The organism is Pseudomonas sp. NPDC007930 (assembly GCF_042958985.1).
GTDB lineage: Bacteria > Pseudomonadota > Gammaproteobacteria > Pseudomonadales > Pseudomonadaceae > Aquipseudomonas.
This window is the reverse complement of record NZ_JBIBKC010000003.1, coordinates 447,069-633,122: the sequence shown is the minus strand read 5'-3', so window position 1 is coordinate 633,122 and position 186,054 is coordinate 447,069. Positions and strand designations below refer to the sequence as shown.

General features: G+C 66.6%; 170 protein-coding genes and 2 tRNA genes (1 of these 172 cut by a window edge). 108 read left to right on the top strand and 64 right to left on the bottom strand.

Features of this window, described 5'->3' with window-relative positions:
• Window positions 1-299: 299 nt before the first annotated feature.
• Window positions 300-1,646 (bottom strand): aminotransferase class III-fold pyridoxal phosphate-dependent enzyme, encoded by a 1,347-nt coding sequence (locus tag ACFZCE_RS10415; protein WP_390938625.1) that lies wholly within the window; start codon window positions 1,644-1,646, stop codon window positions 300-302.
• A 114-nt stretch (window positions 1,647-1,760) separates the two neighbouring features.
• Here ACFZCE_RS10415 and ACFZCE_RS10410 point away from each other — a divergent pair, with 114 nt between their 5' ends.
• The 6 genes from ACFZCE_RS10410 to ACFZCE_RS10385 all read left to right on the top strand — a co-directional run bounded on the left by ACFZCE_RS10410 (window position 1,761) and on the right by ACFZCE_RS10385 (window position 7,845).
• A complete protein-coding gene (locus ACFZCE_RS10410) occupies window positions 1,761-2,666 on the top strand; it encodes a LysR substrate-binding domain-containing protein (RefSeq protein WP_390938623.1) in 906 nt (301 codons plus the stop codon).
• A gap of 132 nt (window positions 2,667-2,798) precedes the next feature.
• Window positions 2,799-4,178, top strand: a complete 1,380-nt coding sequence (locus ACFZCE_RS10405) for a solute carrier family 23 protein (RefSeq protein WP_390938621.1) — start codon at window positions 2,799-2,801, stop codon at window positions 4,176-4,178.
• Between the two features lie 77 nt (window positions 4,179-4,255).
• Window positions 4,256-4,918: a TetR family transcriptional regulator C-terminal domain-containing protein gene (locus ACFZCE_RS10400; protein ID WP_390938619.1), complete on the top strand. Its 663-nt coding sequence runs from the start codon at window positions 4,256-4,258 to the stop codon at window positions 4,916-4,918.
• Between the two features lie 12 nt (window positions 4,919-4,930).
• Window positions 4,931-5,515, top strand: coding sequence for a YigZ family protein (locus ACFZCE_RS10395; RefSeq protein ID WP_390938617.1), 585 nt, complete (start codon window positions 4,931-4,933; stop codon window positions 5,513-5,515).
• 200 nt (window positions 5,516-5,715) lie between these two features.
• A complete protein-coding gene (locus ACFZCE_RS10390; protein ID WP_390938615.1) occupies window positions 5,716-6,396 on the top strand; it encodes an SDR family oxidoreductase in 681 nt (226 codons plus the stop codon).
• Window positions 6,397-6,486: 90 nt separating this feature from the next.
• Window positions 6,487-7,845, top strand: coding sequence for an 8-oxoguanine deaminase (locus tag ACFZCE_RS10385; RefSeq protein ID WP_390938613.1), 1,359 nt, complete (start codon window positions 6,487-6,489; stop codon window positions 7,843-7,845).
• Here ACFZCE_RS10385 and ACFZCE_RS10380 read toward each other — a convergent pair.
• Window positions 7,842-8,933, bottom strand: a complete 1,092-nt coding sequence (locus ACFZCE_RS10380) for a calcium:proton antiporter (RefSeq protein ID WP_390938611.1) — start codon at window positions 8,931-8,933, stop codon at window positions 7,842-7,844. The genes ACFZCE_RS10385 and ACFZCE_RS10380 overlap by 4 nt on opposite strands.
• 120 nt (window positions 8,934-9,053) lie before the next feature.
• Between ACFZCE_RS10380 and ACFZCE_RS10375 the strand changes: the two genes are divergently transcribed.
• Entirely contained in the window at window positions 9,054-10,004 is a 951-nt protein-coding gene (locus tag ACFZCE_RS10375) for an adenosine deaminase (RefSeq protein WP_390938609.1), read from the top strand.
• Here ACFZCE_RS10375 and ACFZCE_RS10370 read toward each other — a convergent pair.
• Window positions 9,997-10,698 carry an ArsR/SmtB family transcription factor gene (locus ACFZCE_RS10370; protein ID WP_390938607.1) on the bottom strand — a complete coding sequence of 234 codons (702 nt, stop codon included), beginning with the start codon at window positions 10,696-10,698 and terminating at the stop codon, window positions 9,997-9,999. The two genes, ACFZCE_RS10375 and ACFZCE_RS10370, sit on opposite strands and share 8 nt — an antisense overlap.
• Before the next feature lie 364 nt (window positions 10,699-11,062).
• Here ACFZCE_RS10370 and ACFZCE_RS10365 point away from each other — a divergent pair, with 364 nt between their 5' ends.
• Window positions 11,063-11,230, top strand: a complete 168-nt coding sequence (locus tag ACFZCE_RS10365) for a hypothetical protein (protein ID WP_390938605.1) — start codon at window positions 11,063-11,065, stop codon at window positions 11,228-11,230.
• Window positions 11,231-11,254: 24 nt separating this feature from the next.
• Here ACFZCE_RS10365 and ACFZCE_RS10360 read toward each other — a convergent pair whose 3' ends face one another.
• Together ACFZCE_RS10360 and ACFZCE_RS10355 are read right to left on the bottom strand one after the other, a co-directional pair.
• Window positions 11,255-12,439, bottom strand: a complete 1,185-nt coding sequence (locus tag ACFZCE_RS10360; protein ID WP_390938603.1) for a Bcr/CflA family efflux MFS transporter — start codon at window positions 12,437-12,439, stop codon at window positions 11,255-11,257.
• Between the two features lie 82 nt (window positions 12,440-12,521).
• Window positions 12,522-12,722: a cation transporter gene (locus ACFZCE_RS10355; RefSeq protein ID WP_390938601.1), complete on the bottom strand. Its 201-nt coding sequence runs from the start codon at window positions 12,720-12,722 to the stop codon at window positions 12,522-12,524.
• 123 nt (window positions 12,723-12,845) lie between these two features.
• Here ACFZCE_RS10355 and ACFZCE_RS10350 point away from each other — a divergent pair, with 123 nt between their 5' ends.
• From ACFZCE_RS10350 to cueR, 3 genes are all read left to right on the top strand, one after another.
• Window positions 12,846-13,232, top strand: coding sequence for a hypothetical protein (locus tag ACFZCE_RS10350; RefSeq protein WP_390938599.1), 387 nt, complete (start codon window positions 12,846-12,848; stop codon window positions 13,230-13,232).
• 78 nt (window positions 13,233-13,310) lie between these two features.
• Window positions 13,311-15,500 carry a heavy metal translocating P-type ATPase gene (locus ACFZCE_RS10345; RefSeq protein ID WP_390938597.1) on the top strand — a complete coding sequence of 730 codons (2,190 nt, stop codon included), beginning with the start codon at window positions 13,311-13,313 and terminating at the stop codon, window positions 15,498-15,500.
• Entirely contained in the window at window positions 15,497-15,898 is a 402-nt protein-coding gene (gene cueR, locus ACFZCE_RS10340; protein ID WP_390938595.1) for a Cu(I)-responsive transcriptional regulator, read from the top strand. Before ACFZCE_RS10345 ends, cueR begins: the two co-directional genes overlap by 4 nt.
• A 14-nt stretch (window positions 15,899-15,912) precedes the next feature.
• On the opposite strand, the gene ACFZCE_RS10335 is transcribed toward cueR, so the two are convergent.
• Together ACFZCE_RS10335 and ACFZCE_RS10330 are read right to left on the bottom strand one after the other, a co-directional pair.
• Window positions 15,913-16,800, bottom strand: coding sequence for a PA4780 family RIO1-like protein kinase (locus ACFZCE_RS10335; RefSeq protein WP_390938593.1), 888 nt, complete (start codon window positions 16,798-16,800; stop codon window positions 15,913-15,915).
• Window positions 16,801-16,935: 135 nt separating this feature from the next.
• On the bottom strand, window positions 16,936-17,766 hold the full coding sequence (locus tag ACFZCE_RS10330) for a helix-turn-helix domain-containing protein (RefSeq protein WP_390938591.1): 831 nt from the start codon (window positions 17,764-17,766) through the stop codon (window positions 16,936-16,938).
• Window positions 17,767-17,852: 86 nt separating this feature from the next.
• Here ACFZCE_RS10330 and ACFZCE_RS10325 point away from each other — a divergent pair, with 86 nt between their 5' ends.
• The 10 genes from ACFZCE_RS10325 (at window position 17,853) to ACFZCE_RS10280 (ending at window position 25,844) form a co-directional block, all read left to right on the top strand.
• Window positions 17,853-18,863, top strand: coding sequence for a bile acid:sodium symporter (locus ACFZCE_RS10325; protein ID WP_390938589.1), 1,011 nt, complete (start codon window positions 17,853-17,855; stop codon window positions 18,861-18,863).
• A gap of 67 nt (window positions 18,864-18,930) precedes the next feature.
• Window positions 18,931-20,286 carry a 3-oxoacyl-ACP reductase gene (locus ACFZCE_RS10320; RefSeq protein WP_390938587.1) on the top strand — a complete coding sequence of 452 codons (1,356 nt, stop codon included), beginning with the start codon at window positions 18,931-18,933 and terminating at the stop codon, window positions 20,284-20,286.
• A 2-nt stretch (window positions 20,287-20,288) separates the two neighbouring features.
• On the top strand, window positions 20,289-21,146 hold the full coding sequence (locus tag ACFZCE_RS10315) for a MaoC/PaaZ C-terminal domain-containing protein (RefSeq protein WP_390938585.1): 858 nt from the start codon (window positions 20,289-20,291) through the stop codon (window positions 21,144-21,146).
• A 53-nt stretch (window positions 21,147-21,199) separates the two neighbouring features.
• Window positions 21,200-22,060: an AraC family ligand binding domain-containing protein gene (locus ACFZCE_RS10310; protein ID WP_390938583.1), complete on the top strand. Its 861-nt coding sequence runs from the start codon at window positions 21,200-21,202 to the stop codon at window positions 22,058-22,060.
• Between the two features lie 27 nt (window positions 22,061-22,087).
• Complete coding sequence (locus tag ACFZCE_RS10305) at window positions 22,088-22,675, top strand: LysE family transporter (RefSeq protein WP_390938581.1); 588 nt, start codon at window positions 22,088-22,090, stop codon at window positions 22,673-22,675.
• Between the two features lie 55 nt (window positions 22,676-22,730).
• Window positions 22,731-23,036: a MazG-like family protein gene (locus ACFZCE_RS10300; protein ID WP_390938579.1), complete on the top strand. Its 306-nt coding sequence runs from the start codon at window positions 22,731-22,733 to the stop codon at window positions 23,034-23,036.
• Entirely contained in the window at window positions 23,033-23,797 is a 765-nt protein-coding gene (locus ACFZCE_RS10295; RefSeq protein WP_390938577.1) for a methyltransferase domain-containing protein, read from the top strand. Before ACFZCE_RS10300 ends, ACFZCE_RS10295 begins: the two co-directional genes overlap by 4 nt.
• Window positions 23,798-23,801: 4 nt before the next feature.
• Window positions 23,802-24,395 (top strand): DUF4136 domain-containing protein, encoded by a 594-nt coding sequence (locus ACFZCE_RS10290; protein WP_390938575.1) that lies wholly within the window; start codon window positions 23,802-23,804, stop codon window positions 24,393-24,395.
• 19 nt (window positions 24,396-24,414) lie between these two features.
• Window positions 24,415-24,978, top strand: a complete 564-nt coding sequence (locus ACFZCE_RS10285) for a DUF4136 domain-containing protein (RefSeq protein WP_390938573.1) — start codon at window positions 24,415-24,417, stop codon at window positions 24,976-24,978.
• 395 nt (window positions 24,979-25,373) lie between these two features.
• Complete coding sequence (locus ACFZCE_RS10280) at window positions 25,374-25,844, top strand: prepilin peptidase (protein ID WP_390938571.1); 471 nt, start codon at window positions 25,374-25,376, stop codon at window positions 25,842-25,844.
• A gap of 9 nt (window positions 25,845-25,853) precedes the next feature.
• On the opposite strand, the gene pbpC is transcribed toward ACFZCE_RS10280, so the two are convergent.
• Window positions 25,854-28,178, bottom strand: a complete 2,325-nt coding sequence (gene pbpC, locus ACFZCE_RS10275) for a peptidoglycan glycosyltransferase PbpC (RefSeq protein WP_390938569.1) — start codon at window positions 28,176-28,178, stop codon at window positions 25,854-25,856.
• A gap of 89 nt (window positions 28,179-28,267) precedes the next feature.
• Between pbpC and ACFZCE_RS10270 the strand changes: the two genes are divergently transcribed.
• Entirely contained in the window at window positions 28,268-28,561 is a 294-nt protein-coding gene (locus tag ACFZCE_RS10270) for a hypothetical protein (RefSeq protein WP_390938567.1), read from the top strand.
• 15 nt (window positions 28,562-28,576) lie between these two features.
• Here the strand turns inward: ACFZCE_RS10270 and ACFZCE_RS10265 are convergent, their stop codons facing one another.
• Window positions 28,577-33,502: an MG2 domain-containing protein gene (locus tag ACFZCE_RS10265; protein WP_390938565.1), complete on the bottom strand. Its 4,926-nt coding sequence runs from the start codon at window positions 33,500-33,502 to the stop codon at window positions 28,577-28,579.
• Between the two features lie 123 nt (window positions 33,503-33,625).
• Between ACFZCE_RS10265 and ACFZCE_RS10260 the strand changes: the two genes are divergently transcribed.
• Together ACFZCE_RS10260 and ACFZCE_RS10255 are read left to right on the top strand one after the other, a co-directional pair.
• Window positions 33,626-34,957 carry an MATE family efflux transporter gene (locus tag ACFZCE_RS10260; RefSeq protein ID WP_390938563.1) on the top strand — a complete coding sequence of 444 codons (1,332 nt, stop codon included), beginning with the start codon at window positions 33,626-33,628 and terminating at the stop codon, window positions 34,955-34,957.
• A 441-nt stretch (window positions 34,958-35,398) separates the two neighbouring features.
• Window positions 35,399-36,769, top strand: coding sequence for a hypothetical protein (locus ACFZCE_RS10255; RefSeq protein WP_390938561.1), 1,371 nt, complete (start codon window positions 35,399-35,401; stop codon window positions 36,767-36,769).
• A gap of 41 nt (window positions 36,770-36,810) precedes the next feature.
• Here the strand turns inward: ACFZCE_RS10255 and speA are convergent, their stop codons facing one another.
• The 4 genes from speA to ACFZCE_RS10235 all read right to left on the bottom strand — a co-directional run bounded on the left by speA (window position 36,811) and on the right by ACFZCE_RS10235 (window position 40,923).
• A complete protein-coding gene (speA, locus tag ACFZCE_RS10250; protein ID WP_390938559.1) occupies window positions 36,811-38,724 on the bottom strand; it encodes an arginine decarboxylase in 1,914 nt (637 codons plus the stop codon).
• 123 nt (window positions 38,725-38,847) lie between these two features.
• Window positions 38,848-39,219 (bottom strand): translation initiation factor Sui1, encoded by a 372-nt coding sequence (locus ACFZCE_RS10245; protein ID WP_390938557.1) that lies wholly within the window; start codon window positions 39,217-39,219, stop codon window positions 38,848-38,850.
• Window positions 39,220-39,280: 61 nt separating this feature from the next.
• Window positions 39,281-39,841, bottom strand: a complete 561-nt coding sequence (locus ACFZCE_RS10240) for an NUDIX domain-containing protein (RefSeq protein WP_390938555.1) — start codon at window positions 39,839-39,841, stop codon at window positions 39,281-39,283.
• A gap of 5 nt (window positions 39,842-39,846) precedes the next feature.
• The gene (locus ACFZCE_RS10235; RefSeq protein WP_390938649.1) at window positions 39,847-40,923 is read right to left on the bottom strand and encodes a DUF2333 family protein; all 1,077 of its coding nucleotides are present in this window, start codon (window positions 40,921-40,923) and stop codon (window positions 39,847-39,849) included.
• 252 nt (window positions 40,924-41,175) lie between these two features.
• Here ACFZCE_RS10235 and ACFZCE_RS10230 point away from each other — a divergent pair, with 252 nt between their 5' ends.
• From ACFZCE_RS10230 to accC, 4 genes are all read left to right on the top strand, one after another.
• Window positions 41,176-42,789 carry a diguanylate cyclase gene (locus tag ACFZCE_RS10230; RefSeq protein WP_390938553.1) on the top strand — a complete coding sequence of 538 codons (1,614 nt, stop codon included), beginning with the start codon at window positions 41,176-41,178 and terminating at the stop codon, window positions 42,787-42,789.
• Window positions 42,790-42,876: 87 nt separating this feature from the next.
• Complete coding sequence (dsbD, locus tag ACFZCE_RS10225) at window positions 42,877-44,679, top strand: protein-disulfide reductase DsbD (protein WP_390938551.1); 1,803 nt, start codon at window positions 42,877-42,879, stop codon at window positions 44,677-44,679.
• Between the two features lie 401 nt (window positions 44,680-45,080).
• Entirely contained in the window at window positions 45,081-45,545 is a 465-nt protein-coding gene (gene accB, locus ACFZCE_RS10220) for an acetyl-CoA carboxylase biotin carboxyl carrier protein (protein ID WP_390938549.1), read from the top strand.
• A gap of 17 nt (window positions 45,546-45,562) precedes the next feature.
• Entirely contained in the window at window positions 45,563-46,918 is a 1,356-nt protein-coding gene (gene accC / locus ACFZCE_RS10215; RefSeq protein ID WP_390938547.1) for an acetyl-CoA carboxylase biotin carboxylase subunit, read from the top strand.
• A 164-nt stretch (window positions 46,919-47,082) separates the two neighbouring features.
• On the opposite strand, the gene ACFZCE_RS10210 is transcribed toward accC, so the two are convergent.
• Entirely contained in the window at window positions 47,083-48,957 is a 1,875-nt protein-coding gene (locus ACFZCE_RS10210) for a sigma 54-interacting transcriptional regulator (protein WP_390938545.1), read from the bottom strand.
• Between the two features lie 279 nt (window positions 48,958-49,236).
• On the opposite strand from ACFZCE_RS10210, the gene ACFZCE_RS10205 reads away from it, so the two are divergent.
• The 11 genes from ACFZCE_RS10205 to ACFZCE_RS10155 all read left to right on the top strand — a co-directional run bounded on the left by ACFZCE_RS10205 (window position 49,237) and on the right by ACFZCE_RS10155 (window position 63,286).
• Window positions 49,237-50,265, top strand: a complete 1,029-nt coding sequence (locus ACFZCE_RS10205; protein WP_390938543.1) for an NAD(+)/NADH kinase — start codon at window positions 49,237-49,239, stop codon at window positions 50,263-50,265.
• Between the two features lie 22 nt (window positions 50,266-50,287).
• Window positions 50,288-51,268, top strand: a complete 981-nt coding sequence (locus ACFZCE_RS10200; protein WP_390938541.1) for a thiamine pyrophosphate-dependent enzyme — start codon at window positions 50,288-50,290, stop codon at window positions 51,266-51,268.
• Between the two features lie 29 nt (window positions 51,269-51,297).
• A complete protein-coding gene (locus tag ACFZCE_RS10195; protein ID WP_390938539.1) occupies window positions 51,298-52,317 on the top strand; it encodes a pyruvate dehydrogenase complex E1 component subunit beta in 1,020 nt (339 codons plus the stop codon).
• Window positions 52,314-53,423 (top strand): acetoin dehydrogenase dihydrolipoyllysine-residue acetyltransferase subunit, encoded by a 1,110-nt coding sequence (locus tag ACFZCE_RS10190; RefSeq protein ID WP_390938537.1) that lies wholly within the window; start codon window positions 52,314-52,316, stop codon window positions 53,421-53,423. The genes ACFZCE_RS10195 and ACFZCE_RS10190 overlap by 4 nt, the downstream gene beginning before the upstream one ends.
• 130 nt (window positions 53,424-53,553) lie before the next feature.
• The gene (gene prmA / locus ACFZCE_RS10185) at window positions 53,554-54,435 is read left to right on the top strand and encodes a 50S ribosomal protein L11 methyltransferase (RefSeq protein ID WP_390938535.1); all 882 of its coding nucleotides are present in this window, start codon (window positions 53,554-53,556) and stop codon (window positions 54,433-54,435) included.
• Window positions 54,436-54,472: 37 nt separating this feature from the next.
• Complete coding sequence (locus ACFZCE_RS10180) at window positions 54,473-55,750, top strand: DUF3426 domain-containing protein (protein ID WP_390938533.1); 1,278 nt, start codon at window positions 54,473-54,475, stop codon at window positions 55,748-55,750.
• Window positions 55,751-55,911: 161 nt separating this feature from the next.
• A complete protein-coding gene (gene dusB, locus ACFZCE_RS10175) occupies window positions 55,912-56,925 on the top strand; it encodes a tRNA dihydrouridine synthase DusB (protein ID WP_390938531.1) in 1,014 nt (337 codons plus the stop codon).
• Entirely contained in the window at window positions 56,922-57,242 is a 321-nt protein-coding gene (gene fis / locus ACFZCE_RS10170; RefSeq protein ID WP_390938529.1) for a DNA-binding transcriptional regulator Fis, read from the top strand. The genes dusB and fis overlap by 4 nt, the downstream gene beginning before the upstream one ends.
• A gap of 76 nt (window positions 57,243-57,318) precedes the next feature.
• The gene (purH, locus tag ACFZCE_RS10165) at window positions 57,319-58,926 is read left to right on the top strand and encodes a bifunctional phosphoribosylaminoimidazolecarboxamide formyltransferase/IMP cyclohydrolase (RefSeq protein WP_390938527.1); all 1,608 of its coding nucleotides are present in this window, start codon (window positions 57,319-57,321) and stop codon (window positions 58,924-58,926) included.
• A 163-nt stretch (window positions 58,927-59,089) separates the two neighbouring features.
• On the top strand, window positions 59,090-60,379 hold the full coding sequence (purD, locus tag ACFZCE_RS10160) for a phosphoribosylamine--glycine ligase (protein ID WP_390938525.1): 1,290 nt from the start codon (window positions 59,090-59,092) through the stop codon (window positions 60,377-60,379).
• A 117-nt stretch (window positions 60,380-60,496) separates the two neighbouring features.
• Entirely contained in the window at window positions 60,497-63,286 is a 2,790-nt protein-coding gene (locus ACFZCE_RS10155; protein ID WP_390938523.1) for a response regulator, read from the top strand.
• A gap of 21 nt (window positions 63,287-63,307) precedes the next feature.
• Here the strand turns inward: ACFZCE_RS10155 and cobJ are convergent, their stop codons facing one another.
• Genes cobJ through cobG form a run of 4 tightly spaced genes read right to left on the bottom strand, consistent with a single transcriptional unit; the run spans window position 63,308 to window position 67,591 of the window.
• On the bottom strand, window positions 63,308-64,960 hold the full coding sequence (gene cobJ / locus ACFZCE_RS10150; RefSeq protein WP_390938521.1) for a precorrin-3B C(17)-methyltransferase: 1,653 nt from the start codon (window positions 64,958-64,960) through the stop codon (window positions 63,308-63,310).
• Entirely contained in the window at window positions 64,957-65,685 is a 729-nt protein-coding gene (locus tag ACFZCE_RS10145) for a precorrin-2 C(20)-methyltransferase (RefSeq protein ID WP_390938519.1), read from the bottom strand. The genes cobJ and ACFZCE_RS10145 overlap by 4 nt, the downstream gene beginning before the upstream one ends.
• Window positions 65,682-66,308: a precorrin-8X methylmutase gene (locus ACFZCE_RS10140; RefSeq protein WP_390938517.1), complete on the bottom strand. Its 627-nt coding sequence runs from the start codon at window positions 66,306-66,308 to the stop codon at window positions 65,682-65,684. Before ACFZCE_RS10140 ends, ACFZCE_RS10145 begins: the two co-directional genes overlap by 4 nt.
• Window positions 66,305-67,591 carry a precorrin-3B synthase gene (gene cobG, locus ACFZCE_RS10135; RefSeq protein ID WP_390938515.1) on the bottom strand — a complete coding sequence of 429 codons (1,287 nt, stop codon included), beginning with the start codon at window positions 67,589-67,591 and terminating at the stop codon, window positions 66,305-66,307. The genes ACFZCE_RS10140 and cobG overlap by 4 nt, the downstream gene beginning before the upstream one ends.
• Window positions 67,592-67,716: 125 nt before the next feature.
• Here cobG and cbiE point away from each other — a divergent pair, with 125 nt between their 5' ends.
• The 10 genes from cbiE to urtE all read left to right on the top strand — a co-directional run bounded on the left by cbiE (window position 67,717) and on the right by urtE (window position 77,474).
• Window positions 67,717-68,928, top strand: a complete 1,212-nt coding sequence (gene cbiE / locus ACFZCE_RS10130) for a precorrin-6y C5,15-methyltransferase (decarboxylating) subunit CbiE (protein WP_390938513.1) — start codon at window positions 67,717-67,719, stop codon at window positions 68,926-68,928.
• On the top strand, window positions 68,921-69,640 hold the full coding sequence (locus ACFZCE_RS10125; protein ID WP_390938511.1) for a cobalt-precorrin-6A reductase: 720 nt from the start codon (window positions 68,921-68,923) through the stop codon (window positions 69,638-69,640). Before cbiE ends, ACFZCE_RS10125 begins: the two co-directional genes overlap by 8 nt.
• Before the next feature lie 54 nt (window positions 69,641-69,694).
• Window positions 69,695-70,171, top strand: coding sequence for a copper chaperone PCu(A)C (locus ACFZCE_RS10120; RefSeq protein ID WP_390938509.1), 477 nt, complete (start codon window positions 69,695-69,697; stop codon window positions 70,169-70,171).
• A gap of 94 nt (window positions 70,172-70,265) precedes the next feature.
• On the top strand, window positions 70,266-70,937 hold the full coding sequence (locus ACFZCE_RS10115; protein ID WP_390938507.1) for a hypothetical protein: 672 nt from the start codon (window positions 70,266-70,268) through the stop codon (window positions 70,935-70,937).
• Between the two features lie 14 nt (window positions 70,938-70,951).
• A complete protein-coding gene (locus tag ACFZCE_RS10110) occupies window positions 70,952-71,644 on the top strand; it encodes an N-acetylglucosamine transferase (protein ID WP_390938505.1) in 693 nt (230 codons plus the stop codon).
• Window positions 71,645-71,839: 195 nt separating this feature from the next.
• Complete coding sequence (gene urtA, locus ACFZCE_RS10105) at window positions 71,840-73,105, top strand: urea ABC transporter substrate-binding protein (RefSeq protein WP_390938503.1); 1,266 nt, start codon at window positions 71,840-71,842, stop codon at window positions 73,103-73,105.
• Window positions 73,106-73,161: 56 nt separating this feature from the next.
• The gene (gene urtB, locus ACFZCE_RS10100) at window positions 73,162-74,724 is read left to right on the top strand and encodes an urea ABC transporter permease subunit UrtB (RefSeq protein ID WP_390938501.1); all 1,563 of its coding nucleotides are present in this window, start codon (window positions 73,162-73,164) and stop codon (window positions 74,722-74,724) included.
• Complete coding sequence (gene urtC, locus ACFZCE_RS10095; protein WP_390938499.1) at window positions 74,724-75,803, top strand: urea ABC transporter permease subunit UrtC; 1,080 nt, start codon at window positions 74,724-74,726, stop codon at window positions 75,801-75,803. The genes urtB and urtC overlap by 1 nt, the downstream gene beginning before the upstream one ends.
• A gap of 23 nt (window positions 75,804-75,826) precedes the next feature.
• The gene (gene urtD / locus ACFZCE_RS10090; protein WP_390938648.1) at window positions 75,827-76,660 is read left to right on the top strand and encodes an urea ABC transporter ATP-binding protein UrtD; all 834 of its coding nucleotides are present in this window, start codon (window positions 75,827-75,829) and stop codon (window positions 76,658-76,660) included.
• Window positions 76,661-76,775: 115 nt separating this feature from the next.
• On the top strand, window positions 76,776-77,474 hold the full coding sequence (urtE, locus tag ACFZCE_RS10085; protein ID WP_390938497.1) for an urea ABC transporter ATP-binding subunit UrtE: 699 nt from the start codon (window positions 76,776-76,778) through the stop codon (window positions 77,472-77,474).
• Here the strand turns inward: urtE and ACFZCE_RS10080 are convergent.
• Complete coding sequence (locus tag ACFZCE_RS10080; RefSeq protein WP_390938495.1) at window positions 77,471-78,256, bottom strand: aldolase; 786 nt, start codon at window positions 78,254-78,256, stop codon at window positions 77,471-77,473. The genes urtE and ACFZCE_RS10080 overlap by 4 nt on opposite strands.
• 187 nt (window positions 78,257-78,443) lie before the next feature.
• On the opposite strand from ACFZCE_RS10080, the gene ACFZCE_RS10075 reads away from it, so the two are divergent.
• Window positions 78,444-79,760: an aminotransferase class III-fold pyridoxal phosphate-dependent enzyme gene (locus tag ACFZCE_RS10075; protein WP_390938493.1), complete on the top strand. Its 1,317-nt coding sequence runs from the start codon at window positions 78,444-78,446 to the stop codon at window positions 79,758-79,760.
• A 112-nt stretch (window positions 79,761-79,872) separates the two neighbouring features.
• Here the strand turns inward: ACFZCE_RS10075 and ACFZCE_RS10070 are convergent, their stop codons facing one another.
• Entirely contained in the window at window positions 79,873-81,366 is a 1,494-nt protein-coding gene (locus ACFZCE_RS10070) for an aminotransferase class I/II-fold pyridoxal phosphate-dependent enzyme (RefSeq protein ID WP_390938491.1), read from the bottom strand.
• Window positions 81,367-81,531: 165 nt separating this feature from the next.
• On the opposite strand from ACFZCE_RS10070, the gene ACFZCE_RS10065 reads away from it, so the two are divergent.
• From ACFZCE_RS10065 to ACFZCE_RS10045, 5 genes are all read left to right on the top strand, one after another.
• Window positions 81,532-82,416 carry a transporter substrate-binding domain-containing protein gene (locus ACFZCE_RS10065; protein ID WP_390938489.1) on the top strand — a complete coding sequence of 295 codons (885 nt, stop codon included), beginning with the start codon at window positions 81,532-81,534 and terminating at the stop codon, window positions 82,414-82,416.
• Between the two features lie 93 nt (window positions 82,417-82,509).
• The gene (locus ACFZCE_RS10060; protein ID WP_390938487.1) at window positions 82,510-83,151 is read left to right on the top strand and encodes an ABC transporter permease subunit; all 642 of its coding nucleotides are present in this window, start codon (window positions 82,510-82,512) and stop codon (window positions 83,149-83,151) included.
• A gap of 9 nt (window positions 83,152-83,160) precedes the next feature.
• On the top strand, window positions 83,161-83,823 hold the full coding sequence (locus tag ACFZCE_RS10055; protein WP_390938485.1) for an ABC transporter permease subunit: 663 nt from the start codon (window positions 83,161-83,163) through the stop codon (window positions 83,821-83,823).
• Window positions 83,816-84,574, top strand: coding sequence for an ATP-binding cassette domain-containing protein (locus tag ACFZCE_RS10050; protein ID WP_390938483.1), 759 nt, complete (start codon window positions 83,816-83,818; stop codon window positions 84,572-84,574). The genes ACFZCE_RS10055 and ACFZCE_RS10050 overlap by 8 nt, the downstream gene beginning before the upstream one ends.
• Window positions 84,575-84,598: 24 nt before the next feature.
• Complete coding sequence (locus tag ACFZCE_RS10045; RefSeq protein WP_390938481.1) at window positions 84,599-85,357, top strand: SDR family NAD(P)-dependent oxidoreductase; 759 nt, start codon at window positions 84,599-84,601, stop codon at window positions 85,355-85,357.
• A 13-nt stretch (window positions 85,358-85,370) separates the two neighbouring features.
• Here ACFZCE_RS10045 and ACFZCE_RS10040 read toward each other — a convergent pair whose 3' ends face one another.
• On the bottom strand, window positions 85,371-86,093 hold the full coding sequence (locus tag ACFZCE_RS10040) for a TSUP family transporter (protein ID WP_390938479.1): 723 nt from the start codon (window positions 86,091-86,093) through the stop codon (window positions 85,371-85,373).
• 279 nt (window positions 86,094-86,372) lie between these two features.
• On the opposite strand from ACFZCE_RS10040, the gene ACFZCE_RS10035 reads away from it, so the two are divergent.
• The 6 genes from ACFZCE_RS10035 to ureC all read left to right on the top strand — a co-directional run bounded on the left by ACFZCE_RS10035 (window position 86,373) and on the right by ureC (window position 90,724).
• Window positions 86,373-87,206 (top strand): urease accessory protein UreD, encoded by an 834-nt coding sequence (locus ACFZCE_RS10035; RefSeq protein ID WP_390938477.1) that lies wholly within the window; start codon window positions 86,373-86,375, stop codon window positions 87,204-87,206.
• A gap of 21 nt (window positions 87,207-87,227) precedes the next feature.
• Window positions 87,228-87,530, top strand: a complete 303-nt coding sequence (ureA, locus tag ACFZCE_RS10030) for an urease subunit gamma (protein ID WP_390938475.1) — start codon at window positions 87,228-87,230, stop codon at window positions 87,528-87,530.
• Between the two features lie 7 nt (window positions 87,531-87,537).
• On the top strand, window positions 87,538-88,080 hold the full coding sequence (locus ACFZCE_RS10025) for a GNAT family N-acetyltransferase (RefSeq protein ID WP_390938473.1): 543 nt from the start codon (window positions 87,538-87,540) through the stop codon (window positions 88,078-88,080).
• A gap of 4 nt (window positions 88,081-88,084) precedes the next feature.
• Window positions 88,085-88,606 carry a GNAT family N-acetyltransferase gene (locus ACFZCE_RS10020; RefSeq protein WP_390938471.1) on the top strand — a complete coding sequence of 174 codons (522 nt, stop codon included), beginning with the start codon at window positions 88,085-88,087 and terminating at the stop codon, window positions 88,604-88,606.
• Window positions 88,607-88,614: 8 nt separating this feature from the next.
• Window positions 88,615-88,920 (top strand): urease subunit beta, encoded by a 306-nt coding sequence (locus ACFZCE_RS10015; protein ID WP_390938469.1) that lies wholly within the window; start codon window positions 88,615-88,617, stop codon window positions 88,918-88,920.
• Between the two features lie 103 nt (window positions 88,921-89,023).
• Window positions 89,024-90,724: an urease subunit alpha gene (gene ureC, locus ACFZCE_RS10010; RefSeq protein ID WP_390938467.1), complete on the top strand. Its 1,701-nt coding sequence runs from the start codon at window positions 89,024-89,026 to the stop codon at window positions 90,722-90,724.
• A 122-nt stretch (window positions 90,725-90,846) separates the two neighbouring features.
• Here the strand turns inward: ureC and ACFZCE_RS10005 are convergent, their stop codons facing one another.
• Window positions 90,847-91,791 (bottom strand): DnaJ C-terminal domain-containing protein, encoded by a 945-nt coding sequence (locus ACFZCE_RS10005; RefSeq protein ID WP_390938465.1) that lies wholly within the window; start codon window positions 91,789-91,791, stop codon window positions 90,847-90,849.
• A 221-nt stretch (window positions 91,792-92,012) separates the two neighbouring features.
• Here ACFZCE_RS10005 and ACFZCE_RS10000 point away from each other — a divergent pair, with 221 nt between their 5' ends.
• Entirely contained in the window at window positions 92,013-93,278 is a 1,266-nt protein-coding gene (locus ACFZCE_RS10000) for an Hsp70 family protein (protein WP_390938463.1), read from the top strand.
• Here the strand turns inward: ACFZCE_RS10000 and ACFZCE_RS09995 are convergent, their stop codons facing one another.
• Both ACFZCE_RS09995 and ACFZCE_RS09990 read right to left on the bottom strand, forming a co-directional pair.
• On the bottom strand, window positions 93,279-94,289 hold the full coding sequence (locus ACFZCE_RS09995; RefSeq protein ID WP_390938461.1) for an AI-2E family transporter: 1,011 nt from the start codon (window positions 94,287-94,289) through the stop codon (window positions 93,279-93,281).
• Between the two features lie 91 nt (window positions 94,290-94,380).
• A complete protein-coding gene (locus tag ACFZCE_RS09990) occupies window positions 94,381-94,668 on the bottom strand; it encodes a PsiF family protein (RefSeq protein WP_390938459.1) in 288 nt (95 codons plus the stop codon).
• 162 nt (window positions 94,669-94,830) lie between these two features.
• Here ACFZCE_RS09990 and osmE point away from each other — a divergent pair, with 162 nt between their 5' ends.
• Together osmE and ACFZCE_RS09980 are read left to right on the top strand one after the other, a co-directional pair.
• A complete protein-coding gene (gene osmE, locus ACFZCE_RS09985) occupies window positions 94,831-95,175 on the top strand; it encodes an osmotically-inducible lipoprotein OsmE (protein WP_390938458.1) in 345 nt (114 codons plus the stop codon).
• 386 nt (window positions 95,176-95,561) lie between these two features.
• The gene (locus ACFZCE_RS09980; RefSeq protein ID WP_390938456.1) at window positions 95,562-96,095 is read left to right on the top strand and encodes a ferritin-like domain-containing protein; all 534 of its coding nucleotides are present in this window, start codon (window positions 95,562-95,564) and stop codon (window positions 96,093-96,095) included.
• Between the two features lie 168 nt (window positions 96,096-96,263).
• On the opposite strand, the gene ACFZCE_RS09975 is transcribed toward ACFZCE_RS09980, so the two are convergent.
• Entirely contained in the window at window positions 96,264-98,336 is a 2,073-nt protein-coding gene (locus ACFZCE_RS09975; protein WP_390938454.1) for an AsmA family protein, read from the bottom strand.
• A gap of 326 nt (window positions 98,337-98,662) precedes the next feature.
• Between ACFZCE_RS09975 and ACFZCE_RS09970 the strand changes: the two genes are divergently transcribed.
• The 7 genes from ACFZCE_RS09970 (at window position 98,663) to ACFZCE_RS09940 (ending at window position 103,522) form a co-directional block, all read left to right on the top strand.
• The gene (locus ACFZCE_RS09970; protein ID WP_390938452.1) at window positions 98,663-99,049 is read left to right on the top strand and encodes a heme utilization protein; all 387 of its coding nucleotides are present in this window, start codon (window positions 98,663-98,665) and stop codon (window positions 99,047-99,049) included.
• Window positions 99,050-99,173: 124 nt separating this feature from the next.
• Entirely contained in the window at window positions 99,174-99,806 is a 633-nt protein-coding gene (locus tag ACFZCE_RS09965; protein ID WP_390938450.1) for a TetR family transcriptional regulator, read from the top strand.
• A 153-nt stretch (window positions 99,807-99,959) separates the two neighbouring features.
• On the top strand, window positions 99,960-100,460 hold the full coding sequence (ureE, locus tag ACFZCE_RS09960) for an urease accessory protein UreE (RefSeq protein ID WP_390938448.1): 501 nt from the start codon (window positions 99,960-99,962) through the stop codon (window positions 100,458-100,460).
• Window positions 100,457-101,131: an urease accessory UreF family protein gene (locus tag ACFZCE_RS09955; RefSeq protein ID WP_390938446.1), complete on the top strand. Its 675-nt coding sequence runs from the start codon at window positions 100,457-100,459 to the stop codon at window positions 101,129-101,131. The genes ureE and ACFZCE_RS09955 overlap by 4 nt, the downstream gene beginning before the upstream one ends.
• 10 nt (window positions 101,132-101,141) lie before the next feature.
• The gene (gene ureG / locus ACFZCE_RS09950; protein WP_390938444.1) at window positions 101,142-101,756 is read left to right on the top strand and encodes an urease accessory protein UreG; all 615 of its coding nucleotides are present in this window, start codon (window positions 101,142-101,144) and stop codon (window positions 101,754-101,756) included.
• Window positions 101,757-101,779: 23 nt separating this feature from the next.
• The gene (locus ACFZCE_RS09945; protein ID WP_390938442.1) at window positions 101,780-102,352 is read left to right on the top strand and encodes a HupE/UreJ family protein; all 573 of its coding nucleotides are present in this window, start codon (window positions 101,780-101,782) and stop codon (window positions 102,350-102,352) included.
• A 60-nt stretch (window positions 102,353-102,412) separates the two neighbouring features.
• Window positions 102,413-103,522 carry an AGE family epimerase/isomerase gene (locus ACFZCE_RS09940; protein WP_390938440.1) on the top strand — a complete coding sequence of 370 codons (1,110 nt, stop codon included), beginning with the start codon at window positions 102,413-102,415 and terminating at the stop codon, window positions 103,520-103,522.
• Here the strand turns inward: ACFZCE_RS09940 and ACFZCE_RS09935 are convergent.
• The 6 genes from ACFZCE_RS09935 to ACFZCE_RS09910 form a co-directional block, all read right to left on the bottom strand.
• Window positions 103,503-104,264 carry an SDR family NAD(P)-dependent oxidoreductase gene (locus ACFZCE_RS09935; RefSeq protein WP_390938439.1) on the bottom strand — a complete coding sequence of 254 codons (762 nt, stop codon included), beginning with the start codon at window positions 104,262-104,264 and terminating at the stop codon, window positions 103,503-103,505. The genes ACFZCE_RS09940 and ACFZCE_RS09935 overlap by 20 nt on opposite strands.
• A 686-nt stretch (window positions 104,265-104,950) precedes the next feature.
• On the bottom strand, window positions 104,951-105,667 hold the full coding sequence (locus ACFZCE_RS09930) for an ATP-binding cassette domain-containing protein (protein WP_390938437.1): 717 nt from the start codon (window positions 105,665-105,667) through the stop codon (window positions 104,951-104,953).
• Window positions 105,664-106,539, bottom strand: a complete 876-nt coding sequence (locus ACFZCE_RS09925) for an ATP-binding cassette domain-containing protein (protein ID WP_390938435.1) — start codon at window positions 106,537-106,539, stop codon at window positions 105,664-105,666. The genes ACFZCE_RS09930 and ACFZCE_RS09925 overlap by 4 nt, the downstream gene beginning before the upstream one ends.
• A complete protein-coding gene (gene livM / locus ACFZCE_RS09920) occupies window positions 106,536-107,813 on the bottom strand; it encodes a high-affinity branched-chain amino acid ABC transporter permease LivM (protein ID WP_390938433.1) in 1,278 nt (425 codons plus the stop codon). The genes ACFZCE_RS09925 and livM overlap by 4 nt, the downstream gene beginning before the upstream one ends.
• 2 nt (window positions 107,814-107,815) lie before the next feature.
• Window positions 107,816-108,730, bottom strand: a complete 915-nt coding sequence (locus tag ACFZCE_RS09915) for a branched-chain amino acid ABC transporter permease LivH (protein WP_390938646.1) — start codon at window positions 108,728-108,730, stop codon at window positions 107,816-107,818.
• A 132-nt stretch (window positions 108,731-108,862) separates the two neighbouring features.
• The gene (locus tag ACFZCE_RS09910) at window positions 108,863-109,999 is read right to left on the bottom strand and encodes an ABC transporter substrate-binding protein (RefSeq protein ID WP_390938432.1); all 1,137 of its coding nucleotides are present in this window, start codon (window positions 109,997-109,999) and stop codon (window positions 108,863-108,865) included.
• Between the two features lie 487 nt (window positions 110,000-110,486).
• Between ACFZCE_RS09910 and pncB the strand changes: the two genes are divergently transcribed.
• A complete protein-coding gene (gene pncB, locus ACFZCE_RS09905; protein ID WP_390938430.1) occupies window positions 110,487-111,683 on the top strand; it encodes a nicotinate phosphoribosyltransferase in 1,197 nt (398 codons plus the stop codon).
• Between the two features lie 93 nt (window positions 111,684-111,776).
• On the opposite strand, the gene azu is transcribed toward pncB, so the two are convergent.
• Window positions 111,777-112,229, bottom strand: coding sequence for an azurin (azu, locus tag ACFZCE_RS09900; RefSeq protein ID WP_390938429.1), 453 nt, complete (start codon window positions 112,227-112,229; stop codon window positions 111,777-111,779).
• Between the two features lie 233 nt (window positions 112,230-112,462).
• Here azu and ACFZCE_RS09895 point away from each other — a divergent pair, with 233 nt between their 5' ends.
• Window positions 112,463-113,050 carry a TIGR00730 family Rossman fold protein gene (locus tag ACFZCE_RS09895; protein ID WP_390938427.1) on the top strand — a complete coding sequence of 196 codons (588 nt, stop codon included), beginning with the start codon at window positions 112,463-112,465 and terminating at the stop codon, window positions 113,048-113,050.
• Window positions 113,051-113,374: 324 nt separating this feature from the next.
• Here the strand turns inward: ACFZCE_RS09895 and ACFZCE_RS09890 are convergent, their stop codons facing one another.
• The 4 genes from ACFZCE_RS09890 to ACFZCE_RS09875 form a co-directional block, all read right to left on the bottom strand.
• Window positions 113,375-114,265 carry a transglutaminase N-terminal domain-containing protein gene (locus tag ACFZCE_RS09890; RefSeq protein WP_390938425.1) on the bottom strand — a complete coding sequence of 297 codons (891 nt, stop codon included), beginning with the start codon at window positions 114,263-114,265 and terminating at the stop codon, window positions 113,375-113,377.
• On the bottom strand, window positions 114,265-116,754 hold the full coding sequence (locus tag ACFZCE_RS09885) for a circularly permuted type 2 ATP-grasp protein (protein ID WP_390938423.1): 2,490 nt from the start codon (window positions 116,752-116,754) through the stop codon (window positions 114,265-114,267). The genes ACFZCE_RS09890 and ACFZCE_RS09885 overlap by 1 nt, the downstream gene beginning before the upstream one ends.
• Window positions 116,755-116,793: 39 nt before the next feature.
• A complete protein-coding gene (locus tag ACFZCE_RS09880; protein ID WP_390938421.1) occupies window positions 116,794-120,078 on the bottom strand; it encodes a transglutaminase family protein in 3,285 nt (1,094 codons plus the stop codon).
• Between the two features lie 146 nt (window positions 120,079-120,224).
• Complete coding sequence (locus ACFZCE_RS09875; protein WP_390938419.1) at window positions 120,225-122,522, bottom strand: YgiQ family radical SAM protein; 2,298 nt, start codon at window positions 122,520-122,522, stop codon at window positions 120,225-120,227.
• A gap of 221 nt (window positions 122,523-122,743) precedes the next feature.
• On the opposite strand from ACFZCE_RS09875, the gene ACFZCE_RS09870 reads away from it, so the two are divergent.
• Window positions 122,744-123,211, top strand: coding sequence for a hypothetical protein (locus tag ACFZCE_RS09870; RefSeq protein ID WP_390938418.1), 468 nt, complete (start codon window positions 122,744-122,746; stop codon window positions 123,209-123,211).
• Between the two features lie 272 nt (window positions 123,212-123,483).
• On the opposite strand, the gene dnaB is transcribed toward ACFZCE_RS09870, so the two are convergent.
• The 7 genes from dnaB to rnr form a co-directional block, all read right to left on the bottom strand.
• A complete protein-coding gene (gene dnaB, locus ACFZCE_RS09865; RefSeq protein WP_390938417.1) occupies window positions 123,484-124,878 on the bottom strand; it encodes a replicative DNA helicase in 1,395 nt (464 codons plus the stop codon).
• Window positions 124,879-125,002: 124 nt separating this feature from the next.
• Window positions 125,003-125,449 (bottom strand): 50S ribosomal protein L9, encoded by a 447-nt coding sequence (gene rplI / locus ACFZCE_RS09860; RefSeq protein WP_390938415.1) that lies wholly within the window; start codon window positions 125,447-125,449, stop codon window positions 125,003-125,005.
• A 21-nt stretch (window positions 125,450-125,470) separates the two neighbouring features.
• Window positions 125,471-126,367 carry a hypothetical protein gene (locus tag ACFZCE_RS09855; RefSeq protein WP_390938413.1) on the bottom strand — a complete coding sequence of 299 codons (897 nt, stop codon included), beginning with the start codon at window positions 126,365-126,367 and terminating at the stop codon, window positions 125,471-125,473.
• Between the two features lie 36 nt (window positions 126,368-126,403).
• Window positions 126,404-126,634, bottom strand: coding sequence for a 30S ribosomal protein S18 (rpsR, locus tag ACFZCE_RS09850; protein WP_040260021.1), 231 nt, complete (start codon window positions 126,632-126,634; stop codon window positions 126,404-126,406).
• 28 nt (window positions 126,635-126,662) lie between these two features.
• On the bottom strand, window positions 126,663-127,088 hold the full coding sequence (gene rpsF, locus ACFZCE_RS09845) for a 30S ribosomal protein S6 (protein ID WP_390938411.1): 426 nt from the start codon (window positions 127,086-127,088) through the stop codon (window positions 126,663-126,665).
• A gap of 198 nt (window positions 127,089-127,286) precedes the next feature.
• A complete protein-coding gene (rlmB, locus tag ACFZCE_RS09840) occupies window positions 127,287-128,030 on the bottom strand; it encodes a 23S rRNA (guanosine(2251)-2'-O)-methyltransferase RlmB (protein WP_390938409.1) in 744 nt (247 codons plus the stop codon).
• On the bottom strand, window positions 128,027-130,651 hold the full coding sequence (gene rnr, locus ACFZCE_RS09835; RefSeq protein WP_390938407.1) for a ribonuclease R: 2,625 nt from the start codon (window positions 130,649-130,651) through the stop codon (window positions 128,027-128,029). The genes rlmB and rnr overlap by 4 nt, the downstream gene beginning before the upstream one ends.
• 195 nt (window positions 130,652-130,846) lie before the next feature.
• Between rnr and ACFZCE_RS09830 the strand changes: the two genes are divergently transcribed.
• Window positions 130,847-130,933 (top strand) — tRNA-Leu (locus tag ACFZCE_RS09830).
• A gap of 143 nt (window positions 130,934-131,076) precedes the next feature.
• Window positions 131,077-131,163 (top strand) — tRNA-Leu (locus ACFZCE_RS09825).
• 67 nt (window positions 131,164-131,230) lie between these two features.
• Here the strand turns inward: ACFZCE_RS09825 and ACFZCE_RS09820 are convergent.
• The 12 genes from ACFZCE_RS09820 to ACFZCE_RS09765 form a co-directional block, all read right to left on the bottom strand.
• Entirely contained in the window at window positions 131,231-133,165 is a 1,935-nt protein-coding gene (locus ACFZCE_RS09820; protein WP_390938405.1) for a methyl-accepting chemotaxis protein, read from the bottom strand.
• Between the two features lie 140 nt (window positions 133,166-133,305).
• Window positions 133,306-134,598: an adenylosuccinate synthase gene (locus ACFZCE_RS09815; protein ID WP_390938403.1), complete on the bottom strand. Its 1,293-nt coding sequence runs from the start codon at window positions 134,596-134,598 to the stop codon at window positions 133,306-133,308.
• 63 nt (window positions 134,599-134,661) lie between these two features.
• Window positions 134,662-135,843 carry an ATP phosphoribosyltransferase regulatory subunit gene (locus ACFZCE_RS09810; protein ID WP_390938402.1) on the bottom strand — a complete coding sequence of 394 codons (1,182 nt, stop codon included), beginning with the start codon at window positions 135,841-135,843 and terminating at the stop codon, window positions 134,662-134,664.
• A gap of 258 nt (window positions 135,844-136,101) precedes the next feature.
• Window positions 136,102-136,971 carry a protease modulator HflC gene (gene hflC, locus ACFZCE_RS09805; RefSeq protein ID WP_390938400.1) on the bottom strand — a complete coding sequence of 290 codons (870 nt, stop codon included), beginning with the start codon at window positions 136,969-136,971 and terminating at the stop codon, window positions 136,102-136,104.
• A complete protein-coding gene (hflK, locus tag ACFZCE_RS09800) occupies window positions 136,971-138,152 on the bottom strand; it encodes an FtsH protease activity modulator HflK (RefSeq protein WP_390938398.1) in 1,182 nt (393 codons plus the stop codon). The genes hflC and hflK overlap by 1 nt, the downstream gene beginning before the upstream one ends.
• Before the next feature lie 96 nt (window positions 138,153-138,248).
• A complete protein-coding gene (gene hflX / locus ACFZCE_RS09795) occupies window positions 138,249-139,550 on the bottom strand; it encodes a ribosome rescue GTPase HflX (protein ID WP_390938396.1) in 1,302 nt (433 codons plus the stop codon).
• A 21-nt stretch (window positions 139,551-139,571) separates the two neighbouring features.
• Window positions 139,572-139,835, bottom strand: a complete 264-nt coding sequence (gene hfq / locus ACFZCE_RS09790) for an RNA chaperone Hfq (protein ID WP_390938395.1) — start codon at window positions 139,833-139,835, stop codon at window positions 139,572-139,574.
• Between the two features lie 91 nt (window positions 139,836-139,926).
• On the bottom strand, window positions 139,927-140,898 hold the full coding sequence (gene miaA, locus ACFZCE_RS09785) for a tRNA (adenosine(37)-N6)-dimethylallyltransferase MiaA (RefSeq protein WP_390938393.1): 972 nt from the start codon (window positions 140,896-140,898) through the stop codon (window positions 139,927-139,929).
• A 1-nt stretch (window position 140,899) separates the two neighbouring features.
• On the bottom strand, window positions 140,900-142,807 hold the full coding sequence (gene mutL, locus ACFZCE_RS09780) for a DNA mismatch repair endonuclease MutL (RefSeq protein ID WP_390938392.1): 1,908 nt from the start codon (window positions 142,805-142,807) through the stop codon (window positions 140,900-140,902).
• Window positions 142,804-144,231 (bottom strand): N-acetylmuramoyl-L-alanine amidase, encoded by a 1,428-nt coding sequence (locus ACFZCE_RS09775; RefSeq protein ID WP_390938390.1) that lies wholly within the window; start codon window positions 144,229-144,231, stop codon window positions 142,804-142,806. The genes mutL and ACFZCE_RS09775 overlap by 4 nt, the downstream gene beginning before the upstream one ends.
• Window positions 144,232-144,244: 13 nt before the next feature.
• The gene (tsaE, locus tag ACFZCE_RS09770) at window positions 144,245-144,715 is read right to left on the bottom strand and encodes a tRNA (adenosine(37)-N6)-threonylcarbamoyltransferase complex ATPase subunit type 1 TsaE (RefSeq protein WP_390938388.1); all 471 of its coding nucleotides are present in this window, start codon (window positions 144,713-144,715) and stop codon (window positions 144,245-144,247) included.
• Window positions 144,703-146,199, bottom strand: a complete 1,497-nt coding sequence (locus tag ACFZCE_RS09765; RefSeq protein ID WP_390938387.1) for an NAD(P)H-hydrate dehydratase — start codon at window positions 146,197-146,199, stop codon at window positions 144,703-144,705. The genes tsaE and ACFZCE_RS09765 overlap by 13 nt, the downstream gene beginning before the upstream one ends.
• A 64-nt stretch (window positions 146,200-146,263) precedes the next feature.
• Between ACFZCE_RS09765 and queG the strand changes: the two genes are divergently transcribed.
• Window positions 146,264-147,361: a tRNA epoxyqueuosine(34) reductase QueG gene (gene queG, locus ACFZCE_RS09760; protein WP_390938385.1), complete on the top strand. Its 1,098-nt coding sequence runs from the start codon at window positions 146,264-146,266 to the stop codon at window positions 147,359-147,361.
• Window positions 147,362-147,401: 40 nt separating this feature from the next.
• Here the strand turns inward: queG and orn are convergent, their stop codons facing one another.
• The gene (gene orn / locus ACFZCE_RS09755; RefSeq protein WP_390938383.1) at window positions 147,402-147,944 is read right to left on the bottom strand and encodes an oligoribonuclease; all 543 of its coding nucleotides are present in this window, start codon (window positions 147,942-147,944) and stop codon (window positions 147,402-147,404) included.
• 103 nt (window positions 147,945-148,047) lie between these two features.
• Here orn and rsgA point away from each other — a divergent pair, with 103 nt between their 5' ends.
• Complete coding sequence (gene rsgA / locus ACFZCE_RS09750; protein WP_390938381.1) at window positions 148,048-149,067, top strand: small ribosomal subunit biogenesis GTPase RsgA; 1,020 nt, start codon at window positions 148,048-148,050, stop codon at window positions 149,065-149,067.
• A 130-nt stretch (window positions 149,068-149,197) separates the two neighbouring features.
• Here the strand turns inward: rsgA and motB are convergent, their stop codons facing one another.
• Together motB and motA are read right to left on the bottom strand one after the other, a co-directional pair.
• Window positions 149,198-150,253, bottom strand: coding sequence for a flagellar motor protein MotB (motB, locus tag ACFZCE_RS09745; RefSeq protein ID WP_390938379.1), 1,056 nt, complete (start codon window positions 150,251-150,253; stop codon window positions 149,198-149,200).
• 3 nt (window positions 150,254-150,256) lie between these two features.
• On the bottom strand, window positions 150,257-151,108 hold the full coding sequence (motA, locus tag ACFZCE_RS09740) for a flagellar motor stator protein MotA (RefSeq protein WP_390938377.1): 852 nt from the start codon (window positions 151,106-151,108) through the stop codon (window positions 150,257-150,259).
• A gap of 140 nt (window positions 151,109-151,248) precedes the next feature.
• Here motA and ACFZCE_RS09735 point away from each other — a divergent pair, with 140 nt between their 5' ends.
• The 8 genes from ACFZCE_RS09735 to ACFZCE_RS09700 all read left to right on the top strand — a co-directional run bounded on the left by ACFZCE_RS09735 (window position 151,249) and on the right by ACFZCE_RS09700 (window position 161,568).
• On the top strand, window positions 151,249-152,769 hold the full coding sequence (locus ACFZCE_RS09735) for an HDOD domain-containing protein (RefSeq protein ID WP_390938375.1): 1,521 nt from the start codon (window positions 151,249-151,251) through the stop codon (window positions 152,767-152,769).
• Window positions 152,770-152,815: 46 nt separating this feature from the next.
• Window positions 152,816-153,631, top strand: a complete 816-nt coding sequence (locus tag ACFZCE_RS09730) for a rhodanese-like domain-containing protein (protein WP_390938373.1) — start codon at window positions 152,816-152,818, stop codon at window positions 153,629-153,631.
• Window positions 153,632-153,640: 9 nt separating this feature from the next.
• Window positions 153,641-154,507, top strand: a complete 867-nt coding sequence (asd, locus tag ACFZCE_RS09725) for an archaetidylserine decarboxylase (RefSeq protein WP_390938371.1) — start codon at window positions 153,641-153,643, stop codon at window positions 154,505-154,507.
• Window positions 154,508-154,625: 118 nt separating this feature from the next.
• Window positions 154,626-156,401, top strand: coding sequence for a molecular chaperone (locus tag ACFZCE_RS09720; protein WP_390938370.1), 1,776 nt, complete (start codon window positions 154,626-154,628; stop codon window positions 156,399-156,401).
• A gap of 98 nt (window positions 156,402-156,499) precedes the next feature.
• Window positions 156,500-157,927, top strand: coding sequence for a multidrug transporter subunit MdtD (gene mdtD / locus ACFZCE_RS09715; protein ID WP_390938369.1), 1,428 nt, complete (start codon window positions 156,500-156,502; stop codon window positions 157,925-157,927).
• A gap of 81 nt (window positions 157,928-158,008) precedes the next feature.
• Window positions 158,009-158,911, top strand: a complete 903-nt coding sequence (locus ACFZCE_RS09710) for an RHS repeat-associated core domain-containing protein (RefSeq protein ID WP_390938367.1) — start codon at window positions 158,009-158,011, stop codon at window positions 158,909-158,911.
• 141 nt (window positions 158,912-159,052) lie between these two features.
• Complete coding sequence (gene dbpA / locus ACFZCE_RS09705; protein WP_390938644.1) at window positions 159,053-160,390, top strand: ATP-dependent RNA helicase DbpA; 1,338 nt, start codon at window positions 159,053-159,055, stop codon at window positions 160,388-160,390.
• The gene (locus tag ACFZCE_RS09700; protein ID WP_390938366.1) at window positions 160,387-161,568 is read left to right on the top strand and encodes an aminoacetone oxidase family FAD-binding enzyme; all 1,182 of its coding nucleotides are present in this window, start codon (window positions 160,387-160,389) and stop codon (window positions 161,566-161,568) included. The genes dbpA and ACFZCE_RS09700 overlap by 4 nt, the downstream gene beginning before the upstream one ends.
• A gap of 16 nt (window positions 161,569-161,584) precedes the next feature.
• On the opposite strand, the gene ACFZCE_RS09695 is transcribed toward ACFZCE_RS09700, so the two are convergent.
• A complete protein-coding gene (locus ACFZCE_RS09695) occupies window positions 161,585-162,352 on the bottom strand; it encodes an AAA family ATPase (RefSeq protein ID WP_390938364.1) in 768 nt (255 codons plus the stop codon).
• 248 nt (window positions 162,353-162,600) lie between these two features.
• On the opposite strand from ACFZCE_RS09695, the gene ACFZCE_RS09690 reads away from it, so the two are divergent.
• Genes ACFZCE_RS09690 through ACFZCE_RS09595 form a run of 20 tightly spaced genes read left to right on the top strand, consistent with a single transcriptional unit; the run spans window position 162,601 to window position 180,290 of the window.
• Window positions 162,601-163,365, top strand: coding sequence for a beta-ketoacyl synthase chain length factor (locus ACFZCE_RS09690; RefSeq protein ID WP_390938362.1), 765 nt, complete (start codon window positions 162,601-162,603; stop codon window positions 163,363-163,365).
• Entirely contained in the window at window positions 163,341-164,150 is an 810-nt protein-coding gene (locus tag ACFZCE_RS09685) for a 1-acyl-sn-glycerol-3-phosphate acyltransferase (protein ID WP_390938361.1), read from the top strand. Before ACFZCE_RS09690 ends, ACFZCE_RS09685 begins: the two co-directional genes overlap by 25 nt.
• The gene (locus tag ACFZCE_RS09680; RefSeq protein WP_390938359.1) at window positions 164,131-164,391 is read left to right on the top strand and encodes a phosphopantetheine-binding protein; all 261 of its coding nucleotides are present in this window, start codon (window positions 164,131-164,133) and stop codon (window positions 164,389-164,391) included. The genes ACFZCE_RS09685 and ACFZCE_RS09680 overlap by 20 nt, the downstream gene beginning before the upstream one ends.
• Window positions 164,392-164,400: 9 nt before the next feature.
• On the top strand, window positions 164,401-164,655 hold the full coding sequence (locus tag ACFZCE_RS09675; protein WP_390938357.1) for an acyl carrier protein: 255 nt from the start codon (window positions 164,401-164,403) through the stop codon (window positions 164,653-164,655).
• Window positions 164,652-165,188: a hypothetical protein gene (locus ACFZCE_RS09670; protein WP_390938354.1), complete on the top strand. Its 537-nt coding sequence runs from the start codon at window positions 164,652-164,654 to the stop codon at window positions 165,186-165,188. Before ACFZCE_RS09675 ends, ACFZCE_RS09670 begins: the two co-directional genes overlap by 4 nt.
• A complete protein-coding gene (locus ACFZCE_RS09665; protein WP_390938353.1) occupies window positions 165,185-166,852 on the top strand; it encodes an AMP-binding protein in 1,668 nt (555 codons plus the stop codon). The genes ACFZCE_RS09670 and ACFZCE_RS09665 overlap by 4 nt, the downstream gene beginning before the upstream one ends.
• Complete coding sequence (locus ACFZCE_RS09660; RefSeq protein WP_390938351.1) at window positions 166,845-167,594, top strand: glycosyltransferase; 750 nt, start codon at window positions 166,845-166,847, stop codon at window positions 167,592-167,594. The genes ACFZCE_RS09665 and ACFZCE_RS09660 overlap by 8 nt, the downstream gene beginning before the upstream one ends.
• Window positions 167,591-168,520, top strand: a complete 930-nt coding sequence (locus ACFZCE_RS09655; protein ID WP_390938350.1) for a glycosyl transferase — start codon at window positions 167,591-167,593, stop codon at window positions 168,518-168,520. The genes ACFZCE_RS09660 and ACFZCE_RS09655 overlap by 4 nt, the downstream gene beginning before the upstream one ends.
• On the top strand, window positions 168,513-170,048 hold the full coding sequence (gene hutH, locus ACFZCE_RS09650; RefSeq protein ID WP_390938348.1) for an aromatic amino acid lyase: 1,536 nt from the start codon (window positions 168,513-168,515) through the stop codon (window positions 170,046-170,048). Before ACFZCE_RS09655 ends, hutH begins: the two co-directional genes overlap by 8 nt.
• A complete protein-coding gene (locus ACFZCE_RS09645; RefSeq protein WP_390938346.1) occupies window positions 170,041-170,466 on the top strand; it encodes a thioesterase family protein in 426 nt (141 codons plus the stop codon). The genes hutH and ACFZCE_RS09645 overlap by 8 nt, the downstream gene beginning before the upstream one ends.
• A complete protein-coding gene (locus tag ACFZCE_RS09640; protein ID WP_390938344.1) occupies window positions 170,463-171,062 on the top strand; it encodes a LolA-related protein in 600 nt (199 codons plus the stop codon). The genes ACFZCE_RS09645 and ACFZCE_RS09640 overlap by 4 nt, the downstream gene beginning before the upstream one ends.
• The gene (locus ACFZCE_RS09635) at window positions 171,052-173,376 is read left to right on the top strand and encodes an MMPL family transporter (RefSeq protein WP_390938343.1); all 2,325 of its coding nucleotides are present in this window, start codon (window positions 171,052-171,054) and stop codon (window positions 173,374-173,376) included. The genes ACFZCE_RS09640 and ACFZCE_RS09635 overlap by 11 nt, the downstream gene beginning before the upstream one ends.
• Window positions 173,373-174,521, top strand: a complete 1,149-nt coding sequence (locus ACFZCE_RS09630; protein WP_390938341.1) for a sodium:proton antiporter — start codon at window positions 173,373-173,375, stop codon at window positions 174,519-174,521. Before ACFZCE_RS09635 ends, ACFZCE_RS09630 begins: the two co-directional genes overlap by 4 nt.
• On the top strand, window positions 174,514-175,758 hold the full coding sequence (locus ACFZCE_RS09625; RefSeq protein ID WP_390938340.1) for a tryptophan 7-halogenase: 1,245 nt from the start codon (window positions 174,514-174,516) through the stop codon (window positions 175,756-175,758). The genes ACFZCE_RS09630 and ACFZCE_RS09625 overlap by 8 nt, the downstream gene beginning before the upstream one ends.
• On the top strand, window positions 175,755-176,246 hold the full coding sequence (locus ACFZCE_RS09620; RefSeq protein WP_390938338.1) for a hypothetical protein: 492 nt from the start codon (window positions 175,755-175,757) through the stop codon (window positions 176,244-176,246). Before ACFZCE_RS09625 ends, ACFZCE_RS09620 begins: the two co-directional genes overlap by 4 nt.
• Entirely contained in the window at window positions 176,243-177,424 is a 1,182-nt protein-coding gene (locus ACFZCE_RS09615; protein WP_390938337.1) for a beta-ketoacyl-ACP synthase, read from the top strand. Before ACFZCE_RS09620 ends, ACFZCE_RS09615 begins: the two co-directional genes overlap by 4 nt.
• Window positions 177,421-177,885, top strand: coding sequence for a 3-hydroxylacyl-ACP dehydratase (locus ACFZCE_RS09610; protein WP_390938335.1), 465 nt, complete (start codon window positions 177,421-177,423; stop codon window positions 177,883-177,885). Before ACFZCE_RS09615 ends, ACFZCE_RS09610 begins: the two co-directional genes overlap by 4 nt.
• A complete protein-coding gene (fabG, locus tag ACFZCE_RS09605; protein ID WP_390938333.1) occupies window positions 177,878-178,606 on the top strand; it encodes a 3-oxoacyl-ACP reductase FabG in 729 nt (242 codons plus the stop codon). The genes ACFZCE_RS09610 and fabG overlap by 8 nt, the downstream gene beginning before the upstream one ends.
• The gene (locus tag ACFZCE_RS09600; protein WP_390938332.1) at window positions 178,606-179,832 is read left to right on the top strand and encodes a beta-ketoacyl-ACP synthase; all 1,227 of its coding nucleotides are present in this window, start codon (window positions 178,606-178,608) and stop codon (window positions 179,830-179,832) included. Before fabG ends, ACFZCE_RS09600 begins: the two co-directional genes overlap by 1 nt.
• A gap of 17 nt (window positions 179,833-179,849) precedes the next feature.
• Complete coding sequence (locus tag ACFZCE_RS09595) at window positions 179,850-180,290, top strand: excinuclease (protein ID WP_390938330.1); 441 nt, start codon at window positions 179,850-179,852, stop codon at window positions 180,288-180,290.
• A 52-nt stretch (window positions 180,291-180,342) separates the two neighbouring features.
• On the opposite strand, the gene ACFZCE_RS09590 is transcribed toward ACFZCE_RS09595, so the two are convergent.
• The 3 genes from ACFZCE_RS09590 to ACFZCE_RS09580 all read right to left on the bottom strand — a co-directional run bounded on the left by ACFZCE_RS09590 (window position 180,343) and on the right by ACFZCE_RS09580 (window position 182,301).
• Complete coding sequence (locus ACFZCE_RS09590; protein ID WP_390938328.1) at window positions 180,343-180,591, bottom strand: BrnA antitoxin family protein; 249 nt, start codon at window positions 180,589-180,591, stop codon at window positions 180,343-180,345.
• Between the two features lie 238 nt (window positions 180,592-180,829).
• Window positions 180,830-181,216 (bottom strand): hypothetical protein, encoded by a 387-nt coding sequence (locus ACFZCE_RS09585; protein ID WP_390938326.1) that lies wholly within the window; start codon window positions 181,214-181,216, stop codon window positions 180,830-180,832.
• 191 nt (window positions 181,217-181,407) lie between these two features.
• Window positions 181,408-182,301, bottom strand: a complete 894-nt coding sequence (locus ACFZCE_RS09580; RefSeq protein WP_390938324.1) for a LysR substrate-binding domain-containing protein — start codon at window positions 182,299-182,301, stop codon at window positions 181,408-181,410.
• A 119-nt stretch (window positions 182,302-182,420) separates the two neighbouring features.
• Here ACFZCE_RS09580 and ACFZCE_RS09575 point away from each other — a divergent pair, with 119 nt between their 5' ends.
• Window positions 182,421-183,686: an MFS transporter gene (locus ACFZCE_RS09575; protein WP_390938322.1), complete on the top strand. Its 1,266-nt coding sequence runs from the start codon at window positions 182,421-182,423 to the stop codon at window positions 183,684-183,686.
• A gap of 151 nt (window positions 183,687-183,837) precedes the next feature.
• On the opposite strand, the gene ACFZCE_RS09570 is transcribed toward ACFZCE_RS09575, so the two are convergent.
• Both ACFZCE_RS09570 and hemE read right to left on the bottom strand, forming a co-directional pair.
• Window positions 183,838-184,197: a NirD/YgiW/YdeI family stress tolerance protein gene (locus ACFZCE_RS09570; RefSeq protein WP_390938320.1), complete on the bottom strand. Its 360-nt coding sequence runs from the start codon at window positions 184,195-184,197 to the stop codon at window positions 183,838-183,840.
• A 63-nt stretch (window positions 184,198-184,260) separates the two neighbouring features.
• Window positions 184,261-185,325, bottom strand: a complete 1,065-nt coding sequence (hemE, locus tag ACFZCE_RS09565) for a uroporphyrinogen decarboxylase (RefSeq protein ID WP_390938318.1) — start codon at window positions 185,323-185,325, stop codon at window positions 184,261-184,263.
• Between the two features lie 184 nt (window positions 185,326-185,509).
• Between hemE and ACFZCE_RS09560 the strand changes: the two genes are divergently transcribed.
• Window positions 185,510-186,054, top strand: the 5' portion of a protein-coding gene (locus tag ACFZCE_RS09560; protein WP_390938317.1) for a biliverdin-producing heme oxygenase. It continues 49 nt past the right edge of the window; only the first 545 of its 594 coding nucleotides appear in the window; its start codon is at window positions 185,510-185,512; the stop codon falls past the right edge of the window.

Genomic DNA, 186,054 nt, shown 5'->3' with positions numbered 1-186,054 from the left:
GTTTAACTTCAAACACTTGACTCGCCTCAGAACCTCTTGAAGCGGGAGGCGAATTCTACAGCGTTACAACCTGCTGTCAACCACCTTTTTCACCGTTTCAATCCGGCGGTCCGACGTATCGGGATTGAAGCCACTTCCTACCACCTCGTTTCGCTAACTCCTTGTTTACCAAGGATTTTCGCGTTCCGTTGTCGCTGGAAGTGGTGCGCATTATAGGGGGATAAAACGGGGCGTCAACCGTTAATTTCAAAAAACTGTAATAAGGCGCCTAGTCCGGCGCCCTATATATAAGCAGCGCCTCAGCTCACTTGGCCCAGCGCTTCGCCCACCGCACTGAACAGCGTGTCCATCTCCGCGGCTGTGGCATTGAACGACGGGCCAAACTGCAGCGTGTCGCCGCCGTAGCGTACATAGAAGCCTTTCTGCCACAGCTTCATCGCTGCTTCGTATGGGCGCACGATGGCGTCACCGTCACGGGGCGCCAGTTGAATAGCACCGGCCAGGCCAAAGTTGCGGATGTCGACCACGTGGCCAGTGCCTTTGATGCCGTGCAACGCGCGCTCGAACGACGGCGCGAGCTCCGCGGCGGCTTGCACCAGGTTCTCCCGCTTGAGGATGTCCAATGCCGCCAGCCCCGCGGCACAGGCCACCGGGTGCGCCGAATAGGTATAGCCGTGGGGGAACTCCACCGCATACTCCGGGGTAGGCTGGTTCATGAATGCCTGGTAGATCTCGCTGCTGGCGATCACCGCGCCCATGGGGATGGCGCCATTGGTGACCTGCTTGGCGATGCACATCAGGTCTGGGGTCACGCCAAAGGTCTCGGCACCGAACATGCTGCCGGTGCGGCCAAAGCCGGTGATCACTTCGTCGAAGATCAGTAGGATGTTGTGTTGGTCGCAGATTTCGCGCAGGCGCGGCAGGTAACCCTTGGGCGGCGGCAGCACGCCGGCCGAGCCAGCCATGGGTTCGACGATCAACGCGGCGATGTTCGATGCGTCGTGCAGCTCGATCAGCTTCAGCAGCTCATTGGCCAGCGCGACGCCGCCGTGCTCGGGCATGCCCTTGGCGTACACGTTTTCCGGCAGCAGGGTGTGCGGGATGTGGTCGACATCGAGCAGTTGGCCGAACATCTTGCGGTTGCCGTTCACCCCACCCAGGCTGGTACCAGCGATGTTCACGCCGTGGTAACCACGGGCGCGGCCGAGGATCTTGGTCTTGCTGGCCTGGCCCTTCAGGCGCCAGTAGGCCTTGACCATCTTCAGCGCGGTGTCGGCGCACTCGGAACCCGAGTTGGTATAAAAGACGTGGTTGAGGTTGCCTGGGGTCAGCTCGGTGATCTGCTCCGCCAGTTGGAACGACAGCGGGTGGCCGAACTGGAACGCTGGGGAGTAGTCCAGCGTGCCCAGCTGCTTGGCCACGGCTTCCTGGATTTCCTTGCGGGTATGGCCCGCGCCGCAGGTCCACAAGCCCGAAAGGCTGTCGTAGATTTTACGGCCCTTGTCGTCGATCAGGTGGCGCCCTTCGGCGGCGACGATGAACCGCGGGTCGCGCTGGAAGTTACGGTTGGCGGTGTAGGGCATCCAGTGGGCATCCAGCTTGAGCTGGCTAGCCACGCCTTGCGGTGCGTTTTCCGGCATGTTCATCGTTTACCCCTCGCCTGGGACGGCGGCAGTGTTGTGGTTGCTGCCTACGTTGGCACGGGTATAAAGTCCATAAAAGCCAGATCTACCTAACCAAAGTTATCGGCGCACTAAACTATGAACCGCCTTGCCCAGGTCAGTGACTTCGACATCCGCTTGTTGCGGGTTTTCCGCAGTGTGGTCGAGAGCGGCGGCTTCTCCGCCGCCGAAAACGTATTGGGCATTGGCCGCTCGGCCATCAGCCAGCAAATGAGCGACCTTGAGCAGCGCCTTGGCCTGCGCCTGTGCCAGCGCGGCCGGGCGGGGTTTTCGCTGACCGAGGAAGGCCGCGAGGTTTACCACTCCTCCCTGCAGTTGCTCGGTGCGCTGGAGAACTTCCGCACCGAAGTGAACGGCCTGCACCAGCACTTGAGGGGTGAGCTGAATATCGGCCTGACCGACAACCTGGTCACCCTGCCGCACATGCGCATTACCCATGCATTGGCGGAGCTGAAGGAAAAAGGCCCCGGCGTACGCATCCAGATCCGCATGATCGCCCCCAGCCAAGTGGAACAAGGGGTGCTCGACGGCAGCCTGAACATCGGCGTGGTGCCCCAGGCCAGCCCACTGTCGGGCCTTGAATACCAACCGTTGTACAGCGAGCGCTCGCTGTTGTACTGCGCGGTCGGCCACCCGCTGTTCTATGCCGATGACAACACCCTCGACCAGGCCCGGCTGGATGCGCAAGACGCCATCGCCCCGACCTTCCGCCTGCCGGTGGAGATCCAGGCCCACTACCAGGCGCTCAACTGCACCGCCAGCGCCTCGGACCGCGAGGGCATGGCCTTTCTGATCCTGACCGGGCGCTTCATCGGCTACCTGCCCGACCACTACGCGCAATTCTGGGTCCAGCAAGGCCGTTTGCGGGCACTCAAACCGCAGTCGCGCTACTACGACCTGAGCCTGTCTTGGGTCACGCGCCGGGGGCGGCGCCCCAACATGGTGCTCGAAAGCTTCATCCAAAGCCTCAGCCACACCCGCTGAGCAAAAGCGCGCACCCCGTGCAAGCCGCGGAATGTATACAAAAGCCCACGCCCCCGTACGCAAAACTGATTAGTTGGACAGGTTTTTGCAACGCGGTGATCCATACCGATCACGCCTTGCGAGAATAGCGTCATGCCATCGCCACCCCACGCGTCACACGATCTGATCTACGGCCTGGAAGACCGCCCGGCCCTGCTGCCGTCGCTGCTGGCGGCGTTGCAACATGTGCTGGCAAGTTTTGTCGGCATCATCACGCCGCCCTTGATCATCGGCTCGGTGCTTGGGCTGGGCGATCATTTGCCGTACCTGATCAGCATGGCGCTGATGGTGTCAGGCGTGGGCACCTTCATCCAGGCACGCCGCCCGTTCGGCATCGGCGCCGGGATGATCTGCCTGCAAGGCACCAGCTTCGCCTTCCTCGGCGCGATCCTCTCGGCGGGCTTTATGGTCAAGCAGCGCGGCGGCGGCCCGGAAGACGTACTCGCGATGATCTTCGGCGTGTGTTTTTTCGGCGCCATCGTGCAGGTGATACTCAGCCGGTTCATTGGCCAACTGCGCCGGGTCATCACTCCATTGGTCACCGGCATCGTGATCACCCTGATCGGCATCAGCCTGATCAAGGTGGGCATCACCGACCTGGGTGGCGGCTTCAACGCCCCGGATTTCGGCGCCCCCGGCAACCTCGCCCTGGGTGGCCTGGTGCTGTTGGTGATCATCCTGCTCAACCGTTGCAACACCCCTTGGGTGAGGCTGTCGGCGATCATCATCGGCCTCGGCGTGGGCAGCCTGGCCGCTTGGTACAGCGGCAAGCTGGTGCCCCAGGCGCTGCCCGCGCTGCCGTTGATCAGCGTGCCAGTGCCCTTCAAATTCGGCTTTGCCTTCGATTGGGCGGCGTTCATCCCGGTGGCGTTGATCTACCTGATCAGCGCGATCGAAACCGTCGGCGACCTCACCGCCAACTGCATGCTGTCGCGCCAGCCGATCAACGGCCCGGCGTATGTGGGCCGGCTCAAGGGCGGCGTGCTGGGTGATGGCGTGAGCTGCCTGCTGGCCGCCACTTTCAATGCCTTTCCCAACACCACCTTCGCGCAGAACAACGGGGTGATCCAGCTCACCGGCGTGGCCAGCCGCCATGTGGGGTTGTACATCGGCGCCATGTTGTTCGTGCTCGGGCTGGTGCCCGCCATTGGCGCGGTTTTGCAGCAGGTTCCCAAGCCGGTACTGGGCGGCGCGACCCTAGTGATGTTCGGCAGCGTCGCCGCGGCCGGGGTACGCATCCTCGCGCAAACCGCGCTGGACCGGCGCGGCATGTTGATCATCGCCACCAGTTTTGGCGTGGGCTTGGGCGTGGCGGCGCAGCCGGAGTTACTGCACTTGCTGCCCAAACTGGTACAGAACCTGTTCGATTCGGCGATCACCAGCGGCGGCATAACGGCCTTGCTGATGTGCCTGTTGCTGCCGCAATCGGCCAGCGCCGAACAGGCCCTGCAGGCAGAGCCCGCCGAGCATTGAGGTTTATTGCTCGCGCCTCTTGTGTGTTGCCCGTGGGTGCGTTATCAACGCACCCAAATGACTACCCGGAAGCCGCCATGACCCTCGTAGTGCCCGCCCACAGCCTGCAGAACGGCAAACCCGCCAGCCGTATTCGGCAGAAGAACGAAGAAGCCATTCTGCGCGCGGCCGAAGACGAGTTCGCCAAGCACGGCTTCAAGGGCACCAGCATGAACACCATCGCGCTCAATGCCGGGCTGCCCAAGGCGAACCTGCACTACTACTTCACCAATAAACTGGGGCTGTACGTGGCAGTGCTGAGCAACATCATCGAGCTGTGGGACAGCACCTTCAACAACCTCACGGTCGATGACGACCCTGCCGAGGCCATGGCCCGCTACATCCGCGCGAAGATGGAATTCTCCCGCCGCCAGCCACAAGCCTCGCGGATCTTCGCGATGGAAATCATCAGCGGCGGGCAGTGCCTGAACGAGTATTTCAGCCAAGACTACCGCACCTGGTTCCAAGGCCGCGCCGCGGTGTTCGAAGCCTGGATCGCCACCGGCAAGATGGACCCGATCGACCCCGTGCACCTGATATTCCTACTGTGGAGCAGCACCCAGCACTATGCTGACTTCGCCACGCAAATTTGCCGGGTGACCGGTAAAACCCGGCTGACCAAGCCTGACTTCGACGCCGCGGCAGACAACCTGATCAACATCCTGCTCAAAGGCTGTGGTATCAAGCAGGCCCAGCCCTGACCGCCCAGCGCCATGCCTTCTACCCTGACCGCCCCCCACGAATACCGCGAAGAGATCCGCAAAAGCCGCTTCATCGCCCTGGCGGCGCCGATCACCAGCCCTGAGCAGGCGCAGGCGTTCATCAGCGGCGCCAGCGACCTGGCCGCCTCGCACAACTGCTGGGCCTGGAAGCTGGGCAGCCAATACCGCAGCAGCGACGATGGCGAACCCGGCGGCACCGCCGGCCGGCCGATCCTGGCGGCGATCGAGGCACAAGGCTGCGACCAGGTGGCGGTGTTGGTGATCCGCTGGTTCGGTGGCATCCAACTGGGTACCGGCGGGCTGGCCAGGGCCTATGGCGGCTGCGCCAACAAATGCCTGCAACAGGCCGAGAAGCGGCTGCTGGTTGCGCGCCTGCCCTTTACCTTGCAGTGCAGCTTCAGCGAACTGGCGCTGGTGCGGCTGCGGGTACTGGAGGCCGGCGGGCTGGTCGAAGCTGAAACGTTCGGCGCCGGCGGCGTGGCCTTGCATGTGGCACTGGAAGGCGAGCAGGCCGGTGCCGTGCAGCAGCACCTCGCCGGGCTGAGCAAGGGGCGCATTGTGCTCACTCCCCTGTAGCGGCGTTACCCACAATCGGCGTGCACCGCCCTGTGGATAACACCTGCATAGCCCGCTACAACCCGCGCCGTGCAACGGTTTCAAACAGTTGCTCATTTTTTCGCCAAGCCATTGTTATTTCGAGGCTTAAACACTCTTAACCCTCGCATAAGGGCCTGGCGCTACACTCTTGGGCTTTACCCCGCCCAGGAGATACCCACATGGCTGCTACCACCGCATTGATCATCGGCGCCTCCCGCGGCCTCGGCCTTGGCTTGGCCGAGCGTTTGAGCGAAGCGGGCTGGGCCGTCACCGCCACGGTGCGTGACGTGGCCAAGGCCACTGAGCTGCAGGCCTTGCCCCAGGTACAGGTCGAAACCCTCGACATTGATCGCCCCGCCGAGCTGGCTCAACTCGCCGAGCGCCTGCGCGGCCAGGTGTTCGACGTCGTCTTTATCAATGCCGGGGTCATGGGCCCCACCGGAAGCCTCGCGGGCGTCGGCGCCGAGCAACTGGGCGCGCTGTTCCTGACCAACACCCTGGCGCCGATCCGCGTCGCCCAGGCATTCTGCCCCACCCTGCGCCCAGGCACCGGGGTGCTGGCGTTCATGAGCTCGGGGCTGGGCAGCATCCTCGCGCCAGACGCCGCGGAAATGGCCCTGTACAAAGCCAGTAAGGCCGCGCTCAACTCCATGGTCAACACCTTCACCACCCAACTGCCGGAACCACGCCCCACGGTGCTGGCGATGCACCCGGGCTGGGTGAAAACAGCCATGGGCGGCGACGGCGCCGACATCGACGTACTCACCAGCACCACCGGGCTGGCCCGCCAGCTACAGGCCTATGCCGGCAAGGGCGGCCTGCACTTCATCAACTACAAGGGTGACGTGCTGCCGTGGTAGCGCTAAGCTAGCGGCGTTTCACCCTGGATCAGCAGACAGGGCAATCACTGAGCTGGCTTACCTTCAATACCCTTGAAAGGAGCCGGCTCCATGCCTGCCATTCGTACCTGGCTGAAACGCCCTCTCGCCTGCTTCACCGCCAACGCCCTCGACGCCCGAGGCGGCCTGGTGATCCACGGCAACCGCATCGAAGAACTCCTCGCCCCTGGGCAACGCCCAGCCCAGCCGTGCGACCAGGTGTTCGATGCCCGCGAGCATGTGTTGCTACCCGGGCTGATCAACACCCACCACCACTTCTACCAAACCCTCACCCGCGCCTGGGCGCCGGTGATCAACCAGCCGTTGTTCCCTTGGTTGCAACAGCTTTACCCGGTGTGGGCACGGCTCACACCCCAGCAATTGCACCTGGCCTGCCAAGTGGCCTTGGCCGAGTTGCTGCGTTCAGGCTGCACCACCGCGGCAGACCACCACTACCTGTTTCCCACCGGGCTGGAAGAGGCCATCGACGTGCAGGTCGACGCCGTGCGCGGCCTGGGCCTGCGCGCCATGCTCAGCCGCGGCAGCATGAGCTTGGGCGAGGCCGACGGCGGGCTGCCGCCGCAACACACCGTGCAAAGCGCCGAAGCCATCCTGCGCGACAGCGAACGGCTGGTGGGGCGTTACCACGAGCGCGGCGCCGGCGCCCAGGTACAAATCGCCCTGGCGCCGTGTTCGCCGTTTTCGGTCACTCGCGAGATCATGCAGGCCAGCGCCGAGATGGCCGAGCGCCTTGACCTGCGTCTGCACACCCACCTGGCGGAAACCCTCGATGAAGAAGCCTTTTGCCTGCAGCGCTTTGGCCTGCGCACCGTGGATTACCTCGCCAGCGTGGGCTGGCTGGGCCCGCGCACCTGGCTGGCCCATGGTATCCACTTCAACCCTGATGAAATTGCCCGCCTCGGCGCTGCGGGCACCGGCATTTGCCATTGCCCCAGCTCGAACATGCGCCTGGCCTCGGGCATCTGCCCCACTCAAGACCTTGAGGCTGCCGGCGCCCCGGTGGGGCTAGGCGTCGATGGCTCGGCCTCCAACGATGCGTCGAACCTGATCCTCGAAACCCGCCAAGCCCTGTACCTGCAACGCCTGCGCTATGGCGCGGCGGCGATCACCCCGGAACGCGCGCTGGGCTGGGCCACCCGTGGCTCGGCGCGCTTGCTGGGGCGCGATGACATCGGCCAGCTCGCCCCCGGGCTGCAAGCAGACCTGGCGCTGTTCAAGCTCGACGACCTGCGCTACTCCGGCAGCCACGACCCAATCGGCGCGCTGCTGTTGTGTGGCGCCGATCGCGCCGACCGGGTGATGGTTGGCGGCCAATGGCGGCTGGTCGACGGCGAGATTCCCGGGCTGGACCTCGCCGGCCTGATCGCCGACCACCGCCAGGCGGCCAGCGCGCTGATGCGGGCGGGTTAAAGCCCGAGCAGCGACAACATGATGAACGTGGCAAACAGCACGAAGTGAGTCATGCCTTCGATCGCATTGGTTTCGCCATCGTTGAGGTTGATCGCGCACACCAGCAGGGTGATGAAGGTCATCACCGTTTGCACCGGGGTCATGGCCATCTGGAACGGCTGGCCGGTGAACAGCGCCATGGCCTCCATCACCGGCACGGTGAGGATCACCGTAGACAGCGACGCGCCCAGGGCGATATTGACCACCGACTGCATGCGGTTGGCCAAAGCCGCGCGCAAGGCGGTGAGAATCTCCGGCGCCGCCGAGATACCCGCCACCAGGATCGCCGCCAGCACCGGCGGCGCGCCGCTGCCTTCAAGGCCCAGGTCCATGGCCTTGGCCATCACCTCGGCCAGGGCGCCGATCACCACCACGCCAAACACCAGCACGCCCACTGCCAACCCCAGGCTGGCCGCCGGCTCGTGGCTTTCAGTGCCCTGGCCATGGCGTTTTTTTTCCGGGTAGCTGTAGCTGAAGAAGTAACTGTGGGGCCCGGCCTGCATGCGCAGGAACACGCTGTACAGCACCAGCATCGCACCGATGGTAAAGCCTGAGTAGAGCTTCCAGTTGCCCTCGGGAATGAACTCCGGCACCACCATCGAAACCCCCATGGCGGTGAGGATCATCACGCTGTAAGTGCGTGCGGAATCATCGTTGTAGGGTTGCTCGCCATGCTTGAGCCCGCCCATCAGCGCCGCCAACCCAAGAATGCCGTTGATGTCTAGCATCACCGCTGAGTAGATGGTGTCGCGCACCAGGGTGGGTGATGGCTCGTTGCTCATCATGATCGCCAGGATCACCACTTCCACCAGCACCGCGGCGAGGGTGAGGATCATCGTGCCGTACGGGTCGCCGACTTTTTCTGCCAGCACCTCGGCATGGTGCGCCACCCGCAGCGACGCACACACGATCGCCGCGATCAGCAGGCCGGCCGCCACCAGCGCCGGGCCCTGGCCATGGCTGAGCATGGCGTGCTCCAGCGGGTAGGCCAGCACGGCGGCGAGCACCGCGACCAGCATGAGTTTTTCCTGGAGAACGAACCTGAACATGGGTTTCCTTACGAGGGGAGGCGCTGAATTGTTGCTAAAGATTATCGCAACACCGTGATGGTTCCTCTGCACCGCCTTACAATACACAGCGTGTTTGTATGCCCTGATGAGAGATACCCCATGTACGAATGGCTCAACGCCCTGCCCAAAGCCGAGTTGCACATGCACCTGGAAGGCTCGCTGGAGCCCGAGTTGCTGTTCAGCCTCGCCGAACGCAACCGCATCGCCCTGCCTTGGGCCGATGTCGAAACCCTGCGCGGCGCCTATGCCTTCAACAACCTGCAGGAATTTCTCGACCTGTACTACCAGGGCGCCGATGTGCTGCGCACCGAGCAGGACTTCTACGACCTGACCTGGGCCTACCTGCAACGTTGCAAGGCGCAGAACGTGGTCCATACCGAGCCGTTCTTCGACCCGCAAACCCACACCGACCGCGGCATCCCCTTCGAGGTGGTGATCGCCGGCATCGGCCAGGCCCTCAAGGACGGCAAGGCCCAACTGGGGGTGAGCAGCGGGCTGATCCTGAGTTTCCTGCGCCACCTCAGTGAAGAAGCCGCCGAGAAAACCCTCGACCAGGCCCTGCCCTGGCGGGATGCCTTTGTGGCGGTTGGGCTGGACAGCTCGGAAAAGGGCCATCCGCCGAGCAAGTTCCGCCGGGTGTTCGACCGCGCCCGCGCCGAAGGCTTCCTGACCGTGGCCCATGCCGGCGAAGAAGGCCCGCCCGAGTACATCTGGGAAGCCCTCGACCTGCTGAAGATCGAGCGGATCGACCACGGTGTGCGCGCCATCGAAGACGAACGGCTGATGCAGCGCATCATCGATGAGCAGATCCCGCTCACGGTGTGCCCACTGTCGAACATCAAGCTGTGCGTGTTCGACCACATGAGCGGGCACAACATCCTTGAGATGCTCGAGCGTGGGGTGAAGGTGACGGTCAACTCCGACGACCCCGCCTACTTTGGCGGCTACGTGACGGAAAACTTCCACGCCCTGCATACCCACCTGGGCATGACCGAGGCCCAGGCGCAACGCCTGGCGCAAAACAGCCTCGACGCGCGGCTGGTCAAGTAACCGGCGGGCCGCCCAGCGCGGCCAGGGCCTGCGCGCCCTGGGCGGTAACGCGCAGGGCGCGGGACCCAGCCAGCGGCTGCAGCCACTGGCGTTGCAGGGCCAGGCGCAACAGCCCGGTGCCGAGCGCACCGCCAATGTGCGGGCCGCTTTCGCACCAGTCGCAGCACGGCGTGACCTGCAAGCGGCTGCGCTGGGCCAAGGCCTGAACGTAAATGCCCAAGCGCTCCAGGCCGGCGACCCCCGCCGGGGTGAGCAGGGCCGCGTTGCCGTCGCCCTGCACCCAACCGGCGGCCAGCAATTGCCGATACAACTGCGCTGCGACCACGCCCCCCAGGTGGTCGCCACACCGCCGTGCCTGGCGCATCGCGGCGGTGCCGGGGGCCTCGGGCCGGGTGCCGCGCTCAGCCCGTGGGCCGCTGAGCGCACTGGCACTGGCCAGGGCTTCGACCGCGACGCCCACTTCCGGGGCGGCAAGGCGAAAGAACCGCTTGCGCCCCCGCGCTTCGCGCGTGAGCAGCCCGGCGGCGCTCAGCCGCGCCAGGTGCGCGCCGGCCGAGGTGGCCGACACCCCGGCCAGGCTGGCCAGTTCATCGGCACCGCGGCTGGCACCGTCGATAAGCGCCCACAACAGGGCGCTGCGCTTGGGGTCGGCGATCAGTGCAGCGACGTGGCTGATGGCGGCGGCGTATTCCATGTTCATTCCCTGTGTGGCACTGGCGGCAGGTACCGGACGGCCCGGTTGCAACGGCCGAATTATAAGCAGCCACGGGCCCGGCAAAACCCTCTAGGGAAACGCTGCGCCTCCCACCGGGAGGGGTTTTCGGCTAAGGCCCCAGCGTGCTTTTTAGCCCTGGCACCGTAAACAAGGGTGCAAAACGGTTCCATAAGGCAATGGCCTACAGCGCGTGTCGATTTATCCCTGCCCACGCGGGGAAATTTCCTAAGGGATGGCGCGCCATGATGCCCCTGACCGCTGATCAGGCATTTGCACATTTAATGACACACACGTGAAGGAGCTTCTAGACTCAGTCGCGGTGACCGCCAGAGGAGAACGAACGATGAACATACAGATCGTTGAAACACAGGGCCAGCGCTGGCAGGTACGCCTCGGGCAACATGCTGTAACCTTCCGCAGCGAGCAAGAAGCCAAGGGCTTTGTGCTCACCCTGCAGAAACGCCTGCGCGCGCCACATGAGTGGCCCCCGGTTGAGCGCCTGGCCAGCTAGGCTGGCGCTCGCAGTACCCCCTTCCTACGCCTGGGCGAGGCGCTTGGCCCGGGCCTGGGTGAACAGGCATACCCCACCCGCCCCTGCCGCGCACACGGCAATCACCACCCCCATCGGCACCGCAGTGCCATTGGCCAATGCCCCCACCAGCCAAGACGTAAACGACGCAATGCTGAACTGCAGGCAACCGAGCAGGGCCGACGCGCTGCCCGCGCGGTGGCCCTGGCCGTTCATCGCACAGGCCGAGGCGTTGGGGATGATGCAGCCGAGGCTGGCGATGTACACGAACAGCGGCAGCAACAGCGGCCACAGCGGCGCCGGGTGCAACAGGGTGACCAACAGCAGCAGCAACCCCGCCACGCCATGCACCAGGATCGCCCGGGACAGAATCCGCGCCGGGCCGAAGCGCGGCAGCAGCCGTGCATTGACCTGCGCGACCAGCACGAACCCCGCCGCGTTGGTGCCGAACACCCAGCCAAAGTGCTCCGGCGGCACGCCGTACAAGGTAATGATCACGAAGGCAGAGCCGGCGATATAAGCGAACATCCCGGCCATGGCCACGCCGGCGGTCATCGCGTTGCCGACGAACTGGCCATCACTGGCCAGCGACAGGTAGCGCCGCAATGCCCCCGACAGCGGCTGCCGCGGCCGGCTGGCGGGCATGCTTTCAGGCAACCACAGCGCCACCGCCAGCAGGCACAGCCCACTGAACAGCGTGAGGCAGAAGAAAATCCAGCGCCAGCCGGTGGTGTTGACCAGAAAGCCGCCCAGAATCGGCGCCAGGATCGGCGCCAGCCCCATCACCAGCATCAATTGCGAGAAGGCTTTGGCCGCGCCAACCGTGTCGCACTTGTCGGTGACGATCGCCCGCGCCAGCACCATCCCGGCACAACCGCCCAGCGCCTGCACGAAACGCGCGCCAATCAACCAGGGCAGGCTGGGCGCCAGGCCGCAGGCCAGTGACGCCAAGGTGAACAACACGATGCCCACCAGCAACGGGACGCGCCGGCCGAAGCGGTCGGCCACTGGGCCGTAGATCAACTGGCCGAGCGACAACCCCAGGAAGTACGCCGACAAGGTGGTTTGCACATGGGCTTCGTCGGTGCCGAAGGCCTGCGCCATGGAGGGGAAGCCGGGCAGGTAGAAGTCAATGGCCAACGGGCCAAACGCGCTGAGCGCGCCAAGAATCAGCAACGAGGTCAGGTTCATGGTGCGTCCACAAGCGATAAAGCCGAGCAGTTTACCTGCCCGGCCAGGTGATTGCTTGTGGTGCGCCGTTATACCGCGCCGCTCAGAAAACCTCGCTGGCCGAGAAGCCTTCCTGCTGGATCAGCGCCAGCAACGTCGTGGTATCAAGGCTGCTGGCAACGCTGACTTTGCCTTGTGGCACGTCTACCGTTACCTGGGCCTGGGCGTCGTGGGCCTGGATCGCTTCGGTGACCGCGCGGGCACAATGGCCGCAGGTCATGCCCTTCACGTCAAAATGCTGCATGGGTTGCCTCCACCTTTGGAAAAGGAGCACAGTCTCGACCTTGCCACCGGGGCAAGGTCAAGATTCTCATTCGTTGGCCGATAGCCCCGTCACGGCTTTGCTTTACGCTCAAGGAGTACCGCCATGCGCTGGTCATCGTTGTTTTTCCTGCTGGGCCTGATGCCCTGGGCGCCGTCGGCCATGGCCGAGGGCCCGTCGGACTATACCGTGTTGATCATCTCCCGCGAACGCCTGGAGGTAGGCACCCCCTGCGAGATCGGCCTGTACATGCAAGACCAACTCGTGGGCCGGCTGTTCCAGGAACAGTCGATGTCGTTCAACCTGCCGCCAGGGCCGGTGTCCATCCGCCTGCGCACGCTGCCCGGCGCCGCGCCGGGTTGCCAGCAGGGCATGGGCGCGCCGAACCCGACCAACATCACCCTGCGCCCTGGGCAAATCCAGAAGTACCGGATCGCCAATGGGCTCAATGGCCTGTTCCTCAAGCCAGCCGAGCTGAACTACCCCGACTGAGCCGTGAGGCGTCGGGGGGCTTGACCTTACCCATGGGGGAAGGTTGAAGCTAAGGGCCTGCCCTGCAAGGAGGCCCCCATGGCCAACACCCAACACCTCGACCTCGCCATCGAAGGCATGACCTGCGCCAATTGCGCCGGGCGCATCGAACGTGCCCTGCGCAAGGCCGACGGCGTGCGCGATGTGCGGGTGAACTACGCCAACGAGCGCGCCCGTATCGAACTGGCCCGGCCGTTGCCCGTGGCCGAGCTGATCGCCTTGATCAGCCGCGCCGGCTACGGCGCCCACGTGCCGCGCGACGTTAAAGCCGAGCAGGCCCAGGCCCGCCGCCAGCAGCACCGCGAAGGCCTGGCCGCGGCCCTGGCGCTGGCCTTGGCGGCGCCGCTGGTGCTGCCGATGCTGGCCCAGGCCCTGGGCTTCGCGCTGATGCTCCCCGCCTGGCTGCAACTGCTGCTGGCCACACCGGTGCAGTTCGTACTCGGCGCGCGCTTTTACCGCGGCGCCTGGGCCGCGTTGCGCGCCGGCAGCGGCAACATGGATGTGCTGGTGGCGCTGGGCACCAGCGCCGGCTTCGGCCTGAGCCTGTACCTGTGGCTGGCCCACGCGGCCGAGCAACCGCCGCACCTGTATTTTGAAGCCAGCGCCGCGGTGATTGCCTTGGTGCTGCTGGGTAAATACCTCGAAGGCCGCGCCAAACGGCAAACCGCCGGGGCCATCCAGGCACTGCGGGCGCTGCGCCCGGAGCACGCGTTGCGCCGGCAGGGCACGGAGGAGCAATGGGTACCCCTGGCGGCCCTGGCGCCGGGCGATGTGATCGTGGTGCGCCCCGGCGAGCGAGTGGCCGCCGACGGCGAGGTGATCGAGGGCCGCAGCGAGGTCGACGAAGCCCTGATCACCGGCGAAAGCCTGCCGGTGGCCAAGGCCGAGGGTGGGCAGGTAAAAGCCGGCTCGATCAACGGCACTGGGCGCTTGCAGGTGAAAGTCACCGCGCTGGGCGCGCAGAGCTTGCTCGAGCGCATCATCGAGTTGGTCGAGCAGGCCCAGGCCGGCAAGGCCCCGATCGAAAAACGCGTGGACCAGATCAGCCAGGTGTTCGTGCCGGTGATCGTTGCCGTGGCGCTGCTCACCGGCCTGGGCTGGTGGTGGGCCGGCGCCGGGGCGGCGGCCTGGGTGCACGCGGTCAGCGTGCTGGTGATCGCCTGCCCCTGCGCGCTGGGCCTGGCGACGCCGGCGGCGATCATCGCCGGCACCGGCGCAGCGGCGCGCCAGGGCATACTGGTGCGCGGCGCCGAAGTGCTGGAGCGCGGCGCGCGCATTACCGATGTGGTGTTCGATAAAACCGGCACGCTCACCCTGGGCATGCCACGCCTGGTGGGCCTGCAAGCGCAGCAGCCGGGCCACGCGCTTGCGCTCGCCGCAGGGTTGCAGCAAGGCAGCGAGCACCCTCTGGCCAAGGCGGTGCTGGCGGCGGCCGAGGCCCAGGGCATCACGCCGTTGCCCGCCAGCGCGATCCGCGCCGTACCTGGCGAAGGGGTGTACGGCCAACTGGCTGGCGAGCCGTTCGAGTTGGGCAACCGCGCCCTGCTCGCCCGCCATCAGCTCGACAACCCACCCTGGCAGGCCGAGGCCAGCGCCTGGGAGGCCGAAGGCCGGAGTGTGTCGTGGTTGCTCGCGGCCGGCTCGCGGCCCCGGGTGCTGGCGCTGATGGCCTTCGGCGATGAACCGCGCCCCGGCGCCCAGGCGGCGGTGGCGGCACTGCAGCAGCGCGGCATCCGTTGCCATTTGCTCAGCGGAGACAACCACGGCGCCGCCAACGCGCTGGCCCAGGCCGTGGGCATCGCGCGGGTGCATGCCCAGGTGCAGCCGGCCGGCAAGGCCGAGGTGGTGGCCGGGCTGCGCGCCCACGGCCGGGTGGCGATGGTCGGCGACGGCATCAACGACGCCCCGGCACTGGCCGCGGCAGACATCGGCATCGCCATGGGCAGCGGCACCGACGTGGCCCTGCAAGCAGCGGCCATTACCCTGCTGCGCAATGACCCACGCGCAGTCGCCCAGGCGCTGGAGTTGTGCCAGCGCACCTACGGCAAAGTGCGGCAAAACCTGTTCTGGGCGTTCATCTACAATGTGCTGGGCATTCCGCTGGCCGCCCTCGGCTGGCTTGACCCGGTGTTTGCCGGCGCGGCGATGGCGCTGTCGAGCCTGAGCGTGGTCGGCAATGCACTCTGGCTTGGGCGCTGGCAGCCCAGCGTACAAGGACCCACCCCATGAATATCGGCCAGGCCGCCCGCCACAGTGGGCTCAGCGCGAAGATGATCCGCCACTACGAGAGCACCGGCCTGCTGGCCCCGGCCAAGCGCACCGGCAGTGGCTACCGGGTGTACGGCAACGATGACCTGCACACCTTGGGCTTTATCAAGCGCGCCCGCGACCTGGGGTTTTCACTCGAAGAAATCGCCCGCCTGTTGGCGCTATGGCGTGACCGCGGCCGCGCCAGCGCGGACGTCAAGGCGCTCGCCCATCAACACATCGACGCGCTCAACGCGCGCATCGCCGAACTGGCGAGCCTGCGCGACACCCTGCAGGACCTGGCTGACCATTGCCAGGGCGACCAGCGGCCGGATTGCCCGATACTCGACCAGTTGCAGGCAGGGTGCTGCGCCTCTTGAGTGGTTAAACGGCCCTACTGCTGCATCCACGGCGGGATCGGCTCACCCTTGGGCTCGTCGTCAGCGTTGAGCAGCGCCTGGCGGCGGGCTTCCTCGCGCTTGGCGGCCTCGATCTCGCGCATCACCGCGCCGATGTCCGCGCTGTGCTCATCTTCGGCGAATTCACCGCTGAGCACGCTTTCCGGGGTCAGCGTGCCGGCCTTGTACAGCGCCCACATTTCTGGCGCGTAACGGGTTTTCAGCAGCTCTGGGGCGAACTGGCCGAAGTAACTGGCCATGTTCGCCACGTCGCGCTCGAGCATCGAGAAGGCATGGTTGTTCGCCGCAGCGTCTACCGCCTGGGGCAGGTCAATGATCACCGGGCCGTCGGGGCCCAGCAGCACGTTGAACTCCGAGAGGTCACCGTGCACCAGCCCGGCGCACAGCATGCGCACGATCTGCGCAATCAGGAAGGCGTGGTATTCCCGTGCCTGCTCCGGTTCGAGGTTTACGTCATTGAGCCGTGGCGCGGCGTCGCCATCGGCGTCGGCGATCATTTCCATCAGCAGCACGCCGGCTTCGAAGTCATAGGGTTTGGGCACCCGCACGCCGGCATCGGCCAGGCGGAACAAGGCCGCGACCTCCGCGCTCTGCCAGGCATCCTCGGCCTCGCGGCGGCCGTACTTGCTGCCCTTGGCCATGGCCCGGGCCTGGCGGCTGTTGCGGGTTTTACGGCCTTCCTGGTACTCGCTGGCCTGGCGAAAGCTGCGCTTGTTGGCTTCCTTGTACACCTTGGCGCAGCGCAGTTGGCCGCCACAGCGCACCACATACACCGCGGCTTCCTTGCCACTCATCAAAGGCCGAAGCACTTCATCGACCAGGCCGTCCTCGATCAACGGCTCTATGCGTTTTGGCGTTTTCATCGCTGGTTTTCTTCGATCCTTGGGTCACCGGATTGGGCGAATACACGTACAACAGCACGCTTGGCTGCTGGATGAATGATGCAAAGCTTCCGCCAATGTCACCGGCAGCATAGCTGGCCACCGCGAGGTTGGCCGTTATGGCACCGCCGCGAAGGCATGAACGGCTTGCGCCGCGGGCGCCTGGAACAGCTCGCCCGGGGTGTGCCCGAACAGCCCCTTGAAGGCAGCGATGTAGGCCGACGTGGATTCATAGCCACACTCCAGCGCGGCTTCGGTCACGCTGGCGCCGCGCTCCAGCGCACCGAGCGACGACAACAAGCGCATGCGCTGGCGCCAACTGCGAAAGCCCAGGCCGGTTTCCCGCTGGAACTGGCGCATCAGGGTTTTTTCCGAGCGCCCCAGGCGCGCGGCCCACTCGCTCAGCGAGGCCTGCGCCGCCGGTTGTTCGATCAGCGCTTCACACATCGCCAGAACCCGCGGATGTTGCGGCATTGGCAGGGAAAACGCTACCTCGGGCAGTGCCGCCAGTTGATCCAGTAACACATTCACCAAGCGCGCCTCGGCGCTGTCGCCCTCCGGGTAGGCCGCGGGGAAGGTGCAAAACTGCTTGATCAGCTCGCGCGCCAGCGGCGTCACCTCCAGCACCCGGCAGCGCGCCAGCGCCCACGGTGCCGCGGCGTCGGCCACGTACAGGCTGCGCATCTCGGCCTGCATCGAGGTGGTCACGGTGTGGTCCAGGCCCGCCGGTATCCACACCCCCCACTGCGGCGGCGCGAAATAACTGCCTTGCTCGGTATGCACCCCGAGTACGCCACTGATCGCGTAGGAAAACTGCACCCAGCCATGGCGATGGGCGGGCGTCCACGAGCCGGCGCGCAGCTGTTCGGCACGCGCGTACAGCGGCCGGGGGAGCTGATCCAGCGCGGGAATGGCGCGCGGTTGACCGTTTTGTCCGTTCAGCGGCATCGATTGGCCTTGTATCGCGAGACGGCTGCGGGTAGCCAAGGTATGGTTAACCCACATGATTGGTTACGAATTGTACAGGGTCCCTCATGCAACTGCTTAAGCAACTCAAGCGCCTGGTCACCGACTGGTTTCTCTGCGGCATGGTGCTGGCCACGGTGCTGGCGTACTTCTTCCCGCACTTCGGCGCCCACGGTGGCGCCATGCACGCCGAGACCGTGGTCAACGTCGGTGTGTTCGTGGTGTTCTTCCTGCACGGCATCAACCTCTCCAGCGAGCAGATCCGCCACGGCATGAAGAACTGGAAGCTGCACGCCATGGTGCAAGGCTTCACCTTCGTGGTGTTCCCGCTGATCTGGCTGGTGGCCAACAAGCTGTTCGGGCAGTTCATCTCGCCGGCCCTGATGCTCGGCTTTTTCTACCTGTGCGCCCTGCCGTCGACGATTTCCTCGTCGGTGGCGCTGACCGGCAGCGCCTTTGGCAACGTACCGGCGGCGATCCTCAATGCCAGTTTGTCTAGCGTGTTGGGGATTTTCATCACCCCATGGCTGTGCAGCCTGGTGGTTGGCTCCGGCCAGGGCGGTATCGACCTGGGCTCTACCCTGCTCGACCTGTGCAGCATGTTGCTGCTGCCGCTGGTGCTCGGCCAGTTGCTGCGGCCATTGCTGGGCAAATGGTTCGCCCGCTACAAGCGCTACACCAGCATCATCGACAAGGTGGTGATCCTCATGCTGGTGTACGCCGCGTTCTGCGATTCGATGGTCTCGGGCCTTTGGCAGCAACAGGGTGACAGCGTGCTGTTCACCGCGGTGGGCGGCGTGGCGCTGCTGTTGGCGGTGATCCTGTTCCTCACCACCCGCACCGGCCGGGCGCTGGGCTTCAACCATGCTGATCACGTCGCCGCGGTGTTCTGCGCGACGAAAAAATCCCTGGCGGCCGGCGCGCCGATGGCGGCGTTGATCTTCCAGGGCAACCCGGCGCTGGGGCTGATCCTGCTGCCGATCATGATCTACCACCCGCTGCAGTTGATCGTCTGCTCGGTGATGGCCGAAGGCTATTCGCACCGTTTCAAAAGCCAGCAGGCAGTACCGGCGCACTAGGCCGATAGAACGCTTCGCCGCGGGCACCGGTCCATACCACTGGATGCCTTACGCGGCGGAGCGTGCCATGAACGACCCCTACCTGAAATTTGTCAGTTCCGAACTGGGCCAAAAGCTCACCCGCGCGGTGGGCCTGCCGCAACCGGCGCGGCTGGAGCGCTGGCAGCCTGGGCAGGCAGTGGCCGTGCAGGGCCCGTTATTGCTCGGCGGCGGCCCATTGGCGGGCCGGGTGGGCAGCTTTGCCAGCGGGCTGGCCAGCCAGGTGTATGCCTGGCAGGGCCCTGGGCTGGCGGCGGCTGCCTGGCAGCCCGGCGCGGGCGATGCGCCCAAGGCGGTGGTGTTCGACGCTTCGGCGCTCAGCCAGACCACGCAGCTGCGCCAACTGTATGAATGCTTCCAGCCGTTGATGCGCCTGCTGGCGCCCTGTGCTCGGCTGGTAATCCTCGGTAGGCCGCCGCACACCCTGGAGAGCATCGAAGCCCAGGTGGCGCAACGGGCATTGGAAGGCTTTACCCGCTCCCTGGCCCGCGAACTGCGCGCTGGCGCGACTGCGCAGCTGTTCTATGTGCCGGAGGAAGCCGAAGCGCAGCTCGAGCCGCTGCTGCGGTTTTTCCTGTCGCCGAAAAGCGCCTACATCAATGGCCAGGTGCTCACACTCCACGCCAGCAGCGGTGAGCCCGTGGCCGACTGGCAGCGGCCATTGGCCGGGCGCCACGCGCTGGTCACCGGCGCCGCCCGCGGGATTGGCGCGGCGATCGCCGAAACCCTGGCCCGCGATGGCGCCCACGTGACCCTCATCGACACTCCAGCGGCCGCCACCGAGATGCACGGCTTGGCGCAGCGCCTCGGCGGCGCCGCCCTGGCGCTCGACATCACCGCCGCCGACGCCCCGCAACGGTTGATCGACGCCTTCCCGCAAGGGTTGGACATCCTCGTGCACAACGCCGGCATCACCCGCGACAAAACCGTCGCCAACATGGCCCCCGAGCTGTGGGACCCAGTCATCGCGGTCAACCTCGACGCCCCACGGTTGCTGACCGAAGCGCTGTTCGCCGCCGGCACCCTGCGGGAAGACGCCCGCGTGGTGCTGCTGGGTTCGGTCAGCGCAATCGGCGGCAACCGCGGCCAGGCCAACTATGCTGCCAGCAAGGCCGGGCTGCTGGGCCTGGCCCAGGCGTTGGCGCCGGTACTGGTCGAGCGCGGCATCGGCATTGCGGCGGTGGCACCGGGCTTTATCGAAACGAAAATGACCGAACTGATGCCCTTCGCCTTGCGCGAAGCCGGCCGGCGCATGAACGTGCTCGGCCAAGGCGGCCTGCCGCAGGATGTGGCCGAAGCCGTGGCATGGCTGGCGCAGCCAGCCGGGGGCGCACTCAGCGGCCAGGTGCTGCGGGTGTGCGGGCAAAGTTACCTGGGGGCCTGAACATGACCCAATGGCAAACGCTGAACGCACCGCCGGCGATGGCCGGCCTGTACGCCCGCGCGGCCTTGCGCACGCGGGTGGGCCCACAGCCGCAGGAACTGCCCGCCACCGGCCTGCGCTGCGTGCTGGCCATCGACCCGCTGCGCTTGGGCGCCTTCCGTAAAGTGTGCGGCTACGACAACGACGGCCTACTGCCGCCCACTTACCCCCACGTGCTTGCCTTCGGCCTGCAACTGGCGCTGTTAACAGACCCGCACTTCCCCTTCCCATTGCTCGGGCTGGTGCAGTTGGCCGAGCGCATTCGCCTGCTGCGCCCGTTGGGCGGCGTCGACCGGGTGAGCGCCAGTGTGCATGTGCAAAACCTGCACCCGCATGCCGATGGCGCGGTGTTTACCCTGGTCACCCGGCTGGACGACGCCCTCGGCCCACTGTGGGAAGCAGAAGCCGACCTGCTCTGCCGCAAGGCCCACGTAGACGGCCAATGGGCGCCGCCGCCGGCCACCACCGAGTTGCCCGCCGACGAAGTGACCCACTGGCTGGCCGATAAAGACGTCGGCCGCCAATACGCCAAGGTGGCCGGCGACTACAACCCCATCCACTTGAGCCTGCCCAGCGCGCGGCTGTTCGGCTTCAGCCAGGCCATCGCCCCCGGCATGTGGAGCCTGGCGCGCAGCTTGGCGGCGTTGCGCGGGCATCTGCCCAGCGCCGGGGTACAGCTGCGCGCGCAGTTTCTCAAGCCGGTGCAATTGCCCAGCGAGGTGGTGCTCAACGCCAGCGTGCCAGCCGAGCGGGGGCATTTTTCGTTGACCGGGCGCGACGCCTCGCTGCACTTGGCCGGCGAGTGGGCGCCGCTCGGATGAGCGGCGCACGAATCTTCTAGACAGCCCGCCGCGGCCCTTGGCTTACTGCCAGCATGAGCACAGCCAACTGGATCGACCTGGCCCGCGACGCCGACAGCGGCGTCGAGACTTTGCGCGCCCACTTCAAGGGCCACGCCTACGACCCACACTGGCACGATGCCTTTCTGGTAGGCATCACCGAGCAAGGCGTGCAGCGCTTCAACTGCCGCCGCACCCGCTACGACAGCACCCCGGGGCAAATCTTCCTGCTCGAACCGGGCGAGATCCACGACGGCGATGCCCCTCACGCCGATGGCTTTACCTACCAAACCCTCTACCTGGAGCCGGCCTGGCTGCAGCAAGGGCTGGCCGGGCTGTTCGAGCAGGCCCCGGCCGGCTGCCTGCCGAGCTTCGCCCACACCCAGCAGGCAGACCCAGCCCTGGCCCGGGCCATCGCCTTTGCGTTTTCGGCGCTGCATAAGCGTGAGCTGCGGATCGTCCGGCAGATGGCCCTCGACGGCCTGCTCGACGGCCTGACCCGCCACTTGCACTGGCGCCAGCGCACCGAGCAGGACCCACGCCTGCCCCAGGCCGCCCTGCGCGCGCGGGAGTTCATCCACGCCCACGCTGAGCAAGACATCGGCCTGGATGACCTGGCCCGCGCCTGCGGGGTCGACCGCTACCGCCTGACCCGCGCCTTCAAGGCCAGCTTCGGCCTGCCGCCCCACGCCTACCTGGTGCAACTGCGCCTGGCCCGCGCGCGGCGCCTGCTGGGCCAGGGCGCGCCGGCCGCGCAAGTGGCCATGGCCCTGGGCTTTGCCGACCAAAGCCACCTCGGCCGCTGGTTCGCCCGCGCCTATGGGCTCAGCCCCGGGCAGTACCAGCGCCAGCTGCACAAACCTTCAAGCCTCGGCAAAGGCAACCGCGCAGGCTAGCGAGGTCATTACCTTGCGAGGCCTGCCATGCTGTCGTTCATTCTGTTTGCCACGGTGGCGTCGATCACCCCCGGCCCCACTAACCTGCTGGTGCTGAGCCACAGCGCCCGCCACGGCTGGCGCGCGGCGCTGCCGATCATCCTCGGCGGTTGCCTGGGCGCCGCCGGTATCGTGCTGGCCACCGGCACCGGCCTTGGGCAAACCCTGCTCGGCCTGCCCCTGCTGCAAAACGCCATGGCCGCGCTGGGCCTGGGCTGGCTCACTTGGCTGGCGTGGAAGCTGTTCAGCGCCCCACCACAGGCGCTCAACGCTGAAGCCACCGCGCGCCTGGGCTTTTGGGGCGCGCTGGCGCTGCAGGTGGTCAACCCGAAAACCTGGATGATGGCCCTGGCCACCGTCAGCGTGTTCGCCGCCCACCACCCATCGCCGGCGCTGCGGGTGGCGCAGTTGGCGCTGGTGTTCTTCGTGGTGTCGCTGCCGTGCCTGGGCTGCTGGGCGGCGCTGGGGGCCGGCTCGGCGCGCTGGCTGGGTTCAGCGCGGGCGGTGCAGCGGATGAACCAGCTACTGGCGATTCTGTTACTTATTTCATCCTGGGCCGCGGTACTGCGCACTTGATTCAACCGCGCCGGGCGCCGAAGCTATGCCGGTATCCTTCTCTGCCGGCCTTCAAATGAACCTCCAAGCCCTCACCGCGCGGCTGCACCGCATCCGTGACAACAACCACTGGCAACGCTTTCACAGCCCGAAAAACCTCGCCATGGCCGCCAGTGTCGAAATGGCCGAGCTGGTCGAGATCTTCCAGTGGCTCAGCGAGGATCAGTCGCGCGCCCTGCCCCCTGAGCAACTGGCCCACGCAGGCCAGGAAATCGGCGACGTGGTGCTGTACTTGCTGCTGCTGTGCAGCGAACTGGGGCTCGACATGAACGAGGTGGTGCAAGCCAAGCTGGCCCACAGCGAAGGGCGCTTCGCCCAATGAGCGACCGGCACTTCGATGAACTGGCGGTGCGCTTCGCCGAAAAAATCTACGGCGGCGCCAAGGGCGCCATTCGCCTCGCCGTGTTGCAGCAAGACCTCAGCGAAGCCCTGCCGGCCCGGCCGCTGAAGGTGCTGGATGTGGGCGCCGGCCTCGGCCATATGGCGTTGTGGCTGGCCAGCCAGGGCCACCAGGTGACCCTCGCCGAGCCGGCCGCGCCGATGCTCGAGGGCGCCCGCCAACGCTTTGCCGAGGCCGGCCAGCCGGCCACGTTCATCCAGGCGCCCTGGCAAGGGCTGGCCGCGCTCCAGGCCGGCGCCTATGACCTGGTGCTGTGCCACGCCGTGCTCGAGTGGCTCGCCGAGCCGTTCGCCATCCTGCCGTTGCTGCACCGCCTCTGCGCGGCCGAGGGCTGGCTGTCGCTGGCCTTCTACAACCGCGACGCGCTGGTGTACCGCAACCTGCTCAAGGGGCACTTTCGCAAGTTGCGGCGCAACACCCTGGCCGGCGAAAAACAAAGCCTCACCCCGCAGCAGCCGGTGTGCCCGCGCGCGCTGGAGGCGCAACTTGCCCCGGCCTGGGTGGTCGAACAGCGTAGCGGGGTGCGGGTGTTCCACGATTACATGCCCAGCGAATTCCAGGCCAAGGCGCCCCTCGAGGCGCTGCTCGAAATGGAACTGGCCCACCGCCGCCACCCCGCCTTCAGCGGGCTGGGGCGCTACCTGCACTGGATCTGCCGGCCCACCCAGGCCGGCCAGGAGTAAGCCCATGCGCCGTATTGCCCTTTGCCTGTTGTGCCTGGGCCTGGCGGCTTGCCAGAGCCCCAACCCGTACACGGCCAGCTCCCTGCCCATCCCTCCGGCACCGGCCCAGGCCGCGCTGGCGGTAGATACCAGCGCCTACCCCGCCGCGCCGCGAGACTACGGCCGTTACCGTAACTGGGCCTGGCTGAACGACCGCCTGCCCGCTGGCGGCCCGCTGGCGGATGCCGCACAAATCGCCGAAGTGGTCAGCAACGGGCTCGACCAACGCGGCCTGCGCCCAGCGCGGGCCGGCACCCAGGCAGACCTGCGCGTGGCCACCGACTTGCGCGTGGAGCGCCGCCTGCAACAGGTGCAAGACCCGTACTATGGGGACCCTTACTACGGCGGCCCCTACCGCGGTTACTACAACAGCCCGCCGCCGGTGCGCACCTATGAAATCCAAGTGGTGGTGGTCACCCTGCACCTGTTCGACGGTGCCACCGGCCAGGAAATCTGGAATACCCGCGCCGAGACTGCCAACCAAGGCAGCGAAAGCCAGCGCGTCGATGCCCTGCGCGCCGCCGTCGATAAAGCCCTGAGCACCTACCCACCGAGTTGAGCGTATCTGGAGAACCACCATGCGCCGCCTGATCACTGCCCTTTGCCTAGCCGCCCTGCTGGCCGGCTGCCAAAGCCCCAGCGCCACCCAGGACTACGACGCCAGCCGCGACTTTGCCGGTTACCGCAGCTGGAGCTGGCAAACCCCGGCCCTGCAATACCGCCCCGATGACCCACGGATCAAAAGCGACCTGACCGAACAGCGCATCCGCCAGGCGGTGGCCGAGCAGCTCGACCAACGCGGCCTGCGCGCCGCCGCGCCGGGGGCCAATGGCGACCTGAAAGTGCAGGCGTACCTGATCGTCGACAACCGCCAGCAGCAAGTGACCACCAACTATGGCAACCCATGGGGCCCGTGGGGCTACTGGGGCGGCCCGATGGGCGGCGCTGGCTGGGGTGAAACCCGCACCCTCAACTACCAGGTCGCCACCCTGCAACTCGACCTGCTCGACAGCCGCGACGGCAAGCTGGTGTGGCGCGGCAGCACCGAACAGGTGGTGGCCGACAACCCCACCCCGGCGCAACGCACCCAAGTGATCCAGAAGGGTGTGGCGCGCATTCTGGCCAATTATCCGCCGAGGTAAGGCCTGCTGGCCCTGCGCATAAGCTGCCGGGCCTATCGCCCGGCATAGCCGGAGTGCCGGACCACGGCCTCCCACGGGTCTGTGTTGCTTCCAAAATCAATGGCTTACACAAATTTGGTGGGAGGCCGGCTGTGCCGGGCGATAGGCCAGTCAGATCATGCGCTCGGTAAAACCCCAGGGAGAGATCGGGGCTTTGTACCTAAGATTTGGCGCTCTGATTGCTTAAGTGAACAGCATGACAGCACAGCCGGGCGAAGGGCCCTCCCCTGCAACACACGAACACGTCCGCCCTTGACGCCCGGGCAAAACCGTACTGAGCTTTTCAGGCAGAACCTCTGCCAGGAATACCCGGTTCGCCGGGGGATGTTGGGGTTTGGAAAGGACGGTTCCTCCCGATGCAAAGTCTCGTACTGTTGATCTGGTTCACCCTCTGCGCCGAGCAAGACATGCGCCTGCGCTATGTTGCCGACAGCCTCACCCTCGGCGGCGGCCTGTGCGCCTTGCTCTACCTGTTCACCACTGGCCATACCTGGCTGGGCGCCGCGCCCGACGAAGGCGCCTGGGCGCTGGCCCTGAGCATGCTGCTCACCCTGCCGATGCACCTGGCCGGGCGGCTGGCGGCCGCCGACGTGAAGCTACTCGGCACCCTGGCCCTGGCCACCGACCGCATGCACCTGCTGGCCACCGTGTGTGGCGCGCTGCTGCTGGTGCTGGCCTGGCTGATGATGGGTGACCGGGTGTGGGCGCGCCTGAACCGCAAGCTGAAGCTACGCCTGGCGGCGCTGGCGTCCAGCCACGGCATCGCGCCACCGCTGGGGCCGTTCTTGCTGGCCGGTTTTTTGTGCGCGCTGATGTGGGTGCACTGAGCTTGGCGGCTAGGGCTCGAGCACGTCGAATTCAGCCCGCGCGGTTTGCCCGGCGGCGTCCAGCGCACTGACCTGATAGCGGCCCGCCTGGCTCAGGTTCAGCGCGACCGGCCGGCTGCCGTCGCCACTGGCCAAGGGCGCGCCGTCGAGAAACCACCACACCGGGCCACTGGCGCCCAGTGCCGTCAGTTCCAGATGCAGTGGCGTTTGGCTGGCTGCCGGGCGGCGCAAGTGGTCGCCGTCGCGCACCCCGACGATCGCCAGCCCGCCCCGCTCGGCTTGGGCCGGCGGGCAGGTGGGGTCTACCGGGCCCAGGCGCGCGGCGCGGCGCTCGCTGGGCCGCAGCCACGGTTCCAACGCCGCTGGCCACAACGCCACCTGGCGCAGTTGCCCACCTGGGCAACCCGGCGCCACCCGCAGGCCTTGTTCATTCACCCACACCGGCTCCAGCAAGCCCACGCCCGCGGGTTGGTCGGCCGCCAGCAGGGTCGGCGGCGTGGTGCCCTGCAGGGTCCAGGCCCAGCGCAAGCGCCGGCAGTTAGGGTCGCCCGCTGGCAGCGGTTGGCCCAACGGCCAGCAGATCGCCGCCACCCCCACCCCCGGTGGCATCGGCTCGATCGGCGGCAGCCCGGTGCGCGGGCCGTCGCGCTGCATCAGCAGGTCGTGCACCTGGAACAACAACGGCGCCGCGGTGGCCAGGCCGAACTGCCCGGGCACCGGCGTACCGTCGGGGCGGCCCACCCACACCCCGACCAGGTAGCGCGGGCCCACGCCGATCGCCCAGGCATCGCGAAAACCGTAGCTGGTGCCGGTCTTGAACATCAGCCCCGGGCGCGGCGCCAGTTCGGCGGCCTGGTCGGGCCGCGCCTGGCCACTGAGCACCCGGCGCACGACCCACGCCGCGCCGGCGCTCATCATCGGCCGCTCGCGCAGGCCATCTTGCGGCTCGAAGCGCAAGGCGGCGCTGCGCCCACCGCGGGCGAAGGCACTGTAGGCCGCCACCAGGTCATCGAGGCGGCTGCCGGCGCCGCCGAGAATCAACGCCAGGTTAGGCGGCGTGGCGCTGGGCAGTTCGAGGTTGAGCCCGGCACCGCGCAACTGGCCATCGAAACGTTTGGGCCCCAGCGCCTCGAGCAACTGCACCGCCGGCAGGTTCAACGACTGCGCCAACGCCGTGCCGGCCGCCACCGGGCCACTGAAGCCGGCGTCGAAGTTACCCGGGCGGTAGTCGCCATAGCGGCGCGGCACGTCTTGCAACAACGATTGCGAGTGGATCAGCCCAGCATCCATCGCCATGCCGTACAGGAACGGCTTGAGGGTCGAGCCGGGCGAGCGCAGCGCGTGCACCATGTCGACGTGGCCAAAGCGCTGGTCATCGGCCAGGTCGACCGAGCCCACATAGCCGCGCACTGCCATGCTGCGCGCGTCGACGACCAGGATGGCCGCCGAGGTGCGCGGCGGCAGGCGCGCCCGCCAGCCCAGCGCCAGGGCTTCGAGGCGCCGCTGCAGCGCGGCGTCGACCAGGGTGTGGATCACCGCCGGGCTACCCGGGCGGTTCAACCGCCGCGCCAGCAGGGGCGCCAGCGCGGGCTCTTGGCGCGGCGCCAGCCATACCGGTTCCTGCAGGGTTTCGGCCACCTGTGCCGCGGGCCAAACGCCGTACTCACCCAGGCGCCGCAGCACCTTGTCGCGGGCCGCCTGGGCCCGTTCCGGGTGGCGGTCCGGGCGCAGGTGGCTGGGCGCCTGCGGCAACACCGCGAGCAACGCCGCCTCGGCGCGGGTGAGCGCGCTCGGCGGCTTGCCCAGGTACGCCCAACTGGCCGCCGCCACGCCCTGCAAGGTGCCGCCGAACGGCGCGCGGTTCAGGTACAGGGTGAGGATTTGCGCCTTCGACAAGTGCCACTCCAACTGCGCGGTGCGCCACAGTTGCTTGAGCTTGCCGGCGAAGGTGCGGCCGTGGGGGTCGAGCAGGCGCGCCACCTGCATCGACAAGGTGCTACCGCCGGAGACGATCTGCCCGCCGCTGAGGTTCTGCCAGGCGGCCCGGCCCAACGCCAGCGGGTTCACCCCCGGGTGGCGGTAGAACCAGCGGTCTTCGTAGGTCAGCAGCGCCTGCAGGTACAGCGGCGACACCTGTTCCGGGCTGACCGGGTAACGCCACACCCCGTCGGCGTCGGCGAAGCGCCACAGCGGCGTGCCGTCTTCGGCCAGCACCACGCGGGCGGCGTCGTCCTCTGGTAGCGGCAGGGGGAATAGGTAGTCGGCCAACCACACCACCGCCAGCAGCGAGGCCAGCACCAGCAGCACACGGCGCGGCCATGTCAGGCGCGCCATCGTTTAACGCCCCACAGGGAACTCGCCACCACGCGCAGTGGCCCAATGTGCACTCGCGGCAACGCCGATTCGCTGATCAGGAAGGCAACATGCATGTAGAAGGCTTTTTCGAATGGCTCGGCCAGGCCCTGGGCTCGATCATCCGGGTGATCGTCGATGCCCTGACCTGGATTTTCAGCACGCTGGCCCACGCCGGCGGCAACTTCGTCGAAGGCCTGGCCCGCACCCTGGGCATGGACACCTCGCTGATCAGCATCATCGCGCTGATCGTCGGCCTGTGCCTGCTGTATGCCGCGGTGCGGGCGTTCATGCGCGCCTCGATCATCGCCGGGATCATCTGGGCGATCCTCGGCTTGTGGTTGCTCAGCTGGATCATCCACTGAGCCCCAGCCCCGCCCTCAGCGGGCATTGACCGTCAACCGTGCCGGTGCCTCGCCCAAGCCCTGCAGGCCCGGCCGATACATCGCCTCAACTTGCGGCGGCGGCACCCGGTAGCTGCCCGGGGTGACCGCCCGCGCCAGGTACAACAAGTGGGTAGTGCCGTAGCCGTCGAGGTTCAGCGCCGCCACGTAACGGTCATCACGGGCCTCCTGATGGCGGATGTCCGCCGCCTGCAACGCATTCACCCAGTCCCGCACCTGGCTGCTGGCGTTTTCAAGGCTGGCGGCGCTTTGCCCGAGGTTCTGGTTTTCGATTTCCAGGCCCGCCGGCAGCAGGTCGACCACCAGCGCATCCGGCACCCGCTGCTTGGCGCTGACAGCCAGGTGCACCAGCACCAGGTCGCCGCTTTTCAGGGTATCGAGGTTCAGCGGCTTGCCCGCCGGGGTGAGGTAATCACGGCGGATCGCCAACGGGTTGGCGATGGGCGCGGGCGCCTGGGCCGGGTAGCCTGAGAGCGTCAGCTGCTGATAGAGCGGTTGCTCACCGCGGTTGCTCACGCTTAGCGGCGCGGCCAGGGTTGCGCCTTGCAAGTGCAAGCCCTCCTGGCCGGAGGCCATCGCCAACTGGCTGCCGCCCGCCTGCACCTCGGCCGCCCAGGGCTTTTCCGGGTTGCCGAGCACGCCGCGGCCGGCGAGGAACAGCGCGTTGCGTTCCTGGGTCGACAGCCAGCGGTTGGCCGCCACTTGGTCCGCCAGGGCGAACAGGCGTTGCTCGACCACGCCCGCGCCGAGGTGGTTTTCCTCCAGCCGCGCGAGGATCATCGCCTGGTCGCGCAGCGGCGTGCCGTAGTCGTGCAGCCAGCTGTCGCGGGCACGGGTCACGGCCAGGCCGGCCTGCAGGGCCTGCTCGGCGCGCGGGGCGTCGCCCATCTTGCCCAAGGCGATGGCCAACTGCACCAGGGCCAGCCCGGAGCGGGCCTCGCTACGGCGTTCGAACACGGCGCGCAACGCGCCCAGCGGCGCCTGTTGGCTGCGCGCCAGCACAAAGCCGGCGTAGGCCTGCACGGCAAAACGGCTGGCGGCGGCATCGTCGCTGTCGTCCACCTCGATCAGGTTGGGCTCTTGCAGGTAGCGCAGCAGGCGCTCGGCGGTTTTTTTCATCGGCTCGGCCGGCACCGCGTAGCCCTGCTCGCGGGCGCGCAGAAGGAAGTCGCCGACATACGCGGTAAGCCAGTACTCCTCGGGGCTGTCGGCGCTCCAGAGGCCAAAACCGCCGTTGTCGCGCTGCATCCCGAGCAGGCGCTCGATGCCCAGTGCCACCTTGCGCTCGCGGTCGGCCTGCGGCTCGCCCTCCAGGCCCAGGCGCGTGAGGGTCTCCGCATCGGCGTAGAGCGAGGGGTACAGGCCGCTGGCGGTTTGCTCCAGGCAACCGTAGGGGTAAGCCTTCAATGCCTGAATCTGCTCGGCGAGGTTCAGCGGCGGCCGGCTTGAGAGGCTCAGCCAGGCTTCCAGCCCGGCCGGTTCGAAGGCTTGCAACTCGCCGTCGGGCAGTTGCCACTGGCCGCGCTCAAGCACCGCGCGGTAGTGGCGCTGCTGCGCCGGGTAGGCCGGGCGCACGCCGATCGTCCATTGGCGTTGCAGCGGCTCGGCCTGTTCATCGGGCAGCACCAGGCCGTCGACCCTGACCTGCAGCGTGCCCTGGCCGAAGCCGGCGGCGGCCAGCACCGGAAAGCGCAGCGTGGTGCGTTGCCCGGCGGCCAGGCTCAGGCGCCGCGGCGCGGCCTCGGGCAGCGCCAGCAAGCCCTCGGCGCTCAGCGCGACGGTGACCTCCTGCGCCTGGCCAGAGAGGTTGCTCACATCCAGTGCCAGTTCGGCACGGTCGCCGCCCGCGAGAAACCGCGGCGCCGCCAGTTCGGCGATCAACGGCGCGGCTACCACCACCTTGGCCTCGGCCATCCCCACCCGCTCGGCGCTCCAGGCCTGGGCCATCAGGCGCAGTTCGCCGTTGAAGTCCGGGATGGCCAGGCTGACCTCGCCCTCGCCTTGCTCGTTCAGCGCCAGCGGCGTGGCTTGCTGGGCGACGATGGTCACCTGGGTGTCTGGGCGCTTGCCGCCCTTGGCCAGGCCCGCGTCACCGCCAAAGGCCAGGCTGGCCAGGCGCCCGCCGGCTTCGATCAACTGGCCGTACACGTCGAGCTGGTCGGCGCCATAGGCCTTGCGCCCATACAGCCCGGTGAAGGGGTCGGGCGTGGCGAAGTCGGTGATGTTCAGCACCCCGGCGTCTACCGCCGACACCAGCACGTTGGCCTGCCGCGCCGGGCTGCCATCGGCGTTGCGCGCCTGCACGCGCACGGCCAAGGCACGGTTAGGGCGGATTTTATCCGGCGCCTGCAGCTGCAGCGCCAGCTTGCGCTCGGCGCGGTCCAGCGGCAGGTGCAGCAAGCCGACCGCGCGCTTGGGCGTGACGTTGGCCTTGCGCTCGCCGGGGCGCACCACCAGCGCGCTGAGGTAGAGGTCATGGCGGGCCCACTTTGGGTCGAGCTTCACGGCGTACGCCTTGCCTTCGGCCGGCACGTCGATTTCTTGCCACCACAGCGGGCCGTCGCCGCTTTCGACCATCAAATAGCCCTTGCCTGCGGCGGGCGGGGTAACGGTCACCCGCGCCTCATCGCCGCCGGCATAGGCGGGTTTGTCCAGCGCCAACTTGACCTGATCGGGGCGCACCGCGCCGCCGTCGGTGTTGTCCTGCCAGGCGTAGCCCGCCCAAAAGCGCACGCTGCTGGTCAGGCCGGTTTGCGGGTCTTCGGCTTCGAGGCGGTACGGCCCCCACTCCACCGGCACGCTCACCTTCAGCGTGCCGTTTTCGGCAATGCGGTAGGTGTCTTCGCTGAGGTTGAGAAACCGCGCGTTGTAGTTGTAGCTCCAGCCGTCGCTGTCGGAGTAGTTCCAGTAGTAATCGCGACGCTCGCGCACCAGGCGTACCTTAAGGCCTTCGGCGCCGAGCTTGTGCCCGTTGGCATCCGCCAGCAGCAGCTCGAATTCCGCCGGGCCGTCGCCATCGACGTGGGCGATGGCCTGGCCGTTGTCGTCTTCGCTTTGGCCAAACAGCGGGCGAATGCCTACCAGCCGCTCGGCTGGCCATACCGGTTGGCGCAGGGTGCGAGTCACCGGGCGGCCGCCGGCTTCCTGCAGGCTGGCCTGCACGATCACCTCCAGCGGCGAGCGGGCCTGCTGCCACTGGCTGTCGAGGCTCAATTGCAGTTGCCCCTGGGCGTCGAGCTCGCTGTCGTCCAGCTCGAGGTCTTGGCTCAGTTGCTCTTCGCTGGCCGAGCCGAACTGGTAACCCGGCAGGCTCGCCACCGCCTCGCGCAGTGGCCGCACGTACACTTGGCCGGTGAGGCGGTTGCCGGCGGCCGGCGCGCCATAGAGGTAGCGGCCGCTCACGGCAATGCTCAGCGGGGCGTCCATGGCCAGCGGCTCATCGCTGCCTTTGAGCTCCAGCGCCATGCGCTCGGGGAGGAAGTCCTCGACCTGAAAGCTATACGCCTGGGGCTTGCCATCGCCCAGGTCGAACTGCAATTGCCAACGCCCAGTCGGCCCCTCGGCGGCCAGCGGCAGCGCGTACTGGTACAGGCCATTGGCGCCGGGCTGCCAAACGAAACTGCGGCTGGCTTGTTCGTCCGGCTTGCGCACTTGCACCTTGACCGGCTGCGGCGCCACCGGCTTGCCGTCGGCGTCGCGCAGCAGGCCGTTGACCAACACGGTTTCGCCAGGGCGGTAAAGGTCCCGCGGGCCGAACACAAAGAACTGCAACGGGTGGGCGTCGGGGCCGGCGATGTTGAACTCGGTGAGGTCGAGCGCGGCGCTGTTCAGGCGCAGCAGGCTGACCTCGTTGCCCTGGCGCGCCAGCAGCACTTCAGCCTTGGGCGCCAGGGCCAGCTCGGCGTGGCCGGCGTTGTCGGTTTGCCCGTCGGCGAGCACCCGGCCCTGGCCGTCGAGCAGCTGCAAGGCCACCCCGGCCTGGGCCTGGCCGCCTTCCAGTGCCTGGGTGAACACCGCCAGGCGCTTGGCATAGCGGTGCGCCGAGAGGCCGATATTGCTCAGGCTGAACAAGGTGGCCGGCTGCGAATAGTTGTAACTGCCGGCGGCGTGCATCACCGCCAGGTACAGCCCGGGCGCCTGCAGGGGTTTGATCCCGGCCAGCGGCAGCACGAGGTTTTCCCGGGTGTTGGCGGCAGGGTTGAGGTCGAAGCGGCCGGTGTAGGCCAGCTCGGCCATCGCCAGCAGCTCTTTGGACTCGTAGTACTCAAGGCTGACCCCGCGGCCCCAGCGGGCGAGGAACTGCGGCAACTGCTCGGGGCGCACGCGGAAGAAGTCGACATCCACCCGGCCAACGTTCAGGGCGATCACCGGCAAGCCATCGGCCAACCGTGTGGGCAACAGCGAGCCGCGGCTGGCAAAACCGACGGTGGCTTGCAGGTCGCGGGTTTCGAGGCGGGCGCTGTATTCGCTGGGCAACTGCGCGCCATTGACCGCGCGCAGGCCGGCATCGGCGGTGAACACCAGCTTGCGCTTGGGCTCGAGGTGGCGCAGGTGGGCTTCAAGCAGGTTGCTCGAGAGCTCCCAGGCGCCATCGACCTTACCGCTGCTGGCATCGACCAGGTGCAGCTTGCTGGCGTAGTCCACGGTAGGGTCCAGCGGCACGCTGAAGGTCACCGAGAGGGCGCTGGCGCCGTCGAGCTGTACCTCGGAAACATCCGCCACGGCCAGCTCGCGGCCTTGGTAGCGCTGGGCCAGCGCCGCGGTGTCTGGCGGTGGCGCGCTGGCTGGGGCGCTGGCGGCCACGGCGGGCGGCGCCTTGGCTGCGGGCGTGCCGGTGGAAGAAGCATCACAGCCGGCCACCAGCGCCAGCGCGCAGGCCAACAACAGTCCCTTGTTGAACATGAATCCCTCGATGGCAGTTCGCGTTTCGGGCGCAAATATATCTCACCCGAAGTATTTTTTATGTGCTGGCACTTACAATAGGCCGGTGCCATCAACCCCGTGCCCTTTACGTAGTTACCGCGCATGCTCGCCGACTGGAAACACCGCACCACCCATTACCGCGTCTGGGCCCTGGCTGGGCCGATGATCCTCTCGAACATTTCCATCCCGCTGGTGGCGCTGGTCGACAGCGCGGTGATCGGCCACCTGCCCCACGCCCACCAGTTGGGCGCGGTGGCGGTGGGCAGCAGTTTGTTCAGTATCGTCGCCTGGGTGATGGGCTTTTTGCGCATGGGCTCGACCGGCTTTGCCGCCCAGGCCGCGGGCCGTGGCGACGGCGCCGCGTTGCGCCAGGTGCTGGCCCAGGGGCTGTTGCTGGCGGCGCTGCTGGCCAGCCTGCTCGGGGTGCTGGCGGTGCCGCTGGGCCACCTGGCACTGCAGTGGATGAACCCTTCGGCAGAGCTCAATGCCAACACCCTGGCGTTCTTCCACACCCGGCTGCTGGCGCTGCCGGCCACCCTCGGTAACTACGCCCTGGTGGGCTGGTTTCTCGGCACCCAGAACGCCCGCGCGCCGCTGCGGGTGATGCTCACCACCAACGCGCTGAACATCGTGCTCAACCTGTGGTTCGTGCTGGGCCTGAACCTCGGCGTGGTCGGCTCGGCCATGGCCTCGGTGATCGCCGAATGGGCCGCGCTGGTGCTCGGCCTGCTGCTGGCCCGGCCGGCGCTGCGGGCCTTCCCGGGGCGCATCGATTGGCCGGTGCTGCGCCGCTGGCACGCCTGGCGGCCGTTGATCGCGGTCAACCGCGACATCTTCGTGCGCACCCTGGTGCTGCAAGGGGTGCTGTTTTTCATCACGGTGCAGGGCGCCCGGCTCGGCGATGCCACGGTGGCGGCCAACGCCCTGCTGCTCAACGGCCTGACGTTGATCTCGCAAGCCCTCGACGGCCTGGCCCACGCGGTAGAAGCCCTGTGCGGCCACGCCATCGGCCGCCGCGACCGGGACGGGCTGCGCCGCGCGCTGGTGGTCAGCGGCGGCTGGGCACTGCTCGCCAGCCTGGCCTTCGCGCTGGGCTTCGCGCTGTTCGGCGAGCGCTTCATCACCCTGCAAACCAACATCCCCGCAGTGCTCGCGGTGGCCCGCCAATACCTGCCGTACCTGGCCCTGCTGCCGTTGGTGGCGGTTTGGAGCTACCTGCTCGACGGGCTGTTCATCGGCGCCACCCGCGCCCGCGAAATGCGCAACGCCATGGTCGCCACCGCGCTGCTGGCCGCGCCCATCGCCTGGTGGGCCCACGGCTGGGGCAACCATGGGTTGTGGCTGAGCTTTCTGGGGTTCATGGCATTGCGGGCGCTGACCCTGGGGTGGCTGGGCTGGCGGCTGCAGCGGCAGGGGCGGTGGATCCGCGGGTAGTGCAGGGCTGGCGGGTGCTTCGTTTGGCGTAGGCGGGAGGCTGGCTGGGCCGTAATGCTGTTCAAGTTCACTTAAGCAATTTCACGGCTTCATGGGTGGACCAGTCTGTGAGCTCTGCTGATTCCGTGCATGAGCTTCAGGGCCCTTCGCCCGGCACAGCCGGCCTCCCACGGGTTCTGTGTTGCTCCTGAAATCAATGGGTTACACAAATCTGGTGGGAGGCCGGCTGTGCCGGGCGAAGGGCCCTGAAGCTCATGCACGGAATCCGCAGAGCTCAACAGATTGATCCCCTGATTTCGATATACAGGGCATCTGAACGCCCTATCTCGGTAACTTTTCCTACAGCACTCGTCGAACTGCCCTACAAGACATCCGCTAATTAATGCCTTCAAATTGGCATTCAGCGTACTGCAGCGCTCAACCTACTCGCGGCCTCACCCCATGAACAACTCTCTGGACCAGGCGCTAAGCCCGAAGGCCATTTTTCTGAATGCAGCAAGCCTGGCCACCTTCGCCCTGGTCGCCTGCCAGCAGGCCTGCATTGCAGCCGCGGCCTGGTGCCTGACCCGCACCATTGCCCAAGTGCAGGCAGGGGAGCCATTCTTGGCGCCCCTAGGCTTTTACTTGCTGGCAATGATTATCCCCTACCTGCCTGGCTGCCTCTCGTTCGTCACACTGCAACACTGGATAAACCGTACACACCTGCAAATCACCGACGCCATGGTAGACGCCGTAAAGGGCAGGGCCGGCCAGTTCAGCAATAGCGAAGCGAAAGCCGCTTTCGACTCGGCGCTGTCGCGAAATGCTTTTCATGCGGTCGCGCAGTACCTTGGGTTGAGTCACGACTTCGCAGCACTGGCCCTCAACAGCCTGCTCAGTGCGATCGTACTGGGAGTGTTGCTACCCATCGAGTTGGCCGCAGGGTATGCCATAAGTTTGCTGGCGAGCGTGGGCGTGATCCTGGCCATTGCTCCGAGAATACGCCACATGAGCCTAGAGACCGAGAGGCAATTCGCCCGCTACGGGCACCAGCTTGGCTCGGCTTGGGGCAACGTGACGCTGAACAATCGCTACAACATGGGCCATTGGCAACGCCAGCGCCAGCAAGCAGGAACGGCTTACTACCAGGCCAACGTTCGCCTGGCGGCAATTCAACAAGGCGCGAACACCGGTATAGCGTTGATCGCGTTGTTGCCTACGGCTTATCTGGTGTATCACCTGTTGGCTGGGCCCGGGCTGGATGCGGCATTAGCAGCAGCCGTGGTGGTTAACCTGACCCGGATTTTCCATATTCTCGGGGCGCTGAGCACGGTGGTGTATCAGTTGCTGGCGTGGCAGGCGGCGCGGGCCAGGCTGCGGTTTCTAGACGTACAAACCAAAGACCTAGGTGCAGAATCACTCAACCGGCCATTGTCAGGCGCCCTAAGCGTCAATGGCGAACCTCCCTCAGGGGCCTGTGCCATCCTTGAGCGGATCAACGCCTCGGAGCGTGGGCGTTTTACCCTTCGCGGCCCCAATGGGGCGGGAAAATCCACGTTGCTACTGGCACTCAAAGACCACTGGCGCGACGAAGCCTGGCTGGTCCCAGCCCAGTTACACGTGCTGAGCTGGGCGAGCGCCAGTACGCCAGGGTCAACCGGGCAACAGGCATTGGCCATGCTGAGCGAGGTGGTCAACGCCCCGCACATCCCCAGAGTGGTGCTGCTCGATGAATGGGATGCCAACTTGGACGCAGCACACCGCCAGTGTATCGATGGTTGGCTGGATGCCCTGAGTAAACAGCGGGTGGTGGTAGAGGTGCGGCACGGATAGAGGGCCCTTCGCCCGGGGTTGCCGGGCGAAGGGCCTGCCGCTCAGGACGACAGGTAGGAAGACCGCGTCAGCCCCAAACGCAGGGCATCGAGGTACTGGGTACGCTCCCGCGGGCTGATGCGCGCACTGGCGACCTTGTCGCGGTAGTGGGTCATCAGCTCTTCGGGCGACAGGTGCACATAGCGCAGCATGTCTTCGATGGTGTCGTGGGTTTCGATGCCGGCGTGGTACACGCTGCCGCTTGGGGTCTGGTAGATGTTCACCGAGTCGGTGTCACCGAACAGGTTGTGCATGTCGCCGAGGATTTCCTGGTAGGCGCCCACCAGGAATACCCCTAGCAGGTAATCCTCGCCTTCGCGTACTGGGTGCACCGGCATGCTGGTTTCGATGCTTTGCTCATCCACGTACTGCTTGATCTTGCCGTCGGAGTCGCAGGTGAGGTCTTGCAGCACGGCGCGGCGCACGGGCTCTTCGTCGAGGCGGTGCAGCGGCAGGATCGGCAGCACCTGGTCAATCGCCCAGGTGTCGGGCAGGCTCTGGAACACCGAGAAGTTGCAGATGTATTTGTCTGACAGCTTGTCGTTAAGCTCGTCGAGGATCACCCGGTGCGAGCGCTGGCGGGCCTTGAGCATGTTGTGCAGCTTGCGGCACACCGCGAAGTAGCACTGCTCGGCCTGGGCCTTTTGCGCCAGGGTGACCTTGCCGTCGGCGTACTGGGCGGCGATGTCGCCGATGTAATGGGTGGCGCGCCAGTAGGTTTCGGTGACCATTTCCGGGTCCGTGGGGCCCAGCAGGTCGACCAGCCACTTCAGCGTCAGCGGCAGCTCCTGGCCTTCTTCGAATTCCGGCACCTCATCGTTGTGGCGCTCCACATCGGTGACCTGCATCACCAGCATGGCGTGGTGCGCAGTCAAGGCCCGGCCGCTTTCGGAGAAGATGTGCGGGTGCGGAATGCCCTGGGCGTCGCAGAACTCCTTGAGCATGCCCACCACTACGCCGGCGTAATCGTCCATGTCGTAGTTGATCGAGCTGGCGTTGCGCGAGTGGGTACCGTCGTAGTCCACGCCCAGGCCGCCGCCCACGTCGATGTGGTCGACCGGCAGGCCGAGGGCGCGCAGTTCGCCGTAATAGCGGATGGCCTCTTTGAAGCCCTGCTGGTAATCCGCCAGGTTGGCGATCTGCGAGCCCATGTGGAAGTGCAGCAGGCGGATGCCTTGGTCCAGCCCGGCGCCACGGAAGCGCTCTACCACCGACAACAATTGCGCGGCGGAGAGGCCGAACTTGGATTTTTCACCGCCAGTGTCGGCCCACTTGCTCGAGGCCAGCGACGACAGCCGCACCCGTAGGCCCACCTGCGGCTTGACTTTCAGCTCTTCGGCTTCTTCGATCACCAGGCCGACTTCAGACTCTTTCTCGATGACGATGAACACATTGTGGCCGAGCTTCTGGCCAATCAGCGCCAGGCGAATGAACTCGCGGTCCTTGTAACCGTTGCAGACAATGGTGCCGCCCTTCGGCGCCAGCGCCAGCACGGCCAGCAGCTCGGGCTTGGAGCCGGCTTCCAGGCCAATGGAGACGTTCTGGGTGGCGATGATGTTCTCGACCACCGCCTCCTGCTGGTTCACCTTGATCGGGTACAGCGCGGTGTACTGGCTCTGGTATTCCAGGCGCGCGATGTTTTCGTCGAAGGCGCCGGTGAGGGCGCGCACACGGTGCTGGAGGATGTCGGGGAAGCGCACCAACAACGGCAGCGACAGGCCGCTTTTACGCAGTTCTTCGACTTGCTCGTAGAGGTCGATCGGCGCGCTGTCCGGGCCGTTGGGGCGTACCTCAACGCGGCCGGCGTCGTTGATCGCGAAATAGCCGGCGCCCCAGTGGCGAATGCCGTACACCCCGCGGCTGTCGGCCACGGTCCATTGGCTGCCATCGTCTTTGCGTGTGCGTCGTACGGACATCAAAGCCCCCTGTGGTGAGGTCCAAAGGCATGCCGCGGCCCGCGCCACGGCTACATCATGGGAAAGTCTGCGAATGGGCGCGTGCAGTGTAGACGCCACCGCGCGCGCCAGGTTTGGTCGGGCTTACCCGCCGGCCTTCTTGGCCTTCAGGCCCTGCTTGAGCAGTTCGCCGAGCAGCAGCTCGACGTGGTCGCCCTGAATTTCGATCACGCCGTCCTTGAGGGCACCGCCGGTGCCGCAACGGCGCTTGAGCACGGTGGCCAGCTCTTTGAGCTGGTCGGGCGGCAGCGGCACACCGCTGACGGTGGTCACGGTTTTACCGCCACGGCCCTTGGTTTCACGGCGCACGCGGCAAATGCCGTCACCTTGCGGCACGCTGGCCTGGCCGCACACGCACTCGGCCAGCGGCTTGCCGCAATCGGGGCAGTGCCGGCCGGCGTCGGTGGAGTACACAAGGCCACCGAGGGCGGCGAAGGAGGAGGCTTTCTTAGCCACGGGCACCCTCTGGTATCAGGACAGTGAAGGTGGCGCAGTGTAACGGCAAACCGTTGCAGTGCTAAGTACACAAACGCGGCATTTTGCCGGTGTTATGCGACAGATAGCGCTCTAGCGCCCGCAGCGAGTCGGGGCACCAGGGCTCGCCCCCGGCGGCCCGCGCCAACACCTGTTCGGGCGGCAGGAAGCTCGCTTCGCTGATTTCCTCGGGCTGCAGCACCAGGGGGCCGTCCCACACCGCCGAGAACACTGCGCACCACAAGCGGTTGCCGCGTTCGTCGAAGAGGAAGGTGCCGTGCTCGTTGAGCGCCACGCCGCTCACGCCCAGCTCTTCTTGCAGCTCGCGCGCGGCGGATTCGGCATAGCCCTCATCGGCCCCGACCATGCCACCGGCGGCGGCGTCCCAGTAGCCGGGGTACACCGCCTTGCTCAGGGTGCGCTTGTGCACGCACAGGCGCCCGAGGCTGTCGAACAGCAGGATGAAGGTGCCACGGCCGATCAGCCCGCGGGCGCGCATCTCGGCGCGGGGCACCGCGCCGAGCAGGGTGTCGTGTTCATCGACCCAGGCCACCGCCTCGGCGTCGGAGGCGGCGCGGTGCGCCGCTTCGCGTTCGGAGTACACCGGCCTCACCCCTGCGACAGCAGTTGGCGAAGGTCGAGCACCGCGGCGTTGGCGCGCGACAGGTAGTTGGCCATCACCAGCGAATGGTTGGCGAAGATGCCATAGCCGCTGCCGTTCAGCACCACCGGGCTCCACAGCGGCTCTTGGGCGGTTTCAAGCTCGCGGATGATCTGCCGCACGCTGACCGCGGCGTTCTTCTTGGCCAGCACGTCGGCGAAGTCGACCTCCACCGCGCGCAGCAGCAGCGACAGCGCCCAGGCTTGGCCGCGGGCTTCGTAGAACACGTCGTCGATCTTCAGCCAGGGGGTTTCTTCGTACTCTTCGTCGAGCTGCGCCGGCTGGCCTTCGACCACGGTGTCAGTCTTCGAGGTGGCGTTGAGCTTGACCCGCCCGACGCTGGCCGACAGCCGCTGCGACAACGAACCCAGGCGGGTGGACACATCACCGAGCCAGTTGTTGAGGTTGTCGGCGCGCGCATAGAAGAAGGCGCTCTTCTGGTCAGGCGAGCTCAGGCGTTTTTCGTAGTTGTCGAGCAGGTCGATGCCGCGCTGGAACTCCGACTCGCTGGAGGGAAACATCCAGCTGCGGTTATCGAAATTGAAGCGCGGCTCGGCCTGGGCCAGGTCGCCGTCTTCGGCGGACTGCGACTGCGAGCGGGCGAAGTCTTTGCGCAGCGCGCGGCTCATGTCACGCACCTGCACCAGCACGCCGAATTCCCAGTTGGGCATGTTGTCGAGCCACAGCCCTGGCGGGAAACGGTCGTTGGCGATGTAGCCACCGGGCTTGGTCAGCAGGGTGCTGGCGACAGTTTTGAGGGTTTCGACCGTGGTGTAGCCGGCGACCATCTGGCGGCCGTCGCGCTGGGCATCGAGCTGGGCGTTTTGCTGCACCTGGAACAGCGACGGCTCGCGGCTCCAGTACATGCCCAGCACCGCTGCCACCACCAGGTACACCACCACCACGCCGATCACCGCGCGGCTGAGCAACAGGGTTTTCCAGTAGCCGCGGGGGGCCTTGGCGGCAGCGGGCTCGGCGGCCGGGGCGGCCTGGGCTTTGCCTGTGCGTTTTTTCCAGTCCAGCATGGCGGGGTCCTTGTGCATTGGCATTCAACACGCTTCGACCGCGGCACCGCACTAAGGTGCGCCCGGCAAGCATCGCACGGCACTATAAAGCATCGTTTCCCCAGGCGCCGAACCGGAAACGACTTCTCGCACATTCGCGCACGGCGCCCACGCCGCTGGTCTCTTACTTTTCAGAAACATGACGTATGACACTAAAACGACCGTTCGCAACTGATAGCATAGAGCCATTACTCTATCCCGCGATCGGTTCTCATGGCCGTTTTCCCCGACAGCACCCAGGCCCGCCTGCAACGGCACTTTGCCCAACGGCTGGCTAATCAGGTCCGTGAGGTTCTGGCCTTGTGGCAGCAGATACGGGCAGCGCAACCGGGCAGCGGCACGCCGCTGACCGCGCTGGAAGCCGCCACCCAGCGGCTGGCGCGCAGCGCCGAGCGGCTGGAGCAAGTGGAGTACCTGTTGCTGGCCATGGCCCTGCTGCAAACCCTGCAGCGCGCGCGCCAGGCGCTGGCCCCGGAAGCCGAAACCCTCGCCGAACTCGACGGCCTGATGCACAAGCTGTCGCGCAGCGCGCTGCGCCACGACGACGTGCTCGCCCACACGCCACTGCCGCCAAGCCCGCACCCGCTGTACCTGCTACTGAAAAGCCCGCGCCAGGCCGAGCGCCTGGCGGACCAGTTGGAAACCTTCGGCGTGGCCGCCATGGCCCTGGCCAACCTCGCCAGCGCCGAAGCGGCGCTGTCCAGCCAGCCGCCTAGCGCGCTGCTGATCGACGTCGACTTCGAGGGGCCGCTGCAGGGGCTGGCCTTGGCCGGCGCACTGATGCCGCGCCTGCCAGCGGGCACGCCGGTGCTGTTCTATCGGTTCGAAGAGGCCGATACCGCGATCCGCCTGGCCGCGGTGCGCCAGGGCGGCAAGGCGTTCCTCAGCGCGGCGCTGGAAGCCCCGCGCCTGCTCGAAACCCTCGAAAGCCTGACCCACGTGGCCCGGCACAGCCCCTACCGGGTGCTGGTGATCGACGATTCCATCGCCCAGGCCATGCACACCGAACGCATGCTGGCCAACGCCGGCATCGACGCCCGCGCCCTGAGCGACCCGATGCAGGCCCTGGCGATGCTCGCCGAGTTCCAACCCGACCTGCTTGTGCTCGACCTCTACATGCCCCAGTGCAGCGGCCCCGAGCTGGCCCGGGTGATCCGCCAGAACGAACGCTACATGGGCCTGCCGATCATCTACCTGTCGGCCGAGCAAGACCTCGACAAACAGCTCGACGCGCTCACCGAGGGCGGCGACGACTTCCTGGTCAAGCCGGTGCGTTCGCGGCAGTTGATCACCACCGTGCGCAACCGCGCCGAACGCGCTCGCCAGCTCGGCGCGCGGATGGTCCGTGACAGCCTGACCGGGCTGTTCAACCACACGTACATCCTCCAGCAACTCGAAGACTGCATCGCCCGCGCCCGTGCCCACGGCCAGCCGCTGTGCTTCGCGATGCTCGACATCGACCACTTCAAGAAGGTTAACGACACCCACGGCCACCCCATGGGCGACCGGGTGATCAAAAGCCTGGCGTTGTTCCTTGGCCAGCGCCTGCGCCGCACCGACTTCATCGGCCGCTACGGTGGCGAGGAATTCGCCATCGTGATGCCCGCCACCGAGCTCGAAGCCGCCTGCCAGGTGCTGGACGACATCCGCCAGCGCTTCGCCGGCATCCTCTACCCGGCCGCGCCCCAGGAGCTGCGCTGCACCTTCAGCGCCGGGGTGGTGCAGATGAGCGAGGCCACCGACAGCCTGCTGCTGGCGGCGCTGGCCGACGAAGCCCTGTACCGGGCCAAGGCCCAAGGGCGCAACCAGGTGGTCGCGGCGGGTTGACGCTGGCCACCGGAAGATCTCTTAATCGGCACTTATAGAAGCCGCCGTTATCATGCGGCGGTTTCCTCGCTGCCGTAAGAGAGCCCCATGCGCCGTTTTTTCCTGTTCGTTGTACTGTTGTGCCTCGCCCTGCCCGCCAGCGCCGACCTGCTCGGTAGCCGCCCGGCCATCGGCCTGGGCGCACCGCTAGACAACAGCAGCCAGTTCCTGCCGGTCGAGCGCGCCTTCGAGCTCAGCCAGGCCGACAACGCCAACGGCGACATCACCCTGCGCTTCGTTGCCGCCGACGGCTACTACTTGTACCGGCACCGCTTTCAGTTCCACACCGAGCCCGCGGACGTGGCCCTCGGCACGGCGCAACTGCCTGCTGGCGAGCGCAAGCACGACGAATACTTCGGTGATGTCGAGGTGTACCACAACATCGTTGACGTCACCCTGCCACGCCCGGCCGCGGCCCAGGGCGCCTTCACCCTGGTGGTGGGCTATCAGGGCTGCGCCGACAAAGGCCTGTGCTACCCGCCACAAACGGTGCGGCTGAGCATTCCCGCCGCCACCGACAGCACGCCCAGCGCCGCCGCACCCGCAGCGCCCGCCACAGCCGCGGCAACCCCGGCCCCGGCGGCCTGGCGCTGGCAAGACCTCGCGCTGTTTTTCCTCGCCGGCCTGGGCCTGACCTTCACCCCCTGCGTGCTGCCGATGCTGCCGATCCTCTCGGGGGTGGTGCTGCGCGGCAAGGTTGGCGGCTGGCGCGGGTTTTCCCTGTCGCTTGCCTACGTGTTGCCGATGGCGCTGTGCTTCGCCGTGCTGGGGGCGCTGATGGGCGTGTTCGGCGCCGGCATGAACCTGCAGGCGCGGTTGCAATCGCCGTGGGTGCTGGTGCCGTTTTCGCTGTTCTTCGTGGCCTTCGCCCTGGCGATGTTCGGCCTGTTCGAGCTGCGCCTGCCGCGGGCGCTCAACGACCGCCTCGACGCCCTGGCCAACCGCACCGAGGGCGGCTCGCTACTGGGCGCGGCGGTGCTCGGGGTGCTGTCCAGCCTGCTGGTATCGCCCTGCGTTTCAGCGCCGCTGGCGGGCGCCTTGTTGTACATCAGCGCCAGCGGCGACGCGCTGGGCGGTGGCCTCAAGCTATTGGCACTGGGCCTGGGCATGGGCACGCCGCTGCTGGTGGTGGGCACCGGCGGCGCGGCGCTGCTGCCGAAAAGCGGCGCCTGGATGAACACCGTCAAGCATGGCATCGGCGTGTTGCTGCTGGCGGTAGCGATCGCGCTGTTGGCGCGGGTGCTCCCAGGGCCGGCCACGTTGCTGCTGGCCGGCTGCCTGGCGGTGGGCACGGGGCTGTTTCTCGGCGCGCTGGAGCTACAGCCCAAGGCGCCGCGCCAACGCCTGGCGCAGCTGCTCGGCCTGTTGCTGCTGTGCTACGGCTTGGCCAGTTGGGTCGGTGCCCTGCAGGGCAACGGCAACCCGTTGCAACCGCTGGCGGCCAGCCCGGGCAACGGCGCGGCGCCGGCCAGCGCCGGGCAGGCCTGGCAAACCGTGAGCAGCAGCGCCGAGCTGAGCGCCGCCCTCGCCGCCGCCACGCAAGCCGGCCAGCCCGTGGTGCTCGACTGGTACGCCGACTGGTGCATCAGTTGCAAGGTGATCGAGCACGAGGTGCTGCCCGATGCTACCGTCACTGGCAAGCTGGCGGGCTTCAGCCGCATCCGCTTCGACATGACCGCCAGCAACGACGACCAACGCCGCTTGCTCGACCGCTACACGCTGTTCGGCCCGCCGGCGATCCTGTTCTTCGACGCCCAGGGCCGCGAGCAGAAACACGCGCGGGTGGTGGGTGAAACGACCGCGGCGCAATTTGCCGCGATCATCCCGCAATCAGCGCCTGTGCAGCGTTGAGCCGAGAAAATCGCGATACAGTGAAGTTTCGGTAAACATGCAGGCTACTTCGGCAAACTGGACATTACCTAGCGTTTTCCGGCATAGTCGCCCAGCGTCGAACAACAACCAACGCCAAAGGAACGCCATGTTGCCTAAATCGGCCCTTGCCCTACCTGGGCGTCGGTTTTTGCCCACCGGCCCGCTCACCTACGTGACGCATTGCCGCCCGTGAGCATCCCACTGTTCGATGCGCGCGTTTCCACCGCTTCATTCGCGTGCGATCACGGACTTATTCGCGCCAGCTTGGCCAAGCCCTTCGGGCCCCGTGCTGGCTTGCGGCCCTGACCTACGGCGGGCCGCGCGCAATGCTTGCAACCTATGCCTTGAAACCCCTGAACATCCTTGGGAGTTGATGATTAATGGATATTCGTAAAGTCAAAAAACTGATCGAGCTGCTGGAAGAGTCCGGCATCGACGAACTGGAGATCAAGGAAGGCGAGGAATCCGTACGGATCAGCCGCCACAGCAAGGCCCCCGCACAGCAGTACTACGCCGCCCCCGCGCCTTACGCCGCACCGGCCGCCGCCCCTGCTCCGGCTGCCGCGCCTGCCGCTGCCGCCCCGGCCGCGCCTGCCGAAGCCAAGCTCAACGGCACCGTGGCACGCTCGCCGATGGTCGGTACCTTCTACCGCAAGCCATCGCCAACCTCGCCGAACTTCGCTGAAGTGGGCCAGGTGGTGAAGAAGGGCGACACCCTGTGCATCGTCGAAGCCATGAAGATGATGAACCACATCGAAGCCGAAACCAGTGGCACCATCGAGTCCATCCTGGTTGAAGACGGCCAGCCGGTTGAGTTCGACCAGCCGCTGTTCACCATCGTTTGATCCGCGGAGAGCCTACGATGTTGGAAAAAGTACTTATCGCCAACCGCGGTGAGATCGCCCTGCGGATCCTGCGTGCCTGTAAAGAACTGGGCATCAAGACCGTTGCCGTGCACTCCACGGCCGACCGCGAGCTGATGCACCTGGGCCTGGCCGACGAGTCGGTCTGCATCGGCCCGGCGCCCTCCCCGAAATCGTACCTGCACATCCCGGCGATCATCGCAGCCGCTGAAGTGACTGGCGCCACCGCCATTCACCCGGGCTACGGCTTCCTCGCCGAGAACGCCGATTTCGCCGAACAGGTCGAAAAATCCGGCTTCGCCTTCATTGGCCCAAAAGCTGACACCATTCGCCTGATGGGCGACAAGGTATCGGCCAAGGACGCCATGAAAGCCGCTGGCGTACCGACCGTGCCCGGTTCCGACGGCCCACTGCCCGAAGACGAAGCCGAAGCCCTGCGGATCGCCCGCGAAGTGGGCTACCCGGTGATCATCAAGGCCGCTGGCGGCGGTGGTGGCCGTGGTATGCGCGTGGTGCACAAGGAAGAGGACCTCATCGCCTCGGCCAAGCTCACCCGCACCGAAGCTGGCGCTGCCTTCGGCAACCCGATGGTGTACCTCGAGAAGTTCCTGACCAACCCACGCCACGTGGAAGTGCAGGTGCTTTCCGATGGCCAGGGTAACGCCGTGCACCTGGGTGACCGCGACTGCTCGCTGCAGCGCCGCCACCAGAAGGTACTCGAGGAAGCACCGGCCCCAGGCATCGACGAAACCGCCCGCCAGGAAGTGTTCGCCCGCTGCGTGCGCGCGTGCATCGAAATCGGCTACCGCGGTGCCGGCACCTTCGAGTTCCTGTACGAGAACGGCCGCTTCTACTTCATCGAGATGAACACCCGCGTGCAGGTGGAGCATCCGGTGTCGGAGATGATCACGGGCATCGACATCGTCAAGGAAATGCTCAGCATTGCCGCCGGCAACAAGCTGTCGTTCACCCAGGACGAAGTCCAGTTCCGCGGCCACGCCCTGGAATGCCGGATCAACGCCGAAGACCCACGCACCTTCATTCCTAGCCCCGGTACCGTGAAACACTTCCACGCACCGGGCGGCAATGGCGTGCGCGTCGACTCGCACCTGTACAGCGGCTACGCGGTTCCACCGAACTACGACTCGCTGATCGGCAAGCTGATCACCTACGGCAACAGCCGTGAAGAAGCCATGGCGCGCATGCGCAATGCGCTGGATGAAATCGTTGTCGACGGGATCAAAACCAATATCCCGCTGCACCGCGACCTCACCCGCGACCCAGGCTTCTGCAAGGGTGGTGTGAACATCCATTACCTGGAGCACCTGCTGGCTGACATGAAAGCCAACAGCTGATTCGAGGCAGGATGTTGAAAGCCCCGGCCCGCTCAAGCGGCCCGGGGCTTTTTTATGTGCCCATGCCGAGGGCCCTTCGCCCGGCATAGCCGGCCTCCCACGGGGTCTGTGTTGCTTCCAAAATCAATGGCTTACACAAAACTGGCGAGAGGCCCTGGAACCCCCTACCCCTTCCTCCGCCCCGGCATCTCAATCCCATGCTCATTCACCCGCCGGTACAGCGTGGCCCGGGAGATCCCCAGCGCCTGCGCCGCAGCCACGGGCTTCCAGCGGTGGCGCACCAGCGCATCGAGCAGCAGTTGGCGTTCCGGGTTCACCGCTTGCGCCGCGCCGGGCGCCGGGGCTTGGCCGCGCACGTCGGCGGGCAGGTCTTGCCACTGCACGGTGGAGCCACCACTGACCGCGCAGGCGTAGCGCAGGGCCATGCGCAGCTGGCGCAAGTTGCCCGGCCAGGGGTAGCCCAGCAGGCATTCCAGCGCCGGCCCACTGAGCTGGCCGATCACCCCACAAGCCTTGGCTTCTTCAGCCAGCACCTGGTTGATCAGCGCCAGCCGGTCGCTGCGCTCGCGCAGCGGCGGCAGTTCGAAGCGGGCGTTGCCCAGGCGGAAGTACAGGTCTTCGCGAAAACGCCCTTCGGCCACGGCCAGTTGCAGGTCGCGGTGGGTGGCGCAGACCACGTGCAAATCCACCCGCTGGCGCTGCGCCGCGCCCAGCGGCGCCACTTCACCGTCGGCCAATACCCGCAGCAGGCGGGTTTGCAGCCCCAGCGGCATGTCGCCGATTTCATCGAGGAACAGCGTGCCGCCGTCTGCCTGCTGCAGCAGCCCGAGCATGCCCTTGCCGCGGGCGCCGGTGAAGGCCCCCGGGGCGTAGCCGAACAGCTCGCTTTCGATCAGGGTTTCCGGAATCGCCGCGCAGTTCAGCGCCACGAACGGCCCGTGCCGGCGCGCGCTGAGGGCATGCAGTTGGCGGGCGAACACTTCTTTGCCGGCGCCGGTTTCGCCCTGTACCAGCACCGGCAGGTGGCAGTCCTTGACCCGCACCGCCAGGCGCAGTTGCTCGGTGATGCGCGTGTCTATCTGGGCGGCGGCATCCCGCGCCAGCGCCGCCGGCGGGCGCTTGCGCCGCGGCGAGCTGACCCGCACATGCAGCGCGCCGTCGCCCGGCCAGGCCAACGGCTGGGCGGATTCATCGGCCAGCGCGGCCAAGTGCTCCATGCTGAACACCTCCCCCACGTGCTCAGGCAAGTGCCCAAGCTGGCGCACCAACGCCTGGCGCGCACCGCTGTTCAGCGCCAACAGGCGGCCGTCGCCGTCCCAGGCCAGCAACAGGTCGGGTTGGCTGTCGACATAGCCCGGCGCGCGGTGGGCGCGCAGCACCCAATGGCCCTGGGCGCTGTGCATGAAAAAGGCGTTTTCGATCTGCCGCGCGCTCTGCGCGACCATGTGGCGGATCAACGACTGGCTGCGGCGGTCATCGGGGGACTGCAACGCAGACACATCCAGCACCCCCAGCAACTCGCCCTGGGGGTCGAACACCGGTGCCGCTGAGCAGGTCAGGCCAATAAAGGCAGCGCGGTAGTGGTCGCGCTTGTGCACCGTGGCCGCCGTGCGGTGGGTGAGCACCGCGGCCACCCCGCAGGTGCCCTCCTCGCCTTCATCCCAGCAGGTGCCCAGGTACAGGCCAGCACGCCGGCAGTCGCCGCGGATGGCCGGCTCCACCTCATAGTCGATGGTGCACCCCTGGGCGTCGGTGAGCATCACGCAGTAATCGGCGCCGCGCACCTGGCCGTGCAGGCGGGCGACTTCGTCACGGGCAATACGCAGAAACAATTCAGAACGTTCACGGCACTCGTCGAGCATCACCTGAGAGAGGATGCGCGGGCCTTGTAGCGAGGCAGGGTCCAGATGGTGCTGCTCCATCGAGCGGCGCCAGGAATCGAGAATCAGATGGGGCACGGGCACGGTGGGCTGCCGGCCGGCGTTACGCAGCACCCGGCTGACTACGTCCACGTGGGCCTTAGAGTTCGCGGCAAGCATGGTGGCCTCCGTCTCCGGCATTTTATTGTTGTGCCTTTGATATAGCCCCCAATGCCAGCCACCACAACCCACGCCAGCCCGGCGGTCGCGCTGAGACGTCGCGTCTCAGGGTCTCGCCCGCCGCGGCGCCAGGGCGGGACTGCGCGTCTCAGCGCAGCGCCCGGCGCGCCTCGCGGCTGAAACCCGCCAACCCTCTACAGCGGCCCCCGCGGCGATTTCGCGCCGGCTTGGCATCGCCATTGCTCAGGCATTGCCCAGAACAATAACGCGAGGCACGCCATGACCGTGACCGTAGGCATCATCGCCAACCCGGCGTCCGGCCGCGACCTGCGCCGGCTCACTGCCCAGGCCGGGCTGCATTCGAGCACCGACAAGGCCAACGCCATCCAGCGCCTGCTCGGCGCCTTTGCCGTGACCGGGGTAGAGCGGGTGCTGCTGCCCACCGACATGACCGGCATCGCCGCCGCCGTGCTCAAGGCCAGCAGCGGCGCCCAAGCCCGCGCGGCGCGCTGGCCGCAGCTGGAGTTTCTTGACTTCCCCCTTAGCCAGACGGTGGCCGACACCCGCCAAGCGGCGCGGCTGATGGTCGCCCGCGGGGTGAACCTGATCGCCGTGCTCGGCGGCGACGGCACCCACAAGGCGGTCGCCGCCGAGGCCGGCCAGGTGCCACTGCTGGCGCTGTCGACCGGCACCAACAATGCCTTCCCCGAACTGCGTGAAACCACCACCGCCGGCCTGGCCGGCGGCCTCTGCGCCAGCGGCCGCATTCCGCCCAGCGTCGGCCTGCGGCAGAACAAGCGGCTGCTGGTCACGGTGCCTGAGCAAGACCTCTGCGAATGCGCGCTGGTCGACGTCGCGGTGTCACCGCGCACCTTCATCGGTGCCCGCGCGCTGTCGCGCAGCGAAGACCTCGCCCAGGTGTTCGTGACCTTCGGCGAGCCCCACGCGATCGGCCTGAGCGCCCTCGCCGGGCTCTGGTGCCCGGTATCGCGCCAGGCCGAACACGGCGCCTGGCTGCAACTGGGCGAGGGTAGCGCACACACCTTGCACGCGCCCCTCGCGCCCGGGGTGATCCAGGCCTGTGGCATTCGCGCCTGGGGCCCGTTACCACCCGGCCAGCCCCAGCCGTTGGTACTACCACGCGGCACCCTCGCCCTGGACGGCGAGCGCGAGATCGAGTTTTCCGACCACGACCACCCGCAGGTCACCCTCGACCGGCACGGCCCGCTGAGCATCGACGTGGAGGCCGCCCTGGCCTATGCCGCGCGCGAACGCCTGCTGGCCATGCCGCTCACCTTTACCCGTTGAGACACACCAGGAGAACAACAAGATGTCCACTGAACTGACCCGTGACCAACTGCTGCACGCCTACAAGGTGATGCGCACCATCCGCGCCTTCGAAGAGCGCCTGCACACCGAGTTCGCCACCGGCGAAATCCCCGGCTTCGTGCACCTGTATGCTGGCGAAGAGGCCTCCGCCGCCGGGGTGATGGCCCACCTCGACGACCTCGACTGCATCGCCTCCACCCACCGCGGCCACGGCCACTGCATCGCCAAGGGCGTAGACGTGTACGGCATGATGGCCGAAATCTACGGCAAGAAAACCGGCGTATGCGGCGGCAAGGGCGGCTCGATGCACATCGCCGACCTCGACAAGGGCATGCTCGGCGCCAACGGTATCGTCGGTGCTGGCGCGCCGCTGGCCGCCGGCGCCGCGCTGGCGGCCAAGCTCAAGGGCAACGGCCGGGTCGCGGTGGTGTTCTTCGGCGACGGTGGCTCGAACGAGGGCGCGGTGTTCGAGGCGATGAACCTGGCCTCGATCATGAACCTGCCGTGCCTGTTCATTGCCGAGAACAACGGCTACGCCGAAGCCACGGCGTCGAAATGGTCCGTGGCCTGCGACCACATCGCCGACCGCGCAGTGGGCTTCGGCATGCCCGGGGTGACGGTGGACGGCTTTGATTTCTTCGCCGTGCACGAAGCCGCCGGCGAGGCGGTCAAGCGCGCCCGCGCCGGTGAAGGCCCAACGCTGATCGAAGTGAAGCTCAGCCGCTACTACGGCCACTTCGAGGGTGATGCGCAAACCTACCGGGCCCCGGACGAAGTGAAGAACATCCGCGAAACCCGCGATTGCCTGATGCAGTTCCGCGAGCGCACCACCCGCGCCGGCCAACTCACCACCGCGCAGCTCGATGAAATCGACCAGCAGGTCGACAAGACCATCGAAGACGCCGTGCGCCGCGCCAAGGCCGACCCCAAGCCGACCGCCGCCGACCTGCTCACCGACGTTTACGTCGAATACGCCGCCTAAGGCCCAAGTACAATAAAGGGAGAACCACCATGGCCCGTAAAATCAGCTACCAGCAAGCCATCAATGAAGCCTTGGCGCAGGAAATGCGCCGTGACGAAAGCGTGTTCATCATCGGCGAAGACGTTGCCGGCGGCGCCGGCGCGCCGGGCGAGCAAGACGCCTGGGGCGGCGTACTCGGGGTGACCAAAGGCCTCTACCCGCAATTCCCTGGGCGCGTGCTCGACGCCCCGCTGTCGGAAATCGGCTACGTCGGCGCGGCGGTAGGCGCCGCGACCCAGGGCATGCGCCCAGTGTGCGAACTGATGTTCGTCGATTTCGCCGGCTGCTGCCTGGACCAGATCCTCAACCAGGCGGCGAAATTCCGCTACATGTTCGGCGGCAAGGCGCGCACCCCGCTGGTGATGCGCACCATGGTCGGCGCCGGCCTGCGCGCCGCGGCGCAGCACTCGCAGATGCTCACCGCGCTGTGGACGCACATCCCCGGCCTGAAGGTGGTCTGCCCGTCCTCGCCGTACGAGGCCAAGGGGCTGTTGATCCAGGCCATCCGCGACGACGACCCGGTGATCTTCTGCGAGCACAAACTGCTCTACAGCATGCAGGGCGAGGTGCCAGAAGAGAGCTACACCATCCCCTTCGGCGAAGCGAACTTCCTGCGTGACGGCGACGACGTGACCCTGGTGACCTACGGCCGCATGGTCCACCTGGCCATGGACGCCGCCGCCAGCCTGGCCAAGCAAGGCATCAGCTGCGAGGTGATCGACCTGCGCACCACCAGCCCGCTGGATGAAGACAGCATCCTCGAGAGCGTGGAAAAAACCGGCCGCCTGGTGGTGATCGACGAAGCCAACCCACGTTGCTCGATGGCCACCGACATCAGCGCGCTGGTGGCGCAAAAAGCCTTCGACGCGCTCAAGGCGCCGATCGAGATGGTCACCGCGCCGCACACCCCGGTGCCGTTCTCCGATGCCCTGGAAGACCTGTACATCCCCTCGGCGGCCAAGATCGAGGCGGCGGTGCGGAAAATCACCGAGAAGAGGAAGGCTGCATGAGCCAAATCCATACCCTGACCATGCCCAAATGGGGCCTGTCGATGAAAGAGGGCCGGGTCGACACCTGGCTCAAGGAGGCCGGCGCCACCATCGCCAAGGGCGATGACCTGCTCGATGTGGAAACCGACAAGATTTCCAGCAGCGTCGAGGCGCCGTTTTCCGGCGTGCTGCGCCGGCAGGTGGCGAACCAAGACGAAACCCTGCCGGTGGGCGCGTTGCTCGGCATCGTGGTCGACGGCGAGGCCAGCGAGGAAGAGATAGACGCCGTGGTGGCGCAGTTTCTCGCAGGCTTCACGCCCGACAGCGACGATGCCGCCGCCAGCGGCCCGGCGCCGCAGAAGGCCGAGGTTGGCGGGCGCCTGCTGCGCTACTTCGACCTCGGCGAAGGCGGCACCCCGCTGGTGCTGGTGCACGGCTTTGGCGGCGACCTGAACAACTGGCTGTTCAACCAGCCGGCGCTGGCGCAACAGCGGCGGGTGATCGCCCTGGACCTGCCCGGCCACGGCGAAAGCGCCAAGGCTTTGCAGCAGGGCACGCTGGATGAGCTCAGCGGCGCGGTGCTGGCCCTGCTCGATCACCTCGATGTCGCCAAGGCGCACCTGGCCGGGCACTCCATGGGCGGCGCGGTCAGCCTCAACCTGGCCGCCCACGCGCCCGAACGGGTGGCCTCGCTGGTGCTGATCGCCAGTGCCGGGTTGGGCGAGCAGATCAACGGCGATTACCTGCAAGGGTTCACCGCCGCCAGCAACCGCAACGCCCTGAAGCCGCAACTGGCGCAGTTGTTCTCAGACCCCGGGCGGGTGACCCGGCAAATGCTCGAAGACATGCTCAAGTACAAGCGCCTCGAGGGGGTGGGCACGGCCCTGAGTACCCTGGCCACGGCGATGGCCGACGGCAGCCGCCAGCGCTTTGCCCTGCGCGACACCGTGGGCACGGTGCCCACGCTGGTGATCTGGGGCGAGAATGACCAGATCATCCCGGCGGCCCACGCCCAGGGGCTCAATGCCACCAAGATAACGGTGCTGCCGGGCCAGGGGCACATGGTGCAGATGGAGGCCGCAGAGCAGGTGAACGGCTTGATCGAGGCGTTTATCGGCGGGCTTTGAAGTGCGCTCAGGGGCCCTTCGCTCGGCGTAACCGGAATGCCGGCTGCGCCAGGCGAAGGGGCCCAGATCCTGCCCACCAAACCCGAACCCTGGTGTAAACTGCGGCGCTTTGATTCCCGAGGTGCCCGCCATGCCCTGGCTGCAAGTCCGTCTGGCCATCGGCCCAGAACAAGCCGAAACCTACGAAGACGCCCTGCTGGCCATCGGCGCGGTGTCGGTGACCTTCATGGACGCCGAAGACCAGCCCATCTTCGAGCCAGAGCTGAACACCACCCCGCTGTGGTCGCACACCCACCTGCTGGCGCTGTTCGAGGCCGACACCGAGGCCGAGGCGGTGTTCGCCCACCTGCAACTGATGACCGAAGCGGCGCTGCCCGAGCACCACGCCGAGGTGATCGCAGACCAAGACTGGGAACGCAGCTGGATGGACAACTTCCACCCCATGCGCTTCGGCCAGCGGCTGTGGATCGTCCCCAGTTGGCATGAGGCGCCCGAGCCGGGCGCGGTCAACCTGCTGCTCGACCCCGGCCTGGCGTTCGGCACCGGCACCCACCCCACCACCGCGCTGTGCCTCGAATGGCTCGACGGCCAGGCCCTGGGCGGGCAACAGGTGCTCGACTTCGGCTGCGGCTCGGGCATCCTGGCGATCGCCGCGCTGCTGCTCGGCGCCCGTGAAGCGGTGGGCACCGACATCGACGTACAAGCCCTCGAAGCCTCGCGTGACAACGCCGAGCGCAACGGCATCGCGCCAGAACGCTTCCCGGTGTACCTGCCCGAGCAGATGCCAGCGATGCAGGCCGACGTACTGATGGCCAACATCCTGGCGGGCCCGTTGGTCGCCCTGGCGCCGCAACTGCAAACCCTGGTGCGCCCGAACGGCTTGCTGGTGCTGTCGGGGATCCTCGCCGAACAAGGCGAAGAAGTGGCCCAGGCCTATGCCGCGGCCTTCGACCTCGACCCGATCGCCGAACGCGACGGCTGGGTACGCATCAGTGGCCGCCGCCGCCCATAAGGCCTAAAATGCCCCCCTGCTCGAACCGGAACCGCGCATGACCGACAGCTTCGTCACCCAGTGCCCACATTGCCAAACGCGCTTTCGCGTGAGCTACAACCAGCTCGGCGCGGCGCGGGGGGCGGTGCGCTGCGGTGCCTGCAAGCAGGTGTTCAACGCCGCCCGCCAGTTGCTCGAGCAGAGCGCCGCCGAACAGGCCCAGGCCGCGGTGGCCGCCCCGGCCCCGACCGAAGCCCCGGCGCCTGGCGTTGCGCCCGCGGCGCTGGCCGAGGCGCCCACCTGGCAGCCCACCGAGCCGACCCACGCCCCGCGCGCACCCATGAGCCTGCGCGAATGGCAAGCCGCCCAGCTCGACGCGATGGACCTCGACAGCGAACTGGCGCGCCTCGAGCGCCGCGCGCCGGCCCAGGCCAGCGGCACCACCCATGCCCTCAGCGCCAGCCGCGATAGCCACGACGAGCACTGGCCCGACGAGCACTTCGGCGACCACACCGGCGCTGAGCACGGCGCCACCGAGGCGATTGCAGCCGAGGAAGCCGACGAGCCGGCGTACGCGGAGCCCACCGAAGCCCAGCGTGAAGAACCACGCCTGGCCCCGAGCGACCCGCTCGAAGACCTCGACGCGCCGTTGCGCCCAGCACCCCGCGAGCGCCGCCAGGCCCTGCACACCGAGCCTGAGCATGGCCCCGCGGATGACGACGACGAAGCCACCGCCGCGCCGCGCGCCGGCCGCGCCACCAGCCGCGAGCGCACCGAGCCGAACCTGCGCGACAGCCACCTGCTCGACCTCGAAGACGACCCGCTGCAACTGCAATGGCAGCGCAGCCGCTCATCGGCCGGCAAGCGGGTGCTGTGGGGGCTGTTGTCGCTGCTGGCGGCGCTGGCCCTGCTTGGCCAGTACTGCTACTACAACTTTGAGCAGTTGGCCCGCCAGGACCAATACCGCCCCTGGTTCCAGGCGCTCTGCCCGGTGGTCGGCTGCACCTTGCCGTCGAAGGTCGCGGTGGGCCTGATCAAAAGCAGCAACCTGGTGGTGCGCAGCCACCCGGACTTCGCCGGCGCGCTGGTGGTCGATGCGATCATCTACAACCGCGCGGGGTTCTCGCAGCCCTTCCCGATGCTCGAGTTGCGCTTCGCCGACGTCAACGGCCAGCTGATCGCCAGCCGCCGCTTCAAGCCCGCCGAATACCTCGGCGGGGACTTGGCCGGACAAACGGAAATGCCGCCGCAAACACCGATTCACATCGCCCTGGATATTCTCGACCCAGGCCCGCGGGCGGTGAATTACAGCCTGTCGTTCCGCTCGCCGGAATAGCACACCCCCGGCGCTGCGCTTCGAACGGTTTTTGCATAAGCCCACAGCTGTTCAGATTTTATCCAGATTCATCTTTATCCGGTCATCGAGAGCGGGTATTATGCCCTCCCTTTTTCGAACCTTAGGCTTCGTACGAATCCGGCCTTACCACAGGTAAACCTATGTCGGCGGTACGCATCGGCCCCTATACAGTGCCCAATGGTTTGGTCCTTGCCCCGATGGCAGGGGTCACTGACCAGCCCTTTCGTCAGCTTTGCCGGCGCATGGGCGCGGGGCTGGTAGTGTCCGAGATGGTCAGCAGTGACCCAGCCCTGTGGAACAGCCGCAAGTCGAGCCTGCGCCGCATCCATGAGGGCGACCCCGAGCCGCGTTCGGTACAGATCGCCGGGGGCGACCCGCAGATGCTCGCCGATGCCGCCCGCGCCAACGTCGCCGCGGGCGCGCAGATCATCGACATCAACATGGGTTGCCCGGCGAAAAAGGTATGTAACAAGGCGGCTGGCTCCGCCCTGCTCAAGGACCAAGCCCTGGTGGCCGACATCCTCGACGCCGTGGTTGCCGCGGTGAGCGTGCCGGTCACCCTGAAGATTCGCACCGGTTGGGACCGCGACAACCGCAATGGCACCACCATTGCGCGCATCGCCGAGCAAGCCGGTATCAGCGCACTGGCGGTCCATGGCCGCACGCGCGCCGACCTGTACACCGGCGACGCCGAGTACGACACCATCGCCGCGATCAAGCAGGCGGTGTCGATCCCGGTGTTCGCCAACGGCGACATTACCTCGCCGCACAAGGCCCGCCACGTACTGAACGTGACCGGCGCCGACGGCCTCCTGATCGGCCGGGCCGCCCAAGGGCGGCCCTGGATCTTCCGGGAAGTCGAGCACTACCTGCGCACCGGTGAAACACTCCCGGCGCCAGGGCTGGAAGAAGTGGAACGGATTCTGCTGGAGCACCTGGCCGCGCTGCATGCCTTTTATGGCGATGTGATGGGCGTACGCATCGCCCGCAAGCACGTGGGCTGGTATCTGGCCACGTTGCCGGGCGCCCGGGATTTTCGTGCCCGCTTCAATCAGCTGACAGATAAGCACGCGCAATGCGCCAACGTTCGCGAGTTCTTCGGCGAACGCTACGAGAGCCTTGAAAAAGGGGACGAAGAGGAAGTGGCCGCATGACGATGATGACCGAGACTTTAGTGAGTGGAACAACGCCCGTGAGCGACAACGTCAACCTCAAGCAGCACCTGATCACGCCCAGTGAAGAGGGGCAGACCCTGCGCGGGAGCGTCGAAAAGGCGCTGCACAACTACTTTGCGCACCTCGAAGGGGCAACGGTCACGGACGTTTACAACCTGGTGCTCTCCGAAGTCGAGGCGCCCCTGCTCGAAACCGTGATGAACTACGTCAAGGGCAACCAGACCAAAGCCAGCGAGATGCTCGGCCTGAACCGCGGCACGCTGCGCAAGAAGCTCAAGCAGTACGACCTGCTCTAGCGCAAGAGAGATTCCGAAAAGGCGACGGCCCTGGGCCCGTCGCCTTTTTTGCTAAACGCTCTGAATGGAACCTGAAATGACCGACCAGACCACCCGCCTGCCGATTCGCCGCGCGCTGATCAGCGTGTCCGACAAAACCGGTATCCTCGAGTTCGCCCGCGAGCTGGAAGCCCTTGGTGTCGAGATTCTCTCCACCGGCGGCACCTTCAAGCTGCTGCGCGACAACGCCATCGCCGCGGTCGAAGTGGCCGACTACACCGGCTTCCCGGAAATGATGGACGGCCGGGTGAAAACCCTGCACCCGAAGATCCACGGCGGCATCCTCGGCCGGCGCGGCACTGACGACGCCATCATGGGCGAACACGGCATCCGCCCGATCGACCTGGTCGCGGTAAACCTCTACCCGTTCGAAGCCACCGTGGCCAAGCCCGGTTGCGACCTGCCGACCGCCATCGAGAACATCGACATCGGCGGCCCGACCATGGTCCGCTCGGCGGCCAAGAACCACAAAGACGTGGCCATCGTGGTCAACGCCAGCGACTACGCCGGCGTGATCGAAGGCCTGAAGGCCGGCGGCCTGACCTACGCCCAGCGCTTCGACCTGATGCTCAAGGCGTTCGAGCACACCGCCGCCTACGACGGCATGATCGCCAACTACTTCGGCACCGTTGACCAGGCCGCCAGCACCCTGGCCACCGAAGGCCGCGGTGAATTCCCGCGCACCTTCAACAGCCAGTTCATCAAGGCCCAGGAAATGCGCTACGGCGAGAACCCGCACCAGAGCGCGGCGTTCTATGTCGAAGCCAAGCCTGCCGAAGCCGGCATCGCCACCGCGGTGCAGCTGCAGGGCAAAGAGCTGTCGTACAACAACGTGGCCGACACCGACGCCGCGCTGGAATGCGTGAAAAGCTTCACCAAGCCGGCCTGCGTGATCGTCAAGCACGCCAACCCGTGCGGCGTGGCCGTGTGCCCAGACGCCGAAGGCGGCATCCGCCAAGCCTACGAGCTGGCCTACGCCACCGACACCGAATCGGCCTTCGGCGGCATCATTGCCTTCAACCGCGAGCTGGACGCCGCCACCGCCAAGGCGATCGTCGAGCGCCAGTTCGTCGAAGTGATCATCGCCCCCAGCGTAAGCGAAGAAGCCCGCGCCGTGGTGGCGGCCAAAGCCAACGTGCGCCTGCTCGCCTGCGGCCAGTGGGGCAGCGAACGTGCCGCCGCCTGGGACTACAAGCGCGTCAACGGCGGCCTGCTGGTACAAAGCCGCGACATCGGCATGATCGGCGCCGACGACCTCAAGGTGGTCACCGCCCGCGCCCCGAGCGAACAGGAAATCCACGACCTGGTGTTTGCCTGGAAGGTCGCCAAGTTCGTCAAGTCCAACGCCATCGTCTACGCTCGCAACCGCCAGACCATCGGTGTAGGCGCTGGCCAGATGAGCCGGGTGAACTCCGCGCGCATCGCCGCGATCAAGGCCGAGCACGCCGGTTTGCAGGTTGAAGGCGCGGTAATGGCCTCCGACGCGTTCTTCCCGTTCCGCGACGGCATCGACAACGCCGCCAAGGCCGGTATCCGCGCGGTGATTCAACCGGGTGGGTCGATGCGTGATGCCGAGGTGATTGCCGCCGCTGATGAAGCCGGTATTGCCATGGTGTTCACCGGCATGCGCCACTTCCGGCACTAAATCCGGCCGCACTGGCGCGGGCATCTGCTGCGTTGGGGCCGCTTCCTGAAATGCTCATTGCCAACAGGCAACTGCGCTTTCAGAAAACGGCCCCGCCTTGCATCTACCCACGCCATTGCGACCTCATACGGCGCAGCCCGTACCCAGATTCAGGAATCCGAACATGAAAGTACTGATCATCGGCAGCGGCGGGCGTGAACACGCCCTGGCCTGGAAAGTCGCCCAGGACCCTCGCATCGAGAAGGTCTACGTCGCCCCGGGCAACGCTGGCACCGCCACCGAAGCCAAGTGCGAGAACGTCGCCATCGACGTGCTGGCCCTCGAACAACTGGCCGACTTCGCCGCGCAGAACGTGCAACTGACCATCGTCGGCCCCGAGGCGCCGCTGGTGGCCGGTGTGGTCGACCTGTTCCGCCAGCGCGGCCTGGACTGCTTCGGCCCCACCGCCGGTGCGGCCCAGCTCGAAGGCTCGAAAGCCTTCACCAAGGACTTCCTCGCCCGCCACGCCATCCCCACCGCCGCCTACCAGAACTTCACCGAGGTCGAGCCAGCCCTGGCCTACCTGCGTGAACAAGGCGCGCCGATCGTGATCAAGGCCGACGGCCTGGCGGCCGGCAAGGGCGTGATCGTCGCCATGACCCTCGCCGAGGCCGAAGCCGCGGTGCGCGACATGCTCGCTGGCAACGCGTTCGGTGATGCCGGTTCGCGGGTGGTGATCGAGGAATTCCTCGACGGCGAAGAAGCCAGCTTCATCGTGATGGTCGACGGCGACAACGTGCTGCCGATGGCCACCAGCCAGGACCACAAGCGCGTGGGCGACGCCGACACCGGCCCGAACACCGGCGGCATGGGTGCTTATTCGCCCGCCCCGGTGGTCACCGACGCCGTGCACCAGCGGGTGATGGAACAGGTGATCATGCCCACCGTGCGTGGCATGGCCAGCGAAGGCAACGTGTACACCGGCTTCCTGTATGCCGGGCTGATGATCGATAGCGCCGGTAACCCGAAGGTGATCGAGTTCAACTGCCGCTTCGGCGACCCGGAAACCCAGCCGGTGATGCTGCGCCTGCAGTCCAGCCTGGTGCTGCTGGTGGAAGCCGCCCTGGCCAAGGCCCTGAACAAGATCGAAGCCCAGTGGGACCCACGCCCGAGCCTGGGCGTGGTGCTGGCCGCCGGCGGCTACCCGGGCGACTACGCCAAGGGCGACGCCATCAGCGGCCTGGCCGATGCCGCCCAGCTCGACGGCAAAGTATTCCATGCCGGCACCACCCTGAACGGCAGCGATGTGGTCACCGCCGGCGGCCGCGTACTGTGCGCCACCGCCCTGGGGGCTACCGTGCTCGAGGCCCAGCAGCAAGCCTACGCCCTGGCGGCGCGGGTGAACTGGAACGGCGCGTTCTATCGCAAGGACATCGGCTACCGCGCCATTGCCCGTGAGCAGGGGCTGAGCTGACGCCCAGCCTGCCGCCCGGCGGGAAAGCCCCGGCTTTGCGGGGTTTTGCGCCGGGCCAGGCACCTGCTGGAGCAGGCGTGGTTATACTGTAGCGATCTACTCGACAAGGATTTCTCCGTGCTGCGGCCCAGGATTGCCCTGTTACTGCTGACCACCCTGCTCTGTTGGGCCGGCCTGCCCGCGGCACGCGCCGACACTGGCAGCGGTTGGCTAACGTTGGTCGACGACCAGGGCAGCCTGCAACTGAACGACGTGCGCTCCGACCGCTACCAGAACCAGTTCGCCCCGCTGGACCTGCGCCAGCTCAACGCCGCCCCCCCACAAAGCGCCCTGTGGCTGCACTACCGCCTGCCACCGATGCGCCATGAACAACTGCTACGGCTGTTCGCCCCCGACCTCGCCCGCCTCGACCTTTACGTGCTCGACGGCGAGCAATTGCTGCTGCACCGCCAAAGCGGCTACGGCAGCCCCGGCGACCAGCCGCCGCCGCGTACCGGCGACACCCTGTTGGCCCTGCCGCTGGCCCAGCAGCCGCTGGACCTGTACCTGCGGCTGGTGTCCGAACACCAGGTGCGCCCCAGCCTGACCCTCGAAAACGCCATCGACGCCGCCGCCGACCAGCGCCAAACCCTGCTGTTCGGCCTGTTGGTGGGCGGCATGGCGATGCTGATCCTGCACAACCTCAGCCGCTATGCCTACAGCCGCTCCACCAGCAGCCTGTGGCTGGCCGCCTGCCAGGCGCTGGTGCTGGCCAGCGCCATGGTGCTGATGAACTTCGGCCTGCCGGGGCTGATCCCCTGGGGGCCGGCGCGCACGCCGGCGGCGTACCTGTGCATGCTCGCCGCGGCGGTGTGCGGGCTGTTCTTCACCTTGCGGTTCTTCAGCCTGCGCCGCCAGCCGGGGCTTTACCGCCTGTTGCTGGGGATGGTCCTGCTGATCGCCCTGTGCAGCCTGCTGCTGTTGTTCGTCAGCACCCTGCCGATGAACTTCATCACCTACGTGCTGGTGGCCCTGACCTGCCTGTGCATGTTCGCCAGCGCCTGTTTGAACACCCGCCACCACTACCTGCCGGGCAAGGTGTTCGCCCTGAGCATGGGCCTGGCCAGCCTGGCCTTTGTGATCGTGATGCCGGCCCTGCTCGGGCTGACCCGGGTGCCGGCGCAGTGGTTGATCTTCGGCCTGCTGGGCTGCGCGGTGGTGTCGGGCTTCATGCTCAACCTGGCGCTGACCATCCGCCTGCGGCGGATCAGCGACGAGCGCTCCAGCGCCAGCCGCGAGCAAGCCGCGAGCATCGCCGAGAACAACGCCAAGGCGGAGTTCCTGGCCAAGCTCAGCCATGAAATCCGCACCCCCATGAACGGCGTGCTGGGCATGACCGAACTGCTGCTGGGCACGCCGTTGTCGGTGAAGCAGCGCGACTACGTGCAGACCATCCACAGCGCCGGCAACGAGCTGCTCACGCTGATCAACGAAATCCTCGACATCTCCAAGATCGAATCTGGGCAAATTGAACTCGATGACGTGCAGTTCGACCTCAACGCGCTGATCGACGACTGCCTGAACATCTTCCGTGGCAAGGCCGAACAGCAGAACGTCGAGCTGATCAGCTTCACCCAGCCGCAGGTGCCGAGGGTGATCAGCGGCGACCCAACGCGCCTGCGCCAGGCCTTGCTGGCCATGCTCGAAAACGCCCTCAAGCGCACTGACCAGGGCGAAGTGCTGATCGCCGTGGCACTCGACCAGCGCAGCGGCCCGCCGCGGCTGCGCATTGCCGTGCAAGACAGCGGCACGCCGCTGCCCGACAGCGAGCGCGAGGCCATGCTGCACGCGCCGCTGCGCAGCCAAGACCTGCTCGCCACCGACAAACCCAGCGCGCACCACCTGGGCCTGCTGATCGCCCGCCAACTGGTGGCGCTGATGAGCGGCGAATTCGGGGTAAAAAGCGGCAGCCACCAGGGCAGTACCTTCTGGCTGACCTTACCCCTCGACCCACTGCGCATGGAACACGGCATCGCCGATCTCGACGGCCCGCTGAAAGACGCCCGCGTGCTGGTGGTCGACGACAACGAAACCTGCCGCAAGGTGCTGGTGCAGCAGTGCAGCGCCTGGGGCATGAGCGTCAGCGCGGCAGCCTCGGGCAAAGAGGCCCTGGCGTTGCTGCGCACCAAGGCGCACCTGCGCGATTATTTCGACGTGGTGCTGCTCGACCAGAACATGCCCGGCATGACCGGCATGCAACTGGCGGCGAAAATCAAGGAAGACCCCAGCCTGAGCCACGACATCCTGGTGATCATGCTCACCGGCATCAGCAATGCGCCGAGCAAGATCATCGCCCGCAACGCCGGGGTCAAGCGCATCCTCGCCAAGCCGGTGGCCGGCTATACGCTGAAAACCACCCTGGCCGACGAACTCGCCCAACGCGGCGAAGGCGCGGTGCCGGCGCCCACCCTGATCGGCCGCGCCGAGCCGGCGCCGAGCGAGCCGGGGCTGCCGCCAGACTTCCGCATTCTGGTGGCCGAAGACAACTCCATCTCCACCAAGGTGATCCGCGGCATGCTCGGCAAGCTCAACCTGCAGCCCGACACCGCCAGCAACGGCGAGGAAGCCCTGCGCGCGATGAAGGCCCAGCGTTACGACCTGGTCTTGATGGACTGCGAAATGCCCGTGCTCGACGGCTTCAGCGCCACCCAGCAGTTGCGCGCCTGGGAGCTGGGCAACCAGCGCCCACGCACGCCGATCGTGGCGCTGACCGCGCACATCCTCAGCGAGCACAAGGAGCGCGCGCGCCAGGCCGGCATGGACGGCCACATGGCCAAGCCGGTGGAGTTGTCGCAACTGCGCGAGCTGGTCGAACATTGGGTGGCGCAGCGTGACGGGCGGCCTAACGCCGAGGCCGCCCGCCCCTGAGGCGGCCGCAGCGCCAGGCCATCACTGCGGCGCGGCGGGGTACCAGCGCGGCGTGTACACCCACGGCGCGCCCTCGGGGCGAGGGATGCAGCGGGTGGTCGAACTGCCGACGATGACCATGGTGCGCATGTCGACCATCTCCGGTACCAGCTCAGCCAAGGTCACCACCCGCAGCGCCTGGCCGGGCCGGGCGACGTCGCGGCCGAGCACCACCGGCGTTTGCGGGCCGCGGTGTTCACGCAGGATCTCCAGCGCCCGCCCCAATTGCCAGGGCCGTGAACGGGAAATCGGGTTGTAGAAGGCCATGGCCATGTCGGCCTCGCCCGCCAAGTGCAGGCGCTGTTCGATGGTCGCCCAGGGCTTGAGGTTGTCTGACAGCGAGATCAGGCAGAAGTCGTGCCCCAGCGGCGCCCCGGCCCAGGCCGCGGTGGCCAGCGACGCGGAAATACCCGGCAGGATTTGCAGGTCTACCCGTTGCCAGGCCTCGTTCTGCGACGCGTCCAAGGCTTCGAGCACGGCGCTGGCCATGGCGAACACGCCAGGGTCCCCAGACGACACCACCACCACCGAGCGGCCTTGCGCCGCCAGCTCGAAGGCATGCCGGGCGCGCTGCAGTTCTTCACGGTTGTCGGTGCAGTGCAGCACCTGGTCATCGCGAAACGGCCCGGCCATGCGCACGTAGGTTTCATAGCCGAGTACATCCTCGGCACGGGCCAGCTCGCTGCGCACCGCCGGGGCCATCAACTGCACCGAACCCGGGCCCAGGCCGACCACCGCCAGGCGCCCGCGGCGCTGGCCATGGGCGTCGGCCTGCAGCGGCTGGCCATGCAGCACCAGCCCCAGGCCGGGGGCCGTGGCGGCGGGCAGCACCGGGTTGAAGCGCAATGGCACGCCCAACTGCGCCGCCAAGGCGTGCAGCGCGCTGTCGGCCATCATCGCCGGTGGCGCCAGCAGGCAACCCAGCGCGGCCTTGGCATAGCCCGCCGCGGCCAAGGCCTGGTCGATGCGCTGGGCCAGGTCGGCACCGGCTGCATGCACCGCCACCAGCACGGCCCGCGGGTGGATCAACAGCTCATCGGCGCTGCCCTGGGCCTGCGCGCTGACCTTCACCGCCAGCCGTGCGCCCGGCGCTTGCGGCAGCCCGGCGGCTTCCAACCAGGGCGCGGCGCCGTCGAGGCGCAGGGCTTCGCCACCGAGCAGGTCGGAGACAAAACGCTTGCCCTGTTCTACATCCGCCAACACATAGCCCTCGGGGGGGTTGAGCAGGCAGGTGCCAAAGCGCAGCTCGCCACTGGTGGTGATCGCGGCGGCCACCTGAAGGTGCGCGCCCACCTCGCGGGCCATGCGGTTCACCCCACTGAGGCCACCGAGCAACGGCACCACCGCGCTGCCGTCTTCGGCCAGCGCCAGCACCGGCGGCTCGGCGGTTTTTTCCAGCAACTCGGCGGCCAGGGTGCGAATCACGATGCCAGCGGCGCACAGCGCGATGATCGGCGTGTTGGCGCGGTACAGCTGGCGCAGGGTATCGCCAAAGTGCTCGAACGCCTCATCGGCGCCCTGCACCCGCGCGGCCAGGCCAAGCACCCGCGCCTGCGGGTAGAGGGCCTGCAGCTGCCGGGCGGTGGCTAGGCCGTGCTGGCCAAGCAGCACGATGGCGGGGCTGAAGGTGCTCATCCCTGCCACCGCTCGCCCGGTACCACGATCAACGAAAAGTACGGCGACGAATGCGGGTCGACCTCTGCCAATGGCACGATCTTCTGGTTGGCCATGGTCGCGCGCTCCACGTACAGCGCGCGCTCGGCCAGGCCCAGCGCTTGCAGCACGGCGTGCACCTTGGGGAAGTTGCGCCCCAGTTTCATCACCACCGCCGCGTCGGCGTCGGCCAGGCGGCGCTTGAGCTCATCGGCCGGCAGCACCCCGGAGAGCACCGACAACGACTGGTTGCGGTACACCAGTGGGGCACCGAGCACCGAGGCGCCGCCGAGCATCGAGCACACCCCCGGCACCACCTCGGTGGCATAGCGCTCGGCCAGGCGGTCGTGCAGGTACATGTACGAGCCGTAGAAGAACGGGTCACCTTCGCAGATCACCGCCACGTCGCGGCCGGCGTCCAGGTGCGCGGCCACGGTTTCGGCGGCCTCGTCGTAGAAGTCGCTGATCACCTGCTCGTAAGAGAGCGGCGCCGGCAGCACCTCGGTGGTCACCGGGTACACCAACGGCAGCAGGTGCTGCGCTGGCTGCAGGTGTTGTTCGATGATGCCAAAGGCATTGCCCTTCTTGCCCTTGGCCACGAAGTACCCCACCACCGGGGTTTCGCGCAGCAGGCGCAGGGCCTTGACGGTGATCAGCTCAGGGTCGCCAGGGCCCACGCCCAGGCCAAACAGGCGGCCGGCCATCATTCCACCTCCGAGGCGAGGGCATTGACCGCCGCCGCCGCCATGGCGCTGCCGCCGCGGCGGCCATGCACCACCACGAAGGGCACGCCACGGCTGTCGGCGGCGAGCATCGCCTTGGACTCGGCGGCGCCGATGAAGCCCACCGGGAAGCCGAGAATCAGCGCCGGCTTCGGCGCCCCGGCATCGAGCATCTCGAGCAGGTAGAACAGCGCCGTGGGGGCGTTGCCGATCACCACCACGCTGCCTTCGAGGTGCTCGCGCCAGTACTCCAGGGCCACCGCCGAGCGGGTGTTGCCCTGGGCCTTGGCCAAGGCCGGCACGCGCTCATCGCGCAGGGTGCAGAGCACCGGGTTGTTCGCCGGCAGGCGCGCGGCGGTGATGCCCGAGGCCACCATGTGCGCGTCGCAGAGGATCGGCGCGCCGGCCAGCAAGGCCTTGCGCCCGGCGTGCCCGGCGCCTTCGCTAAAGGCCAGGTCGTCGACCACGTCGACCATGCCGCAGGCATGGATCACCCGCACCGCGAGTTTTTCCAGATCGGCCGGGATCCGCTCCAGGCGGGCCTCCGCGCGAATGGTGGCGAAGGAGTTGCGATAGATTTCTTGGCCATCGCGGATGTAGTCGATCATCGGGTGTCGCTCCGTGGGAGGCCGTTCAATAAGGTGGCCGCCGCTTGCAAGGTCAGCTCGCGGGCACGCAGGCGGCCAAGGCCGGCGTGCGCCGCGTCGCGAATGAAAAGGTCATACCGGCCGGGGGCTACCGCCAGCAGGGTGTAAGGCGCGCCATGGGCGCCGGCGCAGGCCCGTGGGCAGCCCGACAGGTGCACCGCGCGGGCCGGCGCCAGCAGGGTGGCCAGGTGGTGGGCGTCGGCCTTGGTGTCGGCCTGGGCCTTGGCGCAGCCCTCACTGCCGCTGCAGGCCACCAGCGCTGCCAGCGGCGCCTGGGGGTCTGTCAGCAGGCCCAGCTCGCGCAGCGCCGCCTGGGCCTCGCCGGCCTGGGGCGCGGCCACATCGGGCAGCAGCAGGCCCTGCCAGGGGGTGAAGTGCAGCACACCGCTGCCCAGCCGCCGCGCCAGCCCAGCCAGGGCCTGCAACTGGCTGGCGCGGAAGCGGCCAAGCACAAACTGCGCGCCGACCGCCACCCGCCCGGGCTCGGCTTGAGGGTGAATGCCCAGTGCCGCCGCGGTGGGCCGTGGCGGCACCGGCTGCGCGATCCGGCGCAGGCCCAGCGGCGCCATGAAAGCCTCGAGGCCGACCGCGCCGAGCAACTGGCGCATGCGCGACTGCTCGGTACCGGCCAAGGCGAGAAAACGCTCGAGCACCGCCAGCAGCCCCGCCAGCGCCTGCGCCGGCGCCAGCACCGCGACGCACTGCCCGCCGGCCACGCTGCTGGCCAGGCCCAGGCCGAACTGCCATTGCCCCTCCCACCACAGCGGCGTGAGCCACAGGTCATGGGGGTGGTCCAGGCAGGCCAGGGCCTCGCCGCCGTCGAGCTGCACGGCGAACTTGGCCGACAACCCGTGGTAGCGCGGCTCGCCCTCGAGCACCCGCAGCAACTGCGCCGCCAACGGCCGCACGTCCAGCGCCTGGGCGGGGCAACGCCCGGCCAGCGGGCTGAGCATCAGGTTGCGCACATCGTCGCCCGCGGGGTGGGCGCTGCCCAAGCCGGCGGCGAGCAACGCCTGCTGCAAGGCCGGCGCTTCGGCACCGATGCCGCGCACCTGCAGGTTGGCGCGGTTGGTAGCCTCCAGCACGCCACCGCTGTAGCGCTGCGCGGCATCCGCCAAGGCCTCGGCCTGCTGCGCGGGCAGCACGCCGCCAGCCAGCTTGACCCGGCAAATGCCACCGTCGCGCGCGTGCACGATGCGCAGCAGGCTGGGGCACGCCGAGGGCCGAAGGGGGCTAGGAGGCACGGGCTCGTTCAATGCAGGGTCCGCAAAACGGTTAAGAGAAGTGTTTCAAGGCGCGATATTATGCCTGCTTTGCCGCGCCGCATGAAAACACGGCCGGCCGGATGGGTATTACATGAGGAATTTTCATGGTGGCGTGGCTGACCGTCGTCGGGATCGGTGAAGACGGCTACAGCGGGCTCGGCAAGCTGGCCCGGCGCGCCCTGCTGCAGGCGGCGCGGGTGTACGGCGGCGAGCGCCAACTGGCCCTGCTGCCGCGCTGCATCGGCGCCGAGCGGGTGCTCTGGCCCAGCCCTTTCAGCCTGGCGCCGGTGCTGGCCGAACGCGGCAGCCCAGTGTGCGTGCTGGCCAGTGGCGACCCGATGCTGCACGGGGTCGGCGCCTCGCTGGCGCGGCAGTTGCCGATCGCCGAGCTGAACATCCTGCCGGCGCCGTCGTCCTGCTCGCTGGCCGCCGCGCGGTTGGGCTGGGCGCTGGCCGACTGCGGCATCGTGTCGCTGGTGGGCAAACCCGTGCAGCGGCTGAACGCCGAGTTGTACGCGGGCCAGCGCCTGCTGGTGCTGAGCAGCGACCAACACACCCCTGGCCAGGTGGCGGCGCTGCTGTGTGAGCGCGGCTTTGGCCGCAGCGAGATGACCGTTTACGAACACCTCGGCGGCCCCCAGGAACGCTGCCTGGCCACCCTCGCCGAGCACTGGCCGGCACAACCGGTGGCGCGCCTGAACCTGATCGCGCTCGACCTGCGCGCCGCCGCCGATACCCCTCGGCTGGGCCGGGTACCCGGCTTGCCGGATGCCGCCTTCCGCCACGACGGGCAGATCACCAAGCGCGACGTGCGCGCGATCACCCTCGCCCACCTGGCGCCGCAACCCGGTGAGCTGCTCTGGGACGTCGGCGCCGGTTCCGGCTCGGTGGGCATCGAATGGATGCGCAGCCACCCGGCCTGCCGGGCAGTGGCCATCGAGGCCAACGAGGGCCGCCAAGGCCATATCGAATACAACCGTGGCGCCCTCGGCGTGCCCGGCCTGCAACTGGTGCGCGGGCATGCGCCCGAGGCGCTGGCCGGGCTGCCGGCGCCGGATGCGATCTTCATCGGCGGCGGGGTCACCGTGCCGGGTGTGCTGCAAGCCTGCTGGGCGGCGCTGAAGCCCGGCGGCCGGCTGGTGGCCAACGCCGTCACCCTGCAAAGCGAAATGGCCCTGATGGCCTGGCGCGAAGCCCACGGCGGCGAGCTCACCCGCCTGCACCTGGCCCAGGCGCAACCCTTGGGCAGTTTCGACACCTGGCGCCAGGCGCTGCCGATCACCCTCCTCGAACAGGCCAAGCCCGACGATGCTTAACCCACCTCGCCTGCTGGTGCTCGGCGGCACCGGCGAAGGCCTGGCCATCGCCCGCCAACTGCCGGCCTCGGCGATCTACAGCCTTGCCGGGATCGGCCGGGTACCCGAGGGCCTGGCCTGCCAGGTGCGGGTGGGCGGCTACGGCGGCGCCGAAGGCCTGGCGGCCTTTATGCGCGCGCAGGGCATTGGCCTGTTGATCGACGCCACCCACCCCTATGCCGCGCAAATCAGCCACAACGCCGCGTGGGCCGCCGAGGCCTGCGGCGTGCCGTGTTGGGCGGTGCGCCGCCCGGGCTGGCAGCCACAGGCCGGCGATGACTGGCGCGAGGTCGCCGATTGGGCCGGGGTGCTGGCGGCGCTGCGGCCCTTTGCCCGGCCGTTGTTCACCCTCGGCCGGGAGCCGCTGCAGCACCTCGGGAGCATCCCCGCCGGGCAGTTCTGGACCCTGCGCGCCCTGGAGGCCTGCCCGGGCAATGCGCGTTGCGAGGTGATCGGCGCCCGTGGGCCGTTCACCCTGGAGGGCGAGCGGGCGCTGTTTGCCCGGTGCCAGGTCGACGTGCTGATCAGCAAGAACAGCGGCAGCGGCGCCACCGAACCCAAGCTGCAAGTGGCCCGGGAACTGGGCCTGCCGGTACTGGTGCTGCGCCGCCCGGAATTACCCGTGGTAGATCGCAGCTTCAGCAGCGCCGCGGCGCTGCTGGCGGCACTATGACTTCCCCCGGGGTTCAGGCTTAATAGCCCGTACCTCATTACCCGGACCGCTTCGATGAACCTTCTGCCACGGCTGGCCTGCTGTTTTTCGTTGCTCACCCTGGCCGGCGTTGCCACCGCGCAGGATTACACCCTTGGCACCCTGACCATCCAGCAGCCTTGGTCGCAGGCGCTGCCGCCGAATTCCGCCACCGCGGCGGCCTACTTCAGCATCAGCAACAGCGGCACCGAAAACGACGTGCTGCTGGGCGTAGACACCCCCCTCGCCGGCCAGGCGAGCATGCACCAGCACGTGGGCCAAGACGGCATGATGAAGATGCAAGCGGTCGACAGCGTGCTGGTACCCGCCGCCGGCAGCGTGGCGTTCAAGCCGATGGGCTACCACGTGATGCTGATGGACCTCGCCGAAGACCGCACGCAATTGCAGGCCGGCCAGCAGTTCCCGCTGACCTTGCACTTCCAGCGCGGCGGCGACATTACCGTTGAGGTCGACGTGCTCAGCGATGCGCCGGCGAGCGCTCACAGCCACTGATCGCCGCCCGCAAAAAAACGCCAACTACGCACGGCAGCAATGTTTTCAAGCTGTTACATTGCCGCCCCCTTCAGTGCGTATACGGATGACGCCCATGTCGATGTACCGGCTTTTTCTGCCTGCCGCGGCCGCCTTGGCCATGGCCTGCGCCCCTCACGCGCAGGCTGCCGATGCGGCCACCCAAGTGTTCAGCGCCTTTAGCCATTGCGACAGCCAACTGTTCAGCACACTGGCCAAGGTGCAATTGCCCGCGGCCACGGTCGTGCTCAGCCGCCAGGGTGACGTGGCCAGCCCACGGGTGATGAACCCCCTGCAACCCGGTGGCCGCTACCAGGCGTTCGAGCACCCACTGGTGGTCAATGGCGTGCGCCTGACCGGCTATTACAACGAGGCCAGCAGCCTCGGCGAGCAAGGCAACCTGTTGTACTGGGGCTTCACCGCCGAGGGTGACGCCAAGACCGTGGCCGAACGCTTGGCGCCGCTGATCGCCGACCACGCCCGCATGGGCCTGGAGCGTGGCGAGCAAGTGCGCAGCGAGATGCGCCGGGTGGGTGACCCGATCGACCAGTGGCGCACCGACAACCCGATTGGCTCGGGCGTGGCCACCCCGTTCGGTTTCGTCGAGCGTGTGCTGGAGATCTCCGGCAAAGACACCACCCCTGAGCTGCGTGGCCAGGTCACGCTGCTGTGCTCCCTGCAAGGCACGGTGACCGCGCCGCTGCTGCAGGTGTACCGCCCAGACCTGAACGCCCACCTGCTCGACTGACCCCGGAGCCCACCATGCGATACCGCCTGCTTACCCTGATCGGCGCCGCGGCCATGCTGGCCGGCTGCGCCACCCGCCCTGCGCCCACCCCCGCCCAGCAAGCATGCCGCAGCCTGCCGGCGCTGGTCACCGCCAAGCAATACCAGGCCGAAGTGACCCAGGCCGAGCTGTGCCTGGGCAACCCCGCGCTGCCCCCCGCGGCCAGGGCCCTGGTGCTGAGCCTCCAGGCCGATGGCTACACCAACCTCAAGCGCTACCCCGAGGCCATCGCCGCCAAGCGCGCCTCGATCGAGGTTGCGCCACCGGCCAACGGCTGGGCAACCCTGGAGCTGAGCCGCATCTATACCGAAAGCGGCAACTACGCCGAAGCCCTGAAGCTGGTGCAGGCCAACCTCGACCAAGGCCTCGGCGAAGCGGGCAAGGGCCGTGGCTTCAACATGCCCACCTACTACCACATGGGCCGCGCGCTGAACGGCCTGCAGCGCTACCACGAGGCCGCCGAGGCGCTCAGCGCCGGCCTGATCAAGCAGCCCGGCTACGCCTGGGCCTATTACAGCCGGGCACTGGCCTATGAAGGGCTGGGCGAGCGCGCCGAAGCCAAGGCCGACCTGCAACGCTACAGTGAACGCCTCAACGGCGCGGCCATCGGTGCCGACGAGCAAGCCACCCTGCAGCGCTTCGGCCTGCCGCTACCCCCCGCCCACTGACCCCGCCCCAAGTTGGCCCCGGCGCACGCACCATGCCCGCCGGGGCGCACCACCCCAGTGCAGCGCCTTACCTGACCAACCCGTCAACTCCCACGCCAGAGCGCTCCGCTCGGTTTAGGCACAAGCCTTGCTATGGGCTTTATCAGCCATACGCTGCCGATAACCACAAACATTGCATCAACGGAGAGATCGCACATGAAGCGCCGCAGTTTGCTCAAGGCTTTTACCCTCTCGGCCTCTATCGCCGCGATGGGGCTGACCTGGACCGCCCAGGCCGCGGAAACCATCAAGGTCGGCATCCTGCATTCGCTTTCCGGGACCATGGCCATTTCCGAGACCTCGTTGAAAGACATGGCCCTGATGACCATCGACGAAATCAACAAGGCCGGCGGGGTAAACGGCAAGATGCTCGAGCCGGTGGTGGTCGACCCCGCCTCCAACTGGCCGCTGTTCGCGGAAAAAGCCCGCCAACTGCTGACCCAGGATAAAGTCTCGGTGGTGTTCGGTTGCTGGACTTCGGTGTCGCGCAAGTCGGTGCTGCCGGTGTTCGAAGAGCTCAACGGGCTGCTGTTCTACCCGGTGCAATATGAAGGCGAAGAGATGTCGCCGAACGTGTTCTACACCGGCGCCGCGCCGAACCAGCAGGCCATCCCGGCGGTGGAATACCTGATGAGCGAAGAAGGCGGCAGCGCCAAGCGGTTCTTCCTGCTGGGCACCGACTACGTGTACCCGCGCACCACCAACAAGATCCTGCGCGCCTTCCTGCACTCCAAAGGGGTGAAAGACAGCGACATCGAAGAGGTGTACACCCCCTTCGGCCACAGCGATTACCAAACCATCGTGGCGAACATCAAGAAGTTCTCCGCCGGCGGCAAGACCGCGGTCATCTCCACCGTCAACGGCGACTCCAACGTGCCGTTCTACAAGGAACTGGCCAACCAGGGCCTGAAAGCCACCGACGTACCGGTGGTGGCGTTCTCGGTGGGCGAAGAAGAACTGCGCGGCATCGACACCAAGCCGCTGGTGGGCAACCTGGCCGCATGGAACTACTTCGAGTCGGTGGATAACGCCGAGAACAAGAAGTTCGTCGCCGCCTGGAAGGCCTACGCCAAGGCCAAGAACCTCCCCAACGCCAGCACCGTGGTGACCAACGACCCGATGGAAGCCACCTACGTGGGCATCCACATGTGGGCCCAGGCCGCCAACAAGGCCAAGTCCACCGACGTCGACAAGGTCCGCGAGGCCATGGCCGGGCAAACCTTCGCCGCGCCGTCGGGCTTCACCCTGACCATGGACAAGACCAACCACCACCTGCACAAGCCGGTGATGATCGGCGAAATCCAGGACGACGGGCAGTTCAACGTGGTCTGGCAAACCAAAGAGCCGATCCGCGCCCAGCCGTGGAGCCCGTACATTCCGGGCAACGAAAGCAAGCCTGACCACCCGGTCAAGAGCAACTGAGCCTGACCCCACCCGTTCCGGGGGCCCCTGCCCCCGGAACCTGGAGGACGCACCCCATGGTTCTGTTCCGATTGCTGCTGGCGGTGCTGCTGCTCGCACCGCTCTGGGCCCACGCCAGTGACGCCGGCGACTTCACCGCTGCCGACGCCGCCGGCCAGGCCAAATTGCTGGAAACCTGGGCCGCCCAGCCCAACGACCAGCGCCTGGCCCTGCTGCAAGCCCTGCAAGATGGCCGCGTAGGCTATGACGACGACAAACACCCCTACATCGAGACCGCCGGCACGATGGCCGCGGTCGATGCCGCGCCGGCCAACGGCGAGGTGCGCAAGCTGCGCCTGAACAACCGCCTGCGCGGGCTGGTGATCAACGCCCTGGCGGCGCACCAGATGCTCAGCAACGACACCAGCGTGCGCCTGGCCGCGGCGCAGCAGTTGCAGCGCTCGGCCCAGCCGGCGCAGGTGCCGATGCTCGAGCATGAGTTCCAGGGCGAGCAGAACAGCCTGGTCAAAACCGCCCTGGGCCTGGCGCTGGCCAACCTGCAACTCACCGACCCCGACCCACAGGTGCGCCTGCGCGCCGTGCGGCTGCTGGGTGAAACCGGCGACCCCAGCGCCCAGGCCCGCCTGGAGTCGGTGCTGGCGCCCGGCGCCGAAGCCGATGACGGCGTGCGCACCGCCGCCCAGACCAGCCTGGTGCAGGTCAAACGCAAGCTGATGGTCGGCGACCTGCTCGGCCAGGCCTTCAGTGGCCTGTCGCTGGGCTCGATCCTGCTGCTGGCGGCGCTCGGCCTGGCGATCACCTTCGGCCTGCTCGGGGTGATCAACATGGCCCACGGCGAAATGCTCATGCTTGGGGCGTACGCCACCTATGTGGTGCAACTGGGCTTCCAGCACTACGCGCCAGGGGCGCTGGAGTATTACCCGTTGGTCGCCCTGCCGGTGGCGTTCTTCGTCACCGCCTGCATCGGCATGGCGCTGGAGCGCACCATTATCCGCCACCTCTACGGGCGCCCACTGGAAACCCTGCTGGCCACCTGGGGCATCAGCCTGATGCTGATCCAGGCCGTGCGGCTGATCTTCGGCGCGCAGAACGTCGAAGTGGCCAACCCGGCGTGGTTGTCGGGCGGCATCCAGGTGCTGCCGAACCTGGTGTTGCCGTGGAACCGCGTGGTGATCATCGGCTTTGCGCTGTTCGTGGTGGTGCTGACCTGGCTGCTGCTGAACAAGACCCGCCTCGGCCTGAACGTGCGCGCGGTGACCCAGAACCGCAACATGGCGGCCTGCTGCGGGGTGCCCACCGGGCGCATCGACATGCTCGCCTTTGGCCTGGGCTCGGGCATCGCCGGCCTGGGCGGGGTCGCCCTGAGCCAGATCGGTAACGTCGGGCCAGACCTCGGCCAAAGCTACATCATCGACTCGTTCCTGGTGGTGGTGCTCGGCGGCGTCGGGCAACTGGCCGGGAGTGTGTCGGCGGCGGCCGGGCTGGGTATCGCCAACAAGATTCTCGAACCACAGATCGGCGCGGTGCTGGGCAAGATCCTCATCCTGGCGCTGATCATTCTGTTCATCCAGAAGCGGCCACAGGGCCTCTTCGCACTGAAAGGACGGGTGATCGACTGATGAACCAGCCCTTGATGATCACCGCCATGCACAAGGCCGGCACCCGCGTTTCCATCGCCCTCGGCGTGGTGGTGGCGGCGCTGCTGGTGGCCATGGCGCTGCTGTCGCTGCTGCCGGAGAGCAACAGCCTGCAGGTGTCGGCCTACACCCTCACCCTGGTGGGGAAAATCCTCTGTTACGCCATCGTCGCGCTGGCCCTCGACCTGGTCTGGGGGTACGCCGGCCTGCTCTCGCTCGGCCACGGGCTGTTCTTTGCCCTGGGCGGTTATGCCATGGGCATGTACCTGATGCGCGAAGCCTCCGGCGACAGCCTGCCGGCGTTCATGACCTTCCTGTCGTGGAGCGAACTGCCCTGGTACTGGTACGGCACCCAGCATTTTCTCTGGGCGCTGTGCCTGGTGGTGCTGGCGCCGGGGGTACTGGCGCTGGTGTTCGGATTTTTCGCCTTCCGCTCGCGGATCAAGGGCGTGTATTTCTCGATCATGACCCAGGCCCTGACCTTCGCCGGCATGCTGTTGTTCTTCCGCAACGAAACCGGCTTTGGCGGCAACAACGGCTTCACCAACTTTCGCAGCATCCTGGGTTTTTCGATCACCTCCCAGGCCACCCGGGCGGTGTTGTTCCTGCTCACCGTGGCGCTGCTGGGCGCCAGCCTGTGGCTAGGCTGGCGGCTGGCGCGGAGCAAGTTCGGGCGGGTGCTCACGGCGCTGCGCGACGCCGAGAACCGTTTGATGTTCTGCGGCTACGACCCCCGCGGCTACAAGCTGTTCATCTGGGTGCTGAGCGCCGTGCTGTGCGGCCTGGCCGGCGCGTTGTACGTGCCCCAGGTGGGCATCATCAACCCCAGTGAAATGTCGCCGACCAACTCCATCGAAGCCGCCGTGTGGGTGGCCCTGGGCGGGCGTGGCACGCTGATCGGGCCGCTGCTCGGCGCCGGCCTGGTCAATGGCATGAAGAGCTGGTTCACCGTGGCCTTCCCGGAATACTGGCTGTTCTTCCTAGGGGCGTTGTTCATCATCGTCACGCTGTACCTGCCCAAGGGTGTGATCGGCCTGCTGAAAAAACGAGGTGGCGAATGAAGGTACCCGCCAACGGCGCGTTCATGCTCGAACCCGCCTTCGACCCCAACAGCGACGCCGGCACCAGCCGCGACGCCGTCGGCCTGGGCAGCCGCCCGGCCGGCACCCTCGACACCCGCCACGGGACCATCCTCACCCTGGAAGACATCAGCGTCAGCTTCGATGGCTTCAAGGCACTGAACGCGTTGAACCTGTACATCGGCGTGGGCGAGTTGCGCTGCATCATCGGCCCCAACGGTGCGGGCAAAACCACCATGATGGACGTGATCACCGGCAAAACCCGGCCCACCAGCGGCCAGGCCTGGTTTGGCGAAACCCTCGACCTCACCCGCCTGAGCGAAGTGCAGATCGCCCAGGCCGGGATTGGCCGCAAGTTTCAGAAGCCCACGGTGTTCGAGGCGCTGAGCGTGTTCGAAAACCTGGAGCTGGCGCAAAAAACCGACAAATCGGTGTGGGCCAGCCTCAAGGCCAAACTCACCGGCGAGCAGCGCTCGCGCATCGAACAGGTGCTCGACACCATCCGCCTGACCGCCTCGGTGCAGCGCCCGGCCGGGCTGCTGTCGCACGGGCAGAAGCAGTTTCTGGAAATCGGCATGCTGCTGATGCAAGACCCGCAACTGCTGCTGCTCGACGAACCCGTGGCGGGCATGACCGACGCCGAAACCGAGTTCACCGCCGAGCTGTTCAAGACCCTCGCCCGCCAGCACTCGCTGATGGTAGTGGAGCACGACATGGGCTTTGTCGGCAGCATCGCCGACCACGTGACCGTGCTGCACCAGGGCACGGTACTGGCCGAAGGCTCGCTGGATGAAGTGCAGAACAATGAGCGGGTGATCGAGGTTTACTTGGGGCGCTGAGCGCCCCAGTGGCAAGTTGGAAGCGGCAAGTGGCAAGCAGGATTGCACTGGCTTTTTCTTGCCGCTTGCAGCTTGCCCCTTGCCCCTTGCCCCTTAACCCCAAAGAGGTCTCCCCGTGCTCCAAGTGAACCAGCTTCACCAATTCTACGGCGGCAGCCACATCCTGCGCGGCCTGAGCTTCGACGTCGCGATTGGCGAGGTCACCTGCCTGCTGGGCCGCAACGGGGTGGGCAAAACCACCCTGCTGCGCTGCCTGATGGGCCTGTTGCCGGCCAAAGAGGGCCAGGTGACCTGGGAAGGCAAGCCTATCACCGGCTACAAGCCGCACCAGCGGGTGCATGCCGGCATTGCCTACGTGCCCCAGGGGCGGGAAATCTTCGGCCGGCTGACGGTGGAAGAAAACCTGCTGATGGGCCTGTCGCGGTTTCCCGCCGGCCAGGCCAAGGCGGTGCCGGCGTTCATCTACGAGCTGTTCCCGGTGCTCAAGGAAATGAAACACCGGCGTGGCGGCGACCTCTCCGGCGGCCAGCAGCAGCAGTTGGCGATCGGCCGCGCGCTGGCCAGCCAGCCCCGTTTGTTGATCCTCGATGAGCCCACCGAAGGCATCCAGCCGTCGGTGATCAAGGAGATCGGCGCGGTGATCAAAAAGCTCGCCGCCCGCGGCGACATGGCGATCCTGCTGGTGGAGCAGTTCTACGATTTTGCCGCGGAGCTGGCCGACCAGTACCTGGTGATGTCGCGCGGGGAAATCATCCAGCAGGGCCGTGGCGAGAACATGGAAAGCGAAGGCGTGCGCGGGCTGGTGACCATCTAGCCGGCAAAACCTGGCTCACTGGCCAGTAACTGGCGCTTTACGCTTTCGAGGTGCAAGCGCGCGCTTTCGGCGTTGCCTTCGAGCATTTGCCGGCAGGCGGCGCTGGCCACCGCGTGGGGCACGCGCTTGAGCGGGCGGCCGCTGGCTTCGGCGCGCAGCTGCACCTCGGCGGCGCGCTCGAGGTAGTAGAGGTCATCCCAGGCCTCGGCAATCGTCGGCCCCAGCACCAGCGGGCCATGGTTCTTGAGCATCAGCACATCGGCGTTGCCGGCGGCGCGGGCAATCCGCTCGCCCTCGGCATTGCCCAGGGCCAGGCCGTTGTAGGCTTCATCCACGGCCAGGCGCTCGTAGAATTTCAGCGCGGTCTGCCCGGCCCACACGAACGGTGCCCCTTCGAGCAAGCACAACGCGGTGGCATTGGGCATGTGCGTATGGAAGGCCGCGGTGGCCCGTGGGTTGAGGCGGTGTAACTGGGCGTGGATGTAGAACGCAGTGGCCTCCGGGCGCCCCTCCCCGGCGATCACGCGGCCGTCGAAATCGCACACCAGCAAGGATGAGGCGGTGACTTCGGCAAAGGCCAGGCCATAAGGGTTGACCAAAAACAGCTCGGGGTGGCCGGGCACCACGAAGGAGAAGTGGTTGCAGATCCCCTCGCCCATGCCCAGCCGCGCGGCCATGCGAAAACACGCGGCCAGGTCGATACGCGCCTGGCGGATGGCCGGGGTGTTCAGCTCGAGGCTGGAAGCGGCGGCGGGTGGCGGGGTTTCGAAGGCATGGGCCATGGTGGCGGGCTCCTGGGTGGTAGCTGCCCATAGCCTAGCGCGCGGCGGCGGCCGGCCATGGTGCCAGTTGGCCGGCCCGGCCGGGCCAGTTGCGCTGGCTCACGCCCCTTGCGCAACTGGCCCTACGGCTGGCCAGCGGTTTGTTTCTATGGTGCGCCATCGCCCACCCGCTTCGCAGAGGCCCGCCATGAGCAGCTCGATCAACAACCAGTACGTGTACGACCTGGACCGCCAGTACGTGTTTCACTCCTGGTCCACCCAGGGCAGCCTCAACCCGCTGGTGATCGCCGGCGGCGAAGGCTGCACGCTGTGGGACTACGACGGCCGCCGCTACCTCGACTTCAGCAGCCAACTGGTGAACACCAACATCGGCCACCAGCACCCCAAGGTGATCGCCGCGATCCAGGCCCAGGCCGGTGAGTTGGTGACCGTGGCCCCGGCCACCGCCAACCTGATGCGCGGCGAAGCCGCCAAGCGCATCCTGGCGCGGGCGCCCGCCGGTTTTGCCAAGGTGTTCTTCACCAACGCCGGGGCCGACGCCAACGAGAACGCCATGCGCATGGCGCGCCAGTACACCGGGCGCGATAAAATTCTCTCGGCCTACCGTTCGTACCACGGCAACACCGGCGCGGCGATCGTTGCCACCGGTGACCCGCGCCGGGTCCCCAACGAATACGCCACCGGCCACAAGCACTTCTTCAACCCCTACCTGTACCGCAGCGAGTTCAACGCCAGCAACGAGGAAGAAGAATGCGAGCGGGCGCTGCAGCACCTGCGCCGGGTGATCGAATGCGAAGGCCCGGGCGCCATCGCCGCGATCCTGCTCGAAAGCCTGCCCGGCACCGCCGGCATCCTGGTGCCGCCGGCTGGCTACATGCAGGGGGTGCGCAAGCTCGCCGACGAGTTCGGCATCGTGCTGATCTTCGACGAAGTGATGGCCGGCTTCGGCCGCACCGGGCAATGGCTGGCGCTGGACAACTTCGGCGCGGTGCCCGACCTGATCGTGTTCGCCAAAGGGGTGAACTCCGGCTACGTGCCAGCCGGTGGGGTGATGATTTCCAAAGCCATCAGCGAGCACTTCGACCATCACTTCTTCCCTGGCGGGCTGACCTATTCCGGCCACCCGCTGGCGATGGCCGCGATCGTCGCCACGCTGGATGCCATGAGCGCCGAAGGCATGGTCGAGAACGCCCGCATGATCGGCGAGAGCGCCCTGGGCCCTGGCCTGCGCGCACTGGCCGCGCGCTACCCGATGATCATCGGCGAGGTGCGCGGGCTGGGGGTGTTCTGGGCGCTGGAGTTCGTCACCGACCCCATCCAGAAAACTCCGATGCCGGCGCCACGCATGCAAGCCATGAAAGCCGCCCTCACCGCTCGCGGGCTGCTCACCTTCGTGGTCGACAACCGCATCCACGTGGTGCCACCGTGCATCGTCAATGCCGAGCAGGTGAACGAAGCGCTGGGGATTTTCGACGAGGTGTTCAAGGCCGTGGCGCACGGCTGAAGGGCCTATCGCCCGGCACAGCCGGAGTGCCGGACCACGGCCTCCCACCAGATTTGTGTAAACCTTCCGTGGGAGGCCGGCTGTGCCGGGCGAGGGGCCGGCCAACGCACCCTCACAACCCCTCCAACACCTGCGCCAACTGCCGCACCCCCGGCCTGATCCGCTGCGCGTCGATGGCGTGGAAGCCTAGCCGCATGTAGTTCACCGGCGCGGCCTCGCCGCCGAGGAAAAACTGCGCGCCAGACTCGACCAGCACGCTGCGTTGCGCCGCGGCCCAGGCCAGCTTCTGGGTGCACACCCCAGCCGGGGCGGCCAGCCAGCAGGCGCTGGCGCCGGGGCTGCCCATCGGCTGGCATTCACGCAGGTCGGCGTGCAGGGCTTGGTACAGCAGCTCGCGGCGGCGCCCGTGTTCTTCGCGAAAGCGCCGCAGGTGCGCGTCGTAATGGCCCTGGGCGAGGAAGTCGGCGAGCATCCGCTGGTTGTTCAGTGGCGGGTGGCGGTACATCAGCCGGCGCAGGGCGCGCAGTTCGTCGATCAGCTCGGCGTCGGCGACCATGTAGCCGATGCGCAGGCCCGGCGAGAAGGCCTTCGACAGGCTGCTCATGTAGATCACCCGGCCCTGGCTGTCGCCGGCCTTCAGCGCTGGCAGCGGGTGGTTGTCGAGGTTGAACTCGGCGTCGTAGTCGTCCTCGATCACCACCTGGTCATGCTCACGCACATGGCGCATCAACTCGCCGCGCCGCGCCGGGCTCATCGTCACCCCGGTGGGCACCTGGTGGCCGGGGGTCAGGTAGAGGTACTGGCAGCCGTGCAGGCGCGGGTCGACCACCAGGCCTTCGGCGTCCACCGGCTGCAGGTGCACCTGGGCGCCGTGCAGGTCGAAGATGCTCATGGCGTCCCGAAAGCCCGGGTTCTCCATGCCCACCTTCACCCCGCGGGCCATCAGCAGGCTGCCGAGCAGGTACAGCGCATTCTGCGAACCCAGGGTCACCAGGATTTCATCGGCGCGCGCCCAGATGCCGCGCTTGGGCAACACCCGGGTGCGCAATTGCTCGATGAGCATCTCGTCGTCGCGGTCGAAACGGTCGCCCAGCCAGGCCTGGTCGCGTTCGCCGCGCAGGTTGTTGCGCGACACTTCGCGCCAGCGCTCCAGCGGGAACAGGTCGCTGATCGGCTGGCCGTAAATGAACGGGTATTCAAAGCTCGCCCAGTTGCTCGGGCGCAGCACGCCGTGCTTCAAACTGGGCTGCATGCGAAAGCGCGCGGCCCAATCGGGCGCACGCTCGGCCGGCTCGTCGGCCAGGCCCGGGTGCCCGCCTGGGGTGATGCGCAGCACCGCCTCGGCGCTGCGGTCGCAGTAGTCGGGGTGCAGGTAATAGCCGCTGCGCGGGCGGCTGACCAGGTAGCCGTTGTCGAGCAGGCTTTCGTACACCAAGGCCACGGTATTGCGCGAGATCGCCAGTTGCTGAGACAGCCTGCGGCACGACGGCAGCGGCTCGCTGGCGGGGAACCCGCCACTGAGAATCGCCGACACCAACGACTCACGCAGCTGCTCCTGCAGGCCCCGTTGCTGGTCGAAATCCAGGTGATACACGTGATCGATCATGGCGCTCCCTCCGCTGGCCGCAACCCACTGAAGTTGCAATTACCACGCCAGAAAAACCCGCCGTTTCGCTGGCCAGTGCGCGGCCCTGAACTGTCCCTATCGCCCGTGCCAGGCAGCTCTCTATGGTGGCAACCAGCCCTTCCGGCAACCTCACGGAGCATGCCCATGAAACACTCGCACACCGTTTGCAAACCCGCCGGCCTGCTACGCACCCTGGCCCTGGCCGCCTGCCTGCTGGGCGTGGCCAGCACCGCCAGCGCCGACGTGGCGGACATCAAAACCCGTGGCTACCTCAGCGTGGCCACCGAAGACGACTACGCGCCGTTCAACTACATCGTCGACGGCAAGCCGGAGGGTTTCCACAAGGAGCTGCTCGAAGACCTGAAGGCCTACGCCAAGACCCAAGGCTTCGATGTGCGCCAGGAAATCCTGCCCTGGACCGGCCTGCTGGCCTCGGTGTCTTCGGGCAAATACGACATGGCCTTCACCGGCGCGCTGGTCACCGATGAGCGCCTGCGGGTGTTCAACTTCGCCCCGCCGTTCGCCTCGGCCCAGCACTTCTACGTGAAGCGCGCCGGCGACAACCGCCTCAGCGACATCGCCAGCCTGTGCGGCAAGACCGTCGGCGTGCAAGCCGGCAGCGCGCTGCTGGCGCGCCTGCCGGAACTGAAAAAAATGATGGCCGCGAAAAACTGCCAGATGGGCGACGTGGTCGAGTACCCCTCCTACCCCGAAGCCTACGCCGACCTCGCCAACGGCCGCCTCGACTACGTGGTCAACGCGCTGATTTCAGTGAACGACCTGGTCAAGACCCGCGGCGATACCTTCGCCAAGGGCATTGCCGTTTCCGGTGACGGCTTCGCCGCCTGGCCGGTGCCCAAGGCCAGCCCGGAGTTGCTGAAATTCCTCACCGGCTTCATGGACCACATCCGCGACAACGGCCGCCTGGCCGCGCTGCAGACCAAGTGGTTCGGCGAGGCCTTCCCGAGCATGCCCAAGGAACCGGTGACCAACGTCGAGCAGTTCCACAAGCTGGCCGGGATGGAATGACCTGACACGCTAACCGGCCCTTCCCCCACCACGGCAAACTGGCCGCGGCGGGCGAAGGGCCCTACGCGACGAACACCTTCCCGAGAGCCCACCATGAACCAAACCGCCTGGCTGCTGCTGCTCGAAGGCGCGTGGACCACCCTGTGGATCTGCACCCTGGCCATCTCCATCGGCGTGGTACTGGGCCTGCTGATCGCCCTGCTGCGCATGGCCCGCATCCCGTTTCTCGACCAACTGCTGGTGACCTACGTGAGCCTGGCGCGCGCCACGCCGCTGGTCACGCTGGTGCTGTTCCTGTTCCTCTCGGCACCCAGCTTCGGCCTGGCGCTGGACCGCAACACCGCCGCAGTGCTGGCGCTGACGATGAACACCGCGGCGTTCAACGCCGAGGTGTGGCGCGCGGCGTTCATCAGTTTTTCCCGCGAGCAGCGCGAGGCGGCGCTGGCCTGCGGCATGACCGAAGGGCTGTTCTTCCGGCGCATCATGCTGCCGCAGATGATCACCAGCAGCCTGCCTGGGCTGGTCAACGAGATGTCGTTCCTGATCAAGAGCAGCCCGGCCATCGCGGTGATCGGCATCGTCGACCTTACCCGGGTGACCAACCGCATCAGCGCGGTGACCTACCAGCCATTGCCGCCGATCCTGGCGGCGGGGCTGCTGTACATGCTGATCATCGGCGTGTTGATCAAGCTGCAGGCGCTGGCTGAGAAGAAAGCCAACCGCCTGGCCACCTGAGGAGCCCGCATGACCGAATGGAGTATTGTCTGGGAAGCGCGCGGCGCCTTTCTCACGGGCATGGCCAACACCCTGTTGCTGTTTGCCGTGTCCGTGCTGGCGGCATTCGTGCTGGGCTGCGCGGCGGTGTACGCGCTCAGCCAGGGCAAGGCCCTGGCCTGGGTGCTGCGTGGGCTGATCAACCTGATGCGCACGGTGCCGTTCCTGGTGCTGGTGTACCTGTTGTACTACGGCTTCCCCTCGCTGGGCGTGCGCCCCAGTGCCTGGGGCGCCGGGCTGGTGGCACTGACGCTGTACCACGCGGCGTACTTCGCGGAAATACTGCGCGGCGCGCGGCTGGTATTGCCCCCGGGGCAGGTCGAGGCGGCCAGCGCCCATGGCTTCCGGCCGCTGCGGCTGTACTGGCGGATCATCCTGCCGCAACTGGTGATCAAAACCCGCCCGCTGCTGGGCAACCAGTTGATCTACGCGCTGAAAGACACCGCCTTCCTGACCATCATCACCGTGCAGGAACTCACCGCCGCCGCCAACTCGGTGCAGGCGACCTATTTCATTCCAACCCAGGCCTTCGTGGTGGTTATCGCGGTGTACTGGGCCATCAGCATTTGCCTGGAACTGGCGCTCAAGTGGGCGGGCCGGTTCGGCGCCAAACGAGGGTTCGACCATGGCTGAAGTCCCCGCGGTGCGCATCGAGCGCCTGTCGAAGAGTTTCGATGGCGTAGAGGTGCTGCGCGACATCGACCTGACCGTCAACAAGGGCGAGGTGGTCAGCGTGCTCGGCTCTTCGGGCTCGGGCAAATCCACTCTGCTGCGCTGCATCAACTGGCTGGAGCAACCCGACCGCGGCAGCATCCACATCGCCGGCGAGCGCATCGGCGCCAGCGCCAGCGGCCAGGCGATGAAAGCCCGCGAGCTGGCGGCGATCCGCGCGCGCACCGGCATGGTGTTCCAGAGCTTCAACCTGTGGCCGCACCTGACCGTGCTGCAGAACGTGATGGAAGCCCCCGTGCAGGTGAAAAAAACCCCCAAGGCCCAGGCCCGTGAAGCGGCCCAGGCGCTGCTGGAAAAAGTCGGCATGGAGCACAAGGCCGACGCCTACCCCTTCACCCTCTCCGGCGGGCAAAAGCAGCGCGTGGCCATCGCCCGCGCGCTGGCCATGAGCCCGGAGGTGATGCTGTTCGACGAGCCCACCTCGGCGCTGGACCCAGAACGGGTGGGCGAGGTGCTGGCGGTGATGAAAAACCTCTCGGCCGAGGGCTATACGATGATCGTGGTCACCCACGAGATGGAGTTCGCCCGGGCCGTGTCGGACCAGGTGGTGTTCCTTGAAAAAGGCATCCTGATCGAAAAGGCCCCACCGGAGAAATTCTTCACCCAACCGGAAACCGACCGGGTGCGAAAATTCCTTGAATTGTCCCGCTGACTTTCCATTCACACGAGGTTGCACATGAACAAGGTGGTATTCATCACAGGCGCTACATCCGGCTTTGGCCGCGCCACCGCGCGGCGTTTCGCCGAGGCAGGCTGGGCACTGGTGCTCAGCGGCCGGCGCCTGGAGCGCCTGCAAGCGCTGCAAGAGGAACTGCAAGCCAAGGTGCCGGTGCACATCGCCGCGCTGGATGTGCGTGACGCCAGCGCCGTGGCGGCCATGGTCGAAGCGCTGCCCGAAGGCTTCACCCCGGTGCGCGCGCTGGTGAACAACGCCGGCCTGGCGCTGGCCCCGGAGCCGGCGCAAAAGGTGGCGCTGCAAGACTGGCACACGATGATCGACACCAACATCACCGGCCTGGTGAACGTGACCCACGCGGTGCTGCCGCTGCTGCTGCAAACGGGTGCTGGGGCGAGCATCATCAACCTCGGCTCGGTGGCCGGTGAGTGGCCCTACCCGGGCGGGCACGTGTACGGCGCGAGCAAGGCGTTCGTCAAACAGTTCAGCTTCAACCTGCGCTGCGACTTGCTCGCCACCGGCGTGCGGGTGACCGACATCGCCCCGGGCATGGCCGAAACCGAGTTCACCCTGGTGCGCACCAAAGGCAACCAGGCCGCTTCCGATGCGCTGTACGCCAGCACTACGCCGCTGACCGCCGAAGACATCGCCGAGCAGATCCACTACGTGGCCAGCCTGCCCGACCACATCAACGTCAACCGCCTCGAAGTGATGCCCAGCCGCCAGGCCTGGTCGCCGTTCGCGGTGGATCGCGACTAGAACAGGCAGTGGCCTAGAACCTCACCAAACTGCTGTACAGCGTCAACACCGACAGCACCACCAGCAACCCGCCCATCACCCCACGCACCGAGCGCGGCGGCCAGTGCCGGTGCAGCCACTGCCCGGCCAGGCTGCCCGCCAGCGCGGGCAACAGCAGGCTGGCGGCCAGGGCCAGGTGGGCCTGGCCCAGCACACCGAACGCCAACAGCATCAGCAACGCACAGGCACTGCTGGCGAAGAAGAACACGATCGCCGTGGCACGCATCGGCGCTGGCGCCAGGCCGCTGCGCAGCAGGTAGAGCATCAGCGGCGGCCCGCCGGCCGAGGCCAGGCTGGTGGCCAGCCCGGACCCTAACCCGGCCAGCCAGGCCGCGCCCGGCCGCGGCGGGCGCGCCGGCACCGCCGCGGGGCGCCACAGCACCAGCAACCCGCCGGCCAGGCAGAACAGCGCAATCAGCGGCGCCAACCAGCGCCCCGGCAGCCACGCCAGCAAGCCGCTGCCCAGCGGCAGCGCCAACAGCATGCCAAGCAGCAACGGCCGCGCCAGGGCCCTGTCAAAGCGCCGCCAGGCCCCCGGCCAAAGGCCCACGCTGCAGGCCAGGTCGAGCATCAGCGTGACCGGGATCACCAGCGCCGGCGGCAAGCGGGTGAGCAGGCCGAGGGCGAGGATCATCGCGAAGCCAAAGCCGGTGTAGCCGCGGATCAACCCGGCCAATGCCGCCAAGCCCATGAACATGCCCCACCTCCGCGCCGTGATTGGCGCCCACTCTAGGCGCTGCAACGCGGCCCACGGCAGGGCCAGTTAGCCCGCGCCGGCGAGCCAGCCGGGCGCTCTAAGGCGGGGCGGCAAAAGTGTATACAAAACCTTTCGCGCGCTTTTATGATGCAAAAAACGCCACGCCATCGCCGGCTCGTGCCGCCTCGCTTCAGCCTGGGCGGGCACTTTGCGCACCGCCTTGGCGCATCGGCATGGCAATTGCTCCCTGTTTCGAACCTACCGCACACACCCGAGCCTATGACCGCACCTGCCTGCACCTTCACCCCCAGCTGGCCCGCCGAACTCGAGCTGGCCTATGCCCGCAGCGGCGGCGCCACGCGCCCGGTGCTGCGCCGCCACCTGGGGCCGTTGCGGGTCCAGAAGCACCTGTACGCCGAAGGCCCCGAGGTGTGCCAGCACATCATCGTGCACCCACCCGCCGGGATCGCCGGTGGCGACCGCCTGGCCATCCGCGCCACCGCCGAGGCCGGCGCCTGGGCACAACTGACCAGCCCCGGCGCGGCGAAGTGGTACCGCGCCGCCAGCCCCGCGCAGCAAAGCGTGACGTTGCGCGCCGAGGCCGGCGCGACGCTGGAGTGGCTGCCTCAGGAAACCATCGTGTACAGCAACGCCCAGGCGCAACTGGCCACGGAAATCGACCTGCGCGGTGATGCCCGCCTATGCTATTGGGATGTGGTCGCGCTCGGCCGCCCCGCCAGTGGCGAGGCGTTCGACCACGGTTACTTTCAGGCCCGGCTGGATGTGCGCCGCGACGGCGAGCTGATCTGGCATGAACGCCAGCGCATCCACGGCGGCGATGGCCTGCTACGCTCGCCGATGGGCCTGGCCGGCTACCCGGTGTTCGGCACCCTGCTGCTGACCGGCACCGCCGAAGCCGAATGGCTCGAACACTGCCGCGCATTGCCCTGCCAGGGGCGCGGCGACCTGACCCAACTCCCCGGGCTGCTGGTGGCCCGCTGCCTGGCCTCGGAGGCCCTGCACGCGCGGGACTGGCTGATTGCCCTGTGGCGCGTGTTGCGCCCCCTGATGCTGGGGCGCCCGGCGCTGCCCCCGCGAATCTGGAACACCTGAATTCACTTTACGGAAAGCCCCATGGACCTTTCACCTCGCGAAAAAGACAAGCTGCTGATCTTCACCGCCGGCCTGGTTGCCGAGCGCCGCCTGGCCCGTGGGCTGAAGCTGAACTACCCGGAAGCGATGGCCTACATCAGCGCCGCCCTGCTCGAAGGCGCCCGCGACGGCCAGACCGTGGCCGAGCTGATGCACTACGGCACCACCCTGCTCAGCCGCGAGCAGGTGATGCAGGGCATCCCGGAGATGATCCCGGAAATCCAGGTAGAAGCCACCTTCCCCGACGGCACCAAGCTCGTCACCGTCCACCAGCCGATCGCCTGAGGCCAGCATGAGCGTGCCCGCCACCCCCGCCATCGCGCTGCGCGATGCCACCGCCGCTGACCTGCCGGCGATCCGCGACATCTACAACGACGCGGTGCGCAACACCACCGCCATCTGGAACGAACAACCGGCCAACCTGGCCAACCGCCAGGCCTGGTTCGACGCTCGCGCCAGCCAGGGCTACCCGATCCTGGTCGCGGTGAATGCCGCCGGCCAGGTGCTCGGCTATGCCTCCTACGGCGACTGGCGGCCGTTCGAAGGCTTTCGCCACAGTGTCGAGCACTCGGTGTACATCCACCCCGAGCAGCGCGGCCAAGGCCTCGGCGCGCGGCTGATGCAGGCGTTGATCGAACGCGCCCGCGACGGCGGCAAGCACGTGATGGTGGCCGCGATCGAAAGCGGCAACAGCGCCTCGATCACCCTGCACCAGCGCCTGGGCTTCGCCACCACCGGGCAGATGCCGCAGGTGGGCATCAAGTTCGGCCGTTGGCTCGACCTTACCTTCATGCAGTTGATCCTCAACCCCGGGGCCCCACCCCCTTCGGAGTAACGCGATGAATGCAGCCCAATTGCGCCGTGTCACTGTCGACAGTTTTGCCCACTATCGAACGGGCTTGGTCGAGTTGTTGCTCGATGCCGTCCGCCAAGGCGCAACCTTGGGTTTTATGGCCGACCTCGATGCCCAGCAGGCCAACGCCTACTACAGCGAGATCAAGGCCCGGCTGGCGATTGGCGACACGCTGATCTGGGTGGTGGTCAAGCATGAGCAGGTGATCGCCAGCGTGCAGTTGGCGCTGTGCCAACGGGCCAACGGCACCAACCGCGCCGAGGTGCAAAAGCTGCTGGTGTACGAGCACGCCCAGCGCCACGGCCTGGGCGCGCAACTGATGACCGCCGCCGAGCAGGCGGCGCGGCAGATGGGCCGTGGGCTGTTGCACCTGGACACCGAAGCCGGCTCGCCGGCCGAAGCCTTCTACCGTGCCCAGGGCTATGTGCGCGCCGGGGAAATCCCGGGCTTCGCCTGCCGCCCTGACGGCGACTACCGCACCACCGCCTTCTACTACAAAACGCTTTGAGGCCCTGAATGATTCCTGGCGAATACTCCATCCAGCCCGGCGAGATCGAACTGAACGCCGGCCGCCGCACCGTCTCCCTGACCGTGGCCAACAGCGGTGACCGGCCCATTCAGGTCGGCTCGCACTATCACTTTTTCGAAACCAACGACGCCCTGGCGTTCGACCGCGCCGCCGCCCGCGGCATGCGCTTGAACATTCCGGCCGGCACCGCGGTGCGCTTCGAGCCGGGGCAAAGCCGTGAGGTCGAGCTGGTCGAGCTGGCCGGGCTGCGCCGGGTGTTCGGCTTTGCCGGGCGTGTGATGGGCGCCCTTTAGGGTCGCCGCAAGCGTTTAGCGGCAAGCGGCAAGCGGCAAGCGGCAAGTCGGCTCGGGCTGGCTTGCGGTTTGCTCGGCGCTTTCAACTGTTTAGAGGACCCGCATGAAAATAAGCAAGCAAGCCTATGCCGACATGTTCGGCCCGACCGTGGGCGACAAGGTGCGCCTGGCCGACACCGAGCTGTGGCTGGAAGTCGAAAAAGACTTCACCACCTACGGCGAGGAAGTGAAATTCGGCGGTGGCAAGGTGATCCGCGACGGCATGGGCCAGGGCCAGTTGCTGGCCGCCGAGGTGGTCGACACGCTGATCACCAACGCGCTGATCATCGACCACTGGGGCATCGTCAAGGCTGACGTCGGCCTCAAGGACGGCCGCATCGCCGCCATCGGCAAGGCCGGCAACCCGGACATCCAGCCCGACGTGACCATCGCCGTGGGCGCCAGCACCGAGGTGATCGCCGGTGAAGGGATGATCCTCACCGCCGGTGGCATCGACACGCACATTCACTTCATCTGCCCGCAGCAGATCGAAGAAGCGCTGATGAGCGGGGTGACCACCATGATCGGCGGCGGCACCGGGCCGGCCACCGGCACCAACGCCACCACCTGCACCTCCGGGCCCTGGCACATGGCGCGCATGCTGCAGGCCGCCGACGCCTTCGCGATGAACATCGGCTTTACCGGCAAGGGCAACGCCAGCCTGCCCGAGCCGCTGATCGAACAGGTCAAGGCCGGTGCCATCGGCCTGAAGCTGCACGAAGACTGGGGCACCACCCCGGCGGCGATCGACAACTGCCTCAGTGTGGCCGACCAGTACGATGTGCAGGTGGCGATCCACACCGACACCCTGAACGAGTCCGGCTTTGTCGAAACCACCCTTGGCGCGTTCAAGGGGCGGACCATTCACACCTACCACACCGAAGGCGCCGGCGGCGGCCACGCCCCCGACATCATCAAGGCCTGTGGCTTCCCGAACGTGCTGCCCAGCTCGACCAACCCGACCCGGCCGTTCACCCGCAACACCATCGACGAACACCTCGACATGCTGATGGTCTGCCACCACCTGGACCCGAGCATCGCCGAAGACGTGGCCTTCGCCGAAAGCCGCATCCGCCGCGAAACCATCGCCGCCGAAGACATCCTCCACGACCTCGGCGCGTTCGCCATGATCAGCTCCGACAGCCAGGCCATGGGCCGGGTCGGCGAGGTGATCACGCGCACCTGGCAAACCGCCGACAAGATGAAAAAACAGCGCGGCGCGCTGCCCGAAGACGCCCCCGGCAACGATAACTTCCGGATCAAGCGCTACATCGCCAAGTACACCATCAACCCGGCCATCACCCACGGCATCAGCCATGAGGTGGGTTCGGTGGAAGTGGGCAAGTGGGCCGACCTGGTGCTCTGGCGCCCGGCGTTCTTTGGGGTCAAGCCCACGCTGATCCTCAAGGGCGGGGCGATTGCCGCCAGCCTGATGGGCGATGCCAACGCCTCGATCCCAACGCCGCAGCCGGTGCACTACCGGCCGATGTTCGCCAGCTTCGGCGGCAGCCGCCACGCCACCAGCCTGACCTTCATCAGCCAGGCCGCGCTGGAGGCCGGGGTGCCGGAGCAACTGGGCTTGAAAAAACGCATCGGCGTGGTCAAGGGCTGCCGCAGCGTGCAGAAAACCGACCTGATCCACAACGGCTACCTGCCGAACATCGACGTCGACCCGCAAACCTACCAGGTGAAGGCCGACGGCGTGCTGCTGTGGTGCGAGCCGGCCGACGAGCTGCCGATGGCGCAGCGGTACTTTCTGTTCTGACCGGAGGGCCCTTCGCCCGGCACAGCCGGCCTCCCACCAGGTTTGTGTAAGTGCTTGATTTACTGGGCAACACAGACCCCGTGGGAGGCCGGCTGTGCCGGGCGAGGGGCCCTGAAACCCGGCTACCGCCCCCAGCCCGCCCGCGGATCGAAGCGCGACTGCGCCGCCAGGCGCTCCCACAGCTCGCGATCGGCCTCGCTGGCCGGCGGCATCACCACCTTCAACTGCACCAGCAGGTCACCCCGGCCGCCGGCCTTGGCGCGCAGGCCGTGGCCCTTGGCGCGCAGGCGCTGGCCGTTGTGGCTGCCTTCGCGCACGGTGAGGTTGAGCTTGCCGGTCAGCGTCGGCACTTCGATCTTGCCGCCCAGCGCCAGCTCCCAGGGCGCCACGGGTACTTCGACGACCAGGTCCGCGCCCTCGACCTTGAACAGCGGGTGCGGGGCCAGGGTCAGGGTGATGAACAAGTCGCCGGCGGCGCCACCGGCCACCCCCGGCGCACCCTGGCCCTTGAGGCGAATGCGCTCGCCGTCGCTGACCCCGGCGGGGATCTTCACCTTCAGGGTTTTGGTCACGTCACTGGTGCGCTGGCCGGCCGCGTTGTACTGCGGCACCTTGAAGCTCACCTGCTTGGGCTCCTCGCTCAGGGCCTCTTCGAGGAACACCGCGAGGTTGAGGTCGACATCCTGCCCATCACGGGCTGCGCTGCGGGCCTGGCCGCGGCCGCCGCCGGCGGCACCGAACGGGTTGCCGCCACGCTGGTTGCCGAACAGGCTGCTGAAGATGTCGGAGAAATCCCCACCGCCGCCGCCAAAGCCGCCAGCGCCCGGGTGGCCCTGGAACGGCCGCTGGCCGCCGTAGCGGCGGATTTCGTCGTATTCGGCGCGCTTGGCCGGGTCGCCCAGGGCCTCGTAGGCCTCGGAGGCTTCCTTGAACTTTTCTTCGGCGCCCGGGGCCTTGCTTTTATCCGGGTGGTACTTGGCCGCCAGCTTGCGATACGCCGCTTTGATTTCTTTGTCGTCGGCCGTAGGCGCAACGCCCAGTACCTTGTAATAGTCTTTGAAATCCATGCTCGGATCACCACCTCAAACAGTTGAAAGCGCACGGGGCGCCCCTCGCCGTTGGCCTTGGCCACGGGCGGGAGCAAGGTGTGCGCCGGATCGATGCCTTCAAGATTGGGGTGGCCGGCGATCTTTCAAGGCAACCCCCAGAGAAATAACGGATACCCGGCCTTCGATTCCGTGCCGCGCTGGCATACACTGCGCGGCCGTTTTTCTTCAAGGGCAGTACCATGAAGCACGACACCCCGGCCCGCGCCTGCGGCATCGACTTCGGCACCTCCAACTCCACCGCCGGCTGGCACCGCCCTGGCCAGGCCAGTTTGCTCGCCCTCGAAGACGGCAAGATTACCCTGCCCTCGGTGGTGTTCTTCAACGCTGAAGAACGCCGCCCGGTGTACGGCCGCCTGGCGCTGCACGAATACCTCGAAGGCTACGAAGGCCGGCTGATGCGCTCGCTGAAAAGCCTGCTGGGCTCCAAGCTGATCAAGCACGACACCAGCGTGCTGGGCACGGCCATGCCGTTCAAAGACCTCCTCGGGCTGTTCATCGGCGAGCTGAAAAAACGCGCCGAGGCCAGCGCCGGGCGCGGCTTCGACCAGGTCGTGCTGGGCCGCCCGGTGCACTTCGTCGATGACGACGCCGCCGCCGACCAGGAAGCCGAAGACACCCTCGCCGCGGTGGCGCGCAAGGTTGGCTTCAGCGAGGTGTCGTTCCAGTTCGAGCCGATCGCCGCGGCCTACGACTACGAAGCCAACATCCAGGGCGAAGAGCTGGTACTGATCGTCGATATCGGCGGCGGTACGTCAGACTTCTCGCTCATCCGCCTGGCGCCAGAGCGCCACTACCTCGACGACCGCCAAGCCGACATCCTCGCCACCGGCGGCGTGCACATCGGCGGTACCGACTTCGACAAACAGCTGAACATCCAGGGCGTGATGCCGCTGTTCGGCTACGGCAGCCGGATGAAAAGCCAGGCCTTGATGCCCACCAGCTACCACCTGAACCTGGCCACCTGGCACACCATCAACGCGGTGTACGCGCAAAAATCCCAATTGGCCTTGGCCAACATGCGCTACGACATCGAAGACAGCCTTGGCATCGACCGGCTGTTCAAGCTGATCGAACAGCGCGCCGGCCACTGGCTGGCGATGGAAGTCGAAGCGAGCAAGATCGAGTTGACCGACCAGCCGCAGCGCCGGGTCGACCTGGGCCGCATCGAAGCCGGGCTGGATGTACTGCTGACCCGCGACCTGTTCGAAAGCGCCATCGACGGCCTGCTGGAGCGGGTGCGCGGCGGTGTGGGCGAGTTGCTCGCCAGCGCCGGGGTGAGCGCTGGCCAGGTCGACACGGTGTTTTTCACCGGTGGCTCGAGCAGCATCCCGGCGCTGCGTAACAGCGTGGCGGCCTTGCTGCCCAAGGCCCGCCACGTTGAAGGCGACAATTTCGGCAGCATTGGCAGCGGCCTGGCGATCGAGGCGCGCCGCCGCTACGGTTGATCAGACCAGCCCGGCCTCGCGCAGCTCGCTTTTGAGGTACGCGTAGTACACCGGGCCGGCCACCACCCCGGGCAGGCCGAAGGCGGCCTCGAACACCAGCATCGCCAGCAGCAGCTCCCAGGACTTGGCGCGGATCTGCCCGCCGACGATGCGCGCGTTGAGGAAGTATTCGACCTTGTGGATGAGGATCAGATAGCCCAGCGCCGCCACCGCCACCCAGATCGAAATCGACAGGCCGACGATGGTGATCAAGGTGTTCGACATCAGGTTGCCGATCACCGGCAGCAGGCCGAGCAAGAAGGTCATCACGATCAGGGTTTTGGTCAGCGGCAGCTTGATCCCCACCAGCGGCAGCACCACCGCCAGGAACACCGCGGTGAACGCGGTGTTGAGCAGCGAGATTTTGATCTGCGCGAAAACGATGTTGCGAAACGCCGTGACCAGCAGGTGCAGGCGGTCGTACAGCGCCGAGGCCAACGGCCGGCGGGTGCTCTGCTCGGGAATCTGCTGCAGGGCGATGATCGCCCCCAGCACCATGCCGATCAGCAGGGTGACGAAGGTGTGCGCGGCGTCGCGGCCGATCAGTTGCAGGTCGGAGAGGTGCTTGCTGCCCCAGGCGCCGATGGCGGTGCGGAACTCCGCCGCGCTGGCCGGCAGGTAGGCGTCTACCGCCGGCGGCAACTGGCCACGGGCGCGGTCGACCACAGTCATGAACTTGTCGAGCGAGGCGCCGGGGTTTTCCACCTCGTGCAGCACGAAGCTGATCGCCCCGGCGAAGATCAACGCCAGCACGCTGACGATCAACGTGCCCAGCAACGCCACCGCCAGCCAGCGCGCGCGGCGCCCGGCAATCAGCCGTTGCAGTTGCGGGGTGAGCATGTTGACCAGCTCGAACACGAGCAAACCGGCCAGCAGGCTGGGCAGCAGGCGCAGCGGCAGCACAAGCAGCAGCCCGCCCATGACGATCAGCCAACTGGCAAACAACACATGGCGCTGGGAAAAGGTCGGCATACGGCCTCGGCAAGGCATGAGGGGACAGGCAGTCTGCCAGCCTTGCGCGCACTCGGCCAGTGGCCAGGCCACGGCCGGTGCGCAAGTGAGGCTATTTCTCCAAGCAGGTGCTCATGAATGTTTTGCGCGCATCGCCCTTGAGGTTCTGGCTGGTGGCATCCGCATTACAGGTTTTCATCTTCTGCTGCTGGGTGGGCGCCGCAGCGCTGCCGCCTTTGAGGCAATTGCTCATGAACGCTTTGCGCTCATCGCCTTTGAGGGTTTTCGCCTGGGGCTCGGCGTTGCAGGTTTTCATCCGCTCTTGCTGGGCCGTGGCAGCCATTACCGGGGTGGCCAGGCAAGCACACATCAGCCACGCCAGCACATGCAGTTTGTTCATGATGCGTTCTCCGTAGCGGCTGGCCCGCATGGCTAGCCTGGAGAAAGCTTAGACAAAATTGCTTACAAACCTTTGGCTCGACAGAAACTTCGAACTCTTTGCCAGCTGGGCGGCTCTGAGCCATTACAGGGCCGCTATCGGCCACCTCGAAGGAGCGATGCCATGTACAAACTTACCCTGACCACCCTCTGCGCCGCCGCGCTGCTCGCCGGCTGTAATACCACCCCGCAGAACCCGGTGGATTTCGTCACCTACCGCAATGAGCCGCTGGTCAAGCAGGTGCAAACCGGCATGACCATGCAGCAGGTCAACACCGTTGCCGGGCCACCCTCCACCGTCGTGGCCGGCACCGCGGGCTCGCCCAATGGCACCTGCAACAACTACATCCTCAACCGCGACGGCGCCCAGCAGCCGTACTACGTGAGCTTCGACAGCTCCGGGCATGTGGCCAGCAAGGGCTTCATGACCTGCGACCAGCGCAAGCAGAACGAAAAGGCGGCGATGTAGGCCCGCTGGCGGGGAGGGGCAAGGGGTCAGTGGGAAGTGGCAAGTAAAAGCCCTGATTTTTTCAGGTGGTTTTACTGAGCGCATGAGCTTCATGGCCCATCGCCCGGCACAGCCGGGATGCCGGACCACGGCCTCCCACGGGTTCTGTGTTGCCGCGTAAATCAAGTAGTTACACAGACCTGGTGGGAGGCCGGCTGTGCCGGGCGAGGGGCCCTGAAGCTCATGCACCGAATCAGCAGCGCTCACAGACCGCCCCCCCCTCCATGAACCCCGCACCACTGGCCTGATGCGATAAAACTTTTCAACCCAGCAGCCACTCCCATCCTTACTGACCATGCCTTCAGAGCGCGGCAGTAACCGTGACCTCACCTAGCCTGGAGACAACCATGCTCAATGTTCAATTGACCGACAAAGACACCCTGCGCGAGCGCGCGCGCCAGCACGTGGACCAAGGCGCGGTGACCGAGGGCTACCACGCCGACCGCGAGGAAATCCTGCGCCTGCTCAACGAGTCGCTGGCCACCGAGCTGGTGTGCACCCTGCGCTACAAACGCCACTACTTCATGGCCAACGGCCTGAAGGCCAGTATCGCCGCCGACGAATTCCTCGAGCATGCCCAGCAGGAAAGCGAGCACGCCGACAAGCTGGCCGAGCGTATCGTGCAGTTGGGTGGCGAGCCGGAATTCAACCCCGACCTGATCTCGCAGATGTCCCACGCTGAGTACAAGGCCGGCAACAGCCTCAAGGAAATGGTCTACGAAGACCTGGTCGCCGAGCGCATCGCGATCGACAGCTACCGCGAGATCATCCAGTACATCGGCGACAAAGACCCGACCACCCGGCGCATCTTCGAAGACATCCTCGCCCAGGAAGAAGAGCATGCCGATGATATGGCGGATATTTATGAGGAGATCAGCTGAGCGCTGGGGCGCTCAGCTGACACAGGTAAGTTTGAGCGGCAAGCGGCAAGCGGCAAGCGGCAAGCGGCAAGCGGCAAGCGGCAAGTTAGAGACGCACCAAGGCCGCATCCCTCCCGGGATGCGGCCTTTTTCTTGCCGCTTGCAACTGACCACTTGCCCCTGCCCCACCTACGGTTTCACGGTTTTGGGCGCCTTGCCCGCCTGCATCTGCTGCAGCAACGGCGTGCATTGGTTCTGCTCGCCACCGCTGGGCGCCACCAGCGCCAACAGGCCCGCGGCCGGGGCGACGATCGCGCCCAAGGCGACCATGCCGGCCCCGCGCAGGATCAACGGCACCGCCTGCACACCGGCCGAAGGCTTGGCGAATGGCCCGCGCACGTACAGTGGCGAGCGCAGCGAGATGAAGCGGAAGCCCTTGGACTCCGGGGTGACCTTCATGTCGAGCTGTTCGGTCTTGAAGTTGGCGTTGCCGTCGATGTAGATGATTGCGTTCTCGGTGTCGAACAGGAACAGGTTGGTCGAGGCCAGGCCGTCCTTGATGCCGATGTCGGCGGCGGCGCAGTTGATCTCCACTTCCTTGTCACCGAAGATTTTACCCACCACGTAGTTACCCACGTTCAGGCCGGCGATTTCCATCAGGTCGCGGCTGACCGCGCCGTCGTTGATCAACAGCTTCAGGCTGCCATTGGAGGTGCCGAGCAGCGCCGCTACTGAATTGCCGGTGCCGGCAAAGTCGGCGTCACCGTTGAGCTGGCCGAGGCTGGTGCGCATCGGTTCGAAGTCCGGGAACAACTGCTTGAGCTGGAAGCCCCGGGCGGTGAGCTGCACGCGGGCCTGCAGCGGTGTGGCCTGGCCATTGAGGTTGGCGCGCGCGTCGAGCTTGCCGCCAGCCACGCCAAAGCTCAGCGGTTGCAGGTTCAGCCGGCCGTCGTCGAGCACCACGTGGGTGTAGAGGTCAGTGAACGGCAGCTTCTCACTCTTGACGATGCGCTTGCCGGTGAACTCCACGTCGGCATCCATTGCCCGCCAGCGGTCGGTGCGGAACTGCTCGACCGGCAGCACCTTGCCCTCCGGCTGCTTGCTGGCGCCGCCACGGGCTTTTTGCTCCTGATTGGAGTCGGCGCCGATCAGCGGCGCCAGGTCGGCGAACAGCAGCTGGTTAGACACCAGCTTGCCGCTCAGCTTCGGCCGCGGCTGGCCGTTGACGAAGCCGAGGTCACCGTGAATGTCGCTGTTGCCGATCTTGCCGTTGAAACCTTCGTAGCGAAAGCTGGCGCCCGCCGGGTCGTGCAGCTTGGCGATCAGGTGGCCGTCGGTGCCGTAGGGCGGGGTGTCGGGCAGGGTCACACCGGTCAGCGGGTAGAGGTTACCCAGGCTGCTGCCGGCCAGCTTCAGTTGTAGGTCCAGTGCGCCCAGGTTGCGCGGGTCGGTCAAGGTACCCACCACCTGCGCTTCGGTTTGCGCAATGCTCACCCGCGCTTGCACTGGGAACGGCTGCTTCGCGTCTTGCAGGGCCAGCAGGCCGCCGATCTTGCCGTCGCCGTTCAGTGGCATGCCTTTATAGTGGCCGGTCACCTTGAAGCCGAAAGCGTAGTCCTGGGCGGTCGCGCCTTGCTCGCTCACGCGCTTGGCGGCTTCGGTCTTGCCGGCCAGGTCATTGAACGGGATCGGCTTGCCGAGGGGGTCGATGATCACGTCGGCGTCGGTGTTCAGTTGCTGGTCGTTGTAGGTCACGTGGCCTTTGTCGAACTTGATCGCGCCGATGTCGATCACCCACTTCGACGGCTCGGCGGCTGGGTCTTTCGGGCCGAAGTCGAAGGTCCAGTTGTTGCGCCCGTCTTTCAAGCGGAACAGTGCCGCCGAAGGCTCGCTGAGGTCGATGCGCGGGATGCTCACCCGCTGCGCCAACAACGGCAGCGGCGCCAGGCGGAACTCGATGCGTTTGAGGCTGGCCATCTGCGGGGTTTGCGCCCAGTCCGGGTTACCGAGGGTGATGTCTTGCGCAACGAACCGCGGCCACGGCACCCAGGCGCGCCAGCCGCCTTCGTCGGGCTCGCGCGCCCATTGCACGGCCAGGTCGCCGTTGATCGCGAAGGGCCGGTGCAGCGCGGCCGAGACCTTTTCATTCAAGGTCGGCTTGATGCGGTTCCAGTCGAAGGTGGCGATGAACACCACTAACGCGGCGATGAGCAATACAAGGACGGCCAACGTCCAGGACAGGATCTTGCGGGTGCGCGTCATGCTGGGTTTCCTTTGGCGTGAGGCGGGCTGTACAAGCTTTATACAAGCGCATAGTGGGTAGACGCCCGCGAGGCCCACGGGTTCGGTGCGCGGCTAACCGTCCAGTTTTTTCGATAGGGCGGGGCGCACCCAGCCGGTGCGAAAAGTTCCCCGACTCCCCGTAACAGGGCATTTCAATTATGCGCTAGCCATTGATTATCAAGGCATTAAGCCAACAATCAATTTGGTTGATTGTTACCATCGCGGCTTTCAACTTTTCTATCGAAATACTCGGCGTAACATTGGCTTCGTAGACAAATTTCAGCCCAGTTACGGAGCACGCCCTCATGAAACGCCAAGTACTCGCCCTGACCCTGTCGATCCTCGCCGCCAGCAGCCTGACCTTCCAGGCCGCGCAAGCCCGCAGCCTGTCCCATGACAGCGCCCAAGTCGACGTGAAAACCGCCACCCTGGTTGCCCAGGACGGTGCCGACCGCAGCCTCAACACGGTCGCCCAAGACGGCGCCGATCGCAGCTTGAACACCGTTGCCCAAGATGGCGCGGATCGCAAACTGAACGACGTGGCCCAAGACGGTTCGGATCGCAGCCTGAACACCGTTGCCCAAGACGGCGCTGACCGCAGCCTGAACACCGTCGCCCAAGACGGCGCTGACCGCAGCCTGAACACCGTTGCCCAAGACGGCGCTGACCGCAAACTGAACGACGTCGCTTGAGTCGCTTAGCGGTAATGCCCCTGTAGAAGCCCGGCCCTGTAGCCGGGCTTGATTTTTTCCTGCCTGCGCCCCCCGCCCCCTTTTGTTAAAGTGCCCGCCTGTCGCCAGCCCAAAGCCCGCCGCCATGTCCGTACGCGCCGAACAAAAACGCCAGACCCGCCAAGCCTTGCTCGACGCGACCCTGCAGCTCGTGGCCAGTGGCAAAGCGTTCGGTAGCATCAGCCTGCGTGAGGTGGCCAAGGCTGCCGGCATCGTGCCCACCGGCTTTTATCGGCATTTCGATGACATCGACAGCCTCGGCTTGGCGCTGGTCCGTGAAGTGGGTGAAGCCTTCCGCGGCGCTATCCGCCTGGTGCGCCATAACGAACTGGAACTCGGCGGGCTGACCGACGCCTCGGTGCGCATCTTCCTCGACGCGGTGCAAACCGACCGCCCGCACTTTTTGTTCCTCGCGCGCGAGCAGTACGGCAGCTCCGCGCGCGTGCGCCAAGGCCTGCGCGCGCTGCGCTCAGACATCGGCTCGGACCTCGCCACCGACCTCGCCAGCATGCCGCGCTGGCAGCACCTCGACCGCCCTGCCCTGGAGATGCTCGCCGACCTGGTGGTAAAAACCGTGTTCGCCACCCTCCCCGAGCTGCTAGACCCGGAATACGCCGACGCCACCGGCATGAGCCCGGCGCAGAAGATCCGCCAGCAGCTACGCTTCATCTTTCTGGGCGGTAAGCATTGGGCGGGGCTGGCCCCCATAGCCCCCTAACGGCGCACGCCACCACCGCGCGCACCTTAACGATGCATATTGCCGCCCCCAGATTTGGCACAACCCCCCCCTCTGGCGCGGCTCGGCGCTGATTGCCGTATTGGCAAGGCGATTGCTGTACAAGCTGCCAGAACATAGCTGGAAGCCCCGACAATGCTGGTAATCCACCGCAGGACCACGGAAAAACCTGACTGGTCAGCCGAAATCCACCTCAACTTCGAAGCCCGCAGCAAAAGCCGCCTGCGCTGTTTTAGTGCCAGTGGCGAAGACGTTGGCCTGTTCCTGGAGCGCGGCCAGCCGCCGCTGCAAGACGGCGAGTGCCTTGAGGCCCAGGACGGGCGCATCGTGAAGATTCGCGCACTGCCGGAAAAACTCCTTCACGTGACCTGCGCCAGCAGCTTCGAGCTCACCCGCGCGGCCTACCACCTGGGCAACCGCCATGTGGCCCTGCAGGTGGGCGACGGTTGGCTGCGGCTGCTCGACGACTACGTGCTCAAGGCCATGCTCGAGCAACTGGGCGCCCACGTTGAAGCCATCGAAGCGCCGTTCCAGCCGGAACACGGCGCCTATGGCGGTGGCCACCACCATTCACACCACGGCGATGAGCAGTTCAACTATGCCCCGCGCCTGCACCAGTTCGGCGTGCGCACGTGAACAGCGCCTGGGCCTTGCTGCGCCTGGCCAGCCCGCAGCTGCCGATTGGCGGCTACAGCTATTCCCAGGGCCTGGAGATGGCTGTGGATAACGGCCTGGTGCATGACCCCGCCAGCGCTGCCAGTTGGCTGCGGGACCAACTGCAGCTGAACCTGGCGCGTTTTGAAGCACCGTTGCTGCTGGCGCATTGCCGGGCCGCCGCCGCGCAAGACTGGCCCGCCCTGGGCGCGCTGGCCGAACAACACCGCGCCAGCCGTGAAACCCGCGAACTGCAACTCGAAAGCCGGCAGATGGGCTACTCGCTCAAGCAGTTGCTCAATGGCCTGCCCGAGCTGGACGCCGCCGCCCGTGAGCACTTGGCGGCCGCCGATGAACCGCACCTGGCCCTGGGCTGGGCGCTGGCCGCCCGCGCCTGGGGCCTGAGCCCCGAGCAGGCCCTGGCGGCCTGGCTGTGGAGCTGGTTGGAAAACCAGCTGGCGGTGCTGATGAAAACCCTACCCCTGGGCCAGCAGGCCGCCCAACGCCTGACCAGCGAACTGCTGCCGGCCTTGCAGGCGGCGCAAACCCAGGCCGAACAGCTCGACCCTGGCCAACTGGGCAGCGCGCCCTTTGGCCTGGCCCTGGCGAGCATGGCGCACGAGCGCCAATACAGCCGCTTGTTCCGTTCATAAGGAGAACACGATGAACACCCAACCCTTGCGCGTCGGTATCGGCGGCCCCGTGGGCTCTGGCAAAACCGCGCTGACCCTGGCCCTGTGCCTGGCGCTGCGCGACCGCTACAACCTGGCGGTGGTCACCAACGACATCTACACCCGTGAAGACGCCGACTTCCTGGTGCGCAACCAGGCGTTGGCGCCGGAGCGCATCATCGGCGTAGAAACCGGCGGCTGCCCACACACGGCCATCCGCGAAGACGCCTCGATCAACCTCGAAGCCGTCGACCAGCTCAACCGGCGCTTTCCCGGGCTGGATTTGATCCTGGTGGAGTCCGGCGGCGACAACCTCTCGGCGACCTTCAGCCCGGAGCTATCCGACCTCACCCTCTATGTGATCGACGTTTCCGCCGGCGACAAGCTGCCGCGCAAGGGCGGCCCGGGTATCTGCAAGTCCGACTTGCTGGTGATCAACAAGATCGACCTGGCTGCCCAGGTGGGCGCCTCGCTGGAATTGATGAACAGCGACACCACGCGCATGCGCGGCGGCAAGCCGTTCGTGTTCAGCAACCAGAAGACCGGCCAGGGCCTTGAAGAAATCATCGCCTTCATCGAACGCCAGGGCCTGCTAACCGCGGCCTGACCCACCCCTCACAAGGAATTGCCATGACACTGAACAAAGCCTTCGCCGCGCTCGCCCTGCTCGCCACCCCGGCCATCGCCTTTGCCCACCCCGGCCACGGCGGCAGCGGCTTGGCCGCCGGCATCAGCCACCCACTGGGCGGCCTGGACCACCTGTTGGCCATGGTCGCGGTCGGCCTCTGGGCGGCGCAGCAACAGGGCAAGGCGCGCTGGGCGCTGCCGTGCGCGTTCGTCGCCAGCCTGTTGTTGGGTGGCCTGCTGGGCTTCGAGGGCCTGGCACTGCCGGCGCTGGAAAGCGGCATCGCCGCCTCGGTGCTGGCGCTGGGCCTGGCCGTGGCCCTGGCGGTGCGCCCGCCGCTGCCGTTGGCGATCGCCGCTACCGCGCTGTTCGCGCTGTTTCACGGCGTGGCCCACGGCCTGGAGCTGCCTGCGATGACCAGCCCCTGGGCGTATGCCGCGGGCTTCGCCGGCGCGACCGCCGCGCTGCATGCCCTGGGCTTTGCCGTGGTGCGCCTGCTGCCGCGCGCTGCGGCGCCACTGGTGCGCGTTGCCGGCGCCTTGTCGGCCGTGGCCGGTGCCTGGCTGCTGGCCGCCTGAGCCTGCCGGGCGGGCCCGGATCTGTTACAGTGCGCGCTTTCGCCCCGTGCTGTGACGACCATGCCCGCCCTTGCACCCCACGCTGAATTACCTGCCTCGTTCGCTGTTATCCACAACCACTTTTTGCAGCAGGTGGTACCGCTGTGGGAAGGCCCGGGCTGGAACCCCGCCCTGCAACTGGCCTACGAGGCGCTCGGCACGGACCACACGCCGATGCCGGTGCAACGCTACCGGGCCATGGCCTGCGCGCGGCAGCTGTACCTGTTCAGCAGCCTGGGCGCCCGCCCTGGCGCACCGCAGCGCGCCGAAGCGCTGTTCAGTTCCCTGGGCCGGCACTTCCACGACGCCGCCCACGGTGGCTGGTTCTACAGCATCGATGCCAACGGCCAGCCACTGGACCGCGGCAAAGACCTCTACACCCACGCCTTCATCGTGTTCGCCAGCGCCCATTACTACGCCGCCAGCCGCAGCGAGGCGGCCGAAGCCGGCCTCAACGCCGCGCTGGAGGTGATCGCCCAGCGCTTTGCCTCGGGCGATGGCCTGTACCACGCGGCCCTCGCCGAAAACTGGGCGAGCCTCGGCCAAGGGCCCCTGCAAAACCCGCTGATGCACTTGGCCGAGGCCTTCCTGGCGGTGTTGCAAGCACGCCCGGATGCCGCCTGCGAGGCGGCGCTGGTGGCCTTGTGTGACGCCATGCTGGCGCGGTTTGTCGACCCAACCCACGGCGTGCTGATGGAAAAACCCGACGGCAGCGCCGGCAACTGGTTCGAGCCAGGGCACCAGTTCGAGTGGTACTTCCTGCTCAAGGCCTCGCCGTTGCTGCGCGCGCACCCGCTGTGCGCGCAACTGGAGCGCACCTTCGCCTACAGCGAGCAGATCGGCGTGAAGGATGGCGACGTATTGGCAATGCTCTCGGCCAGCGGCGAGGTCAAAGACCCTACCCGGCGCATCTGGGCCCAGGCCGAGTACCTGCGCGCGCTCACCGTGCGCGAGGGCGAGCAAGGCAAGGTGCTGGCGCAACTGCAACACTTGCGCGCCCAGCACCTGCACGCCGCGGGTTGGTACGAGTGCCGTGACGCCCAGGGCGCGGTCAGCCGGCAAGACATGCCGTCTACCACGCCGTATCACCTGGCCACGGCGTACGCCGCCCTCAGCGATTACGTTCGATAGCGAAGCCGGCCCAGGACTGGGTCACCGGCATCAATTCCAGGCTGTTCACGTTCAGGTGCGCGGGCTGGTTCATGATCCAGAAGATGGTGTCGGCGATGTCTTGCGGCTGTACCGGCTCGGCGCCCTTGTAGGTGGCGTCGTACTTGGCCTGGTCACCGCCGAAACGCACCAGCGAGAACTCGCTTTCACACAGCCCCGGCTCCAGGTTGGTCACGCGCACGCCGGTGCCTTGCAGATCACAGCGCAGGTTCAGCGAGAACTGCCCGACGAACGCCTTGCTGCCGCCGTACACGTGGCTGCCCGGGTACGGGTAGTTACCGGCGACCGAACCGAGGTTGACGATGCTCGCGCCGCGGCCGTGGGCGATCAGGCGGGGCAGCAGCAGGCGGGTGGCGTAGATCAGCCCCTTGATGTTGGTGTCGACCATGGTGTCCCAGTCGTCCAGGTCGCACTTGGGGGCTGGGTCCGCGCCCAGCGCCAGGCCGGCGTTGTTGATCAGCCCGGTGAGCGTGTCGAAGCCGGCTGGCAGGCCGTTGATGGAGCGCTCCATGGCGGCGCGGTCACGCACGTCGAGTACCAGCGGCAGCACGTCAACCTTGCTCGAAAGCTCTTTGGCCAAGGCGTTCAGGCGTTCTTCGCGGCGGCCAGTGAGCACCAGCGACCAGCCCGCCTCGGCAAATTTGCGGGCACAGGCCTCGCCAAAGCCGGAAGTCGCACCGGTGATAAAAACGGTAGAAGCCATCATGTTCTCCTTGAGGGGGGCAGCCGTGGGTGGCGGGCCGGCCAGCATGCACCGCGGCGCCGCGCCAGGCAAGGTTCGGGCGTATTGCCGAAATATTGACCAACCGGCGCAAAGCCTCGCCGCATAAGGGCTGCAGCGAGTTTTGAGCAGCTTATCCACAACCGGTTCCACACAAACCGTGGGCAACCGGATGCACCGGGAAACCCCCCGGCGGGGCGCCGGAAAACGACGCGGAAAAGTATTTTGCTTGACGCCACCGGTCAGTGCCGTTCCCCGGCGCTTGAACGCTTCACCGCCTGAGCGGTCCGGCCCACTGAAATAGCTGGCCACAGGGATGTACTCAAGGATTCTCCACAGAGTTATCCACAGGCCTTCAGGCAGGCACCACTGGATATTAAAACAGTTGACAATTTTGCCTCAAGCGCCCCGCAAAAGCACTGTACAAAAAACAACCTGCGCGCTACAGGCCCCGAATTCCGCGGGCTGTGGCGCTATGCCACCAAGTTGTTAACAGGCGGTTCCACATAAAACGTGAACAACCCCAGGCAGCTCAAAACCGGGCAAAAAGCGCGTTGGAATGTCGCAGCACAAGGCTGTGGAAAAGGGTTTTCCACATTTTGGGAAACGTCTGAGGGGGGCTTCGCCCGGCGCAGCCGAGAGGCCGCCTGCACCGGGCGCGGCGCCTGTCAGTGCCCGCCGAGGTAGGCGTTGCGCACCTCGTCGTTGGCCAGCAGCTCCTGGCCGGTGCCGCTCAGGCGGATCTGCCCGTTGACCATCACATAGGCGCGATCAGAGAGCTTCAGCGCGTGGTTGGCGTTCTGCTCCACCAGGAAGATGGTCATGCCAGTCTTCGCCAGTTCGCGCAGGGTCGAGAAGATCTGCTTGACCACGATCGGCGCCAGCCCCAGCGACGGCTCGTCGAGCAGCAGCAGCTTGGGCCGGCTCATCAATGCCCGGGCGATGGCGAGCATCTGCTGCTCGCCGCCGCTCATGGTCATCGCCCGCTGGTTACGCCGCTCCTTCAGCCGCGGGAACAGCTCGAACATGCGCTGCATGTCTTCGCTGGCGTGCTGGCTGCCGATGGGGATGGTGCCCATCATCAGGTTCTCTTCCACGCTCATGTCGGGGAACACCCGACGCCCCTCGGGCGATTGGGCGATGCCGTTGGAGGCAATGTAATGCGGGGTTTTGCGGGTGATGTCGGTGCCTTGGTAGACGATCTGCCCGGCCGCGGCGCGGGGCTGGCCGAAAATCGACATCAACAGCGTGGACTTACCCGCGCCGTTGGAGCCGATCAGGCTCACCGTTTCGCCGGGCTGGATGTGCAGCGACACCTGGCGCAAGGCCTGGATCGGCCCGTAGTACACATCTACGGCCTTGAACTCGAGGATCGGCGCGGTCATACCAGCTCCTCCTCGTCGGCGCCCAGGTAGGCGGCGATCACTTTCGGGTCGTTGCGGATGGCCTCCGGCTTGCCGCTGGCGATCACGTTGCCGTGGTCCAGCACCACGATGTCGTCGGAAATGCTCATCACCATGCCCATGTCGTGTTCGATCAGCACCACGGTCATGTCGTGGTGGTCGCGCAGGTGGCGGATCATGCCACTGAGCGCTTCGGTTTCCTGCGGGTTCAGGCCCGCGGCGGGTTCGTCGAGGCAGATGATCTGCGGCCGCGTGCACATCGCCCGGGCAATCTCCAGGCGCCGCTGCTGGCCGTACGAGAGCTCGCCGGCCAGGCGGTTGGCGCAGTCGACCAGGTCGACCACCTCCAGCCAGTAGAACGCGGTGTTGAGCGCGTCTTCCTCGGCCTTGCGGTAGCCCTTGGTGTTGAAAATGCCGGCCAGCATGTTGCGGTTCACCCACATGTGCTGGGCCACCAGCAGGTTTTCCACCACGGACATTTCCTTGAACAGGCGAATGTTCTGGAAGGTGCGCGCCATGCCGGCGCGGTTGACCAAGTGGGTACCACCGAACATCTTGTAGTACACGCGGCTGAAGAACCGCGCTGGCGAGACGAAGTCCGCGCCCTTGAACGGCTCGCCGAGCAGCTTGATCACATCCACGTCGCGGCCCTTGGCGTTGAGGTGGATCTTCCCGCCAGTGGCCCGGTAGAAGCCGGTCAGGCAGTTGAACACGGTGGTTTTGCCGGCGCCGTTGGGGCCGATCAGGGCGAAGATCGAGTTGCGCTTGACCTGCAGGTTGACGTCGGCCAGCGCCTTGATGCCGCCGAACTGCATCATCAAGTGCTCGACGCTCAGAATGATTTCGTCGCTCATGGCGCTACTCCTTTACGCGGCATCACCCCGGTGCGGCTGATACGGATCAACCCACGCGGGCGCCAGATCATCATCAGCACCATCAGCAAACCGAACAGCAGCACGCGGTACTCGGCAAAGCTGCGCAGCAGCTCCGGGGCCACGGTGAGCACAAACGCCGCGATCACCACGCCCACGGTAGAGCCCATGCCGCCCAGCACCACGATGGCGAGAATCAACGCAGACTCGAAGAAAGTGAACGAGGTCGGGTTGACGAAGCCCTGGTAGCTGGCGAAGAACACCCCGGCGATGCCCGCGGTCGAGGCGCCGATGGTGAACGCCGAGAGCTTGACCAGCACGTGGTTCAGGCCCATCGCGCGGCAGGCGATTTCATCTTCGCGCAGCGCCTCCCAGGCGCGCCCGACCGGCATGCGGGTCAGCCGGTGCTTGATGTACAGCACCAGCAGCACAATGGCGAACAACACGCCGTAGATGAAGATGAACTTGAGGTCGGGGTTGTATTCGAAGCCGAAGAACTCGTGGATTGGCACGCCGCCGTCTTTGGCGCGGCGGCCGAATTCCAGGCCCATGAAGGTCGGCGACGGCACCGCGACGCCGTTCGGGCCGCCGGTGAAATCGAGCCAGTTGTTCAGCACCAGGCGGATGATTTCACCGAAGCCCAGGGTCACGATGGCGAGGTAGTCGCCGTGCATGCGCAACACCGGGAAGCCCAGAATGCACCCGGCCAAGGCCGCGGCGATGGCCGCCAACGGGATCGCCGACCAGAAGCCCAGGCCCAGATATTGGTAACCCAGCGCCAGCCCGTAGGCGCCAATGGCGTAGAACGCCACGTAGCCGAGGTCGAGCAGGCCGGCCAGGCCGACCACGATGTTCAGGCCCAGGCCCAGCAACACGTAGATCAAACCGAGGATCACCACGGTGAGGATGTACTTGTTGGCGAACACCGGGAACACCAGCGCGATCACGATCAACGCCGGGATGATAAACCGCAGCCGCGACTTGTACTCCGGCGCGCGCACGTGCACGCCGGCGCCGCCGCTGTCCAGGCTGTGGGCCATGGCCTGGCCACGCGGGGTTTGCAGGAACGCGCTGAGCACGCCGCGGCCGATCATCACGGCCAGCACCATCCACGCCACGCGCACCGGTTGCATGTTGAAGCCGTAGCCGTCGAGCACCACGCCTACCACCGGGCCGAACACGATCAGGGCCATCAGCCCGGCAACGACCGCGTCGATCAGCACCTTCTTGAAATCGACAGATTGGGAAGTGGCCATGCTTATACCTTCGTCACCAGCGGGCGGCCCAACAGGCCTTGGGGGCGGAAGATCAGGATCAGCACCAGCAGGCCGAAACTGAACACGTCTTTGTAGTCTGAGTTGATCAAGCCGGAGAACTGCGACTCGGCAACCCCCAGGATCAAGCCACCCAGCATGGCGCCCGGCAGCGAGCCGATCCCGCCGAGCACCGCGGCGGTGAACGCCTTGATGCCGATGATGAAGCCGGCGTAGAAGTCGAAGGTGCCGTAGTTCATGGTCACCAGCACGCCGGCCAGCGCGGCCATGGCGGCGCCGATGATGAACACGTAGGAGATCACCCGGTCGGTGTTGATGCCCAGGATCGAGGCCATCTTGCGGTCTTGCTGGGTGGCGCGGCACATGCGCCCGAGCTTGGTGTACTTGATGATGTAGGTGAGGATCGCCATGCCGGCGAAGGCCGCCAGGATGATGAAGCCCTTGGTGTAGCTCAACTGCACGAAGCCCTCGCCGATGTGCCAGCGCCAGCCGCCCTCGAGCAGCGTGGGCACGCCCTGCTGGCGTGAGCCCTGGCTGATCTGCACGTAGTTCTGCAGGATCAGGGAAATACCAATGGCGCTGATTAGCGGTGCCAGGCGGGTCGAGTTACGCAGCGGCTTGTAGGCCACCCGCTCGATCACCAGCCCGTACACCCCGGTCACCACGATGGTGAAGATCAGCGTACCGAGAATCAGGAAAGGGAACGACTCCAGGCCGAAGTAGGACAACACGGCCAGGCCGATGGCGGCCAGGTAACACGACACCATGTACACATCGCCGTGGGCGAAGTTGATCATGCCGATGATGCCGTAGACCATCGTGTAACCGATGGCGATCAGGCCGTAGACCGACCCGAGGGTCAGGCCATTGACCATTTGCTGCAGGAAAATACCGTCCATCATGCGCTCTCGTGAACGTAGTGGGCTGCCCTCACGCCACGCGGTAAAAACGCGTAGTCACAAGGTTGGGGGGCAGTCAGGCAAGCGAAGCGAAGGCAGGCGCGCGGCAGGACGCCGCGCGCCGGTTACAACTTATTTTTGCTTGTCGAGCTGCTTGTATTTGCCCGACGCGTCCCACTGGTACATCACGTAGTCGGAGACTTTCAGGTCGCCCTTCGAATCCCAGCTCTTCTCGCCCATAACGGTTTTCACCGGGTGCGCTTTAAGCCACTTGGAGGCGTCGTCGCCCTTGTTCGACTTGGCGCCGTTGAAGCCGGCGGCCAGCGCCTGGATCGAGGCGTAGGCGTACAGGGTGTAGCCTTCCGGCTCGTAGCCCGATTTGCGGAACTCGTCCACCACGGCCTTGGAGTCAGGCAGCATGCGGGGGTCGGCGCCGAAGGTCATGTACACGCCGTCGACGTATTGCGCGCCACCGGCGGTGGTGACCAGTTCGTCGGTGACGATACCGTCGTCAGACACGAACTTGACGTCTTTCAGGCCTTGTTCGCGAATCTGCCGCACCAGCGGGCCGGCTTCCGGGTGCAGGCCACCGAAGAACACCACTTCGGCGCCGGAGGCGCGGATCTTGGTGACCAGGGCGCTGAAGTCTTTTTCGCCGCGGGTCAGGCCTTCTTCGAGCACCGGCTTCACGCCGCGCTTGGTCAGCTGGGCGGCGGTGGCGTCGGCCAGGCCTTTGCCGTAGGTGTCCTTGTCGTTGATCACCGCAACTTTCTTGGCCTTGAGCACGTCGACGATGTAGTCGCCGGCGACCACGCCTTGCTGGTCGTCGCGGCCGCACATGCGGAACATATCGGCCAGGCCGCGCTCGGTCACGGTGGGGTTGGTCGAGCCGGGGGTGATGGCGATCACGCCAGCATCGGCATACACCTCGGAGGCCGGGATGGTCGACGACGAGCAGAAGTGCCCGACCACGCCAGCGACTTTGTCCTGGTCAACCAGGCGGTTGGCCACGGCTACGGCTTGCTTGGGCTCGCAGGCGTCGTCGCCGGCCACCAGCACGATTTTTTCCCCGTTCACGCCGCCGGCCTTGTTGATCGCATCCGCCGCGGCTTGGGCGCCCTTCATGTACTGCTGGCCGAACGATGCGTTGGCACCGGTCATCGGGCCGGCAACACCGATCTTGATGTCAGCTTGAGCAACGGCGGTAGCGCCCATTGCTGCGGTTACCGCAAGAGCCAGAACGCCTTTTCTGTAAAACGATTGCGACATGAGTGGTGCTCCTGAACATTATGGTTGGCACTACAACTTCAGCCCCAAGCACAGAGCAAGCGCCGTGCCAGCCGTTTTTGCCTTGGCCTTTAGTCGTATGCCAGGCCCAGCGCAGCGCCGCCCGCGGCCCTTCGAAACGGGACGTGCAACCCTCTATTGCAAGGGCGGTGCAACCTTTTGGCATAATTTAGCGCAACCTATTGTGCTTGCAGTTGCAACCATTCCAGCAGGGCAAGCGCAACCTGCCTGTAACACCGTGCGTAACGTTACTGCACAAACGCGGTGCACATTCGCTACGGCCCGCACCTTTTTCGCGAGTGCCCACCCCACTTGCCACAGGCCCCTTGCCCGCCCGGGCGAATACGGCCCAGGCAGCGCCCCAGCGCGGGGCAGCGGCTACGCTATTGGCCAAAAAATGCTGGCGTTATTCGCCTTTAATATGCGCAACTGTTGCCTAGAACCTGTATGCGCACCCTTCGGAGCCTCAATGATCGATAGCCCCTTCGCCGATCGCCTGGTCCAGAACCTGCTCGACACCGACCTGTACAAGCTGTCGATGATGCAGGCGGTTTTGCACAACTACCCCAATGTGGAAGTGGAATGGGAGTTCCGTTGCCGCAACGGCGAAGACCTGCGCCCTTACCTGAATGAAATCCGCTACCAGCTCGAGCGGCTGGCGGAGTTGGCCCTGAGCGATGGAGAAATGGCCTTCCTCGAAGGCATCAACTTCATGAAGCCAGACTTCCTGCGTTTTTTGCGGCTGTTCCGCTTCAACCTGCGCTACATCACCCTCGGCATCGAGCACGACCAGCTGTTCATTCGCCTACGCGGGCCCTGGCTGCACGTGATCCTCTTCGAGGTGCCGCTGCTGGCCACGGTGAGCGAGGTGCGCAACCGCTACCTGCACCCCGAGGTAAAAGTCAGCGATGCGGTGGCCCACCTGCACAGCAAGTTCGACTGGCTGCGCCGCAACGCCAGCGACGACGAACTGGCCGGCCTGCAATTGGCCGACTTCGGCACCCGCCGGCGGTTTTCCTACAAGGTGCAGGAGGCGGTGGTCAGCACCCTCAAGCAGGACTTCCCCGGGCGCTTCGTCGGTACCAGCAACATGCACCTGGCGCGGGTGTACGACCTGAAACCCCTGGGCACCATGGCCCATGAATGGGTGATGGCGCACCAGCAACTGGGCCCACGGCTGATCGACAGCCAGATCGCCGCGCTCGATTGCTGGGTGCGTGAGTACCGTGGGCTGCTCGGCATCGCGCTGACCGACACGATCACCATGGATGCCTTCTTGCGTGACTTCGACCTGTACTTCGCCAAGCTCTTCGACGGCCTGCGGCATGACTCCGGAGACCCTCTCGCCTGGGCGGAAAAAGCCATCGCCCACTACCGCAAGCTGGGCATTGACCCCCTCAGCAAAACCCTGGTGTTCTCCGACAGCCTGGACCTGAAGAAGATGCTCGCCATCTACCGCGCGCTGCACGCGCGGATCAACGTGAGCTTTGGCATCGGCACCAGCCTGACCTGCGACATCCCCGGGGTGAAGCCGATGAGCGTGGTGATGAAGATGACCGACTGCAACGGCCAGCCAGTGGCGAAAATCTCTGACGAGCCCGCCAAGACCCAATGCCGCGACGAGAACTTCGTGCACTACCTGCGGCATGTGTTCAAAGCCCCCTGAGGGGGCTTTGAGGGGCAAGGGGTCAGCTTCAAGTGGCAAGCGAGACGGTGGTGCGCCTTCGCTTGCTTGCTGCTTGCTACTGCCTCCCCTCCATTACCCCGGTATCACCTTCAGCGTGCCTTTCATCCGCGAGATATGCGCCGGATAGCTGCAAAAGAAGGTGTACGCCTGGGCGGGGTCGAGCTGGCTTACGTCGAAGGTGACCGAATCGGTTTCGCCGGCGCCGATCAGCTTGGTGTGGGCGATCACCCGGGTGTCGCCAGGCTTGAGGTAGGCGTTTTCGAAGCCGCCGTCCATGCCATCGGTGCTGATGGGCACGGCGTCATCAGCCTTGCTCAGCACCCAGTTGTGGCCCATCACCTGGGCCGGCAGGCCGCCGGAGTGGGTGAGGTGCACGGTGAAGGTCTTGCACTGTTTGCTGACGGTGATTTCGTCGGTGCTGAAGGTCATGGTGTCGGTGGAGTCCACCGTGGTTTCACACTCGGCGGCAAAGGCGGAAACGCTGGCCAGGGACAGTGCGGCCAGCAGGCAGGCTTTGGCGAACATCGGTTTCTCCAGAGCCAAGAGCGGCTCTATCGGTTTTATCGAAACAATCAACAAGCCCGATGATGCCTGCCGGTTCTATCGTTGCACAACACTGAACAGGAGGTTTCATCATGACCTATGAACTGCTGCGCAGCCTGCTGGCGGCCTACGCCAGTGGCGCCACCGGCTACGATATTCCCCGGCAAGACTGACGCGGCCACGCTACCCTGTGCGGCCTGTACAGGAGGTAGCCGATGGCACTTAAATCGATTTGCGTATTCTGCGGCGCCAGCAGTGGCGCCAACCCCGCCTACACTGCCGCCGCCGCGGCGCTGGGCACTTACCTGGCCGAACAGGGCATCCGCCTGGTGTACGGCGGCGGCAAGGTGGGGCTGATGGGGGTGGTAGCCGACGCCGCGCTGGCCGCTGGCGGCGAGGTGGTCGGGATCATCCCCCAGGCCCTGAAAAGCCTGGAGGTGGGCCACGATGGCCTGAGCCAACTGGAAGTGGTCGAAGGCATGCACGCGCGCAAGGCGCGCATGGCCGAACTGGCCGACGCCTTCATCGCCCTGCCCGGCGGCCTGGGCACCCTGGAGGAGCTGTTCGAGGTGTGGACCTGGGGCCAACTGGGCTACCACGGCAAACCCCTGGGCTTGCTCGAGGTGAACGGCTTCTACAGCAAGCTCACGGGGTTCCTGGACCACCTGGTGCAGGAAAACTTCGTGCGCGCCAGCCACCGCGACATGCTCCAGGTGCGCGGCAACGCCCCTGAGCTGATCGCGGCGCTGGCGCAATGGCAGCCGAGCGTGGTGCCAAAGTGGACTGACCGCAAGCCGGATTGAGGGCCCATCGCCGGCCTCCCACCAGATTTGTGTGAACCCTTGATTGACGGGGCAATACAAAACCCGTGGGAGGCCGTGGTCCGGCATCCCGGCTGTGCCGTAATGCTGTTCACTTAAGCAATCAGAACGCTGAATCGGGGTTAAAAAGCCCTGATTTCTTCAAATGGTTTTACTGAGTGCACGAGCTGACTGGCCCATCGCCCGGCACAGCCGGCCTCCCACGGGTTCTGTGTTGCCTCGTAAAGCAATGGCTTACAAAAATCTGGTGGGAGGCCGGCTGTGCCGGGCGATGGGCCCTGAAGCTCATGCACCGGCTCCAAGGCCCTACAGGGGCGTGACGGTCACCTGCACTTCGGGGTCGTGCTGCCCACCACCAAGGATGACCCCACGCAAGGGCGACACGTCGCTGAAATCCCGCCCCCAGGCCAGGGTGATGTGCTCCAGCCCCGGTTGCACGTTGTTGGTGGGGTCGAAATCGACCCAGCCGTTGACCGGGCAGAACACCGCCAGCCAGGCGTGGGAAGCGTCGGCGCCGATCAGCCGGGGCTGGCCGGGCGGCGGCTGGGTAAGCAGGTAGCCACTCACGTAGCGCGCCGCCAGCCCGCGCGAGCGCAGGCAGGCGAGCATCAGGTGGGCGAAGTCCTGACACACCCCGCGGCGGCGCTCGAGCACGTCGAGCAGCGGCGTCGCCACCTGGGTGGCTGTGTCGTCGAAAGTGAACTCCTCGAAGATCTTTTCCATCAGCGCCTGGGCGCCCTCGAGCAGCGGCCGGCCGAGGGGGAAGCAATCATCGGAGAACGCCACGAAGTTCTTCTTCAGGCGCACATAGGGCGACTCGAAACGAAACCGGCAAGCCTTGAGCAGGTCAGGGTCTACCGGCGCGCTGTTGTAGCACAGCGCCGCGCGGGCGGCCTCCCACGGCGGCGAACTGGCGAAGTCGCGCGGCGCGCGGGCGAGCACATCCACGGTCAGTTGCGCGGCCACCTCCAGCGCGTCGTGTGGGCGCTCGAAGGCCAGGCGCGTGAGCGGGTTGCCGAACACGTCGAATTCGTCGATACGCTGGGCCGGCACCGGGTCGATCACCAGCGCCTGCTCGCGGCACACCTGCCAGGCGCACGGCCGCGGCCACAGGTGGGCGAGCTGCTGGGCCAGCGACACCGTGCTGGAGTATTGGTACGTGGTTTCGTGCAATACGTGATAACGGGCGCGTTTCATCAGGCCGACACCGTGCGGTGGCTCACGTCGTCGACGTGAACGAAATGGCGCAAGGCCAGGCGGTCGGACACCTCCGAGCTGGCCGCGACCACGTCGTCGAGCAGCGCGGCCAGGCCATCGAGCACCGCGCGGGTGCTGGCCACGCCGAACAACGAATACTCTAAAGTGCCCAGGTCGAAATGCCCAAGCCGCGCGATCAGCGGCTTCAGGGCCTTCTCCCGGGGGGTGGAGAGGTCTTCGGCCAGGCGCCGGATCGAGGTGCCCAGCAGCTTGAGCTGGAACAGCACCGCGTGGGGGTTTTGATCATCGAGCAGCAGCAGGTCGAGCACCGGGATCAACTGCGGCTCGGCGAGGTACCGCGAGCGGTAGGTGATGCTGCTGTTACCCAGTTCCAGCAGCCAACTGAGGTTGGCCGCGTCGAACGGCGCCGGGTGGCGAACGAACGCCGCCAGGCTGGAGCTCAGGGTTTGCAGGCGCTCGATGCGCCGGCCGATCATCAAGAAGCGCCAGCCTTCGTCGCGGGTCATGTCGTCGAGGGCAAACCCCGACAGCGCCGCCAGCGACATCAACAGGCGGTTGAGAAAATCCAGCAGCTCGCCCAACGGCGGCGGCTCGTCGCCCAGTGCCAGCACCTCGCGCTGCAGCTCGACCAACGCGTGCCAGTTCTCCCGCGAGAGCTTGCCGCGCACCTGGGCCGCGGCGCCGTGCAGGCGCTGCAGGTTGGCGCGCAGGCTGAACGCCCACTCTGGGTCAAGCACGGCGGCCATCAACCGGGCTTGCAGGTCGTCGCCCTCTTCGGGCAGCAAGTTCAGGCTCTCGGCCAGCTCCACGGCGGCGGCGAGGGCCTTGGGGTCGTCGTCTTCCACGTAGCGCGCGAGGATGATCCGCAGCAACCGCGCCAGGCCGTCGCAGCGTTCGCAGTAGCGGCCGAACCAGAACAGGTTCTCGACCACTCGCGAGGGCAGGTAGGGGTCGCGCCGCACCAGCTCGGGCACGCCGATCGGCCGCTGGGCACGCCATTGCTCACCCCCCGGGGCACGTTCGCCGAGCACCCAGGTGTCTTTGCTGGCGCCGCCGCGCTGCATGGCGATCACTTCGGCATCGGCCATGCCGGCGACCCGGGTCAGGCCGCCGGGCAGCACCCGGTAGCCGTCTTCGCTGGCCACTGCGTACACCCGCATGCCAATCGCCCGCGGCTGCAGCACGCCGGCCTCTGGCTGCCACACCGGCGCCTGCGACAGTTGCGCGATTTCCTGGGCCACGTAGGCATAGGGGCGCGCCTGAATGCGCTCGATCAACGCCTCGCGGCGCTTGGCGGTGAGGTCGCGGCCGAACACCGGGGCAAAGCTTTGCGACGGGAACGCCGCCTTGATCACCAGGCGGTCGAGGGTTTTCAGGGCTTGGTCCATCACTGGCGGCTCGCCGCACCACCAAGTGGCGATCGACGGCAGCTGCAACGCCTCGCCGAACAAGTGTTCGTTGACCTTCGGCAAAAAGCCCAGCAAGCCAGGGGATTCCAGCACCCCGCTGCCCAGCGCATTGGCCACCAGCACCCGGCCCTGGCGCACCGCCTGCAGCAGCCCGGGCACGCCCAGGGCCGAGTCGGTGCGCAGCTCCAACGGGTCGCAGAAGTCGTCGTCGAGGCGGCGCATGATGGCGTGCACCCGGCGCAGGCCGCTGAGGGTTTTCAGGTACACGGTGGCATCGCGCACGGTCAGGTCGCTGCCTTCGACCAGCGGGTAACCCAACTGGCGGGCCAGGTACAGGTGCTCGAAGTAGCTCTCGTTGAAGCGCCCTGGGGTCAGCAGCACCACCAGCGGCGCCTCGTTGCCCTGGGCGGCCAGGCGCGCCAGGGTTTCCTGCAAGGTGCGGAAGAACGCACTGAGGTGGCTCACCTGCAGGTCGCGGTACAGGTCTGGGAAGGCCCGCGACACGATCAAGCGGTTTTCCAGCGCATAGCCGGCACCGGACGGCGCCTGGGTGCGGTCGGCGGTGACCCACCAACGGCCATCGGGGGTGCGCGCCAGGTCCACGGCGTACACGTGTAAAAAAGTGCCGCCAGGCGGTTCGATGCCCTGGCACGGCCAGAGGAAGTTGTTATGCCCGTACACCAATTCGGCCGGCAGCAGGCCTTTTTGCAACAACTGCTGGTCGCCGTAGAGGTCGGCCAGCACCGCGTTGAGCAACCGCGCGCGCTGGGCGATGCCGTCGGCAAGGAACTGCCACTCGTTGGCCTCGATCAGGTTGGGCAGCAGGTCGAGCTCCCAGGGGCGGTCGGCGCCCTTGGGGTCGGCGTAAACGTTGTAGGTGATGCCGTTTTCCTGGATCTGCCGCGCCAGCAAGGCCTGCCGGTGGTTGAGCTGCGCCGTGCTGCTGCGTTGCAAGCGATCGAACAGGCGGCGCCAGTGTGGGCGCACACTGCCGTCGCGTTCGAGCATCTCGTGGTAGCTGCCCGCGTTCAGCGGGTATCGGTCAAGCAGGTCTGGCATGGAGGGCTCGGCAGCAATTCTACGGTGGCAGGCCGCCCGTTACGGGCGGCGCATGTCCAGGGTCATCGGCCACTCTGGGTTGAGCTGAAGGGTGGGCGCGTGAATCTCGCCGGGAGTGTGCCCCAGGCGGAAGAAACGCGCCAGCCGGCGGCTCTCGGCTTCGTTGGCGTTGACCGGGAAGGTCTCGTAGTTGCGGCCACCCGGGTGCGCCACGTGGTACTGGCACCCCCCCAGCGAGCGCTGCATCCAGGTGTCGACCAGGTCGAACACCAACGGCGCGTGCGCGGCGATGGTCGGCTGCAACGCACTGGCCGGCTGCCAGGCGCGGTAGCGCACGCCGCCCACGAACTCACCCACCGTGCCGGTGTTGCGCAGCGGCACCGGCCGGCCGTTGCAGGTCAGTACGTAGCGCTCCGGTGGCAGCCCGGTGAGCTTCACCTGCAGCCGCTCGAGCGAGGAATCCACATAGCGCACCGTGCCGCCAGCGGCGCCCTCCTCGCCCAGCACGTGCCACGGCTCGAGCGCCTGGCGCAGCTCCAGCTCGATGCCGGCCACGGCATAGTCGCCGACTTTCGGGAAGCGGAACGCCAGGTGCACATCGAACCAATCGGCGCTGAACGGGTAGCCGGCCTGGTTCAGCTCGGCGATCACGTCGGCGAAGTCCTGGGCGATGAAGTGCGGCAGCATGAAGCGGTCGTGCAGCTCGGTGCCCCAGCGGGCCAGGCGTGCCGGCGCGTAAGGCTTGGCCCAGAACCGCGCGATCAGCGTGCGCAGCAACAACTGCTGGGCCAGGCTCATGCGCGCATGCGGCGGCATCTCGAACGCGCGCAACTCCAGCAGGCCAAGGCGGCCACTGCTGCTGTCGGGCGAGTACAGCTTGTCGATGCAGAACTCGGCGCGGTGGGTGTTGCCGGTCACGTCGATCAGCAAGTTGCGCAGCAGGCGGTCGACCAGCCAGGGCGCGCAGGCTTCGCCCATGGCGGGCATCTGCGCGAAGGCGATTTCCAGCTCGTAGAGCGAGTCGTTGCGGGCTTCGTCGACCCGCGGGGCCTGGGAGGTAGGCCCGATGAACAGCCCCGAGAACAGGTAAGACAACGACGGGTGGTTGTGCCAGTAGCTGATCAGGCTGCGCAGCAGGTCGGGCCGGCGCAGGAAGGGGGAGTCCCCCGGGGTGGCGCCGCCCAGCACGAAGTGGTTGCCGCCGCCGGTGCCGGTGTGGCGGCCATCGACCATGAACTTCTCGCTGGTGAGCCGGCACTGGCGCGCCTGCTCGTAGAGAAACTCGGTGCGCTCGACCAACTCGCCCCAGTTCGCGCTGGGGTGGATGTTCACTTCGATCACGCCAGGGTCCGGGGTCACCCGGAAGTTCAGCAGCCGGGGGTCGCGCGGTGGCTCGTAGCCTTCGAGCAGCACCGGGCAACGCAGGGCCTCGGCGGTGGCTTCGATGGCCGCGACCAGCGCGAGGTAATCTTCCAACTCCGCCAGCGGCGGCATGAACAGGTACAACCGGCCATCGCGCGGCTCGGCGCACAGGGCGGTGCGCGCCAGCCAACTGGCGGACTCGTTCAGCGCGGGCTCACGTTCGTTGCGCGGGTCTTGGGTGCGCACCGGCGCTTTGCCAGGGAAGCTTTGATGGCCCGGCAACGGGCCAAAGCCTTGGTTAGGGTCTGCCGGGTGCAGGAACGGGTAGTCTGCCTCGGACACCCACGGCTGCGAGGCCAGCGGCAAGCGGTAGCCCAGTGGCGAGTCGCCTGGGACCAACCGGCAGGTGTCGTCGCGCAGGTGCCAGCCGCTGGTGATCCACTGCTTGCCGTCGTCGCTGCGCGCCAGCGGCAGCACGTGGCCGACCACATGGCCCAGGCCCTGCTCGAACACCTTGCGCAGCCGCGCGCGCTCCAGCGCGTCGCTGACCCGCGAGTCCGCTGGGGTCACGTTGGCCGGCAGGCGGCCTTCGCGCCAGAGGTAATAGAGTTCATCTTCGAAGGCCGGGAACACGTGCTTGGGCGCCAGGCCCAGGCGCTCGGCCAACTGCCCGAGAAACTCCGCGGCCTTGGCCGGGGTGGCGCCGTAGCTGTCCTGCTCGCTGGCGATCAGTTGCGGGTTGCGCCACACCGGCTCGCCATCGGCGCGCCAGAAGCAGTTCAACGACCAGCGCGGCAGTTGCTCGCCCGGGTACCACTTGCCCTGGCCAAAGTGCACCAGCGCCTGCGGCGCGTAATGGTCGCGCAGGCGGTGGAACAGCTCCGCGGCCAAGCGGCGCTTGGTCGGCCCCAGGGCGGCGGTGTTCCATTCGGCGCCGTCGGGGTCGTCGATGGCCACAAAGGTGGGCTCGCCGCCCATGGTTAGGCGCACGTCGCCTTCGCTCAGCTCGCTGTCGATGCGCTCGCCCAGGGCAACGATGCTTTGCCACTGTTCTTCGCTGTAGGGCCGGGTCACCCGTGGGGCTTCCCACACGCGCTCGACCGACATCTCGTGGTAGAACTCACTTTCACACGGCTCGACCATACCGCTGATCGGCGCCGCCGAGCCGGGGTCGGGGCTGCAGGCCAAGGGGATGTGCCCTTCGCCAGCGAACAGCCCGGAGGTGGCATCCAGGCCGATCCAGCCGGCACCCGGCAGGTACACCTCGCACCAGGCATGCAGGTCGGTGAAGTCCACCTCGGTGCCCGAGGGGCCATCCAGGGCCTTTACGTCAGCCGTTAGCTGGATCAGGTAACCCGACACGAAGCGCGCCGCCAGGCCGAGGTGGCGCAGCACCTGCACCAGCAACCAGGCCGAGTCGCGGCACGAACCGCAACCCAGCTCGAGGGTTTGTTCCGGCGACTGCACGCCCGGCTCCATGCGGATCAGGTAGCGGATGTCGGTGTTGACGCGCTGGTTCAGCTCAACCAGGAAATCCACCGTCGGCCGCGGCTCCAGGCTGATGCCTTCGAGGTAGGCCTGCACGCGGTCGGTGAGCGGTAGGGTTTCAAGGTACGGCTGCAGCTCGTGGCGCTCCTCGGCCGCATAGGCGAAGGGGCACTGCTCGGCGTAGGGCTCGAGAAAGAAGTCGAACGGGTTGAACACCGCCATCTCGGCGACCAGGTCGACCTCGATGCGCAGCTCTTGGGTTTTTTCCGGGAACACCAGGCGCGCCAGGTAGTTGCCCTGAGGGTCTTGCTGCCAGTTGATGAAGTGCTCGCTGGGTTCGACCTTCAGCGAGTAGGAGAGCACGCGGGTGCGGCTGTGGGGTGCAGGGCGCAAGCGCACAATCTGCGGGCCCAGCCCAATCGCGCGTTCATACCGGTAATGGGTAACGTGGTGCAATGCGACATGGATCGACACAGCGTGCCTCCTGCAGGCCTGGGCGGTGAGAGCACCGCGCAAGAGTTATGCCATGGACAGAACTCGCGCGCCAGCGCCTTGCCAAGCTAAGCACAGCACCACGAAGGTGCCAGCCGGGTATTCAGGCACCCGGCCGGCGCACCTGTTTAGCGCGGCAGCACCGGTTGCCGGGCCGGGCGCTTCTTGCCTTTGCCGGCCTTGTTGGCCGGGGCGCGGCTTTCTTCCTTGCGCCGGGCCTCGGCGGCGGCGCGGGCTTCCTCGCGCTTGCCCCAGGGCTTGCTGCCGTCGCTGGCACGCGGCGGCAGGCCGGTGTGCTGGGTGAGGATCTTGGTTTCCTTGGCCACCTTGTGGCTGCCGGCCGGGGTCGAGTTCTTGCGCCGGGCGCTCTGGTAGCTGTCGCTGTCCGGCTGGGTGGCCGGGATCAACTGGTGCTTGCCCGGGCCGATCAGGTCGGCGCGGCCCATGCGCTGCAGGGCTTCCCGCAGCAGTGGCCAGTTCTTCGGGTCGTGGTAGCGCAGGAACGCCTTGTGCAGCCGGCGCTGTTCCTCGCTCTTGACGATGGTCACCCCTTCGCTCTTGTAGGTGACCTTGCGCAGCGGGTTCTTGCCCGAGTGGTACATGGCGGTGGCCGAGGCCATCGGCGAGGGGTAGAAGGCCTGCACCTGGTCGGCGCGGAAGCCATTGCCCTTGAGCCACAGCGCCAGGTTCATCATGTCTTCGTCGCGGGTGCCGGGGTGGGCGGCAATGAAGTACGGGATCAGGTACTGCTCTTTGCCGGCCTCTTTGGAATACTTCTCGAACATCCGCTTGAAGCGGTCGTAGCTGCCGATGCCCGGCTTCATCATCTGGTTGAGCGGGCCTTCCTCGGTGTGCTCCGGGGCGATCTTCAGGTAGCCGCCCACGTGGTGGGTGACCAGCTCCTTGACGTACTCCGGCGATTCGACCGCGAGGTCGTAGCGCAGGCCCGAGGCGATCAGGATCTTCTTCACCCCAGGCAGCTCGCGGGCGCTGCGATACAGCTGGATCAACGCCGAGTGGTCGGTGTTGAGGTTCTCGCAAATACCCGGGAACACGCACGAGGGCTTGCGGCAGGCGGCTTCGATCACCGGGCTTTTGCAGGCGATGCGGTACATGTTCGCGGTGGGCCCGCCGAGGTCGGAAATCACCCCGGTGAAGCCCGGCACTTTATCGCGGATCTCTTCGATTTCGCGGATGATCGACTCTTCAGAGCGGTTCTGGATGATCCGCCCTTCGTGCTCGGTGATCGAGCAGAAGGTGCAGCCACCAAAGCAGCCACGCATGATGTTCACCGAGAAGCGGATCATGTCGTAGGCGGGGATTTTCGCCTTGCCATAGGCCGGGTGCGGAATGCGCGCATAGGGCATGCCGAACACGTAGTCCATCTCTTCGGTGGTCATGGGGATGGCCGGCGGGTTGAACCATACGTCTACCTCGCCGTGCTTCTGCACCAGCGCGCGGGCGTTGCCCGGGTTGGTTTCAAGATGCAGCACGCGGTTGGCGTGGGCGTAGAGCACCGGGTCGTTGCGCACTTTTTCAAACGACGGCAGGCGGATCACCGTGGTGTCGCGCTCCAGCCGCGGGCTGGGCAGCAACTGCACCACCTTGGCTTCTTGCGGGTCGTCGGCCGGGCCCTTGGCTTGCTCGATCGCGCAGGCCTGGGTGTCTTGGGTGTTCACGTACGGGTTGATGATCTTGTCGATGCGCCCGGGGCGGTCGATGCGGGTGGAGTCCAGCTCGAAAAAGCCCGGCGGGGTGTCACGGCGCACAAAGGCAGTGCCGCGGATGTCGGTCATGGTCTGCAGGCTTTCACCGGCGGCCATGCGCTGGGCCACCTCGACCACCGCGCGCTCGGCGTTGCCGTACAGCAGGATGTCGGCGCAGGCGTCGATCAGGATCGAATGGCGGACTTTGTCCTGCCAGTAGTCGTAGTGCGCGATACGCCGCAGCGATGCCTCGATGCCGCCGAGCACGATCGGCACATGCTTGTAGGCCTCTTTGCAGCGCTGGCTGTACACCAGGCTGGCGCGGTCGGGCCGCGAGCCGGCCAGGCCGCCGGGGGTGTAGGCGTCGTCGGAGCGGACTTTTTTGTCTGCGGTGTAGCGGTTGATCATCGAGTCCATGTTGCCGGCGGCCACGCCGAAGAACAGGTTCGGCTCGCCCAGCTTCATGAAGTCGTCTTTGGACTGCCAGTCTGGCTGGGCGATCACGCCCACGCGGAAGCCCTGGGCCTCCAGCAGCCGGCCAATGATCGCCATGCCGAACGACGGGTGGTCGACGTAGGCATCCCCGGTCACGATGATGATGTCGCAGGAATCCCAGCCCAACGCGTCCATTTCTTTCCGGCTCATGGGCAGGAAAGGCGCTGGCCCGAAACACTCGGCCCAGTACTTGGGGTAGTCGAACAACGGCTTGGCTGCTTGCATGGCGATGACCGGTATTGAAGAGGCATGGGCGGCGAGTTTTCGCGGCCGCGGAATATAGCACAAAAAATGATCAAAACAGACTGTTAACGGGTTGCCGGCACACGATCACACGACGGCATGCCTCTAGGCCTCTGAGAAACCTCCTGAAAACCATTCGTCGTTTCTTATTCACTGCACACCACTGAAAATCTGCCGCCAGCAACATTCCAATCGGCGGTTCCGTGTCGCGCATCCTTGAACAAAACAGCAACTGGCTAGCGCCCCACCCCAGCGGTGGGGAGGTTTTCGGCCAGGTGCCGGTATTGCCATTGCTGGAGCAGCCAAGCGGGCCGATCTACCTGCGAGCAGGCAACCACTTTGTCCGAAATGGAATGCCTGGGGGCTATGGCATCAGGCACATCTGGTCCGGCAAGCAAGCACTGTTGTACAGCCGAGGCATCTTTCAACCTGAAGGCGTGCCCGCCTACCTAGCCAATCTGATATCCATTGGTGCACCGCTTTTCCACGATTTCACGCACCGCACCGCGAGCAAGAAGCGCATTACGCTATTACAAACACGCGATGGGACAGTCGTGCTCGAACCCAGGCAGGAGCGGGAATTGGGGTTTCAGTACCAGATCGTCACTTGGACCCCGCGGATCCGCGCCAAAGGCATCCTGGTCGGCACCGTAACGAAATGCCCGCGATAAAAAAGGCGGCTCATTGAGCCGCCTTTTCGAATTACGAGGCATAGTCGCAGCGATTCCTTAGCTTTAAGGGTCGGAATCCAGCCCAATCAAAGGCAAAGCCTATGGGGTTGTCCCTATGCCGGCGAGAGCCAGTTCGCCGCCGCCAGAAGTCTGGGGGGCCAATACTGGAAACCAGCCCAGAAATGCGCATTTGCAGTCCTCAAGGCCAATGCTACCCATCCTACCGATGACCTTCAAGCGGCGATATGTTTCAGGAGCCGGAAGTACCTTCATCATTCATCGTCGAACTGATAACTACCCGGCGCCAGGTTCTCGAAGCGCGTGTACTTACCGATGAACGCCAGGCGCACGGTGCCGATCGGGCCGTTCCGCTGCTTGCCGATGATGATCTCGGCCACGCCCTTGTGCTCGGTTTCGGGGTGGTACACCTCGTCGCGGTACACGAACATGATCACGTCGGCGTCTTGCTCGATAGCACCGGATTCCCGCAGGTCGGAGTTGACCGGGCGTTTGTTGGGGCGCTGCTCGAGGGAGCGGTTGAGCTGCGACAGCGCCACCACTGGGCAGTTGAATTCCTTGGCCAGCGCCTTGAGCGAGCGGGAGATCTCGGAAATCTCGTTGGTACGGTTGTCGCCGCTGGAGCCAGGGATCTGCATCAGCTGCAGGTAGTCGACCATGATCAGCGCCACCTCGCCGTGCTCACGCACGATGCGCCGGGTGCGGGCGCGCATCTCGGAGGGGCTGATGCCGGCGGTGTCGTCGATGAACAGCTTGCGATCGTTGAGCAGGTTGACTGCGCTGGTCAGCCGCGGCCAGTCGTCGTCGTCGAGCTTACCGCTACGCACCTTGGTCTGGTCGATACGCCCCAGCGAGGAGAGCATCCGCATCACCAGGGAGTCACCGGGCATCTCCAGCGAGTACACCAGCACCACCTTGTCGGTGCGCATCAGGGCGTTTTCGACCAGGTTCATGGCAAAGGTGGTTTTACCCATCGACGGCCGCCCCGCCACGATCACCATGTCGGCCGGCTGCAAGCCGCTGGTTTTGTCGTCGAGGTCGGTGAAGCCGGTGGTCAGGCCGGTGATGGCCGCGTCGGTGTTGAACAGGGTATCGATGCGGTCGATGGCCTTGGTCAGCAACTCGGTCACGCCCACCGGGCCACCGGTTTTCGGCCGCGCCTCGGCGATCTGGAAAATCTGCCGCTCGGCTTCGTCGAGCAACTCGGTGGCGTTGCGCCCCTCGGGGTTGAAGGCGCTGTCGGCGATGTCGCTGCTGATGGTGATCAGTTGGCGCAGCGTGGCGCGCTCGCGAACGATCTGCGCATAGGCCTTGATGTTGGCCACCGAGGGGGTGTTCTTGGCCAGTTCGCCCAGGTAGGCCAAACCACCGGCCTGGCTGCTGTGGCCTTCCTTGTCGAGCTGCTCGGACAAGGTCACCACGTCGAAGGGCTGGTTCTGCTCGGCCAGCTTGGCGATGGCGCGGTAGATCAAACGGTGGTCATGGCGGTAGAAATCGCCGTCCGAGACTTGGTCGAGCACGCGTTCGTAAGCGTTGTTGTCTAGCATCAAGCCACCGAGCACCGCTTGTTCGGCTTCGATGGAATGGGGCGGGACCTTCAACGCCGCGGTTTGCAGGTCGAACTGTTCGGGGGTCGATATCTCGTTCATGGCCACAGGAAATTCGGGAGTATCGGAAAAAGCTGAGGGCGCGCACCGCGTTGGCGAATGCGCGCCCTCATCTTATTAGCCAGCCAGCGATAACGCCACCGGCGGCTCAAGCAACCTGAGGGGCTCAGGCAGCTACGACGACCACGCGAACGGTGGCTTCAACGTCGCTGTGCAGGTGCACGGCAACGTCGTATTCGCCAACGTTACGGATGGTGCCGTTCGGCAGGCGAACTTCCGCCTTGGCCACTTCAACACCCGAAGCGGTCAGCGCGTCGGCGATGTCGTGGGTGCCGATCGAACCGAACAGCTTGCCTTCGTCGCCAGCGGTGGCAGTGATGGTCACTTCCAGCTCGGCCAGTTGGGCAGCGCGGGTTTCGGCCGAAGCTTTTTTGTCAGCAGCGGCTTTTTCCAGCTCGGCGCGGCGGGCTTCGAACGCAGCCAGGTTGGCTTCGGTCGCGGCGGTCGCTTTGCCTTGCGGCAGCAGGTAGTTACGGCCGTAACCGGCCTTAACGTTTACTTTGTCGCCCAGGTTGCCCAGGTTGGCGATTTTTTCCAGCAGGATCAGTTCCATTTGGTATTAACCTCTTAACTTTTAACCTTCACCGTTCGCGGAGCCTTCATCACCCTTCGCAGGGGCCAGGCGACCGCGAAAATCAATCAGGCTGTCGACAATGGCCACGAGCACCAGCAATGGATAGATCGCCTGCAGGAACAGGACCAGCATCAGGTACAACCCTATCAGCCAGAAGCGGGCCAGCTTGTTCATCGCCACCAGCCCGTGAATCAGGGCCAGCGCGGCGAACATCAGCGGCACACTGCACAGTGGCGTGAGCATGGCGACCTGGACCCCGAAATTGGGCCCCACCAGCATCAGCGCCAGCAGCACCAAGGCCGCCACGCGAGGGATCCGGAGCGCGCGAAACTCACGCCCGAACCCGCCAGGGTTGTACAACGCTGCCTGCCAGTAGCGGCCCAACATCAGGGCCAGCACACTGCCAGCTTGCAACATCGCGGCTATCAAACCGTTGAGTACCGGGGCAATCAATGCCTCCAAGCGCGCCTGCTCCTCCAGCGTAAGCTTTTGGTAGACCCCTTCGAGCATGCGCGGCATGTGCGTTTGCAACACCTGCGCCAACTCGTCGATGGGCTCACGGTAAACCGTGCCCAGGATCACGCCATACACCAGGCCAAGCCCGATGCTGGCAAGCAACACGCGGCTCCAGGGGTGGCCCGCGCGCAACAGCGCGGCGAGGCCGAGCGAACCGAGCAGCACCATGAGCGTGCGCGGTTCACCGTAGTACCACCAGACCAAGGCCGGCAGCACCCCCCAGGCCAGAACGCCAACGGCGCTCTGCATGCCCCGCCGCAGCAGCACGAGGCAGGCAGCGGCGGCACTCAACCAGTACAACAGCGGCAATGCCGCACATCCCGCCACCACCAGGGTGGCCTGCACACGGCCGCGCATGATGAAATCAGCCAACGGTCGCATGGGTTTCTATCCTTTGACTAACGCCTGTGCCCAGTCTCAGCGGCCGTGGCTGTCGGTGTAAGGCAGCAGGGCCAGGAAGCGGGCGCGCTTGATTGCGGTGGCCAGCTGACGCTGATAACGAGCTTTGGTACCAGTGATACGGCTCGGAACGATCTTGCCGGTTTCAGATACGTAGGCTTTCAGGGTGTTGAGATCTTTGTAGTCGATCTCTTTTACGTTTTCTGCGGTGAAACGGCAGAATTTACGACGACGGAAGAAACGTGCCATTTAACAGGCTCCTCTAAAGATCCGTGGATTACTCGTCAGCGTTGTCGCTGCTGTCGCTGTTGTCGCCGTCTTCGCCGTCGGCGCTGTCAGCGTTTTCAGGACGCTCGCGACGCTCACGGCGCTCGCTGCGGTTTTCTTCAGCCTTCAGCATCTCGGACGGGCCGGTAACGGCTTCGTCGCGACGGATGATCAGGTTACGGATCACGGCGTCGTTGTAGCGGAAGTTGTCTTCCAGCTCGGCCAGGGCCTTGCCGGTGCACTCAACGTTCAGCATCACGTAGTGAGCCTTGTGAACGTTGTTGATGGCGTAGGCCAGTTGACGACGGCCCCAATCTTCCAGGCGGTGAACCTGGCCACCGTCTTCTTCGATCAGCTTGGTGTAACGCTCGACCATGCCGCCGACTTGCTCGCTCTGATCCGGGTGGACCAGAAAGATGATTTCGTAATGACGCATGAATGCTCCTTACGGGTTGTAGCCTGCCGCTCGCGCGGTCAGACAAGGAGTGGATGTTTTTCGTACCTTGCCTGTGGTGGCGCAGGGCTTGGCCGGCCGCCACGAGCAAGGGGCGCAATTGTAGAGAAGCGCCCCGGCGGGCGCAAGGGAATTGGCGAATATTTGAACAGTGGGGTTTGAGTGCCAGGGCCCCAAGGCCTAGCCCTTGCGCCGCTGCCGCACCGCCTCGAACAGGCAAACCCCGGCCGCCACCGACACGTTCAGACTGCTCACGCTGCCGGCCATCGGCAGCTTGACCAGGTAATCGCAGTGCTCACGGGTGAGCCGGCGCATGCCCTTGCCTTCGGCGCCCATGACCATCACCAGCGGGCCGTTGAGGTCCTGCTCGTAGATCAGGGTGGTGGCCTCGCCGGCGGTGCCGACGACCCACAGCCCGCGCTGCTGGAGTTTCTCCAAGGTGCGCGCCAGGTTGGTCACCGCCACCAGCGGCACCACTTCGGCAGCGCCGCAGGCCACCTTGCGCACCACCGGGGTGAGCGTGGCGGACTTATCCTTGGGCACGATTACCGCGGTAACCCCCGCGGCATCGGCGCTGCGCAGGCAGGCGCCGAGGTTGTGCGGGTCGGTCACGCCGTCGAGCACCAACAGCAACGGCGCGCCTTCGGTGCGCTCAAGCAATTCGTCGAGCATTGCCTCGCCCCACACCTGGCTCGGGCTGACATCCGCCACCACGCCCTGGTGAACGCCTTCGACCCAGCTGTCCAGGTCTTTGCGATCGGCGTGCTCGACCGCCACGCGGTTCTGCGAAGCCAGCGCCAGCAATGGCTGCAGGCGCGGCTCGCTGCGGCCCTCGGAGAGCCAGATCTGCTTGACCCGCTTGGGGTGATGGCGCAGCAGGGCCTCGACGGCGTGCACGCCGTAGATCTTTTCCAACTGGCTCATGCTTTACCCTTACGCGACGGCGACGAAGCCTTCGGCGGCCCCTTGCGGTGCTTGGTCGGCTTGCCATCGGCTTTTTTCGCGCCGCTGGCGGCCTTGCCACCGCCGTGCTTGGCCTCGGCCATCAAGGCCTTTTTCATTTCACGGCTTTTGCGCACTTCGGTGTTGTTGGCCACCGCATGGGACGAATGGTAGGCATCGGCCAGGGCCGGGTCCTTACCTTTGCGCGCACGGGGTTTGGCCAGGGGCTTTTCGGCCTCGGGTTGTTTCTCGGCGCGCGCCGGTGCAGCGTTGCGGCCAGGCGCCGTGGCGGCCGGCTGGCCGTCAGCTTTTTTTGCGCCGGCCCTCGGTTTACGGGTGCCGCTGTTGGCGGTACCGGCCTCGGCCAGTTCGAAGTCGATCTTGCGCTCGTCGAGGTCGACGCGCATCACCTTGACCTCGACGCTGTCGCCCAGGCGGAACGACCGCCCGCTGCGCTCGCCGGTCAGGCGGTGGTGCACCTGGTCGTAGTGGTAGTAATCGCCCGGCAGGGCTGACACGTGCACCAGGCCTTCGACGTAGATTTCCTTCAATTCGACGAACAGGCCAAAACCGGTGGTCGCGGTGATCACGCCCGGGAAGGTTTCGCCCACGCGGTCACGCATGTATTCGCACTTGAGCCAGTTGACCACGTCACGGGTGGCCTCGTCGGCGCGCCGTTCGGTCATCGAGCATTGCTCGCCCAGTTGCTCCAGGGCGGCTTCGTCGTACGGGTACAGGCGGGCCTTCGGCATCGGCGCCGCGCCCGCGCGCACCACGTGCGGGGTTTCGCGCTTGGAACGGATCACGCTGCGGATCGCCCGGTGCACCAGCAGGTCGGGGTAGCGGCGGATCGGCGAGGTGAAGTGGGTGTAGGCCTCGTAGTTCAGGCCGAAGTGGCCGTTGTTGTCGGAGGTGTACACCGCCTGGCTCAGCGAGCGCAGCATCACCGTCTGGATCAACTGGAAGTCCGGGCGGTCCTTGATCTGCTCGAGCAGGGCGCGGTAGTCCTTCGGCGACGGGCCGTCCTTGCCTTTGTTCAGCGACAAGCCCAGCTCGCCAAGGAAGGTGCGCAGTTTTTCCAGCCGCTCTGGCGGCGGGCCGTCGTGCACCCGGTACAGCGCGGGGATTTCGTGCTTCTGGAAGAACGCCGCGGTGGCCACGTTGGCTGCCAGCATGCACTCTTCGATCAGCTTGTGGGCATCGTTGCGCTGGGTCGGGCGGATGTCGGCGATCTTGCGCTCGGCGCCGAACACGATGCGGGTTTCCTGGGTTTCGAAGTCGATCGCGCCACGCTGGTGGCGCGCGCTCAGCAGCACCTGGTACAGCGCGTACAGTTGCTTCAGGTGCGGCACGACCGGGGCGTATTCCTCGCGCAGGCTCTTCGCTTCGCTGCTGCGCGAATGCTCGAGAATGGTGCTGACCTTGTTGTAGGTCAGCCGCGCGTGGGAATGGATAACCGCCTCGTAGAACTTGTAGTCGACCATCTGCCCGCTTTTGTTGATGGTCATTTCACAGACCATCGCCAAGCGGTCAACGTGCGGGTTCAGCGAGCACAGGCCGTTGGAGAGCTCTTCGGGGAGCATCGGCACCACGCGCTCGGGGAAGTACACCGAGTTGCCGCGCACCTGGGCTTCGTCGTCCAGCGCCGAGCCGACTTTCACGTAGCTCGACACGTCGGCGATGGCCACGTACAGGCGCCAGCCACCGGAAAACAGCTTCAGCTTGCCCAGCGGCTCACAGAACACCGCATCGTCGAAGTCGCGGGCGTCTTCGCCGTCGATGGTGACGAACGGCAGCGCGCGCAGGTCGACGCGGTTCTCTTTGTGCTTGTCCTCGACGAAGGATTTCAGCTTGCGCGCTTCCTTCTCGACCGCCTCGGGCCACACGTGGGGGATGTCATAGCTGCGCAGGGCAACGTCGATTTCCATGCCCGGGGCCATGTAGTTGCCGAGCACCTCGACCACATCGCCCTGCGCCTGGAAGCGCTGGGTGGGCCAGTGGGTGATCTTGATCTCGACGAACTGGCCGATTTTCGCGCCGTTATTGCGGCCCTGGGTGACCAGCACTTCCTGCTGCACCTTGGGGTTGTCGGGCTGCACGAAACCGATGCCGCCCTCTTCGAAGTAGCGGCCGACGATCGACTCGTGGCCACGGCTGACCACTTCGACCAGCATGCCTTCGCGGCGCCCACGGCGGTCGGTGCCGGCCACCCGCGCCAGGGCGCGGTCACCGTCGAACACCAGGCGCATTTGCACCGGGCTCAGGAACAGGTCGTCGCTGCCGTCGTCAGGGATCAGGAACCCAAAGCCATCGCGGTGCCCACTGACGCGGCCGGCGATCAGGTCGAGCTTGTCGACCGGCGCGTAAGTGCCACGGCGGGTGAAGATCAGTTGGGCGTCGCGTTCCATCGCCCGCAGGCGGCGGCGCAGGGCCTCGATCTGGTCTTCGGTGGACAGGCCGAACTCTTCGACCAACTGCTCGCGACTGGCCGGCGAACCACGATCGGCAAGGTGCTGCAGAATCAGTTCACGGCTGGGGATAGGGTTATCGTATTTTTCCGCCTCGCGAGCGGCCTCGGGATCGAGGGACTGCCAATCGGCCATTAGTTCGGGTTCACCTTGAATAGTTTGCGGTTAGTGTGGCATACGCGCATTGAAACCGGAAATCCGCGGGTTGCACAGCCCTTGCCGGCAATTGCCCGCGGCACCCTACGCGGCTTAAATTATTTTTGCGCTCAGGGGTTTACAGTTTAAAGGCAGCTTCGTATAGTGCGCGCCATCGACGCACTGCGTCGGTTTGCCCAGATGGTGAAATTGGTAGACACGCCAGCTTCAGGTGCTGGTGACCTTACGGTCGTGGAAGTTCGAGTCTTCTTCTGGGCACCATCTTCTAACATCAAAGCCCGCTCACGCGGGCTTTTTTGTGCCCGCCGATCAGGGTTTCAGGAATTTTTTTGACGGGGGCTTTACAGGGTGTTTTCCGGGCCGTATAGTGCGCGCCATCGGTAACGCCAAGCGTTATTCGAGATGCCCAGGTGGTGAAATTGGTAGACACGCCAGCTTCAGGTGCTGGTGACCTTACGGTCGTGGAAGTTCGAGTCTTCTCCTGGGCACCAATTTCGAAGTAACGGTCAACACTGATCGTACTCCCCCAAAAAGCCCGCTTACGCGGGCTTTTTGCATTCAGGCCCGGAACTGCCCGAGACTGGCTTTCAATTGCGCCGCCAAACCGTCGAGCACCTGGCTGCTGGCAGTGGTTTCCTTCACCACATTGGCCGAACGCTCCGCCTGGGCGTGGATCACCTCTACCCTGCCCTTCACCGCCTGCGCGCCTTGCGCCTGATGCTCCGCCGCCTGGGTCGCGAGGCCGATCGCGGCGTGGATCTCCTCCACCGACACCTGCACCGTTTGCTGCAGGCGGGCGCTGTCACGCAGCACCAGCAAACCTTCGCTGGCCTGGCGGCCGGCTTGGTTAATGGCAGCTACCGCCTCCTTGGCACCGGACTGCAACGCGCCGATGTGCGCCTGAATGTCGCCGGTGGAGCTTTGGGTCTTGCTCGCCAGCGCGCGCACTTCGTCTGCCACCACGGCAAAGCCACGGCCGGTTTCACCGGCGCGGGCGGCTTCGATCGCGGCGTTCAGGGCGAGCAGGTTGGTTTGTTCGGCGATGCCGTGAATCACCTCCAGCACCACCTCGATCTGCTGGCTCTGGTTGGCCAAGCGCTCGATGACCTTCGAGCCGGTCTGCACCTGGCCGGCCAAGGCCTCGATCAAGGTGCTGACCTGGCTGGCGGCCTGGGAGGTCTGGTCGGTGGCGTCGCGGATTTCCGCGACTTGAGCCAGGGCCTGCTGCATGGCCACGCTTTCAGCCTGGGCCTGGTCGGCCATTTTCGACAGCGCCTGCAGGCTGGCGGCCACTTCGTCGCGCTGGCGCGCGGCGGCGGCATCCGCGCCAGCGTTACGCTGGGCCATGGCGTTGATTTCCACCCCGGTGCGCTGGGCCACTTCACCGGCCTCGCGAACGATGGGCTGCAGTTTGGCAACGAAGCGGTTCACCGCCCCGGCCATTTCGCCGATTTCGTCACGGGTATCGATGGTCACCCGGCGGGTCAGGTCGCCTTCGCCGGCGGCCAGGTCGTCCAGGGCGCTGATCAACAGGCGCAGCTTGTTCACCACACGGCGGCCAAGCACCACCGCCAGCATCAACAGCACGCCGACGCCGACCACGGCGAGGCCGGCACCGATGCGCCAACGCAGCATGTCGGCGGCTTCGGCCACCGCGCTGTGGGTGTTGGCCTGCATCGCTGCGGCGCCGTCCTGCGCCACCCGCAGGCGGTCGCTCAAGGCCTTGCTGCTTTGCGTGGCGGCGGCGGCCACGCTCTCACCCACCAGTTTTTCGCTGCTATCGATCAGGGTGGCGAAGCGTTTGTCGAGGTCGACCAACTGCGCCTCGACCGCGGCGGTACTTACCCCCATGCGCACCTTGCCGATCTCCACGCCGTTGGGGCTGATCGATTGCTCAACGTAGTACACCGCGGGGTCGGTACGGGCGGCGTCGAGGGCTTTATCCAGGGCGCGGTCACCGTTGCCCTTCTCCACCAAGGCCTGGTTGATCGGGTTTTCCCGGTTGAGGTAGCGCGTCAGGTGTTCGCCCTGGGCGTCGTCGTACACCACGAACAGCACGTTGGGGTTGCGCTGGGCGCGGCGGGCGAATTCAGACAAGGTAGGAATGTCGTTGTCCCACATGGCCCGCGGCGCCACCGAGGCCAACAACAGCGCCATGTCGTTGGTGGAGTCTTTGAGGTTTTGCTCCAGGGTGGCGCGCAGTTGTTGCTGCTCCTGATGCAAGCGCGCCGACAAACCGGCGGCCAGGCTTTGCCGGGTGCTCGCGGAGAGTTTGTCGAGGCCGCTGGTCACCTCGGCGCTGGCCTGGTCCAGCTCCTGCTTCAGGCGCTGGCTGTCGGCGCCCATGCGCTGGCCGAGGTCGACCTCGAGGGCGGTCACCGTGCTCCGGGTCAGGGCAACCGCCACGATCACCTGCACCAGAAGCGCAATACCCAAGGCTATGAACACTGGCCGCAGCAAGCGGCTACGTAGCAAAGAGAGAACGGCCGACACGGTGGGATCCTCGCAAGGTGCGCCATTAAAACAATGGCCATCATTTTGACGATCTTTACAGCAAACAGCGTGCCGTTGCAGCAGGCATAAACGACAAAGGGCGCCAAAAGGCGCCCTTTGCTTCACCCCTGAAGGCTTAATCAGCCGAACGGGTGGCGCAGCACGATGGTCTCGTTGCGGTCCGGGCCGGTCGAAATGATGTCGATCGGCGCGCCGACCAGCACTTCGAGGCGCTTGATGTACGCCACGGCGTTGGCCGGCAGCTCAGCAAGCGACTTGGCGCCCAGGGTGTTTTCGGTCCAGCCGGGCATCTCTTCGTACACCGGTACCAGGCCAATGTAGCTGTCAGCGTCGGTGGGCGCTTCGATCACTTCGCCGGCTTCGTTCTGGTAGCCCACGCAAATACGCAGGGTTTCCAGGCCGTCGAGCACATCGAGCTTGGTCAGGCAGAGGCCGGAGATGCTGTTGATCTCGATGGCGCGGCGCAGGATAACCGCGTCGAACCAACCGCAACGGCGAGCGCGGCCGGTGGTGGCGCCGAACTCATGACCACGCTTGGCCAGGTAGGCGCCGGTGTCATCGAACAGCTCAGTCGGGAACGGCCCCGAACCCACGCGGGTGGTGTAGGCCTTGGTGATACCGAGGATGTAGTCGAGGTACATCGGGCCGAAACCGGAACCGGTGGAGATGCCGCCGGCGGTGGTGTTCGAGCTGGTCACGAAGGGGTAGGTGCCATGGTCGATGTCGAGCAGCGAACCCTGGGCGCCTTCGAACATGATGTCCTTGCCGTCTTTGCGCAGCGCGTGCAGCTCGGCGGTGACGTCTTGCATCATCGGCGCCAGTTCGTCGGCGTAGACCATGCACTGGTCGAGGGTCGACTGGAAGTCGATCGGCTCTTCCTTGTAGTAATTGACCAGCACGAAGTTGTGGTAGTCGAGCAGCTCACCGAGCTTGGCGGCGAAACGCTCGCGGTGGAACAGGTCGCCCACGCGCAGGCCGCGGCGCGCGACTTTGTCTTCATACGCTGGGCCGATGCCACGGCCGGTGGTGCCGATCTTGTGCTCGCCACGGGCTTTTTCACGGGCCTGGTCCAGCGCCACGTGGTATTGCAGGATCAACGGGCAAGCCGGGCTGATGCGCAGGCGCTCGCGCACCGGTACGCCTTTTTCTTCCAGCTTGGTGATCTCACGTAGCAGGGCGTCGGGAGCGACCACCACGCCGTTGCCGATCAGGCACTTCACACCCTCACGCAGGATGCCGGAGGGGATCAGGTGCAGAACGGTCTTCTCGCCGTCGATCACCAGGGTGTGGCCAGCGTTGTGGCCCCCTTGGTAACGCACTACGGCGGCAGCATGTTCGGTCAAGAGATCAACGATCTTGCCTTTGCCCTCATCACCCCACTGGGTGCCCAGGACTACGACATTCTTACCCATAACACTTGTCCTCATTCGCGCAAACTGGGCGCCGGCGAGCGGCGCCGGCGGAAAACCCGATAATCAAAGAGCAGCGACTTGCCACTGCCCGGCTTGCAAAATCAACTGGCGGTCGCAGTCCGCCTCACGCGCCGCGGCGGCCGGCTGGCCAGGCAGCGCCTGCACCACCCGCTGGCCTTCGGCGCGCAGCGCCAGCACGGCCTGCCACAGGGCGGCATCGGCGCTGTCGGGCGCCCAGATACCACCGGCGGGCAGCTCGACCTCGGCGTTGCCGAGGGTGACCAGCGTACGCAGGTCGGTAGAGAAACCGGTCGCCGGGCGGGCACGGCCAAAATCAGCGCCGATGTCGTCATAGCGCCCGCCCTGGGCGATCGAACCGCCACTGCCCGGCATGAACGCCGCGAACACCATGCCGGTGTGGTAGTGATAGCCGCGCAGCTCACCCAAGTCGAAGTACAGCGGCAACCCCGGGAAGCGCGCCGACAGCCGTTCGGCCACGTCGAGCAGTTCATCCAGCGCGGCCAGCACTTGCGACGGCGCGCGTGCCAGCACCTGGCGCGCCTCGCCGAGCACTTCGCGGCTGCCGCACAGGCCCACCAGGGCGCGCAGCATGGTGGCCAGGTCCGCCGGCAGTTGGGCGGTCAATTCGACCACCTCGTCGATGGCCTTGCGCTGCAAGGCATCGAACAACTGCTGCTCGGCATCGCCAGACAACTGCGCCGCACGGGCCAGGCCACGGTAGATGCCAACATGGCCGAGGTCGAGGTGCACCTGGGGCACTTGCCACAGCTCGAGCATGGCCAGCATCAGGCTGATGATTTCGACATCGCTGCTGGTGCTGGCATCGCCATACAACTCGGCACCGAGCTGGATCGGGCTACGGGATGTAGACAACGCCCGCGGCATGGCGTGCAGTACGCTGCCGGCATAGCACAGGCGGCTGGGGCCCTTGCGGCGCAGCGAGTGCGCGTCAATGCGCGCGACCTGCGGGGTGATGTCGGCCCGAAAGCCCATCTGCCGGCCGGAAAGGGGGTCGACCACCTTGAAGGTGCGAAGGTCCAGGTCCTGGGAGGCGCCGGTGAGCAGCGACTCCAGGTACTCGATATGCGGGGTGACGACCAGTTCGTAGCCCCAGCTCTGGAACAGGTCCAGCACCTGGCGGCGCGCGACTTCAATGCGCTGCGCCTCCGGCGGGAGTATTTCTTCGATACCATCCGGCAATAGCCAGCGGTCAACCGTTGCCATTACGCCAATCCCCTTAATCCGGGCTGCCAGGCTTTGCCTGGCCGTTCGTAACGCAGGCGCAGCCCGGGGCCCGGCAGCGCTCATGCCATCGGAACCTTGGGCCAACACCCTCTAAATGTTTACCGGCCTGATGCCATGACGGCATTCAAACCCGCAGACGCAAAAAAGCCGGGAATTTCCCGGCTGCCGCATCATACACACGTTTCGCCAAACGATCACCCCACCCGGCGGCTCAACCGCCCAGCGGGGTGATCTTGCTCAAGGCTTGGCCTTTTCCATGTAGCGGAAGAAGTCGCTTTTTGGATCGAGCACCAGCACGTCGCTTTTGCTGTTGAAGCCGTCGCGGTAGGCCTGCAGGCTGCGGTAGAAGCCGTAGAACTCGGCATCCTGGTTGTAGGCCTTGGCATAGATGGACGCTGCCTGGGCATCGCCATCACCGCGCACCTCTTCCGATTCCCGGTACGCCTCGGCCAACAGCACGCGGCGCTGGCGGTCGGCGTCGGCACGGATGCCTTCGGCCAACTCGTTACCCTTGGCGCGGTGCTCACGGGCCTCACGCTCACGCTCGGTGCTCATACGCTCGAACACACTGCGGTTGACCTCTTTGGGCAGGTCGATGGCCTTGACGCGAACATCGAGCACCTCGATGCCCAGCTCGGCGCCGGCCATGCGGTTGAGCGAGGCGGTGATGTCTGCCATCAACGCGTCGCGCTCGCCAGACACCACCTCGTGCAGGGTGCGCTTGCCGAACTGGTCGCGCAGGCCAGACTCCAGGCGGCGCGCCAGGCGCTCGTCGGCGATCTGCTTCATGCCGGAGGTGGCGGTGTAGAAGCGCTCGGCGTCTTTCACCCGCCACTTGGCGTAGGCATCGACCATTACGGCCTTTTTCTCGAGCGTCAGGAAGCGCTGGGTGGGGGCGTCGAGGGTCATCAGGCGGGCGTCGAAACGGCGCACCTGGTTGATCATCGGCACCTTCACGTGCAGGCCTGGGGTGACGTCGGACTCGACCACGCGGCCGAATTGCAGCAGCACCGCGCGTTCGGTTTCCTGAACGATGTAGAAGCTGTTCCAGGCCACGACCGCCAGCACCACGGCAGCGATCAGGGCGATCACGGATTTATTGCCCATCAGCGGCTCTCCCTCGTACGCACATCACGCTGCTGCTGTTGCAGGTCGCTGGCGCCAGACGCGGCGGCAGCCCCCGCGGCGGACACCGGCGAAGCCGACGGCGACGGTGCGCCACGGGACTTCTCGACCATTTTGTCGAGCGGCAGGTAGAGCAGGTTCTGCCCCTTGTCGCCACTGACCATGACCTTGCTGGTGTTGCTGTACACGGTTTGCATGGTTTCGAGGTAGAGGCGTTCGCGGGTGACGTCTGGCGCCTTGCGGTACTCACCGAGCAGCTTGACGAAGCGGTCGGCCTCACCCTTGGCGCGGGCGACCACTTCATCGCGGTAACCGTTGGCGTCTTCGATGATCCGCTGCGCCTGGCCGCGGGCCTCGGGCACCACGCCATTGGCGTAGGTTTCGGCCTGGTTGCGCGAGCGTTGTTCGTCTTCGCGGGCACGGATCACGTCGTCGAAGGCTTCCTGCACTTCACGCGGGGCGGCCGCGCTCTGTACGTTCACCTGGGTCACGGTGATACCGGTGCGGTAGGTGTCGAGGAAGCGCTGCAGGCGCTCCTTGATCTCGCCGGCCATTTGCTCGCGGCCTTCGGTCAGCACCTGGTCCATCGCGGTGGAACCCACCACGTGGCGCAGGGCGCTGTCGGTGGCGTGCTGCAGGCTGATTTCAGGCTGGTCGACGTTGAGCACGAAGTCGCGCAGGTTGGTGATGCGGTACTGCACGGTCAAGGGCACCTCGACGATGTTCTCGTCTTCGGTGAGCATTTGCCCCTGCTTGGTGTACGCCCGCTCGCGGGTGACGTTCTCCATGTACTTGCGGTCGATGGGCGGGAAGTAGATGTGCAGGCCCGCGCCGACCGTTTCGTAGTACTTGCCCAGGCGCAGCACCACGGCCTGCTCCTGTTCATCGACCACGTACACGGCGCTGTACAGCCAGATGGCCGCCAACACGGCCACGCCGATACCCAGCAAGCCGAAGCCGCCGCCCTTGGACGACGAGCCATTGCCGCCGGTACCACGTTTTTTACCGCCGAACAGACCGTTCAGGCTTTCCTGCAGTTTGCGGAAGGCCTCGTCGAGGTCCGGTGGGCCCTTGCGGTCTCCGCCGCCACCGCCGCCGCCACCACGGCGGCCGCCCCAGGGGTCCTGGTTGTTCGAATTGCCACCGGGCTCATTCCAAGCCATAGCGCTCTCCATCTGATAAAGCAAAGGCGCACCCACGGCGCGCCGGCCAATGCTACAGAATGCCTACCCTGCCGGCCAAATGGCGGCGAAAGGCTTTTATTGCAAAGTGTGTTGCTCTATGAAGGCTTCAGGGTCCATCCCTTCCCGGCTGACCAAACGGTTGAGCTCGGCACGCGGCACCCGCACCGCCAGCAGGCTTGCGCCGCTGTCGTCGTGGGCTTCTTCGCGCACCGCGCCCAAGGCGAAGAATTGCGCGCGCAAACGCGCCAATTGCTGGGGCAAACGCAGGGTGGCCACGAACAGGTCTTCGGCCAGCAACTCGGCGATCGCCTGCTCGAGCAGCTCAAGGCCGCGGCCATCGTGCGCCGACAACCATACCCGCTGGGGCTTACCGTCTTCGCCGCGTTGAATCTGCGGCTCGACGTTCTCCAACAGGTCGAGTTTGTTGTACACCTCGAGGATCGGCAAGTCGGCGGCGCCAATTTCGCCGAGCACCGCCAGTACTTGCTCGATTTGCGCCTGGCGCTCCGGCTCATGGGCGTCGATCACGTGCAGCAGCAAGTCGGAGTTGCTCGATTCTTCGAGCGTAGCGCGAAACGCCTCGACCAACTTGTGCGGCAGGTGGCGAATGAACCCCACCGTGTCGGCCAACACGATCGGCCCGAGGTCGGCCAGCTCGAGCCGGCGCAAGGTCGGGTCGAGGGTGGCGAACAACTGGTCGGCGGCGTACACGTGGGCCTGGGTCACGGCGTTGAACAGCGTCGACTTGCCGGCGTTGGTGTAGCCCACCAGCGACACCGAGGGGATGTCTGCGCGGCGCCGCCCACGGCGGGCCTGTTCGCGCTGGCTGCGCACTTTTTCCAGGCGGCCTTTGATCTGCCGCAGGCGCACCCGCAACAGGCGGCGGTCGGTTTCGAGCTGGGTTTCACCCGGGCCGCGCAGGCCGATACCGCCCTTTTGCCGCTCAAGGTGGGTCCAGCCGCGCACCAGCCGCGTGCTCATGTGCTCAAGCTGGGCCAGTTCGACCTGCAGCTTGCCTTCATGGGTGCGCGCGCGTTGGGCAAAGATGTCGAGGATCAGGCCGGTACGGTCGATCACCCGGCACTCGAACGCCCGCTCCAGGTTTCGCTCCTGGCTCGGGGTGAGTGTGTGGTTGAAGATGACGAGGTCAGCTTCCTCGGCCTTGACCAGGTCGCGCAACTCCTCGACCTTGCCACTGCCGATCAGGTACTTGGCGGTGGGCTGATGCCGTGAGACGCATACGAATGCGACCGTCTCGGCACCGGCGGACACTGCCAGGTCCTGGAACTCCTGCGGATCTTCACGCGCCTCAGGGTCTTGACCTTCCAAGTGAACGAGTACAGCCCGTTCACCACCACCGTGGCGCTCGAAGAACAAAGCAGGCTCCTGTCAGGCGGCTCAGGCGTTGCCTGGCTCGCTATCACCCGGCTCGGTGCCACCGGCACTTTGCTGAATGTGGATGGGGCGCGAAGGCACGACGGTAGAGATCGCGTGCTTGTAGACCATCTGGCTGACGGTGTTTTTCAGAAGAATCACGAACTGGTCGAACGATTCGATCTGGCCTTGCAACTTGATGCCGTTAACCAGGTAGATGGAAACCGGAACCCGTTCTTTTCGCAAAGTATTCAGGTAAGGGTCTTGTAGCGAATGCCCTTTTGACATGTGCCGCACTCCTTTAAGGATCAATAATAATAATTTCAAAAACAATGGCGCATGCCGTTTTTCCCCCAAGGATAGACGGCAAACGGGAATCTCAGCTCAATATGGAGATCGAGCCCAGGTATTTCAAGGACCGCGTCAGATTGTCGCAAGCCAGGCTGTCGAGCCATTCCAGCCCCTGCCAACTGCGCAACCAGGTAAATTGCCGCTTGGCCAACTGGCGGGTGGCGATGATACCGCGATCGCGCATCTGCTCAGATGACAGTTTGGAATCAAGATATTCCCAGACTTGCCGGTACCCCACCGCGCGCATCGACGGCAACCCCAAGTGCAGGTCGCCCCGCGCGCGCAAGGCTTTGACTTCTTCGACGAAGCCCTGTTCCAGCATGGCGTCGAAACGTTGCGCGATGCGCGTGTGCAACACACTGCGATCTTGCGGGGCGATGGCAAGGCTGGCCACAGTATAGGGCAATTGCGAAGCGCCCGATGCCCCTGTTTCGCGACTTTGCGCCATTTGCTGCTCGCGCAGGGCGGTCATGCTCAGGCCGCTGGCGCGGTACACCTCGAGCGCGCGGATCAGCCGCTGCGGGTCATTGGGGTGAATGCGCGCCGCCGAAACAGGGTCGACTTCGGCCAGTTGCGCGTGCAGCGCGGCCAGCCCATCACGGGCGGCCAGGGCCTCGAGTGCTTCGCGGATGGCCGGGTCGGCGCTGGGCATGTCGGCCAGGCCATCAACCAACGCCTTGAAGTACAGCATGGTGCCGCCCACCAGCAGCGGGATCTTGCCGCGCGCGGTGGCCTGGGCCATGGCCTCCAGGGCATCACGGCGGAACTCCGCGGCGCTGTAGGCCTGGGCTGGGTCGAGAATGTCGACCAACCGGTGCGGGTGCGCGGCCAGCACGTCTTTGCCGGGCTTGGCGGTGCCGATGTCCATGCCGGTATACACCAGCGCCGAATCGACGCTGATCAGCTCGCACGGCAGCACCTGCGACAACGCAATGGCGAGGTCGGTCTTGCCCGATGCCGTGGGCCCCATCAGGAAGATGGCGGGAGGCAAAGCGGCCATGTCAGCGCCCCCGCAAGAACAGTTTGTCGAGATCGTCCAGGCCCATTTGGGTCCAGGTCGGCCGGCCATGGTTGCACTGGCCGCTGCGCTCGGTGTTTTCCATGTCGCGCAGCAGGGCGTTCATTTCCGGCAAGGTGAGCCGGCGGTTGGCGCGCACCGCGCCGTGGCAGGCCATGGTCCCGAGCAGTTCGTTCAGGTGTGCCTGAATGCGGTCGCTGGTGCCATATTCGATCAGGTCGGTGAGCACGTCGAACACCAACTGGTTGGCTTCGGCCTGCTTGAGCAACGCCGGGATCTGCCGGATGGCGAGGGTTTCCGGGCCCAGCCGCTGCAGCTCGAAGCCCAGCCGGGAGAACCACTGCGCGTGCTCTTCGGCGCAATCGGCTTCGCGCTGGCTCAGGGCGATGGTCTCGGGCACCAGCAGCGGCTGGCCGCTGAGGCCTTCGCTGGCCATGGCCACCTTCAGCCGTTCGTACATGATCCGCTCGTGGGCGGCGTGCATGTCGACCAGCACCAGGCCCTGGGCGCTCTCGGAGAGAATATAGATGCCCTTGAGCTGGGCCAGCGCGTAGCCCAGCGGCGGGATGTCGCCCTGGGCGTCCGGCAACGCCGGCGCCGGCGCGCTGCCGGCCGGCAACGGGGCGAAAAAGCTTTTGTACACCTCGCGCGCCTCGGCCACCGGCAACGGCTGGCCCTGGGGCGGGCGCGGCACGTACTGGTAACCGGCGCCGCTGCCACTGCCGGCGCTCTCCCGTGGCGGCGCGTAGCCACCCTGGGGGCTGTCGAGCAGGCTGGCGGCCAGGCCCATTTCGCCTTGCGGGCCGAACTCGCCGGCCTGCGCGCCGCTGGCGCGGGGCACGGCCGGTTCCGCGGCGGGGGCAGGCTGGTGGTCTTCAGGGCGCACGTCGGCCAGCGAGCGGTGCAAGGTGCCGTAGAGGAAGTCATGCACCATGCGCCCATCACGGAAGCGCACTTCGTGCTTGGTCGGGTGCACGTTCACGTCGACCGAGGCCGGGTCGACCTCCAAAAACAGCACGAAGGTCGGGTGGCGGCCATTGAACAGTACGTCGCGGTAGGCCTGGCGCACCGCGTGGGCGACCAGTTTGTCGCGCACCGCGCGGCCGTTGACGAAAAAGTACTGCATGTCGGCCTGGCTGCGCGAGAAGGTCGGCAAACCGACCCAACCCCACAAGCGCACGCCGCTGCGCTCTACGTCGATCGGCAGCGCTTGCTCCAGAAAGCCCGCGCCACAGATCGCCGCGACCCGCCGCGCCTGGGCGGTTTCGTCTGCTGCGGCGTGCAGGCTGAGGATGCTCTTGCCGTTGTGGCGCAGGTGGAACGCCACGTCGAAGCGCGCCAGCGCCAGGCGCTTGATCACCTCATGCAGGTGATCGAATTCGGTTTTCTCGGTTTTAAGAAACTTGCGCCGCGCCGGGGTATTGAAAAACAAATCGCGCACTTCGACCGACGTGCCCACTGGGTGGGCCGCCGGCTGCACCCGCGGGGTCATCTCGCGGCCTTCGGTTTCGACCTGCCAGGCCTGGCCCGCAGCGGCAGTGCGCGAGGTCAGGGTGAGGCGCGCCACTGAGCTGATCGAGGCCAGCGCTTCACCGCGAAAGCCCATGCTCATCACCCGCTCGAGGTCTTCGAGGTCGCGGATCTTGCTGGTGGCGTGGCGCGCCAGGGCCAGTGGCAGGTCGTCGGCGTCGATGCCGCCGCCGTCGTCGCGCACTTTTAGCAGCTTCACCCCACCCTGCTCGACGTCGACATCGATGCGCCGGGCACCGGAGTCGAGGCTGTTCTCGAGCAGTTCCTTGATCACCGACGCCGGGCGCTCGACCACTTCGCCGGCGGCGATCTGGTTGGCCAGGCGCGGGCTGAGCAGTTCGATACGGGCGCGGTCGGTCATTGCTGGGCTGCCAAGGTGGTGGCCGGGGGAATGGTGAGCAGTTCGCCCACCTTCAGCTCGTCGGTTTTCAGCGCATTGGCGCTGCGCAGGGTGTCGATCGGTACGTTGTAGCGCACGGCGATCATCGACAGCGACTCGCCCGGTGCCACGCGGTGGTCCTGGGCGCTGCTGGCGATCTTGCCCTGGTCACGCAGCCAGGCGATGTAGGTGCCCGGCGGCGGGTTTTGCTCGAAGAACGCCTTCACCCCAGCACGGATCGACCGCGCCAGCGCCTGCTGGTGTTCCGGGCTTTGCAGCTTCACCGCCTCGGCGGCGTTGGAGATAAACCCGGTTTCGACCAGGATCGACGGAATATCCGGCGATTTCAGCACCATGAACCCGGCCTGCTCCACTCGCCCCTTGTGCAGCGAGGTCACCCGGCCAATGTTGCTCAGCACTTTTTGCCCAACGTTCAGGCTGCTGGTGAGGGTGGCGGTCATCGACAGGTCGAGCAGCACCCCGGCGAGCATGCGGTCTTTGTCATCGAGGCTGACGTTACCGGCGCCGCCGATCAGGTCGGAGCGGTTTTCCGTGTCGGCCAGCCAGCGCGCGGTCTCGGAGGTGGCGCCGCGGTCAGACAACGCAAACACCGACGCCCCGAACGCCGCCGACGACGGCGCGGCGTCGGCGTGAATCGACACGAACAGGTCGGCGCCCTTTTTGCGGGCGATGTCGGTGCGGCCACGCAGCGGGATGAAATAGTCGCCGCTGCGGGTCAGTTCGGCGCGGAAGCCTTTTTCCTGGTTGATCTGCCGCTGCACTTCGCGGGCGATCTGCAGGGTGATGTCTTTTTCATGCTGGCCGCGCGCGCCAGAGGCACCTGGGTCTTCGCCGCCGTGGCCGGCGTCGATGGCGACCACGATGTCGCGCTTGCCACTGGGCGAGGCCGGCAGCTTGATGTCTGGTTTGGCCGGTGACACCGGCAGCGCCGGGGTGCTGGCCACGTTCGCCGGCGGCGGCGTGGGCGCGCTGGCCTCGGCGGCGTCGGCGGCCTGGTCGTAGAGGTCGACCACCAGCCGGTTGCCGTACTGCTGGTTGGGCGCCAGCACGAAGCTTTTCGGCGTCACGGCTTTCTTCAGGTCGACCACCACCCGCAGGTCAGTGGGCGTGCGCTGCGCGGCGCGCACGCTGGTGATTGGCGTATTGGCGGTAGACGGGTTGATCGGGCCGCCCAGGGTGGCGCCGTTGATGTCGATCACCAGGCGGTCGGGGGCGGTCAGGGTGAACACGCTGTGCTGCACAGGGCCTGAGAGGTCGAACACCAGCCGGGTGTTGTCGGGCGCGCGCCACAGCCGCATGCTCTTGACCTGGGTTACCGCCCAGGCTTGCGCGGCGAACGCCGCCAGCAGCAGCCCCACCACCGCGACCAGTGCGCGAATGCGCATATTGTCCCCACCCCTACATGAATTCTTTCGCCAACGCGGCACTCCAGCTCTCGCCGCGGGTGCTGTGTGGCACCAACGTCAGCGAACGCCCTGGCGTCTGGGCGCATATGTTAATGATGATGTCAGGGTTTGGCAAAAAACCCTGGCCCTTTTCAGGCCACTCCACCAGGCACAGGGCCGAACCGTCGAAATAGTCGCGAATGCCCATGAATTCGAGCTCTTCGGGGTCGACCAAGCGGTACAGGTCGAAGTGGAACACCCGCACTGCGCCGATCTCATAGGGTTCGACCAGGGTGAAGGTGGGGCTTTTGACCGGCCCCTGGTGGCCAAAGCCACGGATGATGCCGCGCGACAGGGTGGTTTTGCCCATCCCCAGGTCGCCGTTGAGAAACAACGTGCCGGCCCCGCCGGTCAAGGCCCCGAGGCGGGCGCCGAAGGCGGTCATGGCCTCTTCGCCCACGAGCGAAAGGGTTACTTCTGGCATGGCGAAATCTCTTCTAGCAACTGACGGATGGTCGGAATCAGGTCGGCCGCGGCAAGGCCACGGCCATGAACGCCTTCGCGTTCGCCGGCGCGGGCGTGCAGCCACACGCCCAGGCACGCGGCCTCATAAGGCGCCAGGCCTTGGCCGAGCAGCGCGCCGATCAGCCCGGCGAGCACATCGCCGAGGCCGGCGGTGGCCATCGCCGGGTGGCCATGGGCGCATACCCCGAGGCGGCCGTCGGGGGCCGCCACCAGCGTACCGCTGCCCTTGAGCACGGCCACACAGCCAAAACGCTCGGCCAGGGCCCGCGCCGCCGCCGGGCGGTCGGCCTGCACGTCGGCGGTGGCCAGGCCGAGCAGCCGCGCCGCCTCGCCCGGGTGCGGGGTGATCACCGTGCCGGCCGGCACCTTGGCCAGGCCGCTGGCGGCGAGGTTCAGGGCGTCGGCATCCCACACCTGGGGTTTATCGCTGGCAGCGGCCACCGACAGCAAACTGCGGCCCCAGGCGCCCTGGCCCAGGCCCGGGCCGACCACCAGCACGCTGGCCGGCGCGGCGAGGGCCAGCAACTGGTTGGCCGAGTGCACCGCGGCGGCCATCACCTCGGGCAACCGCACCAGCGCAGCGGCCACATGCTCGGCGCGGGTGGCTAGGCTGACCATACCAGCGCCGCCACGCAGGGCCATTTCAGCGCTCATCAGGCTGGCGCCACCGGTACCGTGGTCACCGCCGATCACCAGCAGCCGGCCGAACTGGCCCTTGTGCGCGGTGGCCGGGCGGGCGCCCGGCAGCACCAGGCTGTGCGGGCCGAGGCGGCGGGCGCTGTAGGGCTGCTCGCGCACGCAAGCCGGCTCGGCGTCGAGGCTGGCGAAGCCGATTTCGCCCACATGCTCGGCAGCCTCCCCGGTGAACAGGCCGAGCTTCAGGCCGATGTAGGTCACGGTCAGTTGGGCGCGCACCGCGCACCCGAGCAGGCTGCCGGTGTCGGCGCACAGCCCGGAGGGAATATCCACCGCCACTACCGGCAGGCCGCGGGCATTGAGGGTGCCGATCACCTCGGCATAGGGGGCACGCACCTCACCCTGCAGGCCGGTGCCGAGCATCGCGTCGACCACCACCCCACGCAGCGCGGCGCCGGCCTGCCAGGCGCCCACTGGTACCTGCTCGGCCTCGGCCTGGGCGTAGGCTTGCGCGGCGGCGCCCTGCAGCCGCTGCGGGGCGGTCACGTACCACACCTGCACGGCCCAGCCGGCGCGCTGGGCCAAGGCGGCGACCAGGTAGCCGTCGCCGGCGTTGTTACCGTGCCCGGCCAGCACCGTCAGCTGCCCAGCCTGGGGCCAACGCCGGCGCAGGGCGCGCCAGGTGGCCAGCGCGGCGCGTTGCATCAATTCGAACGCTGGGGTACCCGCGGCGATCAGCCGCGTATCGAGCTCACGCACCTGGGCGCCGCTGTAGAGGCGGTCGGGTAGCAAGGTGTCGGTCGGCATGCGCTGCCCTCGAAGTGAATGTCTGGCAGAATTATACCCCTGTCCTTTCTGTTTCCTCAGGCCCATGACCGCCCTTCCCGAAAACCTTTCCAGCCTCGCCGAGCAGATCAAGGCCTGGGGCCGCGAACTCGGCTTCCAGCAAGTCGGCATCGGCGGCATCGAACTCGGCGCCCACGAGCAGCACCTGGCGCGCTGGCTGGAGCGGGGCTTCCACGGTGAGATGGACTACATGGCCGCCCACGGCAGCAAGCGCTCGCGCCCCGCCGAACTGGTGCCGGGCACCGTGCGCGTGGTGTCGCTGCGCATGGACTACCTCGCCGGCGACACCCTGATGGCGCAACGCCTGGCCCAGCCGGCCACCGCCTACGTGTCGCGCTATGCGCTGGGCCGCGACTACCACAAACTGGTGCGCAAGCGCGTGGCGCAACTGGCGGAGAAGGTCCAGGGGCTGATCGGCCCGTTCGGCCACCGGGCGTTCGTAGACAGCGCACCAGTGCTGGAAAAAGCCCTCGCCGAACAAGCCGGGCTGGGCTGGATCGGCAAGAACACCCTGGTGCTCAACCGCCAGGCCGGTAGTTACTTTTTCCTGGCCGAGCTGTTCATCGACCTGCCGCTGCCGGTAGACCCGCCCCACAGCAGCGAACACTGCGGGCGCTGCCAGGCCTGCCTCGACATCTGCCCCACCCAGGCCTTCGCCGGCCCTTACCAGCTCGACGCGCGGCGCTGCATCTCGTACCTGACCATCGAACTGAAGGGCGCCATCCCGCTGGAACTGCGCCCGCTGATCGGCAACCGGGTGTTCGGCTGCGACGACTGCCAGATCGTCTGCCCCTGGAACCGCTTCGCCCGGCCCAGCGGCGAAGGCGACTTCAAACCCCGCCACGGCCTCGACAACGCCGAGCTGGCCACCCTGTTCCGCTGGGACGAGCCAACGTTTTTGCACCACACCGAAGGCTCACCGCTGCGCCGCGCCGGCTACGAGCGTTTTTTGCGCAACCTGGCAGTGGGGCTGGGCAACGCGCCGACCACCGTGCCGGTGATCGAGGCATTGAAGGCACGGCGGGAAGACCCCTCGGCGCTGGTGCGCGAGCACGTGGAGTGGGCGCTGGGCAGGCATGGGGAGGTAAGCGGGAAGTACCAAGCTCCAAGCTGCAAGCCCTAACGTGCCGCTTGCCGCTTGCCGCTTCCGGGCACAGCCTGGCTTACCCCCTGATAAAATGCTTCCGATAGTGCTGCAACTCGGCGATCGACTCGCGGATGTCGTCCAGCGCCAGGTGGGTGCTGCCCTTCTTGAAGCTGTCTTTCACCTCGGGTGCCCAGCGCGCGGCGAGTTCCTTGAGGGTCGACACGTCGAGGTTGCGGTAGTGGAAGTAGCCTTCCAGCGCCGGCATGTGGCGGTAGAGGAAGCGGCGGTCCTGGCAAATGCTATTACCGCAGATCGGCGACTTGCCCTTCGGTACCCATTGCTCCAGGAAGGCGATGGTTTGCGCTTCGGCCTCGGCCATCGAGATTTTGCTCTCGCGCACGCGCTGGGTCAGGCCCGAGCCGCCGTGCTGGCGGGTGTTCCACTCGTCCATGCCGGCGAGAATCTCGTCGCTCTGGTGCACGGCGATCACCGGGCCTTCGGCCAGGGTGTTCAGCTCGCTGTCGGTGACGATGGTGGCCATCTCGATGATCACGTCGTTGTCTGGGTCCAGCCCGGTCATTTCCAGGTCGATCCAGATCAGGTTCTGTGGGTTTTGCATGGGGGACTCCTCGGCTAGTGCTGCGCAGTTTAGCGCACGTGGCGTGCTAAACTCGCGGGCTTCATTCAGCCGGCGGATCATACCGCGCTACCGCGAGACATTCATGGCCAAACGCCAGCTCACCCGCCGCCAGTCCTGGCGCATCGACAAGATCCAGAACGAACGTGCTTCGCGCGCGGCCAAGCGTGAATCACAAGCGCTGGAAGTGCTCGAAGGGGGCGACCTGGGCCCGGAGCAGGAAGGCCTGGTGATTGCCCACTTTGGCGTTCAGGTGGAGGTCGAGGCCGCCCCCGGCGAAATCGCCCGCTGCTACCTGCGCGCCAACCTGCCGACGCTGGTCACCGGCGACCGCGTGGTGTGGCGTGCCGGCAACCAAGGTGATGGCGTGATCGTGGCGCAGCTGCCGCGCCACAGCGAGCTGTGCCGGCCGGATTCCCGCGGCCAGCTCAAGCCCGTGGCGGCCAACGTCGACCAGATCGTGATCGTGTTCGCCCCGGCGCCCGAGCCCCATGCCAACCTGATCGACCGCTACCTGGTCGCGGCCGAGCACGCCGGCATCCAGCCGCTGCTGCTGCTGAACAAAGCCGACATGATCAACGCCGAAAACGCCCCGGCGTTGCAGGCATTGCTGCAGGTGTACCGCGAGCTGGGCTACCCGCTGCTGGAGGTGTCTGCCCACGAGGGCGATGGCATGGAGCAACTGCAGGAGCAGCTGAAAACCCGCACCAGCGTGTTCGTCGGGCAATCGGGGGTGGGCAAGTCTTCGTTGGTCAACAGCCTGCTGCCGGGGGTTGGCACACGGGTAGGGGCGCTGTCGGAGTGGTCTGGCCAGGGCACCCACACCACCACCACCGCGCGGCTGTATCACTTCCCCGGCGGCGGCAACCTGATCGACTCGCCGGGCATCCGCGAGTTTGGCCTGGTGCACGTCAGCCGTGACGACGTCGAAGCGGGCTTCATCGAGTTTGCCGGGCTGCTCGGGCATTGCCGCTTTCGCGACTGCAAGCACGACCGCGAGCCGGGCTGCGCGCTGCTAGGGGCGCTGGAAGCCGGCCAGATCAAACCGCAACGGATGCACAGCTACCGCTCGATCATTGCCAGTTTGCCGAAAAGCGAATACTGACGGGGCCCTTCGCCCGGCACAGCCGGCCTCCCACGGGTTCTGTGTTGCCCCGTAAATCAAGTACTTACACGAATCTCGTGGGAGGCCGTGGTCCGGCACTCCGGCTGTGCCGGGCGAAGGGCCAGCCGCCTTACAACTGCTTACCGCCCGCCCCCGGCGCCATCGCGCCGTTGTCGAAGATGTTCAGCTTCTCGCGCAGTTCACGCGGCTGCACCGGGCGGTTCGGGTCGATTGCCGCAGCCGGGGCGCTGCCAGGGGCGCCGTTGGCGGCCCCCGGTGGCGGCGTAGGCGCAGCGGCCGGTGGGGTTTTGTCGTCCTCGTTGGCATCGCCTTCGATGGCCTGCTGGGCCTTCTTGGTCAATACCGTGATGTCGATGCGCCGGTTCACCGGGTTCAGCGGGTTCTTGCGGTCGAACAGCGCCGACGAGCCATACCCCACCACCCGCGCCACCTGGCTTTCCGGGTAGCTGCCAATCACCAGCGCGCGGCGCGCGGCGTTGGCGCGGTTGGCCGACAGTTCCCAGTTACCGAAGTCGCCATTGCTGGCGTACGGCTTGGCGTCGGTGTGGCCGCTGATGCTGACCTTGTTCGGCACTTCCTTGATGGTGTCGGCCATGGCCAGCAGCAAGTCTTCGAAGTACGGCTTCAGGCGCGCGCTACCGATGTCGAACATCGGCCGGTTCTCGGCGTCCATGATCTGGATGCGCAGGCCGTCCTGGGTGATCTCGAACAGGATCTGGTCCTTGAACTTGGCCAGTTGCGGGTTCTCATCCACCTTGTTCTGCAGCTCTTGCAACAGCAGCTCGAGGCGGTCTTTTTCGACCTTCTCGGCGATGTTCTCAGCCTGTTCCGGGTTGATCTGCGTTTGCGGCTGGGCCTCGGTGTCGGGCTTGGGCGGCGACTCCTGGGTTTCCGGGTTCAGCGTGTGGTCCGGCGACAGCTGCGGCGAGCCGCCCAGGTCGATCACGTAGGGCGAGCCGCTTTCGGTGAAGCCGATCGGGTCTTTGAAATACCCGGCAATGGCGATTTTCTGCTCAGGCGTGGCGTTGGACAGCAACCAGAGCACCAGGAAGAACGCCATCATCGCCGTCGCGAAGTCGGCGAAGGCGATTTTCCAGGCACCGCCATGGTGCCCCCCGCCAAAGCGCTTGACGCGCTTTACGATGATTGGCTGATTGTTCTCCATGGCTTAGCGACCACGTACCGCTTCTTCGAGCTCGGCAAAGCTCGGGCGGTGCGCTGGGTAGAGCACCTTGCGGCCGAATTCCACGGCCAGGGTCGGCGGCATGCCCGAGGCAGAGGCCACCAGCGAGGCCTTGATCGCCTCGTAGGTGTTCATTTCTTCCTTGGCGTCATGGGCCAGGCACGACGCCAGCGGGCCGAAGAAGCCATAGGCGGCGAGAATACCGAGGAAGGTACCCACCAGCGCCGCGCCCACGTGGCCACCGATGGCGGCCTTGTCGCCGTCGCCGAGCGAGGCCATGGTCACCACGATACCCAGTACCGCGGCCACGATACCGAAACCCGGCAGGCCGTCGGCGATGCCCTGCACGGCATGGGACGGGTGCTCCAGCTCTTCCTTCATGCTCAGCAGTTCCATGTCGAACAGCCCTTCGAGCTCGTGCGGGGCCATGTTGCCCGACGACATGATGCGCAGGTAATCGCAGATGAACGCCGTCATGCGGGCGTCTTTCAGCACGCTGGGGTACTTGGCGAAGATCGGGCTGGCGGCGGCATCTTCGATGTCGGCCTCGATCGCCATCATGCCTTCGCGGCGGCTCTTGTTGAGAATCTCGTAGACCAGGCTGAGCACTTCGATATAGAAGGCATGGGTAAAGCGCGAGCCGAACATCTTCAAGGCTTTCTTGAAGACGTGCATGGTCATCGAGCCGGGGTTGGCCTGGAGGAATGCACCGAGGCACGCACCGCCGATGATCATGACCTCGAAAGGCTGGATCAGCGCCGCGAGCTGGCCGTGGGAAAGGACGTAGCCGCCGATCACGCTCGCGAATACGACGATAATGCCGATAATTTTAGCCATAGGTCAGGAGCACTTCGAAAACCAAAGGGGAACGCGGCACGGGCTGCCGCCTCAATCTCTGCTTCTACCTATCGGCAGAAGTGCGCCAGACTATAGTCACAAGATGTGAAAAGCCAGAACAGCCACCCTGCGGGCCCTTTATGACAGCCGCCACACCGAATTCCGTCGACAGCTGGGTCAAAGCCTTGGGCGATGTCCGCCTCCCCGTTCCGAAGCAGAGCCACGAACGGGTGTGCGCTTATTTGAACGATAGCCGGCGCTCGCTGCGCGACATCGCCGAACGCATGCAGGAAAGCCCGGCACTGGTGCTCAACGTCATCCGCGAAGCCAATGCCCATGCCGGCGGCGGCCTGCTGGAGCCGGCCGAAAGCCTGGAAGTGGCGATGACCCGCATGGGCCTGCAGCGCACCGGCGATTTGCTGCGCCGGCTACCGGCGGTCGAGCCGGGCGAGATCCCGCCGGCGCTGCGGCAGTTGCAACTGGTCAGCCAGCACGCCACCCAGCTGGCCAATGGCCTGTTCGCCGCCCGCCTGGCGCGGCTGTGGCAGGAAATCCACTGGGGCGCGTTGCTGTTCCTCTCGCCGCTGTGGCCGATGGCGCTGCTGCACCCCAAGCTCATCGAAGAGTGGGAGCTGCGCGTGGTGCACCGTGGCGAGCCGGCGATGAAGGTTGAGCAGCAGCTGTTTGGCGTACCGCTGCTGGATGTGTGCAAGGCCCTGGCCGAACGCTGGCGCCTGCCGCTGTGGGTGCTGCAGGGCTACCGCACGCTGGTCGAAGACCGCCGCTCGCTGGCCACGGTGATGCTGATTGCCCGCGACCTCGACGACCCGCTGCGCCAGCAGCGCCGGCTGGACGCCGAGCCGCAGATCCGCCGCTTCGCCAACCAGCCAGCCAATACCATCTTGCTGGCCAACGGCCTGGCACTGGCGGCGCAGCAGGCCTGGGACACCCCCCACGTGCTGCGCTGGCAGCAGATGATCGCCCTGTACACGCAACTGCCGCTGGACGACGTGCAAGCCCAGGTGCACCAGCAATCGGCGCAAAGCGCGCGCTCGGTGGCCCAGCCCGACCTCTGGCACCCGGCCGTGGCGCTGATCTGGCCGTGGACCGAGCGGCGCATCCACCGCAAGCTGCAACCGGCGCCGCCGCCGTCCGCCGAAGCCCTGGCGATGTGGCGCAGGCGCTGCGCCGACCTGCTGGTCGAGCCCAGCCCGTTCAACAACGCCATGCACCTGACCACCTCGGCCCGCGACGCCCTGGTGGCCTGCGGCATGCAGCGGGTGATGCTGCTGATGCTCGATAAAAGCCAGACGATACTGCGCGTGCACCAGATCGCCGGGCTGCCCAAGCCCGCCGCCGAACTGACCTTCCCGTTGGACCAAGGCCCGGTGCTCAAGCGCTTGATCGAACAGCCCGGGCAACTGCGCCTGAGCCCGGAGAACAACGAGCAACTCAGCCCACTGCTGCCGAGCAGCCTGCGCACGCTGTTTCGCGGCGAGCACCTGCTGATGCGCTCGCTGGCCAGCCACGAGCGGGTGGTGATGCTGGTGGTGGCCGATCAGGGCGGCGGGCCGCTGGCCGACCTCTCCGTGCAGGCCTTTGGCAAAACCTCGCAATGCATCGAAAAGGCCCTGACCACCTTCAGCAACCGCAAGAAGTGAGCCTTGCGCTACAATCGGCGTTTTTCCCCCTCAAGGGTGAGCCTACATGCCTGATTTTTCCGGCCTGCCGCTGGTCATCGAAGCGGCCGAGCTCAACAGCCGCCTGGGTTGCGCCGAGCTGGTGCTGGTCGATCTGACCAGCCCCGCGCGCTACCAGGCCGGGCACATTCCCGGTGCCCGCTTCGTCGACCCCAAACGCACCCAACTGGGCCAGCCGCCAGCGCCCGGGCTGCTGCCCGAGATGGCCGCGCTGCAGGCGTTGTTCGGTGAACTGGGGCACAACCCCAACGCGGTCTACGTGGTCTACGACGACGAAGGTGGCGGCTGGGCCGGGCGCTTCATCTGGCTGCTCGACGTGATCGGCCACAGCCGTTACCACTACCTGAACGGCGGCGTGCTGGCCTGGGAGGCCGAAGGCCTGCCGCTGAGCACCGAGGTGCCGGCGCCGGTGGCGGGCCCCGTGGCCCTCACCCTGCACCCAGGCCCTACCGCCACCCTCGATTACCTGCTCGGCCGCCTCGGCGCCGCCGACCTGGCCATCTGGGATGCCCGCGGCCCGCTGGAGTATTCCGGCGAGAAGGTCGTCGCCGCCCGTGGCGGGCACATCCCCGGCGCGGTCAATTACGAATGGACCGCCGGCATGGACAAAAACCGCCAGCTGCGCATTCGCGAAGGCCTGGCCGCCGAGCTGCTGGCCTTGGGCATCACCCCTGATAAAGAGGTGATCACCCACTGCCAGACCCACCACCGTTCAGGCTTCACCTACCTGGCCGCCAAGGCCCTTGGCTACCCACGGGTCAAGGCCTATGCCGGTTCATGGGGCGAATGGGGCAACCGCCCCGACACCCCTGTCAGCCTCTAAGGATTTTCAATGAAAGACCGCCTTTTCATCCTTGCCCAATACCTGCTGCCGCACCACCTGCTCTCGCGCCTGGCCGGCTGCCTGGCGGAATGCCGCGTGCGCTGGGTCAAGAACAGCTTCACCCGCTGGTTCGCCGGGCACTTCCGGGTCGACATGAGCGAAGCCCAGGTCGAAAGCCTCGACGCCTACGAGCACTTCAATGCGTTCTTCACCCGCGCCCTGAAGCCCGACGCCCGCCCGCTCGACCCTACCCCTGGCGCGGTGCTGTGCCCGGCCGACGGCGCGATCAGCCAGCTTGGCCCGATCGAGCACGGCCGCGTGTTCCAGGCCAAAGGCCACAGTTTCAGCGTGCTCGAGCTGCTCGGCGGTGACCCGGCCAACGCCGCGCCGTTCATGGGCGGCCAGTTCGCCACCGTGTACCTGTCGCCGCGGGATTACCACCGCGTGCACATGCCCCTGGCCGGCACCCTGCGGGAAATGATCTACGTGCCCGGGCGCATCTTCTCGGTCAACCAGACCACCGCCGAGAACGTACCCGAGCTGTTCGCCCGCAACGAGCGCGTGGTGTGCATCTTCGACACCGAGCGTGGGCCGATGGCCATGGTGCTGGTCGGCGCGATGATCGTCGCCTCGATCGAAACCGTCTGGGCCGGGCTGGTCACGCCGCCCAAGCGCGAGGTCAAGCGCTGGGCCTACGACGAAGCCGCGCGCGCGCCCATCCACCTGGAGAAGGGCGCCGAAATGGGCCGCTTCAAGCTGGGCTCCACGGTGATCGTGCTGTTCGGCCCCGAGCAGGTGAAGTGGGCACACCAATACGCCGCGCTGAGCACGGTGAAGATGGGCCAGGGCCTGGGGGCCCCGGCGGGCGAAATCTGACCGGTACCGCGGCAAGGTTCTCAACCTTGCTGCATTGCTGGTACATTCGCGTCAAATGGAAGTGGCATTTTGGTGCCAAACTACGGTCGAAGCTTGGACCATGAACCCGGAATAGACGATGTCTCGCCCCAGCCCTCACCTGTTGTTGCGCGCGCCTACGCCCTCGCAGAAGAGCCTGAGCTTCTGCGAGGCGAACCCGCGTGACTTCAAGGGCTGGATCGCCAGCCTGCCCAAGGCCAACATCGGCGAAACCGCGCGGCTGCTCTATCAGGGCCTGACCGAACTCAACGCGCTGGTGATCGCCAGCGACGTGCGCATGCAGCTGCTCGAGCTGCTGCGGCCCGAGGTGTACTACGTTTGCCGGCACCTCGAAAAACACTTCCTCAACCAGGCGATCGTGCTCGATGAGCGCGCGCGCAAGGTGGCCAACCTTTGCCAGGCCCTGCAGAACCACCTGGCGGTGGGCTACAAGCAGATCGTCGTGCGCCAGGCCGAGAGCAACCCGAAAGAACGCTCCACGCTCATGGCCATTGCCCTGGAGCGCGCCACCCACGCGCTGAACGGGCCACTGGTACGCGCCGCGTTGTTGTATTGCCCGGTGCCCGAAGGGCTGTGGGTCGAACTGCACCAGCTGTACCTGGTCGCGGTGGACCAAAAAGTCCAGCAGGTGCCGGTGGCCGACGACCTGGCCGCCCACGTCAAGGCCCTGAGCCCCGAGCAGGCCTATGTGGCGGCGCTGCTGCTGGGCTGCTCGCGCTGCAACCAGATGCGCCAGAGCTCCATCGCCCGGCTCGCCGAGGCGGTACAGGCCTGGAGCGCCCACGCGCGGCTGCAACCGGCACTGGCCGAGACCAGCCTGTTCGCCGTGTCGCCGGCGCTCGACGCACCGCCGCGCTACAAGTCGCTGTTCTCCGAGGCGCAATGGCCCTCGCTGATCGGCCTCGACACCCTGGGTTTGTCAGACGCACTCAAGGACTACGTGGCCTCCACCCCGGAGCAGCGCCAGGTGTCGCGCCTGGCCGTGCCGCCCACCTATAGCCTCGACCTGCTGCAGCACCTGGCCGCGGCCTGGGGCAACGTGTCGGAGCGCAGCTTCGAGCGGGTGCCCGGCACCGGCAACCTCACCCTCTGCGTGGGCATGAGCGCGCTGCACTATTACCTGGGTGGCGAGCGGGCCTTCAGCGACATGTTGCAACGCCCTTCCGCCGGCCAGGCGCAGTTCAACCAGGGCCAGGGCTGGGCGCAGATGTTCGAGGCCAACAAGCACGAAATCGTGATGGAAGAGATCCAGTACGCCGCGCCGGCCAGCGAACCGCGCGCCAGTGCCGGCGCGGCGCTCTCGCAACAGCGTGAATACCCCACCTACAGCCTGCAGATCGTCAACCACAGCCCGGGCGGCTATTGCCTGGCGTGGCCGCGGGAAGTGCCCGCCCAATTGCAGGCCGGTGAAATGGTCGGCATCCAGGACGCGCCCGGCCAAGGCTGGAGCGTGGCGGTGGTGCGCTGGATCCGCCAGGTGCGCAGCGGCGGCACGCAAATGGGCATCGAGTTGCTGGCCCCCCACGCGCAGCCGTGCGGCCTGCAACTGGTGCGCAGCAACGAGCCGAACAGCGAGTACCTGCGCGGCCTGCTGCTGCCGGAAATCCGCGCGATCGACATCCCCGCCACCCTGATGGCGCCACGCCTGCCGTTCCAGGAAGGGCAAAAGGTGATCATCAACACCCTCGGCGACGAGCGCCGCGCCGGGCTGGGCAAGCGCGTGGCCGCCACCGGCAGCTTCAACCAGTTCGAATACCGCACCCTCGAACAGCCCAACGAGCCACCCGTGCTGGCGCCGGGGGCCGAAGAGGCCGCGCCGGAAGAGAACTTCGATTCGTTGTGGCGGGATTTGTAGCACGGCTTAAAGGGCCCGACAGAACCCTTTTCACAGTACACCCGTCGAAAGCAGCATAAACTCAACACGCCCTCCCGACATAAGGCCGTACCCTGCTCATGTCTGACCGCCCCGTTCTGGACCCCGCCACCGCCCGCTGGTTGCCCTGGGTCGTCGCCATCGCGTTCTTCATGCAATCGCTGGACGCCACCATCCTCAACACCGCCCTGCCGTCCATGGCCCGGGACCTCGCCGAAAACCCGCTGCGCATGCAGTCGGTGGTGATCTCCTACATGCTCACGGTGGCCCTGCTGATGCCCGCCTCGGGCTGGATCGCCGACCGCTTTGGCACCAAGCAGGTGTTCATGGGCGCCATCGGCGTGTTCACCGCCGGTTCGTTGGTCTGCGCGGTGGCGCCGAACCTGCCGGTGCTGGTGTGCGCGCGGGTGCTGCAAGGCTTTGGCGGCGCGCTGCTGGTGCCGGTCGGCCGGCTGGTGGTGTTGCGCGCCTACCCCCGCTCGGAGCTGGTGCGCATCCTGAGCTTCATCACCATCCCCGGCCTGTTCGGCCCGCTGATCGGCCCCACCCTGGGCGGCTGGATGGTCGAGTACCTGAGTTGGCACTGGATCTTCCTGATCAACCTGCCCGTGGGCGCGCTTGGCGTCTGGGCGGTGCGCAAGGTGCTGCCAGACCTACGCGGCGAGCGCACGCCGTTCGATGGCCAGGGGTTCATCCTGTTTGGCGCGGCGATGGTGCTGATCACCGTGGCGCTCGAGGGCCTGGGCGAACTGCACCTGTCGCACCTGCGGGTGATCCTGCTGTTGTTTGCCGGCATGGCCTGCCTGGCCGCCTACTGGCTGCGCGCCGTGCACGACCCTAACCCGCTGTTCAGCGCGTCGCTGTTTCGCACCCGCAGCTTTGCCGTGGGTATTCTCGGCAACCTGTTCGCCCGCCTGGGCAGCGGCGCCCTGCCCTTTCTGGTGCCGTTGCTGCTGCAAGTGGCGCTGGGCTACAGCCCGGCCGCGGCAGGCATGAGCATGATCCCCCTGGCCGCCTCGGCGATGGTCGCCAAATCGCTGGCCAAGCCGCTGATCGAGCGCTTCGGCTACCGCACCGTGCTGACCGGCAACACCCTGGCCCTCGGCGCCCTGCTGGCGAGCATGGGCCTGGTCGATGCCGACACGTCCTACCTCAGCCTGCTGATCCACCTGGGCATCCTGGGCGGGGTGAACTCGATCCAGTTCACCGCGATGAACACCGTCACCCTGATCGACCTCGACGACCTCGAGGCCAGCAGCGGCAACAGCCTGCTGTCGGTGGTGGCGCAGTTGTCGATGAGCCTGGGCGTGGCCTGCGCCGGCGCGCTGCTGGGCGGCTTTACCTCGGCGGTGAGCGCCGATGGGGTCAGTACCATCCTCGGCGCGTTCCAGCTCACCTTTTTGACCATCGGCCTGATGGCCATGCTGGCGGCGACGATTTTCGTGCAGTTGGACAGCCAGGTGGGGCGCAAGCAGGCCCAACGGCCTGGCCATCCCCCTGAGCTTTGAGCCACCCCAGTAGATTTGCTAGCTAGACCTGGCGCCACGACCACCCTAAGTTGGGCCTGTTAGCCAACGGGAAGGCGCGCAATGCTGACGATGGGTGATCACAAGCAAACCGTTTTGATAGGGCTGAACGCCGGCGCAACGCGCCATCGCCATTACGGCCCCTATGGCGACACCGCGGGCGCGGCCACTCAAGGCCAAAGCGGTTACAACGGCTATTGGACCGAGCGCAACGGCCTGCAACTGCTTGGCCATGGCCGCCGCGCCTACCAGCCCTCGATTAACAGGTTCAACCAACCGGACCCCGCATCGCCCTTTGGCCCAGGGGGGATGAACGCGTATGCGTATTGTGCCGCCGAGCCTATTAACCAGGCAGACCCATCGGGCATGATCAAGATACCGTCCTTGGCAGCGCTCGCCACCAGAGCGCTCCTTGACGCCGGGGTGCCTCAACATCGCTGGCTGGCTGGAAGGCTAGGTTTGATCAAAGAAGTTGCGCACGGCCGTGCACGTGCGCTGTTCCACGAGGGCGCAGATGCGATGTTCATGGGAGACATTTGGCGGAGCGTTTCGCCCCACACACTGGAGCGAGTGCCAATCACTGATTTACCCCGGATCGCAACAGAGGCAGACATCACAGCGGTATTCAGGGAACACACCAGAAGTTATGGCAGTATTGATGACCGTTACACTCAAAGCGTCCGCGCGCTGCTGAGGCGCTACAGCCTTAGGATTCCTGACAGCGTTCCGCCTGATCACCTCGACCGGTTGATCCTGGATAACGCCCTCTTTGGCGACCTTGGGCGCGGCCCCCGGGTTAAGTCCACGGCCAGAGCCCTGAACGCAGCCATTAGGCTGCAACACTACGTCCCCGTGCCTCCACCCACGGCCGTAGCCCCAACCGCAGCCAGAAAGCCAAACAGCCACCGCGCCAAGTCCTGGCTATTCAGCGATGCGCCGTGGTTGAGCGGCCCATGGCACCGCTGAGCTGCGCCGACCGATCGCCCAGCGCAGTGCTGCCGCACAGCGTATAATCGCGCCCCTTTGGGCAAAAACTGCCCTTGTCTCCTTCCAAGGGCCTTCTTCGTGACCGTTACCGCTTTCAACACCCTGCCGCTGCCCGCGGCGATGCTCGCCAACCTCGAGAGCCTCGGCTACCAGAGCATGACGCCGATCCAGGCGCAAAGCTTGCCGGTGATCCTCCAGGGCCGTGACCTGATCGCCCAGGCCAAGACCGGCAGCGGCAAAACCGCGGCGTTCGGCATCGGTTTGCTCAAGGCCATCAACCCGCGCTACTTCGGTTGCCAGGCGCTGGTGCTGTGCCCCACCCGCGAGCTGGCCGACCAGGTGGCCAAGGAAATCCGCCGGCTGGCCCGTGGCGAAGACAACATCAAGGTGCTCACCCTGTGCGGCGGCGTGTCGCTCGGCCCGCAGATCGCCTCGCTGGAGCACGGCGCGCACATCATCGTCGGCACCCCGGGGCGGGTGCAGCAGCACCTGGACAAACAAACCCTGAGCCTGAGCGGGCTGAACACCCTGGTGCTTGATGAAGCCGACCGCATGCTCGACATGGGCTTTTTCGACGCCATCGCCGCGGTGATCAGCCAAACCCCGGCCCGCCGGCAAACCCTGTTGTTCTCGGCCACCTACCCCAAGGGCATCGAGCAACTGGCCGGGCAGTTCCTCAAGGAGCCGGTGCAGGTGAAGGTCGAGGCGCTGCACAGCGACAGCCGCATCGAGCAACGCTTCTACGAAATCGACGCCGAGCAGCGCCTGCCGGCGGTGGTCAAGGTGCTCGGGCACTACCGCCCGACCAGTTGCGTGGCGTTTTGCTTCACCCGCCAGCAATGCCAGGACGTGGTCGAGCAACTGACCGCCAAGGGCATCAGCGCCGCGGCCCTGCACGGTGAACTGGAGCAGCGCGACCGCGACCAGGTGCTGGCGTTGTTCGCCAACCGCTCGTTGTCGGTGCTGGTAGCCACCGACGTCGCCGCCCGCGGCCTCGACATCGACGGCCTGGACCTGGTGATCAACGTGGAGATGGCCCGCGACGCGGAAATCCACATCCACCGCATCGGCCGCACCGGCCGCGCCGGCGAAAGCGGCACGGCAATCAGCCTGGTGGCACCGGCCGAGGCGCACCGCGCCCAGGCCGTGGAAGCCCTGCAAAAGGCCCCGCTGAACTGGCGCCCGCTGGAAGAACTCACCCATCGCGGCGACGGCCCGCTGGTGCCGCCGATGGTCACCCTGAGCATCGCCGCCGGGCGTAAAGACAAACTGCGCCCTGGAGACATCCTCGGCGCCCTCACCGGCGACGCCGGCATCCCTGGCGCGCAGGTGGGCAAAATTGCCATCTTCGACTTCCAGGCCTACGTCGCGGTAGACCGCGCCATTGCCCGCCAGGCCCTGTCGCGGCTGGCCAGCGGCAAGATCAAGGGCCGCGCGCTGAAGGTGCGGCTGCTGTGAGAAAAACCGATGTAGTGGTGATTGGCGCCGGCGCCGCCGGCCTGATGTGCGCGGCCCAGGCCGGCTACCGCGGCCGCCAGGTGCTGCTGCTCGACCACGCCAACAAGGCCGGGAAGAAAATCCTGATGTCTGGTGGCGGGCGCTGTAACTTCACCAATATGTACGCGGAACCGGCCAACTTCCTCTCGCAGAACCCGCACTTCTGCAAGTCGGCGCTGGCCCGCTACACCCAGTGGGACTTCATCGACCTGGTCAACCGCCACGGCGTGGCCCACCACGAGAAAAAACTCGGCCAGTTGTTTTGCGACAACAAAGCCAGCGACATCCTCGACATGCTGTTGACCGAGTGCGACTGGGCCGGGGTGAGCATCCACCTGAACACCGCGGTGCAAACGGTGACCCGCCTGGACGCCGGCGGCTACCTGCTGGCCACTGGCCTGGGCTCCGTGCAGTGCCAATCCCTGGTGGTGGCCACCGGCGGGTTGTCGATCCCCACCCTCGGCGCCACCGGCTTTGGCTACGAGCTGGCCCGGCAGTTTGGCCACAGCGTGCTGCCCACCCGCGCCGGGCTGGTGCCGTTCACCATTACGGACCAGCTCAAGGCGCTGTGCACGGAATTGTCGGGCACCTCGGTCGACTGCAGCGTGAGCTGCAACGGGCAAAGCTTCCGGGAAAACCTGCTGTTCACCCACCGCGGCCTGAGCGGCCCGGCGATGCTGCAGATTTCGTCGTTCTGGCAGGCCGGCGACAGCCTGGCGATCAACCTGCTGCCCGACCGCGACAGCCTCGCCTGGCTGCGCGAGCAACAGGCCGAGCGGCCCAACAGCGAGCTGCGCACCCTGCTCGGCGAGGTATTCACCCGCAAGATGGCGCAGTTGCTGGCCGACAGCTGGTTTGCCTCGAAACCGATGAAGCAGTACACCCCGGCCGAGCTGGAAGCCATCGCCGCGCAGCTCAGCGCGTGGGAACTGGTGCCGGCCGGCACCGAGGGCTACCGCACCGCCGAGGTCACCCTGGGCGGGGTAGACACCCGCGAAGTGTCGTCAAAAACCCTGGAATCGTTGAAAAGCCCGGGGCTGTATTTCGTCGGCGAGGTGCTGGATGTGACCGGGCACCTGGGTGGGTTCAACTTCCAGTGGGCCTGGGCCAGCGGCCATGCGGCGGGGCAGTTTGCCTGATTCGGCAGCCCCGCCCTCAATGCCCTTCGAGCAAATCATGCAGCTCTACAAACTGCTGGGTCAGCTTGTGGTTTGGGTCCAGGTGGATCAACGGCAAGTTGGCCTCGTGAGACTCGCGCATCTTCACCGAACTGCTCAGGTACACCGGCAGCACCGGCAAGCCCTCGGCCTCCAGCTCGCGCAGCATCTGCTGGGGTAACGCCGCGCGGGCCTGGAACTGGTTGACGACGATGCCCTCCACCTCCAGCCCCTCGTTGTGGTCTTCTTTCAGCTCTTCGAGTTCGCGCAGCAGGCCGTACAGGGCATGGCGCGAGAAGCTGTCGCAGTCGAAGGGGATCAGCACCCGATTGGCGGCGATCAGCGCCGACACCGCATAAAAGTTCAGGGCCGGCGGGGTGTCGATGTAAATCCGCTCGTAGTCTTCGTCCAGCGCGTCGAGCAACTTCGCCAGCTTGTTGATCTTGTGCTTGGCCTCGAGCTTGGGTTGCAGGTCGGCCAGCTCCGCGGTGGCGGTGACCACGTGCAGGTTGTCGAACGGGGTTTCGTAGATGTCGACGTGGTTCTTCTTGGCCAGCCCGGTGCTCAGGGTGTTCTTGAAGAACTCGGCGATCCCCATGGGGATGTCATCCCCAGCCAACCCGGTGAGGTACTGGGTGGAGTTGGCCTGGGCGTCGAGGTCGATCAACAGCGTACGGTACCCCTCCCGGGCACTGACCGCCGCCAGGTTGCAGGCGATGCTCGACTTGCCCACGCCCCCTTTTTGATTGAACACCACGCGCCGCATCGCAAACCCTCCTTGATAACCAGCCGAACACCTTTGCAAAAAGGCGAAATATGTACAACGCCTGTCGGATATTTTTTTACCACGGCAACACGGTAAACTCCGCATTCTGAAGCGCTCAGGGGTGCCGCCCCCCCGAAACCGCGTATCGCAACGGGAAAAATGTAACCACAATTTGCTACACACTCAGGTCACCGGGATAATAGCGCCGCGCGCGCCTTGCCGTGCAGGGGGCCACAACGCGCCTCCCGATGCTTCACCATGGACTGGAAGCCCCACAGAGGGCGGGATCGAATCACGTGTTCACTTTCGACATCGCGCATTGGCGTGCCTGGGCCCCGGGCCTGGCGTCCGTGCAAGACTGGCAGCGCTGGAGCGCCGCACCCGAGGTGGCCGCCGATGGCGAGGGCGCACCGGATGTGTCGTTCCTGCCGGCTATGCAACGGCGGCGCCTCAGCCGCCTGGCGCGCATGGCGTTTCACGTTGCCTGGCCTTTGGCAGAAGGCTATGACCGCCTGCCGTTCATTTTCGTTTCACGCCATGGCGAAACACCGCGCACCTTCGAGCTGCTGACCGAGCTCGCCCGGGGCGAACCACTGTCGCCCACTCACTTTAGCCTGTCGGTGCACAACGCGGTGATCGGCCTGTGGTCGATCCTGCGCGGGCAAACCTGCGAAATGGCCGCGCTGGCCGCCGAGGGCGACGGCCTGGAGCACGGCCTGCTCGAAGCCTGCGCGCTGCTCGCCGAAGGCGCCCCGGCGGTACTGCTGGTAGTGGCCGAAGAGCAACCCCCGCAGGCCTACGGGCAATGGGTCAACGATGTGCCATTCCCTTACGCCCTGGGCCTGTTGATCACCCCCGGCCAGCGCTGCCAGCTCAGCCTGGGCCATGCCCCGGCCACCGCCCCGGCCGCCCTGCCCCATGCCTTGAGCTTGCTCCAGGCCCTGGCCGGGGCGCACCCCCACCTGCACCACTGCTGGAAGCACCGCGCATGGAACTGGCAACTGACGCACTGAGCCCCCGCCGGGGCGGCAGCTATTACCGGCGTTTGCTCGCCACCGGCCTGAGCTTCGCGCTGTTCGGCATCGGTGGGCTGTGCCTGCGGCTGCTGGTGTTCCCACTGCTCGGCTGCCTGCCTGGCGGCGTGGCGCGCCAGCGCGACCGCGCGCGGCACTTGGTCAGTTGGCTGTTCTGGCAGTTCATCCGCTTCATGCGCGCCAGCGGCGTGCTCACCTTCGAGGTCAACGGTGGCGAGCGCCTCGGCCAGCCGGGGCAAATGGTCATCGCCAACCACCCTTCGCTGATCGACGTGGTGTTTCTCATCGGGCTGATGCGCAACGCCAACTGCGTGGTCAAGCAAAGCCTCTGGCGCAACCCGTTCACCCGCGGCCCGGTGCGCGCCGCGCAGTACATCAGCAACGACGGCAGCCTGGCGATGCTCGACACCGCCGTGGCGGCGTTGCAGGGCGGCCAGGCGCTGATCATCTTCCCTGAAGGCACCCGCACCACCCCCGGCCAGGCGCCGGCGTTCCACCGCGGCGCGGCGGCGATCGCCCTGCGTGGGGCACGGGTGATCACCCCGGTGACCATCCGCGTAACCCCCACCACCCTGACCAAGGCCGAGCCCTGGTACCGCATCCCGTGCCGGCGCGTGCACTTCAGCTTCAGCGTGGGCGCCGACATCACCCCGGCCAGCTTCAGTGCCCTGGGGCCGCCGCCCAAGGCCTCACGCCTGCTCAACGACCATCTGCACCAACACTATCTCAAGGAGCTCAGGCTGGATGAGCGCACTGCACACTGAAATCAAGCAACTGATCATCGACGCCCTGGGCCTGGAAGACATCAGCACCCACGACATCGGCGACGACCTCACCCTGTTCGGCGAAGGCCTGGGGCTGGACTCGGTCGACGCCCTGGAGCTGGGCCTGGCCATCCAGAAGCGCTACGGCATCAAGATCGACGCCGACGACAAGAACACCCGTACCCATTTTCAATCCGTTGCCAGCCTCGCGGCGTTCGTGACCGCGAAACAGGCCGCCTGAGACCGTACCATGCAAACCCGTGAAGACATTTTCCAGGCCTTGAAGGCCGCCCTGGTCGAGCTGTTCGAGATCGAGCCGCAGCGCGTGACCCTGGAAGCCCACCTGTATCAGGACCTCGAGATCGACAGCATCGATGCCGTCGACCTGATCGACCACATCAAGCGCCAGACCGGCAAGAAGATCGCCGCCGAAGACTTCAAGTCGGTGCGCACCGTGGGCGATGTGGTCGAGGCCGTTCACCGCATGGTCGCCACCGCCGCATGAAGCAGTGGGCGGGCGCGGCGTTACTGCTGATGGGGTTGCTGTACCCCTTTGCGGTGCACTACGGGATGGGGCACTTCGCCCCCTGGCAATTCGCCGCGCTGCTGGCACTGCTGTGGGCCGGCCGCGCGCTGGCCGGCGGTGGCCAGCGCTGGCTGGCAGGGCTGGCGCTGGCGTTCTGCGCGGCCTTGGCCTGGGCCGATGACCCACGCTGGCTGCGCGCCTACCCGGTGCTGATCAGCGCCGCGCTGCTGGCGGTGTTCGGCCTGAGCCTGGTGCGCGGCATGCCGATGGTCGAGCGCCTGGCGCGGCTGCGCGAGCCGAAGTTGCCGCCCCAGGCGGTGCGTTACACGCGCCGGGTCACCCAGGTGTGGTGCCTGTTCTTCCTCGGCAACGGCCTGGCCGCCGCCGCCCTCGCGGCCTGGGCGCCGCTGGCCTGGTGGACGCTCTACACCGGGGTGATCGCCTACGCCTTGATGGGCCTGCTGTTCGCCGGCGAATGGCTGCTGCGGCAGCGGCTGAGGGCCAGCGCATGAACTGGCTGGCACCCGAACACCTGCTGCTCGAACCGCTGCCTGGGCGCCCGGTCAGCCATGGCCCGGCCCTGGCCCATGACCAGTGGCTGGCCGCCGTGCTGGCCTGCGCCGGCGCGCTGCAGGCCCAGGGCGTGCGCCGGGTGGCGATCTGCCTGGAAGACGCCGCGGTGTTTTCCATCGCGCTGTTCGGCGCCTGGCGCTGCGGCGCCCAGGTCATGCTGCCGCCCGACCTGCAGCCGCACACCCGCCAACGCTGGGCGGCCGAGGCCGAGCTGTGGATCACCCAGGCCGATGAACTGCCCCAGGGCACGCCACTGGCCCCCGCCGCGCTCGGCCTGGATGCCTGCCAACTGAGCCTGTGCACCTCCGGTTCCAGCGGCGAGCCGAAGAAAATCGATAAAACCCTGGGCCAGTTGGCCAATGAAGTGGCCGCCCTCGAACAACTCTGGGGCCCGGCCCTGGGCGAGGCGACGGTGATCGGCAGCGTGGCCACCCAGCACATCTACGGCTTGCTGTTCCGCGTGCTCTGGCCGCTGTGCGCCGGGCGCGCCACGCTGCGCCGGCAGTTGCCGTTCGCCGAAGACCTGCAACAAGCCAGCCGCGAGCACCCGGCCTTCGCCTGGGTGGCCAGCCCGGCGCTGCTCAAGCGCATGGGCGGCAACCTCGACTGGCCGGCGCTGGCCAAGGTGGCGCGGGTGTTTTCCTCCGGTGGCGCGCTGCCGGCCAGTGCCGCGGCTGAACTGGCCGAACGCCTGGGCCAGTGGCCGGCGGAGGTGCTGGGCAGCTCGGAAACCGGCGGCATCGCCTGGCGCCAGGGTGGCGACTGGTGGCAGCCGTTCGCTGGCGTGCAGCTCGGCCTGGATGAACACGGCGCCCTGCAGGTAGCCTCGCCGTACCTGCCCGCGGGCCATGTAGAGGCCACCCAGGATGCCGCCGAGCTCAACGCCAGCGGCCAGTTGCGCCTGCTGGGGCGGCTCGACCGCATCGTCAAGCTGGAAGAAAAACGCATCTCGCTGCCGATGCTCGAACAGGCACTGGCCGCCCACCCGTGGGTGGAAGACGCCCGCCTCGGCCTGGTGCAGGGCGGCCGCGCCAACCTCGGCGCGCTGCTGGTGCTCAGCCGCGCCGGCCTGCACGCCTTGCGCAGCCAGGGCCGCCGCGCGCTCACCGCGGGCCTGCGGGAACACCTGGCCGGGCACTGCGAAGCCCTGGCCCTGCCGCGGCGCTGGCGGTTCGTCACGCAGTTGCCGTTCAACGCCCAGGGCAAGCTGCCCCAGGCCAGCATTGAAGCGCTGCTGCACGCCGAACGCCCACGCGCGCCGGAACAGCTCAGCGCCGAACAAAACGCCAACGGCGAATGGGCGCTGCAACTGCGGGTGCCGGTCGACCTCGCCTGCTTCACCGGCCACTTCCCCAGCGCCCCGGTGCTGCCGGGGGTGGTGCAGGTCGATTGGGCGCTGCAACTGGGCCGCGAACGGCTGGCGCTGCCGCCCCGCTTCGCCGGCATGGAAGTGCTGAAGTTCCAGCAACTGGTGCGCCCGGGGGACCCCTTGCAGCTCACCCTGCGTTTCGACGCCGAGCGCGGCAAGCTGTACTTCGCCTACAGCCGCGACGGCGCGCCCTGCTCCAGCGGCCGCGTGGTGCTGGAGGCCGCCGATGCATAAGCCCTGCGCGGTGATCCCGGTGTACAACCACGAACGCGCGGTGCCGGCGGTGGTGCACGCATTGCTGGCCGAGGGCCTGCCCTGCGTGCTGGTCGACGACGCCAGCCACGCGCCCTGCGCCAGCGTACTGGATGCGCTGGCCGCACAGCCCAACACCTGGCTGGTGCGCCTGCCGGCCAACCAGGGCAAGGGCGGCGCGGTCATGGCCGGCCTGCGCGAGGCCCAGCGCCTGGGCTTCAGCCACGCCCTGCAGGTAGACGCCGACGGCCAGCACGACCTCGCCGACGTGCGGCGCTTTATCAGCGCCTCGGCCGAGCGCCCTGGCGCGCTGATCTGCGGCTACCCGCAATACGACGCCAGCGTGCCCAAGGGCCGCCTCTACGCGCGCTACCTCACCCACGTATGGGTGTGGATCAACACCTTGTCGCTGAGCATTCCGGATTCGATGTGCGGCTTTCGCGTGTACCCGCTGGCGCCGGTGCTGGCGATGCTGGCCCAGGCCCGGCTGGGCCGGCGCATGGACTTCGACCCCGAGGTGCTGGTGCGCCTGCACTGGCGTAACCAGCCGATGCACTGGCTGCAAACCCGCGTGCACTACCCGAGCGATGGCGTGTCGCACTTTCGCCCCTTCGAAGACAACGTGCTGATCTCGCGCATGCACGCGCGGCTGTTCTTCGGCATGTTGCTGCGCTGGCCGGCGATTCTCTGGCGGCGCCTGGCGCCAGGCCGGGGCGCCCGATGAGCGAGCCACAGGCCCACTGGGCCGCGCACCGCGAGCGCGGCAGCTTCTGGCTGATGAAGCTCACCGCCTGGGGCGTGAAGGTTCTCGGCCGGCGCGCGCTGGCGCCGCTGATCTACGCCATCGTGCTGTACTTCTTCGTGTTTGGCCGGCGCGCCCGCCAAGCCGCCTGGCAGTACCAAACGCGGCTGGCGGCCTGGGCCGGGCAACCGGCGCTGGCGCCCAGCCAGCGCTCGGTGTTTGGCCAGTTCATGGCCTTTGCCGACGCCCTGCTGGACAAACTCGACGTGTGGAACGGCAAGCTGGGCTTCGAGCACATCAGCATCGACGACCCGGCCGGCCTGCGCAGCCAATTGCGCAGCGGCCGCGGGCAGATGCTGGTGGGCGCGCACCTGGGCAACCTCGAGGTGTGCCGCGCGCTGGCCGAGCTCGGCGAGCGGGTGGCGATGAACGTGCTGGTGCACACCCGCCACGCCGAACGCTTCAACCGCCTGCTCGGCGAAGCCGGCGCCAGCCATGTGCGGCTGGTGCAGGTGAGCGAGCTGGACCCGGCAACCATGCTGCAACTGAGCGAACGCCTGGAGCGCGGCGAGTGGCTGGCGATTGCCGGCGACCGCGTGCCGCTGCACGGCGGGCGCACCGTGACCGTGGACTTTCTCGGCGCCCCGGCGGCCTTCCCGCAAGGGCCGTGGCTGCTCGCCGGGTTGCTCAAGTGCCCGGTGAACCTACTGTTCTGCCTCAAGCACGAGGGGCGCTACCGGGTCAGCCTGGAGCCCTTCGCCAATGCCATTACCTGGCGCCGGCCAGAGCGCGAGCAGGCCATCGGCCAATGGGCGGCACGCTATGCCGAGCGCCTGGGCCACTATGCCCAGCGCGCGCCGCGCCAGTGGTACAACTTCTATTCGTTCTGGAAACCGCCCCATGTCTGAGCCGGTCACCTTCGGCCCCGCGCCGCTCTCCATCGAACAGGTCGTGGCGCTGGCCCGCCTGCAGGCCCCCACCCGCCTGGAACAGGCGCCGGCCTGGCGTGAAAGCATCGCCCGTGGCGCGCGGTTTCTCGACACCCTACTGGCCAAGGAAGGGGTGATCTACGGCGTGACCACCGGTTACGGCGACTCCTGCGTGGTCGGCGTGCCGGCCGAGCATGTGGAAGCGCTGCCGCGCCACCTGTACACCTTCCATGGCTGCGGCCTGGGCGAGGTGCTCGACGCCGAAGCCACCCGCGCGGTGCTGGCCGCGCGCCTGCAATCGTTGGCCTTCGGCATGAGCGGCGTGCGCCTGGAACTGCTCGAGCGCCTGCAGGCGTTTCTCGCCGAAGGCGTGCTGCCAATCATCCCCCAGGAGGGCTCGGTGGGCGCCAGCGGCGACCTCACGCCGCTGTCGTACGTGGCCGCGGCCCTCTGCGGCGAGCGCGAAGTGCTCTACCAAGGCGAACGCCGCAGCAGCGCCGAGGTGCACCGGGCACTGGGCTGGCAGCCCCTGGTGCTGCGCCCCAAGGAAGCGCTGGCGCTGATGAACGGCACCGCGGTGATGACCGGCCTGGCCTGCCTGGCCTTCAGCCGCGCGCAGTACCTGCTGCGCCTGGCCACGCGCATCACCGCGCTGAACGTGCTGGCGCTGCAGGGCAACCCCGAGCACTTCGACGAACGCCTGTTCAGCGCCAAGCCCCACCCCGGCCAGGCCCAGGTGGCCGCCTGGCTGCGCCAGGACCTGGCCCTTGATGCCCCCGCCGCGCCGCTGCACCGCCTGCAAGACCGCTACTCACTGCGCTGCGCGCCGCACGTACTGGGGGTGCTGGCCGACAGCCTGGGCTGGTTGCGCGGGTTTATCGAAACCGAGCTGAACAGCGCCAACGACAACCCGATCATCGACGCCGAGCACGAACGGGTGCTGCATGGCGGGCACTTCTATGGCGGGCACATCGCCTTTGCCATGGACAGCCTGAAAACCCTGGTGGCCAACGTCGCCGACCTGCTCGACCGGCAGCTCGCGCTGCTGGTAGACGTGCGCTACAACCACGGCCTGCCGAGCAACCTCTCCGGCGCCGCGCCGGCCCGCGCGATGATCAACCACGGCTTCAAAGCGGTGCAGATCGGCGCCAGCGCCTGGACCGCCGAAGCGCTCAAGCTGACCATGCCGGCCAGCGTGTTCTCGCGTTCCACCGAATGCCACAACCAAGACAAAGTCAGCATGGGCACCATCGCCGCGCGCGACGCCCTGCGGGTGCTGGCGCTCACCGAACAGGTGGCCGCCGCCACCCTGCTAGCGGCCAACCAGGGCGTGTGGCTGCGTGGCCAGGCCCACGATGCGCGGCCACTGCCGCCGGCGTTGGCGGCGATGCACGAGCAACTGCTGGGTGAGTTCGCCCCGCTCGAAGAAGACCGCGCGCTGGAAGCCGAGCTGCGCCACTGCCTGGAGCGGATCGCCGCGCAGCACTGGGAGATGGCCGATGCGTAGCCAGGGCGTGATCCACGCCAACACCGAGGTGCTGGTGCCGTTCTTCGACGTCGACAGCATGGATGTGGTCTGGCACGGCCATTACGTGAAGTACCTCGAGGTGGCGCGCTGCGCGCTGCTCGAGCAGATCGGCCACAACTACGTGCAGATGCGCGCGTCGGGCTACGCCTGGCCGGTGATCGACCTGCAACTGCGCTACATCCGCGGCGCCACCTTCGGCCAGCGGCTGGTGGTGCGCGCCGACCTGGTGGAATGGGAGAACCGCTTGAAGATCCACTACCTGATCAGCTGCGCCGCCAGCGGCGAACGGCTGACCCGCGCCAGCACCGTGCAGGTGGCGGTGGCCATCGCCAGCCGCGAAATGCAACTGGCCTCGCCGCAGGTGTTCCTCGACGCCGTACAGAGGGCCTTGCCATGAAGCGCCTGTTCGCCCTGCTGTGCCTGGCCTTGGCCGGGTTGCCCTGCAGTGCCCAGGCGCTGAGCCTGGATGAACTCGCCGCCCAACTGGGCAAGCCGGCCGCCGTGCGCGGGCCGTTCGTGCAGGAAAAATACCTGCGCAGCCTGCCGCAGCCGCTCACCAGCCGCGGCGAGTTCGTGCTGGCGCGGGACCACGGCCTGCTCTGGCTGCTGCAAACACCACTGCGCCAGGACTACCGCATCGACGACAACGGCCTCTGGCGCCGCGACGCCAACGGCTGGCAGGCGCTGCCGGCGAAAACCGCCGGGGCCGAGCAAAACCGGCTGTTCTTTGCCGTGCTGCGTGGCGATGCCACGGCGCTGAACAAAGACTTCGAGCTCAGCCTGCAAGGCGACCTGGCCCACTGGCAGGTGCAGCTGACGCCGCGCTCGCTGCTGCTCAAGCAAGTGTTCAGCCACATCGACCTGCAAGGCGGGCAGTACGTCGAGCAGATCGAGCTGTTCGAAACCCAGGGCGACCGCACCCTGCTGCGGCTGCCGGCCAGCACCGGCAGCGATGCCCTGAGCGCCACGGAGCAACAAGCCTTTGCGCACTGAGCGCGGCCTGCCGCGGCTGTTCCTGCTGCTGTTGCTGGCGCTGCTGGCGCTGGCCGGCTGGCAGTGGCGCGGCGCGGCGCCGGTGTCGGCCGACCTGATGGCGCTGGTGCCGGGTGACCACAGCGACGCCTTGGTGCACGCCGCCGAGCAACGCATGCAGGCCCCGCTCAACCGTGAACTGCTGGTGCTGGTAGGCCACCCCGAGCAAGGCCAGGCGATTGCCCTGGCGCGCCAGTTGGGTGAGCAATGGCAGGCCAGCGGGCTGTTCGAACAAGTGCAGTGGTCGCTGCAGGCCGACCTCCCAACGGTGCGCCAGCAATTGCTGCAAGGCCGCCTGGCAATGCTCGCCAGCGCCGACCGCGCGCAACTGCTTGGCCAGCCGGAGGCGTTCATCCAGCAGCGCCTGCAAGCACTGTTCGACCCCTTCACCGGCTTCAGCCTGGTGCCCAGCCAGGACGACTGGCTGGGCCTCAGCCAACGCATTCAGAACAGCCAGCCGCAGCACGCCAATGTGCAACTGGACCTCAACAGCGGCGCCCTGCTGGCCCACGCCGAGGGCAACACCTGGGTGCTGCTGCGGGCGCGCACCGCCGGCAATGCCTTTGACCTGCACCTGCCGGAACGAATCGCCGCGCGGGTGGCCGAGGCCCGCGAGCAAAGCAGCCGTGCTGGCGGGCAACTGCTGGCCGCCAGTGGCCTGCTGTATGCCGCCAATGGCCAGCAACAGGCGCGCAACGAGATCACTTGGGTCGGCGGCGGCGCCACCCTGGGGATCATCGCCCTGTTGCTGGTGGCCTTCCGCCGCGCCCGCGTGCTGCTGGCGTTGCTGCCGGTGGCGGTGGGCATGCTCGCCGGCACCACCCTGTGCGTGGCGGTGTTCGGCCAGGTGCACGTGATGACCCTGGTGCTCGGCGCCAGCCTGATCGGGGTGGCGGTCGATTACCCGCTGCACTACCTGAGCAAATGCTGGAGCCTGCGCCCCTGGCAGGCCTGGCCGGCGCTGCGGGCCACCCTGCCGGGGCTGGCGCTGAGCCTGGCCACCAGTTGCATCGGTTACCTGGCGCTGGCCTTCACGCCGTTCCCGGCCCTGACCCAGATCGCGTTGTTTTCCGCCGGCGGCCTGTGCGGCGCCTGGCTCACCGCCACCTGCCTGCTGCCGGCGCTGTTCAAGGCCGGCGCGCCGCGCCCGGCGGCCTGGCCGCTGGCGCTGGCCGAACGTTTGGTCAGCCTGCGCCTGGCCCTGCTGGCGCGGGTCAACAGCTACTGGCTGCTGGCCGGCCTGCTGCTGGTGTGCGCTGGCGGGGTGTACCAGTTGCAGGTGCGCAACGACCTGCGCCAGTGGATCGACAGCTCGCCAGCACTGCTCGCCCAGGCCAAGGCGGTGGCGCGCATCACCGGTTACCAGCCCACCAGCCAGTTCTTCCTGGTGCAGGGCCGTGACGAAGGCGAGCTGCTGGCCCGCCAACAGGCGCTGGCCGAGCGCCTGCAGCCGTTGGTGGCGGCGCACCAGTTGCAAGGCTTCATGGCCCTCAGCCAACTGGTCAGCGCGCCGGCCGAGCAAGCGGCGCTGCGCGAGGGGCTGGCCCAGCTACCCGCCCACTGGCAGCCGCTGGTGGCGGCCGGGGTGCCCGAGGCGGCCTTGCGCGCCGAGCTGGCGCAGCTTCAGCAACTGCCGGTGCTCAGCATTGAGCAAGCCCTCGCCGGGCCACTTGGCGAGCCCTGGCGCTTGCTCTGGTTGGGCCCCAATGCCCACGGCGTGGCCGGCGCGGTGAGCCTGCAGGGGCTGGCCGACGCCACCTTGCTGGCGCACGCCGCCGACGGCCTGCCCGGCGTGCAGTGGGTCGACCGCCTGGGCGCGCTGAACCACACCTTTGCCGCCACCCAGGTCAGCGCCGCAGAACTCAAGCTGCTCTCTTGCGGGTTGATCCTACTGTTGTTGATCGCGCCCTTTGGCCTCGGCGGCGCCGCCAAGCTGGTCGCCCTGCCGTTGCTGGCGGCGCTGTGCAGCCTGGCCGGGCTGGGCTGGCTGGGGCAACCGCTCACCCTCTTCAGCGTGTTCGGCCTGCTGCTGGCCACGGCGATCAGCGTGGATTACGCAATCCTCATGCGCGAGCAGGTGGGGGGGACCGCCACCAGCCTGCTCGGCACCTTGCTGGCGGCCATCACCACGTGGTTGTCGTTCGGGCTGCTGATGGTGTCGAGCACCCCGGCGGTGAGCAACTTCGGCCTGGCGGTCAGCCTGGGGCTGGTGTTCAGCTTTTTGCTCGCGCCCTGGGCGGCCAAACCCAACCCCGCCAAGGAGGCATCCCGATGATGGTCGCACTGTTCTGGCTGGCCACCCTGGGGCTGTTCGCCCTGGCCACCGGCCTGGGCCGCCGCGCCGGGTTGATCCCGATCGTCAGCCAATTGCTGCTGGCCGGGCTCGGCCTGCCGTTGCTGATGCTCTACGGCGTGCAGCCGCACTGGCACCTCGACGGTGCCGCGCTGGTGGCCCCCGCCTGGGTGCACGCGCTGTACAGCGGCGCCTTTGCGCTGTTGCTGGGGCAGATCATCGGCGATGTGATCGGCCTCGACCTGAACCGCCAAAGCCTGAAGATTGCCGCCCCCAGCTTTGCCGTGCCGTTCAGCGCCGGGCTGGCGCTGGCCGCCTGGCTACTGCCGGGGCTGCCGTGGCTCAGCCACCTGGCGTTGGGGCTGGTGTTCGCCATTACCGCGATCCCGGTGCTGTACCTGTACCTCAAGCACATCGGCTACCCGCCCGAGGCCACCGCGCGGCTGATGCAGGCGGCGATCATCATCGACCTGGCCTGCTGGAGCCTGCTCGGCCTGGCCCAGGGCAGCCTGCACCTGGCCAGCCTGCTGTGGCCGCTGCTGGCGGCATTCAGCCCGTGGCTGCTGCATGTGTGCCGGGTACGCGCGCCGTGGGCCTACAGCCTGCTGTTTTTCGCGCTGTTGGTGGCCGCCGAGCAACTGCGCTTGAACGCGTTGCTGCTGGGCGTGGGCTACGTGCTCAACCTGGCCTGGTTGGGCAAGCCGCTGGTGCCGCCGTTGCCCGCACGCTGGCTGGGCCCGCTGCAGAACGGCGTGGCCATCCCGCTGCTGCTCACTGCCGGTATCGTCCAGGTAGACCTCGCCGGGGCCCTGGCCAGCCTGAGCCTGGCGCAGTGGCTGGCGCTGCTGCTGGCGCCCACCGTGGCGAAAATCGCCGGCAACTGGCTGGGCTTGGCCTGGGCCGGCATGCCGCGCGCCGAGCGTTGGCCGCAGGCGCTGCTGCTGAACATTCGCGGCCTGAGCGAAATCGTGTTCCTCAACCTGCTGCTCAAGCAGCAGTTGATCAGCCCCGCCGCCTACCTGGCGCTGATGCTCATGGGCCTGATCGCCACCCTGATGCCCGCCCTGGCCGGTTTGCACCGCGCCAGGCCCCGCCCTTCCGAAACCGCCAGGAGGCACCGTGCCTGATACCCCAGAGCCCCTTCACCCTATCGTCGTGATCGGCGCCGGCCCCGCCGGCGCCATCGCCGCCGCGCTGCTCAAGCGCCGTGGCCATGAGGTGCTGATCATCGAGCGCCAGCGCTTCCCGCGCTTCTCCATCGGTGAAAGCCTGCTCTCGCACTGCCTGGATTTCGTCGAGGAAGCCGGCATGCTGCCGGCGGTGCAGGCCGCGGGCTTCCAGCTGAAGAACGGCGCGGCGTTCGCCTGGGGCGAGCGCTACACCGCGTTCGACTTCGGGCAAACCTCGAGCAACGGCCGGCCAACCACCTTCCAGGTGCAGCGCGCGGACTTCGACAAGGTGCTGGCCGACCAGGCCGAGGCCCAGGGCGTGGTGGTGCGCTATGAAGAAGAGGTCATCCGCGTGGACTTCTCGGCCCAGCCACAGCTGTGGGTGCGCCGCGCCGACGGCAGCGAGTACCACCTGGCGGCAAGCTTCGTGCTCGACGCCAGCGGCTATGGCCGGGTGCTGCCGCGCCTGCTCGACCTCGAAGCGCCAAGCGCCTTCCCGGTGCGCCGGGCGGTGTTCACCCACCTCGAAGACCGCATCACCGGCCCGGGCTTCGACCGCGAGAAAATCCTCATCACCACCCACCCCGAACACCGCGATGTGTGGTTCTGGACCATCCCCTTCAGCAACGGCCGCTGCTCGCTGGGCGTGGTCGCCGGCGAGGAGCATTACGCCGGTAAGCTCGACGACCTCGATGCCTGCCTGAAGGGCTTTGTGGCGAGCACGCCAAGCCTGGCGCGGGTGCTGGAACAGGCGCGCTGGGACACCCCCGCGCGCACCCTCGGCGGCTACGCGGCGAACGTCAAGCGCCTGCACGGCCCGGGCTTTGCCCTGCTGGGCAACGCGGCGGAATTCCTCGACCCGGTGTTCTCCTCGGGGGTGACCATCGCCATGCGTTCGGCGAGCATGGCCGCGGCACTGCTGCACCGCCAATTGCAAGGCGAGGCGGTAGACTGGCAAGGCGAGTTCGCCACGCCCCTGCAGCGCGGCGTGGATGCCTTCCGCGCCTACGTTGAGGGCTGGTACGCCGGGTACTTCCAGGACGTGATCTACTACCCCGACGCCCAGGCGAACATTCGCGAGATGATCTGCTCGATCCTCGCCGGCTACGCCTGGGATGAAAGCAACCCCTTTGTACGTGAACCCCAGCGGCGCCTGCGGATGCTCGCCGAAGTGTGCCAGGGGAGCCTCGCGTGAGGCGCCTGTACGGCTTTTGCCTGCTGGCGCTGATGCTGCTCGCCGGTTGCGCCGGCCACCCGCCGCTGCCGGCCGATACGCCACGCCTGCAACTGCCGCTGCAACTGCACGTGGTGCGCCAGCAGGGCGACCAGCACGAAGACTGGATGCTCGTGGTGCAGGAAGAAAACGGCGCGCTGCGCTGGTCGCTGCTGGATTTTCTCGGCATCCCCCAGGCCCGCCAGCGCCTGCTCGGCCACCGCTGGGAAGCCGACGGCCTGCTGCCGCCCAACCCGGCGGCGCGTGAGCTGTTCGCCGGCCTGCTGTTTGCCCTCACCCCCGACGACCAACTGCTCGCCAGCTACCCGAAGGCCAGCCGTGATGGCACCCTACGCAGCCTGGGTAGCCGCTGGACGGTGAACTACGGCCAGCCGTTGTACTTTTCCCTGAACCTTGCGCACGGTTTGCATTACATGGTCAGCCCGTTGCCCGCCGAGATCACAGAATGACCGCGTTTCTCAACGCCCTGGGCCTGAACTGCGCCCTGGGGCAAAACCAGGCTGCCGTCGCCGCCGCGCTGCTGGCCGGCGACAGCAGCGGGCTGCGCCGCCAGGCCGGCTGGCTGCCCGAAGGCCTGGCGCTGGTGGCGCCGCTGCGTGGCCCGGAGCCGGCCGCGCTGGCGCCAGCCCTGGCCGCCCACGGCAGCCGCAACAACCGCCTGCTGCTGCAGGCCGCCGGGCAGATCGAAGCGCCCCTGCGCGAGGCCGTGCAGCGTTACGGCGCGGCGCGGGTGGCGGTGATCCTCGGCACCAGCACCTCGGGCATCGAGGAATCCCGCGGCGGCCTGCAGGCTTACTTGCACAGCGGCGCGCTGCCGGCAGGCTACCCCTACCCGCAGCAACTGTTGGAGTCCCCGGCCGAGTGCCTGGCGCAGTGGCTGGGCAGCCAGGGCCCGACCTACGTGATCTCCACCGCCTGCACCTCCAGCGGCCGGGCGCTGATGAGCGCGCGCCGGCTGTTGGCGATGAACGCCGTGGATGCGGTGGTGTGCGGCGGGGTAGACACCCTCTGCCAGCTCACCGTGGCCGGTTTCAGCTCGCTGGCAGCGGTCTCCGCCGAGCGCTGCAACCCCTGCTCGGCGAACCGCGACGGCATCAACATCGGTGAGGCGGCGGTGGTGTTCCTGATGACCCGCGAGCGCCCCACCGAGGGCCCGGCGATCGCCCTGCTCGGCGCCGGCGCCAGCTCCGACGCGCACCATATCTCGGCCCCCGCCCCCGACGGCGCCGGGGCCATCAGCGCCATGCGCCAGGCCTTGGCCCAGGCCGGGCTGGCGCCCGAGCAGATCGGCTACCTGAACCTGCACGGCACCGCCACGCTGCACAACGACGCCATGGAAAGCCTGGCGGTGGCCGCGGTCTTCCCCCAGGGCGTGCCGTGCTCATCGACCAAACCCATGAGCGGCCACACCCTCGGCGCCGCGGCGGCGCTGGAGGCGGCGTTCTGCTGGCTGAGCCTGCAGCACCGGCAACTGCCGCCACACCTGTGGGACGGCGTGGCCGACCCAGGCCTGCCGGCGCTGCGCCTGGCCGAGCCCGGCCAGCCGTTGCTGCAGCCGTACCTGATGAGCAATTCATTCGCCTTTGGCGGCAATAACGTCAGCCTGGTGATCGGAGCCGCCCCATGATCGACTGGCCCATCGCAGAGCTGCTGCCCCACGCCGGCAACATGATCCTGCTCGACGGCGTGCTGCGCTTCGACGACGACAGCCTCGAGGCCTGCGCCACCGTGCGCCCGGGCGGCCCCTTCAACGACCCCGACGGCAGCCTGCCGGCCTGGGCCGGCGTCGAACTGATGGCGCAGGCCATCGCCGCCTACGCCGGCTGCCGCGCGCGCCGCGAAGGGGTGCCGATCGCCATGGGTTTCTTGCTCGGCACCCGCAAGTACAGCTGCAACGTAGAGCGCTTCCCCGCCGGTAGCCGCTTGACCCTGCGCGCCCTGCGCTCGCTCGAAGACGAGAGCGGCATGGGCGTTTTCGAATGCCACATCAGCGGCGACGGGCTGCAGGCCGAGGCACGCTTGAACGTGTATCGGCCGCCCAACGCCGGTGATTATCTGGCCCACGTACAGGAAACACCCCATGACTGACACCATCCTGGTCACCGGCTCCAGCCGCGGCATTGGCCGGGCCATCGCCCTGCGCCTGGCCCAGGCCGGCTTCGACCTCGTGCTGCATTGCCGTGCCGGCCTCGCCGAGGCCCAAGCCGTGGCCGCCGAGGTGCAGGCCCTGGGCCGCAACGCCCGGGTGCTGCAATTCGACGTGGCCGACCGCGGCGCCTGCCGGCAGGCCTTGGAGGCCGACGTAGAAGCCTTTGGCGCCTATTACGGCGTGGTCTGCAACGCCGGCCTGACCCGCGACGGCGCCTTCCCGGCGCTCACCGACGCCGATTGGGACCAAGTGCTGCGCACCAACCTCGACGGCTTCTACAACGTGCTGCACCCGTTGACGATGCCGATGATCCGCCGCCGCGCGCCGGGGCGTATCGTTTGCATCACCTCGGTGTCGGGGCTGATCGGCAACCGTGGCCAGGTGAATTACAGCGCCTCGAAGGCCGGCGTGATCGGCGCGGCCAAGGCCCTCGCGGTCGAGCTGGCGAAACGCAAGATCACCGTGAACTGCGTGGCGCCAGGGTTGATCGACACGGCCATGCTCGATGAACAAGTACCGGTCGAAGAACTGCTGAAGATGATCCCGGCGCAGCGCATGGGCACCCCCGAAGAGGTGGCCGGCGCGGTGAACTTCCTGATGTCGGCCGAGGCTGGCTACATCACCCGCCAAGTGCTCGCGGTGAACGGGGGGCTGTGCTGATGAAACGCGTGGTTGTCACCGGCATGGCCGGCATCACCGCCCTGGGCAGCGACTGGGCGAGCATTGCCGCGCAGTTCGAGGCCGGCCGCAGCGGCATCCGGCGCATGGCTGAATGGGACCGTTTCGAAGAACTGGGCACCCGCCTGGCCGGCCCGGTAGACGGCTTTGCCGTGCCGGCGCACTGGACGCGCAAACAATTGCGCAGCATGGGCCGGGTGTCGCGCCTGGCCGTGGCTGCCTCGGAACGGGCCCTGGCCGATGCCGGCCTGCTCGGCGCGGCAGCCATCACCGACGGCCGGATGGGCGTGGCCTGTGGTTCGTCGACCGGCAGCACCGATGAAATCAAAGCCTTCGGCAACATGCTGCTCAATTCGGTGGCCGACGGGCTCAACGCCAACTCGTACGTGCGGATGATGCCGCACACCACCGCGGCGAACATCAGCATCTTCTTTGGCCTGACCGGGCGCCTGATCCCCACCTCCAGCGCCTGCACCAGCGGCAGCCAGGGCATCGGCTATGCCTATGAGGCGATCAAGTTCGGCCGCCTGCCGCTGATGCTCGCCGGCGGCGCCGAAGAGCTGTGCCCCACCGAGGCGATGGTGTTCGACGCGCTGTACGCCACCAGCCTGAAGAACGACACCCCACACCTGAGCCCGCGCCCCTACGACAGCGGCCGCGACGGCCTGGTGATCGGCGAAGGCGCTGGCATGCTGGTGCTAGAGGAGCTGGAACACGCCCGTGCCCGTGGCGCGACCATCTACGCGGAAATCGTCGGCTTCGGCAGCAACGCCGACGGCCAGCACAGCACCCGCCCCGAGCAGGCGACCATGCGCCGGGCCATGGAGCTGGCGCTGGAAGACGCCGGCCTGCCCGCCGAAGCAGTCGGCTACGTGAACGGCCACGGCACCGCCACCGAGCAGGGCGACATCGCCGAAACCCTGGCCACCAGCAGTTTGTTCGGCCCGCGCATGCCGATCAGCTCGCAAAAAAGCTTCCTCGGCCACACCCTCGGCGCCTGCGGCGCGCTGGAGTCGTGGTTCACCATCGAGATGCTGCGCGGTGAGCGCTACGTGCACACCCTCAACCTCGACGACGTCGACCCACGCTGCGGCGAGCTCGACTACCTGCGCGGCGGCCTGCGGGTGATGAGCCACGAATACGCGATGAACAACAATTTCGCCTTCGGCGGGGTGAACACCTCGTTGATTTTCAAACGCTGGACCTAAACCACAGGAGTGAACCCATGAACAGCAAAGCCCTGATCGCCGCCAGCGCCCTGCTGCTGGCCACCGTGCCCAGCCTCAGCCAGGCCCGTGACACCACCCACATGCTGCCCTTCCAGCCGGTGGTGCAGCAGATGCTCGCCGAGAAGAAGCTCGACGGCAGCGTGAAGTTCTACCTCAAGGGCAGCGGCCCGGCCGGCCAGGTGGTCAGCCCCAACGCGATCACCAACAAGAAAACCAACGCCTTCAACAAAACCGACGAAGAGGCCTGCAACTGGGCCCTGCAAAGCGCCCTGCTGACCCTGCAGGAAGCCGCCCACAAGGTAGGCGCCAACGCAGTGACCAACATCGTCAGCTACTACAAAAGCAACGAACACGCCGACCCGGTGAACTTCGAATGCCACGCTGGCGCGATCATCGGCGGGGTGGCGTTGAAAGGGGATTTGGCGAAGGTGAAGTAAAGGTGAGGCAAGGCACCACTGGGCACTTGCAGCGCCGCCCATAGCGCCCCGATTACCGCTGCTGCGCCTGCATGTATTGGCGCAGCAATTGATTGATGCGCGTTTGATAGCCACTGCCTTGCCCCTTGAACCATTCCAGAACATCAGCATCCAGGCGAATGGTTACGGTTTTTTTTGCCGGTAGATACACCTGAGCACTCTCGAAAAATTCTGGCCCCAGCTCGGGTATGTCACTGGTATCGATGTCTTGGTCGCCTTGCCGTGCAAGGCGATCCCAATCAGTTTTGGATGTGTTGGACATAGCGCCTGACCTCCTGATGGGTGGCTTTCCTCGGCGGCCGGGACAAGTTAAGCAAGTTGGACATCGGTCAAATCCTTCGAGGGCAACGAGAAAGCGCACACGCCTGTAGCGCACCCGAAAGATAGTGATTCCGTTTAACAATAAAAGCAGTTTTACCTTACTTACAAATGCACCGGCGGCGGGCCCGGATAAACCGGGAAGTGGAGTATTTCAATGTGCCATGGGGCGTTTACAAAACTTACACAACAGGCCCATGTTCAACGTCGTGTATCTGCCCGGACAAGTGCGCCACCGCGGTGGCGGTGATCAGATAGGTGCGCTGCGCGGTACGCGCAACCACCCCGCCGGCCTCGAGGCGGCGCAGCACGTCGTACACGTTCGGGCGGTTCAGCCCCACGCCAACGTCGCGCTGCAGGGCGGCGCAGATGTCTTGCGCGCGCAGGCCGATCTCGCTGGGGGTGTGCAGCAGTACCGACACCACCTTCAGCCGCATCAGGCTGGTGCGCAGGCCGAGTTGCTGCATCATTTGCCGCAGGAAGTGGTTTTCATCGCCGGCGTGGGCCTGAAGGTAATGGGCGGCATGGTGTTTGGTCACAACTTGGCCGGCGCGATCACTGTGCAGCATGGTGGTTTCACTTTTATCCGTGGCATTCGTGGCGCATAACAACGCCGCAACATAAGCGGGCACACTATAACGTGAGCGCCCCCTCTCGGCGCAACCGCCAATAAATAACAAGGCGTGTACACGGTACCCACTTCAACGGTTCAAAGGTCAAAGATTAGTGAAAACCACGGCAATAAAGAGTTAAGTGCGTATCAAGTGAGTTCAGAGAGTGTCAACAACCGGCCAAAGGCGCTGACCATCTCGGCGTTCACGCCCTTGCGTTGCACCAACCAGATTGCGGTTTGCGCACCTTCATCGAGCAGGCGCCGGTACACCACCCCGCCAATGCGCATCCAGTGGAACGACGCCGGCAGCACCGACACCCCCAGCCCCGCCGAGACCAAGCCGATAATGGTCATCGCCTCGCTGGCCTCCTGGGCGAAGCGCGGGCTGAACCCGGCGTTGCGCGACAGCTGCAGCAGTTGCGCGTACACGCTGCTGCCGTAATTGCGCGGGAAGAACACAAAAGGCTCATCGGCCAAGGCCGCCAGCGGTATGCCGGCGCTGCTGATCTCGGCCAGCGGGTGCCCGGCCGGCAGCACGGCCACCAGCGGCTCGCGGAACAGTTCGCGCATCTCGACGTTATCGGGCAACGGCACCGGGCGGGTCAGGCCGACGTCTACATGGCCAGCGGCGGTTTGCGCCACCACCTCGTGGCTGCTCATTTCCAGCAGGGTGAGCTGCACCGCCGGGAAGGCGCGGCGGAACTGATGAATGGCCTGGGGAATGGTCGAGCTGAACGGCGCCGAAGAGGTAAAGCCCACTTTCAGCTCACCCAGCTCACCGGCCTGGGCGCGGCGGGCCACGTCGGCCGCCTTGTCGACCTGGGCCAGCACCTGGCGGGCCTCGTCGAGAAACAACCGGCCGGCCTCGGACAACTCCACCCGGCGGTTGGTGCGGTTGAACAGGCGCACCCCAAGCTGGGCTTCCAGCGCCTGGATCTGCTGGCTCAGGGGCGGTTGGGAGATGCCCAGCTGCTGCGCGGCGCGGCCAAAGTGCAGGGCCTCGGCCACGGCCACGAAGTAACGAAAATGGCGCAGTTCCATGGCCCCTCCGAATGAGTCGCACAGCCTATCAATTAGGTCGAATAATATATTGGAAGGATTAATTTTGTCGCTTTATGCTTTTTACATCGCTGAACCGTAACACCCCAGAGGCCCCCGCCGTGAAAGCTGCCGTCGCCGAGCGCGAGCAACACATTCCCCCTGCTACCGCCACCACCCCCTTGCCAGACGCCTTTATCGAAAAGGGCACCCCGGCCTTCGTGCGCACCGTGCTGGCGCTGTTCGCCGGCGGCTTCGCCACCTTTGCGTTGCTGTATTGCGTGCAGCCGTTGATGCCCATCCTCAGCCATGACTTTGCGATCAATGCCGCGCAAAGCAGCCTGGTGTTGTCGATCGCCACCGGGCTGATGGCCATCGGCTTGTTGGTCACCGGGCCGGTATCCGACGCCATCGGCCGCAAGCCGGTGATGGTCGCCGCGCTGTTTTGCGCCGCGTTGTGCACCCTGCTCAGCGCAGTGATGCCCAGTTGGCAGGGCATCCTGCTGATGCGCGCATTGGTGGGGTTGTCGCTGAGCGGCCTGGCCGCGGTGGGCATGACCTACCTGAGCGAAGAAATCCACCCCGAGCACATCGGCCTGGCCATGGGCCTGTACATCGGCGGCAATGCCATCGGCGGCATGAGCGGCCGTTTGATCACCGGGGTGCTGGTGGACTTCACCAGTTGGCGGGTGGCGATGCTGGTGATCGGCGTACTGGCCCTGGCGGCGGCGGTGGTGTTCGCCAAATGCCTGCCGGCCTCGCGCAACTTCCGCCCGCAACGGTTGAACCCACGCGGGTTGATCGACGGGTTCACCGTGCACTTCAAGGATGCCGGGCTGCCGTGGATGTTCCTCGAGGCGTTCCTGCTGATGGGCAGCTTCGTGACCCTGTTCAACTACATCGGCTACCGCCTGCTGGCCGAGCCGTACCACATGAGCCAGGCGCTGGTGGGGCTGTTGTCGGTGGTGTACCTGGCGGGCATCTACAGCTCGGCGCAGGTCGGCGCGCTGGCCGACAAGTACGGCCGCCGCACCACCTTCTGGGTGTCGCTGCTGGTCATGGCCGCCGGCCTGGCGCTGACCCTGGCGCCGCAGTTGGGGGTGATCCTGCCGGGCATGCTGTTGTTCACCTTTGGCTTCTTTGGCGCGCATTCGGTGGCCAGCAGTTGGATCGGCCGGCGCACGCTACGGGCCAAGGGGCAGGCGTCTTCGCTGTACCTGTTCAGCTATTACGTGGGCTCGAGCGTGGCCGGCACGCTCGGTGGCGTGGCTTACCATGCGGGGGGCTGGAATGGCGTGGGGGCGTTTATCGGCGCGCTGCTGCTGGTGGCGTTTGCCGTGGCGATGAAGCTGCGGGTGTTGCCGACCACGGCCAAGGATGTGGCTTGAGGTAAGGGTTCAGGGCCCTTCGCCCGGCACAGCCGGCCTCCCACGGGTTCTGTGTTTCCTGATAAATCAGGCACTTACACAAATCTGGTGGGAGGCCGTGGTCCGGCACTCCGGCTGTGCCGGGCGATGGGCCCTGAAGCCCTGCGCGCGCCTACCCCTCCACCACCTCCACCCGGTCCACATCGATCTCGCGGCTGGTGAGGTCTTTGTCCACCTCGCCATGCAGGCGCACCGGGGTGTTTTCGTTCACCGCCCGGCCCTGCGGCCATTTGTCGTGGTCGATTTCAACCTGAATGCTACCGGTGGCGTCGCGGAACTCGTAAGTATCGCCTTTGACCTTCTGCACCAGCGTGCCCTGCAGGGTGACCGGGGCGTCGTCCGGCGCATTGTGGGCGGCGGCGACCGTGGTGATATTGCCCGCGTTGGGGCCGGTATAACCGCTGGGGGTGGCGGCCAACGCCGAGGTGCTGGCCAGAAGCAGGAGGGCGGCAGGCATAAACTTGGTTTTCATCACATGAACCCATCTTTATTGAAGAAGATGGGCCCACGTTAACCGCACAAGCTGAAGCCAGCCTTAACCGTGGTACTGCGTCGACAGCTCGTGCACCGCCTCGATGAACACGCCGGCGTGGGCTGGGTCCACCTCGGGGGTGATGCCGTGGCCGAGGTTGAACACGTGCCCGCTGCCGCTGCCGTAGCTGGCGAGGATGCGCGCCACTTCGGCGCGGATCGCCGCCGGCTTGGCGTACAACACGCTAGGGTCCATGTTGCCTTGCAGGGCCACCTGCTGGCCGACGCGCTGGCGCGCTTCGCCGATGTCGCAGGTCCAGTCGAGGCCAAGGGCATCGGCACCGGCGGCGGCGATTTTTTCGAGCCACAGGCCGCCGTTCTTGGTGAAGAGGATCACCGGCACCGGGCGGCCTTCGTGTTCGCGGATCAGCCCGCTGACGATCTTGCGCATGTACGCCAGCGAAAAGGTTTCATAGGCCGCCGCCGACAGCGCGCCGCCCCAGGTGTCGAAAATCTGCACGGCCTGGGCGCCGGCGCGGATCTGCCCATTGAGGTACGCGGTGACCGCCTGGGCGAGTTTATCCAGCAGCAGGTGCAGGGCCTCGGGGGTGTCGTAGAGCATCGCCTTGGTTTTGCGGAAGTCTTTCGACGAGCCGCCTTCGACCATGTAGGTGGCCAGCGTCCATGGGCTGCCGGAAAAACCAATCAGCGGCACGCGGCCGTTCAGCGCCTGGCGGATGGTGCGCACGGCGTCCATCACGTAGCCGAGGTCGGTTTCGGCGTTGGGCACCGGCAGCGCTTCGATGTCGGCCGGGGTGTTGATCACCTTGCGAAAGCGCGGGCCTTCACCGGTTTCGAAGTACAGCCCCTGGCCCATGGCGTCGGGGATGGTCAGGATGTCGGAGAACAGGATCGCGGCGTCGAGCGGGTAGCGCTCCAGCGGTTGCAGGGTGACCTCGCAGGCGAACGCCGGGTTCTTGCACAGGCTCATGAAGTCGCCGGCCATGGCCCGGCTGGCGCGGTATTCAGGGAGGTAGCGGCCGGCCTGGCGCATCATCCACACGGGGGTGACGTCTACGGGCTGTTTCAGCAACGCGCGCAGGAAACGGTCGTTCTTCAGGGCAGTCATAACGGCATCCGGCAAAAAAGTGCGGGCATTTTCGCAGAGCGAGGCACAAAAGGCACGGCCGAACGGGACGGCCGGTGGGCAAAAGCCCTGGCGCTTGACGCAAAGCATTACTGGCTGAATGCGGTTGATACGTCTTATCTATTGAGGCACCCGCTTTCAACCTTGACCCGCGAGACCCCCGCCCATGAGCGCACCGCAAACCCAACTGCACCACCCGCTGCGATCGCAGCGCCTGAACGCCGTGACCCACGCCCCCCACGAGCGCCTCGAGGCGCTGGTAAAGGCGCGCGAACCGTTCGCCAGCCGCGACAACTTCGCCCGTTTCGTCGCCGCGCAGTACCTGTTCCAGTACGACCTGCAACACCTCTATGCCAGCCCGGTGCTGGCCGCCCACGTGGAAGACCTGCCCGCCCGCTGCCGGGTCGAGGCGGCGCGGCTGGACCTCGCCGACTTCGGCGTGCCGGTGCCGGCGGGCGACGACAGCATCCGCGCCCGCGAGATGGGCCTGGGCGAGGCGCTGGCGTGGATCTTCGTGTCTGAAGGCTCCAAGCTGGGCGCGGAGTTCCTGTTCAAGAAAGCCGCGGCGCTGGAACTGAACGAGCAGTTCGGCGCGCGCCACCTGGCCGCCCCGGAAGGTGGCCGCGCCCAGGGCTGGAAGGCCTTCGTCAAGGCGCTGGATGGCCTGGCCCTGGACGCCGAGCAGGAGCGCAAGGCCGAGGCCGCCGCCAT

Bases quoted from the DNA above. Each gene is read 5' to 3' on its own strand.
- ACFZCE_RS10415 (WP_390938625.1), bottom strand. From the start codon at position 1,646: ATGAACATGCCGGAAAACGCACCGCAAGGCGTGGCTAGCCAGCTCAAG.
- ACFZCE_RS10410 (WP_390938623.1), top strand. From the start codon at position 1,761: ATGAACCGCCTTGCCCAGGTCAGTGACTTCGACATCCGCTTGTTGCGG.
- ACFZCE_RS10405 (WP_390938621.1), top strand. From the start codon at position 2,799: ATGCCATCGCCACCCCACGCGTCACACGATCTGATCTACGGCCTGGAA.
- ACFZCE_RS10400 (WP_390938619.1), top strand. From the start codon at position 4,256: ATGACCCTCGTAGTGCCCGCCCACAGCCTGCAGAACGGCAAACCCGCC.
- ACFZCE_RS10395 (WP_390938617.1), top strand. From the start codon at position 4,931: ATGCCTTCTACCCTGACCGCCCCCCACGAATACCGCGAAGAGATCCGC.
- ACFZCE_RS10390 (WP_390938615.1), top strand. From the start codon at position 5,716: ATGGCTGCTACCACCGCATTGATCATCGGCGCCTCCCGCGGCCTCGGC.
- ACFZCE_RS10385 (WP_390938613.1), top strand. From the start codon at position 6,487: ATGCCTGCCATTCGTACCTGGCTGAAACGCCCTCTCGCCTGCTTCACC.
- ACFZCE_RS10380 (WP_390938611.1), bottom strand. From the start codon at position 8,933: ATGTTCAGGTTCGTTCTCCAGGAAAAACTCATGCTGGTCGCGGTGCTC.
- ACFZCE_RS10375 (WP_390938609.1), top strand. From the start codon at position 9,054: ATGTACGAATGGCTCAACGCCCTGCCCAAAGCCGAGTTGCACATGCAC.
- ACFZCE_RS10370 (WP_390938607.1), bottom strand. From the start codon at position 10,698: ATGGAATACGCCGCCGCCATCAGCCACGTCGCTGCACTGATCGCCGAC.
- ACFZCE_RS10365 (WP_390938605.1), top strand. From the start codon at position 11,063: ATGAACATACAGATCGTTGAAACACAGGGCCAGCGCTGGCAGGTACGC.
- ACFZCE_RS10360 (WP_390938603.1), bottom strand. From the start codon at position 12,439: ATGAACCTGACCTCGTTGCTGATTCTTGGCGCGCTCAGCGCGTTTGGC.
- ACFZCE_RS10355 (WP_390938601.1), bottom strand. From the start codon at position 12,722: ATGCAGCATTTTGACGTGAAGGGCATGACCTGCGGCCATTGTGCCCGC.
- ACFZCE_RS10350 (WP_390938599.1), top strand. From the start codon at position 12,846: ATGCGCTGGTCATCGTTGTTTTTCCTGCTGGGCCTGATGCCCTGGGCG.
- ACFZCE_RS10345 (WP_390938597.1), top strand. From the start codon at position 13,311: ATGGCCAACACCCAACACCTCGACCTCGCCATCGAAGGCATGACCTGC.
- cueR (WP_390938595.1), top strand. From the start codon at position 15,497: ATGAATATCGGCCAGGCCGCCCGCCACAGTGGGCTCAGCGCGAAGATG.
- ACFZCE_RS10335 (WP_390938593.1), bottom strand. From the start codon at position 16,800: ATGAAAACGCCAAAACGCATAGAGCCGTTGATCGAGGACGGCCTGGTC.
- ACFZCE_RS10330 (WP_390938591.1), bottom strand. From the start codon at position 17,766: ATGCCGCTGAACGGACAAAACGGTCAACCGCGCGCCATTCCCGCGCTG.
- ACFZCE_RS10325 (WP_390938589.1), top strand. From the start codon at position 17,853: ATGCAACTGCTTAAGCAACTCAAGCGCCTGGTCACCGACTGGTTTCTC.
- ACFZCE_RS10320 (WP_390938587.1), top strand. From the start codon at position 18,931: ATGAACGACCCCTACCTGAAATTTGTCAGTTCCGAACTGGGCCAAAAG.
- ACFZCE_RS10315 (WP_390938585.1), top strand. From the start codon at position 20,289: ATGACCCAATGGCAAACGCTGAACGCACCGCCGGCGATGGCCGGCCTG.
- ACFZCE_RS10310 (WP_390938583.1), top strand. From the start codon at position 21,200: ATGAGCACAGCCAACTGGATCGACCTGGCCCGCGACGCCGACAGCGGC.
- ACFZCE_RS10305 (WP_390938581.1), top strand. From the start codon at position 22,088: ATGCTGTCGTTCATTCTGTTTGCCACGGTGGCGTCGATCACCCCCGGC.
- ACFZCE_RS10300 (WP_390938579.1), top strand. From the start codon at position 22,731: ATGAACCTCCAAGCCCTCACCGCGCGGCTGCACCGCATCCGTGACAAC.
- ACFZCE_RS10295 (WP_390938577.1), top strand. From the start codon at position 23,033: ATGAGCGACCGGCACTTCGATGAACTGGCGGTGCGCTTCGCCGAAAAA.
- ACFZCE_RS10290 (WP_390938575.1), top strand. From the start codon at position 23,802: ATGCGCCGTATTGCCCTTTGCCTGTTGTGCCTGGGCCTGGCGGCTTGC.
- ACFZCE_RS10285 (WP_390938573.1), top strand. From the start codon at position 24,415: ATGCGCCGCCTGATCACTGCCCTTTGCCTAGCCGCCCTGCTGGCCGGC.
- ACFZCE_RS10280 (WP_390938571.1), top strand. From the start codon at position 25,374: ATGCAAAGTCTCGTACTGTTGATCTGGTTCACCCTCTGCGCCGAGCAA.
- pbpC (WP_390938569.1), bottom strand. From the start codon at position 28,178: ATGGCGCGCCTGACATGGCCGCGCCGTGTGCTGCTGGTGCTGGCCTCG.
- ACFZCE_RS10270 (WP_390938567.1), top strand. From the start codon at position 28,268: ATGCATGTAGAAGGCTTTTTCGAATGGCTCGGCCAGGCCCTGGGCTCG.
- ACFZCE_RS10265 (WP_390938565.1), bottom strand. From the start codon at position 33,502: ATGTTCAACAAGGGACTGTTGTTGGCCTGCGCGCTGGCGCTGGTGGCC.
- ACFZCE_RS10260 (WP_390938563.1), top strand. From the start codon at position 33,626: ATGCTCGCCGACTGGAAACACCGCACCACCCATTACCGCGTCTGGGCC.
- ACFZCE_RS10255 (WP_390938561.1), top strand. From the start codon at position 35,399: ATGAACAACTCTCTGGACCAGGCGCTAAGCCCGAAGGCCATTTTTCTG.
- speA (WP_390938559.1), bottom strand. From the start codon at position 38,724: ATGTCCGTACGACGCACACGCAAAGACGATGGCAGCCAATGGACCGTG.
- ACFZCE_RS10235 (WP_390938649.1), bottom strand. From the start codon at position 40,923: ATGCTGGACTGGAAAAAACGCACAGGCAAAGCCCAGGCCGCCCCGGCC.
- ACFZCE_RS10230 (WP_390938553.1), top strand. From the start codon at position 41,176: ATGGCCGTTTTCCCCGACAGCACCCAGGCCCGCCTGCAACGGCACTTT.
- dsbD (WP_390938551.1), top strand. From the start codon at position 42,877: ATGCGCCGTTTTTTCCTGTTCGTTGTACTGTTGTGCCTCGCCCTGCCC.
- accB (WP_390938549.1), top strand. From the start codon at position 45,081: ATGGATATTCGTAAAGTCAAAAAACTGATCGAGCTGCTGGAAGAGTCC.
- accC (WP_390938547.1), top strand. From the start codon at position 45,563: ATGTTGGAAAAAGTACTTATCGCCAACCGCGGTGAGATCGCCCTGCGG.
- ACFZCE_RS10210 (WP_390938545.1), bottom strand. From the start codon at position 48,957: ATGCTTGCCGCGAACTCTAAGGCCCACGTGGACGTAGTCAGCCGGGTG.
- ACFZCE_RS10205 (WP_390938543.1), top strand. From the start codon at position 49,237: ATGACCGTGACCGTAGGCATCATCGCCAACCCGGCGTCCGGCCGCGAC.
- ACFZCE_RS10200 (WP_390938541.1), top strand. From the start codon at position 50,288: ATGTCCACTGAACTGACCCGTGACCAACTGCTGCACGCCTACAAGGTG.
- ACFZCE_RS10195 (WP_390938539.1), top strand. From the start codon at position 51,298: ATGGCCCGTAAAATCAGCTACCAGCAAGCCATCAATGAAGCCTTGGCG.
- ACFZCE_RS10190 (WP_390938537.1), top strand. From the start codon at position 52,314: ATGAGCCAAATCCATACCCTGACCATGCCCAAATGGGGCCTGTCGATG.
- prmA (WP_390938535.1), top strand. From the start codon at position 53,554: ATGCCCTGGCTGCAAGTCCGTCTGGCCATCGGCCCAGAACAAGCCGAA.
- ACFZCE_RS10180 (WP_390938533.1), top strand. From the start codon at position 54,473: ATGACCGACAGCTTCGTCACCCAGTGCCCACATTGCCAAACGCGCTTT.
- dusB (WP_390938531.1), top strand. From the start codon at position 55,912: ATGTCGGCGGTACGCATCGGCCCCTATACAGTGCCCAATGGTTTGGTC.
- fis (WP_390938529.1), top strand. From the start codon at position 56,922: ATGACGATGATGACCGAGACTTTAGTGAGTGGAACAACGCCCGTGAGC.
- purH (WP_390938527.1), top strand. From the start codon at position 57,319: ATGACCGACCAGACCACCCGCCTGCCGATTCGCCGCGCGCTGATCAGC.
- purD (WP_390938525.1), top strand. From the start codon at position 59,090: ATGAAAGTACTGATCATCGGCAGCGGCGGGCGTGAACACGCCCTGGCC.
- cobJ (WP_390938521.1), bottom strand. From the start codon at position 64,960: ATGAGCACCTTCAGCCCCGCCATCGTGCTGCTTGGCCAGCACGGCCTA.
- ACFZCE_RS10145 (WP_390938519.1), bottom strand. From the start codon at position 65,685: ATGATGGCCGGCCGCCTGTTTGGCCTGGGCGTGGGCCCTGGCGACCCT.
- ACFZCE_RS10140 (WP_390938517.1), bottom strand. From the start codon at position 66,308: ATGATCGACTACATCCGCGATGGCCAAGAAATCTATCGCAACTCCTTC.
- cbiE (WP_390938513.1), top strand. From the start codon at position 67,717: ATGGTGGCGTGGCTGACCGTCGTCGGGATCGGTGAAGACGGCTACAGC.
- ACFZCE_RS10125 (WP_390938511.1), top strand. From the start codon at position 68,921: ATGCTTAACCCACCTCGCCTGCTGGTGCTCGGCGGCACCGGCGAAGGC.
- ACFZCE_RS10120 (WP_390938509.1), top strand. From the start codon at position 69,695: ATGAACCTTCTGCCACGGCTGGCCTGCTGTTTTTCGTTGCTCACCCTG.
- ACFZCE_RS10115 (WP_390938507.1), top strand. From the start codon at position 70,266: ATGTCGATGTACCGGCTTTTTCTGCCTGCCGCGGCCGCCTTGGCCATG.
- ACFZCE_RS10110 (WP_390938505.1), top strand. From the start codon at position 70,952: ATGCGATACCGCCTGCTTACCCTGATCGGCGCCGCGGCCATGCTGGCC.
- urtA (WP_390938503.1), top strand. From the start codon at position 71,840: ATGAAGCGCCGCAGTTTGCTCAAGGCTTTTACCCTCTCGGCCTCTATC.
- urtB (WP_390938501.1), top strand. From the start codon at position 73,162: ATGGTTCTGTTCCGATTGCTGCTGGCGGTGCTGCTGCTCGCACCGCTC.
- urtC (WP_390938499.1), top strand. From the start codon at position 74,724: ATGAACCAGCCCTTGATGATCACCGCCATGCACAAGGCCGGCACCCGC.
- urtD (WP_390938648.1), top strand. From the start codon at position 75,827: ATGCTCGAACCCGCCTTCGACCCCAACAGCGACGCCGGCACCAGCCGC.
- ACFZCE_RS10080 (WP_390938495.1), bottom strand. From the start codon at position 78,256: ATGGCCCATGCCTTCGAAACCCCGCCACCCGCCGCCGCTTCCAGCCTC.
- ACFZCE_RS10075 (WP_390938493.1), top strand. From the start codon at position 78,444: ATGAGCAGCTCGATCAACAACCAGTACGTGTACGACCTGGACCGCCAG.
- ACFZCE_RS10070 (WP_390938491.1), bottom strand. From the start codon at position 81,366: ATGATCGATCACGTGTATCACCTGGATTTCGACCAGCAACGGGGCCTG.
- ACFZCE_RS10065 (WP_390938489.1), top strand. From the start codon at position 81,532: ATGAAACACTCGCACACCGTTTGCAAACCCGCCGGCCTGCTACGCACC.
- ACFZCE_RS10060 (WP_390938487.1), top strand. From the start codon at position 82,510: ATGAACCAAACCGCCTGGCTGCTGCTGCTCGAAGGCGCGTGGACCACC.
- ACFZCE_RS10055 (WP_390938485.1), top strand. From the start codon at position 83,161: ATGACCGAATGGAGTATTGTCTGGGAAGCGCGCGGCGCCTTTCTCACG.
- ACFZCE_RS10050 (WP_390938483.1), top strand. From the start codon at position 83,816: ATGGCTGAAGTCCCCGCGGTGCGCATCGAGCGCCTGTCGAAGAGTTTC.
- ACFZCE_RS10045 (WP_390938481.1), top strand. From the start codon at position 84,599: ATGAACAAGGTGGTATTCATCACAGGCGCTACATCCGGCTTTGGCCGC.
- ACFZCE_RS10040 (WP_390938479.1), bottom strand. From the start codon at position 86,093: ATGTTCATGGGCTTGGCGGCATTGGCCGGGTTGATCCGCGGCTACACC.
- ACFZCE_RS10035 (WP_390938477.1), top strand. From the start codon at position 86,373: ATGACCGCACCTGCCTGCACCTTCACCCCCAGCTGGCCCGCCGAACTC.
- ureA (WP_390938475.1), top strand. From the start codon at position 87,228: ATGGACCTTTCACCTCGCGAAAAAGACAAGCTGCTGATCTTCACCGCC.
- ACFZCE_RS10025 (WP_390938473.1), top strand. From the start codon at position 87,538: ATGAGCGTGCCCGCCACCCCCGCCATCGCGCTGCGCGATGCCACCGCC.
- ACFZCE_RS10020 (WP_390938471.1), top strand. From the start codon at position 88,085: ATGAATGCAGCCCAATTGCGCCGTGTCACTGTCGACAGTTTTGCCCAC.
- ACFZCE_RS10015 (WP_390938469.1), top strand. From the start codon at position 88,615: ATGATTCCTGGCGAATACTCCATCCAGCCCGGCGAGATCGAACTGAAC.
- ureC (WP_390938467.1), top strand. From the start codon at position 89,024: ATGAAAATAAGCAAGCAAGCCTATGCCGACATGTTCGGCCCGACCGTG.
- ACFZCE_RS10005 (WP_390938465.1), bottom strand. From the start codon at position 91,791: ATGGATTTCAAAGACTATTACAAGGTACTGGGCGTTGCGCCTACGGCC.
- ACFZCE_RS10000 (WP_390938463.1), top strand. From the start codon at position 92,013: ATGAAGCACGACACCCCGGCCCGCGCCTGCGGCATCGACTTCGGCACC.
- ACFZCE_RS09995 (WP_390938461.1), bottom strand. From the start codon at position 94,289: ATGCCGACCTTTTCCCAGCGCCATGTGTTGTTTGCCAGTTGGCTGATC.
- ACFZCE_RS09990 (WP_390938459.1), bottom strand. From the start codon at position 94,668: ATGAACAAACTGCATGTGCTGGCGTGGCTGATGTGTGCTTGCCTGGCC.
- osmE (WP_390938458.1), top strand. From the start codon at position 94,831: ATGTACAAACTTACCCTGACCACCCTCTGCGCCGCCGCGCTGCTCGCC.
- ACFZCE_RS09980 (WP_390938456.1), top strand. From the start codon at position 95,562: ATGCTCAATGTTCAATTGACCGACAAAGACACCCTGCGCGAGCGCGCG.
- ACFZCE_RS09975 (WP_390938454.1), bottom strand. From the start codon at position 98,336: ATGACGCGCACCCGCAAGATCCTGTCCTGGACGTTGGCCGTCCTTGTA.
- ACFZCE_RS09970 (WP_390938452.1), top strand. From the start codon at position 98,663: ATGAAACGCCAAGTACTCGCCCTGACCCTGTCGATCCTCGCCGCCAGC.
- ACFZCE_RS09965 (WP_390938450.1), top strand. From the start codon at position 99,174: ATGTCCGTACGCGCCGAACAAAAACGCCAGACCCGCCAAGCCTTGCTC.
- ureE (WP_390938448.1), top strand. From the start codon at position 99,960: ATGCTGGTAATCCACCGCAGGACCACGGAAAAACCTGACTGGTCAGCC.
- ureG (WP_390938444.1), top strand. From the start codon at position 101,142: ATGAACACCCAACCCTTGCGCGTCGGTATCGGCGGCCCCGTGGGCTCT.
- ACFZCE_RS09945 (WP_390938442.1), top strand. From the start codon at position 101,780: ATGACACTGAACAAAGCCTTCGCCGCGCTCGCCCTGCTCGCCACCCCG.
- ACFZCE_RS09940 (WP_390938440.1), top strand. From the start codon at position 102,413: ATGCCCGCCCTTGCACCCCACGCTGAATTACCTGCCTCGTTCGCTGTT.
- ACFZCE_RS09935 (WP_390938439.1), bottom strand. From the start codon at position 104,264: ATGGCTTCTACCGTTTTTATCACCGGTGCGACTTCCGGCTTTGGCGAG.
- ACFZCE_RS09930 (WP_390938437.1), bottom strand. From the start codon at position 105,667: ATGACCGCGCCGATCCTCGAGTTCAAGGCCGTAGATGTGTACTACGGG.
- ACFZCE_RS09925 (WP_390938435.1), bottom strand. From the start codon at position 106,539: ATGAGCGACGAAATCATTCTGAGCGTCGAGCACTTGATGATGCAGTTC.
- livM (WP_390938433.1), bottom strand. From the start codon at position 107,813: ATGGCCACTTCCCAATCTGTCGATTTCAAGAAGGTGCTGATCGACGCG.
- ACFZCE_RS09915 (WP_390938646.1), bottom strand. From the start codon at position 108,730: ATGGACGGTATTTTCCTGCAGCAAATGGTCAATGGCCTGACCCTCGGG.
- ACFZCE_RS09910 (WP_390938432.1), bottom strand. From the start codon at position 109,999: ATGTCGCAATCGTTTTACAGAAAAGGCGTTCTGGCTCTTGCGGTAACC.
- pncB (WP_390938430.1), top strand. From the start codon at position 110,487: ATGATCGATAGCCCCTTCGCCGATCGCCTGGTCCAGAACCTGCTCGAC.
- azu (WP_390938429.1), bottom strand. From the start codon at position 112,229: ATGTTCGCCAAAGCCTGCCTGCTGGCCGCACTGTCCCTGGCCAGCGTT.
- ACFZCE_RS09895 (WP_390938427.1), top strand. From the start codon at position 112,463: ATGGCACTTAAATCGATTTGCGTATTCTGCGGCGCCAGCAGTGGCGCC.
- ACFZCE_RS09890 (WP_390938425.1), bottom strand. From the start codon at position 114,265: ATGAAACGCGCCCGTTATCACGTATTGCACGAAACCACGTACCAATAC.
- ACFZCE_RS09885 (WP_390938423.1), bottom strand. From the start codon at position 116,754: ATGCCAGACCTGCTTGACCGATACCCGCTGAACGCGGGCAGCTACCAC.
- ACFZCE_RS09875 (WP_390938419.1), bottom strand. From the start codon at position 122,522: ATGCAAGCAGCCAAGCCGTTGTTCGACTACCCCAAGTACTGGGCCGAG.
- dnaB (WP_390938417.1), bottom strand. From the start codon at position 124,878: ATGAACGAGATATCGACCCCCGAACAGTTCGACCTGCAAACCGCGGCG.
- rplI (WP_390938415.1), bottom strand. From the start codon at position 125,449: ATGGAACTGATCCTGCTGGAAAAAATCGCCAACCTGGGCAACCTGGGC.
- ACFZCE_RS09855 (WP_390938413.1), bottom strand. From the start codon at position 126,367: ATGCGACCGTTGGCTGATTTCATCATGCGCGGCCGTGTGCAGGCCACC.
- rpsR (WP_040260021.1), bottom strand. From the start codon at position 126,634: ATGGCACGTTTCTTCCGTCGTCGTAAATTCTGCCGTTTCACCGCAGAA.
- rpsF (WP_390938411.1), bottom strand. From the start codon at position 127,088: ATGCGTCATTACGAAATCATCTTTCTGGTCCACCCGGATCAGAGCGAG.
- rlmB (WP_390938409.1), bottom strand. From the start codon at position 128,030: ATGAGCCAGTTGGAAAAGATCTACGGCGTGCACGCCGTCGAGGCCCTG.
- rnr (WP_390938407.1), bottom strand. From the start codon at position 130,651: ATGGCCGATTGGCAGTCCCTCGATCCCGAGGCCGCTCGCGAGGCGGAA.
- ACFZCE_RS09815 (WP_390938403.1), bottom strand. From the start codon at position 134,598: ATGGGTAAGAATGTCGTAGTCCTGGGCACCCAGTGGGGTGATGAGGGC.
- ACFZCE_RS09810 (WP_390938402.1), bottom strand. From the start codon at position 135,843: ATGGCAACGGTTGACCGCTGGCTATTGCCGGATGGTATCGAAGAAATA.
- hflC (WP_390938400.1), bottom strand. From the start codon at position 136,971: ATGGGCAATAAATCCGTGATCGCCCTGATCGCTGCCGTGGTGCTGGCG.
- hflK (WP_390938398.1), bottom strand. From the start codon at position 138,152: ATGGCTTGGAATGAGCCCGGTGGCAATTCGAACAACCAGGACCCCTGG.
- hfq (WP_390938395.1), bottom strand. From the start codon at position 139,835: ATGTCAAAAGGGCATTCGCTACAAGACCCTTACCTGAATACTTTGCGA.
- miaA (WP_390938393.1), bottom strand. From the start codon at position 140,898: ATGGCCGCTTTGCCTCCCGCCATCTTCCTGATGGGGCCCACGGCATCG.
- mutL (WP_390938392.1), bottom strand. From the start codon at position 142,807: ATGACCGACCGCGCCCGTATCGAACTGCTCAGCCCGCGCCTGGCCAAC.
- ACFZCE_RS09775 (WP_390938390.1), bottom strand. From the start codon at position 144,231: ATGCGCATTCGCGCACTGGTCGCGGTGGTGGGGCTGCTGCTGGCGGCG.
- tsaE (WP_390938388.1), bottom strand. From the start codon at position 144,715: ATGCCAGAAGTAACCCTTTCGCTCGTGGGCGAAGAGGCCATGACCGCC.
- ACFZCE_RS09765 (WP_390938387.1), bottom strand. From the start codon at position 146,199: ATGCCGACCGACACCTTGCTACCCGACCGCCTCTACAGCGGCGCCCAG.
- queG (WP_390938385.1), top strand. From the start codon at position 146,264: ATGACCGCCCTTCCCGAAAACCTTTCCAGCCTCGCCGAGCAGATCAAG.
- orn (WP_390938383.1), bottom strand. From the start codon at position 147,944: ATGCAAAACCCACAGAACCTGATCTGGATCGACCTGGAAATGACCGGG.
- rsgA (WP_390938381.1), top strand. From the start codon at position 148,048: ATGGCCAAACGCCAGCTCACCCGCCGCCAGTCCTGGCGCATCGACAAG.
- motB (WP_390938379.1), bottom strand. From the start codon at position 150,253: ATGGAGAACAATCAGCCAATCATCGTAAAGCGCGTCAAGCGCTTTGGC.
- motA (WP_390938377.1), bottom strand. From the start codon at position 151,108: ATGGCTAAAATTATCGGCATTATCGTCGTATTCGCGAGCGTGATCGGC.
- ACFZCE_RS09735 (WP_390938375.1), top strand. From the start codon at position 151,249: ATGACAGCCGCCACACCGAATTCCGTCGACAGCTGGGTCAAAGCCTTG.
- ACFZCE_RS09730 (WP_390938373.1), top strand. From the start codon at position 152,816: ATGCCTGATTTTTCCGGCCTGCCGCTGGTCATCGAAGCGGCCGAGCTC.
- asd (WP_390938371.1), top strand. From the start codon at position 153,641: ATGAAAGACCGCCTTTTCATCCTTGCCCAATACCTGCTGCCGCACCAC.
- ACFZCE_RS09720 (WP_390938370.1), top strand. From the start codon at position 154,626: ATGTCTCGCCCCAGCCCTCACCTGTTGTTGCGCGCGCCTACGCCCTCG.
- mdtD (WP_390938369.1), top strand. From the start codon at position 156,500: ATGTCTGACCGCCCCGTTCTGGACCCCGCCACCGCCCGCTGGTTGCCC.
- ACFZCE_RS09710 (WP_390938367.1), top strand. From the start codon at position 158,009: ATGCTGACGATGGGTGATCACAAGCAAACCGTTTTGATAGGGCTGAAC.
- dbpA (WP_390938644.1), top strand. From the start codon at position 159,053: ATGCTCGCCAACCTCGAGAGCCTCGGCTACCAGAGCATGACGCCGATC.
- ACFZCE_RS09695 (WP_390938364.1), bottom strand. From the start codon at position 162,352: ATGCGGCGCGTGGTGTTCAATCAAAAAGGGGGCGTGGGCAAGTCGAGC.
- ACFZCE_RS09690 (WP_390938362.1), top strand. From the start codon at position 162,601: ATGCTTCACCATGGACTGGAAGCCCCACAGAGGGCGGGATCGAATCAC.
- ACFZCE_RS09685 (WP_390938361.1), top strand. From the start codon at position 163,341: ATGGAACTGGCAACTGACGCACTGAGCCCCCGCCGGGGCGGCAGCTAT.
- ACFZCE_RS09680 (WP_390938359.1), top strand. From the start codon at position 164,131: ATGAGCGCACTGCACACTGAAATCAAGCAACTGATCATCGACGCCCTG.
- ACFZCE_RS09675 (WP_390938357.1), top strand. From the start codon at position 164,401: ATGCAAACCCGTGAAGACATTTTCCAGGCCTTGAAGGCCGCCCTGGTC.
- ACFZCE_RS09670 (WP_390938354.1), top strand. From the start codon at position 164,652: ATGAAGCAGTGGGCGGGCGCGGCGTTACTGCTGATGGGGTTGCTGTAC.
- ACFZCE_RS09665 (WP_390938353.1), top strand. From the start codon at position 165,185: ATGAACTGGCTGGCACCCGAACACCTGCTGCTCGAACCGCTGCCTGGG.
- ACFZCE_RS09660 (WP_390938351.1), top strand. From the start codon at position 166,845: ATGCATAAGCCCTGCGCGGTGATCCCGGTGTACAACCACGAACGCGCG.
- ACFZCE_RS09655 (WP_390938350.1), top strand. From the start codon at position 167,591: ATGAGCGAGCCACAGGCCCACTGGGCCGCGCACCGCGAGCGCGGCAGC.
- hutH (WP_390938348.1), top strand. From the start codon at position 168,513: ATGTCTGAGCCGGTCACCTTCGGCCCCGCGCCGCTCTCCATCGAACAG.
- ACFZCE_RS09645 (WP_390938346.1), top strand. From the start codon at position 170,041: ATGCGTAGCCAGGGCGTGATCCACGCCAACACCGAGGTGCTGGTGCCG.
- ACFZCE_RS09640 (WP_390938344.1), top strand. From the start codon at position 170,463: ATGAAGCGCCTGTTCGCCCTGCTGTGCCTGGCCTTGGCCGGGTTGCCC.
- ACFZCE_RS09630 (WP_390938341.1), top strand. From the start codon at position 173,373: ATGATGGTCGCACTGTTCTGGCTGGCCACCCTGGGGCTGTTCGCCCTG.
- ACFZCE_RS09615 (WP_390938337.1), top strand. From the start codon at position 176,243: ATGACCGCGTTTCTCAACGCCCTGGGCCTGAACTGCGCCCTGGGGCAA.
- ACFZCE_RS09610 (WP_390938335.1), top strand. From the start codon at position 177,421: ATGATCGACTGGCCCATCGCAGAGCTGCTGCCCCACGCCGGCAACATG.
- fabG (WP_390938333.1), top strand. From the start codon at position 177,878: ATGACTGACACCATCCTGGTCACCGGCTCCAGCCGCGGCATTGGCCGG.
- ACFZCE_RS09600 (WP_390938332.1), top strand. From the start codon at position 178,606: ATGAAACGCGTGGTTGTCACCGGCATGGCCGGCATCACCGCCCTGGGC.
- ACFZCE_RS09595 (WP_390938330.1), top strand. From the start codon at position 179,850: ATGAACAGCAAAGCCCTGATCGCCGCCAGCGCCCTGCTGCTGGCCACC.
- ACFZCE_RS09590 (WP_390938328.1), bottom strand. From the start codon at position 180,591: ATGTCCAACACATCCAAAACTGATTGGGATCGCCTTGCACGGCAAGGC.
- ACFZCE_RS09585 (WP_390938326.1), bottom strand. From the start codon at position 181,216: ATGCTGCACAGTGATCGCGCCGGCCAAGTTGTGACCAAACACCATGCC.
- ACFZCE_RS09580 (WP_390938324.1), bottom strand. From the start codon at position 182,301: ATGGAACTGCGCCATTTTCGTTACTTCGTGGCCGTGGCCGAGGCCCTG.
- ACFZCE_RS09570 (WP_390938320.1), bottom strand. From the start codon at position 184,197: ATGAAAACCAAGTTTATGCCTGCCGCCCTCCTGCTTCTGGCCAGCACC.
- hemE (WP_390938318.1), bottom strand. From the start codon at position 185,325: ATGACTGCCCTGAAGAACGACCGTTTCCTGCGCGCGTTGCTGAAACAG.